This window comes from Afipia sp. GW822-FHT03D08 (assembly GCF_058801645.1).
The window spans coordinates 1852804-2079419 of record NZ_JBXANK010000001.1 but is presented as its reverse complement, the minus strand read 5'-3'; the positions used below and the strand labels follow the sequence as shown (position 1 = coordinate 2079419).

Genomic DNA, 226616 nt, shown 5'->3' with positions numbered 1-226616 from the left:
CCATCGCATTCCACACCGACGCCGCCCACAGTCCGACCAGTTCCCCGAACATCTGGCTGACTTCGGGGGCGGTGATGAAATCGCCGTCGCGGCCGAGCGGATCGCGCTTGAGGTAATAGCCGTATTCCGGATGCGTCAGGCAAATCTGCATGTACCGCGACACCGGCATCGGGCCGTTCGCGGCGATCTGCTTTCTGATCAGGGTTTCAAGCGGCGAATAATCGGACACGGCGAACTTTCGGAAATCGGGAATCGCTAATTTAAATATGATCTTACGTTATTAAGCCGCTTTGGCAGCGCCGTCACCCGCCGTGCGCGGCCCGCGGCGCCATGCAGCCCCGATAAAAATGAGGCCGGCGACAATCATCGGGACCGACAGGATCATGCCCATGGTCAGGCCGCCCCAGAGAAATCCCAGTTGCTGGTCGGGTTCGCGGAAAAACTCGCTGACGATGCGCGCGACGCCATAGAGCGCGGCGAACGCACCGATGATCAGGCCCGGGCGCTTCAGCGCGCCGCCCCGGATCAGCAGCGCCAGAATGATGAAGAGAACAACGCCCTCAAGACCCGCTTCATAGAGCTGGCTTGGGTGACGCGGCAGCGGTCCGCCGTTCGGAAACACCATCCGCCAGGGGACGCTCGCATCCGCCGTGCGGCCCCACAACTCGCTGTTGATGAAGTTCGCCAGCCGCCCGAGCAGCAGGCCGATCGGGCCGACCGCGCAGGTCACGTCGCCGAGCGACAGCACGGAAATATTCCGCTTCCATCCGAACAGCAGCACCGCGATCACGCAGCCCATGAAACCGCCATGGAACGACATGCCGCCGGTCCACAGCTTGAAGATTTCCGCAGGATGCTGGGTGAAGAAACTCAGATTGTAGAACAGCACATAACCGGTGCGGCCGCCGAGGATGATGCCGAGGGTCACCCACAGGATGAAATCGTCGAAATCCGTCACCGTGAACGGCGCCTTGCCGCCCCACAGCCGCTCACTGCGGATGATTTTGCGCGCATAGAGCCACCCCAGAACGATGCCGCCGATATAGGCGAGCGCATACCAGCGGATCGCGATCGGCCCGATGGCGATGGCGATGGGGTCGAAGACGGGGAACGCGATGGTCAGAAACATGAACTGGCGGTGTCCGGCGGGGGGCGCGAATCCTGGCGTCTATTCCGCGAAAAGTAGCCCCGGTTTGCGACAGGAATGCGCGTTTAACAATTCACGTGTTTCTTACATCTTGCGTCCCGGCAAGGCCATCACCATTGTCTGGGCAAGCTAAACACGGTATTCGGCCCTCGGAGTTTCATGATGACCCAGACCAGCAACCGCTTTTTCGACGAGATCGCTCGCCTGATGAACGATGCCGCGGGCGCCGCGCAGGGCGTGAAGCGCGAGATCGAAACCGTGGTGCGCAGCCAGGCCGAGCGCATCCTGCGCGACCTCGATCTCGTCAAGCGCGAGGAATTCGAGGCGGTGAAGGATATGGCGCGCCTCGCCCGCGAGGAGAACGAGGCACTGAAGACGCGCATCACCGCGCTGGAAAAGAAGCTCGGTCCCGTCGCGGAGACGTGAGGCCGGAGCCGTCACGCGTACTGCGCGATGCCGTTGCCGAACGACCAGTTTTCCTTCGCGACTTCCACCAGATTGATGAAGACGTCCTCGCGGCGGATGTCAAGTTGCGCATGCAGGTCGTCGGCGATGCGCTTGTAGAAGGCCTTCTTCATCTCCACCGTGCGCCCACCGTTCAGCGTGACCTGGATGAAGACGATGTCCTTGCTGTATTCGATGCCGAGATAGCTTTTCGGAAAATTCAGATCTTCCGGCGCATGCTCGGTGATGACCTGAAACTTGTCGTCGGCGGGAACGTTGATGGTTTCGATCATCGCCGTGTAGATGATCTCGCCGATGGCCTTGCGGTGCTCGGCTGACTTTCCCTTGGCGAGATCGATGCGTACGAGCGGCATGAGGCTTATTCCTTTGTCGTGAAAAATAAATCGCGCGTGGCAGTGGCGTCAGGCTTTCCTGCGCGTTTTGCGCTCGACAACCGGCTCTTCAGGATCGGTTGCGCCAGAGAGCGCCTGAAGCTTTTCAAGTGTGTCGATCAGCGGATCGCCCTTGCGGGCGGCGAAGATTTCCTTGGCGGACCCAAGGATCTGGTCCTGTGCGACCTGCCAGCTTGATGTCGCGGTATCGATCTTCCTGCCGCCGGCGCTGCTCAGGCGGATCTTTTTCTCGCGGCCGTCGTCGGTGTTTTGAAAGCTGACCCAGCCGTTGGCCGCGAGAACTTTCACGTTCCGGGAAATGGTGGTGGTGTCGAGGACGACCTCTTCGGCGAGTTCGCTGAACGTCGCCGCGCCACCGAGGCGGCGCAGTGCACGCAGCAGCGAGAACTGGGTGATACGGATGCCGTGATCCTTGAGCGCGGCATCATAGAGGCGCGTCAAGGCCCGCGAGGAACGGCGAAACTGGGTACAGTAGCAATCGGTGAACATCGGCACAGCCTACGCGACATTAGATGCATATACAATAAATAAAGCTTGCATATGCATCTATATATCGTCACTTTCCGCGGGCAGAATGGATACTGCATAAATCCGGAGGAACCGATGCCGACATACACCGTGACGACGGCAAACCTGTCGCTCTCAGCCGCTCAGAAAGGGCAGATCGCCGAGGCGATCACCGCGGCCCATCATGCCGCAACCGGTGCGCCGGCGTTCTTTGCGCAGGTGATCTTCCGCGCCCTCGAGAACGGCGAACATTTCATCGGCGGCAAGCCTAACGCGCATCCGCACGTTTTCGTCCACGGCATGATCCGTTCGGGGCGAGGAATCGATGTGAAACAGAAGCTGATGGGCGAGGCGGCCGACAAGGTGCGGGCGGCCGCGGGCGTTGGCGCGGAGGATGTCTGGTTCTACATCCAGGACATCGACGCACCGCAGATGATCGAATTCGGCCGCTTCCTTCCCGAACCCGGCGCGGAAGACGCATGGCGAAAGGCCATCACGCCTGAGAAGCAGTCACAGCTTGGGAAAGCAGGGGTCAGGGTCTTGTGACGGCCCATGCCGACCATTTGAATCGAAACGCTTCGGCTTTGCGCCAAGGACGTTGACCAATCCGGTCCAGAATCTCGATCTGGTTGCGAGGCTTAGCTGTGACTCCATTCGATCGCACACGTTTCTCCGAGGTTGAACGCGTCATCAAGGCGCCTGCACCGCGATGGGACAAGAAGATCGCCGCCGACCTTGTCACGGAAATGGAGGCCTTCTTCGGCAAGGTGGATACCATCCCGCAGATGAAGCAGGCGCTGGCGATCGCGGGCTATCAGGGACTTCAGCGGCAGATTGAACAGGCTGTCAAAGGCAAGACGTGCCTGGATGCGATCCGTGCGATGGCGCATGCGATGCGCAGTTTTTCGCTTGGCAGTCCCGGCCTGGCCATTGCGTCGTTTCGCGACCCGGATGTCGACAATCCCGAGTATCAGAAGGCGGCGGGGCAACTGGCTCTGGTCGTACTCCGCGTTTTTGGCGAGGCAGGAATCGGTGGCGAGGCCGCCAGGCATGCGATCCGCATCCTCAAGAGCCTGGTTCGCGGATTCGTCATCAATGAAATGTCGGCGCCGGTCGCCCGCCCGATCGAATATCAAAAGAGCTACGTTTTCGCGGTCGAGATGTTCGTTCGCGGTTTGAGCGAGCTTCGGGACGCGAAGGAAGCCGAACGCGTCAGTCCAGTCTGATCCCCGCGGTCTTGATGACCTTCTCCCACTTGGTGGTTTCGGATGCGACATAGCCCGCCATCTCCTGCGGCGTGCTTTGCAACGGATCGATCCCGGCATCGATCAGCTTCTGCTTGATCGCGGGATCGTTGACCGCCTTGAGATAAGCCTCGCGCAGCTTCGCGATGATGTCGGGCGAGACTTTCGCCGGTGCGGAAAAGCCCTGCCACGCCCATGCCTCGAAGCCCGGAACCGCGGCGGCAACGGCGGGAACTCCCGGCAATCCATAGAATTCGCCCGGTGAACACACGCCGATCGCCTTGATCGATTTCAGGTTGAGCTGCGACCGCGCTGTGGCGAAATCGACGAACATCATTCCGATCTGTCCGCCGGCGAGATCCTGCAATGCCGGGCCCGCGCCCTTGTAGGGAACGTGATTGAGCTTGATACCGGATGACTGCGCGAACAGTTCCGCGGCCAGATGGAACGGCGAGCCGACACCGGCGCTCGCATAGTCGATGGCGCCGGGCGCTTTCTTCGCGGCATCGATCAGGGCCTGCACCGAATTGACATTGAGCTTGTCGGTGTTGACCAGCAGCACGATGGCGAAGCGTCCGGTCAGCGAGATCGGCGCGAAGTCCTTCTGCGGATCGTACGGAAGCTTCTGGTACAGGCTTTTGTTGGAGGCGTAGGTCGAGGTGTCGCCAAGCAGGAACGTGTAACCATCGGGCTCGGCCTTCGACGCAGCTTCGGCGCCGATCTGCGTCCCGGCGCCGGGGCGGTTCTCCACCACAATCTGCTGTCCGAGTGTGCCGCTCATCGACGCCGCCACCAGCCGCGCGAAGAAATCCGTGCCGCCGCCGGCTGCGTAGGGGACGATGAGGTGAACCGGCCGCGCGGGGTAGGCAGCCTGCGCCCAGGCCGGGGCAGCCAGACCGGTGGGAGCGGACAGGCTCGCGCCAAATGCTGCGGCGGCTGTCATGAATGCGCGGCGGGTCAGCGTTTCGATCGGCATGGGAGTCCTCCTGCGCGGCCGATGCGATGCCGGCACGCGTCCCGAATTAGTTGCAAGTGCACCTAATCGTGTCGGCAGGATAAATCAACGAAGGAAATGCGGACGCTCAGGTCCCGAGCGCCACCGGGCGGAAGGCCTGGCGCAGCGCGCCGTCGAGTTTGCCCCCCATCAATTCCATGATTCCGTAGGCCTGTTCGGGCGTCATCGCGGATGTTTCGGCGTCGGGCTCAAGCAGGGTCGCGTAGGTATCGACCAGCGTGATGATGCGGACGATGTCGCTGATGCGCTCTCCCTCAAGGCCCTTCGGGTAGCCCGTGCCGTCGAGCATTTCATGGTGGTGCAGGACGACGTCGAGCACCTCGCCGGGAAATCCGCGCTGCTCTTTCAGCGCGTTGTAACCGAGTTGGGTGTGCTGCGCGAGAACGGCGTTCTCCTCGTCGGTCAGGACGCCGATTTTTTCGAGAATCGGAACGGGAATGAACGCCTTGCCCACATCGTGGAGCAACGCCGCGCGGGTCAGGCGGCGCTGGTCGTCTTCGCGCATGCCGAGATGATGGGCGAAGGCAACCGCATAGCCGGTGACATGCAGGGTGTGGCGATAGCTCTTGTTGTGATGCTTGTTGACCGCGATCAGCCACTGCCGCAGCGAGCAGCGTTTCAGCGCGCGCAGGATCTGTGTTTCCGCCTGCATCACATCGTCGAACGAAAGTGGAATGCCGGCGGGGAGCCGCCGGAAGATTTTCGACATCACGACCAGCGCGGCGGTGACGCCGGTGCTCAGGATGCGCGCGTCGGTCGTGCGTTCGTCTTCCGGCGTCTCCGGAAAGACCTGGCGGATCCGGTGCAGGATGCTCTCCGGATGAAACGGCCGCTGGATGGTGTCGGTGGCGCCGAGCGCCCAGGCCTGCGCCGATCCGTGGTGAAGCGCGTCGGCCAGAACGAACAGCCGGGGCAGGGGCTGATAGTCCTTGCCGGTGAGCTTGCTGCGCACGCGCTGCACGGCGGTGGCCGAGGTGAGATCGATGTCGATAATGACACCGGCGAAATCGCTGGCCGGATGATCGGGCAGGTCGAAAATGGAAATCGTTTCCACGCTGCCTGCATTCCTCAGAATGCGCGCGAGGTCTTCGCTTTGGTCCTCACAATCCGATGCGAGAAGCAGACGTCGCGACGTCTGCGGAAGTTCTGCCAAAGCAGCCATGTCCGTCCTCTGCGGGGCGTTAGGTATCAACTCCACAGATGTAGCGAAAAACAGGTTCCCGACTCTTAACAGTTATCCTTAACGGCGGTTACCGGCTCTCGTCACGCAACCGTGCCTTCCTCCGGCTGCATCTTTAATCAAAGCTGAGTAGCGATGGTAACGATTGAGTAAAAGAGCGCAGCCCCCGGCCATGCCGAAGATTCTGTCGATCCAGTACCTGCGCGCCGCCGCCGCCCTGATGGTGGTGTTTTTCCATGCCGACGGCATGGCGGAGGAGTATCTCAATTTCGGTGGACTGCCGTTCGGCGCGGCCGGCGTCGACATTTTCTTTGTCATCAGCGGATTCATCATGTGGATCACCACGGCGTCGGAGCGAACCACGCCGGCATCCTTCGCGGTGACCAGGATCATCCGTATCGTGCCGCTCTACTGGACGATGACGCTGTTGCTCTATGGCGGCTGGCTGATCTTCCGCGATCCCGCAACAGTGCCCTCGCTGTGGAATCTCGTCCGGTCCCTGCTGTTCATCCCGTTCGTCTCGCCGCGAACGGGAGAAATCCAACCGCTGCTGATTGCCGGATGGACGCTGAATTTCGAGATGTTCTTTTATGCGGTGTTTGCTTTCGCTCTTTTCATCGCGAGGCGACACCGCGCGTTGTTGGTTTGCACAATCCTGGGGGCGCTGGCGGCATTGCCGCTGCTGGTCTCGCCATCGGGGCCGATCGGGCTGACCTACACCAGCCCGCTGCTCATCGAGTTCATGATCGGATGTCTGCTGGGCATCATGTATGAGCGCAACGCGTTGCCGCGCCCGGCTGTTGCCGTATTCCTGCTCGCCGTCGGCTGCGGTTTGCTGTTGACGTCCGGGATGCTTTCGGCGGCCAGTACCGGCTTCGCGCGACTGTTTCACTGGGGCCTGCCGGCGTTCCTGATCGTGACCGGCGCGCTCTCTCTTGAGCCGAAACTGAGGGTCTGGCGCTTGCCGATGTTGCTGGGCGACGCATCCTATTCGATTTATCTTACCCACGGCGTCGTGCTCTCCGTTGTAAAGAGCGCGGTCATGTTGTCGGGGTTGGATGCACAGCCGCTGCTGACCGGCGAGTTTATTCTTGCAGGTTGCCTCGGCAGCGTCGTGGCGGGAGTGGCGGTTTATTATCTGATTGAGCGGCCGCTCGTTGCTGCTTCCAGGAACGCGTGGGCGGCGGTCCGGCGTGTGCCGCCAACCGCTGCGCGACAAGTGACCTGATGCTAATCAGCACCGTCAGTGCCGTCCCCAACGCCGGGTCCGCTGGCGCTGCTGCCGAGCACGCCATAGTCGCTGGATTTCATTCCCGTACGGGTCACGGTGCCGGCAGACGCCAGACCCAGCTTGAGAAGTTCCCGCACGGCGGCGGCCCGGGTCGGCATCCGGTGGTTGAAGCGAAAGTCGTCGACCGCGGACAATTCCTCAGGCGAAAGCATGATCTGCAGGCGTTCGCCGCGCAAATCGCTCATTTTAGCCTCCTGTGGGGGGCGCTTTGCTGCCAAGGTCTTGGCGAGACGATGGGTTAGTAAATTACTCAATTCACTCACGTGGACAAAGTTCCCCACCCCGCTGCGGAATCCCAAAATTAGTAAAAAACTCCTATAATTTCAATTAGTTAAGTCTTGTAACATGGTTCGTTCAGTGCGATATTGGCTCAGGAGGGGCGCTCACGTCTGATTGGATATTTCGATGCTCAACAATAATTCCGCTGAACTGCGCGAATGGGCAGCGCGCTGTGAGAAGATGGCCGCATCGGCGACCAGCGAAAACGAGCGCGCGGACCTGCTCCGCAAGCGCGACGCGCTGTATGCCTTGGCAGACTCTGAAGACTGGCTGGCAGGGCTGTCGCCAGGTGGAACGCCGGCAATTTCCTCAATCTGAGGGCTGATGGCCTGATCCCGGCGTCGGAAAAAGCCGCTCTAAAATCCGCTCATTTCCTTGTGTTTCTGGCCCTTTGGGGCTAAGAACCCGCCACGTCAGCGGCCCCCGCACCCCTGGAGGCTCGCCGCGATGTAGAACCGGGCCGCTTTGCGGCCCTTCACTTTTAAATCTTGAGGAACTTAACAATGGCGACCGTCAAGGAATTGAAGGCGACCGCTCGTCCGAAGGCCGGCAAGGGGGCCGCCCGGGCTGAACGTCGCGCTGGCCGTATCCCGGCAGTGATCTATGGCAACAACCAGCCCCCGCTGACCATCTCGCTCGATGACGCTGAACTGCGCCTGCGCATTCAGGCCGGGCGTTTTCTGACCACGATTCACGACATCGAACTCGACGGCAAAAAGCACCGCGTGATTCCGCGCGACTTCAGCCTCGACCCGGTGCGCGACTTCCCGCTGCACGTGGACTTCCTGCGTCTCGGCGAAGGCTCCAAGATCCGCGTCAGCGTTCCGCTGCACGTGCTGAATTCGGAAACCTCGCCAGGCGTGAAGCGCGGCGGCACGGTCAACATCGTGACCCACAACATCGACCTCGAAGTGCCGGCGGACAACATCCCGCAGTATCTCGAAGCTGACGTGGGCAAGCTCGATATCGGCAGCTCGCTGCACATCACCGACATCAAGCTGCCGAACGGCGTGAAGCTGTTCACCCGCGAAGACGCGACACTGGTCACCATCGTTCCGCCGTCGGGCTACAACGAAGAACTGAAGGCTGCGGCTGCTGCCGGTGGTGCTGCGCCTGCGGCCGGTGCTGCTCCTGCGGCCGGTGCTGCGGCGGCTGCTCCTGCGGCTGGTGCTGCGAAGGCTCCCGCGGCTGCTGCTGCCAAGGCGCCTGCTGCCGACAAGAAGAAGTAAGCGGCCGGGAGAGCCCGTGCCATGCGCCTGTTCGTCGGACTGGGGAATCCCGGCGCGAAGTATCAGGGCAACCGGCACAACATCGGGTTCATGGCTGTCGACGAGATCGCACGGCGTCACGGATTTGGTCCGTGGCGCCGTCGCTTTCAGGGGGAGACCTCCGAAGGCAATCTCGGCAACGGGCGCGTCATTCTGCTGAAGCCCACGACTTATATGAACGAGTCGGGCAACGCTGTCGGCGAGGCAACCAAGTTCTTCAAGATGGGCGTCGGCGACATCACGGTGTTTCACGACGAGATCGAACTGCCGCCCGCGAAGCTGCGGGTCAAGATCGGCGGCGGCATCGCGGGACACAACGGACTTCGCTCGATCTCCGCGCATGTCGGCAACGATTATCGCCGCGTGAGGCTCGGTGTCGGGCATCCCGGCGTCAAGGATCTGGTGCATCAGCACGTTCTGTCCGATTTCGCCAAAAGCGAAATGCCCTGGGTCAGCGCGCTGTGCGAGGCGATTGCCGACAACGCGGCGTTTATCGTCACCGGGCAGGACGCGTCGTTTGCAAACAAGGTGCATCTTGCAATGGATGCAAAGGGATTCACATCGAAGGACGACAGCGAACCGTCGCCCAAAAAATGATTGTCATCGCCGGACTTGATCCGGCGATCCATCTTTCCAAAGAAGATGGATACGCGGGTCAAGCCCGCGTATGACGAAATGAAATCGAAGCGGTCACCGCACGTCAAAGTCGAAAGAAGATCATGGGTTTCAAATGCGGCATCGTCGGACTGCCCAACGTCGGCAAGTCCACACTGTTCAACGCGCTGACGGAAACGGCGGCGGCACAGGCGGCGAACTATCCGTTCTGCACCATCGAGCCGAATGTCGGCGCGGTCGCGGTGCCTGATCCGCGTCTCGACAAGCTGTCGGCGATCGCGAAGTCGCAGCAGATCATTCCGACACAATTGACGTTCGTGGACATCGCGGGTCTGGTCAAAGGCGCGTCGAAGGGCGAAGGCCTCGGCAACCAGTTTCTCGCCACCATCCGCGAAGTCGATGCGGTGGCGCATGTGGTGCGCTGCTTTGAGGATTCCGACATCACCCACGTCGAAGGCAAGATCGCGCCGCTGGCCGATATCGAGACCATCGAGACCGAGTTGATGCTGGCCGATCTCGACAGCCTCGAAAAACGCGTCGACAGCCTGTCAAAGAAGGCCAAGGGCAACGACAAGGACGCCAAGGAGCAGCTCGAACTGGTCGAGCGCGCGCTGAAGCTGCTGCGCGACGGAAAGCCGGCGCGTTTCCTCGAGCGCAAGGCCGAGGAAGAGCGCGCATTCCGCATGCTCGGTCTTCTGACGTCCAAGCCTGTTCTTTATGTCTGCAACGTCGAGGAAGGCGCGGCCGCCACCGGCAATAGTTTCTCGCAGCAGGTATTCGAGCATGCGAAAAAGGAAGGTGCGGTCGCGGTGGCGATTTCCGCCAAGATCGAATCCGAGATCGCGACGCTGTCACGCGAGGAGCGGGTGGACTTCCTCGACACGCTGGGACTGGAAGAAGCTGGTCTCGACCGCCTGATCCGCGCCGGTTACGAGTTGCTGCATCTCATCACCTATTTCACGGTCGGTCCCAAGGAAGCCCGCGCCTGGACCATCACCAAGGGCACCAAGGCGCCTGCGGCGGCCGGTGTGATTCATACCGATTTCGAGAAAGGCTTTATCCGCGCCGAAACCATCGCCTATGACGACTACATCGCGAATGGTGGTGAAGCTGGCGCGCGCGACACCGGCAAGCTGCGGCTGGAAGGCAAGGAATATGTCGTCGCCGACGGCGACGTGATGCACTTCCGGTTCAATACGTAATTGCACGGCGGTCCGTCATCCGGAGGTGCGGGTTCTTGCGAGCCTTGAAGGATGACGGATAAACAGAAGGCCATCGCCCTTCGAGGCCCATAGCCGTTCGAAGAACGGCGTTCTTTCGAACGCCTGTTGCTTCGCTCCGGCACCTCAGGGTGACGGCGGGAAAATATCTACCGTTCGTGGTCGCGGCCCTGGTCGCGGATCGCGCCGAGATGTTCGTTGATCCTGAATATGATCAGGATCAGTTCGGCGCTGATGCGCGAGAAAATGATTCCGACGACAATGCCTGCCAGTGCTGACAGCAACTGGATGAAGCCGCCGAACGGGCTGATCGCCATCAGGGTCAGCGCGGAGAATATTCCGGCGATGCCGAACAGGATGATCAGTGCGATCACCAGCCAGTAGAAGACCTTGATGATGGTGGGCGTGATGAACCTGTCCCACTGGAAGAGATCCTGGAAATGAAACATGGGTTTTCTCCAGATGAGGCGCAAAAGATCGAGGACGGTAGGCGAATCAGCGACCGGCTGAATCACTCCGGATGGTGAAGGTTGTCGCATATCGCCGAAAAGGACGGAAGCTGACCGCGAAACGCACCGCTTGAGGTGTCCTCAAATAACGGCCAAACTGCGCCTATCCACAGCACGATAGAAACGATGAAACTGACATTCGAAGACTTCAAGCCCGGCCATTTTGGCACATTCGGCCCGCACCACGTCTCCCGCGACGATATTATCGCCTTCGCTTCCGAGTTCGATCCGCAGCCGATGCATCTGGACGAGGAGGCCGCCGGCCGCACCATCCTCAAGGGGCTGTCGGGCTCAGGCTGGCACATGTGCTCGCTGCTGATGCGGATCTGCTGGGACGGTTTCATCCACAACATCGCCTCCGCCGGCTCGCCCGGTGTCGATGAGGTGCGCTGGGTTTCGCCATTGCGGCCCGGCGACGATCTTACGATATCCGTCGATGTCGTCTCGACGCGCGAATCCAAGAGCCGTTCTGACGTCGGGTTCGTTTACATCAAGAACGACATGCGCAACGCATCGGGACAGACGCTGATGCTGGCGACGCTGCCTCTGATGGTGTTGCGCCGCGCCGCGGCCGGCGCGAAGTAGGACAAGCCATGCCATATTTCGAAGACATGAATATCGGCGATCGCCGCGAACTCGGATCGTTCACGTTCACGCCCGAAGGCATCAAGGCCTTCGCCGCCAAGTTCGATCCGCAGCCGTTTCATCTCGACGAGGAAGCCGGGCGCAATTCCGTGTTCGGCGGTCTCGCCGCTTCGGGCTGGCATGTGGCAGCGACTTACATGCGGCTCACGGTGGCCAGCTTCCAGCGTGAAGCCGCTGAACTGGCGGCGCGCGGCGAGAAGCCGATCGTGTCGGGACCGTCGCCGGGATTTCGCGAACTGAAATGGCTCAAGCCCGTACTGGCGGGCGATACGCTGACCTACGTTTCCGAGATCACGTCGAAGCGCCCGCTGGCGTCGCGGCCGCAATTCGGCTTCGTCGGTTTCTACAACACCGGCGTCAATCAGCGCGGCGAACTGGCATTCTCGTTCATGGGCTCGGTGTTCGCGGCGCGGCGCCCCATCTCCTGACAGAAAAATGCCGCCCGCTCTGTCCGAGGGGCGGCAAGTCTCAGGGAGGTTACCAAGGCACGGTCCGGCGGGATCGTGCCGCGGTCAGAGTATCGTTTAGTCCTGGCGCGGCTCGGGAGCCGAGCGTTTCCACTGCGCCAGATTGTCGGCGATCATGCGCGTTGATTTCATCGCAGTCTGCCCGAGCTGAGCATAGCCCGCCAGTTCGCGCTGGATGCGCTGACCTTCATTATGCATCAGCGTGCGCAGCCCTTCGAGCTCCGCAATCAACGTTTCGATTTCGCTGACCGAAGCTCCTGCGACGCGGTGGATCAGCGTGTTGACGCTGCTGACAGCGGCCTCGGCGGTGGCGTCCGAAGGTGTCTCGGTGCCAGGAGCGGCCGGCGTGCGCCGAAGGTAGGCGACATCCTTGCGGACGAAGTCGCGAATGCCCGCTTCGACGTCGGTGACGGCGGCGAGGGTCTTGTCTTCATCGGTCATTTCGGACTTTTCTGCTGGCAAAGCGTTCATCGGCTGTTCCTTGTTTCGCAGGTTGAGCGAGCGCGGAGTCCCCCGCACGACGAGTACCGGTATAAGTGTCCAGCCGATCGTGACCGAAACGCGGCGAGGATGCGGCGAAGGCGCATTCATACAGTGGACAAAACGGGAAAGGCCGGGATGGTAGCCACCCGGTTAAGTTGAACCTACCAGCGTGTCTTGAAGCCGGCGGTCAGGCTGCTGTTTGGAGCGCCGCTTGGGGTTTCGCTGACCGATCCGGTCACAGTGACGCCGCCGAACAGTTTCTGCTCCGCACCAATCCGGCGCAGCCATTTGTCGTCGGCGCTTGAGTGGGTCTGGCCTGCGATGAAACTTGTGCCGGTTTCGGCGATGCCGAGCTTGGCGGACTGATCGATTTCATAAATGCGCGATGACGCGCCGAGGCCGAACACCGGCACCAGCGTTTGCTGCGTGACATTGTATCCGTGCTGCAGGGTGAGTGCGTACTGATCGCCGCCGAACGGCAGCGACTTGCTCAGCGACGTTCCGAACTTGCTTTGCTCCTGCGACGGATCGGTGCGCGCCTCGATGGCGGTCTTGTCCCAGATCGAGCCGACGCCCGGCGCGGTCATCGCGGCCCATGCGCTGCCGGATGATTGCGAAATCTGATTGTTGTGCGCGATTTTTTCCGCGAGCACTTCCGACGATGTCATCGGCATCTTCGTTGTGACGTTGAGGTCCGCGCCGACGCGGGTGTCCCAGAAAGGAGTAATCGGCTGCTTGATCGCGACGGCGGAGGAGCCGTCCGGTTTGTCGGTGCGGCTCCACGACCACGGGTCGTCGATTGCGGCGCGGATCTTGCGATCGATTGCAGCGGGGGATTCGTAAAGCGATCTCGGATCGCTGTTGAGCACGCTCCAGTCGAGATCCGCCGGTTCGACGAATTCCGGCGCGGCTGTCTCGGTGTTTTCCGCAGGCGTGCCGTCTTCCGCCCGTGCATGCCCGGCTACGGCAGCCCAGACTCCGCAAGCAACCGCAAGTGCGGTCACGATCCTTGGGGATTTCGCTGGCTGCGGCATTTTCGGCGTCATTGCATTGCGTCCGGCAAATCGATCAGGCTGATCAGGCGCTATGCAGGTTAATATCGTCTTTCGACGCAGCAGTCGCGACTTCCGGCGATCATCTTTCAATGGTGTTTGTCGCAATTGTGTTGCGCGGGTTCAAGCCGCTGTGATCGTCGCGCGTTATCCTGCCCAAACAAAAAGCCCCGCGCGGGCGGGGCTTGTCATCCAGCATTTATACACTTGGTTAGGCGATCTTCGGCAGATGAATCTGGCGGCCAAGAGTCTGTTCGACGAGGTCGAAGGTATCGATCACGGCGCGGAGGCTGCTCAGGCGTCCCGCCTTGAACTGGACGAACAGGGCGACGCGGACACTGATCGGATTGCCGTTGGCTTCCGGCATCAGCGAATACCGCATCATCGACGCAGCCGAGTCCTCGCCGAGCATGATGGATTCCCGTTCGCTGCGGTGGAGTGTCACGATGCTGGAAATCTCGCGGACGACATCGACCACGGCCCGCTTGCCGCGCCGGGGGCCGAAAAAGGCAAACATGTCGATCGGGCCATAGATCGCCCAATCGACATTGTCGTCGAGGACGGATTCAAGCTGATCGGCCTGACGCTCACTCAGCGCGCGGTGAAACGCGCGCGATACACGCCAGAGACTGTGCTCTGTCATTTTTTTGAAGTCCTGAAATGTAACTTAACAAACAGCAGACGGTCTAAGGGCGTCCGCGCTGACGCCGTGCCAGAAAGCTGAAATTCCACTTGATGATACGGGTCATAATGGATTTCAGCAGATTAACCACTCGTGATATTGCAATGCACAAATGCCCAAAGCGCGGGTTCGGCTTAAATTTCAATCAAGGCGTGTGGAGCGCCCAAAGCAGTGGCAGGCGATCGGCTGATCCGGCTCTAGGCGTCGCCTTCCATGCGGATTCGTGCGCGTGACGCGGCATAGGCAGCCCAAATCGCGCCGGTAAGTCCGCCGAACAGGGCGCCGGCCGGGGCAAAGGTAAAAAACACCAGCATCGCGCTGTAACCTTCGAAATCGCTGATCCCGAAAATGCTGACCCAGGCGATTCCGGCCAGGATGCCGGCCGCGGCGCCGAGAACGAGACCGACAACGGTCCCTAAGGCGGCGAGAACAACTGCTTTCATCATATCCCCCGTGATCCGGGGGCTAACTCCCGGACAACGGTTGGTCGGGCGAGGGGGCCGGCAGGTTCATCCGCTTGAACGCCGGACCGTCCCGCGCCATCCTCGCTGCATAATCACGAAGGGCTTTTCAGCAAATCTCCGAGACACCGATGACATTTTCATCCGCTCTGTATTCGTTAGGTGCGGCGGCATGCGTCTGCGTGCTGCTGGCCGGTGGCGCGTCCGCAAAGGCGGCCTGCGAGCCGTCATTCTCCCGTTCCGGACCGGATGCCGAGGCCTATGGTGCCGCCGAAAACTATCCGCTTGGCACCATCGCCGACCGCACGAAGCAGAACTACATGGTCGCGACATTCAGTAATTTCGACAAACTGCTTCCGGCCCATGCGGTGTTTCCGCCAGCCACGCCTTCGCCGCTGGCCCGCGACTGCGATCGTACGGCCTGGACCTATGACTTCGATGGCGAGCGCCGCACCATCGATCAGTACCTTGCCCGGCATCCCACGACGGGACTGCTGATCGTCAGGGATTCGACGATCCTGTTCGAGCGCTATCAATACGGACGCCGCGACACCGATCGCCTGCTGTCCAACTCCATGGTGAAGACCATGGTGGCGATGCTGGTCGGGATTGCCATCAAGGAAGGAAAGATCCGCTCCATTGAGGACAAGGCGCAGGACTATGTGCCGGAAATGAAAGGCAGCGCCTACGGCCAGACCTCGCTGCGCGCGCTCCTGACCATGAGCGCGGGGATCGAATTTTCCGAACGATACGACGGCACCGATGATGCCTTTGCGTTCAGCCGCGACCTGCGCCGCTCCGATCTGCCGAGCGCCGCTAACCTGCTCCGCCGCTACAACACCCGTGCCGCGCCGCCCGAGACGAAATTCGCCTATGCGGGATCGCAGACCGAAACGCTCGGCCTTGTGCTGATGGCTGCGACCGGCAAGCGCCTGTCGGATTATCTGTCGGAAAAAATCTGGAAGCCGATGGGCGCGGAAGACGAAGCAAGCTGGACCGTCGACGGGCACAATCAGGAGCAGGCCTATTGCTGTCTCGCTGCGCGGCTGCGCGACTATGCGCGCTTTGGTCTTCTGCTTGCGCGAGACGGCGGCGGAATCATTCCGGAAGCATGGGTGATCGAGGCGACCACCGCGCCTGAAGGTTCGTTCCGTGCGCCGCGCGTGGCGACGCCGTTTTATGGCTATGGCTACCAGACCTGGATCATGCCGGCCAAGCGCCGCATGTTCGCGATGCTAGGGACCAATGGCCAGGCGATCTTCGTCGATCCGGCGTCGAAGCTTGTGCTGGTGCATACCGCCGTCCGGCTGAAGCCGAGCAAGGATCCCGCGGCGCGCGAACTGACCGCGCTGTGGTTCGGACTGGTGAGGGAGCTTGGCGTCTCGGCGGCGCGGTGAGACCCGGTCGGGACAGCGCGGCGTGCTACTGCCGCATCGCGTTTCTGACGCGGATGGAGAATTCACCGGTCAGATCTTCACCGATCAATTGCTGTACCAGATCGAAGGAATCGAACAGCGAGCGATATTCGACGATGAGGCCGTCGCGCAGTGTAAAGAATTCTCCAATATTGAGCCGGATGATACGCTGATCGCTGCGTTTGGTCAGAGTCGCCTGCACGAATGCTGCGCCGTGCGTTTCATTCGCGATCACAAAATCGATGATGTGATGCCTGCTCGAATAGCGCTCGCGCTGGATCTGTATGGCCTTTGCGATCCACGCCTTGCTTTGCTTGAGGCCGAGATGCGGAAAAATTTCCACGGGCGCATAGGTGATCGAGGTAAACGCGTCGTCGCAGCATTGCTCCATGCGCGGCGCGTCACCGGCATAGAAAGCGTCGAGAAAAGTCCGCACGCACTGTTCGGACCGATGATCGTTCATTGCGTTTGTCTCCCCAAGCTGGCGGTTCCGTAAGTGGGAACCGCCGCAGGATCAAGCCGCATGCGATGCGAGGTTTAACGAAGTCTCTCTAATGTGCCGACGATTTTCGCGACGGCATCCGTCGCTTACGGACGGCGACGCAGCGAAAATTTACCGATAGTTGAGGCTCCACTGCAAAACCTGTGGGCGCACCCGGCGCAAAAGCAGATTCTTCGAGACGATGAGTTGGTCTCCCGTTACCGCCGCAAAACGCGGCGGCAATGGACTGGCAATGCCGGGCTCGAAACGAATCTTCAGCGTGCAGTCCCCCGCCAAGTTGACGAACGGACCGCTGAGTTTCGACACTTCGCCGCCGCCGATGCCGCCAAATCCGGTGATGCTAAAGGTCTCGCCGTTGAGCTTCTCCAGTTCTTTCAGCGACAGGCCATTGCGAACGCCGCCGGGGCCGGTCCATGTCGAAGGCGCTTCGATCGAGATGGAGGCGGGTCTGGCGCGGGCCTTGTCGTCCTTCCAGTAGATCACCAAGCGCCGGGTCGGATCATCGTCGAAAATGACAGTCGCCTTGGTCAGGACGCCGCTGGTGACTTCGACGTCCTTGAACACGACGTGTTTCGTGCCAAATTCGGTAACCAGCTTGGCGTGCGTCGCATCCTTCGCAAATGATCCTTCGCAGGCCAGCGACGGAGCCTTCGGCGCATCCTTCACATTGTTGAGCGACGTATCCTGCGCCATCGGCTCCGCCGGGTTGGCGGGCTTGTCGGCTTTCTTTGCGGCATCAGCAGGTGCTGCCACAACGCAAAACAGGACAAGAAATGCGCAAAGGCTGGCCGGTCGCAGATGCATCGTCATGTGTCCGTCGAGAGCCGGAGTCAACAATAGTCATATGAGAAACCGTTACCCCCGCCAAGGCGCGATGACGTGATCGGTCACGATGAAACCACAACTTCCAGACAAACCCAATCAGGCGCTATATTTGCGCCAGTCCAGGCGCGAGCTCTGGACTTAGCAATGCCAAGGGGCCTCATGTCCGATACTCTCGATTTGCCCACCCGCCAACTCGTCCAGCCACCAGACATCGACCTTCGCCGCATCGGCTCACATCCCGATCACTGGTACCCGCTGGCGTGGTCGAAAGAACTCAAGCCCGGCAAGACCTATGCTGCGCAATTCGCCGGCGAGCCCATCGTCCTCATCCGTCCGAAGGACGGTGGAGCGGTCTTTGCACTCGAGGATCGCTGCGCCCACCGGCAGGTGCCGTTGTCGAAGGGCGTCGTGGAAGGCTGTGCGGTGCGCTGCTGCTACCATGGCTGGACTTATGACGCGTCCGGCAAATGCATTGATGTGCCTTATCTGGGCAAGGACAAGCTGCCGAACGGCGTTCGCGCCTATCCCTGCCGCGAGCAGGACGGCCTGATCCTGATCTGGCCCGGCGATCCGAAAGCGATAACCGAGCTGGGCCCGCTTGGCTCGGCGCATGACAAGGCTTTCAAGACCCGCCGCTTCGGCAAGCAGGTTCGTTGTCACTATACGTTCATGCACGAGAACCTGATGGACATGAACCATCAGTTTCTGCATCGCCGCCAGATGGGCAAGATCGCGCCGCGCTATCTTGGCCGCCGCAAGGGCGAGGACTGGATCGAAGTCGATTACAGCTTTGCGCGCACCGAAGGCAGCCAGCCGCTCGGCGAAGCGCTGATCCTGAGCAGCCGCCGCGGTGCTTCCAAAGTCAGTCAGGATCTGATGACGATCCGCACCGAGTATCCCTATCAGACATTGCGGATCTGGACCTCCGGCGACGAGCCGGTAATGCACCTGTGGATCGCCTATACCCCGGTGGATGCCGAGCAGAAATTCAATCGTACGTTTGGATTGCTGTCAGTGCGCCGTCCGAAAATACCTGGTCTGCTCGATCTTGCGTGGCCGGCCTTGGTTTGGTTCACCGAACGGATCTTCGCCGAGGATCGCGAAATCGTCGAAATGGAGCAGCGTGCGCACGATGCCCAGGGGGCGGACTGGAATGTCGAGGTGTTTCCGCCCATTCGCGATCTGCGCGCGCTGCTGGCGGCCAACGGTCAGCCGATGACGGGCCCTGCCAAGTCTGTCTAGACCCGCTCCCGAAACGGAAGCCGTCGTTAGGAACGGGCTGTTGCGTCATGCGTTGTCGTTCTGCCGGAGGCATCATAGAGTCCGGGTGATCCGGTTCACGGGGCACATTTCATGAAAGCAATTGCGATTCTGACCAGCGGCGGCGACGCCCCCGGCATGAATGCGGCGATTCGTGCGGTGACGCGTAGCGCGCTCAATCGCGACATCGCGGTCTATGGTGTGCGTGAAGGCTGGCAGGGCCTGATCGACGATCGCATGACCCGGCTCAGTGCGCGCGATGTCGGCGGAATCATCCAGATCGGCGGGACGTTTCTCGGCAGTGCCCGCTCGAAGGAATTCCGTGAGGAAGGCGGCCGTTCGAAAGCGCTGCGCAATCTGGCGACGCGCGGCATCGATGCCCTGGTGGTGATCGGCGGCAACGGCTCCCAGACGGGCTCCGCAGCGCTGCATGGCGTCGGCTTTCCCGTGGTCGGCATCGCATCGACCATCGACAACGATCTTTACGGCACCGATGTCACCATCGGCTGCGACACCGCCATCAACGTGACGGTCGGAGCCATCGACAATCTGCGGACCACGGGCTCGTCGCACACCCGCGCGTTTCTGGTCGAGACCATGGGGCGCAACTGCGGCTATCTCGCCATGATGGCGGGCCTTGCCGGCGGCGCTGAGGTTATCTCGACACCTGAATTCGAAGTGTCTGCGTTTGAGATCGCCGAGCGGCTGCGCGCGGCTTATGAACGCGGCAAGACCCATGCGATCGTGGTGCTCGCCGAAGGCGTGAAGGAGAATGCCGCGCGTATCATGCAATATTTCGAAAGTAACGGCGGTATGGCAGGATTCGAATTGCGCGCCACCGTGCTTGGCCATGTCGTGCGCGGCGCGCCGCCGACGGCTTTCGACAGGCTGCTGGCGACGCGGCTTGGCGTCGCTGCGCTCGCGTCGCTGGCCGAAGGCGTGTCGGGTGTGCTGATCGGCGAGCAGCGCGGGGAAATCACGCGCACGCCGCTGGCCGAGATTGCCGGACGCACCAAGCCGATCTCCACCAATCTCATCGAACTCGCCCGCGTCCTGGCAAAGTAGATTCTGCGGGTCACGCGTCAGTAAACCTTCGCGCCGGGTGCGACGATGTCGTAGCCGGAGTCATCCTTGCGCGGCGACAGCAGGATGATCTTCCCGCCAGCGTCAGGCGCGCCGAGGATCAGCACTTCGGACATGAAGCCCGCGATGTTGCGCGGGGGGAAATTGCTCACGCATATCACCAGTGAACCAACAAGCTGCTCCGCCGTGTAGTTGGTGATCTGCGCGCTCGACCATTTCTCGCCAAGCTCACCGAGATCGACACGCACCTTCCACGACGGGTTGCGCGCTTTCGGAAACGGCTGAACTTCAAGAACACGTCCGACGCGCAGGTCGATCTTGGCGAAGTCGTCATAGGTGATGGGGGAGGAGGTCACAGTCATCGATTGCATTCGCGTCTCGGAAATAAATGCGTCCTGTAGACGCATGTTAAGTGGAACACCTGGGTTCCAGATAGACAGGATGATGACCGGTGCTAATATGCTTTAGCTCCCGACGGGACGATGGGACCGCTGTCCTTAACCAGAGACAGCATGATCGCTGCAATCCGTCCTGTCCGGCGCACCGAGTTTTCTCGGAGAGAGCCCGCGATGACGCGGTGCGAACTGAGAATTCAGGCGAAAAACGTGGCGACGAAAAACGTCGGCGGCGGGATTTGTGATGAGTCCCTACGTTTCGCCAGTTTCGGCTATCGCCATTGAGGCATCCGCCCGTCATTACCGGGCTTGACCCGGCAATCCATCTTCAAGGACTTGCAGCAGGGCGGCGTAACTTCCATTCAGCTTCCGGATTTCACCGGCTTTTTCTTCGTGCCCTTCTTCGAAGAGGTCTTCGGCTTGCCGTCCTTTGTCTCCTTCACGGCTTTCTTCGCGGCCTCCTTGGCCGCGTCAATCGCCTGCCGCATCGATCGTGCGTGGCTGTAGGCGGCATTGTCCGCCGACATCTGCAGCCGCTTCACCGTTGAAGTGCCGATCTCCAGCGCATCCTTTGCAAGCTGCCTGTTGAGCTGCTTGCCCTGCGCGTCCTTCGCCTTGGCGGCGAGGGCCGCGTAGCGGTCCCGCTGATTCTTGACGGCGGCGGTCAGAGTCTTGTGCTGCTGCTTCGCAAGCTGCCGGATGAGCGCATCGAGATCGGCGTCGGCCATTTGGTCAGTCCCCCAGGTCGGAAATCTGACGATGACCTAGCAGGGGGCGAGGGGGGATGGCAAATCTGTCATCACGCAGACGTTGTGCCGTCGTTCCGTTAACGGGCCGCGTCGGCGATCATCTCAAACGACCTCAAGCGTGTTGGATGGTCATAGACATCGGAGACCACGATCAGTTCGTCGGCGCCGGTCTCTTTCACCAGCGCATCGATCCCGGCGCGAACCGTCTGCGGCGAGCCGATGATGGAGCGTGCGAGCATGCGCATGGCCTGCGCCTTTTCCGACGGCGTCCAATAGGTCTCGATGTCATCGATAGGTGGCTGGCTGAGGCCGCGCGCGCCGCGGAAAAGATTGGTGAAGGACATCTGCTGCGTCGTTGCGAGCCGCCGCGCTTCGCCGTCGCTTTCGGCTGCGATTACGTTGACGCCGACCATGGTGTAGGGCCGGTCCAGCTGCTCCGAAGGCTTGAAGCGGCTGCGATAAATCTCCAGCGCCGGGATCAGTTGGTCGGGTGCGAAATGCGAGGCGAATGCATATGGAAGTCCGAGTTCGGCGGCGAGCATCGCGCCGAAATGGCTTGACCCGAGAATCCACAGCGGCACGTTCGTGCCGGCAGCGGGCACCGCCTGGATGCGCTGGTTCGGACCGGCGGGCGCCAGGAAGGCCTGCACCTCCAGCACGTCCTGAGGAAAATTGTCCGCAGCTTCGGGCGAGCGCCGCAACGCGCGCAGCGTGAGTTGATCGGTCCCCGGCGCACGGCCCAGCCCAAGATCGATGCGTCCGGGAAACAGCCGCTCCAATGTTCCGAACTGCTCGGCGATCACATAGGGCGCATGGTTCGGCAGCATGATGCCGCCTGCGCCGACGCGGATGGTCTTCGTTCCGGCGGCGATATGTGCGAGCACGATCGAGGTCGCGGCGCTGGCAATCCCAGCCATGTTGTGATGCTCGGCCACCCAGATGCGGCGATAGCCCCAGCCTTCGGCGTGAGAGGCAAGATCGCGGGCGTTGTCGAGCGCGCCGCGTGCGTCGGTTTCTTCCGTGACGCGCACAAGGTCGAGGATGGACAGAGGTGTCATGGTGCTCTCGGGAAGCGGGCCGTCAGGAGGATGCGCGGAGCGGCGTCCAGCGAGACAAGCAGGCGGGATGGTCTGATCCCGCTTTGTATGGAGACGGATTCTACAACCGCCATGCCGCCACAGGAGGCGAAATTCGCCTACCTCTTCTTCCATCCGCCGCGCTTGCCCGGCGCGCCGCCGGTGGAGCGGCCGGAGAATTCGGGCCCGGACTGGCGTGAGTTGGTGGGCTGGAAAATCTTGCTTTCCATCCCCGGACCCATCTCGTCCAGCGTCGGCTTGCGCGCGCGCGATTTCATTTTAGCCGCGGCCTTGTCCAGTTGCGCCGGTAAATTCGCAGCGTCGCCGTACTTCTTCTTGCCGGCATAGGCGCCGGCCTTCGCCGCGACGCCGCGCTGCTTGATGGTCGGATCGTCCACCACGGCCAGCTCAGTGGCGCGCAGGCGCTTGACCTCGTCGCGCAGGCGTGCGGCTTCTTCGAAGTTCAGATCGGCAGCGGCTTCGCGCATCCGGGTCTCGAGATCGGCCAGCACCGCCTCGAAGTTGTGCCCGATGGCGACCGCGTCGTCGGCCATGCCGCCGTCGCCGATTTCCACCAGCACATGGTCGCGCTCATAGACGCTGCCGAGAATATCGCCGATGTCGCGCTTGATGCTTTCCGGCGTGATGCCGTGGGCGGTGTTGTATTCAACCTGCTTCTCGCGGCGGCGATCGGTCTCGGCGATGGCGCGTTCCATCGATCCGGTGATTTGATCCGCATAGAGGATGACCTTGCCGTCAACGTTGCGCGCGGCGCGGCCGATGGTCTGGATCAGTGAAGTTTCAGAGCGCAGGAATCCTTCCTTGTCGGCATCGAGAATGGCGACCAGCGCGCATTCCGGAATGTCGAGGCCTTCGCGCAGCAGGTTGATGCCGACCAGCGCGTCAAATGCGCCGAGGCGCAGGTCGCGGATGATCTCGATGCGCTCGATGGTGTCGATGTCCGAGTGCATGTAGCGCACGCGTATGCCCTGCTCGTGCAGATATTCGGTGAGGTCTTCCGCCATGCGCTTGGTCAGCACGGTGATTAGCGAGCGATAGCCGGCCTGCGCCGTGGCGCGGACCTCGCCGACCAGATCGTCGACCTGCGTGCGGGCGGGGCGGATATTGACCGGCGGGTCAATCAGTCCGGTCGGGCGGATCACCTGTTCGACGAACACGCCGCCGGACTCGTTCAACTCCCAGGCGCCGGGCGTCGCCGATACCGCGATCGACTGCGGGCGCATCATGTCCCACTCTTCAAAGCGCAGCGGACGGTTGTCCATGCAGGAGGGCAGGCGGAAGCCGTATTCGGCGAGCGTCGCCTTGCGGCGGAAGTCTCCTTTGAACATCGCGCCGATCTGCGGCACGCTGACATGGCTTTCGTCCGCGAACACCAGCGCGTTGTCCGGCACATATTCGAACAGCGTCGGCGGCGGCTCGCCCGGTTTGCGGCCGGTGAGATAGCGCGAATAGTTTTCGATGCCGGCGCAGCTTCCGGTCGCTTCCATCATTTCGAGATCGAAGGTGGTGCGCTGTTCAAGGCGCTGCGCTTCGAGCAGACGGCCCTGCGCGTTCAACTGGTCGAGCCGCCATTTCAGTTCGCTCTTGATGCCCTTGATGGCCTGGATCAGCGTCGGCCGCGGCGTGACATAGTGCGAGTTGGCGTAGATCTTGATGAATTCGAGCTCGTCCTGCTTGTGGCCGGTGAGCGGATCGAACTCCTCGATGCTCTCGATGGTGTCGCCGAACATGTTCACGCGCCAGGCGCGGTCTTCATAGTGCGCCGGGAAAATGTCGATGACATCGCCGCGCACGCGGAAGGTACCGCGGGTGAAATCCGCCGAGGTGCGCTTGTATTGCAGGGCGACCAGGTCGGCGATCAGTTGGCGCTGGTCGATCCGCTCGCCGCGCTTCATCGCGAAGGTCATCGCGGTGTAAGTCTCGACCGAGCCGATACCGTAGATGCACGACACCGAGGCGACGATGATGACGTCGTCGCGCTCCAGCAGCGCGCGCGTCGCCGAGTGGCGCATCCGGTCGATCTGCTCGTTAATCGAGGAATCCTTCTCGATGTAGGTATCGGTGCGGGGGACGTAGGCTTCGGGCTGATAGTAGTCGTAGTACGAGACGAAATATTCCACCGCGTTGTCGGGAAAAAAGCTCTTGAACTCGCCGTAGAGCTGCGCCGCGAGCGTCTTGTTGGGCGCAAGGATGATCGCGGGGCGCTGCGTGGCCTCGATCACCTTCGCCATGGTGTAGGTCTTGCCCGAGCCGGTGACGCCGAGCAGCACCTGCGTGCGGTCGTTGCGCTGGATGCCTTCGACCAGTTCCTTGATCGCGGTCGGCTGGTCGCCCTTCGGCTCATAGGCGGACTTGAGCTCAAAGCGCACGCCGCCTTCGGATTTCTCCGGGCGGGGCGGGCGATGCGGCGTCCAGACCTTCAGTGAGCCGTCATTCTTGCGAAATTCAGGGCGGCCGTCGCGGATCAGGTTTTCCAGCGCGTCGGCGGTCGCCTGCACGCCCAGCGATTCCATCTTGTTGCGTGCCGGACGAAACGAGTCGTCGTCATCGACATCATAGCCGAGCTGCTTCGCCAGCTCAGGATCGAGGGTCGGGATCGGCGCGCTTGTGCCGTAGTTGGCCTGCGGGGCTTCGTCGAACCCGCGGCTCGCACCGGCTGGCTGCGGAGCGGGCTGGAGCGGGGTCGGGCGGGGCTCGCCCTCGACAAAACCCTTCGGCGTCGATTTGCGCGCGCGATGGATCGCGGCCTCGCCGCCGGAGCGCCGGTCCTTTGAATTGTCCGGCGGCGGCTGCAAACCGGTGCCGGAGCCCATGCCTGCATCGCCGCGGTTGATCGCCGGGTTCAAAAGCTCCGCCAGCGCAGGGCCGATCGGCTGCACATCGGGACGATGGGCTTTCGATTTCGGGGTTTTGGGAGGCTTCTTCGCGGAATCGGGGTTCTTCGCCATGAGCGGAATATGGGGCGCGGAGTGCGGAGAGAAAAGGGCATTTTCTTCGCCGCCGTGGACGAAGTTTGCGATGAAATTTACGCGTTTGTCCTGATAGGCTGGAACCAACGCGTGGCGCATGCCGAGGACCACGCGGCAGCCGGGAGTGTTTCATGTCGTCATCGCGCATCGCCAGCCTGCTGGCCGCCGCTTTGTTTACCGCCGCACCGCTTTCCTCCGCATTTGCGCAGTCCAAGGATGCCGAGCCCGCGAGCCGCGCAGTGAACGACGCTTTCCTCAGGACGCTGCCGTTCAGCGACCGCGCCGATTTCGAAGATGCCAGGCGCGGCTTCATCGCGACGCTGCCGGACGGCATCATTCCAGGCCCGACTGACAAGCCGGCGTTCAATACAAAGCAGTATGATTTCCTGAAAAACGATCAGGTGCCGGCTACGGTCAATCCCAGCCTGTGGCGGCAGGCGCAGCTCAACGCCATCAACGGCCTCTTCAAGGTGACCGAGCGCGTCTATCAGGTGCGCGGACTGGACATCGCCAATCTCACCATTATCGAGGGTGATACCGGCCTGATCCTGATCGACCCGTTGTTGTCGAACGAGACCGCGAAGGCCGCGCTCGATCTCTATCTGAAGAACCGGCCCGCAAAGCCGGTCGCGGCAGTGATCTACACCCACAGCCATGCCGATCACTTCGGCGGAGCCAAGGGCGTCATTACCGAGGAGGATGCCAAGACCGGCAAGGTGAAGGTGATCGCGCCGGACGGCTTCATGGAGCATGCCGTGGCGGAGAACGTCATCGCCGGCAACGCGATGTCACGCCGCGCGCAGTATCAGTTCGGCAGCGCGCTGCCGGTCGGCGACCGGGCGCAGATCGACACCGGGTTGGGCAAGGCGCTGGCGCGCGGCTCGATTTCGCTGATCCCGCCGAACGACGTGATCAAGCAGGCGTCGGAGAAGCGCACCGTCGATGGCGTCGAGATCGAGTTTCATCTGGTGCCGGGTTCGGAAGCCCCGAGCGAGATGATCATGTACTTCCCGCAGTTCAAACTTCTGAACATGGCGGAAGACGCCACCCACAACATGCATAATCTCTACACCATCCGCGGCGCGGAGATTCGCGACGGACGGCTGTGGTCGCGCTATATCAACGATGCGCTTGCGCGCTACGGCGACAGGACCGAGATCGTGATCGCGCAGCATCACTGGCCGATCTGGGACAACGCGCGCGTGGTCTCGTTCCTGAAAAAGCAGCGCGACCTTTACAAGTTCATCCACGACCAGACGGTGCGGCTGCTCAACCATGGCCTGACGTCGACGGAAATCGCCGAGCAGTTGAAGCTGCCGCCATCGCTCGCAAACGACTGGGCCTCGCGCGGCTATTACGGCACGCTGAGCCACAACGCCAAGGCGGTCTATCAGTTCTATCTCGGCTGGTATGACGCCAATCCGGCCGATCTCAACCCACTGCCGCGCACGGAAGAGGCGAAAAAGCAGGTCGAGTATATGGGCGGCGCGGAGGCGACCATCAAACGCGCGCGCGACGATTACAAGGCCGGGCAGTATCGCTGGGTCGCCAGCGTGATGAGCAAGGTGGTCTTCGCCGATCCAGCAAATAAAGAGGCCCGCGAGCTTGGCGCCGATGCGCTGGAGCAACTCGGCTATCAGAGCGAGGCAGCGACATGGCGCAATGCCTATCTGCTGGGAGCGCTTGAGCTGCGCAATGGCGTCGGGCCGCAGCCGCCGGCGCTGGTCAATGCAGAACTGCTGAAGGGCATTTCGATCGATCTGGCGTTCGATTTCCTTGGCGTGCGGCTCAACGCAGCAAAGGCCGAAGGCAAGACCATCGTCATCAACTGGACCTTCACCGATCTCAACGAGACCTATGTGATGAATCTGGAGAACTCGGCGCTGACGCATACCGCGGGCAAGCTCTCCGACAAGGCCGACGCCAGCGTGACCCTGACCCGCGCCGCGTTCGATGCCATCACGCTCAAGCAGCGGACCTTCCTCGGCAGCGTCTTGACGGGGGATGTGTCGGTCGGCGGCAATCCGCTGAAACTGCGCGAACTGTTCGGGATGCTCGATGAATTCTCCACCGGCTTCGAGATCGTGGAGCCGAAGAAGGCCGCAGTGGAATAGGACGTCACGCCTCAACGGCGCCACCTGCGGTCCTGGCGCGCGTTCTCTCGAGGAAAAAAGGAAGGGGACACATATCCCCTTCCCTGTGTGCGATCAGTTCGAGCAGACCTTGATGGTCTTCATTCCCGCCTCTGCCTCGGTGCGGGTCGTGAACACCTTGCCATCGCCAACGACGACCGTCGTTGTCGTTGTCGGCTTCTTGTCCACGATGGTGCATTTCTTTGTGGACGTGTCCTGAACGACATAGAATTCCGCAGCCTGCGCGTAGGTTGTACTGGCCAGCATCGCTACAGCACCAAACAAAACAACAAATTTCTTCATGACGGTTCCTCCGGTTGCTATCGCCCCGGCGTTGAACCTCTGAAAAAGCCAGTTGTTCCAGGTCAGGCGGGTTTCCCGGCCGCGCTATCGTTCGGGCTTTCCGGCCAGATGCGGCCTGATCATCTCGACCAGCCGCGGCGCATCCGTGCCGGGCGGAAAGAAGCCAAGATATTTTCCATCGCGGTCGACAAGATAGATGAAGGCGGAGTGGTCCACGGTGTAGTCGCCAGGCTTGTCGCCGGTTTTGACCCGTTTGTAGTAAACCCGATAGGCGTCGGCTGCTTTCGCAATATCGGCGTTGCCGCCGGTCAGGCCGAGCAGCCGCGGATGAAACAGCGGGACGTATTGCGCGAGATGCTCTGCGGTGTCGCGCTCCGGATCGAGGGTGATGAACAGCGGCTGGACGTGCTTCGCATCGTCGCCGAGTTGCTCCATCGCCAGCCCGATTTGCTGAAGATCCGTCGGGCAGATGTCCGGACAATAAGTGAAGCCGAAATAGACCAGCAGCAACTGGCCACGGAAATCCGCGTCGGTTCGTGTCTTGCCGGTCTGGTCCTTGAGCGAAAAAGCGCCGCCGATCGGCTCGCGATTCCACATCACCGCATCCATCAGTTCGGCGGCGGAGCGCGTGGAGCCTTGGGCCGATGCGGGGGATACAGTCAGGACGCCAAACAGCAGCGCGGCCATGATGGCCGCGCTGCGTGTCAGAGGATGGAAAATGCTCACGCGCTGAACGTCAGGCGGCTGCCGGTGGAGACGTTGATGACGCTGCCCGGCATCTGTTCCCGCGCTTCGAGCAGGAAGTTCAAGCCGCTGCAATGCATCGGAATCACCACGTCCGGCTGGAGCGCCTTGATCTCGCCGACGATCTGGTTGAGGTAGTCGGCGGGCGCGGGGCCCAGATGGAAACCGCCGACGATGGCGTGAACCTTCTGCACGCCGGAGACTTCCTGTGCCTGCCGCACCGAATTGACGATGCCGACATGGCCGCAGGAACTGATCACCACGAGGCCCTTGCCGCGGATGTTGAAGCAGGTGGCATGTTCATGGACATGTTCGTCCGGCGTGAACTTGCCCTGCAGTTCGGCGGGCGTGTAGTGGCCGTAGTCACAGCCCGCGCTGGCCGGCGTGTAGTCGACAAAGCTGTTCGGAAGAATCTTCTCCACACTGTTGCGCTTGATCTTGCCGGTGGTGAAGGCGTGGCCTTCGATCACGGTCGGCGTCTCGCACAGCACGGTCTGCACCTTCTGGGCGGTGATCTGCTTGCGGTCGAGAATGCCGAACTCACCGTATTGCCCGGTCGACGTGCGGCTCACACGATGACAGAAATTGTCTTCGCCGCCGGCATAAAGCTTCACGTCGGCGGGAAGCACGCTGCGGTACTTGTCGAGAAATCCGATCAGGCCGCCGTAGTGGTCGATATGGCCGTGGCTGACGATCAGTGCGTTGATCTTCGACGGGTCGACATTCAGCAGGCCGATATTGTTGATGATCGCCGGCGAGGTGTAGCCGAAGTCGAGAAGGATGTTCCGCGCTTCCTGTTCGCGCTGCGATTCAAGGAACAGCGACAGGCCCCATTCGTTATGCAGCACGTTGCGCGCGTCCGCGCTCCGGCCGCCGCCTGGACCCTCGTGCACGACACCGTTCACGGTCGAGCCTTTCAGGAACTGATCGTGCTGCTGGTCGACAAGCACGCGGATCGACAGCTTGTCGATGGTCGGCACCTGGATCGGCGCCGCGCTCGCAACGCCCATGCATGAGAAGCCGCCTGTCGCGGCGAGCCCCATTGCGGTGGAAAGTTTCAGGAAATCACGCCGTGCGAATTCTTTCGTCATTGTCGACCTTTCTTGATCCCGAGTCGGGATTTTCCGGAACTCTATCGTCAGGACGTGAGAGGGACTGTTTCTTGTTTGGAGTGAAGCGATGAAAATCTTTCACGAGCCTCGGCTCCGGGCAATGAAATTTACTTGATATGCGCGGCGCGGCATTGACTTCGCAGGCGCGAAGCGCAAGGTTCATGCAATCGCATTGACTTTGCGTCGCCTGCCGACGCCCTGCATCCAGAGATAACGACAAGGATAGCAAGATTATCGACCTCTATTATTGGCCGACGCCGAATGGCCACAAGATCACGATGTTTCTCGAAGAGACCGGCCTCGCCTACACAATTCATCCGATCAACATCGGCACCGGCGACCAGTTCAAGCCGGAATTCCTGGCGTTCTCGCCCAACAACCGCATGCCGGCGATGATCGATCAGGCGCCGGCCGATGGTGGCGCGCCGGTGAAGATCTTCGAATCCGGCGCGATCCTGATCTATCTGGCGGAGAAGACCGGCAGGTTCATGCCCTCCGATCTGCGCAAGCGGTTCGATGTCATTCAGTGGCTGATGTGGCAGATGGGCGGCCTCGGCCCGATGCTCGGCCAGAACCATCATTTTAGCAACTATGCGCCCGAGAAGATTCCTTACGCCATCGACCGCTATGTCAACGAAACCAACCGTCTGTACGGCGTGCTCAACAAGCGGCTGGCGGATCGCGAGTTTGTCGCGGGCGATTATTCCATCGCAGACATGGCGGCGTATCCGTGGATCGTGCCGTATGAGCGGCAGGGCCAGAAGCTCGAGGACTTTCCCCATCTCAAGCGCTGGTTCGAGGCCATCCGCGCCCGGCCTGCGACGGTTCGCGCCTACGCGGTCGGCCCGACGGTGAACCCCAGCCTTGGCAAAACCTTCACCGACGAGCAGAAGAAGGTGCTGTTCGGTCAGACCGCCGCAGTCGTGAAGGCCTGAGTCCTTTTAACCTCTCCCGGCACGCGGGGAGGGGGAATCAGCAAGCGAAAATCAACAAGGTGAGGGATGACACGAAAACTGTTCGAACTTTGCGGCACGGAAACCGAGCGTGTGTTCAGCCCGTTCTGCTGGCGCACGCGTATGGCGCTGGCGCACAAGGATATCAAGGCTGAAACGATCCCCTGGCGCTTTTCGGAAAAGGACGCCATCGCGCCGCATCAGTCCGACAAGGTGCCGGTGTTGATCGACGGCGAAACGTCCGTCGCGGACTCGTGGGCGATCGCGAACTATCTCGAAGACACCTATCCCGACCGCCCGTCACTGTTCGGCGGCGAAGGCGGCCGCGCCATGGGCCGGATGCTGAACTGGTGGGGCGATACGGTTGTCCTTGGCGGCATCTTTCCGATGATCGCAGCAGACATTCACGGCCTGCTCCGTCCTGCCGACCAGGCTTATTTCCGCAAGACGCGGGAAGCGCGTCTGGGTAAAACACTGGAAGAAGCCGCGGCCAATCGCGATCAGGCAGTCGAAGGATTTCGCAACGCGCTGAACCCGATGCGCCTGACGCTGAAGACGCAGCCTTATCTCGGCGGCACCTCACCGAATTATGCCGACTACATCGTATTCGGCCCGTTCCAGTGGGCGCGTGCCACCAGCCCGTTCAAGCTCTTGAAGGAAGACGATCCGGTCTATGCCTGGCGCGAGAAACTGCTCGATTCCTTCGGCGGCATGGCGCGGAATTCGCCCGGGTATGCGGTATAGTCCAATGTCATTCCGGACGGCTCGCGAAGCGGGCCGATCCGGAATCCAGAAATGAAAAACATGGATTCCGGGTTCGCTCGTTTCACTCGCGCCCCGGAATGACGGATGGGGTTACTGCGGCTCGTTGGCCGCCGCCCGGAGGCACGCCCGACACAAACAATCCTCACCCTCGGCGGGCATGGGCAGCTTCGCGGTCTCGTCCATGCACCAGCAATGACCCGACAGGTCGCAGGTGAAGGGCGTACCGCAGCGTGCGCAGCTCAGCGTCCGCTGCGTTGCGGGATTTTCTGACGTTTTTGTCACGATCCCGTTCACGATTCTGCCGAATCCTTCATGTGACGTTCATGCCCCGGAAGCGCATAATTTACGCGATCGATTCAGAGTTGGCCAATCCGTTGGCGGCTTCAAGCATGAGAATCAGCAATGGCGCGTGACCCGCAAGGTGCTCTTGTCGCACTCAACCGCTTCGGATTCGGCGCGCGCGGCGGTGCGGCCAGCGATTTTTCCAGTGCAGCTTCCGATCCGCGCGGCTTCGTGAAGGCGGAACTGGGACGGCCCAACGCGGCTCTGCTCGATGCGCCCGGTTTGCAGCCGACGCCTGTTCTGGCGCAGGCGGTGTTCGACTATCAGAAAGACGTGAAGCAGCAGCGCGAGAACGCCGCGAGGACTGCCGAAGCGATGGCATCCTCATCTGCCGGAAAGCCTTCCGAGACGAAAGCTGCGGCGGGCGGCGAGATACAGGGCGAGTCAAGGACGGACATGATGTCCAACGGCGCAGTGCCAGATGCGATGTCGCCAAAAGCAGCACCGCCCAAGGAACCGCCGAAGCCGCTCAACATCATCCAGAAAACATTCCGCGCCGAGGCGCTGGCCCGGCTGCAGCGCGCCACCATGGCGGAATGCGGCTTTGTAGAACGGCTGGTGACGTTCTGGTCCAATCATTTCTGCATCTCCGCGAACAAGGGTGAACTGGCGCGGATGTGGTCCGGCGCGTTCGAGCGCGAAGCGATCCGCCCGCATGTGCTGGGCAATTTCGGCGAGATGCTGCGCGCGGTCGAGCAGCATCCGGCGATGATCTTCTTTCTCGACAACCAGCAGTCGATCGGGCCGGACTCGCGCGCCGGGCAAAATCGCAAGAAGGGCCTCAACGAAAACCTCGCCCGCGAGATCATGGAACTGCATACGCTCGGCGTGAACGGCGGCTACACCCAGGCGGACGTGACGTCGCTGGCGCGCATCATCACCGGCTGGACCTTCGCCGGGCGGCAGGCCAAGCTGGGCGCGCCCGGCACCTTCATCTTCAACGCCAATGCCCATGAGCCCGGACCGCAGAAGCTGCTCGGCAAGGTTTATGAGGACACTGGCCTGGCGCAGGGCGAGGCGGCGCTTGCCGACATCGCGCGGCATCCGGCGACGGCAAAATTCATCGCGACGAAATTCGTGCGTCATTTCATAGCCGACGATCCGCCGCCCGCGCTGGTGGCGAAGCTCGAAGCCACCTTCAGGAAGACCGGCGGCGACCTGCGCGCGATGACGCTGGCGCTGGTGGATGCGGATGAGGCATGGCGCGCCCCGATGACGAAGATCCGCATGCCGTATGAATATCTGGTGGCGAGCGGGCGGATGATGGGGCGCATCCCCGAAGAGCCGCAGCGTTATCTCGGCGGGCTCAATGTGCTCGGCCAGCCCTTGTGGACGCCTGCCGGACCGAACGGATTCGCCGACACCAATGCAGCCTGGGCCGCGCCTGAAAACATCAAGCTGCGGCTCGACATCGCCTCGCAGATTTCGTCGCGCATCGCCGACAGTATCGATCCCCGCGCGCTGCTCGATGTGGTGGCGGGCGAGGCCGCCTCGACCGAGACGCGGCAGACCATCGAGCGCGCGGAATCAAAACAGCAGGCGTTCGCGCTTTTGCTGATGTCGCCCGAATTCCAGAGGAGATGAGCATGTCCAGCTTTCCGACCGATTGCTGCGAAAGCCATACCGCGCGCGGGCTGACGCGCCGCTCGCTGTTGCTCGGGTCGGCGACCTTCGCCGCCTGGGCCTACCTGCCGAAATTCGCACGCGCCAGGGACGGCCGCGATCCGCGCTTCGTCACCATCATCCTGCGCGGCGCGCTTGATGGTCTCGCCACTGTCGCGCCGATCGGCGATCCCGATTATGCAGCCTTGCACGGATCGATCGCGCTCTCGCTCGATGGCGCGCATGCCGCGACCGCGCTCGATTCCTTCTTCGCGCTGCATCCGTCGATGCCGGAATTCGCGCGGATGTACCGGGACAAGAAAGCCGCCGTGATTCATGCAGTGGCGACCCCGTATCGCGAGCGCTCGCATTTCGACGGGCAGGACGTGCTGGAGAGCGGCTTCGGCGGACCGGGCCGCGTGCAAAGCGGATGGCTCAATCGCGCGCTGGAGGCACTGCCGCGCGGCGAGCGCGTGATGAGCGGACTGGCGGTGGGCCCCACAACGCCGCTGGTGCTGCGCGGTGCCGCCCCGACGGTGGGCTGGGTGCCGCCGACATTGCCGCAGGCCGCCGACGACACCGCGATGCGTCTGATGAATCTTTATACCCACCGCGATCCCGCACTGGCGGCTGCGCTGTCGCAAGGCCTGCAGATCGACAAGATCGCGGCGCGCGACGATGCCATGAAGCCGAAGCCCGGCATGAACGGCGCAGGCGCGATGCGGCTCGCGGCGAAGGGCGCGGCTCGCCTGATGGCGGCGGACGACGGTCCGCGTATCGCGGCACTGGCGTTCGACGGCTGGGATACCCACGCCAATGAGGGCGGGCCGGTCGGGCGACTCGCGCAGTTGTTGAGCGGACTCGACGGCGCGCTGGCGGAATTCGAGAGCGGTCTCGGCGAGCGCTGGCGCGACACGGTGATCGTGGTCGCCACCGAATTCGGCCGCACCGCGCGGATCAACGGCACCGATGGGACCGACCATGGCACCGGCACGATTGCGCTGCTCGCGGGCGGTGCGGTCAACGGCGGGCGGGTGATTTCGGACTGGCCGGGACTGAAGCTGGCGAATCTTTACGAGAGCCGCGATCTCAAGCCGACCACCGATCTGCGCGGTGTCATCAAGGGTGTGCTGCGCGATCACCTCGGCCTCGGCGAGCGCGTGCTGGCGGAGGCGGTGTTTCCCGACAGCGGGGCGGTGAAAGCGATGCAGGGGCTGGTGGTTTAGCGCAAGATTGGAGGAAAGCCGTCATTGCGAGGAGCGCAAGCGACGGAGCAATCCAGCTTTCAGGAGTGGATTGCTTCGGTTCGCTCGCAATGACGGGAGCGAGTGAAACAGTCAGCCCAGCGTGATCTTGTCTATCTGCGCCATCTCGTCCGCAGTCAGCTTCCAGTTGATCGCCTTGGCATTCTGCTCGATCTGTTCGGCGCTGGACGCTCCGGCGATCACGCTCGACACCTGCGGCCGCGCTGCGAGCCACGAGAACGCCAGCTCGATCATCGTCTTGCCATGGGCATTGGCGAAGTCCTGAAGCTTCGCCACGATGTCGAAATTCCTGTCCGTCATGTAGCGCTCGCCGAGAGACGTCACCTTGCCGAACCGGGAGTCGGCGGATGGCTTCTCGCCGCGTTTGTATTTTCCGGTCAGCAGGCTGCTGGCCAGCGGGAAGAAAGGCAGCAGGCCGAGATTGTAGGCCTGCGCTGCCGGCAGCAGATCCTTCTCGATATCGCGCACGATCAGGCTGTATTCGTCCTGGCACGACACGAAGGCATGAGTGTTGATGCCGCGCGCGGTGAACTGCGCTTCGGCAATGCGCCACGCCGGAAAATTCGAGCAGCCGATGTAGCGCACCTTGCCCTGGCGGATCAGGTCTTCCAGTGCACGCAGCGTCTCCTCGATCGGCGTCAGCGGATCAAAATCATGCTGCTGGTAGAGATCGATGTAATCGGTCTTGAGGCGGCGCAGGCTGTCTTCCACGGCGGTCATGATGTAGCGGCGCGATGCGCCCTGCCTGGTGCCGTCGTCGCTCATCGCCTTGGAGTACTTCGTCGCCAGCACAATGTCCTTGCGCCGGTTGCCGAGCACTTCGCCAAGCACGGTCTCCGAGCCGCCGCGCCCGGCATAGATGTCCGCGGTGTCGAACAGCGTGATGCCGAGGTCGATGGCCTTGTGAATGATCTTGCGCGAAGTCTCGAGATCGCTGCGCTGGCCGAAATTGTTGCAGCCGATGCCGACGGCGGACACGCGCAGGCCGGAGCCGCCGAGATTTCTGATTTCCATGATCTTACCTGTCAGGTTTGGTCGAAGGCTGGGACGGCCGGAGGCAGTCCTTCTTCCGTACCTGACGGCAGCGCCGGAGGCGAGCGCAAAGCGCGCGCTGTCATTCGCCGCACTGCGGTTTCGGCATCCCGCGCGATGTCCTTGCGGTTCGCAGTCATGCCATACGCAACGGCTTCGCCCCAACTGACAGTCACGTCGACAGCGCCGGTCGCCAGGATGTTCAGCAGATGCGGCACCAGTTCGGCTTCGCCGTACCACGCCACCTTGTCGCGCAGCGCACGGCCGACCGGGACGCCGCCATAACGGACATAGGCGATCGATACCGGTTGCACCGTGACGCGATCGTGATGGGTGGAATCGCCGATGGCGTGATGCACCGCGCCGATCAGCGCCGACCGGAACGGCAGGATGCGGATGCCGTCGCTCGACGTGCCTTCCGGAAACAGCACGACGGCATCACCGCCGAGCAGTCGGTCGCCCATGGCGCGCGCGGCATCGCCAGTCTTGTGGCGGCGTTCGCGCTCGACGAAAACCGTGCGTTGCAGTTTCGCCAACTGGCCGAACAGCGGCCAGTTCGCGACTTCGGACTTCGCGACGAACACCACCGGCGCCACCGCGCCGAGCACGGTGATGTCGAGCCACGAGGCATGGTTCGACAGGATCAGCACCGGGCTTTCGCGCGTGCGCTCGCCGACCTGCGTGATGCGGATACCGATGATCGCGCAGGCGGCGCGATGAAACAGGTTCGGCACGATGCGCTGAAGTCTGCTGTTGAACAGGATGCCGGCCAATTGAAACGGCAGCAGCAGAAGGGCGATGAGAACGAGAAGGGCGCTGGTGCAGATAGTTCGGATCATGAAGTGCTTGTCAGTCTCAAGGAAGGCCAGCTCGTTGGTGCATTGAACCCGTATTATACCGGACGCTGTGCGACCGGCGAAAGCGAAACCCGCAACGGGCAGGGCGGCAGTTCAGGTGGTAAAAAAAGCGCGGCCCCGGTCGGATACGGCGCAGAGGGGATTTACGCGACCAGGGCCGCTTGAGCGCGTGATCGATGACGGGGGGCGGACCACACGCCATTGAAACCTAGAGGCTGACCGTAACAGGGCTGTGACAGGCCGAGTTGTCCACAGGGCGGGAACCATTTTCATCACCGGACATTTCCGATGGTGCGTAGAAGGAAGCCCACCAGGTGCCACCCATCGCTGCCCAGCAAGCCCAGCGGCCCCTGGACGCGCTCAACTTCTTTCTGGCCGATGTCCGTGACGGACTTGGGCCATATCTGGCGATCTATCTCCTGACCGAGCAGAAGTGGAACGAAGCCAGCATCGGCGCTGTCATGTCGGTTGCCGGGCTGGCCGGAATCGCGGCGCAAACCCCGGCCGGCGCACTCATCGACATCAGCAAGGCCAAGCGGGGCCTTGTCGTTGCCGCTGCCATCGTTGTGACGATTGCCTGTCTGGTGCTGCCACTGGTCCCGCAGTTCTGGCTGGTCGCGGCGACACAGGCTGTCGCGGGTGCATCCGCCGCGATCTTCGCGCCGGCGGTCGCCGCTATCGCATTGGGTATCGTGGGGCCCAAAGCATTTGCCGCACGTATCGGACGCAACGAAGCCTACAATCACGCGGGAAACGCCGTGTCTGCGATCCTCGCGGGTGGGCTGGCTTATTTCTATGGACCTGTCGTGGTGTTCTGGCTGCTCGCCGCGATGGCCGTCGCCAGCATCTTCGCGACGCTGTCGATTCCGGCCGAAAGTATTGATGATCGCATGGCGCGGGGGCTGGCCGATGTGTCGCATGGCGGCGAACAGGACAGGGCGTCCGGATTCCGCGTTCTCCTGACCTGCCGACCGCTTCTGATCTTCGCAGTTGCCACCGTGCTGTTTCATTTCTCGAATGCGGCGATGCTGCCACTGGTCGGGCAGAAGCTGGCGCTGGCAAATCCGGCACTCGGCACCACGCTGATGTCCGCCTGCATCGTCGCCGCTCAGCTTGTGATGGTGCCGGTGGCGATCGTTGTCGGCAAGAAGGCCGACGTCTGGGGGCGAAAGCCGATTTTCGCGGTGGCGCTGGCGGTGCTGGCCTTTCGCGGAGCGATGTATCCGCTTTCCGACAATCCCGCGTGGCTGGTCGGCGTGCAACTGCTCGACGGCATCGGGGCCGGGATCTATGGCGCGATGTTTCCGCTGGTGGTGGCGGACCTCACCAGAGGCACCGGCCATTTCAACGTCAGCCAGGGGGCGATTGCGACGGCGGCCGGTCTGGGCGGCGCATTGAGCACGGCGGTCGCCGGAATGATTATCATGGCCGCCGGATACAGTGCGGCATTCTACTTTCTCGCCGCTGTTGCCGGGACCGCTCTCGTGCTGTTTTACCTATGGATGCCGGAAACGCTTCCAGACCAACCCGTTCCTGCCGTGCCGCTACAACCCGCGGTTCAACCTTAGCTCGCCAGATCATTACCCGAAAGGACACCCATGCCCACGACGGTCTCGCCGTTTCTCCTGCCGATCCTGATGTTGCTCGCCTCCAACGTTTTCATGACCTTCGCCTGGTACGGCCATTTGAAGTTCAAGGATCATTCGCTGCCGCTGGTCATCATGGTGAGCTGGGGCATCGCTTTCTTCGAATACTGGCTCGCGGTGCCGGCCAATCGCTGGGGCAGCGCGGTCTATTCGGCGGCTCAGCTCAAGACCATGCAGGAAGTCATCACGCTGATCGTGTTTGCCGGATTCTCGGTGCTGTATCTGAAGGAGCCGCTCGGCTGGAATCACGCGATCGGCTTTGCCTTCATCGCCGCCGGTGCGTTCTTTATTTTCCACAAATGGTGAATGCCGCCGTCATAGATGTCATGGCCGCGCGCCTGCGTCGCGATCAGGAATCCTGCGACGAGGATGATCGCGAGCGTCAGCGACGCTGAAACCACAACGAGAGACGTTTTCATCCGTTATCTCCACCGCGCACGTCATCGCGCGGCCGCGGGGCAGTCTCGGTGTGCAGGGGAAAGTGGCTCAGCCGGCGATCGGCATGGCGGCCACGACCTTGATCGACAACGCCGTGACGGTGACGAGCAGGCACAACGACAGCGACGCCACCGCGAGCGAGGCGGCGACGGCATTCGTCAGTCGGAACGATGCAACACGCGCGGACCGCAGTCCGAAACCAATTCCTGAAACGGGCGACCGGATCATGGTCGGGCATCCTCAAAATCGGGCGGCGAATCACCACTGCCCGGAATGTGTCAGGAATCGCTGTCGAGATTGCGGCACGCCGCGGTCAAACGTGGCGGAAGCGAGGCAAGATGAGGAAAATCAGCAGGTTATGCCCGCTATCCCGCCGCGAATCGGCTGGTTTAGGCCTCGGCAGTCAGACCCGTTTCGGTTCCGGGAGCCGTTTCCGGGGCCGCGATTTCGGCGGGCTTCCAGGCCATCGAGACAAAGCGCGGCTCGCTTTCCACCCGCTTCAGCCAGGCCTTCACGGACGGATAGCCGGAGAGATCGAAGTCGCACTGGTTGGCAACGTGGGTGTAGCCATACATCGCGATGTCCGCGACGGTCAGATGCCCGGCCGCGAAATAGTCATTGGTCTTGAGGTGATTTTCCATCACGCGCAGCGCGGCGTAGCCCCGCTCCATCCAGTCTTCCAGCGAATGGGTCTGCAGGTCGCGGCCGCCGCGTACCAGCACCAGCCAGAAATATGCAGCGCCGACGCTCGGCTCCAGCGCGTGCTGTTCGAAGAACATCCATTGCAGCGCCTGCGCGCGATCGATGCGGTCTTCCGGCGCCAGCGATGTGCCGATCGCGACATACCAGAGGATCGCGTTGGACTCTGCGAGATAGCGTCCATCGGCAACTTCGAGCAGCGGCACCTGTCCGCTCGGATTGCGCGCGAGAAACTCCGGCGTGCGGCTTTCGCCGCGCAGAATGTCGACCTCGATGGCTTTATACGGCGCATTCAACAGCGCCAGCGCAAGGCGGACCTTGTAGCTGTTGCCGGAGCGCTGCATCGAGTAAAGTTTGTACATACAGGCCTTCGAAAGTACCGCCGGAGACATGCGGCGCGAACCGGACTGCCACCCCTGCCTGCCCCCAGGCCGGTGTAACAATGAGGTTCCGGGACCCTCGCCGCAAGGCCTTTGCGTTAGAAAAAGTCAAATCGCTCACAGCCGCGCAGCCATGAGAGATTTTATTCTGCGGAGCATGCGCGCGGACGTCAATTTCACGCAATTTGGCGTGAAAAAATGCCGGTAATCCGTGATCGTCAGGGTTTGTTCGCAACTGCGTCAAGATCGAGATAGCGCATGCGCTTGGCTTCGCGGCGGCCCTGCGCAATGGCCTCAAGCACGAGACCGATGGCGAAAGAGAGGAAGCCGAGCTGCGCGATGGCGGCGGCGAGTATCGCGGTGGGAAAACGCGGCACGAGGCCGGTTTCCAGATACGTGACGATCAGCGGCGCACCGAGGCCAAGGCAGATCAGCAGCAGCATGGCGCCGATCGTGCTGAAGAAACGCAGCGGCCGCGTCTCCTTGTAGAGTTTGATCAGCGTCAGCAGGATTCGCGTGCCGTCGCGATAGGTCCGCAGCTTGCTCTGCGAACCTTCGGGCCGCGTCGCATAAGGCAGCGGCATCTCGCCGGTGGCGATCTTGAGATCGAGCGCATGAACCGACAGTTCCGCCTCGATTTCGAATCCGCTGGACGTGACCGGAAACGATTTCGCGAAGCGCCGCGACAGCACGCGGTAGCCCGAGAGAATATCGGTGAACCCGTCGCCGAACATATTTGCGAGAATGCGGTTGAACAGGTGATTGCCGAAACGGTGTCCGCGCGGAAACGCGCCGTCGCCGCCGTTGCGGGTGCCGACCATCATGTCGAGATTGCGTGTCACCAGCGCCTCGATCAGCGCGCCGGCGGCGGTCGGGTCGTAGGTCGCATCGCCGTCGGCGAGGATGTAGATGTCGGCCTCGATGTCGGCCAGCATGCGGCGGACCACGTTGCCTTTGCCTTGCAGCGTTTCGCGGCGGACGATGGCGCCGGCAGCGACCGCGGCCTCATAGGTGCCGTCGGTGGAATTGTTGTCGTAGACGTAAATCCGCGCGCCGGGCAGCGCGCGCTTGAAGCCGTCGATCACGCCGGCGATGGCGGTCTCTTCGTTGTAGCAGGGCAGCAGCACTGCGATGGAGCGGTTGCGCACCATCGCGCTGTGCGGGAACAGGTCATCGATTTCGTCGCGGACGCGATCAAGCTTTGACAAGACGGCTGCTCCCGATTGCATGAATGCCGAGGTCGCTCGCTGCGCGGCGCAGGGTCATGGCGTAAAGCGCGATCATGACGAAGAGGCCGAGCGGAATGCCGCTGAGGCCCGCGATGCTGCGGGTCAGGAACGGCGCAGCCCAGGCCAGTGCGAGCAGCGATATTTCATAAGGATGAAAGCCGCGTGCGAAGCCGTGACGTGCAAGAAACGCGATGGCGATGCCAAGCACGACGAGGTCGTAGTCCAGCACATAGGGTGTCGCCAGCAGGCTCGCGATGGCAAGCGCCGCGGCCTTCAGTTCGAACGCTGCCTGCGAGCGCCACAGCCTGATGATCGTCACCGCGAGCATCAGCGCGAGCGCGGCTTGCGCAGCGTAAGCGAGATCGATGCCGCCGCCCCACATCCGCACGGCGGAGAACAGCGACTGGATCTTCTCCCAGCCGGTGCCGCCGGCCTCGAGTACGATCGTACGTGTGAAGGTCGCGGACTCGGCGAAGGCGTGCCAGACGTTCATGCCGAACATCAGCGTCGACATCGCGATCAGTGCGATCACGGTCGCGGCGGCGCTGACGATCGTGGTCCAGCGGCCGGTCGCGAGCAGCACGAGCGGAATCAGGATTCCGAATTGCGGCTTGTAGGAGAGAAGGCCGAGGCACAGGCCTGCGAGTGCGGGGCGCCGGTCCAGCAAGGTGAGAAAGCCACCGAGCAGGGCCGCTGTGAAAAATCCGTTCTGGCCGTGGCCGACATTGACGAACACTGCCGGAAATGCCGCCGTGACCAGCCATGTCTCGCGCCTCGGCACGATCGAATGGACGGCTGCCATGAAGGCGGGGAGGGACACCGCGAGCCAGCACGCGAGCGCGAAGCCGTAAGGCATCAGCGCCAGCAGCGCGGCCACCATCAGGAAAAACGGCGGATAGTGCCAGCCGAAGAACGGGACATCGCGGCCCTCGAACACGGCGATTTCGGCGGCGTGCTGAAGCTTCGGATCGTAGGCGTCAGGCGCCTTGCCTGACAGGGTCAGGACACCGGCCGCGTAGACATTGGAGAAATCGGTTCCGATCGGCTTGCCGTTGCGGTCGATCATGTGGTCCGAGGTAGCGAGCAGCCCGATCAGTCCGGCCACCGAAATGGCGAGGACCAGCAATGCATAGTTGCGGATACGGGCCGGCGTGAGCCAGTTTCCCGTCCGCAGGTCTTGCCAGATATGGCTCATTTTCTCGCCAGGATTTACGAATGTTACAGGGCGCGGGCACATCGGCCCCTGGGCGCATCGACCCTAAGGCGGGCGCTTTAAGGTTTCCTTAGTCTGCGGCGCAATTTCGTGTGTTTCGGGCGAAGTTTCTTGCGATGCAGCGTCGCCCGTTTTAGGGTGCCCCGCCCGCTAAAACCCGCGAATCCGGGCCTTCGCGACCCTCAGCATCCTTTAGGAGAACACGATGCCGTTTCTGTCCGCTGCGCTTGACCGTGTGAAGCCGTCCGCGACCATCGCGGTCACGGATAAAGCACGTCAGCTCAAAGCTGCGGGCCGCAATGTCATCGGCCTTGGCGCAGGCGAGCCCGACTTCGACACGCCCGCCAACATCAAGCTGGCGGCGATCCATGCCATCGAGGCCGGCAAGACCAAGTACACGGCGGTGGACGGCATTCCCGAACTGAAGGACGCGATCATCGCGAAGTTTCAGCGCGAGAACGGCCTGACCTACAAGCCGAACCAGATCACGGTCGGCACCGGCGGCAAGCAGGTGCTGTACAACGCGCTGATGGCGACGCTGAACCCCGGCGACGAGGTCATCATCCCGGCGCCGTACTGGGTGAGCTATCCGGAAATGGTGGCGCTCGCCGGCGGCGAGAGCGTGCCGGTGGTCTGCACGGCGGAGTTCGGCTTCAAGCTGCAGCCGGCCGCGCTGGAGAAGGCGATCACGCCGAAGACCAAGTGGATCATCCTCAACTCGCCGTCGAACCCGACCGGCTCGGCCTATACCCACGCCGAACTGAAGGCGCTCACCGACGTGCTGGTGAAGCATCCGCATGTCTGGGTGATGACCGACGACATGTACGAGCATCTCGTCTACGACGATTTTGAGTTCACCACCCCGGCGCAGGTCGAGCCGAAACTGTTCGATCGCACGCTGACCGTGAACGGCGTATCGAAAGCCTACTGCATGACCGGCTGGCGTATCGGTTATGCGGGCGGGCCGCAGCAGCTCATCTCGGCAATGGCGACCATCCAGTCGCAATCGACCTCGAACCCGTCGTCGATCGCGCAGTGGGCGGCCGTCGAGGCGCTCAACGGTCCGCAGGACTTCATCGCGGCGAACAACAAGGTGTTCAAGGAGCGCCGCGATCTCGTGGTCGCCATGCTGAATCAGGCGAGCGGCATCGACTGTCCGCGCCCCGAAGGCGCGTTCTATGTCTATCCGTCCTGCGCGGGCACCATCGGCAAGACTGCGCCATCGGGGAAAAAGATCGCGACCGACGAGGACTTCGTAACCGAGCTTCTGGAGACCGAAGGCGTCGCGGTGGTGCAGGGGTCCGCATTCGGCCTCGGCCCGGCGTTCCGCATCTCCTACGCGACGAAGACCTCGGACCTCGAGGAAGCCTGCAAGCGCATCCAGCGTTTCTGCGGAAACCTGCGCTGAGGCGCTGATGATATGTCGAGGCTGCTGTCGTGACCGCGCCTCGACATTTCGCTCACGGCGTCTATCGCCCTGACGTCGATGGCCTGCGCTGCATTGCAGTCCTCGGCGTCATCTTCTGTCATCTCAAGTTCTCGGCCCTGCCCGGAGGATTCGTCGGTGTCGACGTGTTCTTCGTCATTTCCGGTTACCTGATTTCGCGAAATATCCTGAACGATCTGCAGGATGGCCGCTTCTCGCTGCTGACTTTCTACGATCGCCGGATCCGGCGCATTTTCCCGGCGCTGTTCGTCACCATCGCAGCTTCGTTCGCAGTGGGGCTGGTGCTGTCTTCGCCGGAGCAGTTGCGTGTCCTGGCCGGCGACGTCGTCTCGTCGCTGTTCTCCATCGTCAACATCCGTTTCTGGAAAGGGGCGCACGACTATTTCGCCGCCTCGAGCGACGAGCGCACGCTACTGCATTTGTGGTCGTTGTCGGTGGAAGAACAGTTCTACCTGGTCTGGCCCGCGCTGCTGCTGCTCCTGACAAGGGCGAAGCACTCGGCTTTCCTTTTTGTCGCGATCACGACGCTCGCGGCTGCTTCGTTGATCGCGGCCCAGCTCTGGCTGCCGCGCGACACTGCGGCCGCCTTCTACCTGACCCCCTTCCGCGTGTTCGAGTTTGCGTTCGGGACGATCGTGGTTCTGGCCGAGCGGCGCGGATCTCCCGGACCTCGACAGGCTATTGCGATGTTCGCAATGGGGCTGGTTCTGATCTTCGCGTCCATGATCTTCTACACGGCGGCGACGCCGTTCCCGGGACTGACCGCTGCGATCCCTGCCGCCGGGACTGCGCTTGCGATCTACGGTGGCCGCGGCTCCACGCAGTTGCGCATTCTCGGCAACCCCGCCGCCGTCTGGGTCGGGACCATCTCCTATTCGCTGTATCTGTGCCATTGGCCCGTGATCGTTTTCGGCCGCCATGTCATCGGCGACTGGATGGAGGTGGTCTGGGTCAAACTCGTGGCCCTTGCCGTGATGTTCGGTCTGGCGACGATGCTTCATCGTCTGGTCGAAGTGCCATTCCGGTCGCGTGCGCCTGAGGTGAGGCCGTTCTGGAAACTTCTCGGTGCCTGCGGTGTGGCGATTGCCGTTGTCGCTGTTCCGGCGCACACAGCCTTCCGTCAGGATGGCTGGTCATGGCGCTTCAACGAGGCGCAGCGAGCGGTCATGCACAAGCAGGCTTTCGCCTTCGCGCCGTGCTCGGAGTATCTATGCGTGTTTGGCGACACGGCCGGACCGCTCGGCGTGCAGATCATCGGCGACTCCTATGCACAGCAGTATGTCGCCGCGTTGCAGCCGCTGCTGCTCAAGCTTGGCATGCGGGGCGAATCCTACGCTTACGGCGGGTGCCTGATGCTCGACGGCATCCGGCTGGGCCATGCTTCCACCGCGGCGCGTTGTGCCGCCGAGCGGGACGCTACATTCGAGAAGGTACGCAGCAGCGCGGCGCCAGTGTTGATCGCACAGGCGTGGCGGTCCTATCGCAATCTCGCCGGAGAGGATGGCCGCCCGCTGCCGGCGAACACCGACAATCAGTACCGCGAAGCGATTGCGGCGGCGCTGTCCCGGACGATTGATAAGATGGGTGGCCCGGACCGGCGCATCTTGCTGATCGGCGGCGAAGTGCTGACCCACTGCAAAAAGTACGAAACGGAAATCAGGCGTCTGTCCATCGCCCCGCCGCCGGATTGCGCTCCTCCGACCCTGGCCGAAGTGCGAACGCAGACGGCGCCATGGAATGAGACTTTCCGCAGCATCAAGGCGCTGTATCCTGACAAAGTGACGACACTGTTTCCGGAAGATTACCTCTGCCCGAATGTGTGCGAGGTGATGAATGGCGACCTTTGGCTGTTTCGGGACACCGGTCACCTGACTGTGATGGGATCGGAGCTTCTGGGCGCGCGTGCAGAAGACACTTTGGTGAGCTTCTTGCTAGGCAAACCGGCAACGAGCGTTGGCGGAAACCTGCGATAAGGCAACACTACTGAATAATGTCGGCAGTTTGATAGGAAATAAGCAGGCTGCCATGTTTTTGACACGGCGCTTCCCTTTTGTCCGCGCGCCTATCAAAACAAGCAATCCGGAGTTGAATTCCATGCGTCTTTCATCAGTTCTCGGTACCGCGTTCGCGGCACTCGTCGCCTCGTTCGCCACGGCGAACGCACAGCAGGCCGTTCAGGTCGGCGTGCTGGAATGCCGGGGCGGCCCGAACGTCGGTATGGTCGTCGCGTCCAAAACCACGCTTGAGTGCGTTTTCCGCAGCGAAGGCCGCCGTCCCGAGCCTTATCTGGCGCATGTCACCCGCGTCGGCGTCGACCTCGGCGTGACCGAAAACACCAGCTTTGCGTGGGCGGTGCACGCCCCGACCCAGCGTCTCGGCCGCGGCGATCTTGCCGGCAACTACGGCGGCGTCGGCGGCAACGTCTCCTTCGGTCTCGGCGGCGGCGGCAACCTGATGTGGGGCGGCTCGCAGAATTCCTACGCGCTCCAGCCGCTCAGCCTGCAGGGCCAGACCGGCCTGAACGTGGCCGGCGGCGTTGTCGGCCTCGAACTTGAGCCGGCCGGCCTGGTGAAGCGCAAGCATCGCCGCCACCACCATCGCGGTTGAGTTAACAAACCGGAATGAAAAAGGCCCGCACATGCGGGCCTTTTTTGTTGCTCTTTAAGGGCTATCGGCAGGGCGGGAATTGAACATTACCCGCCGGTATGACTAGATGCGCGGACCTTTCACGGTCTTTTTCGCATCGATCCTTCAATTCGCGCCATACAGCCGGAGACATCCCATGCGCCGCCTTTCCACCGTCCTGTCCGTTGCTTCGGCAGCCCTCGTCGCGACGGCTGTCCTCGTTCATGCTCAGTCAGGGCGCACCCAGGTCGGCGTGCTTGAATGCCGCGGCGGTCCGAATGTCGGCATGATTGTCGGTTCGGTCACCAATCTCGGATGCGTCTTCCGCGCCGACGGCCGCCCGGACGATCTCTATACCGCGCGCATCACCAAGATCGGCGTCGATCTCGGCATCACGACTGAGACCGCGTTGTCATGGGCGGTGTTCGCACCGACCGCGCGTATCGGCATGGGCGACCTGTCCGGCAATTACGCCGGCGTCGACGCCAGCGCCGCGGTGGGCGTCGGTCTCGGCGGAAACGCCATGCTCGGCGGTTCGGCCAATTCCTTCGCCCTGCAACCGCTGAGCGTGCAGGGACAGACCGGCTTGAGCGTCGCCGGCGGCGTCCAGAGCATGGAACTGCGTCCCGGCCGCTTCTGAGGTTCGCGCACAGAATATTTTTTGCAAAGGCCCGCCGCCTTGGCGGGCCTTTGTTTTCGATAATGTCTCCAATGGGACAGCAATTTTAGGTGATCGCGCGATGCTGCGCAGCGGCATGTTTCCCGCTTGCCAACCGTACCGCGCCTTGAGACGATCCTGATGCCGACCCGCGTGAACGCATTCCGCAGAAGTGGGAGCGGTGCGAGCGGAATGCGCGTAGCTATGAAGTGAGAGCGTTCCGGCGGCGACCGGATGAACCCTTCGCCGGGAAGTGCTCGATGCGGGCCGTACTCCATGAGGAGACGGCAAATGGGACAAGACAACCTGAGAAGTCCCCGTGGTCCCCGGTGCATTGCGCTGGTGGGCCCGTTCCAGAGTGGCAAGACCACATTACTTGAAGCGATCCTGGCCCGGACCGGGGCCATTCCCAAAGCAGGCAGCGTTGAAGCATGCAACACCGTCGGAGATCAGTCTCCGGAGGCGCGTAACCATCGCATGAGTGTCGGGCTGACAGCCGCGACCACCACCTTCATGGGCGACAGCTACACCTTCATCGATTGTCCGGGCTCCGTTGAATTCGCGCACGACATGCGTGCCGCGCTGCCGGCTGTCGATGCCGCGGTCATCGTGTGCGAGGCCGACGAGCGCAAGCTGCCGCAATTGCAGATCATCATGCGCGAGCTCGAAGACCTCGGGATTCCGCGCTTCCTGTTCCTCAACAAGATCGACAAGGCGAACAAGCGCATCCGCGAAACGCTGGCGACGTTGCAGCCGGCCTCGCGTACGCCGCTGGTGCTGCGGCAGATTCCGATCTGGAAGGGCGATCTCATCGCAGGCTTCGTCGATCTCGCGCTGGAGCGCGCCTTTGTCTATCGCGAGCATATGCCGTCCGAGGTGATCGACCTTGAGGCAGGCGATCTCGATCGCGAGAAGGAAGCCCGGCTCAGCATGCTGGAGAAACTCGCCGATCATGATGACCGGCTGCTCGAACAGTTGCTTGAGGATATTCCGCCGCCGCGCGACGAGGTGTTCGACGATCTCGCCAACGAATTGCGCGAGGGTCAGATCTGTCCGGTGCTGCTCGGCTGCGCGACGCGCGAGAACGGTGTGCTGCGGCTGATGAAGGCGCTGCGCCATGAAGCTCCCAATGTCACGGCCACCGCCAAACGCCTCGGCATTGACGACGAGAAGACGGGGCTCGCCTATGTCATGAAGACCACGCATCTTCAGCATGGCGGAAAGTTGTCGCTGGCGCGCATCCTGCGCGGGCATATCACCGACGGCGACACCGTGCAGTCGTCCGGCGGCGGAAGCGGCCGGGTCTCGGGAATTGCCGTGCCGAATGGCGGCGCCGACGGCAAGCGTGCATCCGCGGCTGCCGGCGAGACGGTTTCGCTCGGCAAGCTTGATCCGGTCCACACCGGTGAGACGCTGACGACGGGCAAGACCACGCCCGCTGCACTCGCCGATGTGGTGGCAACGCCGCCTGTTCTGGCGACGGCACTGTCCGCGTTGGACCGCAAGGACGACGTCAAGCTTGGGCAGGCGCTGACGCGTCTGATCGAGGAAGATCCGTCGCTGAGCGTCGTCCACAATCCTCTCACACACGAAATGGTGCTGTGGGGGCAGGGCGAGATGCATCTGCGCGTCGCGGTCGAACGGCTGAAGGACCGCTTCGGCGTCACCGTGAAGCAGCATGCGCCGCCGGTCGGTTATCAGGAGACCATCCGCAAGACCATCACCCAGCGCGGGCGTCATAAGAAGCAGTCCGGCGGCCATGGCCAGTTCGGCGACGTGGTGCTCGACATCAAGCCGTTGCCGCGCGGCAGCGGGGTCGTGTTCCGCGAAAAGATCGTCGGCGGCGCCGTGCCGAAGAACTATATCGGCGCGGTGGAAGAAGGCGTCGGCGACGGCATGATGCGCGGGCCGCTTGGCTTCCCGGTGATCGATCTCGAAGTGACGCTCACCGACGGCTCGTATCACAGCGTCGACTCGTCCGATCAGGCGTTCCGCACGGCGGCGCGTATCGGTGTCACCGAAGCGTTGCCGCAATGCGCGCCGGTGTTGCTGGAGCCGATCCATGTGGTCGAGATCGTCTGTCCGACCGATGCGACCGCGAAGATCAACTCCATCCTGTCAGGGCGGCGTGGCCAGATTCTCGGATTCGATACCCGCGAGGGCTGGACCGGTTGGGACCGGGTGCGGGCGATGATGCCCGAAGCCGAAATCGGCGATCTGATCGTGGAATTGCGCTCGGCGACAGCGGGAGCCGGCGGCTTCACCCGGCAGTTCGACCACATGTCGGAAGTCACCGGCCGCGCGGCGGAGCAGATCATCGCCGCGCATCGCACGGCGGCATAAGGCAACGTCTCGCAAACGTCTCGCGTGAAATGCGAGATTCTTCACCTCTCCCCGTCGAACGGGGAGAGGTGAAACCGCCGCGATCTTTGCAAAAATCAGCCTACAAAACGGCTTTGGATGATGTATAATACATCATTAAGGCCGTTTTTTACTTGCATTATGGTCTCTCAAGATGGAATTTTGTCATTGATCACATCTTCGCAGATGCGGGCCGCGCGGGCTCTTTTGGGCATCGACCAAAAGACTCTCGCGGAAATGTCCGGTGTGTCGCTTCCGACCATCCAGCGGATGGAGGCCAGCGGCGGCGTTGTTCGTGGTGTTGTCGACTCTCTGACCAAGGTTGTCGACGCACTGAACCGGGCCGGCGTGGATCTGATCGGCGACAACGCCAGGAGCGAGGGCGGGGGCCGGGGCGTGCGGTTCAGGGAGCCGCCGCAAAGTTAAAAGCCGGCGACACGCCGGCATGACACGCGGGCGCAGAACACATGGACGCATCGAGCGCACAGCCGAGCCAGCCGCAGCCGACATTCGCCGAACTGTTTACTCCGAAATTCGTCACGGTCCTGCGCGAGGGCTACGGCCTCGATGTCTTTCGCGCCGATGTGGTCGCGGGCCTGACCGTCGCCATTGTTGCGTTGCCGCTGTCGATGGCGATTGCGATCGCCTCCGGCACCACGCCTGACCGTGGACTTTACGCAGCGATCTTCGGCGGCTTTCTTGTCTCGCTGCTCGGCGGCAGCCGTTTCCAGATCGGCGGCCCCGCCGGTGCGTTCATCGTGCTTGTTGCGGCATCGATGGCGCGCCATGGAATCGATGGCGTGCTGCTGGCGACGATGATCGCCGGACTGATTCTGGTCGCCGCCGGATTCCTGCGGCTCGGTACCTATATCAAGTTCATTCCCTATCCGGTGACGGTGGGCTTCACCGCCGGAATCGCCGTCATCATCTTCGCGAGCCAGATCCGCGATCTGCTCGGCCTCACGCTTGCGGGCAAGGAACCGGGCGAACTGATCCCGAAACTTGAAACACTGGGACGCGCCATCGGCACTACGAACGTTGCCGCGGTGGCGATCTCGGTTGCGACCATCGCCATCATCGCGGGGCTTCACAGGCTGCGCCCGACCTGGCCCGGCATGCTGATCGCGGTCGTCGTCACCGGCGCTGCAGCGGCGCTGCTGTCGCTGCCGGTGGAAACCATCGGCACGCGTTTCGGCGGCATTCCGCAGTCGTTTCCGGTCCCGTCGCTTCCCGTTATCACATGGGCGAAGATTCAGGCGGTGCTGCCCGACGCGATGGCGTTCGCATTGCTCGGGGCCATCGAGTCGCTGCTGTCCGCCGTGGTCGCTGACGGCATGACCGGCCGCCGTCATCGCTCCAACTCTGAACTGGTGGCGCAGGGTTTCGCCAATATCGGCTCGGCGTTGTTCGGCGGAATCTGCGTCACCGGCACCATCGCACGCACCGCCACCAATGTCCGCGCCGGCGCACGCGGGCCGGTGGCCGGCATGCTGCATTCGGTGTTCCTGCTGGCGTTCATGCTGCTGGCTGCTCCGCTGGCGAGTTACATTCCGCTGGCGACGCTCGCAGGCGTGCTCGCCGTGGTGGCGTGGAACATGGCGGAGAAGCATGAGTTCGCGACACTCATCCGCTCGTCATGGGGCGATGCCGTCGTGCTGCTCGCGACATTCCTGCTCACCGTGTTCCGCGATCTGACCGAAGGCATTGTGGTCGGTTTCGCGCTCGGCGCGCTGTTGTTTATTCACCGCATGTCGCAGATCACCGGCATCGACACCTACGCGCCGCTCACCGTCGACGACAAGGCCGACAGGTCAAACGGCGACCGCGAACCCTACGATCCCGCCCTCGCGGCCGACCGCGACATCATGGTCTATCGCATCAGCGGCGCATTCTTCTTCGGCGCTGTGGCCGCCGTGGCGTCGGTGCTCGATCGCCTGTCCGGCTACAAGGCGCTGGTGATCGACTTCAAGGCGGTGCCGCTGCTGGACTCCACCGCGGCGAATGCCATCGCGCAGATCGCGGTCAAGGCGCGGCGTCACGGCGTGCGGGTGTTCATCACCGGCGCATCGCCAAGTGTGCGGCGAACGCTGCTGTCCTATGGTGCGCGGCCGCCGCAGGCGAAATACCGCTCGGACATCGCAAGCGCCGTCGCGGAGATCAAGCGGCTGGATCAAACGATTTGACAGCGCCGGGGGCTGCGTGATTTGACCAATCCACATACCAATTCGTATGTGGAGTTGGTCGAACCGGAGCCCGATTTGTGAGCGTGACACCTGCGGCATGTCTGATCGGCTGGCCCGCCGCGCATTCGCGCTCGCCGCTGATTCACAAATACTGGCTGACGTCGTTCGGCATCGACGGCGACTATCGCATCGAAGCTGTGGAGCCGGCAGCGTTCGCGGATTTCATCGGACATCTTGCGGAGCGCGGCTACAAGGGCGCGAACGTCACCATCCCGCACAAGGAGCAGGCGCTCGCACTCTCGGCGCCCGATGCGCGTGCGCGTGCAGTGGGCGCGGCCAATACGCTCTACTTCAATGGCGGCGAACTGCATTCGACCAATACCGATGTCGAGGGCTTCATCGGCAATCTCGACGCCAGTGCGCCGGGCTGGGATCGCACCGAAGATGTGCTGGTGCTCGGCGCGGGCGGGTCGGCCCGCGCGGTGATTTTCGGATTGATCGAACGCGGCATCAGGCGTGTGCATCTGGCCAACCGCACTGCGTCGCGAACGCAGGTGCTGGCCGATCAGTTCGGCGCACATGTGCAGCCGCTGGCATGGGATGCCGTTGGCGATGTGCTCCCGCGTGTAGGCCTTCTGGTGAACACCACATCGCTCGGCATGAAGGGGCAGCCGCCGCTCGATGTGAATGTCGGCGCGCTTCCGGCAAGCGCGACGGTCGCCGATCTGGTCTACGTGCCGCTTGAGACGGATCTGCTGAAAGCCGCGAAAGCACGCGGCCTGAGAACCGCCGACGGTCTCGGCATGCTGCTGCATCAGGCGGTGCGCGGGTTTGAATTGTGGTTTGGCAGGCGTCCCGCAGTGACCCCGGACTTGCGCGCGCTGGTCGAGGCGGATTTGACACGAGTCTGAATCCGCGACACCGGGACAGCTTGAGATTCTCACCGTGCGACGCTAAAGGGGCGCCTTCAGCATGAAGGGATGCCTGTGAACAGAACCGGAAAATTCGTCGTGCTCGCCGCGCTCGCGCTGGTGATCTACAGCGCCACCACCGTCTATCAGGGTGCGCAGGGCTTCAACCCGGCGTTCATCGAAGACGTCAAGAAGCGCATGCAGGATGACTTTGCTGCCAAGAACATCACCGTCACGGAAATCAGTATGCTCCGTCGCGGTCCCCGCGAACTTGCCGGTTTCGTGAAGCTGAAGACGCCGGGCTCGAACGAAATTGAGCAGAAAAACTGCACGGCGACCATGGCCGAGGACAAGGTGACCACGTCCTGGAGTTGTCAGTAACACCTGCATGACCAACGGCGCGGTCGATGATCGCACCGTCGCGGGCAACGACGGCCTCGCGCCGCCGATGTGAACTTCACCTCTCCCCGTTCTTGCGGGGAGAGGTCGCGAGCAAAGCGAGCGGGTGAGGGGCATTTCGCCAATGGAACGCAGAGGCCCCTCACCCGGAGACTTCGCTGCGCTCAGCCTCCGACCTCTCCCCGCGAGCGGGGAGAGGTAAAGGAATCAATCCCCGATTCAATTCCGCGGGCTGCTCACCGCATTGGTCTGCATATAGTCCGTCAGCACGCGGCGATCGATCTCGCCGATATGGTTGATGCCGGTGAGGCCCATGGTGGTGCTGAGCTCCTTGCCGATCAGATCGAGCGCCAATTCCACGCCAGCCTGTCCGCCCGCGCCGAGGCCATAGATATAGGCGCGGCCGATCATGCAGGACTTGGCGCCCAGCGCCAGCGCGCGCATCACGTCTTGGCCGGTGCGGATGCCGCCGTCGAACATGATCTCGGTTTGCGAGCCGACATCCTGCACGATCTCCGGCAACACCGAAATCGAAGACGGTGCGCCGTCAAGCTGACGTCCGCCGTGGTTCGAGACCACGATGGCTTCCGCGCCGGTCTTCACAGCTTCACGCGCATCGACGACATCTAGAATGCCCTTGATGATGAGTTTGCCGGGCCAGATCGAGCGAATCCATTCGACATCCTTCCAGTTCAGCGACTGGTCGAATTGCGACGCAACCCACGCCGAGGTGGAGCCGAGATCGCCTGCGCCCTTCACATGGCCGGTGATGTTGCCGAAATTCCGGCTCTTTCCTTTGAGCATACCCATGACCCAGGCCGGCTTGGTGGCGAAGTCGATGAGGTTTCTCAGCGTCGCGAGTTTCGGCGGCACTGTCAGGCCGTTCTTGACGTCGGCGTGGCGCTGGCCGAGCACTTGCAGGTCGACCGTGAGCACCAGCGCGCTGCACTTCGCGGCGATGGCGCGTTCGATCAGCGATTTCGCGAAGCCGCGGTCCTTCATCACATAGAGCTGGAACCAGAACGGCTTCTCGACATTCGCGGCAACGTCTTCGATCGAGCAGATCGACATGGTCGAAAGCGTGTAGGGAATGCCCACCTTCTGCGCAGCACGGCAGGCGTAGATTTCGCCGTCCATATACTGAAGCCCGCCCGAGCCGATCGGGGCGAGGATCAGCGGCAGCGCAGCCGGTTCGCCGAGAATGGTCGTGTTGAGTTGCCGCTTCGAAATGTCGACGAGGATGCGCTGGCGAAACTTGAACTTCTGCATGTCGCTGATGTTGGCGCGCAGGGTTTCTTCCGCATAGGACCCGCCGTCCACGTAATCGAAAAACGGCTTCGGCACGCGGCGCTTGTGAATCTGCCGCAGGTCCTCGATGCAGGTAATGTTCTTCATGGACGCGTCCTCATTGAATTTTTTGTTGCGACAATCATCTATCATGGCTGGAGCGTGTGCAAACACCTGCCATGCCGGGAGATCGTCATGACCACGAAAAAGGCCGATCCGGAAGCCGTCAAAAAGGCTGAAGCCGAAAAGCGCAAACTGGACGACGAACTGAACGAGGCGCTTGAAGAGACCTTTCCCGCCTCCGACCCCGTCAAACTCACCCAGCCGGACCCGCACGCCGAACCTCGTCCGAAGGACTAAAATCCGGAACAGGCGGCATCCCCGGACGTTATCCCTGCGAACCCACGCAGGAGCACATCATGGCCGAGGCCGCCACAAAGCAGAAAAACCCGAACAAGCCGAAAGACCCGGAGAAGAAGAAGCTCGACGACGACCTTGAGGCCGGGCTGGAAGAATCATTTCCGGGCTCCGACCCGGTCAGCGTGACCCAGCCGTCGCCGTCCAGGCACGATGAGGACAGCAGGCGGAAGGGCTAAAACCCCAGGCCGGTTTTCCGGCTGGAGCGTCCAGTGCGGACAACACGTTATAAATCAATGACATAGGAGCCGTCGCCTCTGCCGGGCGGCGGTAATGATTCATCATATTATTTGAAGAAATCCCGTCCCCAGAGGCTTTATAACGAGCTCTCCGCTAGAATGGGGCGTTCGCCAGAGCCAAGCAGGTGTTTTTCGGAGCCTGGCCAGAGACTCGGCGGAACAGGGGAATTCATGGTGCGCAAATATTTCGGGACCGACGGTATCCGCGGTCGTGCCAACAGCCTGATCACGCCGGAACTGGCGCTCAAGGTCGGGCAGGCGGCTGGTCTGGTGTTTCAGCGCGGCGACCATCGTCATCGCGTGGTGATCGGCAAGGACACCCGTCTGTCCGGTTACATGATCGAAAACGCCATGGTGGCCGGATTCACGTCTGTCGGCATGGATGTGCTGTTGCTCGGCCCGATGCCGACGCCGGCCGTGGCGATGCTCACCAAATCGATGCGCGCCGATCTCGGCGTGATGATCTCCGCCTCGCACAATCTGTTCGACGACAACGGCATCAAGCTGTTCGGCCCTGCCGGCTTCAAGCTGTCCGACGATGTCGAGACGCAGATCGAACAGTTGATGGACGAGAACCTCGACAAGCGTCTCGCCCAGAGCGCCAGTCTCGGCCGCGCCCGCCGCATCGACGGCGTGCACGATCGCTACATCGAATTCGCCAAGCGCACCCTGCCGCGCGATCTCAGCCTCGACGGCCTGCGCGTCGTGGTGGATTGCGCCAACGGCGCGGCCTACAAGGTGGTGCCGGAAGCGCTGTGGGAGCTGGGCGCGGACGTCATCTCCATCGGCGTCGAGCCGGACGGCTTCAACATCAACAAGGACTGCGGTTCGACATCGCCGGAAGCGCTGTCGCGCAAGGTGCGCGAGATGCGCGCCGACATCGGCATCGCGCTCGACGGCGACGCCGATCGCGTCATCATCACCGACGAACGCGGCCATGTGGTCGACGGCGACCAGCTTCTCGCCGTGATCGCGCAGAGCTGGAAGGACGATGGACGGCTGGCGAAGCCCGGTATCGTCGCCACCGTGATGTCCAATCTCGGCCTTGAACGTTATCTGAAGGAGCAGGGCATCGAGCTGCTGCGCACGCCGGTCGGCGATCGCTATGTGCTCGAGCAGATGCAGAAGGGCGGCTACAATCTCGGCGGCGAGCCGTCGGGCCACATCATCATGTCCGACTTCGCAACCACCGGCGACGGCTTCGTCGCGGCGTTGCAGGTTCTAGCCGTGGTGCAGCGCCTCGGCCGTCCGGTGTCGGAGGTCTGCCACCGCTTCGAGCCGATGCCGCAGATTCTCAAGAACGTGCGCTACCGCACCGGCAAGCCGCTCGACAATCCCGGCGTGAAATCCGCGATCGTCGATGCGGAGAAACGCCTGAACGGCAGCGGCCGTTTGCTGATCCGCCCCAGCGGGACCGAGCCGGTCATCCGCGTGATGGGCGAGGGCGACAATCGCGACCTGGTCGAGGAAGCCGTGGACATGATCGTCTCGGCGCTTGGGACGGCGTCCGCGGCGGCTTAAAATTCTACGTCGTCCCGGCCAACGGATCGGCGCAAAGCGTCGTCCGATGACAGGCTCCGGCCGGGACCCATTTTGCACAGTGCCGCGTCATCCTGAGGTGCGAGCCGCGTCTGCGGCGAGCCTCGAAGGATGCGCGAATGCAGGACGCAGATATCACCGCCATCCTTCGAGGCTCGCAAGTGCTCGCACCTCAGGATGACGGGGTCTGCGCGACTTGCCGCCAGTCTGATCAATCCGGCACATCAGCCATGGGGAATCGCGACTGGTGACCTCGCCGCCGAATTTGTATTTGAAGTCCATTCGATTTTGAATTTGCCGGAATCTGCCGTGAACAAGCCCGTTGTCCTGTCGGAAGACACCCTCGCTGCACCGATCGTTGTGGATGCTCCGGCGGCCCCCGCCCCGGTTTCGAGCGCACCCGCATACGCTATCATCGGTGCCATCAGCTTCTCGCATCTCCTCAACGACCTGATGCAGTCGCTGATCCCGTCGGTCTATCCGATCCTGAAGGACAACTACGCGCTCGACTTCGGCCAGATCGGCATGATCACGCTGGCCTTCATGTTCACCTCGTCGCTGTTGCAGCCGTTCGTCGGCGCCTACACCGACAAGTATCCAAAGCCGTTCTCGCTGGCGCTCGGCATGGGCTTCACCTTCGCTGGCCTGATCCTGCTCAGCGTCGCCAATCATTACTGGGTGATCCTGCTGGCTGCCGGTCTGGTCGGCACCGGATCGGCGGTCTTCCATCCGGAATCCTCGCGCATCGCGCGCATGGCCTCTGGCGGCCGGGTCGGCATGGCGCAATCGGTGTTCCAGGTCGGCGGCAATATCGGCAGCGCGGTCGGTCCCGTGCTCGCGGCGCTGATCGTCGTGCCGTTCGGGCAGGGCAGCATCGCCTGGTTCTCGCTGGTTGCCGCGCTCGCCATCGTTGTGCTGTGGCAGATCGGGCGCTGGTACAGGCCGCGCGTCGCACAGCGCAAGGTCAGCCATGCCGTGGCCGACGAGGAGCGGTCATCGGCGCGGACGCTGGTTGCGCTGACCGTGCTGATGGTGCTGCTGTTCTCCAAGGCGTTCTACTCGGGCAGCATCGGCAGCTACTACACGTTCTTCCTGATTCAGAAATTCGGCATCACCACGCAGGCGTCGCAGATCTATCTGTTCCTGTTTCTCGCCGCGAGCGCGGTCGGCGTGTTCTTCGGTGGTCCGCTCGGCGACCGGTTCGGCCGCAAGTATGTGATCTGGTTCTCGATCATCGGCGCGCTGCCGTTCACGCTGGCGCTGCCGCATGTCGGCCTGTTCGCCAGCGCGGTGCTGAGCATCCTGATCGGATTCATCATCTCGTCGGCAACGCCTGCGATCATCGTCTATGCGCAGGAACTGATGCCGCATCGTCTCGGCATGATCTCGGGGTTGTTTTACGGCATGACGTTCGGCTTCGGCGGTCTCGGCGCTGCCGTGCTCGGTCAGGTGGCGGACTGGAAGGGCATCGATTTCGTGTATCAGGTTTGCGCCTGGCTTCCGGCCATCGGCCTGCTTGCGATCTTCCTGCCGCAGATCAAGCGCCACAAGCTCTGACGCTCGCACTTTAAGTTGCACAACTATCGACGTCATGCCGGGCCTCGTGCCTGGCATTTGTCTCGTCATTGCGAGGAGCGCAGCGACGAAGCAATCCATGTCCTGGATAGAAGAATGGATTGCTTCGCTTCGCTCGCAATGACGGAAAAGTCCGAAGCAGACTTCGCCGCCACTACGTCAGCATCGCTGACTCAATCATCAACACATCGTTAGGATTTTGCGGCGCGCCAGGCCTCGCGCGTTGTGTAAATGTTTACCGTCTCGCTTAAGCCAGATTAAAAATCGCGGTTAAGAATTAGGGTTAAGTGCCGCTTAAACATTTGGTGCCATGGTCCGCCCATGAGTTTTGAGCGTGAGGCTTTTGTCTGCCTCACCGGCGAAAGGACCGGACCAATGCGTACTCTGAAGAATCTTCTTGCTGCCGGCGCTGCGTCATTCATTTCCTCGGCCGCGCTCGCTGCCGATCTTCCGCCCCCTCCAATGTATGTTCCGCCTCCAGTGGAAGACTTCGGCGGCTGGTATCTGCGCGGCGATATCGGCTTCAGCAACCAGAAGGTCCAGCACCTGAGCAACGCGCTCGAAGCCGGTCTCACTAGCCAGAATCAGAAGGCGGATTTCAACAGCGCGGGCATCTTCGGTCTCGGCGCAGGTTACCGCTTCAACAACTGGTTCCGCGCGGACGTAACCGGTGAATACCGCGCGAGTTCGACGTTGAACGGCTACGAAGTGAACACCTTCAATGGCGGCGGTGCCGTGCAAAACGGCTTCAACAAGTATACCGGCAACAAGTCCGAATGGCTGATCATGGCCAACGCCTATGCCGATCTCGGAACCTGGTGGTGCATCACACCGTTCATCGGTGCCGGTGTCGGTGCCGCTCGCGTGACGATGGCAAACTACACTGACGTCGGACAAACGACGAGCAACGGTGGTTTCGCCGGTGGGCCAAGCTCCGCTTACGCAGCAGATGCATCGAAGTGGAATTTCGCCTGGGCGGTTCACGCCGGCCTTGCCTACAAGATCAATCCGAGCCTGACGCTCGAACTGGCCTACCGTTACCTCGACATGGGTGACGGCATCACCGGCGACGTCATCGCTTACGACGGCACCAACAACATCAACAATCCGACGACCTTCAAGCATCTCACGTCGCATGATCTGAAACTCGGCATCCGTTGGGCGATCGATCCGGTGCCGGCTTACGCTCCGCCGATGATGCCTCTCATCCGTAAGGGCTGATTGGATTTCTTCTCGCTTCGTCTCTCCTGCCAAACTTTAACGGCGCGGATTTTTCCGCGCCGTTTTCTTTTGCGCAGAGTGCGCGGCGATAACGAATGATTAGGGTTAACGCGGCATGATCGAACGTAGTTAAGCGTTGGTAACGGGAGTTTCGTGATGCGTCGGATCGTGTTGGCGATGATGATGGCGGCAGCCGCGCAGGGTGCGCAGGCCGCAGATTATCCCGAGGACTTGCCGGTCCTGCGCGGAATGCTCCGCGAAAGTCCGCGCTATGTCAGATGGCAGGGCTTCTACGCCGGCGGGCAGGCGGCTTACGGCTCGTCCGACCACAATTTCAATGGTGCGACGAGCAACATGACGGCGCAACAACTGGCGCTGACGACGATCGAAAAGGAATTCCAGGTTTCGAGCTGGCCGGTGATCGGCGGGAAGGTTTCGCATCAGAGCAGCGCCTTTGGCGGCTTCGCCGGCTATAACGCGCAGTGGGGCGACGCCGTGCTTGGCGTCGATGCGAGCTATATGCACGGTAACTTCGGGGGCGCCGCAGCCGGCAGCATGGGGCGCCAGTTCACCACCTCGGACGGTATCAACAACAATGTGCTCGTGACGTCGTCGGCGTCCATCAAGTTCACGGACATTCTCACGTTCCGTGGCCGTGCCGCATACGCCATCGGCAGTTTCCTTCCTTATCTGTTTGGCGGCGTTGCGTTCGGACTCGCCGACAGCACGAGAACCAACGTGATCGATGCGCAGGGCACGAATCCCGGTCCGCCGCCGACAAACGCTTACGGCCCCGTCACGTACACAGCTTCCGAAAATCAGCACGGCCGGTTGAAGGTCGGATACACGATGGGTCTTGGCACCGAAGTGATGCTGTTTGGAAACGTGTTCGGCCGCGCCGAATGGGAATACATCCGCTTCACCGGTCCCATCGATACCAACATCAACACCGTACGCGGCGGTCTCGGCTACAGGTTCTGACCAAACCGTTTCTCCGAAGTTCTCTTTTGCGGCTCCTGTCGTTGACAGGGGCCGTTTTGCCTGTTGGGCTATCGCTCCATTCGGAGGCGGCAGCCATCGGGAAGGTGCGGTCATGAAGATCTATGGCGATCTGAAATCCGGCAATTGCCTGAAAGTGAAGTGGGTGTGCGACAAGCTTTCGCGCCGCTACACCTGGATCGATGTCGACACCATGAAAAGTGAAAGCCGCACGCCCGAGTTTCTCAAGCTGAACGGGGCGGGGCAGGTGCCGGTGCTCGAACTCGACGACGGTCGCACGCTGGCACAATCCAATGCCATCATCCGCTATCTGGCGCGCGGCACGGACCTGATCCCCGCGGAGGCGTTCCTGTCGGCGAAGATGGATGAGTGGCTGTTCTGGGAGCAGTACAGCCACGAGCCTTACATCGCGGTCTGCCGGTTTCAGATGGTCTATCTCGGCAAGTCGCTGGGCGATCTCGATCCGGAGAAGGTCAAGCGGGGCTATGCCGCGCTGGCGCTGATGGAGCACCACTTGCAGAAAACGAAGTTCCTGGTCGAGGACGTGTTCTCGCTCGCGGATGTGGCGCTGCTGGCCTACACCCGCGCGGCCCACGAAGGCGGCTTTCATCTCGACGGCTATGACGCCGTGCGGCGCTGGATCGGCGAGTCCGAAAAGCGGCTCGGCCTCTGATTCCGGGGACGGAAGGCGGCGAATGCAGGGTAAGCTGTGGCCGGTTCGTCATCCAGCCGAGGAAGCGCCCATGCCGGCCATCAATCCCCTGACCGCCATCGCCGTTCTGCTCGCCACCGCCGCGACCGATGCCGTCTATGTCATGTTCACGTCGGCGGTGGTGGCGCGCAAACGCGTCCCCGCGGCATCCTGGAGCAGCATCTGGTATCTGCTCTCGTCCTACGCGGTGATCAGCTACACCGAGAACTGGATCTATGTGGCCTTTGCCGCGGTCGGATCGTGGGTCGGGGCTTTCGCCACCATCACCTTCCTGCACCGTCCGCCGGGCGGACCGCCGGTCGGCGCGGCGCCGGAATAACAGGTCCTGACAGAGAGGGCAGATCGCCCATGCGCAGGTGAATCTCCGTCCAGCGTTGTAAGTTCCAAAAAAGCATCTAGTCTGGCCGCGTTGATCCGGCTTGCGAATTGCAAGTCACTCAAGACGGCGGCGTTGCCGAGGGCGGCTTTGCGCGAGGAGAACCCATGCAATTCGATTTCGAAGCAATGACGGCCGGCGAACGCTACAAGCTGCTGCTGGCCACGGTGCTTCCGCGGCCGATCGCATGGATCACCACGCGTGACAGCAGCGGCGCTGTGAACGCCGCGCCGTTCTCGTTCTTCAATGTGTTCGGATCGGAGCCCGCGACAGTCGGCGTCGGAATCGGCAGCAAAGGGCCCGGCGAGCCGAAGGACACCCGCGCCAACATTCGCGCCAACGAACAGTTCGTGGTCAATCTTGTGCCTTACAGTCTCGCCCAGCAGATGCGGATCACCTCGATCGCATTTCCCAAGGGCGTCGAGGAACCGGCAGAGGCGGACCTGAAACTCGTGCCATCGGAGAAGGTGAAGGTGCCGCGCATCGAAGCCTCGCCGGTCTCGATGGAATGCACGTTCATGCAGGAGGTCGCGCTCGGCGGCTTCAGCCTCGTGCTCGGCCGCATCCTGATGATTCATGTGCAGGATCACGCCGTGATCGATGCCACGCGGCAGTATGTCGACGCGGAGAAACTCGATCTGATCGGACGCATGGAAGGCGGCTGGTACACCCGCACGACACAGCGTTTCGAGATGCCGAATATCCCGCTCGCAGAGTGGAAGCGGCCGGCCTGACCCGGCGGGAAGGGACGCCCTGCATCCCGGCTTTGTGATCCGCGCGGGGCAAAGTTTCTTGACGAAATCCGAAACCTTCCATATTGACGGCGGCGGGACACCTCCCCCCAACGGGAGGCTAGCTATCTGGAAGGATAGAATATGACTGTAGCGAAGCCCGGCGCCAAGCCGAACGTGCCGCATTTTTCCTCCGGCCCCTGCGCCAAGCGCCCTGGCTGGAACCCCCAAAATCTCAAGGACGCAGCCCTCGGCCGTTCGCATCGCGCGAAGGTCGGCAAGGCCAAACTCAAGCTCGCGATCGAACTGACGCGCGAAGTGCTTGAAGTGCCTGCCGATTACAAGATCGGCATTGTGCCTGCGTCCGACACCGGCGCCGTCGAAATGGCGCTGTGGTCGCTGCTCGGGCCGCGCCCGGTCACCACCATCGCATGGGAATCCTTCGGCGAAGGCTGGGTCAGCGACATCGTCAAGGAATTGAAGCTCAAGGACGTGGTCAAGCTCCACGCCGGATATGGCGAGATTCCCGATCTGTCGAAGGCCGACAAGAATTCCGACATCGTGTTCACCTGGAACGGCACCACCTCCGGCGTGCGCGTTCCGAACGCCGACTGGATCGCGGCTGACCGCGAAGGCCTCACGATTTGCGACGCGACCTCCGCCGCGTTCGCGCAGCCGCTCGACTGGCCGAAGCTCGATGTCGTGACGTTCTCCTGGCAGAAGGCGCTGGGCGGCGAAGCCGCGCACGGCATGCTGATCCTGTCGCCGCGCGCCGTCGCGCGGCTCGAGAGCTACACGCCGCCGTGGCCGCTGCCGAAGATCTTCCGCATGACCAAGGGCGGCAAGCTCAATGCCGGCATCTTCGAGGGCGAAACCATCAACACGCCGTCGATGCTCTGCGTCGAGGACTATCTCGATGCGCTGAACTGGGCGAAGTCCGTTGGCGGTCTCAAGGCGCTGATCGCGCGTGCCGATGCCAACACCAAGGTGCTCGCCGACTGGAAGGCGAAGACGCCGTGGGTGGACTTCCTTGCCGCCGATCCGGCGATCCGCTCCAACACGTCGGTGTGCCTGAAGGTCGTCGATCCGGCGATCAACGCGCTCTCTGCCGACGCGCAGGCTGACTTCGCCAAGAAGCTGGTCGCGGCGGTCGAGAAGGAAGGCGCCGGTTACGACTTCGCGCATTACCGCGATGCGCCGGCCGGTCTTCGCATCTGGTGCGGTGCGACGGTTGAGGCCAGGGACGTCGAGATTCTGACGCAGTGGATCGACTGGGCGTTCGCCGAGACCAAGGCTTCGCTCGCGAAAGCGGCCTGACTTGTCATTCCGGGGCGCGCGTAGCGCGAACCCGGAATCCAACTACAAATCCCTTTAACCTCGTCTGGATTCCGGGCTCGCTCGCAAGGCTCGCGCCCCGGAATGACGAAAGATGGATCACATCCCATGACCAAACCCAAAGTTCTCATTTCCGACGCGCTGTCTCCCGCCGCCGTGCAGATTTTCAAGGATCGCGGCATCGAGGTCGATTTCCAGCCGGAACTCGGCAAGGACAAGGACAAGCTTGCCGAGATCATCGGCAACTATGACGGCCTCGCCATCCGCTCCGCCACCAAGGCGACGGCGAAGATTCTCGAGAAGGCCAAGAACCTGAAGGTCATCGGCCGCGCCGGCATCGGCGTCGACAATGTCGAGATTCCCGCCGCTACGGCGAAGGGCATCATCGTGATGAACACGCCGTTCGGCAACTCGATCACCACCGCCGAGCACGCCATCACGCTGATGCTGGCGCTGGCCCGCGAAATCCCCGCCGCCGACGCCTCGACCCAGGCCGGCAAGTGGGAGAAGAACCGCTTCATGGGCGTCGAAATCACCGGCAAGACGCTTGGCGTCATCGGCGCCGGCAACATCGGTTCGATCGTCGCCGACCGCGCGCTCGGCCTGCGCATGAAGGTGATCGCGTTCGATCCGTTCCTGTCGCCGGAGCGCGCCAAGGACATCGGCGTCGAGAAGGTCGAACTCGACGACCTGTTCAAGCGCGCCGACTTCATCACGCTGCACACGCCATTGACCGACAAGACCAAGAACATCATCGACGCGGCCTCGCTCGCCAAGATGAAGAAGGGCGTGCGTATCATCAACTGCGCGCGCGGCGGTCTGGTGGATGAGCAGGCGCTGGTCGATGCGCTGAATTCCAAGCACGTCGCGGGCGCTGCGTTCGACGTGTTCGTGGAAGAGCCGGCCAAGACCAACGTGCTGTTCGGTCATCCGAATGTCATCTGCACCCCGCATCTCGGCGCATCCACCACGGAAGCGCAGGAAAACGTCGCGCTGCAGGTCGCCGAACAGATGTCGGACTATCTGCTGACCGGTGCGATCTCCAACGCCGTCAACTTCCCCTCGATCACGGCGGAAGAAGCACCGAAGCTGAAGCCGTTCATCGAACTGGCCGAAAAGCTCGGCTCGTTCGCCGGCCAGTTGACCGAAACCGGCATCACCAAGGTCACGATCACCTATGAGGGCGCGGTCGCGGACATGAAGATCAAGGCGCTGACCTCCGCAGCCTTGACGGGCCTGCTGCGGCCGATGCTGGGCGACGTCAATGTCGTCTCTGCGCCGGTGGTGGCGAAGGAGCGCGGCATGGTGGTCGATGAGGTGACACGTGCCGCCCGCAGCGATTATGAAAGTCTGATTACCGTGACGGTCGCGACCGAACGGCAGGAGCGTTCGGTATCCGGCACGGTTTATCACGACGGCAAGCCACGCCTGGTCGACATCAAGGGCATCCGGGTCGATGCTGAATTCGCCAAGTCGATGATCTACATCACCAACGAGGACAAGCCGGGCTTCATCGGCAAATTCGCCTCGCTGCTCGGCGATGCCAAGATCAACATCGCGACCTTCCATCTCGGCCGCAATGTGCAGGGTGGCGACGCCATTGCACTGGTCGAGGTCGACGGTGCGGTGCCGGCCGATGTCCTCGCGAAGGTGGCGGCGCTGCCGCAGGTCAAGCAGGCGAAAGCGCTGACGTTCTGAGGGACGTATTGTCCTGAAGGATATTTCAATTTGAAAGGCGGCTGCAGTCCTGCGGCCGCCTTTCGCGTTTGACAGCAACGGCCACGGCGACGTAATTTAGAATCGTTCTAAATTATGCTTTTCAACGGGGCCGATGCGGGTGACGGCGGGAGCGAACGGGGCGCGTTGCCCGACGACGAGCTGGTCCCATCGCACGGCGTGGCGGCTGCTCGCTGGCGTGGGGGTTGCGTTCGGCTGCGCCTGCACGGTCGCCCACGCGACCGATGAGATCCAAGTCTATGACGCGTCGATCGCTGCCGTAGGTCAATTCACCATCCAGCAGCATCTGAACTATGTCGCGCGCGGACAACCGCTGCCGCCCTTCCCGGGTGGTTTCAGGTCGGATGGAAGTCTCAACGGTACGCCGGAATTCGCCTACGGCATGACGGAGTGGTGGGAGCTCGGCCTCTATCTGCCGTTTGCCGTGCAGGACCGTCAGTTCCTCTCCGACGGCTTCAAACTCCGATCGTTGTTCGTCTCGCCGAGCGCGGCTCAGCGGGACTTCTTCTACGGTGTCAATTTCGAGCTGAGCTACGAGATGCCGAAATTCGCGCAGACCCGTTGGGGGCTCGAGATTCGTCCGATCATCGGGATGCGAAAGGGCGACTACGAGTTCATCGTGAACCCGATTGTGGGCATCGGGCTTGGCCGCCTTGGCGTGGCTGATTTCACTCCGGCGGCGCGGGTGGCGAAGAAGGTCGCGCAGGATGTGCAACTCGGTCTCGAATACTATGCAGACTTCGGCGAGATCGGGCACTTCGCGGCGCTTCGCAATCAGCAGCACACCGTTTTCGCGGTGACCGATTTCAAGGTCGGCGATTTTGATGTGAACTTTGGCGTGGGCTATGGCCTGACGCCGGCGTCCGATCGCGTCGTGGTCAAGACAATCGTTGGCTATGCTTTTCCTGTGGCTGGTGCGGCGCCTGCGGACACCCCGGGCACAACGCTCAGAAATCCATTTCGTGAGCGGGCGCCGGGCTTACTGTCGGGCGGCTCGTCATTCTGACGGTTTGATACGATCGCGCGGCGAGAACGGCCAAGTCAGCATCATCGTTGCCGGACTTGCGTCGCTGCCTGGAATCTTTCGGGGCAATTTCTGCAATAGCGGGTGTAACCAACCCGAAAGGAAATTTCGATAATTGATTGGACGAATCCGCGCAGAAGCGTGGCCCGCCCCGGAGCTTCATCGTGAAATTTTTGAACAACCTGCCCATCACCGCCAAACTCGGAATTTTGGTCGGTGTGACTTTGCTTGGCCTCAGCGCAGCCGGTCTTTACTCAGCCTATATGATGCAGCGGGAGCTGGTGAACGGGCGTGAAGCGCAGACCCACGCGCTGGTCGATACCGCGCGCAACATGGCGATCGGACTGCAGAAGCAGGTCGATGCCGGACAGATGACCAAGGAAGCTGCGATCGCGGAATTCGCGAAACGCGCCCAGACCATGACCTACGAGAACGGCACGGGCTACATGTTCGTCTATACGATGGACGGCATTACGGTCGCGACGCCGGACGTGAAGAAGATCGGCAGCAATCAGCTCGATGTCGAAACCAACGGCCGCAAGCTGGCGCGCGAACTGCGCGACGGCGTTGCCGCCAAGGGCGATGTCACGTTGCGCTACGAATACGAAAAGCCCGGCACCAAGGAACTGATCCGCAAGATGTCTTACGCGGTCGCAATTCCCGGCTGGAACATGTTTGTCGGCACCGGCGGTTATCTCGACGATCTCGACGCCAAGCTGATGCCCATCGTCTGGGCGCTCATTGCGGCGACTGTCTTGATCGGCGCAGTCTCCGGCGCGGTGGCCTGGTTCATCGGCCGCAGCATCACCCGTCCACTCGGTCTGCTCGGCACCCGCATGCAGACGCTGGCGGATGGCCAGCTCGAAGACGACATTCCGGGCATCGGCCGCCGTGATGAAATCGGCAAGATGGCCACGACCGTGCAGGTCTTCAAGGACAACGCGATCCGCATCCGCGGACTCGAGCAGGAAGAAGCTGCGGCCAAGGAACGTGCCGCTGCGGAACGGCAGGCGATGATGAACAGCATTGCCAGCAACTTCGAAAGCAGCGTCAACGGCATCGTCCGCTCCGTGGCGACGTCGGCGGCCGGTATGCAGACGACCGCGGAATCCATGACCGCGTCGGCCCGCGATGCCAGCGCCCGTGCAGCCACCGTGGGTTCGGCGTCGGAGCGGGCATCGAGCAACGTCGGCACGGTCGCGGCAGCGGCGGAAGAGCTGTCCAGCTCGGTCGCCGAGATCGCCCGCCAGGTCAACCAGTCGAACGAGATCGCCACCAAGGCTGTGGCCGATGCCGAGCGCACCAATGCGACGGTGCAGGTTCTCTCCAGCGGCGCCGAGAAGATCGGCGAAGTGGTGCAGCTCATCCACTCCATCGCGGCGCAGACCAATCTGCTCGCGCTCAATGCCACCATCGAGGCGGCACGCGCAGGCGAAGCCGGCCGCGGCTTTGCCGTGGTGGCCTCCGAGGTCAAGGCGCTGGCCAACCAGACCGCCAAGGCCACCGAGGAAATCTCGGCTCAGGTCGCTGCCATGCAGGCCACCACCAGCGACGCGGTGGTGTCGATCGGCGGCATCACCGAAACCATCGCGCGGATGAGCGAGATCACGATGAACATCTCCAGCGCCGTCGAAGAGCAGGGCGCTGCGACCCGCGAGATTGCACGCAACATCCAGTCGGTGGCGGCGGGATCGACCGAGATCAGCGATCACATCGGCGGCGTCAGCTCGGCCGCGGCGGCGACCGGCACGGCGGCATCGGACGTTCTCTCCAGCGCCCGCGATCTCGACCAGCAGTCGGGCATGCTGCGCGCGGCGGTGGACGAATTCCTCGGCAAGGTGCGGGCGGCGTAACTCGCTCTCTCCCTCCCCCTTGTGGGGAGGGAAGACCGGCGCAGCCGGTCAGGGTGGGGGGCTATGTTCCGTGGCCTGTCATCCACCCCACCCGACTGGCCTTACGGCATAGCCGATGCAGAGCGTCGGCGTTTTACCAAGGGAACGGCGGCCAAGGGCCGCCTATGCACCCTCCCCACAAGGGGGAGGGAAAGACAGTTTACTGCTTCTCGATCTTGGCTTCCCGGATCAGCTTTTCCCACACCACGAGCTGCTCTTTCAGGAACTTGTCGAAGCTCTCGGGCGTGCCGGAGAAAGCTTCCATGCCGCGGTCGGCAAGCTCCTTCCTGATATCGGGCCGCTCGACGACCTTGCGGATTTCCGCATTCAGCCGGGTCACGATCGGCTTCGGCAGGTTGGCCGGGCCGAGATAGCCCTGCCACGAGGTGATGTCGAAACCCTTCACGCCGGCTTCGTCCATGGTGGGAAGATCCGGCAGCAGCGCGGAGCGCTTGATCGTCGTCACCGCCAGCGCCTTCAGCGCCTTGCCGTTGACATGGGGCAGGCCGGTCGGAACGTCGACGAACATCATCGACACCCGCCCGGCGATCACGTCGGTGAGGGCGGGCGGCGAACTCTTGTAGGGGACGTGAAGCAGGTCGATGCCGGCAAGGGTTGCGAACGTCGCGCCGGACACGATCGCCGACGAACTGCCGCTGGCGTAGGAGTACTTGCCCGGCTCTTTCTTCGCGAGCGCGACCAGTTCGGCGACCGAATTCGCCGGGATCTCCGGATTGATCACCAGCATGAACGGCAGGTCGCCGGTGCGCGCGATCGGCGTGAAATCCTTGATCGGATCGTACGTCATGTTCTTTAAGAGATACGGATTGGCCGAATGTGACGTGTTGGTGGTCACGAAAATCGTGTAGCCGTCCGGCTCCGATCGCGCGACGTAGCTCGCGGCGATCGAGCCGTTGGCGCCGGGCTTGTTGTCGATCACGATATTGGTGCCGAGCGCCGTGGCCAGTTCTTTCGAGATCAGGCGCGTCGTGCTGTCGGTGCCGCTTCCCGCCGCGAACGGAAGCACCAGCGTGATGTTCTTGCCCGGTGCGGGCCACGCCGTCTGCGCCGCCGACGGTCCGGCCGCCAGAACGCCGGCCGCGATGGCGAGCGCCAAGGTCATTGGCGATATTCTTGATTTCAGGAAGTTCATTGATGGTGTCTCCGCCCTGCTCTTTTTGACGTGCGGTCGTCGGGTCACCGAGGCGGTGACGACGCCGGCACTTGAGCCGGAGATTGCGCGAAATCGCGCCGGATTGCCAGCCAGTGGTGCGATTCTAGGAAGCCGGACGTTTCCCGGCCGACCCGCGCCGCGATGCGGTGACAACGCCTGCCAGCACGAGCAGGTAACCGACCAGATGGAACAGTTCCGGCTTCTCGCCGAGCAGCACGATGGCCATCACCGAACCGAATACCGGCACCAGATGGAAGAACGGCGCGGCGCGATTGGGGCCGATCAGTTCGATCCCGCGATTGAAGAAGATGTAAGCCAGCGTCGAGGGAAAGATCACGACGAAGATGACGGTGGCGATCGTCAGCGTGTCGAGTGTCAGCCTGTCGCCGATCGAGACTTCCCATCCCACCAGCGGCAACAGCATCAGCGCTCCGGCTCCCGTGGTGAACGCGATCAGCGAGAGCGGATTGATCTTCGGACGCCGCGTCATGAGAGCGGAGTACAGTCCGAACACGAACAGCGCGCCGGCGAAACTGATGTCACCGGCGTTGATCTGGATGTCCGCCAGCGCAGCAAGGTTTCCGCGCAGAATGATGACGAGTACGCCGATCAGCGACACGAGGATGCCGGCCGCCTGCATCCATGACAGCCGCACGCCGAACAGCACCAGCGCCCACAGCGCCACGAACAGCGGTCCTGACGACTGGATCAGCAGCGCGTTCAGCGCCTGTGTGTGTTGCAGTCCCCAATAGGACAGGGCGTTGTTGAGCGCGAAGCCGGTCAGCGCCAGAACCAGCAGCAGCGGCATGTGCCGGCGCATGGTTGGCCAGTCGCGTTGCAGATGGGTCCACGCAAATGGAGCGACGACGAGGAAGGTTCCGGCCCAGCGCAGGAATGTCAGCGTGAACGGCGGAACATGGCCGGCAACAAAGCGCCCGAGCACGATGTTCGCGGCCCAGAACAGCGCCATCAGACTGAGCAGCAGGTAGGGCTGGTTCGCCAGCCGTGAAGCAAGCGAGGACTGGCGCAAGGGCGGATCAGCGACGGTCATGGGTCTTTGGGAAAGAGGATGCGTCAAGTTGTGCCGGTGTTTCGCACCTTTCACAACCGACAATCCCGGATTGCTCCGTTGCGCTGGACGCCCATCGCGCTGATCTTTTTACCTCTCCCCGCCTGCGGGGAGAGCGAGCAAATCGTGTGCTTGCGGCGAGTCGTGACCGCTGAAATGTTATGACTTAAGCTTCAGCAACCGCCGATGTGCGCCGCGCGGCGATGACGACACCGGTCAGAACCAGCGCATAGCCCGCAACATGGAACAGCTGCGGTCGCTCGCCGAGGAAGGCGATGGCGAGCACCGATCCGAACACCGGGATCAGATGGAAAAACGGCGCGGCACGGTTGGCGCCGATCAGTTCGACGCCGCGGTTGAAGAACAGATAGGCGAGGATCGACGGGAATATCGCGACATAAGCCAGCGTGAGTGCGTTGTTCACGGAGAGCGATGGCGTGTGACCGCTCGCAGCCTCCGCGATCACGGCAGGGATCAGCAACACCGTCGCATAACCGGAGGTGAAGCCCATAAAGGTCAGCGGGTGTATCGCCGGACGTTTCACCGCCAGTACCGAATAGAGCCCGAAGATGATCAGCGCGGTGGTGAAGATCAGATCACCCTTGTTCAGGTGGATCGAGGTGAGGGCGACCGGATCGCCGCGCGACAGAATCGTGAGGACGCCAAGCAGTGAAATGCCGATGCCGATGGTTTGCGGCCAGGTGAGGCGAATGCCGAGCAGAACGAATGACCACAGCGCCACGATCAATGGCCCTGACGACTGGATCAGCAGCGCATTCAATGCTTCGGTGTATCGCAGCCCGAGATAGGCGATGGCGTTGTAGCCGGCGAGGCCCGTGAGGGTCAGCAGCGTCAGAATCGGCAGATGCTTGCGGAGCACCGGCCACTCGGCCCGCAGATGAGGCCACGCGAACGGCAGGACGATCAGGCAGGCGAAGGCCCAGCGCAGGAAGGACAGCGCCATGGGCGGAAAGTCCGCCGCGATGAAACGTCCCAGCACGATGTTGCCCGCCCAGAACAGGGACGACAGGGACAGCAGCAGATATGGCCTGTTCATGAGCCATGATGTCGCGGATCGCGGGGCGGGATCGTTCATGTCGATGGCGGATTATTGGCTTTGCAGGGAAGGTCGGGGCTGGCCGGAATTATTTGGGGATATCAATGATTTGCACCCCATCTGGCACATACGTCAACAGCCGTTGGCGCTTGCGTCCCATGCGCGCATCCGTTATCCGGTGACATGCCTCGCAAGCGAGCGGCCCAAGCTGCAAGGCGCTGGAACACCAGCGGATTTGCGGGTTGCGGGAGAATGTCTGGAAATGGCTAACGTTGTCGTCGTCGGCGCCCAGTGGGGCGACGAAGGAAAAGGCAAGATCGTCGACTGGCTGTCGGAACAGGCGGACATTGTCGTTCGCTTTCAGGGCGGCCATAACGCTGGCCATACGCTCGTCATCAACGGAAACACCTACAAGCTCGCGCTGCTCCCTTCGGGCGTGCTGCGGCCGTCGAAGCTGTCGGTGATCGGCAACGGTGTCGTGTTCGACGCGCAGGCATTCCTGACCGAACTCGACAAGCTGCAGGGACAGGGCGTGAAGATCTCGCCCGACAATCTGCGCGTCGCCGAGAACGTCACGCTGATCCTGCCGCTGCACCGCGAACTCGATGCGGTGCGCGAGAACGCCAGCAAGGCCAACGCCATCGGCACCACCCAGCGCGGCATCGGTCCGGCGTATGAGGACAAGGTCGGCCGCCGCGCGATCCGGCTGATGGATCTCGCCGATCCGCAGACGCTGCCGCACAAGATCGATCGTCTGCTGACGCATCACAATGCGCTGCGCCGGGGCCTCAATCTGCCGGAGATCGACGGCGCGGACATCCTGAAAGAACTGACGGCGATCGCGCCGCGCGTGCTGCCGTTCGCGGATTCGGTGTGGAGTCTGCTCGATCAAAAGCGCCGCGAGGGCAAGCGCATCCTGTTCGAGGGCGCACAGGGCGCACTGCTCGACGTCGATCACGGAACCTATCCGTATGTCACGTCGTCCAACACGGTGGCGGCGCAGGCTGCGACCGGCACCGGCATGGGCCCGAGCTCGGTCGGCTATGTGCTCGGCATCTGCAAGGCCTACACCACACGCGTCGGACAGGGACCGTTCCCGACTGAACTGACCAACGAGATCGGCGAACTGATCGGCCAGCGCGGCAAGGAGTTCGGCGTCAACACCGGGCGCAAGCGCCGCTGCGGCTGGTTCGATGCGGTGCTGGTGCGGCAGACCGCGCGGACCAGCGGCATTCATGGCCTCGCGCTGACCAAGCTCGACATCCTCGACGGCTTCGACGAGATCCAGGTCTGTGTCGGCTACAAGCTTGACGGCAAGGAGATCGATCATCTGCCGGCGGGCGAGGGCGCGCAGGCGCGGGTCGAGCCGATCTATGAGACCATCGAAGGCTGGCAGGAGCCGACGGCCAATGCCCGGTCGTGGGCGGACCTGCCGGCACAGGCCATCAAGTACGTTCGCCGGGTCGAGGAACTGGTCGGCTGCCCGATCGCGCTGCTTTCCACCAGCCCGGAACGCGAGGATACGATCCTCGTGCAAAACCCGTTCGAGGCCTGAACAAAACATGGCCCGTCATGGGTGGACTGTGTTCTGTTGATTGACGTTTTTTAAGTACAGGGTTCGCGGAGAATCCTGCAGACTGGACAAGGATGGCTGATTACTACCCGCTCATAGCCCGCGCCATCGCCGGACTGGACCCCAGTGCTCCCGGCGAGCAACGGCGTGCGCTCTATGAACGTGCGCGGACGGCCCTGATTTCCCAGTTGCGCGGGGTGCAGCCTGCGTTGAGTGAAGCCGAAATCACGCGCGAGCGGCTGGCGCTCGAGGACGCGGTGCGCAGGGTCGAGGCCGATGCCGTCCGCCGCGCCGCCGCGCATCAGGCCGCGCCAGGCGTCGAAGCACCACCGCCCGAGCGTCCTCCCGCGCCGCCGCCGCCCGCTGCGCCACCTTCGCCGTCAGCCCAGCCGCGCGCGCCGCTTCCCGGCAGGCGGGACGGCCCGCGTCCGGGTGACGCGCTACGTGAAAGCGCCCGCAGCGCGCGAACCGGAAACGCTCCGCCGCCGGCCCCCGGCCGGCCCGCTTCACGGCCCGAGGCCAATGGAGCGCCCGACCAGCGCCCGCCGCGAAATCTGCGCGGCGATCAACCCCCGCCGCTGACCCGCGCGCAGCCGCCGGTTCAGTCGGGCCTGCCGTCGTCGATGCGTGATGTCCGTGCGCGCGATCAGCGCAGCGACGACACCCGCATGCTCGACGAGTTCACGCAGGACGCACGTGCGCAGCGCCGCCCCCCGCAGGGTTCGGGCATGCGCGATGTGGTTGCGGATGCCAACGATCTCGGCGGCGCGACGCGTTCCGCTCGGCGCAGCCAGGCTCAGGATTTTCCCGATCAGCGTGGTACGGCGCCTTACAGCTACGACGAATCCATCGAGGAAGCCGGACGCTATCAGCCGAACGGCTCGCCGCGCGCGCGTGCCTCCCGCGACGAACCCGAAACGGAGAAGCGCGGCTTTCCGCTCAAGACCGCCATCGCGGTCTGTGTCGCGATCATCGCGATCGGCGGCGCGGTGTGGGGCGGGCCGAAAGCCTATTCGCTGTTCAAGTCGCTCACCAAGCCTGCGCAGCAGGCCGACACCGCGCCGAAGGATGCCGCCGGCACGCGGCCGAAGATCACCGACCGCGTCGGCCAGCCCGGCTCGGCGCAGATTGCGCCCGTGGCGCAGCGCGTGGTGCTCTATGACGAGGACCCCTCGGCGCCGCAGGGCAAGCAGTATGTCGGCTCCGTGATCTGGCGCACCGAAGCGGTCAAGGTGCCCGCCGGTCAGCCGCCGGATATCGGCGTGCGCGCCGACATCGATATTCCCGAGCGCAAGATCAAGATGTCGCTCTCGATCCGCCGCAACACCGATGCGTCGCTGCCTGCGAGCCACACCGCGGAACTGACCTTCGTCCTGCCGCCGGATTTCGGCACCACCATCGCCAACGTCCCCGGCGTGCTGATGAAGTCCAACGAGCAGGCGCGCGGTACGCCGCTGGCGGGACTCGCGGTGAAAGTCACCGACGGATTCTTCCTGGTCGGGCTGTCGAATGTCGAGGCCGACAAGGCGCGCAATCTTCAGCTTCTGAAGGAGCGGTCGTGGTTCGATATTCCGCTGGTCTACGCCAACCAGCGCCGTTCGATCATCGCCATCGAGAAGGGCGCGCCGGGCGAGCGTGCATTCAACGAAGCATTCACGGCCTGGGGGCAGTGATCCGATGAAAATAACTCTCGCTGGCTCGCGTCATTTCGGCGTCGAGACGTTCAACATGATGCGCGGTCACGGCATCGAGGTGATCCGTGTCGTGGTCGCGGACGGCGAGGACCGTCTTGCCGCGGCCGCCCGTGCCGCCGGTGTCGAGGTCGTGGTGCAGGCAAAGCCCAAGCTCATCGTGGCTTCGGAGATCGCGCCGGGCACCGACCTGATCGTCACGGCCCACAGCCATGCGATGGTGAGCGATGGTGCGCTGAAGGCCGCCAGGCATGGTGGCATCGGCTACCATCCGTCGCTGCTGCCGCGCCATCGCGGCATCGCGGCGGTGGAATGGACCATCAAGGAGCGCGACGCGATCGCAGGCGGCACGATCTATCACCTGTCGGACCGGCTCGATGCGGGCGCGATCGCCGCGCAGGACTGGGTGTTCGTGAAGAAGAACGAGACCGCGCGCGAATTGTGGGAGCGGGCGCTGGCGCCGCTCGGCCTCAGGCTTCTGGCGCAGGTGATCGATCAGGCCAAGACCAGCGGCGTTCTGCCGTCGATGCCGCAGGACGAGCAGTTCGCCACCAATGCGCCAAGGCTTGATGTGGAAAAATCACACGCTGCGCCGAAGAGCGCGGCGTCCTGATCGTGGGTTTGTCATAAGGCGACTGAGCCCGTCACTTCCCTGAATGTCATTGCCGGGCTTGACCCGGCAATCCATCATCTTCCTCAAGACTCATTCTGGATGGATCACCGGGTCAAGCCCGGTGATGACGGCTGTATGTGTTGCGGGCTTATTATCTCTCATCAGATGTCGGATCTCACGCTGCGCGGGTCTCCCCGACGCGCACGGCGCTCGACACAAGGTCGTTGGCATCGGTCACGCCGTCGGCGGCGCGCCGGACAATTGTCTGGGCCATCTTCGCCTTGGTCGCAGGCGTACGGTTCTCCTGCGCAATCTGCTCGACGGCGATGTCGAGAATTTTTCTCAACGTGGCGACGTAATCCGGATCGAATTTTTCGTTGAGGTTTCCCTGCGGGCGACCGACCATGCACTTCTCCTCTTCGGACATTTCAGAGTGCGATTGCATCGGATGATGCTTCTGCAATCGCGCTCCCGGTGAGCGGGCGGACCATGCTTCCGCAATGGGGCAGATGTGAGTCGGCATCGCGATTTGCAATGCGCATACAGCGATGTGCAATTGGAAACGCTCCAGTCACATTTCCTTCAAGGTGATGAAGATTCCGCAGCGCACTTTGACGGGTTGCCCCCGCAATCGCACCACATCTTGTGCCTGCGATTCGACAATTCGCGCGGTGCGATGCATGCTTTCACACCTGCGACAAAATCGTGAACGCGAATGGCGTTGCGTCCCGTGTTCCCGCGACACAATTCACGCAGCGCACAAGGAGACGTGATGGCCTGGCGCCCCGCGTTTCATGACGAACTGACCGCGTTTATGACTCCCAGATGACTTTGTTTATGTCTTGCGAAGGATCAAACGATGTTTCCGATAACGATATCCCGGATCTGGCGTGCGCTCGTCTCGCTTGCGGCAATGATAGTGGTGATGCTGGCGTGGCCGCTGGTGGCTCAGCATGTCACGCCGAGCAAGCCGTTCCTTGAGAAGAACGCGTTCTATCTGCGCTCGGCCGGGTTCCGCATCCAGCTCGCCAACGACGCGGCGGGCCAGCGCGCGCTGAAGGCATTGCCGCCGCATCGCTTCGTGATCCACAGGGCCGGCGGCACGCCGCGATATGTCTATGCCGATCCCGGCGTCTGCAACTGCATCTTCAGCGGCTCGCTGGACAACTACAAATCCTATCTGGATATCCTGCGTCAGCCGCTTCCCGGCGTTGACGACGTCTCGCCGGATTACAAGACGCAGGCCAGCGCGCTGCTGCTGGAGCAGCCGATCGACTTCGGCATGACGGGCAGTGACGACAGCCTGGCGGATTACTTCCGCGACTATCTGTAACCCGGTACTCTGTTCCCGACGCGTTGTGCGCTGCCATAAGCACGATGCGCGCATCGCGCTCCTTGTTCGCTCTCGTTTTTGTTTGTTACGCTCGCGTGTTGTCCATCAACACATGCTGACCGCGCGCCAAGTCGCGGCAGCCGGGGAGAGAACAAGGGGTAACACGACATGGCTTCACGACGCGCCGCGGTCGGTCTGATCGCGATGGGCTTTGCTGCACTCATCTCAATTAGCGGCGCTTCGGCGCAGGATTATCCGACGCGTCCGGTGAAGTGGGTGGTGGGCTATCCGCCCGGCGGCGCGACCGACATTCTCGCGCGCCTGATCGGCCAGCGGCTGTCGGAGCGGCTGGGTCAGCAGTTCATCATCGAGAACAAGCCGGGCGCGGGCAACAATGTCGGCACCGAATCCGTGGTGAATGCGGATCCCGACGGCTACACGGTGCTGCTGGTCAATCCCGCCAACGGCATCAACGCCTCGCTTTATACGAAGCTGAGTTTCAATTTCATCCGCGACATCGCGCCGGTGGCGGGCATTCTGCGATCGCCGAACGTGATGGTCGTGCCCGCGGATTTCCCGGCAAAGACGGTTGCGGAGTTCGTTGCTTATGCGAAAGCCAATCCCGGGAAGGTCAACATGGCGTCATCGGGCAACGGAACGTCCGTGCATCTGTCCGGCGAGTTGTTCAAATCGATGACCGGCATCGAAATGACGCATATCCCCTACAAGGGAGCTGCGCCTGCGCTGACCGACATGATCGCAGGCCGCGTGCAGGTGATCTTCGACAATCTGCCGTCCGCGATCCAGCACATCAAGGCGGGAACGCTCCGTGCGCTCGCGGTGACGACAGAGACGCGGTCGCCGCTGCTGCCGGATGTGCCGACCGTCGGTGAAACGGTGAAGGGTTATGAAGCGAGCGCATGGTTCGGCATGGGCGCACCGGCGAAGACGCCGAAGCCCATCATCGACAAGCTCAACAAGGAGATCAACGCAATTCTCGCCGAGCCTGCGATGCAGGCGAAAATCGCTGAACTCGGTGGCGTGCCGCTGCTCGGCCCGCCCGCAGATTTCGGCAAGATCATCGTCTCTGAAACGGAGAAGTGGGAGAAGGTGGTGAAGTTCGCCGGTGCGAAGGTGGAGTAGGGGCTGCTCCCTCTCCCCGCACTTGCGGGGAGAGGGTTGGGGTGAGGGGCGCGATTTCAACATATGCAATGGCGCGACTTTCGAGGAAGTAGCCCCTCACCCGGATTGCTGCGCAATCCGACCTCTCCCCGTAAGAACGGGGCGAGGTGAAGGAACAGCGCGCACCACGCACTCGATGTCATCCCCGCGAAGGCGGAGATCCATTCTTTCTTCAAGCAATGAAGCAGTGGATCTTAAGACTGGGTCCCCGCTTTCGCGGGGACGACCGAAATTAGTTAGCTTCACGACGAAGCCGGAGTTCGGCGCGGTGGAGATAGGCCTGACCAGGGAGGACATTGCGCATCTTCACTTGATTATGAGTCATCATCCTCAACAAGGCTCAATCGATATAGGAAAATATTCCTTGACATTCTCCGCCGCCTGATCCATCTTCACGCCATCCCGCCTCACTTGAGGGGCGTGTCCTGGGACGCTTCGATGCGCGGGGCGGGATGCGGCGCCTGCGCGCGCGGGAGAGACGTTCTCCCTCGTGTCCGGGAGGCTTCGGGTCATCGTCCGGGCCAACTACGTGGCCCCGCCTTCAGTGGCTGGACGCGGACAGGATGAAGGCAGGCGAAAGCCCGCCGGATCGGGGCGTGAAAGCGTCCGTCCTGTCCCGGAAGAACGATCCCGTTGCCAAAAATCGCCGCGGCGGAGCGCCGAAAGGCGATGCGCGCTGCGGCATGTCCGCTGCGCGTCACTCCACTCAAGTGCGCCTTTCGGCGTTCCGTCCCCTCATGCTTGCGAGGGGGCCATATGAGGCGAGGCCGCCGTGCGCGATGCGTGCGACAGACGGCGCGTGCGCGCTCATTCCACTCATCAAATCCATCAACGGGAGCGTTGCCCATGACGGCGCGGTTCAGGCTGGAAGGTCCTTATGGTTTCAGCGGCGCGGAGAATGCGCGCCTGACCGGCGAGACGTGCGCCGAGCATACGGCGCGAGATTTCGCATATTGCGAACTCGTTGTTGCGCGCGCGGAGATGGATTTCCTCCGCGCATATCGCACGTGTCCTGACGGCGCGTGCCGCCGCGCGCGGTGCTGCACCGGTCCGGCGTTTTCTTGTCGAACTGCTTTCCGCCACCGGCTGCTCGGATGGCTCGAGCAGGGCGCTGCGATCGATTTCGCCTACGCGGAATTACTGCGTCGGCGCAAGCGCCGCACGCAAAAGCGGTCGTGAGCACCGCGTGCGCGAAGCCGGCACGAGCTTCACCAAATCACTTGATCCCGGCCGCCTTGACGAGTTCGGCGCTGGCGAGGGTCTGGGTTGCGACGAGCTTGTCCATCTCATCGGGCTTCATCGGCCAGGGCTCGACGCCGAGCTTCTTCAGGTCGCGCTGCATGTCGGGCGTCGCCAGAACTTTCGTGCCGGCGGCATAGAGCTTGTCGACAACGTCCTTCGGCGTCTTCGACGGCACGAACACGCCGAACCAGATCGCGCTGTCGGCGTCCTTCAGGCCGACCTCGGGCGGCGACGGCACGTCGGGCAAATCGGCGACGCGCGTCGGCGTCGAGACCAGCAGGGCGCGCACCTGACCGCTCTGGATCAGCGGCAGCGCGGTGGCCAGCGGACAGAAATAGAAATCGATCCGGCCGCCGAGAATGTCGGTGATGACTTCCGAGCCGCCGCGATACGGAATGTGGGTCGGCGTGATGCCCGCGGCGAGACGGAATTTTTCCGCGCTGATGTGAACGGCGCTGCCGATGCCGACCGAGCCGAAGCTGGCGGCGGCGTCCGGCTTTTTCGCGGCCGCGATGTACTCCTGCACGGTCTTCCATGGCTTCGACGGCGAGGTGATCATCACATTCGCGCTGTAGCCGATCATCAGCGCCGACGACAGGTCCCGGGTGGCATCGTAGGTGAGTTCGGTGAAGATCGCCGGCGCGATGGTGATCGCCGAGGAATGGGCGAGGATCGAATAGCCGTCCGGTTCGGAGCGGACGACAGAGGCGGTGCCGATCGTGCCGCCGGCGCCGGCGCGGTTTTCCACCACGATCGATTGCCCCAGTTCAGCCGACAGCCGATCAAAAAACATGCGCGGCACCACGTCCGTCGCGCTGCCTGCGCCGAACGGGATGGTGGCCTTGATCAGTTTTGTCGGCCATGTCTGCGCACTGGCGGATGCAGAGACGAGCAGGCACGTCAAAATCGCCAGCCGCCGAAAGTGTGCCTGCATGTTCCATCCCTGTTTCATGATCGGTCCTTGCCCCGTGGTCCGCAGCATCGTGCCGCCGCTCCCTGCTTTGCAAGAATTATTCCGGATGAGGGGCGGGATGCTACGTTTCCCTCGCCCCGTTTACGGGGAGAGGGTGCCCGAGTGAAACGAGGGCGGGTGAGGGGCGTTGGTCATTGTGAAGTTGACAGCCCCTCACCCGTCTCGCATCTGACGATGCTCGCCACCCTCTCCCCGCATGCGGGGAGAGGGTTACAACAAAAAAGCCGGCCCGAAGGCCGGCTTTCGCAACTTGTTATGCGGAAGAGATCAGTACGCCGCTTCCAGTGCGGCGTGCTCCTGCTTGGCGACAGCGGTCTTCACCGCCGCCTGCACCTTCTCGAAGGCGCGGACCTCGATCTGCCGCACGCGCTCGCGCGACACGCCGAATTCGGCGGCGAGATCTTCCAGCGTCATCGGCTCCTCGGCCAGGCGACGCGCCTCGAAGATGCGGCGCTCGCGGTCGTTGAGCACGCCCATCGCGCCGGTCAGCGCGCTGCGGCGATGATCGAACTCCTCGTTCTCCGCCATGATGGCTTCCTGGTTGGGCGAGGTATCGACCAGCCAGTCCTGCCATTCGCCGGGTTCGCCGTCGTCACGGATCGGAGCGTTGAGCGACGCGTCGCCACCGAGGCGGCGGTTCATGTCGATCACGTCCTGTTCCGTCACGCCGAGGCGGGTCGCGATCTGCTTCACCTGTTCGGGGCGCATATCGCCCTCTTCAAGCGCGGAGATCTTGCTCTTCGCCTTGCGGAGATTGAAGAACAGCTTCTTCTGGTTCGCGGTGGTGCCCATTTTCACGAGCGACCACGAACGCAGGATGTATTCCTGGATCGACGCCTTGATCCACCACATCGCGTAGGTGGCCAGACGGAAGCCCTTCTCGGGCTCGAAGCGTTTGACAGCCTGCATCAGGCCGACGTTGCCTTCGGAGACAACCTCGGAAATCGGCAGGCCATAGCCGCGATAACCCATGGCAATCTTGGCCACGAGCCGAAGATGGCTGGTGACGAGCTTGTGCGCGGCGTCGCGGTCGTCGTGCTCGCGCCAGCGCTTGGCGAGCATGTACTCATCCTGCGGTTCCAGCATCGGGAACTTGCGGATTTCCGTCAGGTAGTGTGCAAGACCGGATTCTCCGTTGAGAACCGGCAAAGTAGCGGCACGGGCCATGGTGCGCCCTCCAGAGTTCACGCCCCCGATAGCGGCGGGCGAGGCAGGCCATCTGCTGTGTCAAAGCCAGAAGCACTGCAATGTTCCGCGCCGGGACGATCCCGAGCGCAGGTGCAACATACTCCAAAACCCGACGAGGAGGGAAGAACAAAACGGGGTCACGAACCCGTGACCCGGGTTAAAGGTTTGTAACCATGCGGCTTTTTAGCGCACCACCTTTAGTCTGTGCTACGAAGGGAGGCCTCAAGGAGGACCAAATCCTCCGGCAGCGGCGATTCCCAGTGAAGAATTTCTCCGGACGCCGGATGCTCCAGGACCAGCAAATAAGCATGGAGGGCCTGCCTGCCAAGAGCGGCCAGCGCCGCCTGGCTTTGGGGGCCGAGCTGGCGGGCCTTGGTCTTGAAACCCGAGCCGTAGACGTCGTCGCCGAGCAGCGGATGGCCGAGATGGGCGAGGTGGACGCGGATCTGGTGGGTGCGGCCGGTCTCGAGCTGACAGGCGAGCAGGGCGGCGACCGGCTTGCCGTCCTTACCCGTGAAGCTCTCGATCACCTCCCAATGTGTCACGGCGTCACGGCCGCCCTGACGCACCGCCATTTTCTCTCTGGTGTGCGGATGCCGGTCGATCGGCTGATCGATGGTGCCGCTTTTCCGGTTCGGCACGCCCCAGACAAAGGCCATGTAGCCGCGGCGCATCTGGCCGGTGCGGCCATGGTCGGCGAACTGCGCCGACAACGACTGGTGGGCGCGGTCGTTCTTGGCGGCCACCATCAATCCGGTGGTGTCCTTGTCGAGCCGATGGACAATGCCCGGCCGCCTGACCCCGCCGATGCCGGACAGGCTTGCGCCGCAGTGGGCGATCAGCGCGTTGACCAGCGTGCCGGTCTCGTGCCCGGCGGCGGGATGGACCACGAGGTTCTTCGGCTTGTCGATGACGATGATGTCGTCGTCCTCGAACACGATGTCGAGCGGGATGTCCTCGCCTTCGGGCTCGGCGGGCGCGGCGGGGGGCACGTCGATTGTGATCGTATCGCCCGCTTTGACATGATAAGCGGGGTCGCGAACCGGGGCAGGTCCCACGCTGACCTGGCCCGCGAGGATCAACGCCTTGAGGCGCGAGCGCGACAGGTCGGGGCTGCGGACAGCCAGCACGCGGTCCAGCCGCTGCGATCCTTCATCGCCCTCGACCGTGACCTCGTGACGCTTATTTTCGGAAGACTGCTGCATGACTGAAACTGTTGCGCCCGATCCGACCCCCGAGCAAGCAGCGCTGATCGCGCGGGTGCGCCGGATGATGCTGATTGCCGGCCTGACCACGGCGATCGGGGTGGGGGCTCTGCTGGTTGCCATCGGCTACCGTCTTTTCCGCACCGATGGAAGCGTTCAGATCACCGATGTGACGGCGACCCTGCCGAAGGGTGCGCGGATCGTCTCCACGGCGAGCGCGGGCGAGCGGCTGGCGGTGACGGTCGAGATCGGCGGCACGACCGAAATCCGCACCTATGACGCGAAGACCCTGAAGCCGGTGGGACGGCTCAGGTTCGCTCACGAACCGTAAACGCGTCGCGCAGGGTCTGCGCGGCTTGCGTGACGGGAAAGGCGAACTGGCGGAGAAAGGTCAGAGGCATCTGCACCCAGGCTCCGGTTGGCTCGCTGGGGAAACCCTCGACGCCGGTTTCGATCGCGCGGTCGGGCACCTGACGGAAGGTGCCGAATATGGTGTCCCAGATCGAAAGATAGACTCCATAATTTTGATCGTGCAGATCGGAGCGCATCGCGTGGTGCAGGCGATGGACACGCGGCGACACGAACAGCCGGTCGAGCGGTCCATAGCCGATATCGACATTCGCGTGCAGGAACATCAGGTAATATTTCTGCAGCAGCACAAAAACGAACGCCTGCTCGATCGGCACCAGCACCAGCACAAACACGAACGACATGGTGAGAGTCCGGGCCAGAAGATCGCACGGATGCAGCCTGAACTCGGTCATCAAGTTCATGGCGTTCTGCGAGTGATGCAGCGCGTGGAAATGCCAAAGGGCGGGGACCTTGTGACGGATCACATGGCTGAGCCACCCGGCAAAATCCACCGCGACAAATACGACAACCACGCGCAGCCAGTTCGGCCAGTGTCCGATCAGGCCCGAGAGCGGCGGCAGGTGGCGCTGAAAGAAACTCAGAAACAACAGGGCGAACAGCGACACGAACAGGAAATGAACCAGCAGCGAGACGACCGCAAATCCGGTGTCGAACAACAGTCCGCGCGACAGCAGGGCCTGATCGGGATCGGCTGGCCGCAGCCGCTCGAGGATGAGGATGACCGCGAAGAACACGATGAACGACGCCGAAATGAAGAAGGCGTCCACGTAGTTCAGGAAACCCTTTATGCCGGTTGCGAAATGGGATGAGAACGCCGAAGGACCCGTTTCCAGAGCCGAGATCACAAGGATCGCGAAGGGGACAGCCAATGTGGCGAGCGACACCGCGCCGGGATGCGCGGCGATCCAGTCCTGCAATGTGGCTCTGCGGGTCATGCGAAGGTCCTACATCGAACCGGCAAGCCGGGGAACTGGATGACAGCGGTTTGGCAGGAAAAAGAGGGTGGTCGGGGACGAAAGGCCTGCCACCGCCTTGAGGCAAGGAGCGCCGGGACAGGATGTCCTGCTCGCGTCGGATCACAGCCGAAAGCACGCCGCGGCTGTGGCATGCGCTTGCAGTCGCCCCGTTTCGAGGCTATTCCCTTGTCCGCGCTTGCTCCCTTCGTCTAGCGGTTAGGACGCGGCCCTCTCAAGGCTGAAACAGGGGTTCGATTCCCCTAGGGAGCGCCAGTCTGCTATCAGCGTGCTCACCGCTGAATTAAGTGCGATTTTCTCCAACACATTTTTGGAGCGCATCATGCAGGTCTACAATGTCGTCAAGTTCAAGGTGAAGTCCGGCGAACAGGCCGCCTTCCTTGATGCGCACCGGAACGGCAAGGCCAAATGGCCGGGCCTTGAGCGCGGCTTCATCATACAGACCGGCGAGCAAACGTTCTGCCTCATCGGCGCGTGGCCCAGTCAGGACGCACTGGTTGCGGCACGCCCCGCGATGATCAAGACACTCGACAGCTTCCGGTCCGTCCTCGAGGATCAGGGCGAAGGCCGTGGCATCACCGATGCCGTGTCTGGGGCCGTCGTTCTCGATCTCTGACGTCTCCATCTGGATGGCGTCACGGTTGCTCGCGCGCCGCCGCGCACAGGCCGAAACGTCCGTCTCAAGAAATCACCTCGCTAAAGTGTCACACCGATTTGTGCTCTGCACTGTCGTGCACCGCGCATTGATCGTGCGCCGCGCAGATGATTACATCGTCGGTGCCGGGGCGCGGCTTGCCATGCCTATTCAAGAGGGATTTCCGCACACGCAGACGTTGATTTGAAAAAGCATTGGCCGGCCAACGGCCAATCATCAGGGAGGAGACGACTATGACCGAGTTCACGCCGGATCGACGATCTCTGCTCAAAGGAAGCGCCGCGGCTTTGGCCGCCGCGGCAACCCTGTCAGCCGACCAGATGCTCGGCACCGCCAAGGCCTGGGCGCAGACCGCCCAATGGAAGCCGGAAGCCGGCGCCACCATCAACATGCTGCGCTGGAAACGGTTTGTGGAGGCCGAGGATGTCGCCTTCATGAAGATCGTCGATGCCTTCCAGAAGGCGACCGGCGTCAAGATCAACATCTCCAATGAATCGTTCGATGACATTCAGCCCAAGGCTTCGGTCGCGGCCAACACCGGGCAGGGGCTCGACATGGTGTGGGGGCTTTACTCCCTGCCGCATCTGTTTCCCGAAAAGTGCGTCGATGTGACTGACGTCGCCGAATATCTCGGCAAGAAGTACGGCGGCTGGGCGCCCTCGGGTGTGGCCTACGGCAAGCGCGGCAACAAGTGGCTCGGCATTCCGGTGGCTGCGAGCGGCGGCCTTGTGAACTACCGTGTCGCCGCCATGCAGAAGTGCGGCTTCAAGGAATTCCCGAAAGACCTCGGCGGATTTCGCGAACTGATCAAGGGCCTGAAGGCGAATGGCACGCCCGCGGGCATGGCGCTCGGCCACGCCACAGGCGACGCCAACGGTTGGCTCGCGTGGGCGATGTGGGCGCACAATGCCTACACCGTCGACAAGGACAACAAGGTGATCATCAACTCGCCAGAGACGGCGAAAGCGCTGGAGTACGTCAAGTCACTCTACGAGAACTTCATTCCCGGTGTCATCTCGTGGAACGATAGCTCCAACAACAAGGCGTTTCTGGCCGGCCAGCTTCATCTCACGACCAACGGCATCTCGATCTATGTCGCGGCGAAGAAGGAGAATCCCGCCATCGCCGCGGACATGGATCACGCACATCTGCCGGTCGGCGTCAGCGGCCAGGTGCGCGAGCAGCATCTCGGCTTCCCGATCCTGATCTTCAATTTCACCAAGTACCCGCAGGCCTGCAAGGCATTCACCGCGTTCCTGATGGAAGGACCGCAGTTCAATCCGTGGATCGAGGCGGCGCAGGGCTATCTGTCGCATTTCCTGCTCGCCTATGACGCCAATCCGATCTGGACCGTCGATCCGAAGAACACGCCCTATCGTGACGTCGCCAAGCTGGCCTCGACCCCGGCCGGCATCGGCACGCTGAATGAAAGCGCCGCGGCCGCGATCGCGGATTTCGTCGTGGTGGATATGTTCGCGAACTATTGCTCCGGCCGCGAAGACCTCAAGGGCGCGATGGCGTCGGCCGAGCGCCAGTTCAAGCGGATTTACCGCGGCTAGGCGCGCTGAATTTGTCGGCGATAGGCTCACATTCTCGTGTGCGTCATTGCGAGGAGCATAAGCGACGAAGCAATCCACGCTTTCTCCAAAAAAAGTGGATTGCTTCGCTTCGCTCGCAATGACGGCGGTAGCTGCTCATAAAAAAGTCAGCCACATAATCATTTCGACTCATTCGTCTGGCAGACTAGTCTGGTCCCTTCAAAAGACCGGATGATTCACGCCGGTCATCCGCCCTGTTCAATCCCGGCAAATTTTCGCCAGGCATGTGCGGACCACGCCAAATCGATGAGGTGTCCGATGCTCACGTCGCAGCAGTTGAAAGAATTGTTTCCCGAGGAAAACCGTCTGAAGGATTGCGGCCTGCCGCCGCCGGTCCACCAGCGCGAGACTTTGGTGAACGGAGAACTGAGGCCGTGGACGGGAGCGGTGGAGACCGTGCGTTCGGCAATCTGCGTGCGCAAGCCCGACGGCTCGCTGGAGCAGGTTGAACTCGGCAGCTATCCGGTCGGCGGCATTCCCGAGGCGAAGGTTGCGCTGGATGCGGCGGTCGCCGCCTACGACAGCGGGCGCGGCGAATGGCCGACCATGACGGTCGCACAGCGTATCGGCTGCATGCAGGATTTCACCCGGCAGATGGTGGCGCGCCGCGAGCAGATCGTGAACCTCATCATGTGGGAGATCGGCAAGACGCTGCCGGACTCGCAGAAGGAGTTCGATCGGACCGTCGAATACATGAAAGCGACCATCGAGGCGCTGAAGCATCTCGACAACGACAATTCGCGGTTCACGATTGTCGAAGGCACCATCGGCCAGATTCGCCGCACGCCGCTTGGCGTCGTGCTCTGCATGGGGCCTTACAATTATCCGCTCAACGAAACATTCGCGACGCTTATCCCGGCGCTGATCATGGGCAACACCATGGTGTTCAAGCCGCCGAAATTCGGCGTGCTGCTGTTTCAGCCCTTGCTCGAAGCGTTCCGCAGCGCCTTCCCGAAGGGCGTGATCAACACGGTGTACGGCAAGGGTTCGGAGGTGGTGCCGATGCTGCTCGAGTCCGGCAAGGTCAACGTGCTGACGCTGATCGGCTCGAGCCGCGTTGCGGACCATCTCAAGAAAATGCATCCGAAGGTCAACCGGCTGCGCGCCATTCTCGGGCTCGATGCCAAGAACGCGGCCATCGTGCTGCCCGATGCAAACATCGAGCTTGCGGTGAAAGAATGCCTGCTCGGCTCGCTGTCGTTCAACGGCCAGCGTTGCACGGCGCTGAAGATGCTGATCGTGCATCGCTCCATCGTGGACAAATTTCTTGCGCGCTTCACGGAAGAGCTTGCCAAGCTGAAGGCCGGCATGCCGTGGGACAAGGGCGTCACGCTTACGCCGTTGCCCGAACTGGGCAAGGTCGAGCACATGACGCGGCTGGTGGCCGACGCCACGGAGAAGGGCGCCAGGGTCATCAACGAGGGCGGCGGCGCGAGCAGCGGCACGCTGTTCTATCCCGCGGTGGTTTATCCGGTGAAGGAAGGCATGCTGCTGTATCGCGAAGAGCAGTTCGGTCCGATCGTTCCAGTGATGGCGTTCGACGACATCGATGCGGCTCTCGACTACGTCATCACCTCCGAGCACGGCCAGCAGGTCTCGATCTTCAGCGAAGACGCAGAGACCATCGGGAGACTCGTCGACCCGCTGGTCAATCAGGTCTGCCGGGTGAACATCAACTGTCAATGCCAGCGCGGACCGGATGTGTTTCCGTTCACCGGCCGCAAGGATTCGGCGGAAGGCACGCTCTCGGTCACCGACGCGCTGCGTTCGTTCTCGATCCGCTCGATGATCGCGGCAAAGCAGACCGACGATTCCAAGCGGCTACTCGATGACATCGTACGCGAGCACAAGTCGAACTTCATAAATACTGGGTTCATTTTGTAATTGATACAAAACTCACGGACGGAGCGCGTGCCGGACGTGAGTTTCGATCTCTCTTCGCGAAGCGCTCTCCTGTCTGGGCATGATCTGTTCCGAAAACCGGTTTCCACTTTCGGGATCATGCCCCGGGTAACGAATTGTCAACCAATTCGTGGTTACCAAATAGTAAACCCATTCGGAGTTAGCGCTCATGACCGACCCCATTGCTGACGGCGAGATCAAGGATTCCAGCAATCACGGCGAAGCATCGCTGGTGCCGGATGCCGGCGATATGGTCCGGCACGAGGCCAAGGCGGCCGACGCGCCGCAGGACAGCGCTTCCGCGCAGGTCGCCAGGCAGCCTTCCAAGGAAATCACCTTGCAGCGCCTGTCGCCGCACAGTTCCTGGGAAGACATCGTCAATGAAAGCGCCGCGCGCGAGCAGCAGTTCAATGCCGCGCCTGCCACAGGCCGCCGGCTCTCGATGGCCGCGATTGTGGCCATCGCCGCCGCGGTCGGCGCCATCGGAGGCTCGCTCGCGACAGTGGGCGCCGGGCATTACCTGAAAAGCGATCAGAACGCTTCTGTTGCAGCCGCAAGCGCTGCCGAGCAGGCGCGTTCGGTCGAAAGCGCGATTGCGAAAATCAACGCGGACCTCGCCGCGCTCAAGATCAGCAGCGCTGCGCAATCTGCGAAGATCGGGGAGCGGATCGATCGTGTCGAGAAGGCGCAGGCCGAGCCTGCCGCGAAGCTTGCGAAGCTGAGCGAGGCCGTCGAAAAGCTGAAGGCGCCGGCGCCCGTACAGGCCGCGAGTGCTGCTCCGGAAACCACCGGCTCGATCAAGCCTGCGGCTGCGCAGCCCGGCAGGCTTCCGGTGGTTGAAGGCTGGACACTTCGCGAAGTGTCCGACGGCATTGCCACGGTGAGCGGCCGCCCTGGAATCTTCGACGTGATTCCGGGCGATCCGTTGCCGGGGATCGGGCGGGTGGATGCGATCCGCCGTCAGGACGGCCGCTGGGTCGTCGTGACCAGCCGCGGTCTGATTGTCTCTCGTTAAGCATTCTCGGAACCCGTTTCATCTCGTTGTCAGAAAGCGCGGGACCGCTAAAATTTGAGTGTTCCCCTGAACGGACCGGCATGATCTCGCAGGCATGATGCAGCCTCTGATGAAGAGGGATGAGCATGCCTGCATATCGAGTGATTCCGCGCCTCCGGGTGGTTAATTTTTTCGCCCACGAGGTCATCGACGCGACTGATGGCGTGCCGTCGGCAGCGAACGACAACAATTGCCCGTATTGCGGCGGCGTGCTCGAGCCGGGCGACAAGGCGTCCGATTGTTCCGGATCCGGAGCCGATTCCGGCGCCTGGCCGATGATCCCGTTCCCCAAGGGATGGGGCGCGTCCTGCTGAGCGCGTCTTGGAGACCGCTCAAGCACACCGTTTATCTTTTATGATGAGGCGTGATCGGTCCCGAAACCGGTTCCACTTTTCGGGTTCAAGCCCGGCGCTCCCCGGCGAGGTACAAAATCAATCCAAGCATGGTTAGCGCCGCCTGTACGACGCCAACGGCAAGGGTCGGGCTCGCAATCGATGCGGTCAGCACCACGCCGATCGACGCGCCGGCCATTTGCAGAAATCCCAGCAGCGCCGAGGCAAGGCCGGCTCGATCGCCGAACGGCTGAAGCGCCGTCGCCGTCACGAGCGGGGCGACCATCCCGAATCCGGTCAGGAAGATCATGACAGGGATGAAGTAGGTCCAGATCGAAGGGGCGGTCCAGTGGGCAGCCAGCAGCACCAGACCACCTAGCGTCGCGATGGAAAGGCCGATGATGGTTGCGCGTGCGTGCCCCAGCCTGAGCGCCACGCGAGGCGCCGCCATTCCTGATGCAAAAACCGCCAGCACCGTTGTCGCGAAGAACGTTCCGACCTGAATGGGCGAGAATCCCAGTCCGTCGATCAGGACACGCGGCGAGACCGAGAACATCGCGAACAGTGCGCCCATGTACAGCCCCATCGCTCCGGCTGGCGCGATGAAACGCAGGTCGGTGAGCAGACCCCAGTATCCGCGCAGGATCGCGCTCAGCTGGATCGAGATCTTGCCGTCGGGCCGATGGGTTTCACCGACGTATCTGAAATAGCAAAATGCGACGGCGGCCCCGAACAGGCCGACCACGAGAAATTCGGAACGCCATCCGGTGGTGGCATCAAGAAACCCGCCGATCAGCGGCGAAAAGCCGGGTGCGGCGGACATTGCGACCATGATGAAGGCGAGCGCCTTTGTCAGGTCTTCGCCGCTGAGCAGATCGCGGGCGATGGCGCGCGACAGGACGGAGGCGGCACATGCGCCGAGCGCCTGAATGGTGCGGCCCACCAGCATCATCGGCAGTGTGGTAGAGAATTCGCACCAGATGCTTCCCAGCACAAAGATGCCAAGTCCGAACATGACGGGCTTCCAGCGCCCGTAACGGTCGGACAAGGGACCGACGATCAACTGTCCAACGGCGAAGACCGCGAGATACACGCTGATCGTTGACGAGACTGCGGCAGTCGAGACGTTGAGCGCTTTCGCCATTGAGGGCAGGGACGGCAGCAGAATGTTTGTCGCGAAGGACCCGACCGCAGCCAGTGCAGCGAGCACGCTGATGCGCGCGAGCGATGAAGTCTTGCGGGTTGAGGTCAACTCGTCGCCGCCGATATTCAGGATTGTCATCTGAGGTCCCTCTCTCGGACCTTATTATATGATGAAAATCATGTAATAAATGAGAATGTCGGCCTGAGCTGCCCGCTTTCGCCGGGTGACGGTTGCGGCTGGAACATGGCATCCGGGTTTCAAGGGCACGACGCGCGACGCGCCGCCGCAGGACCTCATCTTGAAGGAGGCCACTCGTCCTCACCATTTATGATGGAGGAGAAGTATCCCCGGCAAAGCGCCGGTTGGGAGGAGGAAATGAGTTATTTCAAAACTGCGGTTCTGCTGGCGGGCTTGACGGCCCTGTTCATGGGGGTGGGCTATCTGATCGGCGGAGCGGGCGGCGCCGTGGTGGCGCTGGTGATCGCCGCCGCCACAAACATGTTTGCCTACTGGAACTCGGACCGCATGGTGCTGTCGATGCACGGCGCCCAGGAGGTCGATGAGCGCAGCGCGCCGGAACTGTTCCGGATGGTGGCCGAGCTTGCGGGCCGCGCCCAATTGCCGATGCCGAAGGTCTATCTGATGGACAATCCGCAGCCCAACGCGTTCGCGACCGGGCGCGATCCCCATCACGCCGCGGTGGCGGTGACGACCGGCTTGCTGCAAATGCTGAACCGTGAAGAACTCGCTGGCGTGATCGCGCACGAACTGGCGCATATCAAGAATCACGACACGCTGATCATGACGATCACCGCGACTATCGCGGGTGCGATTTCGATGATCGCGCAGTTCGGGATGTTTTTCGGCGGCAACCGCGACAATGGTCCGGGCATCGTCGGCTCGCTGGCGATGATGATCCTGGCGCCGCTGTCCGCGACCATCGTGCAGATGGCGATCAGCCGGACCCGCGAGTACTCAGCCGACAATATGGGCGCGCGGATTTGCGGGCAGCCGATGTCGCTGGCCTCCGCGCTGCTCAAGATCGACAACGCGGCGCATCAGATCCCGAACATGGATGCAGAGCGCAGTCCTGCGACCGCGCACATGTTCATCATCAATCCGTTGTCGGGGCAGGGGATGGACAACCTGTTCTCGACTCATCCGTCGACCGAGAACCGTGTCCGCGAGTTGCAGCGCCTTGCTGGCGAACTCGGGCCGCGCGGAAACTTCGCAGCCGCGCCGGCAAATGCGAGTGGCAGACCGCGTGGCCCTTGGGGTTAATGAGAAGGGCTGATCACGCGTCGCAGATCACAATCAAAGGTCCGATCCAGTTCTTCTGAATCGGACCTTCCTATCAAACCTTGAGATTTTCCGCGGAGGTCTTGCCGCGGTTTGCGACTTCTTCGTACTCGACCGACTGTCCCTCGTTGAGGGTTGAAAGACCTGCCTTCTCAACTGCCGAGATATGAACGAACACGTCCTTGCCGCCGTTGCTGGGCTGAATGAAACCGTAGCCCTTCGTCGGGTTGAACCACTTCACAGTACCTTTAGCCATTCCGTAGTCTCCAGAGGGTAAGACCCATAGTAAGTGTCGAACCCCGCGGATGGGCGTGTCCAACGGCACGCAGGATACGCGGTAAGTGCGAGCCTTGATAGCGAAAATGGCGATGGCGCCGGCCGCTTTCGCTCAAACTTTGCTCGAATTTGGCGGTTTCACGCTGCTGCAACTGCGAAATCGGCGACGAGATCCGACAGCATTCCGGCTTTTTCGGCCGTGTAGACGATCAGCGGCTCGACCCGGCCGCGGATGGGAACCTCGACCTGCGGCAAATTGGTCGCCGGAAGATTTGCCGTTTTCAGCACGTCCCCGGACACCACGACCTCGCAGGACAGGGCCTTGGTCATGTCCTGCAGGCGCGCAGCGACATTTACGGAATCGCCCAGCGCGGTGAAGACGGTGTGTTCCTCGGACCCGATGTCGCCGATGATGACCTCGCCGGCATGAATGCCGATCCCGAACCGCAGCGGTTCCGGCACGTCGTCACCGAGAAATTCATTCAGCGCATCGACATGAATCGCGATCCGCGACGCGGCTTCGATCGCCTGCCGGCAGGCCGTCTGCGGATTGGTGGACAGGCCGAACAGCGCCAGTTGGCCGTCGCCGACGAACTGGTTCGGCTGTCCGCCGCATTCGACCACGGCCTGTGAGACAGCCGTCAGGAAGCGGTTGATGATGAAAACGGTATCGAACGGCAGAAGTTTTTCGGCGAGTTTGGTCGATCCGCGCATGTCCACGAACATGCTGACGACGTAGCGTTCCCGGCCCGGAAGCGCAGGCCTGATGGTTGCAGCCGAGGACGCATCCGTATGCGCGGGAAAGATCTGGAAGAACGCAAGATCGGTGTGAGGGCGTAGCTGGCAGGCCAGGCGAATGGCGGGATCGCCGCCGGTGCCGACGCGATCCAGCACAAAGGTCTCGCGGTTCGATGGTTCGGGCAACGCGCTGCAATCGCCGATGATGCGGATGCGGCAGGTCGAGCATCGCGCCCGGCCGCCGCAGACACTCGAATGAGGAATGTTGAAGCGCGTGCTGGCCTCAAGGACACTCAGGCCGACCGGGATCCGGACTGTCTTGCCGTTGCCGTAGGACAGCCTGACGAGGCCGCGGCGGCGCTCCAGCAGCGCACGGACGCCGCGGGCAACAAGGGCGAGGCCGATCAGGCCGAAGTACCCGTACAACGTGTACGAACTGATCTGTTCGAGAGTGACCTGCTCGGCGGGGGTGCCGATCTTTTCGCGCGACAGAATCTCTGCGCGCCATTCGGGAGCAGTGCTTGCGACCTGCACCGTTCGGCTGGCCTGATAGAGGCCCAGCATCGACACCGTCGGCAGGATTACCGCGAGAGCCAGGAGCAGCGATGCAATCTTCTTGAAATACGGTTTTCCCCGGACCCAGAAGTAAATTCCGATGCAGCCGTGAATCCACGACACCAGCAGCACGGCGTACATCGACCATTGCATCTCCGGGCGGTAGACCCAGTAGGCAAAAAAGACCTGCGGGTAATCCTTTTCATGGCCAAACAAGGATGCAGCCAGGCGGACACCGATCACATGGCTGATGATGAACACCGGGATGCTGAGGCCGAACACGAGCTGTGTAAGTTCGACGCCGGTCCAGCGAAAGTGCCGGCGCGCATAGAGCGCCCAGATTCCCAGGCCCAGATGTATCGCCACCGAGCCGTAGAGCACGATGGTCATCGGCCAGCTCTTCCAGAACACCGCATGATAATAGAGGCCATCGTCCATCGCGCCGAGCGAGACATTGCCGAGTGCGTGATTGGCGAAATGGCTGATGACATAGGCAAACAGGACAAGGCCGGTGACCAGCCGCACCTGCCGAATTCCGATGCCGCGGATGACGCGGCGAAGGGGTGATGCAGCGGTCTCTGCCATGCTGAAAAGGGTCCGAAGCCATATCGCGCCCGGATCGTCCGGAGGCGGCAGAATCCTAACGGAGATGTTGCGGCAGCGCCATGGCCGATGATCGTGCGATCGTTTGACAAGACGGTGAAGCAAACGTGTGTTTGACTTCACCGGCCCGGTCGCGGAAAAGCTAACCGCATGGGGAGAGCGAACACTGCCGGAACGATAGAGCCCGGGCGTCTGACGCCGCGCGCGATGCTTGTCGCGGCCGCTGCCATTGCTGTTCTTGTGACATTGCAGGTGGTGTACGCCGCCACGGCCGATCTGCGTACGGACGAAGCCTATTACTGGACGTTCTCCAGGGAAAACGTGCTCTCCTATCTCGATCATCCGCCGATGATCGCCTGGGTCGTGCGGTTCGGAACGGCGATTTTCGGGGATACCAATTTCGGCGCACGCTTCGGCGGATTGCTGGCAATGTGGATCGCCGCCGCGCTCCTTGGCGATATCGTCTGGCGTTTGACGCGCGATCGCAGCGCGGTGGTTCTCGCCGTGCTGATGCCGCTTGTTGCGCCCGAGTACGGCCTGTTCGCGTCGCGCATTCTGCCCGATGTCGCGCTGATCCCGTTTTCACTCGCGATGGTCTGGTCGCTGGTGCGGTTGACGCAAAGCAATGACGGCTGCTGGTGGCTCGCGGCGGGATTGTTCGGCGGTTTGTCGCTGCTGTCGAAATACACTGCGATTTTCTTTGCTCCGGCAATACTGGCGTTTTTGCTGGTGCCGCCGTGGCGGATGCGCTGGCTGCGCAGCCCGTATCCGTGGATCGCGCTGGTCATTGCGCTCCTGGTGTTCTCGCCGGTGCTGATCTGGAATTGGCAACACGACTGGGCGTCGTTCAAATTCCAGTTCATCCGCGCCGGTGCGGATCATGGCATTTCGGCGCGGACCGTCGGCGATTTCTTAGGACTTCAACTGGCGCTGGTCGGCCCGATCCTGTTCCCGGTTGCGCTTGCCGGATCGGTGATGCTGGCGTGGCGCGGTTATCGTCAGCAGAATCCGGCGTTCATTCTGATTTCGACCTGCACGCTCGCGCCGTTCGCTTACTTCCTCTGGAAATCCTTCTCGCTGCGGATCGGCGACACCTGGCCAATGCTGATCTGGCCGTTCGCCTTTGCTGCCGCTGCTATCAACCTTGTCGAGATCGGCAAGGAGCAGCGCTCAAACTGGATTCTTCGCACCGCTGAGCCATGGGCGAGGGCTGCGATCATTCTCGGCGCCGTGCTGAATGTTGCGATTTTCTATTACTACAGCGTCAGCAATTTCGCGGTCGCGGCCAAACAAGACCCGATTGCAAAAGAGGCGGGTTATGGCGAGATCGCCAGACAGGCAAAAGCCGTCGCCGATAAAGTTGGCGCGACATGGATCGCGACACTCGATTACCGGATTTACGCGGAACTGCGCTGGCATCTGAAGGACAGCATTCCGGTGGTGCAGGTGAATGAGCGCAGCCGCTTCATCGGATTCAGGGATACCACAAGCGCGGCCATGACATCCGGCATCGGGCTGTATGTCGACAGCGCACCCAACGACGGCAATGTGATCGAGATGAAGACCCCGGGCGTGCTGCGTCTCGTGGGACAAGCTGATCGGACATGGCGCGGTGTGGTGATCGAGCCGTTCGCATTCAAGACAGTTACCGGATGGACGCCTGAACTGTCGCCGCCTCCGGATTCGCCGTTCTACAAATGGCGATTGCTGAACTGACGAGAAATCCCGGCCGCGTAACGCGACCGGGATTTTCGATTCAGGCCAGGCCCGAAATCAGTAGCAGACGTTCACAGTCCGCCAGCGGAAGCCGTAAGGCGTGCGAATGCGGCGCTGCACGTAACAGCCGTCATCGGCATAGCCGCCGCTCACGATCACCGGGCTGAAGCCGAAGCCATAGCCGTGGCCCCAGCCATGACCCCAGTAATGGCCATGCCAGCCGCCGGCGGACGCGGAGGTGGGGGCGAGGGCGGCTGCACCGAGGGCAGCGGACGCGGCAATTGCCAGAGCAAGTTTGCGAAACATGGTCGTACTCCTGAAGTGCGCGATCTGCGCGGGTTGACGGAAATCCACCCCTTGCAGATTGGTCGCGCGACCCGGACAACAGGTTCACCGATGTCTCTGGCTTTGAAATGCCTCAGGTTTTCCATTTGAGCGAAGGCGGCTCAGGATTTCTGATCGTCGCCGCCCACACGCTTCAGCAGGTCTTTGGCGAGGTCCGACAGCGCCGGGCGCGGCAGCGCCTCGAACGGCAGCGGCCGCGTCACGTCGATGGCGGCGAGGCCCAGCCGCGCGGTGAGCAACCCGTTGAGCAGGCCTTCGCCGAGCTTGGCCGACAGCTTCGCGGTGATGCCATGCCCCAGCATCTGCTGGATCAGGCTGTCGCTGGCGGCCATGCCGCCGGTCAGCGCCAGATGCGCGATGACATGGCGCACCAGCCGGATCATGCCGAGCGTGCCGGGCCGTCCGCCATAGAGCCGCGCCAGTTGCCGCACCAGGCGCAGCGCCGCCGCGAACACGAACAGCATGTCGATGACCGCGCCGGGACTGACAGCGGTGACCAGCGAGACGCGCTGCGCGGCGCTCGACACCAGCCGCCGCGCTTCCTGATCGAGCGGCGTCATCAGTTCGCGCTCGGCGAGGCGCACCATGTCGGCGCCGTCGATGATGTCGCGGCCATGCTCTTCGAGCGCGGCGCGGGCGCGGGCGAGCCTCGGATTGTCATGGGCGATCTTGAGCAGGTCGCGGACGATGACGTCGCTTTCCTTGCGGTCGTCGCTGAGCAGCACCGCGTTGGCGCGCGCATGAAGCTTCTCGATGGTCTCCAGACGCGCCAGACTCAGCGCCTCGCGCGCGATGATGGCCACCAGCGCCACGACGGCGAGGATCGCGAACACCAGCCCTATATAGCCGAGGCTGGTGCTGCGGTTGAACAGGTCCTCGACCAGATTGGAAATGCCGAGACCGAGACCGAGCATGACCAGACCGGCGAGCGCGGTCCAGAACACGCCGCCCCAGCCGAAGCCCTTGCGGGCAGGGGCGGCCGGTTCGTCGATGGGGACCGGAAGCAGGGCGGGATCGGCTTCCGGGGTGATGTGAACCTTGCCGCGCGCAGGGCGCGCGGGATCGTCCTCCGCATCCATCAGGATGACGCGGGGATCGTCGAGCTTGAACGCGGCCGGCTTGCGGTGATGCGGCTTGTCGCTCATTGCAGCTTGTCTCCGATCAGAAACTGAAGCGCACGGTCGAGGCGGATATGGGGCAGCGCAGGCTCTTCGCCACCCTCGCGGACGAGCAAAGGCGGACGAAAGCGCAGAAACCGGAAGTCGGTCTGGTCGGATGCGGTGTTGGACAGGCCGCGGAATGTGCCATCGCCGCTGAACAGGTCGTCGAGCTTGGCCGGAAGGTCGCCGGGGAAGGTCGCCACTTCCGTCTCTCCGTCGAACACCTCGTCGCCGGACATTTCGCCTTCCTCGGGCGTGCCGAGGATCGAGGGCAGTTTCTCGCGGCCCTGCTGAACCATGGCTTCGCGTGTCGCACGCACGGCGGCGAGCGCGACCACGTCGACGGATGCCCCGGCATACTCGGCGCGCGAGGCGGCGCGTTCGACCATGCGTTTCAGGATCGCTTCGAGCCGGTCGTGACTGGTGTGGTGCAGGTGATCGGCCTTGGTGGCGGCGAACAGGATCTTGTCGATGCGCGGCCGGAACAGCGAACTGACGAATGTGCTGCGCCCGATGTTGAAACAATCGAGAATGCCGGACAGTGCGCCTTCGAGATCTTTCAATGCCTCCGGACCGGCATTGAAAGCCGCGAGCGCATCGACCAGCACGATCTGGCGATCGAGCCGCGTGAAGTGATCGCGGAAGAACGGCCGCACCACCACGTCCTTGTAGGCCTCGTAGCGCCGCCTCATCATCGCCCACAGCGAGCCGTCCGGCGCGGCGCCATCCTGCGGCACATCCAGCGGCGCGAAAGTGAGCGCAGGCGAGCCTGCAAGATTGCCCGGCATCAGGAAGCGGCCGGGCGGCAGCAGGCTCATGGCGAAGCGTTCATCGCGGCAGGCGCGCAGATAGTCGGTGAACAGTTTCGCGGCGGTGAGTGTTGCCTGTTCGTCTTCGCGCTCCTTCGGCTCAAGGGTGGCAAGATGCGCGTGCCACTGCTTTGCCAGCCGCGCGCGCGGCTCGCGCCGCGAGAGCGCGAGGCTCTCTGCCGACCATTGCTCGTAGCTCTTGTTCAGGAGCGGCAGGTCGAGCAGCCATTCGCCGGGATAGTCCACGAGATCGAGCGTCAGCGTGCGCGCCGCCGCGTTCTGCCGCTGGTACTCGATCACAAGCCGCAGTTCGCTGATGTCCGTGGTCGAGTGGGGCCATTGCCGGTCCTCGATCAATGTGCGGACGTGCCCCTCGTAGCCAAAGCGCGGCACCGCGTCGTCGGGCTGCGGCTCAAGCCGGGCGCGGGCGATGCGCCCCGTCGCCAGTGACTCGAACACCGGGAAGCGGCCGCCGCGCAAGAGGCCGTGGACGAGCGCAGTAATGAAGACGGTCTTGCCGGCGCGTGACAGGCCTGTGACGCCAAGCCGCACGGTGGGATTGAACAGGCTTTCGCCGTAATCGATCAGAGACCGGATGGAAAGGCGGGTCTCTTCGACAATGTCCGAAAAGCTGGGTGCCATAATTCGATCAAGACTTTATCGGACTGAGGGGATCAATGACGTAAGGAAAGCGCCGCGCGACAGTTTTATGAAGCTGGAGATTTATGGGGCGGAAATCAAGTTTCCGGTTTGAATCCTGATCCCTCCCTTTCAGGTTTCTTTGACCGTCACCAGGTTTATAATTGTTGCTTATGTAAAGTGGACCGATAACCCCGGCTGTGCCCATGACGATCTTCCGGTTGAAGCAACTCAGCTCTCATGCCCGCGTCGCCGGCGGTGGCGTGGTGCGCTGGGACTACGATCGCGCCGAACTGATCGCGGACGGCGTCGTTCATGTGCTCGGCATTGCTTTCGGACTGATCGCCGCGATAGCTCTTGTCGTTCTCGCCGCGCTGTATGCCTCGACCAAGGAAATCGTTTCGGTGTCGGTTTACGTCGCAGGACTGCTCGCCATGCTGGGGCTGTCCGCGACCTACAATCTGTGGCCCGTCTCGCCCGCCAAATGGCTGCTGCGCCGCTTCGATCACTCCGCGATCTACATTCTGATTGCCGCCACCTACACACCGTTCCTCGCGCAGATGAACGATCGTTTCATGTCGACCGCGCTGCTGATCGGCGTGTGGTCGGTCGCCGCAGCCGGTATCGCGCTCAAGATCTTTCTGCCCGGCCGGTTCGATCGTCTATCGGTCGGGCTCTATCTCGCGATGGGATGGAGCGGTGTCATCGCCTATGACAGCCTGGTGGCTTCGCTGCCGAACTCGACGCTGTGGCTGATCGCGGCAGGCGGGCTGATCTACTCACTCGGCGTGGTCTTCCACGCCTGGGAGCGGCTGCGGTTTCAGAATGCAATCTGGCATTCCTTCGTGCTGTTGGCTGCTGCGCTGCACTACACCGCAGTTCTCGACATGGTTCTGGTTGCAGCCTGAGCAGAGTTTTCCCTTCGTCATTGCGAGGAGCGTTTGCGACGAAGCAATCCAGCTTTCTTTCCGTTTCAAACGTGGATTGCTTCGTTTCGCTCGCAATGACGGCCTGAACGGGCATTCGCATTGCAGGCCGGACTCCAGGCCAATTGATCTCTCCACCTTTCCCTTCTAAAACATCCGTATGAAAGTTGCAGGAAAAGTCGTCGTCGTCACCGGCGGCGCGAATGGCATCGGCCAGGCGCTTGCTGAAACCTTCCATCGCGAGGGCGCGGCCAGGGTCGTTGTCGCCGATCTCGACGGCGCGCGCGCCAAGACCGTCGCGGACGCCATCGGCGGCGCATCGTTCGCCTGCGACGTCGGCAAGGAGAGCGACATTCTCCACGTCATCGATGAAACCGAAAGGCAGTTCGGGCCGATCGAGCTGTTCTGCTCGAATGCCGGTATCATCGGCGAGTTCGATCCGCTGTCGGAGAATGCCGGTGGATCGTCGGATGCGCCATGGGTGAAGAGCTGGGCCGTCAATGTGATGGCGCACGTCTATGCGGCGCGCCATCTGATCCCGCGCATGAAGGCGCGCGGCGGCGGATATTTCCTCAATACGATTTCAGCGGCCGGATTGCTGTCACAGGTCGGCAGCCCCGCCTATTCGACCACCAAACACGCCGCCGTAGGTTTTGCGGAAAATCTCGCGATTTCGCACAAGGCGCACAACATCCGCGTCTCGATCCTCTGCCCGCAGGGAGTCGAGACCAACATGATCAGGGGGATGCCGAAGGGGCCGCAGTCCAACGACGGCAATCTCACGCCGGAAGAGGTCGCGCAATGCGCGCTGGAGGGCATCGACCGCGAGACGTTCCTGATCCTGCCGCATCCGCAGGTGCTCGACTACATGCGCAGGAAGACCGACAACTACGATCGCTGGATCGGCGGCATGGCCAAGATTCAGGCCGGCATGCGCGAGATGTTCGGGAAGAAGTAGGACGTCAGTTTGACTCGTCATTGCGAGGAGCAAAGCGACGAAGCAATCCAGCTTTTTATTTCAAGAATGGATTGCTTCGCTTCGCTCGCAATGACGCGTTTTCTTCACCAGCTCGCGGTGCCCTTCATGGTCGGCGCGCCTGCGGCGTTCGCCGTCCAGACTTCCAGGCCGCCGTCCTTCTCGTTGCCGTTGACGCTGAATTCCGCGCCATCGAACAGCGGGTTCACGCCGCGATAGACAAACTTCGCGGGCGCCTTGCCGCCGCGCTGGCGTGCGGCGAATTCGATCAGCAACGAGGCCTGCAAGGGGCCGTGCACGATCAGGCCGGGATAGAACTCGACCTTGGTGACATAGTCGCGGTCGTAATGAATGCGATGACCATTGAAGGTCAGCGCCGAATAACGAAACAGCAAAACCGGATCGGCCATGTGGGTTTCGCGTATTTTTCCCGCCGGAGCAGGTGCGGGCGATGCGGCGGGCTTCGCGTCGCTTGCCGTCGGCATATCGCGATAGACGATGTCATGGCGCTCGCGGATGGCGAGGCCGCGCGGCGTCGTGATGGTGTGCTCTACGGAGACGAAACACAGCGCCCCGGTGCTGCCGGTCTTCATCGTGACATCCGAGATGCGCGACGAGCGGGTTACCGTGTCACCGACGCGCAAGGGATCGATGAATTCGATCTGGCCGCCGGCCCACATCCGGCGCGGCAGCGGCACCGGCGGCAGAAATCCGCCCCGGGCCGGATGTCCGTCTGTGCCGATCTCGCTCATCGGCACGACCGGCTGCGCGAGGCACCAGTGCGTGGTGAGCGGCGCGGCATCGCCTTCAGCCGGATTGCCGATGTCGAGGAACAGCGTGGCGCGCAGGCCCTTCACCAGTTGCGTCGTGATGACGTCGGACGCGACCTGGGTGCGGCCGATCCACTGGCGCAGGTGATCGATATCGGGCTTTGCGGTCATGATGTCTTGCTCGTTTTCAATGCAGCTTCGACGCTGTGCGTGCCGATCGACGGGATAGGCCCATAGGTCCGTGTCTCGCCAACAATGATGGCCGCCGGTGCGGGATAACTCACCACCCCGTTCGGTGAATCGACATCGATGCGGCGCAGATGCGGATGCGATGACAGACCTTCCATCGTGTTCACTTCGGCGAAAGCGATGTCGGCATCGGCGAGCCGTTTCATGAGCTCATCGCGCGTCAGTTTGGCGAATGCAGCGGCAACCGTGTCGTCGGTCAGTTTGCGGTTTCTGACCCGCTCCACCATGCTGCCGAAGCGCGGATCGTTTGGAAGATCCGGCATGCCGATCACCTTGGCGCAGAAAACCTTCCATTCACGCTCGCTCTGGATCGAGATCAGGATTTCGTTGTCATCCTTCGAGCGAAATACGCCGTAGGGCGCGACCGACGGGTGCGCCAGACCCATGCGCTTCGGTGGGTTGCCGTTCTCGGCATTCAGCAGCGGCACCGTGAGCCAGTCGGCCATCACGTCGAACATCGAGATGCGGATGTCACGGCCCTTGCCGGTTCGTCCGCGTGCGATCAGCGCCTCGAGGATGGCAGCATGGGCTGCAGCGCCCGTTGCGACGTCGACAATCGACACGCCGACCCGCGAAGGCGCTTCGGGTCCGCCGGTCACGGAGCACAATCCGGACTCCGCCTGAATCAGAAGATCGTAGGCCTTGCGGCTGGCATAGGGGCCGTCGTCGCCGTAACCGCTGATGGTGCAGGAGATCAGCGTGGGATAGTCTTTGAGCAAACGTTCGCGGGAAAATCCGAGTTTGTCCATCGAACCAGGCTTGAGATTCTGCACCAGCACGTCGGCGCTGGCGATCAGTTTCTCGAGAGATCGGCGTCCGTCATCAGTCGCCAGATCGATGACGACGGACTTCTTGCCGCGATTGAGCCAGACGAAATAGCTGCTCTGGCCTTTCGCTGCCGCATCATAGTCGCGGGCGAAGTCGCCTTCGGGCCGCTCGATCTTGATGACGTTTGCCCCGGCGTCTGCCAGACGCGAGGTACAGAACGGGGCTGCGACGGCCTGCTCGACGGCGACGACGGTTAATCCTTCAAGCGGCAGCATGGTCTCTCTCAATAGGAGCGCGGCATGCCGAGCACATGCTCGGACAGATGCGACAGGATCAGGTTGGTCGAGATCGGGGCGACCGAGTAGAGCCGCGTCTCGCGGAACTTGCGCTCGATGTCATATTCTTCGGCAAAGCCGAAGCCGCCGTGGGTCTGGATACAGGCGTTCGCGGCTTCGAAGGAGGCATCGGCGGCGAGCATCTTGGCCATGTTGGCTTCCGCCCCGCAATCCTTGCCGGCCTCATAGAGCCGCGTGGCTTCCTTCACCATCAGTTCGGCGGCGCGCATGTTGGCGTAGGATTTGGCGATCGGAAACTGGATGCCTTGATTCTGGCCGATCGGCCGCCCGAACACCGTGCGCTCCTTGGCATAGGTGCTGGCCTTGTTGATGAACCACTTGGCGTCGCCGACGCACTCGGCCGCGATCAGGATGCGCTCCGCGTTCATGCCCGAGAGGATGTAGCGGAAGCCCCCGCCTTCTTCGCCGATCAGGTTTTCGGCGGGCACCTTCATGTTGTCGAAGAACACTTCCGTCGTCGCATGATTCATCATGGTGCGGATCGGCCGGATCGTCAGCCCGCCGGATTTCTTCGCTTCCTGCATGTCGACGATGAAGACGGACAGGCCGTCGGTGCGCTTCGCCGCCTGTTCCTTCGGCGTGGTACGGGCCAGCAGGATCATCAAGTCGGAATATTCGGCGCGGCTGGTCCAGATCTTCTGGCCGTTGACGACGTAGTGGTCGCCCTCACGCTTGGCAAAAGTCTTGAGCGACGATGTATCCGTGCCGCTGGTAGGTTCGGTCACGCCGAAGGCCTGAAGCCGCAACTCGCCGCTGGCGATGCGCGGCAGCCACTTGGATTTCTGTTCTTCGCTGCCGTGCCGGAGCAGCGTGCCCATGGTGTACATCTGGGCGTGGGTGGCGCCGCCATTGCAGCCGGCGCGCTGGATTTCCTCCAGGATGGCCGCCGCGGCGGACAGCTTCAATCCGGAGCCGCCGTATTCCTCGGGGATCAGCACCGAGAGATAGCCGGCATCGATCAGCGCCTGCACGAACTCTTTCGGGTACGTCATCCCGCGATCCAGCTTGCGCCAGTATTCGCCAGGGAATTGCGCGCAAAGCTTTGCAACGGATTCGCGGATATCGGAAAAATCTTGCTCGTGATGTGTCATGTGAATGGCTTTGGCAGATCGACAGCCCGCATTGTAGCCGTCGCGAACGCGCATCTGCGTTCTGATTTTGCATCCTTGGTGAAGATTTCGACCGTGGCAACGCTGATAGTCCCGCCGGCCTGAAGAACCTTCGCATGCGCGATCAGTTCGTCGCCGTCGGCGGGGCTGAGGAAGTTGACCTTGATCTCGACGGTGACGCCAATCTTGCCTTCCGGCAGCGCCGTTGTCGTTGCCGCGCCCGCCGCCTGGTCCGCGAGCGCTGTGATGACGCCGCCATGAAAATGACCGGCGAATTGCAGAAGTTCAGGTTTGCGCGGCAGGGCGATGGTCACACGGCCAGGCTCGGCGTGCACGATGTGCATTCCGGACGACTTTGGAAAGCCGGGCGCCGACATGACAGCGTCCAGCAGTTTCAGGGAATTGACTTTTGTCATGCTGAATAATGCACCAATCAGGCGTTGATGCGAACGGGCAGTTCCTCGTAGCCCTTCACGAAGCTCGAGTAGATCCGCTTGGGTTCGCCGACAACCTCGATGTTGTCGAACCGCTTGAGGATTTCTTCCCAGATGATCTTGAGCTGAAGGTCGGCCAGCCGCATGCCGACGCAGCGATGGATGCCGAAGCCGAACGACATATGCGTGCGCGGCCGGGCGCGGTCGATGATGAAGCTGTCGGGATTTTCGATCATCTCGCCGTCGCGGTTGCCGGAGACGTACCACATGACGACGCGGTCGCCCTTTCTGATCTTCTTGCCGCCGATCTCGGTGTCGACAAGCGCCGTGCGGCGCATATGCGCCAGCGGAGTCTGCCAGCGGATCACTTCGGGAACGAAGCTGTCGATCAGCGCATGGTTCTCGCGCAGCTTGTCGTACTGGTCGGGATTTTCGTTCAGCGCCAGCACCGAGCCGCTCATCGAGTTGCGGGTCGTGTCGTTGCCGCCGACGATCAGCAGGATCAGGTTACCGAGCAGTTCGTCGCGGTTCATGTGACGCATGGCATCGCTGTGCGCCATCATCGAAATGAGGTCGTTGCCCGGATTCTTGAGGCGCTCGTTCCACAGGCGGGTGAAGTAGTCGGCGCATTCGCCAAGCTCGCGCAGACGCTGCTCTTCGCTCTCGTAGATGCCGCTCTTCGGCAGCGCCGTGGAGAGGTCGGACCAGCGCGTCAGCATGCGGCGGTCTTCCCAGGGGAAGTCGAACAGCGTCGCCAGCATCTGCGTGGTGAGTTCGATGGAGACGCGATCGACCCAGTTGAACGTCTCGTTGCGCGGCAGGTTGTCCAGGATGGTTGCCGAGCGTTCGCGAATGAGAACGGCAAGGCGATCGAGATGCACCGGTGTGAACATCGGCTGCACGGTCTTGCGCTGCGGGCCGTGCTTTGGCTCGTCCATCGCGATGAAGCTCGGCCAGCTATAGTTTTCGCCGACGTCGCGCAGGCTGATGCCGCCGTATTTGACATCGGACGAGAAGATCGCGGCGTTGGTGTCGACATGCATGATGTCGTTGTACTTGGTGACCGACCAGTAATCGCCGACCGGGCAGGTCGTGCAGTAGTGCACCGGTTCTTCCTTGCGCAGCCGCTCGAAGTAGGGCCACAGCGTATCGCTGCGGAACAGTTCAGGCGCGCCGACGTGGAATTCCGACAGCGGCATCGAATAGGCCTTCTCGCGTGCTGCCTTCTGGCGCTCGTCGCGGGCCATGGTGATTGTTCCGTGCATCGTTCGCTTCCTTATGTCCCATACGTAATGAGCGTGTTTGACGCCCCGATTCTTATTGCCGGATGCCGGCTTTGCTATGATGCCAGCCGCACCGGAAGGGTCTCGTAGCCCTTGACGAAACTGGAATACACCCGATGCGGCGGCTCGACCACTTCGATGTTATCGAAGCGCTTGAGAATCTCCTCCCAGACGATCTTCAACTGCAATTCCGCCAGGCGAATTCCAACGCAGCGGTGAATACCGAAGCCGAACGACAGATGCTGGCGCGGCCGGGCGCGATCGATGATGAAGCTGTCGGGGTTCTCGATCACTTCGTCATCGCGGTTGCCCGAGACGTACCACATCACGACCTTATCGCCCTTTTTGATCTGCTTGCCGCGCAGTTCGGTATCCTGCAGCGCGGTGCGGCGCATATGGGCCAGCGGCGTTTGCCAGCGAATGACTTCCGGCACCATGCTGTCGACCAGCGCGTGGTTGCCGCGCAGCTTCTGGTATTCGGCCGGATTTTCGTTCAGCGCGTAGAGGCCGCCCGAGAGCGAGTTGCGGGTGGTGTCGTTGCCGCCGACGATCAGGAGAATGAGGTTTCCCAAAAATGTCTTGGGGTCCATGTCCCGCGTCGCTTCGGCATGCGCCATCATCGAGAGAAGATCGCTTTTCGGCGGAGCGTTGATCCGCTCGTTCCACAATCTCGAGAAATAGGCGGCGCATTCCTGCAACTCCGCCTGCCGCGCATCCTCCGATGCGATGATGTCGGTGTTGCCGGGAAGGGCGGTCGCGACGTCGGACCATCGCGTGAGCTTACGGCGATCCTCCCATGGAAAATCGAACAGGGTTGCGAGCATCTGGGTCGTCAGTTCGATCGAGACCCGGTCGACCCAGTCGAAGGTCGCGTTGCGGGGCAGTGCGTCCAGGCATTGGGCCGCGCGCTGACGGATGGTTCCGGCCAGTTCGTCGAGATGGGTCGGCGTGAACATCGGAGCGACCGTCTTGCGCTGGGCGCTGTGCTTCGGTTGATCCATCGCGATGAACATCGGCCGGCGAAACTCGGGCGCTGCATCGCGGATCGTGATCCCGCCGAGGCTCGCCTCCGACGAATAAATCTGGTGGTTGGTCTCGACATGCATGATGTCGTTGTACTTCATCACCGACCAGTACGCGCCGAACTGGCTGTCCTTGCAGTAGTGAACCGGGTCTTCCTTGCGCAGCCGTTCGAAGTACGGCCAGAACGTATCGTTGCGGAAAAGGTCGGGGTCCCCCGGATTGAATTGCTCGATCGGCGTGGAATAGGCCTTCTCGCGCGCCGCGTTCAGTTCCGAATGCCGCGCAGGATCGAGCGTTCCGTGCATCGGGTGTCTCCCTTTGACGTGCTTCCGTGGGTTGGTCCCGGAGGCTTGCTTAGGAGAATTACATCGCGTCGCTACCGCCGCAGCAAGCCGGAGTTTTGTCGCTCCAAAGCGTCAGGCGGTAGGACAATGCGGATTCCATCAGAGGGAACCATTACAAACATGTTCGCGTAAAAGTTGCTTAACCAGTTAACCCTAGCCTTGCTGCGTCGATCTGACCCAGGGGCATGGAAAATGCAATTGTTCAAGTCTTCTCAGGAGCTTGCGGCAAAGCTCGATGCGCTTAGCAAATCTCAGGCGATCATCGAGTTTAACCTCGATGGCACGATCGTGACCGCGAATCCGAATTTCCTAACTGCCATGGGTTACCGGCTGGACGAAATTCAGGGCAAACACCACAGCATGTTTGTCGACCCCGAACTGCGCGACCGGCCCGAATATCGCGAATTCTGGGACGCGCTGCGCCGCGGAGAGCACCAGTCGCGCGAGTTTCCCCGCATCGCCAAGGGCGGGCGCCAGATCTGGATCCAGGCGTCGTACAACCCGCTGATGGGCCGCGGCGGCAAGCCGTACAAGGTGGTGAAGTTCGCCACCGACATCACCGAACAGAAGCTGAAGAGCGCCGATTACGAAGGCCAGATCGCTGCCATTCACAAGTCGCAGGCCGTGATCGAGTTCAATCTCGACGGCACGATCATCACCGCCAATGAGAACTTCCTGAAGACGCTCGGCTACCGGCTGGACGAGATCCAGGGCAGGCATCACGGCATGTTCGTCGAGCCTCAGTATCGCGACAGCGCCGCCTATCGCGACTTCTGGGATGCGCTGCGCCGGGGTGACTATCAGGCTGCCGAATACAAGCGCGTCGGCAAGGGCGGCAGGACGGTCTGGATTCAGGCCTCCTACAATCCGATCCGGGGCGCGGATGGCAAGCTCGTCAAGGTGGTCAAGTTCGCCACCGACACCACGGCGCAGGTCGAGGATCGCATCCGCCGCAGCGAGGTGCAGAAATCCATCGACATCGACCTCGGGCAGATCACCGAGGCGGTCACCTCCACATCCGAGCGGGTGACGTCGGCGGTGAGCGCATCGACGCAGACATCGTCCAACATGCAGGCCGTTGCCTCGGGTGCGGAGGAGCTTGCAGCTTCGGTGAGTGAAATCAGCCGCCAGGCGTCGGATGCGCTATCCATCTCGCTGCAGGCGGTGCAACAGGCCAACGAGACCAGCGCCATCGTTTCGGGTCTCGCCATCGCGGCGCAAAAGATCGGCGATGTGGTCAAGCTCATCAACAACATTGCCGAACAGACCAACCTGCTGGCGCTGAACGCCACCATCGAGGCGGCGCGCGCGGGCGAGGCGGGCCGGGGCTTTGCTGTCGTGGCATCGGAAGTCAAAAGCCTCGCGACCCAGACTGCAAAGGCGACCGATGAAATCAGCGCTCAGATCGCCGAAGTGCAGGGGACCACGACCAGCGCGGTCAATGTCATCGAGGCGATCACGCAGACGATCTCCCGCATCAACGAGATTTCGGCGGCAATCGCGGCTTCGGTCGAGGAGCAGGCCTCGGTGACGCAGAGCATCTCGTCCAACATGCAGGTCGCGGCAAAGGGCGTGACCGACATCAACTCCAGCATGACCGATATCGCGCAGGCGACCCGCTCGGTCGATGAATCGACCCGCAAGGTGCGCGAGGCTTCGCGCGCGCTGGCGTAAGGCAGCGACGCCTGACCAAATTGCCCGCCGAAATGTCAGGCACAAGACATTTCGGCGTCCCGCTTTGTGGCCATCTGCCCGGCATCCAGGGGCAGATTTGCCGCAAGACGGGGCCGGCGCGTTCCGGCGCTTGCGGCCCTTCTCCCCGCAACCGGCCCGTGGCATGGTCCGCCAAACAAGGGGCTGGCAAAAGCTACCCGGGGAGAGAACCTGATGATTCCGAACGCACACAGCATGTTCAATTTCGATCTCGGCGAGACCGCGGATGCGATCCGCGAAACCGTGCGCGATTTCTCGGCGAACGAGATCGCGCCCCGTGCCGAAGAGATCGACAAGACCAACCAGTTCCCGCGCGACCTCTGGCCCAAGATGGGCGCGCTGGGTCTGCTTGGCATGACTGTTGAGGAAGATTTCGGCGGCTCCGGGCTCGGCTACCTCGAACATTGTATTGCGATGGAGGAAATCTCCCGCGCCTCGGCGTCTGTAGGGCTGTCATATGGCGCGCACTCCAACCTGTGCGTCAACCAGATCCGCCGCAACGGCAATGAAGCCCAGAAGCGAAAGTATCTCCCGAAGCTGATCTCGGGCGAACACGTCGGCGCGCTGGCGATGTCCGAGCCGGGCGCAGGGTCCGACGTCGTGTCGATGAAGACGCGCGCCGACAAGAAGGGCGATCGCTACGTCCTCAACGGCAACAAGATGTGGATCACCAACGGTCCTGTTGCCGAGACGCTGGTGGTCTACGCCAAGACCGATCCGGCGGCCGGCCCGCGCGGCATGACCGCGTTCCTGATCGAGAAGGGCATGAAGGGATTTTCGACCGCACAGAAGCTCGACAAGTTTGGCATGCGCGGCTCCGACACCTGCGAACTGGTATTCGAGGATTGCGAAGTCCCGGAAGAGAACGTGCTCGGCAATGTCGGACGCGGCGTCAACGTGCTGATGTCCGGTCTCGACTATGAGCGCGCCGTGCTGGCGGCAGGACCGCTCGGCATCATGCAGGCCTGCCTCGATGTGGTGATGCCCTACATCCACGAACGCAAGCAGTTCGGCGAGCCGATCGGCACCTTCCAGCTCGTGCAGGGCAAGGTCGCCGACATGTATGTGACGATGAATGCGTCCCGCGCCTATGTCTATGCGGTCGCGAAGGCCTGCGATCGCGGCGAGACCACGCGCGAGGACGCCGCGGGCGCGATCCTGTACGCGGCGGAGCGTGCGACCCAGTGCGCGCTGGACGCGATCCAGTTGCTCGGCGGCAACGGCTATATCAACGACTACCCGACCGGGCGGCTCTTGCGCGACGCCAAGCTCTATGAGATCGGCGCCGGCACCAGCGAAATCCGACGTATGCTGATCGGCCGCGAACTGTTCGACAAGACGGCTTAGGCGACCTCGACGTCATTGCGAGCGAAGCGAAGCAATCCATTATAAAAAGAAGAAGCTAGATTGCTTCGTCGCAAGAGCTCCTCGCAATGACGAAGCGCAAAGCCGCGCTCGGGCGATGCAAGGCTACCGCGGCAGGTTGTTGACCTTCGCGACCCAAGCCCGCACGTCCGGCAGAAGGGCCGGCAGCACCTCACGGACCTCGTCGACGGTCATGCCGGCCTTGATGCGCGGGTCATAAAGAATGTTCATGATGTACTGGTCGTAGATGTCGAAGAAGCCCATCGAGACGTCGTCGTTGAACATCGTCCATGGCACCGAATCGGTGTCGTTGATCGGCCCGAGGGATTGCAGCAGTTCCTCATAGGCGCAGTCGAGGAACACGAAGTCGCTGTTGTCGACCGTCAGGATGACGTCCGAATGCTGGATCTCATAGTTGTCGTTCTTGCGAAATCCGGAAAGGCATTGCGGGTCCAGCGTGTCGTGAATTTCCTTGGCCTTCTCTGCGCCGTAGAATGACGTGATGGTTTTCTGAAGGTCGCGGTCGCGGACCAGCGTGATGATGGTGTTGGCGTCGTCGCGTCTGGGTGTGATCGCGATGTCGAGATGCTGCACGCGCCTTGCGATATCGCCGACAACCTTTCCGATCTGCTTCTGCCGGTCGGCGCGGGTGGAGCCGTTGATAAAGACGCGCACCGGCATGTGATATTTGCGGATACGATCAACGCGTCCGGCGAGATGATACTCCGCGCCGAACGCCGTCTTCATGAAGCCGTCAATGATCTGGCTGTCTGTGAAAGCTTTCTTTTCATTGCGCTGGCGTGCGCTGATATTGGGTCCTTCGGCGAGGGTCGGCGACCACAATGTCGTGCTGAGCGTCAGGCTGCCCAGAAGGACGATCCCCGGTATCAGCCGTCTTATTGCCGATGACGTTTCCATGACAGACATGAGCTAGCCGTCATGCCGCCCGCATGCAAGAGCGCACAGGGCAGCCGGTGAGAAAACGAGAAGGCCGGCCACGAGGGCCGGCCTTTGCAGAGTTTTGCGGCAGGGACCGAGCCGAGGCCGATCCTGTCCGAATCCTAGTTCTTGACGATGACCGTCGCGCCGACCCGCACCCGATCGTACAGGTCGATGACGTCGTCATTGACCATGCGGAAACAGCCCGAGGAAACAGCCTGACCGATCGTCTCCGGCTCGTTGGAGCCGTGAATGCGATAAAGCGTCGAGCCGAGGTACATCGCGCGCGCACCGAGCGGATTGTCGGGACCGCCGACCATGTGGCGCGGCAGGTCCGGGCGGCGGCGCAGCATCTGCGCCGGCGGCGTCCAGCTCGGCCATTCCTTCTTCGCGGTGATGCGATGGACACCGCCCCAGCGGAAGCCGTCGCGGCCGACGCCGATGCCGTAACGCAGGGCCCGGCCGCCTTCCTGAACCAGATACAGGCGGCGTTCCTTGGTATCGATGATGATCGTGCCCGGTGCATAGTTGCCCAGGAAACCGACCGTGGTGCGCGGTATCGGGCCGGTGCCGCTGCGGTTCGTGAAGCTGAAAAGATCGGCCAGCGGATTGTACTCGGCGTCCGCCATCACGAGGCTGGTGCCGCCGAGCAATGTCGCTGCGGTAAGAATTACGGTCAAAAGGCGCGTCATTAGAATCCTCATAAGAGATCGTCAGACCGGGGCGGAAATGTTGGCGAACCGGGAACAGGTGCCATGAACTCTGCGAGAAAGGCCACAATTTGCCTGTCTTCGCAACCCACGGACGCGTGAAAGGCTTCGGGGCAGCCCATTATCCGCCGGGGGCGTGACTTCTGCGAGACATGCCCCGCCTGCACGGTCGCGCTGCCGTTCCAATCTACCGCAGGCTTTGACGAACTGTCATAAGGATGGTTCATCTAACGGCGCCACAACAAGGCGTCACAACAAAAAGCTTTGAGCGGGAGTGGAATGATGAACGGCGCGGAAAGTCTGGTGCGAACATTGGTCGCGGGCGATGTGAATGTCTGCTTCACCAATCCGGGAACATCGGAGATGCATTTTGTCGCCGCGCTGGATCGTGTCGAGGGGATGCGATGCGTGCTCGGATTGTTCGAAGGCATCGTCACCGGCGCCGCTGACGGGTATTACCGCATGGCCGGGAAGCCCGCATCGACACTGCTGCATCTGGGGCCCGGTCTCGCCAACGGCCTCGCCAATCTGCACAACGCCAAGAAGGCGCATTCCGGCATCGTCAACATCGTCGGACAGCATGCGACCTATCACATCGAATACAACGCGCCGCTGACCTCGGACATCGAAGGTCTCGCGCGGCCGATGTCGGCGTGGGTCCGCACCTCGCCGGATTCGAAGTCCATCGCGCGCGACGGCGCCGCCGCCATTGCCGCGGCGAGAAGCCATCCCGGACAGATCGCGACACTCATCCTTCCGGCCGACACCGCCTGGAACGAAGCCGACGGCATCGCGCAGGTGCCGGAGGATTCGCAGCGCGCCAGTTACTCGCCGCAGGCGGTCGACGAGGCGGCCCGCGTTCTGCGCAGCGGCGAGCAGACGCTGCTGCTGCTGACCGGCAAGGCCCTCACGGAAGAAGGACTGGCCCTCGCCGCGCGCATCGCCGGCAAGACCGGTTGCAAGGTCATGGGCCAGACCTACAATCCGCGCATGGCGCGCGGCCGCGGCCGCTTCTCCATTGACCGCATTCCCTATGTGATCGAGCAGGCGCTGCCGATCCTGAAGGATTTCCGCCACATCGTTCTGGTCGAGACCAACGACCCGGTGGCGTTCTTCGCCTATCCGAACAAGCCGAGCCTGCTGAAGCCCGAAGGCTGTGAGGTTCATCGCATGTGCGAGTCCGGCGAGAATTCGGTGGCGGCATTGCACGCGCTGGCCGATGCACTCGGCGCCAAGGCGAGCGACGCGAAACCGCAGCAGCTTGTCGAACTCGCGAAACCGACCGGCGCGCTGACGCACGCATCCATCGCGCAGGCGATCGCGCTGGCCATTCCCGAGAATGCCATCGTGGTCGATGAATCGATCACCACCGGCCGCGGCTTTTTTCCGCCGACGGCGGCAGCGGCGCCGCATGACTGGCTTCAGAACATGGGCGGTTCGATCGGCTTCTCGACCCCGGTCGCGACCGGCGCCGCGGTTGCCTGCCCGGACCGCAAGGTGATCTGCATGGTCGGTGACGGCAGCGCGATGTACACGCTTCAGTCGTTGTGGACACAGGCGCGCGAAGGACTCGATGTCACCACCATCGTCTTCGCCAACCGCACCTATCAGATCCTGAAGGGCGAGTTTGCAGGCGTCGATGCCGGCGAGCCGGGACGCAAGGCGCTCGACATGCTGAATATCGACAATCCCACCCTCGACTGGGTGTCGCTGGCGAAAGGTATGGGCGTGTCCGCTCAGTCGGTCACCACCGCCGAGGACTTTTCAAAGTCGCTGACCAACGCGGTGCGTGAAAAGGGGCCGCGGCTGATCGAAGTGGTGATGTAACCGACAATAATGGAAGGAACCTCGCGCGAGGCTTCTGCGTTGAATACGTAGAAGCATTCTCGCGGGGGTTCCTGAGATGAACGTCTTTCAGGGCTCGTCCTTCAGCCCCGACACCATTGCAGCGATGACGCAGGCCTTTGAGGAGGCGGTCGAGACCCTGCCGTTTCCGGTTGGGTCGGCGCGGGTTCAGGCGCTGGCGAAAAATATTGTCGAGCTTGCGTCGCAAGGCGAGCGTGATCCGGAACGCATGAAGCTTCTGGCGCTGCTGGCTCTGAAATCGGTCCGGCACGATTGACGACGCAAACCGTTTGCCGATTTGCTTTCGGCGGTATCATGTAAAGGTTGAGTTAAGTCTTCGGCAGCTTCTTGCCGCTAGATTAGCCGTGGCTTCATCTAATGCTCTTATCGCGAAGCCGTCATGTGCAAGAAATGCAGTGAGGCTGATCCGATGAAGAAGGCGATTGATTTTATCCGCGACGAGAGAGCTGCGACGTCGATCGAGTATGCGCTGATCGCGACGGGCATCGCGGTCGCGATTGTCGCCGCGGTCAATGGCCTCGGCACCACGCTCGGCGGCAAATACGCCACGGTCAAGGCCGCGTTCGATTGATCTGACGCGACGTACTACGTGGCTGCGGTTAAGGACAATCGCGACAATCCCAATCCAAGAGTTCGCGGATCGGCCGACATCCCCTCGGATAGCGGTGATCGCGGCGCGTCGATCTCGAACGAAATTGTCACGGCGTCTCCGGACGCTTCGTCTGTCTGGGGCGGAAGCGACGCCGTCAGCCACCGGGGCTGATTCAATCTTCCAGCTTCGAAAACCCACTCTGCGATCTGCTCATCCCGGGCAAACACGCGAACGCGAACGGGTTCACGTTGTTTTCCCAGAAACGCATGGGCAAGCGCATTCAGGACAAGCCGATCGCCGGCTTTTGCCTGAACCGGCAACGCGAGTTCAGCGCTGCGCTCCACAGTCCAGACGCCCCACGTCTCGGTGGGTCCCCAGCCATTCCGCATGAAGCAGCGCGAGTCGAGCGAGCTGCCGAAATCGATCTCGCCGCCGATCTGATAGTCCGGCTCGATATCCGGCGTGGTTTTGGCGAGCGCGATCATACTTTCGATGAACCGGCGGCAACCTGTCTCGACGCCAAGGCGTGGAGCAATCGCACGCGCGGCGGCGGCGAGATCCGGATTGCGCACCGCGCTCAGAAGCGCGTCCGCGACTGTTCGCACCGCAGAGTCGTTGAACATCACCCCAACGCCGTAGCCCTCCGCGATCTTCTCGGCCATCCATGTGTCCTGCGGCACAACGACGGGTTTGCCGAGACTTGCGGCTTCGGTGAACGTGCCTGACGTTAATGCTCTGTACGGCTGCGCGTCATAGGCCAGCCATACCAGAGAAGCGCGGGTCAGATTGGTGAAGTAATCTTCGATGCCTTGTTCGTGGGAAATAATCTCGACGGATGAGGCTGCCTTCCGCTTCAGCCTTGCGATGGAGTTCGCGAACCTGGCAGGGATCTTGATGAGAAACCTGACCCTCGGCTCGGCGCGGGTCACGCGCTGAACAATCTCGCTCAGATTTTCGGCAAGCGTGCCCGACCTGTTGTTCAGATGCACGTAGATGGCCGGAGTCGTTGGCGTTGCGTCCGGCAAATCGGTGAAGGTCCGGCCGAAATGGTGTTGCATCATGAATGGCCGCCGGCGACACACGCGCGAGACGGTGCGCGCCTTTGCTTTTGAATTGACCAGAAAGAACACGCGCTCTTGTCCGGGGCGCGTGCGGAGATCGGAACATGCGAGCCGGTAAAGGGCGGCTCTGGCTCTGTAGCGTCCGGTGTCGAGATCGGTCAGTTCGTCGCCGATGATGCGGAAGAACACGCTCGGGCGCAGCGTTGGCGGACGCCGGGCGAGCCACGAGCCTATGCCCCGAATGAGGATCGGATGCCCACGCGGAAAATAGATCAGGTCTTGCGCGGCAAGTTCTTCGAACCGGGCCCACAGCGGTTCCAGAATATGTTCCGCATCGCTGTAGGCAACAAGTTCGGTGACGTAGTTGTCGTCAGTGACGTCCAACGCGGGCAGAGGGCTGAGAACGGCCTGGGCGGACAGAGATGCCGCAACATCCGCATCGGCGGAACGGAGCGCGAGAATTGCGACAGACATCTCCAGCGCGCTTCCCTCGGTCTTGAAGGACACGAGTTCGTTCAGCCAGTGGCTGGATTGGTCGAGCGGTTCGAAGCTGGCAATGATCAGTTTGGGATGAGACACAGCCGCGCGAGCGGGGCCGTCCTGCAGCGAAGTGTCGAGTGCCGTCATTGCCACTCTCCAGCCGCTGCCGCGGCGCAATTTAAAATGTTTCCTGAAATGTCTTTTGGAAATGGTGGGCGCACAAGGGATCGAACCTTGGACCTCTCCCGTGTGAAGGGAACGCTCTCCCGCTGAGCTATGCGCCCGGAACCACCGGATATCTTTCGGAGCGGGGATTTACGGAAGCAGGGGCAGGGGTGTCAAGCGCGGCCGGCCCGTGTGCTTCAGAATTCGGCTGAAATCCCGCCGTAGATGCTGAATGTCAATCTATCCCGGCTGACGCGCCCGTGAGGCATGTGCCTGCAAGGCCCGAATCCGTTCCGCCAGCGTGCCGCGCGCCTCGGTGGCGGGGCCAGGCGCTGCAGCGCCATTTGGGGCAGCGCCGTTCGCCGTGGTCGCCTTGACGATGGTGCTGATCGCGGGCTTTTGCTCCTCGGACGCTAGGATCGCCTCGATCGGCGAGTCGGGGCCCTCCAGCGTCACCGCAAGCTTGGCGACTTCGGCTGCGATGTCGTTGATGCGTTCGCGCAGCAGGGCGTTTTCCATGCGCTCGGTGGACCACGAGCTTTCCGCCTGCTGCTGAATGAGATTGATGTCGCGCTGTAACTTGGCGCGCTCATCCCGGGCGACGGTGAGCTGTTCTTCGAGCGAAGCCTTTTCCGCGCGGAGCTTCTCCAGCGCCGCGGAATTGCCGGTGCCGGACGCCATGTCTTCGCGCAGCTTCTGCTCGGTCTGTTTCGCAGCCTCGGCCTGCTGGCGCAACAGGGTGTTCTCGTATTCGCGCTCGGCGAGAATCTTGCCCTGCAAGGCGAGGCGGTTCTCGAGATCCGTGACGCGCGCCGACAGCATTTCGGTTTCTTTGGTCTGCACCACGAGCTGGCGATCGAGGTCGGTGACCTTTCCGCTCAGATCCTCGACCTTTCCGCGCGCGTCGCTGAGTTCGCGGGTCGCGATCTCGGCTTCGTTGCGATGGTCGGTCAGGCGCTGCCGGCTGCTGGACACTTCCTTCTCGGCGTCATTGACGCGGCTTTGCAGCGCTTCGATCTGGCTGCGGACCGCGAGCAGTTCGACCTGACGGCTTTCCGCCGTCATTGAGCGCTGGGAAAGTTCGCTGTTGAGCTTGCCGAGTTCACCCTGCTTGTCGGACAGCTGCTGTTCGGCGGTGCGCAGCGACTGCGTCTTGGCGCTGAACTCTTCTTCGGTCGCACGCAACTGATCCTTCAGCGCCTTCTCGCGCGCTTCCAGCGCGAAGATTGCGGCGTTCTTCTCGCCGAGTTCGATCTTGAGGCGGTTGATCGCATCCGATTTCTTGCCGAGTTCGGCAAGCTGGCTCGATGTCTTGTTCTTGAGCTGCTCGACGCTCATTTCGAGCCGGCGGGCGGACATCGCGAACTCGGCCCGCAACTGGTCCTTGTCGGCCTGGATCTCGGCCATCGAGAGCGGGGTCGCGGCTTCGAGGCGCTTTGTCGTCAGCCGGACCGCACGGTTATGGACCAGCGGCACGATCATCAGACCGAACAGCATCGAGACCAGAAAACCGATCGCCAAATACATGATCGGTTCGACCATATGTGTGACCCCTGAGCTAGATTAAATCGTTTTTTACCATGCCACGGCGGGCGGGGAAAAAGCTAGCGGGACAGCGTGTTAACGTGAATCAGCCCGCCTCCCTGAAGGCAGGCGGGCGATGCCCCGGTCATCCTGTCAGGAAAGTGTCAGAAAGGGTTCCAGGTCGCGCGCGGCGTGAACTTCAGGTAGCCGATATTGGCGCCGAGCCGCAGGCCGACACCCGACCGGATCGGGACCAGCACGATGCCGTTCGCCGTCAGCGCCGTCATGCCGAAGCCGCCGATAATGTAGGCAGAGCCGTCGATGCCGGCGAAGCGCTGATAGATCGCGTCGGTCGCGGGCAGGTTGTAGACCAGCACCATCGTGCGCGCGCCGTCGCCGCCCCAGTCGAAGCCGACCGACGGTCCCTGCCAGTAGACCCGCAGGTCGCCGGCGTTCTTGGTGTAGAGCGTGCCTTCGCCGTAGCGCAGTCCCGCGACGAAAGCGCCGCTGCCTTCCTCGCCGAGAACATAACCGTTGGGCAGACCCCACTGGCTCACCGCGCGCTCGATCACGGACGCCAGTCCGCGCGACACGTTGCCGAAGAACCTGTGGCCCGCGCCGACCAGTTCGTCCGGCCCATAGGTATTAGAGGCGCGCTGCTGGGCCGAGGCTGGCACGGCCAGGGAAATCATCGCTGCAAACACCAGCGCCGCGAGGCGCGAAGCAAAGGTCATGAAAGAACCCCTTGGACCACCAGATGGCCGGATTTCATGTCCATCGCTTAACGCCTTGCTGAGAAGCAATGGCATAGGCTGCGGTCCCACGTCCCCGACTCGATTGTTTATCGGCATCAACTATGACGGCACGGCGGCAAGAAAATAAAGGGCAACGCCTTGGAATCGCCTGTCTTGCGGTCCTTGCCGGGCTGGCCGGGCCGTATACCAGCGCGTCCGCGGTCACCGAACGGGTGGTGGTGAACCGCCATAGCGGCCTTGCCATCGATGGCTTCGACCCTGTGGCCTATTTCACCGATGCCGAGGCGGCCAGGGGGCAGCCCGACATCGAGGCGTCCAAGGATGGCGCCGTCTGGCGTTTCCGGAACGAAGCCAACCGCGCCGTTTTCCTCAGCCATCCGGATATCTACGGACCCCGGTTCGGCGGCTATGACCCTGTCGACGTGGCGCGCGGCAAGACCGTCGTGGGGCAGGCGCGGTTGTGGCTGGTGTCCGGCGAGCGGCTGTATCTCTTCAGCCGCGAAGACAACCGCAACGCCTTTGCCGCCAATCCTGAGGAAGTGGTCAAACAGGCCAACGGCAAATGGCCGGCGCTTCTCGAGACGCTGTCGGCTTACTGATCGGCTGCGGCGGGGTCCCCCCACGCAATGAACTCGGGCACCAGAAAGTCCTCGCGCGCCTCTCCGAAGCACAGCGCCGCGCCCTTGCTGTCGGTGATCCGTCCGCCCGCCGCAGTCACCACCGCGTGCCCTGCGGCCACGTCCCATTCGGATGTCGGGGCCAGCCGGGGGTAGATGTCGGCGCCGCCTTCGGCGATCCGGCCGAACTTGACCGCGGAGCCGAGCGCCTGCCGGATCGCTCCGGGCCGGGCGGCGATGAATGCTTCGGTCCGTTTATCGCCGTGCGACCGGCTTACGGCCACGATCCAGGCCGTGCGCGGGCCGGGATGAGGGCGGGTGTGGATCGGCTGGGCCGAGCGCGCCTTGCCGTCCTTGGTCATCAAAAGGCGCTCGGCACCCCGGCCGACAATTCCCCGCCAGAGCAGTCCCAGGGCGGGGGCTGCGATGATGCCCAGCACCGGCGCGCCGTGGGTAATGAGCGCGACATTGACGGTAAACTCGTCACGTCCGGCCACGAACTCCTTGGTGCCGTCGAGCGGATCGACCAGGAAAAAGCTGTTCTTGTAGGGCCGGGCGGCCAGGTCGGTGCGCTCCTCGGACAGGGCCGGAATATCCGGCGCGAGTTTCGCCAGGCCGTCCGCGATGATGCGGTGGGCCGCCATGTCTGCCTCCGTAACGGGAGAACCGTCGGATTTTCCCTCGACCAGCATGGTGGCGCGGCTGACCGCGAGGATTGCCGCCCCGGCCTGCACGACGATGTCCGTCAACGGCTCCATCAGAGCCGCAGCGGCATCCCGGTCGATCGCAGGGGTTTCGGTCATGGATCGGTCTTCAATCCGCTGTGGTTCGTGTCGCGCCTCGGTGGCCGCAGGGCCAGCCGCAGTGTATCAAACCATAAAGCACGCTTGATTCGCCGCGTCAGCACCCTGCGGCCATCTTGATCGCAGGAAATCGCTGGAAAATCCGAGGAAATTCATGTCTGGCACGTCAACTCCCGGTCCCACACCCGATGCACTCGAACTCGCCGCGTTGATGTGTTCGCGCGTCTGCCACGATCTCATCAACCCGGTCGGCGCCATCGTCAACGGTCTTGAGGTGTTCGACAGCAGCAACAAGGAAGACGACAAGGAGTTCGCGCTCGATCTGATCCGCAAGAGCGCAAAATCCACCTCCGCGCGGTTGCAGTTCTGCCGTATCGCCTATGGCGCCGCAGGGTCTGCCGGCTCCCAGATCGATCTCGGCGAAGCGCAGAAGATGACGCGCAATCATCTCGAGGACGAGAAGACTAAGATAGTCTGGAACCTCCCGCACGTGCTGATGGCGAAGAACCGGGTCAAGCTGCTGCTCAACATGCTCGTCATCGCGCAGCAGGCGATCCCGCGTGGCGGCCAGTTGATCGTCGATCCGGTGGGCGAGGGCGACACGATGGGATTTCGCATTCGCGCCGCAGGCACCAATGCGCGCGAGCCGCAGAACGTCGCGGCGCAGTTGAACCTCGACAACGCCGGTTCGGTGTCCGCGCATGCGGTGCAGCCTTACTATACCGCCTTGCTGGCGCAGGCCTGCGAGCTGAAGGTGTCGCTGGCTGCTGAACCCGACGCCGTGGTGGTGACTGCGGCCTAGTGGTCCGATCCCATCTTCATAAACTCTTAATGAACGGCGGCACCCGGAGACATCCAACTCCGGGGCGGGCGCCTTAGCGTCTTGTTCAGCGCGTTCTTTTCCAAATGCTCAACCAATATTAAACGCTTTGCGTCGAAACTGACCGCATTCCGGGAGACGTGTGTTGCGTGCCCGTTTGCGCGAAGGCTTGATTCATGGACGATCTGTTGCGTGAGTTTCTTACCGAGACGAACGAAAGTCTCGACACTGTCGACAACCAGCTGGTTCGTTTCGAACAGGATCCAAACAACGCGAAGATTCTCGATAACATCTTCCGGCTCGTTCACACGATCAAAGGCACCTGCGGCTTTCTCGGATTGCCGCGGCTCGAAGCGCTCGCGCACGCAGCTGAGACGCTGATGGGAAAATTCCGCGACGGCATGCCGGTGACCGGCGAAGCCGTGACGCTGATCCTCAGCACCATCGACCGCATCAAGGACATTCTCGGCCAGCTTGAGGCAACCGAAGCGGAGCCGGAAGGCGCCGATGTCGATCTGATCGACGCGCTTCATCATATGGTCGAGCAGGGCATGGCCGCGATGGAAGCTGCGCCTGCCGCACCTGCGCCGGTTGCAGCCAAGCCGGTGACCGTCGGCATGATGGTCGATCAGACGCTGGAACGCGAACTGCGTCCCGGCGAAGTTTCGCTCGACGAGCTTGAGCGCGCTTTCCGCGAAACCGAAATCGAAGTCGCATCGCCGTCGATTGCGCCGGTTGCGCAGCCCGCTCCAAAGGCCGACGCGCCGAAAGCCGCGTCAAAGCCGAAGAAGCCGGTGATCGAGAACGATACCGCGGAAGGCGACAAGATCGCGAACCAGTCCATTCGCGTCAATGTCGACACCCTCGAACATCTGATGACCATGGTGTCGGAGCTGGTGCTGACGCGTAACCAGTTGCTCGAGATCAGCCGCCGCAACGAGGATTCCGAATTCAAGGTGCCGCTGCAGCGGCTCTCCAACGTTACCGCCGAGTTGCAGGAAGGCGTCATGAAGACGCGGATGCAGCCGATCGGCAATGCCTGGCAGAAGCTGCCGCGCATCGTGCGCGACCTGTCCAGCGAACTCGGCAAGCAGATCGAACTGGAGATGCACGGCGCCGACACCGAGCTCGATCGCCAGGTGCTCGACCTGATCAAGGACCCGCTGACGCACATGGTCCGCAACTCCGCCGATCATGGCCTTGAGACGACCGCCGACCGCGTCGCCGCCGGCAAGCCGGAGCAGGGCACGATCCGCGTTTCCGCCTATCATGAGGGCGGTCACATCATCATCTGCATCGCCGACAACGGGCGCGGCCTGAACACCGAGCGGATCAAGCAGAAGGCCGTACAGAACGGCCTCGTCACCGAAGCCGACGTCGAGAAGATGACCGAGGCGCAGATCCACAAGTTCATTTTCGCGCCGGGCTTCTCTACGGCTGCGGCGGTTACGAGCGTGTCGGGCCGCGGCGTCGGCATGGACGTGGTTCGCACCAACATCGACCAGATCGGCGGCACCATCGACGTCAAGTCCGTGCCGGGCGAGGGGTCGAGCTTCACCATCAAGATCCCGCTGACGCTGGCGATCGTGTCCGCGCTGATCGTGGAAGCCGCCGGCGATCGCTTCGCGATCCCGCAGTTGTCCGTGGTCGAACTGGTGCGCGCGCGCTCCAATTCCGATCATCGCATCGAGCGGATCAAGGACACGCCGGTTCTGCGGCTGCGCAACAAGCTGCTGCCGCTGATGCATCTGAAGAAGCTGCTCAAGATCGACGACGGCGCGTCGATCGATCCGGAGAACGGCTTCATCGTGGTCACCCAGGTCGGCAGCCAGACCTTCGGTATCGTGGTCGACGGCGTTTTCCACACCGAGGAAATCGTGGTCAAGCCGATGTCCACCAAGCTTCGCCACATCGGGATGTTCTCGGGCAACACAATTCTCGGCGACGGTGCCGTCATCATGATCATCGATCCGAACGGCATCGCGCAGTCGCTCGGTACGGCTGCCGCGACACAGAGCGAAATCGGTGACGAGAACGCTTCGACCCGCTCGAACTCCGATGCTCAATTGACCTCGCTGCTGGTGTTCCGCGCGGGATCGTCTCAGCCCAAGGCGGTGCCGCTGGCGCTGGTGACCCGGCTTGAAGAAATCGCGGTCGAGAAGATCGAGATGTCGAACGGCCGTCACATGGTCCAGTATCGCGAGCAGTTGATGCCATTGGTCGAGATCGAAGGCGTCTCGATCCGCGACAGCGGCGTGCAGCCGATCCTGGTGTTCGCCGATGACGGGCGCTCGATGGGTCTCGTGGTCGATGAAATCATCGATATCGTCGAGGAGCAGCTCAGCATCGAAGTGGCAAGCACACGCGATGGCGTGCTGGGCTCCGCGGTCGTTAAGGGCCAGGCGACTGAGGTGATCGACGTCGGTCACTTCCTGCCGATGGCGTTCGCCGACTGGTTCAGCCGCAAGGAAATGCGTCTGTCGGCAACCGCCCAGACCGTTCTCCTGGTCGACGACTCCGCGTTCTTCCGCAACATGCTCGCCCCCGTTCTGAAGGCGGCAGGGTATCGGGTCACGGTCGCGCAGAACGGACACGAAGGGCTTTCGGTGTTGCGCTCCGGCAATCAGTTCGACGTCGTTCTGACCGACATCGAGATGCCGGACATGAACGGCTTCGAGTTCGCCGAAGCGATCCGCGCCGACCGCCGCATGGAAGCGATGCCGATCATCGCGCTGTCGTCGGTGGTGTCACCGGCGGCGATCGAACGCGGCCGCCAGGCGGGCTTCCACGACTATGTCGCGAAATTCGACCGGCCGGGACTGATCGCCGCCCTGAAAGAACAAACCGCTGACGTCAAGCAGGCGGCGTAAGGAACATGACAATGGATACAAATGTCGACGGCGCTGACCGCGGAATCACCGAATACGTCACCGCGATGATTGGCGGACAGTTGTTCGGGCTGCCGATCTCACGGGTTCAGGACGTGTTCATGCCGGAGCGGCTGACGCGAGTCCCGCTGGCGTCTGCCGACGTCGCGGGCGTTCTCAACCTTCGCGGCCGGATCGTCACCGCGATCGATATGCGCGCACGTCTCGGCCTGCCCAAGAACGAGGACGGCAAGGTCCCGATGGCGGTGGGTGTTGACCTGCGTGGTGAATCCTACGGCCTCCTGATCGACAGTATCGGCGAGGTTCTCAAGCTTGCGGACGACAGCCGCGAGGTGAACCCGGTCAATCTTGATCCGCGCATGGCGAAAATGGCGGGCGGCGTGCACCGGCTCGAAGGGCAATTGATGGTTGTTCTCGATGTCGACCGCGTTCTGGAAATCAATCCGGACATGCTCGCCGCCTAAGAACAGTTTTGGGAAATAACGCAAAGCCCCGTGACAGCGGCCCACACGGGACCTGAGGAAAAAGAGGCTAACATGAAAACATGTCTGATCGTTGACGATTCAAGCGTCATCCGGAAGGTCGCGCGGCGCATTCTGGAAGGGTTGGATTTCCAGATCGTCGAGGCTGAAGATGGCGAGAAGGCCATGGAAGTCTGCAAGCGCGGAATGCCGGACGCTATCCTGCTCGACTGGAACATGCCGGTCATGGATGGCTACGAGTTCCTCCGCAATCTGCGTCTGATGCCGGGCGGCGACAAGCCGAAGGTGGTGTTCTGCACCACCGAGAACGATGTCGCTCACATCGCCCGTGCTCTTCATGCGGGCGCCAATGAATACATCATGAAGCCGTTCGACAAGGAAATCGTGACGGCGAAATTTCATGAAGTCGGTTTGATCTGAAGCTCTGCGCTGAACTCTCGGGCGGCGCTGAATCCGGATCATCTGTTGAAGTCACGTCGTGTTGTCGCCGTTCGGTTGCGTAGAGTTGGTTTTTCATGAGCGTTGCAGTTTTGACCCCACCGGGCTCGTCCGCACAGCGGCACGAGCCACTGCGCGTCATGGTCGTCGACGATTCTGCGGTCATTCGCGGGCTGATCTCCCGCTGGATCGAGGCGGAGCCGGACCTGACGGTTGTCGCCTCGATCCGCACCGGACTCGATGCAGTCAACCAGGTCGTCCGTGTCGATCCGGATGTGGTCGTGCTCGATATCGAGATGCCGGATATGGACGGCATCTCGGCGCTGCCCCTGCTGCTTGAGAAGAAGCGCAATCTCGTCATCATCATGGCATCGACGCTGACCCGCCGGAACGCGGAGATCAGCTTCAAGGCGCTGTCGCTCGGTGCGTCCGACTACATTCCAAAGCCAGAGAGCACCCGCGAGATGTCCGCCGCGGACGTCTTCAAGCGCGACCTCATCGAAAAGATACGTCACCTCGGCATCCGCCTGCGCCGTCCGGCGGTCGTTCCCAGTCCTTCGCTGGCGCCGGCAGCGCAGCCGGTGCGGGCGCCGTTGCCCCGGACGGCCACCGGCACGATGCCGCCGGTCGCACAGACCAAGCTCATGGTACGGCCGTTCACCGCAGTGGTGCCGCGCGTCCTGGTGATCGGTTCTTCGACGGGTGGCCCGCAGGCACTGATGAATCTGGTCGCCGGTATCGGGCCGGTAATCGACCAGTATCCGGTCCTCATTACCCAGCATATGCCGCCGACCTTCACCACCATTCTCGCCGAGCATCTGGCGCGCGCGAGCGGCCGTCCTGCTCACGAGGCGGTCGATGGTGAGATCGTCAAGGCAGGGCAGATCTATCTCGCTCCGGGCGGCCGCCATATGCGTGTTGCGCGCTCGGGTACGAATACGGTCATCGCTCTCGATGACGGACCGCAGATCAACTTCTGCAAACCGGCGGTAGATCCGCTGTTCGCCTCGGCGGCCGAGATCTGGCAGGCCGGCATCCTCGCGGTGGTACTGACCGGGATGGGGTCGGACGGCGCGCAGGGCGCCAAGACCCTCGTCGCCGCCGGCGGCAACGTCATCGCGCAGGACGAAGCCACCAGTGTCGTGTGGGGCATGCCGGGCGCGGTCGCCCATGCTGGTGTCTGTGCGGCCATCCTGCCGCTCGACCAGATCGCTCCCAAGGTTGTTCGGGTATTTTCAGGAGTTCGCGGGTGACACCACTGGATTACGAGTATCTGCGCAAACTTCTGAAGGATCGCTCCGGCCTGCTGTTGTCGTCCGACAAGCAGTATCTGATCGAAAGCCGTCTGTTGCCGCTCGCCCGCAAGGCAGGCATTTCGGGCATCAGCGAACTTGTGCAGAAGATCAAGTCTGGTTCGGAAGCATTGACCGTCGACGTTGTCGAGGCGATGACGACCAACGAGACGTTTTTCTTTCGCGACAAGGTGCCGTTCGAAAACGTCCGCGATACCGTGCTGCCGCAACTGCTGAAGGCGCGTGCCAACCGCCGCAGCCTGCGTATCTGGTGTGCCGCTGCGTCGACCGGGCAGGAGCCTTATTCGCTCGCCATGCTCCTGAAGGAGGCCTTGCCGCCGGACTGGCGCGCCGAGATCGTTGCGACCGATCTGTCGCTTGAAGTTCTCGAAAAGGCCAAGGCCGGCATCTACAGCCAGTTCGAAGTCCAGCGCGGACTGCCGATCCAGTTGCTGGTGAAGCATTTCAAGCAGGTCGGCGATGTCTGGCAGCTCAATCCCGATATCCGCGCCATGGTCCGCTACCAGCAGGCCAACCTGTTGCAGGATTTCTCCCACTTCGGAATCTTCGACATCATCTTCTGTCGGAACGTGCTGATCTACTTCGATCAGCCCACCAAGATCGACGTGTTCGGGCGGATGCAGAAGATCAATGAACCTGATGGCTTCCTTTTCCTGGGTGCTGCGGAAACCGTGATCGGATTGACCGACGCGTACCGGGCCTGCCCGGATCTTCGCGGTGTGTATGCCCCGAACCCCGCGCGGGTGTCGTCGCCGTCCTTGGTTCCGGGATTGGGCGCGAGCCAGGCAAAGATTTTGGCGCGGAACTGAAACTTCGATAGAGCGCGCGCGGGGACAAGCGATCTCGGATCCGCACTGCTTACTTCGTGGATAGACTCCCGATCGCTCTTCCGATGTGCGAGAGAACGTCCGTCGCGGCCGATTGTTTGGGTCCAACTTTCAGTTCAGCAGCGACCTCGGAGCGCATGATGCTGACGAAGCCATGCAGGGTCGACCACACAAATAATGCTTGGTGATCGATTTCCTTCGCGGCCATCGGACGTTGAGATGTTTTCGCGCGGCTTCGCAACGCATCCCGCAACATGTCGAACGCATGATGGGCCTGTTTGAGCATATCGGGATGCCCGGATGGATCGGGCAGATCGGTGTTGAACATCAATTGATATTCGAGCGGATGCGACATCGCGTAGCGGATGTAAGCCTCGCCCATTGCGCGGAGATGATTCTCGTTCGCCGATCCTTTTTTTAGCTGCGAATCGAGATAGTTCGCGAATTGGCTGTATGCGCCTTTCAGAACTTCCGCGAGCAGGTGATCCCGGCTTTCATAATGCTTGTAGGGAGCCTGATGCGACACGCCCAGGCGCCGTGCGACTTCTCGAAGACTGAGCTTGTCGATTCCGTCCGTCGCAATGATCGAAAGCGCTTCGGCGACGCAATCTTCACGCAGATTTCCCGTTCTTGTTTTCGACGCCTTGGCCACTGGATCTTACCATTCCCCTCATGACTTTCCCCATGATCCCCACACGCGACTGGCGTGGCAAGAGTGAGAGCGAGCGCGTCAGCATCTTTCCAACTCGGCCCGGAACCACAGTTCGGCGGCGGCCGAGCGCGGCGAGGCTTTCCGCTGCTATCTGCGGTGGAGAGTCAGTGGCTCCCATCCGCATATTGGCACGCAAAGCAAATCCGCTATCGACAGGACCCGGTGCACAGGACAAAACATCGACGCCGAATGCGCGTAGTTCGTCGCCGATGCCTTCGGCGAATGTTTGAATGAATGCTTTGGTCGCGGCGTAAGTCGCGGCGGCCGGCGTCCCTTGCCAGCCGACCAGCGATCCGAACAGAACGATGCCGCCGCGCCCGCGCCCGGCCATTCCGATGCCGATTCCGTGGGTCAATTCGACGACTGCGCGGCAGTTAACATCGATCATCTGAAGCTCGGCATCTACGGAATTGTGTATGAATTGCCCCGATGTTCCGAAGCCCGCGGCCGCGACGAATATCCCGACCTCGCGTTTGCGGAGGACGTCAAGCAAACGAGATGCGGATGTCGGAGCACTCAAATCCAAAGGCAAGATCTCGACATTTATTCCATGCCGCCGGTGAAGCGAGTCTGCGATCAGCTTCAGTTCGACTTGCCGCCGGGCAATCAGAAAAAGATCGAAACCTGCTTCCGCTAATTTCTCCGCAAATGCGCGACCGATTCCGTCCGACGCACCCGTGACGACTGCAAGCGATCCATAGTGACGTTTGAGCCGGTCTTGGGACATCTCGCGCATCCTTTCGCTTGACTCGGAAAGTAGACAGTGTCTACCTTCTTGTCAAGCGAGGAGGCATCCGTGTCAGAGCTTGGTCGCACGCAGGACTTGTGGTGGAATCTGACCTACGCGCTTGGCGGTCTCTTCGCCCTGACGCTGGTGCTTTACATGGTCGACGGCCGCATCATCGATCGCGAAAGCGTATGGGCGAAACCATTGAAGTTCGAAGCTTCGCTCGCGATCCATTTCGCGACGCTTGCGCTGTCGCTGAGCGCAGTCGATCTTTCCGCGAAATGGGGAAAGGTCCTCTTCGCTGTCGCCGTTTCGTCGGTTGGCGCGACCACGTTCGAAATGATTTACATCCTCATTCAGGCTGCGAGGCAGCAGGCCTCGCATTTCAATCTTTCAAATGGATTTTACACTGCGATGTATGTCCTGATGGCTGCAGGTGCGGTGGTCATTACATTGTCCGCCGCAGTGGTTGGATGTGCGGTAGTCATCGACCCGAAACCGGCCTTGGCGCCGGCGGTCAAATGGGGGCTCGGGATCGGGTTGATAGGCGGCAGCATCTTGACGCTGATAACGGCGTTCCGCATGGGCGGCGCCCTCGATCATCACAACGGTCTTGAAATCGCAAATGCATCGCGAATGCCGGTCACGGGCTGGTCACTGACCGTTGGAGACCGGCGGGTACCGCATTTTCTGGCGACTCATATGATGCAGGCCGTTCCGCTCGCTGGAATCCTGATGGCCAGCATTTTCGGTGCGTCGCTTGGCGTAGCCGTTATTGTGGTTGTCGCTGCGGTATGGACGGCTGCAACCTTGACTGCGTTTGCACAGGCAAACTCCGGGCTGCCATTCACGAGACTGCCGTTCTGACCCAAACAAAAACCCCGCCATTTGCGGCGGGGTCCAGTCTGGGAGGTGAGAGCCGCACTGGCTCTCGATACAACCCGTGTCAGGCAGGAATGCGGACTTCGTCGTCGTGTGGCTCGCGCAGCACGTAGCCGCGGCCCCAGACGGTTTCGATGAAGTTACGGCCTTCCGAAGCGTTCGCGAGCTTCTTGCGCAGCTTGCAGATGAAGACGTCGATGATCTTGAGTTCGGGCTCGTCCATGCCGCCGTAGAGATGATTGAGGAACATCTCCTTGGTGAGGGTGGTGCCCTTGCGGAGCGAGAGCAGCTCCAGCATCTGGTATTCCTTGCCGGTCAGGTGGACGCGCTGGCCGCCGACTTCGACGGTCTTGGTGTCGAGATTGACCACCAGATCGCCGGTCTGGATGACCGACTGGGCGTGTCCCTTGGAACGGCGGACGATCGCGTGAATGCGGGCGACCAGTTCGTCCTTGTGGAAAGGCTTGGTCATATAGTCGTCGGCGCCGACGCCGAGACCCTTGACCTTGTCCTCGATGCCGGCGAGGCCGGAGAGGATCAGAATGGGTGTCTTGATCTTCGAGACACGCAGCTGCTTGAGAACGTCATATCCGGACATGTCCGGGAGGTTCAGGTCGAGCAGGATGATGTCGTAATCATAAAGCTTTCCGAGGTCGACGCCCTCTTCTCCGAGATCCGTCGTGTAGACGTTGAAGCTCTCGGATTTGAGCATCAGCTCGATCGACTGCGCAGTGGCGCTGTCATCTTCTATCAGCAATACGCGCATGCCAGTCCCCTATAGTCGCCGCTCCGGGCGTCAGGCCGGCCGCCTACTCGCGGCACTGGAAAAACGCCTTTGAACAACTGATTCGGATCCTGACGACATATGGTTAACAAATGCTGATTCGTGTCTGCAAGCTCTATCGTGCAATTTTTGTCGAATCGCACTAAGATGTTGCGTGTAAGCAGCTTTTCGTAGCCTAGCCATTCAAGTTCCACATTAAGAGGCGGGCCTAACCGACTCCTGCGACTCACCCCTTTGTTCTGAAGGTCGAGCGCTCTCAGTCATCAAAGACAGTGACGCAATGATTAACGATGCGGGTAAACACGGGGTTAAGGGGAAGCGCTGGAATCGCGGAAACTTAAGGTTTTCGCAATGAAGGCCCTCGCCGAACAGATCTCCGATATCGACGGCGTCAATATTTATGGCCGAGTTGTTGGGGTGCGCGGCCTCATGGTTGAGATCGCGGGGCCAATCCACGCGATGTCGGTGGGCGCGCGCATCGTTGTCGAAACCGGCAACAACCGCTTCATCCCATGCGAGGTGATCGGCTTCACCGGCAACAATGCCGTTGTGATGCCCTTTGCAGGACTGGAGGGCGTCCGCCGCGGTTGCCGCGCGGTCATAGCCAACGCTGCCAGCCAGGTGCGTCCGTCGGCGTCGTGGCTCGGACGTGTCGTCAATGCGATGGGCGAGCCGATCGACGGAAAGGGACCCTTGATTCAAGGCCCGTCGCCGATGACCTACCGGAACGCGCCGCCGCCTGCGCATTCTCGCAAGCGGGTGGGACCGCCACTCGATCTCGGCGTGCGGTCGCTCAACACATTCCTGACCTGCTGCCGCGGCCAGCGCATGGGCATCTTCGCAGGTTCCGGCGTCGGCAAATCGGTGCTCCTGTCGATGCTGGCGCGCAACGTGGATGCCGACGTTTCAGTCATCGGACTGATCGGCGAACGCGGCCGCGAGGTGCAGGAATTCCTGCAGGACGATCTCGGCGAAGAGGGATTGGCGCGTTCGGTCGTGGTGGTGGCCACGTCGGATGAGCCGGCCTTGATGCGGCGGCAGGCGGCTTACCTGACCCTGGCCATCGCGGAGTATTTCCGCGACGAGGACAAAGACGTCATGTGCATGATGGACTCGGTGACACGTTTTGCGATGGCGCAGCGTGAAATCGGTCTGTCCGCCGGCGAGCCGCCGACCGCCAAAGGCTACACGCCCACCGTGTTCACCGAACTGCCGAAACTCCTGGAGCGGGCGGGGCCTGGGCTTGGCGAGGGCACCATCACCGGCATCTTCACGGTTCTGGTGGACGGCGATGACCATAATGAGCCGGTCGCCGACGCTGTGCGCGGTATTCTCGACGGCCATATCGTTATGCAGCGCTCCATTGCCGAGCGCGGACGCTACCCGGCGATCAACATCCTGAAGTCAGTCTCCCGAACCATGCCGCGGTCCGCGGACCCGGCCTATCTTCCGAGCGTCACCCGGGCCCGGCAGGTCATGGCCACCTATGCCGACATGGAAGAACTGATCCGGCTCGGCGCCTATCGCGCCGGGTCGAGCCCGGAGGTCGATGAAGCCATCCGGCTGCACGAGCCGCTCGAAACCTTCCTGCGCCAGGCCAAGGATGAGTCCACAGGGATCGGCGAAGGATACAGGCGATTGGAGCAAATCCTGCAAACCTTGGAAACGGAACGCTAACTTTGTCGCGCCATGATCCCGCCATCTGTGTTTGACCGGAGGGGCCCTTGGGGGGATGCCGGTTCCGTCCCGCTTTGTGGTTGGGACTTCTGGGGAGTACGAGTCGATGAAGTCACGTGAAACGCTGATCCGCCTGAAGAAGTTTCAGGTCGACGAAAAGCGCCGAAGGGTTGCGCAGATCGAAGGCATGATCGCCGACTTCCAGCGCATGTCGGTCGACCTGGAGCGCGAAATCCAGCACGAGCAGGACCGCGCTGGCATTAATGATCCCACGCACTTCGCCTATCCCACCTACGCCAAGGCAGCCATTCAGCGCCGGGAAAATCTGACCCGTTCCGCGGACGAGCTGCGGGTTCAGCTTGAAGATGCCAAAGCCGTGCTGGGCGAGGCGTTTGAAGAGCTCAAGAAGGTCGAACTGCTCGATGAGCGCGATCAGGCGCGTGAGCGCGCCGAGGAAAGCGCTCGTGAACAGGCCGATCTCGACAGCATCGGCTTGATGCGTTCGCGGATCGGGGCGATGGCCTGAGATCTGGCGTGCGCCCGGCGGTTGCCGGAACCCGTCCACCTTGGTGAAACTGCCTCATTGCCGCAGGTCCCGTGCCTGAACTCACAGGGCTGGTTTTTGCGAGATGTTTCCGTGATATGAGACCCGGGCCGGAAGGTCCGGGTTTTGCTTTTTCGCGCCTTGAGGCCGAGCGGGAAGCTGGACCGGATACGGGCAAGATGTGATACGAGACGGCGAGGGCGGCTTCGATTTCCGACTCGGTACCATAGAGCGACGTTTTTTTTGAGGAAGTTTAATGCTGACGCCGGCTGAGTTGATCTGGCTGCTCGCATCGGTTGCGAAGGGGGACGAGGCTGCATTTGAGCGCCTTTATGCCGCCACACGGGCGAAACTCTTTGGCGTGGTGCTCCGTATATTGAGGCGTCAGGATCTTGCCGAGGAGGTGGTCCAGGAAGCCTACGTCAAGATCTGGCACAGTGCGGGCCAGTTCAACCCCTCGTTGGCTTCTCCGATTACCTGGATGGTTTCAATCGCCCGCAACCGGGCGATCGATGTCGTGCGTAAACGCAGCGAGGCGTCGATCGAAGACGAACCGGTGGCCATGGAGGTCGCGTCGGATATTCCCGATCCGCTGGCGCGGCGTGAAATGACCGAGGAGTTGAAGCGGATTCTGGAGTGTGTCGGGCAACTCGATCCGGAGCGCCAGAAAATGGTGCTGCTGGCTTACTACAACGGTTGGAGCCGCGAACAGTTGTCGGAAAAATTCAATACGCCGCTGAACACGGTCAAGACCTGGTTACGGCGCAGCATGATCGAAATTCGCGGATGCCTTGGTTTGGGATGAGATGAACTACAGCGAAGACCATATCGCGCTCGCGGCGGAATATGCGCTCGGCACGCTGAGTGCCGACGAGCGCGCGCTTGTCGAGACCATGATGATCGTCGATCACGGCTTCATGGAAGTGGTCGATGCGTGGGATCGCAAGCTTAGTCCGCTGCACCAGATGGTTGCGCCGATCGAGCCGCCGGCACATCTGTGGGACAACATCAGCGCAGCGCTGGGCCTGGTCGGACCTCAGCCGGAGCCGGTTGAAGAGCCGAAGCCGGAAGAGCCGGTCGCCGCTCCACAGCCGGAGCAGATGCCCACGATTGCCGAGCAGGCGGGCGAGCCCGAGCGAACTGTTGCGGTTGCGGGATCACCCGATGCATCGGCGGACACCGCTGCGATTGCGGCCGCGGCGGCATCCGACATCATCCCCGAGCCGGTGGCGGCGCCTTCCAATGTCGTTCCATTGCCCGCGCGGACGCGCGGCGGTTCGGCGTTCGGCTGGGTCATGACGGCGGTTGCAGCATCGCTTGCCGCTGTGATTGCGCTTCAGGCCAATCGCCCTGAACTGCTGCCGGAGCAACTGCGGGTCAAGCCGCAGATCAAGGTCGTTGAAGTTGCGGCGCCCGCGCAGCCACCTGCGCCGGCGGCGCAGTTTGTCGCTGTGCTCCAGCAGAACGCTGCCGCGCCGGCTTTCATTCTCACTGTCGATACGGCGACGAAGAACTTCACCGTGCGCAAGGTTAGCGCTGCGCCGGAGCCGGGCAAAAGCTATGAGCTTTGGCTGGTCTCGGACAAGCTGCAACGTCCGCGTTCGCTCGGTGTGATAGGTGGTAGCGATTTCACGATCCGCCCCGGACTGGCGGCCTACGATAACGAGACGATCAACAAGGCCACCTATGCCGTGACCATTGAGCCGGAAGGCGGATCGCCCACCGGCGTTGCCACGGGGCCGATCGTCTACACCGGCAAGCTGATCGAAAGTGTGCCGGCGCTTCCTGCGCAGCCGCGCTGATGTCCTGAAATGCGCGCAACAAAAAACGCCCGTGGGGAGCGGGCGTTTTCTGTTCTCAGACTTGGGGTCTTCTGAGCTTCACAAGGCGACTTCGGGGGGCGGGGAAGAGAGCCTTGTGAATTGGTGAATTCGTTAGCGGATCGCCGACTGCTCCGAACTTGTTATGACAACGGCTTTGTTGGCCTTCACGGCCGGACCTGTAATCTTAGCCGTCTGGGTAAGGCCGTTATCCGAAAGGCGAGCAGAGATTCCGAGACCAGCAACACCGATTGCGGCGACGAGCGCCACAACGACGATCTTCAAATGAGTCATACGGTCCGCGCTGTAAAACGAATGGTTCATACAAACCTCCCGCCGCCTTTTCATGCAGTCGAACGTTTGTCTCGCCCTCATGCCCGTGGGTTCAACCCCACGCTCTAACCAACGTAATTGGCAGGGATTCGTTTCCAAGCACCGATCACAAACGAGTGAAATGTCTTGAACTTCCGAGAGGTCCGTAAACCACTCAAAAATATTGAAGTATTTTCAAGTGCTTAGTGTGTTTGATCGGGCGGCGCTGATCTGTGAAGATTTCCAAATTTTCATGAAAAACTTGTCTGTGACCAATTTGCCGCAGACGCTTTTACGAAATCCAGCGCCTGACTAGATGCTTCCGACCGTTTTCAGGCGCGCCCGGGGGTGGATTTCCGCCTGTGACAAGACAGTCGTCTGGGCCCGGAAACGTTCCACCAGCGAGCGCACGAATGGCCGGATTGCGGCCGACGTCACCAGCACCGGCGCTTCGCCTTCACGGGCTGCCTGCTCGAAACGGTCGCGCACCGCGGTCATGAATTCCGACAGTTTTGACGGCTGCATCGCGAGGCTGCGTTCGTCGCCCGTGCCGATCAGTGATTCCGCGAACGCCTGCTCCCACTTGGCGCTCAGCGCAATCAGCGGCAGGTAGCCGTTCATCGAGGTATTCTGCGCGCAGATCTGCCGCGCCAGACGGCTTCGCACATGTTCGGCCAGCGTCGACGGGTTGCGCGAGAAGGCGAGTGCATCGGCGATGCCTTCAAGAATGGTGGAGAGGTCGCGGATCGAAATACGTTCGGCCAGCAGCAGTTGCAGGACGCGCTGAATCCCGGAGACCGTGATCTGGTTCGGGACAATATCCTTGACCAGTTCCCCCTGTTCCTTGGGCAGGTCGCGCAGGAGCTTCTGCACCTCGCCATAGGACAACAGGTCAGACATATTGCCCTTGAGCAGTTCAGTGAGGTGCGTGGACAGAACGGTCGCGGAATCAACCACCGTGTAGCCCTTCAGCGAGGCTTCCTCCTTAAGTGAGGCATCGACCCAGGTCGCAGGCAACCCGAATGTCGGCTCGGTGGTGTGGGTGCCTGGAATGGTGACCTGATTGCCGGAGGGGTCCATCACCATGAACTGGTTCGCCCAGATTCGGCCGGTACCGGCGTCGACTTCCTTGATCTTGATGACGTAGGTGTTGGCCTCGAGCTGCACGTTGTCCAGAATACGGACGGCCGGCATCACGAAGCCCATCTCGGTCGCGAGCGAGCGGCGCAGCGCCTTGATCTGGTCGGTGAGGCGGTCGGTGCCGTCCGGTCCGTTGACCAGGGGCAGCAACGCGTAACCAAGCTCAATCTTGAGGTCGTCGATCTTCAACGCACTCGAGATCGGTTCTTCGGCGGCGGCTGCGGCCGCAGCGGCCGCGGCTGGCGCGGCAGCTTCGCGGGCTTCCTCGACTTTGACCGCGCGATTGCGCGTGCGTGCGTTCCAGGCCAGCCAGCCCGCGCCGCCGCCCAGCGCGAGAAACGGCAGCATTGGAATGCCGGGCAGCATCGCCAGCACCAGCATCACGCCGGACGACATGCCGAGCGCCTGCGGATAACCCGACAACTGCTTCATCATCGCCTTGTCGGCGGCGCCGGTCACGCCCGCCTTCGAGACCAGCAGGCCGGCGGCGGTCGAAACGATCAGCGCGGGCACCTGTGTGACAAGGCCGTCGCCCACGGTAAGCAGCGTGTAGGTGCGGGCTGCATCCGCGAAGCCCATACCCTGCTGGGCGACGCCAATGATGATGCCGCCGATCACGTTGATGAACACGACGAGCAGGCCGGCGATGGCATCGCCGCGCACGAACTTGGAGGCGCCGTCCATGGCGCCGAAGAACCCGCTTTCGTCCTCAAGCTCCTTGCGGCGCTGCTTGGCCACTTTCTCGTCGATCAGGCCGGCGGAGAGGTCGGCGTCGATCGCCATCTGCTTGCCCGGCATCGAGTCGAGGTGGAAGCGCGCCGCCACTTCGGCGATGCGGCCCGAACCCTTGGTGATGACGACGAAGTTCACAATCACAAGGATCGTGAAAACGATGATGCCAATGACGAAATTGCCACCCATCACGAAGTTGCCGAACGCCTCGATGACGTGTCCGGCGGCAGCGGTGCCTTCATGGCCGTGTGACAGGATCAGGCGCGTGGAGGCAAGATTGAGCGACAGCCGCAGCATGGTCGAGATCAGCAGGATCGTCGGAAACGCCGAGAATTCCAGCGGCGTCTGAATGAACAATGCGGTCATCAGGATCAGGATCGAGAGCGTGATCGAGATCGCCAGAAACAGGTCCAGCACCACCGCCGGCAGCGGCAGGATGAGAACCACGAGAATGGTGAGAACACCGAAGGCGAGCGCGAGGTCGCCGCGCCGGAGCATTGTGCCGATGTCGCTGAAACTCGGAAATCCGGAGCCGGTTGCTGCACTGCCCTGGCCCGCTGTTACATCAACCATTGTCGCCGCTTCCCCCCGCGTATGTCGCTCGCGAGCCCCAAAGGTTTGAGCGGCGGCCGAAGGGCCACCGTTCCTAAAGTGAGGCACCGCACTGGCATCCACGGGCATTTCCCCCGTTCAGCGACCCGACGACACTCGACTTCACCCGGCAAAATTTGCCCAGTTTATGGTTAGTAAAGAGTTAACGGGAAAGCCGACGGCCGAAAATGTCGTGTGCGGGAGGATGTTATTCTCGCATAACCCCCATTCGGAGAATGACTTGACCGGCAGCATAAGGCCGACGAAGTTGCGTCCGTGCCGGTTTCCATCGATTCTGCCTCTCATCCAGCGGGTTTCACGCCGGACTCACGCGCGGCGTGGGTACGGCTGGGTATTGCCCTCATTATCGGCTCGATCGGCAGCGTCGGCATGTGGTCGGTGGTGGTGGTCATCCCCATCGTCCAGGCCGACTTCGGCGCGACCCGGGGTGCGGCGTCGCTGGCCTTCACCTGCACCATGCTCGGGTTTGGTCTCGGTGGTGTGGCAATGGGCAAGCTGTCGGACCGCTTTGGCATTGTGCCTGCGATCGCAATCGGTATCGTCGCCATGCTGTTGGGCTATGTCGGTGCCGGCTATGCGGCAGCGCTGTGGCAATTCAACCTGATGCACTTCCTGATCGGGCTCGGCGCCGCCGCGACCTTCGGGCCACTGATGACCGAGGCATCGCACTGGTTCGATCGCCATCGCGGGGTGGCCGTCACCATCGCCGCCAGCGGAAACTACATCGCAGGCACATTCTGGCCCACTGTTGTCGAACGCGGCACGGCATATGCTGGATGGCGCGCCACACATATCGCGATTGGAATAGGCTGTACGATCGTTATGGCGATCGTGGTCGCAGTTCTGCGCTGGCAGATCGGCAGTGAAACCGTGCGCTCGCACGCAGATGCGCCGCCGCCGCGCGTCGATCTGCAGATCGGCACCAATGCGCTCACCGCCGTGCTTGGCATCGCGGCTATCGCCTGCTGTGTGGCAATGTCGATGCCGCAGGTTCATATCGTCGCCTATTGCGGCGATCTTGGTTATGGCGTGGCGCGCGGCGCCGAGATGCTGTCATTGATGCTCGCCTTCGGAATCGTCAGCCGGATCGGCTCCGGTTTCCTGGCCGACCGTATCGGCGGGTTACGCACACTGCTGGTCGGCTCGATCGCGCAGGGCGTCGCGCTGATGTTCTATCTGTTTTTCGACGGGCTGACGTCGCTGTACATTATCTCCGCGATGTTCGGCCTGTTTCAGGGCGGCATCGTGCCGAGCTACGCCATCATTATCCGGGAATCGATGCCCTCCAGCGTGGCCGCAACCCGCGTCGGTATCGTCATCTTCGCATCGGTTATCGGCATGTCGTTCGGCGGCTGGATTTCCGGCGTGATTTTCGACGCGACCGGATCCTACGCCGCCGCGTTCCTGAATGGCGTTGGCTGGAATGCATTGAACATCGCCATTGTCGTGACACTGCTGTTGCGCGCCCGCCGGCGCATGGCTTTTGCCTGACAGCCATCTGCCCCTAAAGTCTTGACCCCGGCCAGCGCCCGTCCTAACGGACTTGCGCGCGAGGCGTCCGCGCCGGAACCAGGGCAGGCCGATGCAAGTCACCATGATGAAGGGCAAGATCCACCGCGCGCGGGTGACCGAAGCGGATTTGCACTACGAGGGCTCGATTTCGATCGATCGCACCCTGATCGACGCCGCCGGTTTTCTGGTCAATGAACGGGTCGACATCTATAATATCGACACCGGTGCGCGTTTCTCGACCTATGTGATCGAAGCGCCAGCGGGCTCGGGCATTATCGGCTTGAATGGCGCCGCCGCGCGGCTGGCGATGATGGGCGACAAGGTGATCATCGTCGCTTATGCAAATTTCGATGAAGCCGAGGCACGGCACCATCAGCCGCGCGTGGTTCTCGTCAATGAAAAGAATCAAAAGCTGTAAACTTGCGGCATGTGCCCGCATCCAACCTCCATCGTTGCAGACGGGATTTGATGCATGCATGAGAAGTTCGAAGCCGATTTGCGCGACCTCGCAGGCAAGGGCCGGCTGAGGTCACTTCGCAGCCGAGCGGGACTTGATTTCACATCGAACGATTATCTGGGGCTCGCAGAGTCAGATGAACTGAAGCGCGCCGCAGCCGACGCGATTGCGCGGGGCGTTCCGGTCGGCTCCGGCGGCTCGCGGCTGCTGCGCGGAAATCACGACGAGCATGAAGCGCTCGAAAACGAGGCCGCTTCCTATTTCGGCGCGGAGACAGCGCTCTATTTCGGCGGCGGTTATGTCGCGAACTTCACGATATTTTCGACGCTGCCGCAGCAGGGCGATCTTGTCGTCCATGACGAACTGATTCACGCAAGCGTCCATGAAGGGATGCGGCGTGGACGCGCCCAGGCCGTGAGTATTCCGCACAACAACGTCGATGCATTCGATGCTGCAATCGTCCGCTGGCGCGCGGCCGGCGGCAAGGGGCGGCCATGGATCTCGGCCGAAAGCCTCTACAGCATGGATGGCGACAGCCCGGACATCGCCGGACTTCTGGCTGTCGCCGATCGTCATGACGGGATGCTTGTCGTCGATGAAGCACATGCCACCGGCGTGCTCGGTCCGCAGGGACGGGGACTTGCCGCGGCATTCGAGGGTCGCGACAACGTTATCACCCTGCACACCTGCGGAAAGGCGCTCGGCACCGTCGGCGGCTTCATCCTCGCGCCGCGCACAATTCGCGATTTTCTCGTCAACCGCGCGCGTCCTTTCATTTTCGCCACTGCGCCGTCGCCGCTGGTGGCCGCGATCACGCGTGCCGCAATTCATGTTTCCCGAACCAACCCGGAGCGTCGCGAGCGGCTTGCGCGGCTGGTCCGGTTTGCGGGCGACGAACTCGTCCGCCGCTGCAATGTCACGCCATCTGGTTCGCAGATTCTTCCTGTGATCATCGGTGCGGATCGTGCTGCAGTCGCCGTTGCGGCGTCTCTGCAACAACGCGGCTTCGATATTCGCGCCATTCGCCCGCCGACTGTTCCGGAGGGGACGGCACGGCTGCGGATCGCGCTGACGCTGAATGTCGATGAAGCCACGGTTGCGTCGCTATTCGAGGCTCTGGCCGAAGATATGCGGAAAGCGGCATGAGCACCCGTATTGTCGTCACCGGCACCGATACCGGAATTGGAAAGACGGTGTTTTCCGCGGCCCTCGCCGGTGCTCTCGATGCTTTTTACTGGAAGCCGGTTCAGGCTGGCATCGAGGAGGAAACCGATCGCGATGCTGTCCAGCGGCTGTCGGGCCTTTCTGCTGAGCGCGTGCTGCGCGAGACCTATCGGCTGAAGACGCCGGCCTCGCCGCATCTTGCTGCGAGACTTGATGGCGTCACCATCGATCCGGGCGCGCTTGCCTTGCCGGAAGTCGACCGGCCGCTGGTGATCGAAGGGGCGGGCGGTTTGATGGTGCCGCTGACTGAGAACCTGACATACATAGATGTCATGGCGCGGTGGCGCGCACCGGTCGTGCTGTGCGCACGCACGACGCTCGGGACCATCAATCACAGCTTGTTGTCGATCGAAGCGTTGCGCGCGCGCGACATTCCGGTGCTCGGCATCGCATTCATTGGCGATGAAAATCGGGAGTCGGAAACAGTGATCGCCAGCATGGGGCAAGTGAAACGTCTTGGCAGGCTGCCACATCTCGCTTCGCTTACACGTGAGACCCTGCGTGCGGCATTCGCGCAGCACTTCAACGCCGGCGACTTTCTGAAGGACGTGACCTGATGACATCCAGATCACCGGTGTGGCATCCGTTCACGCAGCATGCCGTTCAACCCAACCCAACGCTGATCGCGCGAGGCGAGGGGGCATGGCTGGAGGCCGCCGACGGCCGCCGCATCTTCGACGGGATATCGTCCTGGTGGGTGGTGACCCACGGCCACCGTCACCCTCGCATCGTGCAGGCGATCAAGGATCAGGTCGACAAGCTCGATCAGGTCATCTTCGCGGGCTTCACACACGAGCCGGCGGAGAAACTCGCCCGGCATCTGGTTGCGATCACGCCGCCGGAGCTTGAATATGTCTTCTTCTCCGACAGCGGATCGACCTCGGTCGAAGTGGCGCTCAAGATGGCATTGGGCTACTGGCGTCATCTTGGCGCCAAACGCAGCCGCATCCTCGCGCTCGAAGGCGCCTATCACGGTGACACCATTGGGGGCATGTCGGTGGGGGAACGTGGCGTGTTCAACGCGCCATACGATCCGCTGCTGTTTGACGTCGAACGAATTCCGTTCCCCGTATCCGGTCGCGAACAGGCGACGTTCGATGCGCTGGATGCGGCATGCAAGCGCGGCGACGTCGCAGCATTGATTGTCGAGCCGCTCATTCTTGGTGCGGGCGGCATGCTGATCTATCCGCCGGCGGTTCTGGCGGAGATGAAACGCGTGTGCGAGGTGCACAACGTGCTGTTCATCGCGGACGAAGTCATGACCGGATGGGGGCGGACCGGCACGCTGTTCGCATGCGAGCAGGCCGGTATTGCGCCCGATATCGCTTGCTATTCGAAGGGACTGACCGGCGGATCGGTGCCGTTGGCGGTGACCCTGTGCCGGGCCGGGATTTTCGACGCACATTATTCCACTGACCGCAGCAAGACGTTCTTCCATTCCAGCTCGTACACCGCGAACCCCATTGCTTGCGCGGCCGCGCTGGCCAATCTGGAAATCTGGCAGAGCGAGCCGGTGATGGACCGCATCAATTCGCTTGCGGCGATGCATAAAGAGCGGCTCGCGCGGTTTCGCGGCGACCGGCGTTTCGCGGACGTCCGCCAGATCGGAACCATCGCCGCGCTCGACATCGTGGCGAAAGATGCCGGCTATCTGGCCGACATCGGCCCGCGGCTTTATCGCGGATTTCTCGCGCGCGGCCTGCTGATACGGCCGCTCGGCAACACGGTCTATCTGATGCCGCCCTATAGCACCACGGCGAGCGATCTGGATCAGGCGTACAATGCGATCGATGAGCTGGCGGGCGAGGTGGCGTGAGGTTGCCCGCTTGCTGCGGTCATTGTATGGGAGGTTGCACCGTTGCTCGGAACGAGCCGGCGGGGCCTGTAGCTCAATGGTTAGAGCCGACCGCTCATAACGGTCTGGTTGCAGGTTCGAGTCCTGCCGGGCCCACCACGCAGTCCTTCGATATCCGCGATATCGCGAGATCGACGAGCAAAGCCCGCTATTGGCGGGCTTTCTGAAACTACCTGGCGGCTCAATCGGTTTCAGAGACCCGCATACGTTTGATTTTGGCGGTTTGTCTCTGTGGCTGGAAAATCCTGTTCCCCAGCCAATCAGGGCTGTAGGCCAAGGCTTCGGTGTTGGGCTGCCCAGAGCTCGGGTAAATCGCGAATGGTCGATATTCCAACTCCTCTCGGAAGCTGTCCGTCTACAGCAGCCTTGACCAAGGTTGGAGATAGAAATGCCAGGGAAATGGTCAAATTGACTTGCCGCAGGCTGCATTGTTCGCGTGAGGCGATTTGTTGGGTAGATGTGACGCTGCCCGAGATGAGTTCGTCGACCCAATGTCGACCTTGAGCGATCGCCTGGACGAGCTTTGCTCGCGTTTCGGATCGGATGGGTCTTTTATCCATGCGTTGTGATGATTTTGCCGGTGGGATGATTTCTCTTGCGACTTTGGAGGGCGGTTTGGACCAGGGGATAGTGATGGCGGATCTTGATCTGCCCTTGGCCTTTAGTTGATCCGCGTGGGCCGAGAGCTCAACCTTCAACGTCTTCAAGCCAACTTCAACACGTGCAATGTGATCGCGGACGATTGATGAGGAAAGCTCGGTCTGCTTCAGGCGTTTCCGAATACCATCAATCACCAGCTTCTCAATCAGTGGGGCCGGCACACGTGGGACACTGCCGACGTTACGGGGCTGACCCTGTAAGAGGTTGCCCGAGATGTAGTAGCGATAGCGAACCCCCTTTTTGAGCTTCGAGGTCGGTGTCATCCGGTTGCCGCGGTCATCGAATATGCGGCCCATGAGTAGAGCCTCGGAGTTATTTCTGGCTTTGGCGGTTGCTTGGCGTTGCTGGTCGAGTTTGGCTTGGACGGCATCAAACAGCTTGCGATCAATGATTGGCTTTTGCTCGCCTCGCAGGATCTCGTTCTTGTATTTGACCTCGCCAATATAGAAGCGGTTGCGGAGAAGATGAGCAACCGGTCCCCGGCCGAACGGGATGCCTCCAATGATCTTGCCGGTCGATAGAGGTCGGCGCTTCGTGGTGATGCCGCTCTTTCGTAGATCCTCAAGGAGCGTACCGATGCTTCCAAGTTCGAGATAGCGACGGAAGATATGACGAACGGTCTTGGCCTCACTCTCGACAATGGTGATCTTGCGATCTTTAGCCCTGTAGCCAAGTGGAACGACGCCCCCGACCCAAAGTCCCTTGCGCTTGGAAGCTGCTATTTTATCTCGAATGCGTTCCGACGTGACCTCGCGTTCGAACTGGGCGAAGGACAGCAACACATTGAGTGTCAGCCGTCCCATGGATGTCGTAGTATTGAACTGCTGCGTGACCGACACAAACGAAACGCCGTGCTTGTCGAAAAGCTCAACGAGCTTAGCGAAGTCGGCCAACGATCTCGTCAGGCGATCGACCTTATAGACGACGATGACGTCGATTCTTCCTTCCTGAACATCAGCAAGGAGGTGCTGAAGCGCAGGTCGGTCAGTCGATCCTCCGGAGAAACCACCATCGTCATATCGCCTGCGAAGCTGCGTCCATCCAGCATGGGCTTGGCTTTTTATGTATGAAGATGCCCCTTCGTACTGGGCATCAAGAGAGTTGAAATCTTGATCCAGGCCAGCGTCAGTTGAAACGCGAGTATAGATCGCGCACCGAATGGTCTTGCGGTGGCTGCTCATCGGTCAATCCTTGACTTTCTTGCCGATAGTGCCGTCTCGCAGGCCGAAGAATCTGGGACCGTTCCAACGCGTTCCGGTCATGGCAAAGGCCACCGCGGAAAGGCTCCTGTAGGTCTTTCCGTTCCAGGCAACCCCATCGGTCATCACCATGACGCGATGCTGACGCCCCTTCCATTCCCGCATCAGAACCGTGCCGGCTTCTGCCTTGGTCTGCCGCCGATCATGGGCTTCAAGCTGTGAGGCAACGACGCTCCGGGATTTGGTCTCGCCGCTTCGTTCAAGAGCAGCTTTTGTTGCTGCATCGAGATCGCCGAAAGCGTCAGCCTGCAGCCGGTACGCAAGGACACCGAACAATAGGTGTTTTGGCAAATGAGGAAGGGCAGGTTTACGGAAGGTGATCTTCCAGCGGGCTTGCAATCCACGTAGATCGAGACCGCGCAACTGCGCGATCTCGCTCTCGACCGAGTTTCTCAAAGGCCGCTTCGAGCGGCGCGTGCGACCCATGACTAAGCCATGGCGCTCGTGATGGCAGTTTTGGCTGCCAACGGTCGTGTTACTTTAATACGGTAGATCCGGTCCTTGCCTGGCTTCTCCGAGGTAAGGTCCAGTTTGAGCCGCTTGCGCACCACACCGGTCAGGAAGCCGCGCACGGAGTGCTGCTGCCAGCCGGTGGTTTTCATCATGGCCGCTATTGTTGCGCCTTGTTTGGAGCGAAGCATCGCCAGCACTTTGTCGTGTTTGGTTTCTCGATTTGGCGATGCTTTAGCTGGGGCCGAGATTGGGCTGGTCCGCCCAGTGAGCGGCTTTCTATGTTGCTGTGCGGAATGGGGAGCAGTGGTGCGAAGCAGCGTTGCTATGTGTTTCGCTGCGGTTTTCTTGGACTTGGCTTTTTTCACAGATATCTCCTGAGATAGCAGCGGCACTATCTGCCGCACGACCTCAACCCCGCGTTCGGCGGGGCAATCTCAGGAAGCCGCCTTCAGACGGCTAACGGGCGTAGCAATGCTCGATTTGCTTCTTATTGCCAGTCCTTTCTGAGGCGCTAGGGAGGGAATGTTGGCTTCGAATCCTAGTTGCTCAGCCAGCCAGTGTGTGATCGAGAGTATTTCCGTGTTAGATGCGGAATAGGGCCGCCAACGGCTACCTACGCAGCAACGCCGATGACTCGCGACGACGCCGAGAAGCACGCCGGAAGATGCCATGCCGCTCGCGCGGCGAAAGCTGACATTGGAATTGGCGTCTCCCGACTGGCATTGCGCTAAAGGCGACGGCGCAGCCATCGTGGGAAGCGGAATGGATCGGCGGGGATCGTCGGGAATGCGCTTAACTCGTGCGGGGAAATCTGCTTTAGAAGGAGTAGTTCCAATACGATCATGCTTGGACAAGATGGTTCTGCCCGACCCTAGCCTTTCGGCCGAAGGATTGCTTGAGATACTCCGGGCGGTGGTCGGACAAAGGACAGCCGACTTTTCGGGTATAGGTCTCGTCGTCTGCGACTCGCCGGAGCAATTGCCGCTGGTGCCGTTGTCGAATGTCCCCGAGCAACGCGACGCGAAGGATCTGGTGCGGCGATTGATTGCTATTGCATCGCACAGCAGCGCACATCACGATGGGTTCCATATTCTGTCTTCAGACTGGGAATTGATCAGAGTGGCCCAATACTTCTCTCCCCCGATCGCTGCTCACGCCCAAATCGACAGGTCCAAACGTTTTGGAGGGCGTTATTTGGCAGCTCTCTTCGGATCGGCGATGCCAGGGGTGATTGCGTCGGGAATAGCCAGTGAGGGATTCGGGATTGCCGTTTTTCGCTCGGCCACAGAAGTGATCTTCGAGGACTTGGGGTGATTACCATTCTTCCTATCACTCGGGTGATCGGCGCGATCGCTGTGTTCTACGGCGTTTGCGTGGCCGCCATCTTGGCCTTCGATTGGCAATTCGGCAGCGGAACGACTCTTCGATCGAGTGTCGGAATAGCGCTTTCGGGAGCTACGGGGTTGAACCTCTTGCTTCTCTTATTGGTAACTGTCGGTTGGAAGTGGATATGGTCGGTATTTCCCGTACTCGATAGATGGGTGTTTCCCGACCTGAACGGCGAATGGAAGATGACGATCCATTGGCAAGGTGCCGGAAAGAGCGGGACCGTCCCCGCCAGAGCTCACATCAAGCAGGATCTGCTGCGAATTAGCATGGAGGTCTTCTCCCGCGATTCGGATTCCGAAACTCTGGTCGTGCAGCCGAAGCGGGATCCGGAGTCGGGAAGACCCATCCTGTATTATGTCTATCGTGTGATTCCCAAGAACATTGGACAGGGTGGCGGTGGTTCGTACGAAGGGGCCGCGATACTGAGGCTGTCGAACAGTCGCGCTCACGGGTGGAACGGAAATTACTTCACGAGCCGGCAGACTTTGGGGTATTTCGAATTGTCGCGCTGAACTTTGCTGGCGCGCCGGCTCGCTCAAGACATCTGCTTTCTCCGACGATCTGTCGGAAATCAGTAGCGGCTGTCTTCGTCTTGCCGCAGCGTCTGCAATGCTACCCTGTTCGAGGTCGCGTCAAACCTCTCCCTGAAATTGTCGCGATCGGCGGTTTCAAGAAATTGACTAAGATGTGCTTCTTCCTTGAGAAAGCTACGAAGGCGTTGTTGCACCGCCGCGCGCTCGCGATGGATGTGCCGGTTTGTAAGAAGTTCTCGCGCCGCGGCAGATCCGGTTTCCTCGGCAAGGCGTTGGGGTGCAAAAACAGGATTGCGACGTTCGGCGCTTCGAGCGATGAGGATAGTTCGGATACACCAGAGTGCTCGCTTAGTCAGAAGCGTTGAATTCAGTTCGTCTCCGAATCGGGCGAGATACATCCCAAGATCAACGGCTCGATCGATATCGCTCTGATAGCTTGATCGGAATCGGAAAGCAGACTGTAGCTTCACGAGGTACTTGTCAGGATCGATGAGCGGTCTTGCTTCCCGCACCAGGTGGCAGACGAACAGATCGCCCTCGCGCGCGTCCTGCTGCAGTTGAGGCCATGGATACAAAAACAGGGAAAGGTGGCCCACAGAAACGTGACGAGTGTCCTTATTGAGGCTCACCATGAGAAGATCGGTATCGGATCCTTCAGAGTGATCCGCGCGTGCGAGGCTTCCGAAAAGCAATGTTGCTACTATAGCCATGGCTGACAATGCGCGGAAGATTCGAGGAACTGAGATCTATGTTGGATCATGCCGAAGGCCGCGATTGTGAATTTCTAGCGAGCGCTTCGATCGACATCTTTCGTGCCAGCGCCCGAGCTTGAGTCACCTCGTCTTTGTTTTGCAAAATTATCTGCTGTTTCTGTGCGATCAAGATACCGGGCGCAACATCCAGATTATATTCGCTCATGAGATAGAAGCTGAGACTGAGACGACAAGGCCGAACGAGGCGGCCGTTTGTCATGTCATGTTCCGCGGCAACGCGAGCTTGTAGCTCGGCTGGCAGCTCGGGGTTCGGAACTATGACGAGATTGATGATATGAACCCACTCGAAATCCAAAGCCGCGTCGATCGAAGCGCGCCGACGTGCGGACACGGACAGAATTCTGTTGAGGTTATAGTCGCGAAAATCATTGTGATCCCGCGACCAAGCGCGGACGTACCAACGGCCGGCGCTATGTGAAAGTGCGTGAGGGGTGATTGTTCGTGCCGGTTGTATCGAGCCCGTCAGTGACGCGTAGTCGATATCGATTTCCAATTTTTTGCGGATGGCGTCCAGGACACGAAGCAGCACAGTCGGATCGGTCGATCGTTGGCCCAGCGTAAGAACTTCGACAGGCGGGATGGTGTCGAACCAAGTGTCCTCTGGCCGCATCCAGTGATTCTCGATTGCGACCAGTTGCAGCAGGTAGCGCTCAATGGTCTCGCCGATGAAGACGGGCGAGAACGCGTCCGAACGGGTGTATGCCTTCTCCGCCCGGTCATAGCTCAAGTTCTGGGGCGCGAACTTCTCGTATTGGGCGATGTCGGCCGACGCCTGCTGTGTCGAAATGCCGAATGTGTTCGCGAGGTCGCTCCGATTGAAGCGGCCGTCCCAGAAGAGGCGGAAATCGATGAATTCGAGGCGTCGGCGAACGCCCCAGCGCAATTGATCGCCGTCGTCCACCATAAAATCCTCCAAAAAAGCCGATTCAAGTCTCTGAATCGTGTCTAGTTACTTGACGAGTTAAGATAACGCCACCATATCTTATGGACGGACGGAGAGCATATAGCAACCGCGTCCATCATCTAACGAGGGCAAATAGGTGGGAACACCTGAAGAACATCAACAGGTTACGCGACCATATCGGGTTCTAAGTCTTGATGGCGGCGGAATGCGAGGCGTTTATACTGGCGCGTTTTTGGCGCGCCTCACCGGTCAGTTTGCTCGAATCAGGGGAGAGGCTGCCCTCGATCTCGGCCGTGGGTTCGATCTGATCACCGGTACCAGCACTGGAGCGATTGTCGCTTCCGCTCTTGCGGTAGGTCGGCCGATGGCCGAGGTGGTGCAGCTCTATCGTGACCATGGACCGAAGATCTTCCCGCATCGGATCTCAGGGAAGGCCAGCGCGGTCTATCGGGCCACGCAAGGTAACCGATTCGTCCGCGAGGGCGACAAGGCGCTTCGTGGCGCGCTGCAAGCCGTGCTCGGTAACGCGACCATGCAAGATATCTTCGACCGCCGGGGCATCTCCCTATCCATTCCCGCCGTGTTGATGAGTGACCACCGCGCGTGGGTGTTCAAGAAGACGCCGAAGAGTGGTCCTCGGGACGATCTTTACCCTCTGGTCGATGTGTGCATGGCGAGCTCCGCGGCGCCGATCTATCGCTCGCTCGCCGCCATCGACGATCCGAACGCACCGGGTGGACCGCAACAAGTTTTCGCGGACGGTGGGTTGTGGGCCAATAACCCGATTATGGTCGGACTCGTCGATGCGCTGACGATCGCGGCACCAGACCGCTCGATCGAGATCTTTTCGCTGGGAACCTGTCCGCGGCCCGAAGGAGATCATCTCGATGCGGGGAGCGCCCATCGATCAATGCTGGACTGGACCCTTGGCGCCGACGTGGCGCCGCTCAGCATATCGGCGCAGGAGTTCGCGTTCGACCACATGGCCCGGCTGTTGGCCAACGCCATCAGCAATTGTGGGCGTCCCATCCAAAGAGTGCGGTTTCCGAATAAGCCGGTGCCGGCGAGCATGATGCCTTTCCTAGCGCTCGACGACACTCGGCCGGAGGCAATGGATCGATTGATCGGCCAGGCGCACAACGATGCCGATCTCACCAAGAGTGCTTGTGACGATCCGAAAAGTGATGATGGCCGGATGATCCGACGCCTCATGAGCGAACTGCCGGCGATGCCGGAAACCGGGGCGGTTTGGGACCGCTCTGCAACCTCATACCAGAAAGGATAGGTGATGTTCGACTGCTCCAAAGATGTTCGTGCTTATCACGATCAGGAAGTGAACCTGCCGAAAAACGAGCAGGATGCGATGCGCGACCGACGCAACGCGAACCGCACCCGCTTGCGCAATGGACTCGCCGATGCATGCAAGCCGGCGCCACTCGAGTTCGTCAAGCAGGGCAGCTACGCCATGAAGACGATGACGCGTGATCCGGACAACGATTACGACATCGACGACGGCGTCTACTTTCGGAAGGAAGACCTGGTCGGAGATCGTGGGGCGGAGATGACCGCTCTTCAGGCGCGGCAGATGGTCCGCGACGCTGTTGATGACGGCAAGTTCAAGAAGCCGCCCGAGGTTCGGTCGAACTGCGTGCGAGTGTATTATGAGAAGGGGTATCATGTCGATCTGCCGGTCTATCGGCGCGTGACGACGTCGACCGTTTTTGGTGACGTGGTCCACTACGAACTGGCGGCGAGCATCGGTTGGAAGCGCTCCGATGCACGGGACGTCTCGGACTGGTACGAAGACGAGCGGGCGAAGTCGGCCGATGGCATTCAGCTCCGTCGGATCAATCGCGATTTGAAGAAATATGCTCGCAGCCGCGATAGCTGGCGGAGCGGTATCCTTAGCGGATTTGGCATCTCGATACTGACGGTCGAGCGCTTCCGGCACGACGAGCGAGAGGACCGAGCACTCTACGATACGATGGTCGCGATCAAGGGTCGGCTTAACTGGGATCTGCAAGTCAAGCACCCCGTCACGCCCGGCGACTACATCACGAACGGCTCCGATGATGCGCGCGCGCGCTGCTTCCGCGACAAGCTCATCGAGGCGATAGACGACTTGCAGCCTCTCTTCGACGCAGACTGCACGCGCGAACGTGCGCTCAAGTGTTGGGACAAGGTCTTTGCCACCACCTTCTTCAGCGAGCGGTTGGAGGAAGAAAAGCGCGCCGCCGTCGCTGCCCCGGCGATCATCACGTCGGGGGCTCTGCTTTCGCAGACTGCCGCCGCTGCCGCCGCTGTCAGCAGTGCAGGCGGGGGCCGCCATGCGTGAAATAGCGCTCCCGCTCCGTTGGCGGCAGGCGGCACTCCACTTAGAAGCCACCCTGCGCGAATTGACGGGGCAGGCGCCCGAACGTCTCGACCGGGCGACGATTGGCGGTTGCTATCCCTCGCGCCGCTGGGTCGCGGCGTGGCGAGTCAGTGTGGTCTTTTCTGACGGCGTGACGCGCCACATCGATGTCCTCGCAACGGCGGCGTTTCCGGCAGTCCCGGTCAGAACCGCGCTCGTCGATCATCCGGTTTTCATGACTTGGCCTCACGTCGAAAGCGACGGCGTTCTCTGCCTGCTGCCAAATCTGGCAGAGTACGATCCCGATGATCCTTCTGCCGTCGCTGCGAACCTGCTTCATCGCTCGATTCGACTTGTCGAAGAGCTGCTCGAAGGTTCTATCATCGAGCGGGATTTTCGCGAAGAATTTCTAACATATTGGGCTTACAAGGCGCACGTGAAAGGCTCGCACTTCTACAGCCTGGTGGCGCCTGCGCCACCGTCTAGGCTCGTGCAGGTGTGGCGAGGAAAGGGGTTGGAAGTGGTCGGCGAAGATACCCCGTCGCTTGAACGCTGGGTGCGCCGTCGATTCAGCGATACTGTGAGTGTCAAGACTGAGGACGCCGCCTTCATTTGGCTGGAAGATCCGCCGCTTCCTGCCGAATATCCCGAGACATCCTTAGATCTGCTGGCTTTGGCGGCTGCGGCTGGAGACGACGCACGGATGGTCATCGAGGACGTCGCAGTTCGCGAGCCCGAACACGTCGTCGCGGTGCTGGGAGCTATAGGTAGGGGCGGGCCCGCTTTGATCGGCGTCAAAGCACCGAACCCGAAACGTCTCAAAGGTCATGCGAGATCTGCCGCGGAGCCTCTATCCAAGGGTTTTCGTCGTGGCCAGACACCCAAGGAGGTCCTTCTCAGTCGCTTCTTCGGAGGTGGTTCCGTCGTCAGGACTTCGGTGCAGCGGGCGGACGCGAATTGGATTCATGGCCGAGATCGCGACCCTCGGACGAGGCGCTTGCTTGCGGCCATTGTGATCGTGGTTGGGTGTGGGTCGGTTGGCGCGCCGGTCGCACTCGCGCTGGCGCAAGCTGGCGTTGGACGGATTGTTCTGATCGACTACGATACGCTTAGCTGGCCGAATGTCGGCCGGCATCCCTTGGGCGCACCAGCGGTGGGCCGCAATAAGGCAGAGGCCTTGGCCGACCGGCTGCAAGCCGATTTTCCTCATCTTCAAATCGAGTATCGCACCTGTGACCTGCACCACCTGCTTGCCTCCGATCATGATCTTGCGACCGCGGCTGACTTGATCGTTTCGGCAACGGGTAGTTGGGCGGCCGATTCAGCGCTCAATCGCTGGCATGTAAATCAAGGAAGAGATAGACCAATCGTATATGGCTGGACGGAGGCGCATGCCTCCGCCGGGCACGGCGTTGCGATCACCCAGAGAAGCGGTTGCCTACAATGCCACGTAGGCCGAACAGGTGCACCGTCGTTCAAGGTAGTGGATTGGCCTGATGGAGCAGGCGCCAATCAAGAAGAGCCTGCGTGCGGTGCCCACTATCAGTTGTATGGTCCGATCGAGCTCGGCTTCATTACCGCGATGATCGCCGAGCTATCTCTCGATTGCTTGCTTGACTCGTCGATCGATTCCTTCAATCGAATATGGGTTGCGCCTCGGGAACGCATCGCCAAGCTTGGCGGCCATTTCAGCGAGCTCTGGCGATCAGAACACGGTGAGGGCGATACCGGGGGCAGGATCGTGGATAGACCATGGCCTCGGACCTATTGTGCTGCCTGCGAAGGCGCGGAGGCTCCTCGCTCCGTGCGAGAAGACGCCTCGCCGATTTCCCGTTTGGCGCAGAGCTAACCCCACACATTCGCCGTTTCGGCGTCGACCAAGGAGTATTCGATCTTCGAGCCGTTACGCTTCTGATAGCGCGCTAGTTCGCCGTCGATAGCGTCGATGTCAGCGGTCGGCTTGTGTACGCAAAAGTATAAATGGCTGATGTTTGATTTGAACAGCGCGTTGTAGATGTGCGCGTCGTTCGTGCTCGCAGAATGGCCGTAGACGAAGAATGCGTTTTCGGCCGTACGAAGCTTATCGTAGCAATGACGTAGATATGGAACCGCATGAATACGGGCGAGCTTCTGAATGGAGGTGCCTTCGGCCACATAAAGGGGCAAACGTTTTGTCTGTGTGACGGTTGAGGCGATCGCGTCGATCACGCCGCTGCCTTCGTCAATTCGCTTTTCTAGTTCGTCTTCCTCAGTCTTAAACAGATGTAGGCCGCCGTGCAGATTGTACACGTTGCAATGAGCGTCGGTCTTGAAATGCCATAAAAAGCCATCTCTCTTTTCGGCCAAACCAAATCCGTCGCGAAATTGCTTTGTGTCATCCAAGGTGACCCAATAAAGCAGTAAATCATAGTTGAGAGTGAAGATCGTGTCGAACTGGGACAAAAACTTGATGCATGCCGGTATCTCGGCCGCGATATCTTCGCGATGCGCGGGATGGGTAATCCTTACGGCATGGACGAGGGCTCCACGGAGCTTCTCGGCTTCGGAAGATAGGGCTGTCGCTCGCTTGTCCTTATTGTAGGTCTTCTCGACCAACACCGCGTCTTCGAGCGCTCGGATGGCGATTTCAAAGTCAACCGTTGCAAGGACATTGAATAGTTCTCGCAGCGGGCCGTCTTCGTCCAAACCAGACTTTTCGAGCAAGTTGGAGTACCGGAAGTATTTGATCGAAAAGCCGTTGGCAATCATCAGGGAGGGGCAATTCCCCGCGGCTTTCATCGCTGCGTCAAAAGGAAGGATCTTCGCCATATTTTGGCTCCGTTGAATTACCTATCATTTGGCGGTCGAACTCACCCACACGACTTCACCAAGACTCATGTAGACAATGGCGCCGCGCGAAACGCCAATCGCGGTGACGTAGTCGGATAGTTGCGCGATATGGTCGGATCTATCCTGTCGACCAGGAGCTACATCGCTCTTCCAATCCAGGATAGCAAAGCTTTCTTCTCCTCGGATCGCGACGGCGTCGGCGCGTCCAGCAATCAACTGACCGTCGCCTGAATCGGACCAGACGGACATCTCGGGAACTAGATGTTGCCGTAGTGCCGCGACGTCATCAAGCTTGAGCGTGCGCATCGCCGTCCGTGCCATCTCTCCAGGATCCGGATCTGCTGAGGATGTCGGCCCTTCCATATTCTTGAGTTCTAGGAGTAGATCCGCCGCACGCACCTCAACTCGGTCAAAATCATCGTCACCCAATTCTCCCGTCAGGAATTCCTCCATCAGCTTGTGCAGAACGATGCCTCGAATGCGACCGCCGGCGATCGGTGGGAAAAACTGGAACGTATCGTCAAGGCTGCTCTCGACGATCGTCAAGGCTTCCGCTCGATCGCGATCATGAGTGCTAGGAGTTCTCCAAGACAACGGCGGGGACGCGCTCGCGACGGCTCTTGCTTCTTCCTCGAACGCGTCCCGGGTTTGTTCGTTCGTAGGCCGAACTTCCTTCGGTGAAGTCGGCGGGGAGAGAGCCGTCAGGTCGATTTCAGGCAGTGAGTTGTGGCTCAGATCCACGATTCTGGACCACGATTGTGCCGAAGCCTCGGGCAAGTGCGGAATGATGAGCAGGTCGCGCGCCCGCGTGCACGCTACATACCACATACGTTGATGTTCCAGCGTCTGCTGCCGCTTCTCCTCGTCGCGGGCGGCCGCAAGCTCCGGCGGCATTACTCCCCCGAGAATCCAATGCAACGTGTCGTCGGACCGGCGATGGATGAAGCGCGGTGGCGGCGGGAATTCAGTGGACGTGTTGATCAAAATCACGACTGGCCATTCCAACCCCTTCGAGGAATGGATCGTGACCAACTCCACCGCCTCGTTCGACGCGTCGATGCGACCCTCGGGGCGTTGCTCGCGGGTCTCCCAATCCGACTGCAGATCCCTGATGAAGGCCTGAAGACCCGACACATTGTAGGGGCGCGCCATGTCGATCAAGGCGTCGAGGTTGGCGAGCGCTCGCGCGCTTCGACTTCGATGTCTAGCGGCGAGAACGACGCGGAGTTGCAAGCGTTCGATCGCCTCGGAGAGCAGTATGCGCGGGGTGGTTCTTGTGACACGACGCCGCAGATGCTGAAGCACCTCCAGCACCTTCTTTGCGACTGGATTCGAGATTTGTTCCAGAGGTGTCCTGACATCGAAGTTGGCCGTGCCGGCTCCGCCCGCAGCGGATCGCACTTCTTCGGCGATATCCAGCAATTCCTCGTCCGTCAGCCCGACCATGGGCCCGCGCATGAATGCGCCGAAGGCAAGCGTGTCGCGCGCGTCGGCAAGCGTACGAAGCAGCGCGAGGATGTCTTGCGTTTCCTGCTGCAACAGCAGCGTCTTACCTGCCTGCGAGGCGACGATCAGTCCCTGGCCTTCGAGCGCTCTTTCATACCGCCACAAGTCCTTGCCCGTCGGCGCCAGAAGTCCGATGTCTCCGGCTTCGAGAAGTGTGATCGATCCATCCGTTCGCCTCACTCGGATCGAGCCGATTAGACAGCGGCAGATATCCGCGACTAGGGCGGCTTCCGCATCGCGTTGACTGTTGGCGGAGGGAGCCTGGGGTAGCGCGACGGTGACTTTCGCCGCGCATGGAAGGCCGTGTTCGGCAGGGCCGAGCGTGGAGGTGAGAGGTACGTACCCAGGCTGTCCCCGCGCCTGGAGAACCGGTTCGAAGCAATGGTTTACATGCTCGATGATCCGCTTCTGCGAGCGGAAGTTCGCCGTGATCTCGATGATGGCCCCCCTCGTCTGAGCGGCCACCGTCGCGCGCGCTTCGTTGTACGCCTCGATATCAGCACCGCGAAATCTGTAGATAGCCTGCTTCGGATCGCCGACCAGGAATAGCGAGCCGGGTCGAAGCGCGGCGTCCTGCCAGCACTGAGGTCTGTCTTCCGCGGCGATCGAAAAGATGACCGCCGCCTGGATCCTGTCGGTGTCTTGGAATTCGTCGACTAGTATGTGCCGGAACCTGTGACTCAATGCCATTCGTACGGGTTCGTGTTGGCGGACTAGCTCGTGAGCCATGACGAGAAGATCGTCGAAATCCAGCACCGCCGCTTCCTGCTTGCGGCTAGCGTAGGCTGCGATGACATCATCGAGCGCAATGGAAAGAGCATTTACCAGGCCGTCTGCGATCTGACCGAGCAACTCGCGGTAGGCTCGTTCTACGTTCGCGAAGAGGGTTTCGGCCTCCCGATTGAGTTCTTCGCCTCGGCTCGCTCCGTAACTCCGGAACCAAGCGGTTTTTCGACGGTAGGAAAGGAGCCTAAAACTCTTCTTTTCCATGGCATCGACGCGCGGCGGAACGCCCAGTCGCCACAGTTCGCGGAACGTGGGCTCGGACTTGAAGCAGTCGAAATAAAAGGTCGACAGGGATTGAAGGTCCCGCAGCAACGCTGCGGTGCGAGTCTCTTCCGGATTGGCGGCGAACCATCGGACGAATTCGTCGACAGCTTCGACAAGTTCGATGTCGGTGCGACGCGTGAAGTCTGCTTTTCTGGTGGTAGCCCTTGGATGGTCACGCTTGAGATCCGCCAGACCTTTGACGAGATCGACGACGTTCAAGGGATCGTGTTGGGAGAGCACGACGACCGAATCGTCTGCTCCGACTTTCCCGGAAAGGCGATCGGTAAGCCATGATCGGAACACGCCCTCAAACATTGCTTTGGCGCTTGGGGCGTCCATTACGCGGGACCCCGGATCCAAGGCGGTCTCGATGGCGTAACATCGGATGATCTCCTGACAAAATCCGTGAATGGTCGACGTGCTAATCTCATCGAGATGCTCGGCCGCGGAAGTCAGATTCTCCCTCTCTTCCCTGCTCAAGCCTGTCGGCAGGGCGTCTTTCAGCACGTCGGGGGTTTCCTTCGCGAGCAGGCGCGCGACGTAGCTTCGAATGCGTAGCGCCAACTCGCCTGCGGCAAGTTCGGTGAACGTGATGGCGGCCACCTGAGAGGGCTTCGCGCCGCGGGCAAGCAGCATGGCCACGCGGCCCGCGATAAGTGAGGTCTTGCCCGTCCCCGCCGCCGCCTCGACGAGCAACGTCGTATCGAGATCCGTCAAGACTCTTAGCCGTTGCTCGCGATCTGCAAGCTTCATGGCGTGCTCCAGAGTGCATCCAGGTCGCGAGCGAGGTTTCCGAAAGCCTTAGCCTTGCGCGCGAGATATGCGTCGAGTTCGGCCGGAAGAGCGAGGCGCATGTCATTATATGACTCTCGTGCGGCCGGTCCTGGACATGCATGTCCGCGCTCGAGCAATTCGCAGGCCTTATCGAGGAAGCGCGTCACATCGTCCGCAGCCGCTTCCAAGGCATCGCGGCTGAGCGAGAAAGGTGGCGATTCTCCGTCGAGGTAGATGAGTCGCGTAATGATCTGCGACGTGTCCGGAACGAGTTGCTTGATAGCTATTGCATACAGCACGCGCTGTAGCTCTTTGCCTCGGTCGAGCACGATCTTGTCCGGCCGGCGCGGCGTCGCTCCGGTCTTGTAGTCGGAGATTCTCACCCCGCGGCCTCCGGCAGCGATATCGACGCGATCGATCCGCCCGGTGAGCTTCAATCTTGAGGATCCGACGAAAATTTCGCCCTCGGACGGCCAAGGGGACTGCTTTTCGTCACGGGCCGAAGTAAGGCCGAAGCTCACCTCGCTCCAACTCGTCGTATCTGTCTCGAAGCTCGTGTCGATCGTCAGTCCTCGCAAGCTGCGTCGAGCGGCTTCATCAAGCGAGTGATTCCAGAGTAGGGTTGGAGGGACCAGCCGTTCGAGTGGCCAATGCCGAAAAACGTGGTCAACCGCGGCTGCTAGTGCGAACTCGATTTCATCGTGTGATGCGCGGGTGAAACCTGGCGCAGGCTCGAGCGCACTAATAGTGCGTGCGAGCAATTCGTGGATAAGTTCGCCAAAGGCGAGGTGATCCAGGGCAAGGGGCACCTCGGAGAGCGCAACGGGGCGCATGTCCAGTGCATATTTCCAAAGGAAGCCGAGCGGATCACGCACCATAAGCTCAAGAGAAGTCGCCGAATGAATGCGCGTCACCGCGCGGCGAACCGCCGGATGTCCCGCGCGAACCGTACCGTCGTGGGCGGTTGCGTCCTCCCGGTTCCAGTCCCGCCAGCAACTAGAGGCGGCCTTGATGCGGTCCGACTTTCCGGCCTCGGCCGCTCGCGCTAGTAGGCGATCGGTTTCGCTGAAGGCATGCTCTGGGATGCGGCTTCGTGTGCAAATCCGGGTCGGAAGCGCGGTCGGCCACAACGCGCTGGCGGATTGGAGACCACCCTCGGTCGAGCGACGGCTGCGCGAAAGAACGATCTCCTCGGCAGGACTCGAAACAAGCAGCTTGAAGCAGGAGCGGTCTCTTTCGGCGGTTGAGCTGGGTACGAGGAGACGGCGTGGAAGGATATGATCCGGCAGAAGGGGATCTTCCGCATTCGACCGTGGCCAACTTCTTCCGGCGACACCGAGCAGACGCATCCAGCGCCGCGGAGTACCGATCAGATGGGAAGCCGGGCACCAGACGACGCTGTTTCCTGGATGCCGAGAGTCCCGGATGCGCAGGCTGTCGAGCGACAGAGCAACTGCGGCCGGAGGTGCATTTCGGAGCGCATCGCGCCACAAACCTAGGCTTGCTCCGCCAAGAAACGCCTTTCCGGCCTGGTCTGCATTTGCAAGCCCAGGTGCCAACGCTTCGAGCAATGGAGGAAGTGTTCGTTCGGCTGCGTCCGGGTTCGAGCGATGATCTCGCGCGTAGCTGAGCGCTCGCCGCCATTGGTCGACGTTGAGAAGTCCGGCCTTGCGCGGAAGACCTGCAGCCCAGTCGGCGGGCACGGCGGCCGCCTCGGTTGACGAAGAATGCGCTAGCAGGCGTCTGACGCGCTCTTGGCTGATGCCGTTCCCGAGTACGTCGGCGAGGGCCGCGCAGGACTGTCCCTCCCAGGAGCCGAGCGCGGGTAGTCCGTGCGAGAAATGGATCGGCAATTCGGCGTGCCCCGCCAACACCTGCATGTGTTCGTCCCAGGTTGGTGTCGACGCGGCGGTGATGGCGATGTCGCTGGCACTGACGCCCGAGCTGAGAAGCTGGCGCGCCCACCTGAGCGCTTCGACGACCTCGGCCCTGGGATCTGCACTCAGCTCACCGCGGATGACTTTTGGAGACTCCGTGGTGGGCACCGAAACTTGACCAGGGAACCAGTCTCGCCCTAGTTTTGCCGGCGCACTCCACGAGACCTCCAAATGCGCCGAGAGTGCAACCAGGAGAGGCCGCCATACAGGCTCGACATCGACGAGACCTTCCAGCGAGATGCTGCCGAAGAGCGTTGAGGCAAAGCGGACGCGCTCGACCGCGGCATCCCGCAACGGGCGCGGCAGCATGGCTCCATAGGGTAGCGCTTCGCTCACTCTCTGCTCCAAGAGGGCGAGGTCGGCGAGCCGTCCGGATATGGGCGCGAGAGCCGTCAGGTCCAGATCCGCACCCCATGCGTGATTCAGCGTCTGCATTGCGGCCCGGACCATCCCGGGGAGATTCTTGACCTTATCGATCTGCGAATAGCCGTCGGCGCGAAGCGCCGCCGCGACTACCGTGGAGAGAACTTCTCTGTCGGCGGCGCGGCTGAAACCTCCGGCCAGGCGCGCCGCGAGCAGAGGCAACGTAAGAATATCGGTGCCCACTTCGTTCGCCTTGGCAGCCCAAAAGCGCCTCATGCCCAAGGCCAGCGGTCCGTCTACGATCATGACGCGGCGTTTCATAGTTACGGGTCGATCATGATAATGAGAAAGACGAAGTCAGCTCTCTCTTTTGCGCAGGTGCCTTTTGGGCGAGGAGCCCGGAGCGGGCCCCCAGTTTCGCCGAAAGAGACAATTAACTCCATAGGCAATCTAAAGTGGTCGATAGCCAAATGGCCGACGGCGCGCCGGTGCTTCGTCTCGATCTCAATGCAGCGTTCTTTAACGATCCAGATGATCGCGGTTATCCGTCGCGCCTTCGTACTGGCCACGTGCGCCTGCGGGCCGTGGCCACGTTCTTGAACCGTCCGGGCCGCCTTTCCCATGCGAGTTCGATGGAATCGACGACACAATTTCGAACACCGGCGTTGTTGGCTAGGTGTTCGTAGTAGTCGGTCCTCAGACCTGATAAGCTTGGTCGGAAAGCCTATCAGTGAACAAAATTCCATAACATTCGATGGGCGAACCTCTGCTTTTTGACGCGTGAATTGGTTCAGGCGCGATTGAATGCGGTCGCCCAGGTCGAGCGTTCAATGATCCCGTTGACGCGGCCGAGGTAAGCGACAGCATCTTGTGCTGCCATGGCCGCAGGCCCGTCATTTGCTGACGGGCAGGGGAGCCTTGAGATTTGGAGAGCTCCTATTCGCCCGACAAACGGTTGAGCAGCGAAGCTGCGTCCTGCAACCGGTGCGTTTCGTAGAACATTTGCTCGAGATCCATCGAAACTCTCACTCCTTCACTTACACTACCGGCCAGCGCGCAGGCCTCGGCAGCCTTGGCAATCCGTGCGGCCTCGCCGAGGCGAATACCAATCTCGGTCAAGATCAGGCCAATTGCCTGTTCGGTAACTTTGCGATCCATCATTGCCTCCGATTTACGGCGACAGTGACGCTCCACGTGCCGGGGAAGTCGAGCGGAAACGCAGCAATCTAGTGGCTCTTATCAGCCGGTCCGGATCACAAAATGATCCGAAAGAGCCCAAGGCTCTACGACCTATTTGGTCGGACGCTTTGGGGTGGCCTTCGGCGCGCCTTTTCCGGCAACATGGTCCTTAAAAAGCTTAACGGGATCGGCGCCAAGAGCGCGCGCAATGGCCGTGAACTCGATGATATCAAGGCGACGCTCGCCATTCTCATACTTTGCGACAAAAGATTGAGGGCGGCCGAGTTTTTTGGCCAACGCCTGCTGGCGAATGTCCGCTGATTTCCGCACTGCGACAAGCAGGTCGATCAGCCGGGCATAATCTGCGGATTTGAGGGTCTTCTGCATTTGCCGCCAAGGCCGTGAATCGGCGGCAAGTAATCTGATCCCGAAAACGGATTATCCCAAAATAGGATTATATTAACCGACCCTACCGATAGTGATCGCGGCAGCCGAGGGTTTTGTGGACTTCGGTAATAAGGGAAGCGATGTGCTGACCTGTCCACGCCGGGTCGTTCATGAGGCGGCGGGAGGGCAAATCGAGTAGTAAGCGGGGATGGTCCATGAATATTGCGGTGAAGGCGGCCTTGGGCTGTGCACTTGGATTTATCGTTGTCGGAGCTCTGGTCGGCGGCGGGAAAAGCGCTCCTCCGCCAGCTCCGAGCGTGCCCCTTCCCTCTGATCAGGCCCGTTTTATTGAGGCCGTCACAAAGGCGCGCTCCCAGTTTATTGCGGCCGCAAATGAGCTGGCTGCAGGAGGTCTTCGCAACAGCAGACAGCAGGCGGTTTGCAACGCCCTCCAAGGCAATTACGTTTCCGGCTGGATCGCGAAGGTTGCGGATCAATCAACAAATGGGGATGGCAAAGGTGTGGTTACCCTCGAGCTTGCCCCAAACTTGCAGGTATCGACCTGGAACAACGCCGTATCTGATTTTTCTGACAAAACCTTGATCGATCCGGAGAGTCAGCTCTTTAAGTCTCTGGCTGCAATGAAGAGAGGTGATACCGTCCGGTTCTCTGGTGATTTCTTTCCATCAAAAGTCGATTGCGTGAGAGAAATGAGCGTGACCCTGGCAGGGTCGATGAGGAGCCCGGTCTTCACCATGCGCTTCTCATCGATCCGCAAACTTTAGCGGTAAGGCTGGTCCATTCGTTGCCCTACCGTCAAAAACTTAGGTACCGAGGCGGCATTTTGATGATGAGACGGTTGATCATTCCATTCTGAATTCTTTGATGTGCCAGTTTTCGAGGTAGGTCGCCCCTAGGGCAAATTGCTTATCGTCTCCAAGGAAATTCCCGTTACTGTTGCGCCTCTCGATTCTTCTTCAGCGCCGCTTTGAAAGCAAGCAAAGGTCTTGCGGGATATTGCGCCTAAAGCGCTAGAGCTTTCGCAGCTGAATTCGAAAGCAACTCTTGTGACGAAACATGTTCGGTCGTGAGTGAAATTGCTTCCCGTAACCTTGTATGTCTTAAATCAGATGACGATGCTGACGTGCAAGCGAAAGTGGCCTTGGGAAACTTGCAGCCCATGATTGTCTTGGCAGCCCGAGCCAAGATTTGCTTGGAGTTGACGGATTTCCGCCAACACTAAGCCGACAGATCAAACCACCAATCGCCTTGAAATTTCGGTTTGAGAAAATTGATCAGAGACAAAACATTGTTAGATACCAATTTTGGCGAGGGAAACACCGCATGTAATTCTTGCTCCGGTAAAATGTAATCTATTAAAACTTGCACGAGTTGGCCACGGCGAAGGGCCTTCTGTGCGACATATTGGGGCAAGATAGAAATTCCAAGTCCATTTTCTGTGGCTGCCAGGACTGTTGAAAGGTTATTTGATCGCAATCTTCCATAAACATAAACAGGAAAAGAAATGCCATTTGACTCCTGGAGGTGCCAGACAGCATCCCCCTGCACGGTCGTGTAAACGATGCAGTCGTGTTTATTCAGCTGAGCTGGTTCAGAGGGAGCCCCACGATTTTCGACGTAATCTGGTGAAGCCACCATAACCCATGGATTGCGACCGAGGTATCTTCCCCCAAGTGACGAATCTGCAAGTCGGCCCATGCGGAGTGCGATATCGACGCCTTGCGAGACAAGATCTACGTAGTTGTCATCACAACTTAGATCAATTCGAAGACTAGCATTACGATTCATGAAATCAATAAGCAGAGGAGTTACGATGCGTCGACCAAACGCAACCGATGTAGAGATTCGCAATGTACCTTCAAGCTGAACACGTCTCTGGCTGATGATGTTTTCAGCTTCGGCGAGTTCGTGCAAAGCCGCTTTGCACTTCTCATAATATAATGATCCTAATTCGGTGAGACTGATACCACGCGTATTGCGATTGAGTAACCGTACCCCGAGTTGCAATTCAAGCTGGGCAATACTCTTCGTTACAGTCGACTGAGAAACTGTGAGGTCGTCAGCAGCCTTAGAGAAGCTGCCGAGTTCGACCACTCTTGTAAAAACGCCGATCTCGCGAATTCTATCCATAACGGTGTATTGCTCGCAGAATTCGTTCTTGTCCAAATTAAGCTTGCGTCTGCGAAGGCAGTCGGTGCCAAATATCTAGTAATATTAGGTAAAGGAGCAACCACAAAGCTCCGTTAAACAAGGTTTTGGAATAACTGATATCGTCCTTGTGTCCTTCGCGCGAGGGTGTGAATGCAGCACATTGGGAATTCCCTCGCCTAGAGTTGGACTGGCCAGGCGACCTTCATATTCCATTGGCGGAATTCGACGCGATGAAAAGAGATATTGCCCGGCGCAAGCACGTTGAACTCCAGTCCGAGTCCGGTGATCAATCCAATTATCAAGCACACGCTAAAGACAGTGGCGTGCAATCGGTTGATCGCGCAATGCTGCTGATCGAGACCTTGGCCGAGGACGATGAGGGCTATAGGCTGACGGACCTAGCCATTCGCACAGGTTTGTCACGGTCAACGATTCACCGCTTACTCATCACATTAGAAAGGCGCCGCTTTGTACAATTCGACCGCGGGCAAGCTAGTTGGCATATTGGTGCTCAGAGCTTCGCGGTCGGCGCGACATTCGTTCGCCGAAGAAATTTCTTAACGCAGGTCATCCCCTATCTACGTAAGCTGCGAGACCAAACGCGCGAAACTGTAAATCTCGCCGTCGTCGACAACGGCGCGATGTTGGTCCTCACCCGTCTCGAAAGCCGCGAGATTATGCGCTCTGTAACCAAAGTCGGTGGTCGTGTGCCAATGGTTGCATCGGGACTTGGCAAAGCGTTGCTCTCTACTTACACCGAGGAAGACGTTTTCGCGATCATTCACCGAGAAGGCATGCCGAGGTTGACATCAAGGTCAATCGTCCGCGCCGGAGACCTATGCAAATCTCTACATGACATTCGCCAGCGCGGCTATTCCGTAGATTACGAGGAAGCGCAGATTGGATTGCGCTGTGTGTCCGCCGTAATTTATGACAATTGCAGTGAGCCGCTCGCCGCCATTTCCGTCTCAGGTACGGCGTCGCGGGTTCCCGATGATCGATTGCCTATACTCGGTAAGCTCGTCCAGGAGGTCGCCATCGAAATAACATTGGCGCTTGGCGGAACGATCCCTGTAGCGACGGGTAAAAATGATGAATCCGCCAGGAATCCACGGATATGACCGAATCGTCGGCCTCAGCGGCGGTCACTTCTTCACAGCGGTGGCAAGGCAATTCAGGAGCGGATTTCCCATTGGGGTTGGCCCCTTCTAGCGGAGGGGCACCGCGCTCGCTCCTCCATATGATCAAGGGCATTTGCCCGTTCCCTGCGCGATTTATCCAATCGAGGAAAGGACCTGCTAATGACTAGCGAAGTAATTCGAAATCCTAAAACCGATCATCTCCTCACGCCAGAGAACGCTGCTTTCATTATTATCGACTATCAGCCGATCCAAGTTTCTTCGATCCGTTCGATGCCGCGCGAGGAACTCGTATTTAACATCGTCAGTGTTGCTAAGGCCGCAGTAAACTACAACCTTCCTATCGTCCATTCGACGGTTAACGTTGCGACTGGGCGTAATAAACCACCGATCCAAGACTTGCAGGATGTAATAGGTCATCTGCCTACCTATGACCGAACTTCCATCAATAGCTGGGAAGATGCTGACTTCAAGCAGGCGGTGAAGGCGATCGGCCGCCGAAAACTCATTATGACCGCGCTTTGGACCGAGGCCTGTCTGACCTTCCCAGCTCTCGATGCAATTCAGGAGGGCTTTGAGGTATATGTACCGATTGACGCCGTAGGCGGCACTTCCGTGACTGCACATGAGGCAGCGTTGCGGCGCGTCGAGCAGGCTGGAGCGAACCTCATAAGCCGCGTCCAGATGTATTGCGAGCTCCAGCGCGACTGGATGCGCGACGGGACCGTTGCGGGATTTATGGGCGTCTTCGACAACTATGACGGTTTCAACGTCGAGAAGGTTGCTGAGCAAGCGATCAAGCGCACCCCCTAGTGCCAGAAGATAGCGGCACCTAATAGTCTCCGCTGTAGTGATCGTCATGACGTAATTTGGCGGGCAACTGGCGTGCTTCGTGTTAAAGCACGACAATGAAACACCTTATCATTCAAAAGAACGGAGAGATAAAGCCAATGAGCGATACAGCCGAGAAAGTGAAGAAATATGCCGCAGCTTGGAATGAGGCTGATACCACCCATCGCGACGCATTGCTGGCCGCCTGCTGGGCTGACAACGGTATTTATGTGGACCCAAATGTCGAGATTTTGGGACGTGAAAATCTTTCACGTCATATCGCCAAAGTGCAGATGGGGCGTCCCGGTGCGCATCTCGAGTTCATGAGCGGCATTGAAACGCATCACAATGTGCTACGGTTTCTCTGGCGTCTAGTGCACGCTGACGCCACATTTGGAGATACATCGATCGACGTCGGCGAAATCGGGCCCGACGGTCGCTTGATCAAGATGATTGGATTTTTCGGACCTCCGCCTTCACTTTAGCGCAATTTTTTCGTCAACCGCATCACAAGAAAAAGATTGCCGCGACTCCCTTGTAAAGCTCGGCAGGAATTTTCTCGGAAAGCTCGACATTCGGCAGCGCCAGCCTGTCTACATTTGGCCCACCAGAGCGCTTCATCCAGACCGGACTCACGGATCAGGCGTGCTTTCCCTCAGCACAACGACATGCCGCAGGGCAGAGGTTTGGCTGCATCGATACTATTTTACGGCTTGCCGGCGGAATTCGCTAATGCTCATAGGAGCGTCAAGCGGGTAGTGTCGATGTCAAGCCACCGTATTTCGAGTGAATTCTTCGATGTAATCCAACAATTCGTCGGAGGCCGCTGCTGCTGCGCTCGTATCGCCTCGAGCGATTTGTTCAGCCAGATTGGCATGCAGGGCGGCAGTTTCGGCGAGACTTGCATGCTTGTTATGATATTTTACCCAGAAACGTCTGGATAGGCCATGCATGAGTGCCATGGATTTTGCAGCAAATTCATTTTGAGAAGCTTCGTATTCAAGTTCGGTTAGACGGCTGTCCCAACGACTAAATAGCGTCTCATCGTCATCATCGCTGAAACTCCGCAAACTCAAGCCAATGTTGGCGAACTCCATTCTCTGTTCAGGGGTAGCGCGTTCAGCGGATAGTCGCGCAAGCAAACGCTCCGTCTCCCTTCTCATTTCCAGAAGACTAAGCTGTTTGTGAACATTCAATTCGCTCACAAGGACTCCCCTGCGAGGGAGAATGAGAACAAGTCCTTCGCGTTCTAATCGTCGCAAAGCTTCGCGGATCGGTGTTCTTCCCATGTTCAATTGACTGGCGAGAGCTTGTTCGGAAAGAGCTGCCCCCGGTTGCAGTCGCAAGGTGATGATCAGCTCCTCCAAGGTGCGGTAGGCGTGTTCAGCTAAACTGATGTCTGAATTAGCGTCGGCGTTCTCGGGGGCGACAGGCTTTTGCCGTTGGCGGACGTCAGTTTTGCGAAGCATCAAAAGAGACTTTCTTGTTCGATATCCAAAAACACATTTAGCCCACATTTGTCCGATCGCAACGACACAAACATTTCGAAGGCGGCTGATTAATAATTAGTTGCAATCCAACTTGACAGCGTATTGGCACGACCGTATTGTCTGACGACAACTGATATTTCACATGTCGGCATATAGGCCGGCTGTATTCGATCGGAGGTAGCGCCATGGAACTGCGAAACTCATCTATGTCCAACAGGCAGCGTGCTTTCCGCGCGACTTATCGTCAGCAGATTGCGACGTGGTACAACGGCTGGCTGCATGTCTCGGTTATCTTTATTGCCGGCTTCTCCATCATTTACGTGTGCTCTGCTAATTTGAGCGACGTTGCTTGGTGGCAGTGGGGCGTCATTCCTGCTGTTTTCTTGACGTATCAGTTCGGAGAATATTGGGCCCATCGTGTGTGGCTTCATCGGCCTGCGCGTAATGGAGCGCTGCGGGAGCTCTACAACCGCCACACACTGCAGCATCATCAGTTCTTTACGGACGACGAGATGCGCTTCGCCGATCATATGGATTGGCGCGTGACCTTCTTTCCCCCATTCACAATGGCGACGATGCTTCTCATTGCGTTGCCCAGCGCGGTGATCGTGGGTTTGCTCATTTCATCGAACGCCGGCTGGTTGGTGATGGCGAGCGTGATTGGCAGCTATATGTGGTACGAGTTCGTTCATTTCTGCTGCCATGTCGAGGACAACTGGTTCCTCGTGTATTGCCCCATCGTCAATACTGCCCGCAGACACCATCGAGCCCATCATGATCACTCGATCATGATGGAGGTCAACATGGGTATCGGGACGCCGATCTTTGATTGGGTTTACGGTACGTCCGATCTTGACCGCGGCTTCTTTGGTCACGTTTTCAATGGCAATAGCTGGGAACATGTGAAGTCAAATCTGCGGCGAACAGCGAAGGCAGCTGACAAGCTTCCTCCCAAGGTTGCAGTGGCCGGCAGATAATCCACCGAAAGTGCCCTCGTAACGTTGGAGGAAAGCGATGGAAGCTGTGCTTTCGGTTGCTCGTTCGGTTGAGCCGGACCTCAGGTCACTTGGATGCTTCGCTATTCTTTGGGCGGCTTGTTCTCTTAGCGGGTTGATTATTTCTGGTCTGCTGCCGTTGGGTGCTCGCGCAAATAGTTCAGCGCCGTTGGGATTTGGCCTCGTGATTGGCAACGCAATATTGCTGGTCCTGTTGCTGATAGGAACGGTTGTATTTGCCGCATCCACCCTTCGTTTATCGAGCATCATCCTGATGGGGAGTTGGATATTTCTTTTTGCGCCAGCCATTTTTAACGTCGTTCCACAGCGGTGGCTCGACAGTTACGCGGGATTGCTGGTCTTGCTCTGTATTCAAGCAGCGGCAGTGATGATGTTGGGCCAATCCGCACATTTCGCAAATGCACTGTCGTTGTGAGCGAGGAAGAAGGTCATGTTGGTCAAGATAAAGCTTGTGATTTCGACTCTCGTTCTTCTCGTCGCTGCCGGCATCGCGTTTTATGACTATCGCATCGGACTATACCCACCCGCCGCAGTGGCATTGGGGGTCGGCATGTTTGTGGTTTTTGCCATCTGGGTATTTCCGGACGTCAAACGCAAAGGCAACGTCAAACGTAACAGCTAACTCAACAACAAAGGGCCTATCGGTGGAATGAGTTCCGGCGATGTCAACGCGGAGTAAGGGGAGTCGATGAGGTTAAAAGGCAGAACATTCCTTGTGACGGGCGCAGCAAGTGGCCTTGGAGAGAGTACGGCTCGCCTTATGGCCAAAGAGGGAGCCAATGTCGTGATTGGTGACATACTCGACGAAGAGGCTTCCCGCGTTGCTCAGTCGATCGTGTCTGACGGCGGATCCGCATCAACCGTTCATCTAGATGTCCGTAATGAGCCGGAGTGGATTGATGCCGTGAAATCTGTTGTGTCAACTTATAGCAAACTCAACGGACTTGTTAGCAATGCGGGAATCAGCGGAATGATTCCCGATGTCATGGATACAGATTATTTCGATCGTCTGATGTCGATCCATGCTCGTGGAACATTCCTTGGCATTAAGCATGCTGCGCCGGTGATCGCGCAGGCGGGTGGCGGTTCTATTGTTGCCACGTCATCCATCGCTGGAAAGATCGGCGCGGATTACGTTCACATGGGCTACAACGCCGCAAAGGCGGCGATACTCCTGCTCGTGAAATCTGCGGCGGGGCGCTATGCAAAGGACAATATTCGTTCGAATGCCGTTATTCCCGGTTGGATGCCGCCAATGCGCACATCCGTTGCATCTGCGGACCCGGAGTTACGTCCAAAACTTTTGCAGTCCGTCCCCTTGGGTCGTACTGGGCTTTTTCCTGAAGTCGCTGAAGCAATAGTGTTTCTGTCGACTGATGCGGCTTCATACATCAATGGGGCAGAGCTGCCGGTCGACGGTGGATTTTTGGCATATCGAGGGTTTCCCCAGCAGCTGTGAGCGGGGGGATGACGGGTTTTCATTGAGCGATTTTTATTCGCTCGCGGGGAAGAAACCACAAGGGCAAGGACATGAGTACGTTTGAAGGTTCGAGAACGATTAACGGCGTGGAAGTGACTGTCGATGGGCGACCGTTGGATCGGGCTCTCCAGATTAAAACGTATGATGGCGGCTTCTTCGAGTGGGGTTACGAAGGCGATGCGCCGATGCAACTGTCTCTAGCGATTCTTAGTGAGTATCTTGGCGATTCGCAGAAGGCACTCTCTCTCGCTAATGGATTCATGAAAGAGATCGTTGCGAACCTGGGAAATGACTGGCAACTCACAAGCGACGACATTCGAACAGCGTTGCTGAATCTGCATGTCAACTGACGGTTTGCGCCGATATGCAGATACTCACCAGAATCTTTCAGACGTTCTTTGCGACATCTCGTGCTTTTCAGAGATGAAATGCAGGAGAAAGATTCGATGAATAAGAGCGGTTAACTCCATAGATGCAATTCGCCCAAGAACTTGTTGGAGCATCCAAATGAAATTCGTTTGGATCATGCGGAGATAGCGTCGAAAACAATAAGTCCTAAGAGCGTGCAAAGCGCCAAATTTAACGGAGGGGTAGTTGTCCGGAGAAGCGGAATCATATTCCGTTGACTTGAACGTCAACGGTCTGTCGTTGTCATTTGGCGGTTTGAAGGCGTTGACCAATGTTTCGTTCTCAGTTGCTCCGGGATCGATCACGGCGGTGATCGGCCCGAACGGCGCCGGCAAGACGTCGCTGTTCAACTGCATTTCCGGTTTTTATCGCCCCTCGGCGGGTGCGATCGAGTTTGCCGGCGAGGACATCAGCAAGCTGCACCCACCTGCACGCGCCAAGATCGGACTCGCTCGCACATTCCAGAATATTGCGCTGTTTCGCGGCATGACCGTGCTGGACAATATCAAGCTCGGCCGTCATGCGCACATGCAGACCAACGTGCTCGATGCGTTGTGGTACTTCGGCCGCGCGCGGCGCGAGGAGCTTGCGCTGCGGTCCGAGATCGAGCAACGGGTTCTCAATTTTCTTGAGATGGAACATATTCGTGACCAGCCGGTCGCGTCGCTCTCCTATGGTCTGCGCAAGCGGGTCGAGTTGGCCCGTGCGTTGGCGATGCAGCCACGCCTGCTGATGCTCGATGAGCCGGTGGCGGGCATGAACCGCGAAGAGACTGAAGACATGGCGCGCTTCATCCTCGATGTGAAGGAGGAGTGGGGCGTCACCATTCTGATGGTCGAACACGACATGGGTCTGGTGATGGACATTTCCGACCATGTCGTCGTGCTGAATTTCGGGCAGGTGATCGCGGCCGGAAAGCCCGCAGAAATCCAGAACAACCCGAACGTGATTGCGGCCTATCTCGGTTCGGGGGACGTCGGCGATCTGTCGCGTCGGATCGCAGGCGAGAGGGCAGCGTGATGGATTGGCTGTTTCTCTTCGAGGTGGTGCTGTCGGGATTGGGGTCGGGCGCATTGCTTGCGCTGACCGGCATTGCCTTCGTGTTGATCTACAAGGCGACGAAGGTGATCAATCTCGCCGTCGGCGAAATGCTGATGCTCGGTGCTTACTTTTTCTTCGGTCTAACGATTTCCCTGACGCTCCCGATTTGGCTCGCTGTTATCCTGACATTGGTGGGTGGGGGCATTCTTGGCGGCGTCTTCGAGCGCGTCCTGATCCGTCCGATGCTCGGCGAGAGCCCGATTTCGGTGTTCATGGTTACGGTCGGTCTGAGCTCGGTGCTAATCGGTTTTGTCGAGTTCATCTGGGGTGGCGATCCGAGGACGCTGCCCAGTTTCCTGCCATCCAAGCCGATCTTCATCGGCGATGCTTATGTCTCGCCGAAGATCGCCGTGTGTTTTGCGATTGCTTCTATCCTGATCGCTGTATTTCTTTTGGTCTTCCGGACATGGCGAGGTGGCGTTGCGCTCCGCGCGACGGCAACGGATCAAGGCGCGGCGCTCTCCTGCGGCATTAACGTTCCAGCGGTGTTCTCGGTGTCGTGGATTGTCGCAGGGATGGCGGCAGCCGGGTCGGGTATTCTTATTGGCTCGATCGGCGGCATCTCACCAAACATGGGCGTGTTCGGCCTCTCGGTGCTGGTCGCTGTCATTGTAGGCGGTCTGGATTCGATCGCTGGTGCGCTTGTCGCTGGCCTCGCGATTGGTGTCGTTGAAGCGCTGGTCGGAACCTACATGGGCGGCGAATACAAGCTGCTCGTCACTTTCAGCATTCTGGTGGTTGCCTTGATGATCCGTCCTTACGGGTTGTTCGGCACAGTTGAAATTGAGCGACTCTGATGCGGATCGGCGCGGTACACGAAACTTACGCCCAGGCGGAATCGCTGCTCGATACCAACGTGCAGCGTCTAATGATGGTCGCGCTGCTCGCGGCGCTGGTGCTGTTTCCATTCTTCGTGGATCAGTACTGGATTTATCTCGCCTGTCTGGTGGCGATCCACATTGTCAGCACGACCGGCCTGAACATTCTCACCGGCTATACCGGCCTCGTCAGCCTGGGCCAAGCGGCCTTCATGTCCGTCGGCGCATACACTGTCGCTATTCTGGAAATCCGGATCGGTACGCCGTTCTTCATTAATCTCGTTGTCGCGGGATTTGTTTCCGCCGCCGTCGGTCTTGTTGTCGGCGTGCCGAGTTTGCGCGTGAAGGGCCTTTATCTCGCCATCGCGACCATTGCCGCATCCTTCATACTGCACTTCATATTTGCCAATGGCCCTGCATTCCTTGGCGGTACGCAAGGGCTGAGCATGCCACCTGCGCGGCTGTTCGGTTACGATCTGGCGCGTCCGTTCCAGCTTTATTGGCTGTTCATACCGTTGACGGCGCTCGCCGTATTCGCCGCGGCCAACCTGTTCCGGACCCGGATCGGCCGCGCCTTTATCGCAATCCGCGATCGCGATATTTCCGCCGAAGTGCTCGGCATTCCGCTCTTGAGATACAAGCTGCTCTCGTTCGCACTGTCGTCGTTCTACGCCGGCGTCGCGGGCGGCATGTGGGCGTATTTCTTCCGCGTCGTGACGCCGGAGAGCTTTCCGCTGATCTATTCGGTCTTCTTCCTCGCCGCCGTCATCGTTGGCGGCATGGGCACGATCCTCGGCGCGATCCTTGGCGCGATCTTCATGACCATGGTGCCGGAGATTCTCAAGATTGCGGTGTCCTACATGACGTTCATTCCGAATGCGGTGGCGCAACTGTCGCCGATCCGGACAATCGTTTTCGGCTTGCTGATCATCGGTTTTCTGCTGTTCGAGCCGCAGGGCCTCGCCGAAATCTGGCGCCGCGTCAGACGTTTCTTTCATTTATGGCCATTCAAGAAATAACACACAGGGAGACACAGTAATGAAACACATTCCGAGGCGTCGAAAAATTCTATCCTACGCAGCAGCAGGTTGCCTGGCATTTGGAATCAATATGCAGGCGTGGGCCGCTGATGATATTGTAATAGGCGCGTCGATGCCGATGACGGGCGTATTTGGATTTGCTGGTATTCCTCTCAACGTAGGATTCCAGGATTATGTAAAGATCATCAACGACGCCGGTGGAATCGATGGTCGTAAGATCAGATATATACCCGAGGATACCTCTTACGCAGTTGATAAATCCATTGCAGCATTTAACCGGATCACCGCCAGCGAGAAGATAAGCCTCTATTACGGAGATTCCACGGGCTTCGCAAAAACCGTCAATGCCGAACTGAACCGGCGCGGCAATATTCTTATGGCTGGAACGTCCTTCGCGACCGAGCTGAACGATCCGAAAGAATTTCCTTTTCAATTCATTCCTGGACCCGATTATTCGCAAATGATCGGCATTCTGCTGGAATACATCGCCAAGACCCAGCCGGGCGCGAGGATCGCTCTGGTCAACTCGGACACCGAGTTCGGCCGCGATCCGGTTACAGCAACCGAAAAGCGTGCGGGTGATTTGGGATTGAAGATCGTCGCAAAGATCGCGACGCCGCCAACCAGCATCGACGTCTCCACCGAAGTACTCAAGCTGCGTCGTGCCGATCCGGATTACACCATCTTCCACGGCTACGTTCTTGCACCACTGCCGGAATTCATGGCGCAGATGAAGCAGCTGGGCCTCAAGAGCAAGTTCATGGGCACATTCTGGTCGATGGATAATGGGATTTGGGCGAATTCGGCTCAAGTCGCTGACGGCTACATGGGCGTGATGCCATATCGATACTATTTTGATACAGAGGGATCTTCACCGATGCTGGACAAGATCCGGCAGCTGCACCGGGAATATCAGCCGACGTACTATACGCAGGGCTTTCTGACCGCGATGTTGATGATCGAGGCTGTAAAGCGCACGCTCGATGCCAAGAAGGATCTCACCGCAACGAACATGAAAGCGGCGCTGAACTCCATCAAGGACTTCGACACCGGCGGCATCATCGGCGTGCCGATCTCGATCCCCGGCAACACGGTGCCCGTCGGCCGCGTCTATCAATATGACGGCGCGAACAAGACCATGAAGCCGGTCTCCGACTGGATCAAGATTGCGAAGTGACGAGCATGCTCGCAGAAAATCTCTTTGCTGAAATGCAGCAAGCGCAGTATCAACAAGCAGCGATTTCGCTGAAGAATGACCTTCTCTCAGTCAATAATATCGAGGTCGTCTATAACAAGACGGTCCAGGTGCTTCGCGGCCTGTCGTTGAAAGTCGACAAGGGAGCGGTGGTCGCATTGCTGGGCTCCAATGGAGCAGGCAAGTCGACCACGCTGAAGGCCATTTCCAATCTGCTCGAACTGGAAGATGGCAAGGTCACAACAGGTGAAATCCTGTTCAAGGGCAATTCCGTATCGCGTCTCGCTCCGCATCAACTGGTGCGGGGCGGACTCTTCCATGTGATGGAAGGGCGACGGATTTTTGAGGATCTGACGGTTGAGGAAAATCTGACTGCTGCGACATATGCAATGTCCGGCCGCAGCGGAGCGAAAACGCCGTTCGATCTTGTCTATACCTATTTCCCCCGGCTGTTCGAGCGGCGCACCGGCCGCGCCGGCTATCTCTCCGGCGGCGAGCAGCAGATGCTGGCCATCGGCCGCGCGCTGATCGCGCAGCCGGAATTGATGCTGCTGGATGAGCCGTCGCTCGGACTGTCGCCAAAACTGGTGGAAGAAATCTTCACCATCATCGCGCGCATCAGCCGGGAGCAGGGAGTTTCGATGCTTCTGGTCGAACAGAACGCCGCGGTGGCGTTTGCCGTCTCCACCTACGGCTACATCATGGAATCCGGAAAGATCGTGACCGATGGGCCAACGGAGCAACTGATCCGCGACCAGGACGTTCGCGAGTTCTATCTCGGCGTGGGCGCGGCAAATGCCGAGACAAAGGGCTTTCGCGGGATCAAGCATTACAAGCGCCGCAAGCGCTGGCTGTCCTGAGGCTGTGTGAGGATTGCATGAGCGATAAATTTCCAGAGTTCACGCTGCCGCAGATGCTGCGCGAAAATGCGCGCCGGTCGCCGGAAGATGTGGCGATCCGCCAAAAGGAATTTGGCATCTGGAATCCCTCGACATGGGAGCGCTACTACCAGCGCGCCTGCCATGTGGGTCTCGGCTTTCGCGCGCTTGGGCTCAACGAAGGCGGCCATGTCGCCATCCTGTCCGAAAACCGGATCGAGTGGGTGCTGGCGCAGCTCGGCGCCAACATTGTCGATGGGATCGCGGTCGGCGTTTATCCGACGAGCCCGTCGAATGAAGTGGCCTACGTTCTGGCGCATTCCGAATCCGAAGTCATCGTCTGCGAAGATCAGGAGCAGGTCGACAAGGTTCTGGAACGCCGCGACGAACTTCCAAGGCTTCGGCGGATCATCGTGATCGAAACCAAAGGGATCAGGGACTATCCCGCCGATCAGGTCATATCGTTCGATGCGCTCGAAGCTCTCGGTGCTGACTTCGAGACGAGCCATGCCGGGCTGGTTGATGCGACGATCGATGGGCAGACACTCGCGCAGATAGGACTCATCATCTACACCTCGGGCTCAACGGGAAAGCCGAAAGGCGCGATGCTGAGCTACAAGAATATCCGCGCGCAGGCGATGGCTTCGGTGGATCGTCTTGACTTGTCGCGACATGAAAGTCTGTTGTCCTATCTGCCGCTGTGCCATGTCGCAGAGCAGATGACAACGGTGATGGTGCCGATCTATCTCGGCTCGCTGGTCAATTTCGGAGAATCGATCCGCACTGTGCAGGAAGACCTGCGCGAGGTTGCGCCAAGCATGTTTCTCGGCGTGCCACGTATCTGGGAGAAATTGCATTCGTCGATCCATATCAAATTGCTGGAAGCCGGAAGCATTCGCCGGGCGCTGTTCGAACGCGCTTATGCTGCGTGCGAGCCGTTTGCGGAGAAGAACGCCGCGGACAGGACATTGTCTGAGAGGATCAGGTTCGGCCTGTCTTACTGGCTGATTTTTCGGGCGCTGCAGAATTTTATCGGGTTGCGCAAAACCCGCATTGCTATGACGGGTGCCGCACCGATTTCGCCGGCTATCGTGCACTTCTTCCGCACCATCGGTGTGCCGCTGATCGAAGTTTATGGTCTTACGGAAAGCTCCGGGATTGCGCTGGGGCAAGTGCTGACGGATCGGCGGGTGGGGACGGTCGGTTATGGCATCGCCTTAATGGATGCGCGGCTGGGAGATTCCAACGAACTGCTGTTGCGCGGCGATACGGTTTTTGTCGGTTACTATCGAAACGACGAAGCCACCAATGTCGCAATCCGCGATGGCTGGCTGCATACCGGCGACGTCGCGGAGTTCAAGGATGGCCACTTCCGCATTGTGGATCGCCTGAAGGACATCATGATCACGGCTGGCGGGAAGAATCTCAGTCCGTCGGAAATCGAGAATACCGTCAAGGCCAGCCCTTTTATCAAGGAATGCATCGTCATCGGTGAGGCGCGCAAGTATGTCTCAGCGTTGATCCAGATCGATTACGACCTCGCCGGCAAGTGGGCGGAAGAGAAGGGCATCGCCTATACCAACTTCAGGAATCTCACCGAGAACGAAAGCCTCCGTGAGTTGATTCAGTCAGAGATCGATACGGCGAATGGTCAGCTTGCGCAGGTTTCGCAAATTCGTAAATTCCATCTTCTGACGAAAGAGCTGGATCACGACGATGACGAAGTGACCGCGACGATGAAAGTTCGCCGCGCCAACGTTCAGAAGAAGTATGCCCTGGAAATCGAAAATCTCTATGTCGTTCGTGAACTGGAGATGGCAGAAAAATAGAGCAGTTAAGGTGCCCGCAGACATCATTCAGGCAGTCAACAGTGGGCGATTCACCCATTTTGGGGATTTGAGGTTGGCATGGCACCTCATAAGGCCTCTGCGCGGGGCTGATAAATTGCCGTATGTTGGCAATGGGCGACAGGAATGCGTTGGTTGGCCACGATAAGTGCGTCTAATTCCACAAACAAATGACCCTTCTTCTCGTAATTAGCTGTTACGCATGCGCGGGCGGCCAAGTTGTCGCTGTCCGCCACGGCTGACAACATCTGCATGCGGCTGCCGACATGAATCCATGGTCCAAGGAGAGCATTTTCCATAAGGACTCTGTTCATGATCCGTTGTAGCACGCCTGGATGGACGAGACCTTCGCGCGCATAAATTGGTTCAGCGTCTCGCACCTCGGCGCGATACTCCGCGCCTACCTCACCTTGCCAAGATCTTGGGGCGGTGCCGAGCCACTTACCGAGCCGATAGGAGTTGGTGTCGGCAGGCGTTCGCGTCTCGACAGGCGCGGTGTCGGGATAGTCAGCGAGAGAAAATGACGGCGCTTTGGCGGCGAGTAAGGCTGTTCCGGTTGCTGCTATTTCACCGCTTCCGACAGTCAGGGCCATCACTTCGCCGGACTCCTCGGCCTGAACCAGCACCATCTCGCCGTCATAGACGGGCTTGGCGAAGCGCGCTTCGATCAATCCTCGTTCGAGAAATGCCCGGCCCCATTTCGCAACGGGAACGTGGATCATGTAGGCGAGCACATCGACGCCGGGCACCAATCCGCCCTTGAAGCCATATTTCAGGGCCACGGAGTCGTCGTGCATCTTATTTTCCGACAGCTTGGCGGTGTTGTAAGCTTTTACACGATACGGCTCTAGCCGCTCAGTCATGATTCATCCTCGCGATGCGAGCGCCAAGCCGTGTGCTCTGCATTCCAAAATGTTAGGGCCGGATAGCGGGAGTCAGGCGGACCGGGCTTTGCTGTTGTGCGCCTGAAATTGGCTCGTCTTGTTGTTACCTGCAATCAACTCGGCAGCTTTCTCGGCCATGGCCATGATCGGCAGATTGGTATTTCCGCTGATCACAGTCGGCATGATTGAACCATCGATGACTCTCAGGTTGTCGATTCCCCTGACTCGCAATTGGCCATCGACAACAGCGTTGCTGTCTTCGCCCATGCGACAAGTGCCAACAGGATGGTAGATCGTTTCGGCGCGCGCGCGAATCCATTTTTTTCGGGAATCGACACTGGTAAACGCATCGATGTCGATTTTTCGTTTGACGAATTTTTTCAGACCCGGCTGATCGATGATTCCGCACAGTTGTCTAACCCCTTCCTGCATGCTGACGAAATCCGACTCGTCAGAGAGAAAACGGGGATCGATAGCTGGAGTGTCGGATGGATTAGCCGACCGCAATCGCAGGGTCCCACGGCTCTTAGGCCGAAGCTGGCAAACGCGTATCGCGAAGCCATGAGCGATGCGTTCATTAGGTGGAGGATTCCGGAGCGCGACGATCAGATGAGCTTGCCACTCCGGCAGCGACGAACCTTGGTCGGGTCCCCAGAAGGCGCCGGCCTCGACCCCCTGGGAGGTTGCAGGGCCGGTACCCCGAAGAATGTATTGCGCTCCTGCGAGGCCTCCCTTGATCAAGCCGAGATAAGGCGTCAGCGTGACCGGCTGAGATGCCTCCATGCGGATCGCGCAGTCGAGATGGTCCTGCAGGTTGTCTCCGACGCCTGCGGAATCAAGAACAGGCTTGATACCAAGCGACTGCAAGTGATCCGCCGGACCGATGCCCGACAACATCAACAGCTGTGGTGAGCTGATGGCTCCGGATGTCAGCAACACCTCGCGCTCCGCCGGGATGGTGACCTCGCGTCCTCCCTTTTCGATCACAACGCCCCGCGCCCGCGTTCCCTCCATAGCGATCCGGCGAACTCTGCAGTTGGCCATAAGAGTGAGATTACGCCGTCCCTTCGCTCGATCAAGATACTTGAAGGCTCCGGATCGCTTTCCTTCTGCGATGGTAAGTTCGTAGAAGCCCGCGCCTACCTGGGACGGTCCGTTGAAGCCGTTGTTTTCCGGCAAGCCGGCCGACACCGCGCTTTCAATGAATGCTTTCGAAATGGGGTGTTGCAGAGTGCCGTAGGACAGTCGGATAGGGCCGGAGTAGCCTCGATCCTGATCTCTCTCCCCGGTGACTAGAGTCGCGTCCTCGATTTTTCTAAGATAGGGGCGCAGGTTCTCGTAACTCCATGACGGTAGGCCCTGCGCGGCCCACGAGTCGTAGTCCCAGGCATTGCCCCGGATTGCAATCATGGAGTTGATGGAGGACGAGCCGCCCACAACCCGTCCACGCGGAATGTAAATTTTTCGATTGTTGAGATTTGCCTGAGGCTCCGTCCAGAACTGCCAGTTATATTTTGGGCTCGTATAGAGAACCCGAATGCCAGCGGGCATGTGGACGAAGATGGACGCGGAAGGAGCACCGGCCTCAATCAGCAGAACGTTGACATTTGGATCTTCGCTCAGCCGCGAAGCCAGCACGCATCCAGCGGATCCCGCGCCGACGATGATGTAATCATATCCGGATAGTTTCATTTTCGAATCCCCTGGGAACGCGTGCGGCTGGCAGGTGCGGCTGATCTGGCATGAAGTGCGTAGCGTCAGTCGTTTGCGATTGCGGCGACGAATTTTTGCCATTGTTTTTAGGTCAGTTTGGATTACCATTTTGGTATGTCCAATTATAAGAACAGCGACTCTGGCGTCAACAGAGAGGTGCTTCGGTGATCACTCGTGTGTTTACGGTCATGCTTGTTGCGGCAGCCTGTGCCGTTTTTCTCTGGTCGGCGAAAGGGTTGCAGCATTGGAAGGCGAGTATGTCGCCACAAGAAAGATCGGCCTTTGAAAAGACGGTCTGGGCCCTCGGTCACTAGTGAGGCTCTCCGCTGCCAGATATTCGGCCTGGCGTATCGGCGCGGACGTCCGTGGTTGCCAACAATGCACCCGGATTATTCGGGCAGCCCGGATTTGGAATGCTGCGGATGCGTTCCAGTATCGACGATCCGGCGGTCGCTGAGCCTCTGAATTTTCGCCTGATCAAACTTTAGCACGGTTTTGAGAACTTGTTCGGTGTCTTCACCTCGAAGCGGCGGGCTCTTCGAATATTCGATCTTCGTTTTCGAGAACTTGATCGGGTTGCCGACGAGAGGCGTAATGGCGCCGGAAGGATGCGGAAGATTGATCTGCAACTCCCGATGGATCACTTGCGGATGAGCAAACACCTGATCCAGCGTGTTGATCGGCGCGCAAGGAACGCCGACCGGTTCCAGCAACGATACCCAGTGATGCGTCGTCTGCTTGGCCAGATGGACATCGAGAAGCGGGATGAGTTGATCACGATTATGAAGCCGGTCGGTGTTCGTGGCAAAACGGGTATCGGCGGCCAGTTCCGCAAATCCCGCCGTCGCGCAAAATTTTCTGAACTGCTGGTCGTTGCCGACCGCGAGCACGAATGAGCCGTCCTTTGTCTTGAATACCTGATAGGGGACGATATTCGGATGCGCGTTGCCGTAACGCTTGGGCGAACGCCCCGTCGTAAGATAGTTCAAGCTCTGGTTGGCAAGCACGGACACCTGAACATCGAGCAAAGCCATGTCGATGTGTTGGCCTTCGCCGGTGCGTTCGCGATGCAGCAGTGCCGAAAGGACACCCGTCGCGCTGTACATGCCAGTCAGAATGTCGACGATCGGAACGCCAACCTTCTGAGGTCCTCCACCCGGTTTGTTGTCGCTCTCACCGGTAATGCTCATCAGGCCGCCGGTTGCCTGAATGGCCATGTCGTATCCTGCGACGTCCTTCATCGGACCGGTTTGACCGTAACCGGTGATGGAGCAATAAATGATATCCGGCTTCAGTTTCCGGAGGGACTCGTAGTCCAGTCCGTACCGTCGCATGTCGCCGACCTTGTAATTCTCAATCACGATGTCGGCTTGCTGCGCCAGCGAGCGTACAATTTCGCTGCCTTCCTCGGTTGCGATGTCGACGCAGATCGAATGCTTGCCGCGGTTAGCGCTGAGAAAGTAGGCGCTTTCGGTCGTGTCGTTGGAGTCTCTGTCCTTCAGGAATGGAGGACCCCATTGCCGCGTGTCGTCGCCGGTGCCCGGACGTTCGATCTTCCAGACCTCCGCGCCGAGATCAGAAAGCAACTGGCCCAACCATGGCCCCGCCAGAATTCTTGAGAGATCGAGCACTCGGTAACCAACCAGAGGTCCAGCCATGACATTTCCTTGTCAGTTTATACGGCGAAATCTGCTCTCGAGAGATCGCATGTTTCTTGGATCTATAATTGGATTTACCAAATTGGTCAAACCAAACAAAATTGAGGTCGATCCGGATTTTGCTGATGCTGAGCGGGGAGATTGCTTGACAGTCGATAAAGGGGGACGTATGGAAGACCAAAATGGTCTGTCCAATTTGGATGACGGTTATGTGGCTAGTTCCCGCGTAACGATAATAATTAGAGGCAACGCGAAGTGAGGTTTTCTATATGGCGCGGGTCACTCTCCAGAATGTATCGAAATCCTTTGGCGGAGATCGAGGGCCTTGGGCCGTTCAGGACTTCTCATTGGATATTGCCGACGGTGAACTGATTGTTTTTGTCGGGCCATCCGGCTGCGGGAAGTCGACGACGCTGCGCATGCTTGCCGGTCTTGACGATGTGACGTCCGGCAAGATTTTGATCGGCGGGCGGGATGTAACCGCGTTGCCGCCGAAAGATCGCAACATCGCGATGGTGTTCCAGAACTACGCGCTTTATCCTCAGAAGACCGTCTACGACAACATGGCGTTCGGCCTTCGTGTCCGGGGCGAGTCGAAGGATGAGATCGATCGTCGTGTGCGAAGCGCTGCGTCGAGTCTTGGTCTGGAGCCGTTGCTTGAGCGGAAGCCGCGACAGTTGTCGGGCGGTCAGATGCAGCGCGTCGCGCTCGGTCGCGCGCTCGTTCGCGACCCCGACGTTTTCTTGCTGGACGAGCCTCTTTCCAACCTCGACGCCAAGTTACGCGTAAAAACCCGCGAGGAGATTGCGACGCTGCATGCCAGGCTTGGTGCCACGATGATTTTCGTGACGCATGATCAGGTCGAAGCCATGACGCTCGGTGACCGGATTGTCATCATGCGAGACGGCTGGATTCAGCAAGTCGGCAGTCCACTTGATCTCTACGACCGGCCGGTCAACGCTTTCGTGGCAGCGTTTATCGGCTCACCCGAGATGAACCTTGCTGAGGGTGAGTTGATCCGCGACGGCGCTGGAATGAAGGTTCGTTCAGGTCAACTGGTGCTCGAACTTCCAGATGGTGAGTTCTCCGAGACTGAGAAGAACGTAACATTCGGTATTCGGCCAGAACACATTACGCGCGCTGATTCAGCATCTGGCATCGAGATGGTGGTCAACCTCGTCGAGCAAATCGGTGCGCAAACATATGTTCTCGGGACGATATTCGATCAGAAGTTTCGTGCGGTGTTCGCGCGTGACGACGTGCTCGCGGCCGGCGACAGAATTTCCGTCTATCTGCCGGCGCAGCAGCTGCACTTGTTCTCGCGCGACGGCGGAAAAACATTGAGGCAATCAAAATCGATAAAAGAAATTAACAAAGGGAGGGAGAATCATGACCAAGTACAATCCAAGCGAATGGAAATTCAAGAATAAGTCTTCCAGCTTTAATCGGCGAAACTTCCTGAAAACATCTGCGGCTGTTATGGCTGGGGCAGCAAGCTCCTTTGCGGCTCCTTACGTCAATGCGCAGGCAAAGGTAACGCTTAGATTTCTGAACAATGAGACCGCGGCCGATAGCCAGACTGTCCTGCGAAATGCTTGCAGTGCGTACGAGAGCAAGTTCGGCGTCAAGATCATTGTCGATTCGACGCCGATCAGCGGTGCCTATGCGAAGACCATGGCGGCGATCAATGCGGGCACGCCTTATGACCTTTCTACCCAAGGTTATATCGCTCATATTCTTCAGTACGCCCGTGGTGGTCATCTTCTTCCGATGACGGAGCTTGTAAAGCAGCATTCGTGGGGCAAGATGGGTGCGTGGACGTACCAGGGTGAGAACTGGTTCTATCCCTACGATTACAACCTGGTGACGTGCTACTATCGAAAGGATCTCTATACCGAGAAGGGTCTGAAAGTCCCGACCACCTGGGCAGAGTATCTCGAAAACTGCCGGGCGCTGACCGTTTCAAAAGACGGAAATATCGAACGCGGCGGTTGCGTTATTCCTCTGGCGAGCGACAGCGCTACCAACTGGGCAAGTTTTGGCAATCTGTTTGCGGAAGCTCCGCAGTTCTACGACGACAAGTGGAACGTTGTTCTGGATGCGCCGGAGAACGCCGGCCGCGCAGGCCGCTTCCTCGATCTTTTCGGCGAGCTCTACAAGACAATGCCTCCCGGATTGAACACGGTGGGTTACGCGGAGCTTATGAGTCTCTTCGTTACAGGGAAGGTCGCGCATACACTTTACTCGGGACGAGTGGTCGAAGCGCTCGAAGCACGAAATCCGGAACTCGCAGACAAGTACGGAATTTTCGCTGCGCCGGATAGCGGTGGCAAACAGTCTGCGCTGCCCTTCGCCTTCGATGGCTTCGTCGCGTTCAAGACCAAGCAGAGTGAGGAAACAATGAAGTTCCTCAAATGGTTCATCGACGAACACTATATCGACTGGTTGCATTCCGCCTGGATGAACTTCCAGCCTGTGCGCCTGGATGTCTATGAAGACCCTCGCTGGAAGAAACACCCGATGATTCAGAAGCATTGGGCAACGATGATGCAGATGAAGTCGTTCATCGATCCAGAGAGCAAGGTCAGGCTTTCGTCCGTCGATCTGATCGGGCCTTCGATCGATCTGCGGCCTTGCAAGGTATTTGACGGCAACATCATGCCGGAAATGCTGCAAAACAAGGTGCTCAAGAACATGTCGTCGGCCGACTGTGTGAAAACGGCCGCCGATCGCATACGGGCGATAGGCTGAGTTGTTGGCGGGAAAGTAGGTTCTTCATGAGGCAGGATTGGCGAATTATTGGCTTGTTCGTCGGGGGTGTTTTGATACTCGGCGCCGTTGTCGGCGGGCCACTCCTGTATTCCATCAAGCTCTCATTCTACGCGGCGGAGTCGTTTATCGCTCCGCCGCGGTGGGTCGGGCTCGATAATTACCTGACCGCGCTCAAGAACCCGAGCTTCTGGGCCGCGCTCATGAATGGATTGGTGATTTCCATTTTTGCGATTATTTCGCAAGTCGTGCTCGGCGTGTCTATTGCGCTCGTTCTGAATCGTCAGTTCGTCGGGCAGACGATTGTACGGGCGTTGTCGATAGTTCCGTACTTTTTGCCGACGGTTGTTGCGTGTCTCATCGCACAATGGATGCTTGATCCAAACTATGGGCTTATCAAGAGTGTCCTCGCGTCGTTCGGATCCAGCATGTTCGACTGGGGCGCAAACTCCGCGACTGCGAAGGGAACGGTTGTTCTCGTCAGTGTCTGGATATGGACACCGTTCGTGGTGACATGCGTGCTTGCCGGTCTACAGACAATTCCGGCTCAGCTTTATGAAGCCGCCCGGGTCGATGGAGCCGGCGCCCTGAAACAGTTCTGGCATATCACACTGCCGGGACTTCGATCTGTGTTGATTGTGGTCATTCTGCTGAGAGGTATCTGGATGTTCAACAAGTTCGACGTGATCTGGCTGCTGACTAAGGGAGGGCCGCTGAACCAGACCGAGACGCTTCCGATCTTGGCCTATCGACGCGCGTTCCTGGAATTCGATCTCGGGGGCGGAGCGGCGGTTGCAACGATCTCGTTTCTTTTGCTGGCGTCCATCATTCTGATCTATCTCAGATTCTTTCCGATCGACGAAGCAAAGCAGGGGCGATGACCGTGACACAGCAATATTCACACCCTTCCGTCGTTGCGGCTGTTTCCGATCCGCGGCAGAAGCCATTCCTTCGCCATTCATCCAGGTCTGAGCCTTTGCCGACGGAGATATCATCGCCTGTATCCGGGCAGAAATCGTTCGGCTGGGTGAGCGGGCCGGTCAAGAAACTTGCCGGCCGCATCGCACTCTATTCGGCTGTCATTTTAATCTGCGTATATTCGTTTTTCCCGATTTACTGGATGATCATATCCAGTCTCCGGGCGCCGCAACGGTTGTTTCTCGACACATCGTTGGTGTTCTGGCCGCCGGATCTGTCGTCCTACAGGTCTTTGCTGGAACTCACGAACTACACGGCCAATTTTCTCAACAGCACCCTGATGGCGATGGCGACGATTATCGTCTCCACGACGCTTTCGGCATTTATAGCCTATGGCGCGACGCGGCTGAGGTTTCGCGGTAAGACAACATTGGTCGCGTCGATGTTGTTCGCCTACATGTTCCCGCCATTGATGCTCGCGATTCCGATGTCAGCGTTGTTCCGCATGGCGGGTCTTTCCGACAGCCTGTGGGGCTTGCTGGTCGCTCATCTCGCAATCTCGCTTCCTTTGGGCGTTTGGCTTTTGTGGGGTTTCTTCAAGTCGATGCCATTTGACCTGGAAGAAGCCGCAATGGTGGATGGCTGTTCGCAGTTCAGCGCATTTATCAAGGTTGTCCTGCCGCTTTCCGCGCCGGGTCTGATCACGGTCGGCATCTTTTCGTTCCTGCTGTCCTGGGCCGACTATGTATTCGCTCTCATTCTCATCATGAGCGACCAAAACAAGACGCTTCCGGTCGCCCTTGCGTCGATGCTGGGAGCGCAGGATCTGCGCTGGGGCGAAATCCTCGCCGGTGCATCCCTCATTGCATTACCGCTCTTTGTAATCTTTACGTTCTGCTACCGTTATTTCGTCGCGGGACTTACGGCAGGGGCCCTGAAGGGGTAGGCGGCATCTGTCTTAGGGCTGGTTCGGGGCGCCAAGGCGCCCGGAACCAGCGTGTACCGCTTGAGCGGCGCGAGCTTGCAGAGAAAGCTTATCGTCTTACGGGTATCTTTGGCTCTCCCAGAAGCGTCTGCCAGGTTTCGATTGTCTGAGACAAGTGCTCATTCATTTTCTGTTCGGCTTGGCCGACGCGCCGTCCCTCGATGGCTTCAAGGATTTCGCAATGATCCTCATAGGAGCGGCGACCGCGACTGTGATCGGAAAAATAAACACGGCGACGCTGCCGGGACAGTTCGTAGAATGATTTTACAACGCGAAGCAGGATATCATTCTTGGTAGCAGCGAAGATCGCAAGGTGAAATGCCTCGTCTTCCAGCTCGATTGTCTGCTTCTTCGCAAGACGCTTCTCGGTGGCGGTTAAAATCGCGCGCAGATCGCGGATATTGTCAGGCGTCCTGCGGGTGCAGGCCAGCCGAGCGGCCTGTACTTCGAGCATACGCCGCACCTCGAAGACATCGGCGATCTCGTTGGCTTGGAATGGAAGGCCGGACTCGGCGTGAAGGACGAGAGCTTCGATGCTGCTTTCATCCGAGTTTCGCAGATAGATGCCCGAGTTGGGCCGTCTCTCGATGACGCGCATGACTTCCAAAGCGGCCAGCGCCTCACGGACGGCGCCCCGGCTTGTTTCGAATTTCTCCGCGAAGTCTCGTTCGGACGGCAGGCGCTCGGAGGGTTGATAGCGGCGTTCACGGATAAACGAAAGGATTTTTCCAATGGCGTTCGAGGGAGCCTCAGGCTTGTCGGTTCGGTTTCGCTCGGTCATCTGCGTCTGCTCTTTCTGCGCTCGTGAGGAGACTGGTACGTCAAGCCTTTTCATGCCGGCCTCTCCAATAGTCACGAATCTGAGTGATATTCACCTTATTTCGAGTGGCGATGACATGACAGGTGCTTTGCGCGCCGGGCCCGGACCGGGCGCCCCGAATCCACAAACCAAATCGCGGCCCGCATGGCTGTCGCTTGATTGCTCTTCACCGAGCATGTAAGACTGGTATACCGAATTGGTAGGACCTAAGCCACCTTACCCCGAAAAATGCTCTTCGCGCACAGTTCCTTGCTATCAGGTTGATAAATGTTGAAGCCTTTGGATCCCACCGGGCAAACCAGCAAGCCCCAAACCGTCATGGCTGACTACGTCGTCGATTTGTTTGTTATCGGCGGCGGTTCGGGCGGCGTTCGCGCCGCGCGGATCGCAGCCAATCATGGCGCCAAGGTCATGCTTGCCGAAGAGTATCGCATGGGCGGCACTTGCGTGATTCGCGGTTGCGTGCCGAAAAAACTGTTTGCCTATGCTGCGCACGTCCACGGGGAAATTAAAGACGCCGCGGGTTTCGGATGGAACATTCCGTACGCGACATTCGACTGGCCGACGCTGGTCGCCAACAAGGACAGGGAAATTGCCCGGCTCGAAGCGGCCTATACCGGCAATGCCGCGAAGGCCGGCGCCAGTGTCGTTAAGGCACGTGCGGTGTTCGAGGATGCGCACACGCTTCGGCTGTCGACCGGCGAAAAGGTGCGCGCGAAATACATTCTGATCGCCACCGGAAGCGCGCCCAATCACGGCGCGGCGATTCCCGGTATCGAGCATGTCATCTCGTCGGATGATATTTTTCACTTGCCTGCATTTCCGAAGCGCATCGTAATCCAGGGCGGTGGCTATATCGCGCTGGAGTGCGCCAGCATCTTCGCAGGTCTCGGCACCGAAGTGACGCTCGTCTATCGCGGCGATAACATCCTGCGGGGATTCGATGAGGACGTTCGCGCGCATGTCCGCGGAGAGATCGAAGCGGCGGGCATTTGCGTTCTCACGGGCTGCACGGTGACCAAGGTCGAGAAGCACGGTGAGAGCTTTACCGCGCATCTGTCCGGGGAAACAACGATCGCTGCTGACCAGGTGCTGTTTGCCATTGGCCGTCATCCCAACGTCAAGGGCCTTGGGCTTGAAAAGGCGGGCGTGGCGCTCAATCCGGACAACGGCGGCATCGCCGTCGACGGTTTTTCGCAAACCAGCGTGCCGCACATTTATGCGGTGGGCGACGTCACCCACCGGGTCAATCTGACGCCGGTCGCAATTCGCGAAGGACATGCCTTCGCCGATACTGTGTTTGGCAAGCGGCCTGTGCGCGTTGACTATGCCGAGATATCAACAGCGGTGTTCTCGCAGCCTCAGGTCGCAACAGTCGGGCTGACTGAAGCCGAAGCGAGGGCGCAGTTCACGCATGTGGATGTTTACAAGACCGATTTCAGGCCGATCAAGGCCACGCTGTCAGGCAGCCAAGGCCGCATTCTGATGAAATTGATCGTCGACCAAATATCCGACCGTGTTCTCGGCTGCCACATCGTTGGTCCGGAAGCTGCCGAGATCGTTCAGGCTGTCGCTATCGCGATTAAGATGAAAGCAACCAAGGCCGACTTTGATGCGACGATGGCACTGCATCCCACCTCTGCCGAGGAACTGGTGACGATGCGAACGCCGACCCACCGTTATGTCCGGGAGGCGGCGGAATAGCCGCTCAGAACTCCTGCCCCCCGGACGCTAAAAGACGGACCGGCGAACAGGCGCGGTCCAAGAAATACCGCTTGACATCGCGCAATTGAGAAGACCAAATTGGTAGTACCAATATGGAGCTGCAGACTTAAGCAGCAGCCGTGTCCACGTGCCGATGGCGCAATGCGGATGCGGCTCGGACTTAGCAGCGGCCAAGAAACAGGCTGACAACATGGATCTGATATCGAATTTGCCCGCCCGCATTCACGGGATACTCGATGAGGGCGCCAAGGGCGACGCCTCTCGGGTTGCGTTTACTGACGAGCGCGGTGTCGATTGGTCCTATCGCCGCTTGATAGACGTCGTTGAACTGGTCGCCGTTGAAATGAGTCGGCTCGGTGTTCGTCCAGGCGATCGGGTCATGATCGTGTGTGAAAATTCGATTGCTGCAATCGTCTTGCTTTATGCGTCAAGCCGGCTCGACGCCTGGGCGGTCATCACCAATGCACGTCTCAGCCAGAACGAGCTGAATTTGATAGAGCGTGATTGCCGGCCACGGCGTGTGTTCTATACCCATACTGTTTCATCCGAGGCTGATGCTCATGCTTGTCGCCGGAATGCGGACATCGAGTCGTTCACCGGCATAGGGAAGGTGAAAGTCGGAGATCTCGATGCGAACTCGGTTGCGGAGCGGACGCACCAGGATCCCTCCCGACAGGTCGCCGTTGTTATCTACACGACGGGCACAACCGGCCGCCCAAAGGGGGTGATGCTCAGTCATCGTAGTCTGGCGTTTGTCGCGTGCCGGGGGAAAAGAACCGATACAATTCGTCCGGACGACGTCTCGCTATGCGTGATGCCGATTTCCCATTCGTATGGACTGACGCTCATGCAGGGCATGCTGTTCGCAGGCGCGCATCTGAAAATCATGCCCAGATTCTCGCTCACGCAGGCCATCGAAGCCATCTTAAGCAAGACGCTCACGATATTTACCGCCGTTCCCGCGTTACTGGCGCGCATCGTCGCTCACGTTGACCAAGCCGGCCTTAAACTTACACCGAACACGCTTCGATATGTTTACACCGGCACGGCTCCGCTCGACCTTTCATTGCGCCAAAACGTCGAACGCGTGTTTGGGGTCGTTCTTCACAACGGTTACGGTCTCACAGAGACGTCACCCACGATCAGCCGAACCCAATATGCAAAGGGAAGCGACGAAATCAATATCGGCCCGCCCATTTCCGGAGTCGAGATCAAGATTGTCGGAGCGGACGGTAACGAGGTCGAAGACGGTTTGCCTGGCGAGCTTCTCGTACGAGGGCCGAATGTGATGCTTGGCTACTACGGTCAGCCGGAACTGACCGCAGATGCTATCGATGAGCACGGCTACTTGAAGACCGGAGACATCGTCAGCCGCAACGCGCGCGGCGAAATGATTATGCAGGGGCGATCGAAAGAATTGATCATCCGTTCCGGGTTCAATGTTTATCCGCCGGAGATTGAGGCGGTGCTTAACACGCATCCGATGGTTCTCAACTCTGCGGTCGTCGGGCGATCGATTGAAGGCAACGAGGAGATCGTCGCCTTTGTTGAGCCTGTTCCTGGAAGCTGCATAGAAACGGACGATCTGTTCACGCTTATCGAGGAACAGCTTGCGCGATACAAGAAGCCTCAGCAGATCATCGTGATGTCGCAACTTCCGGTCGCGCCAAACGGCAAGATCCGGAAGCATGACTTGAAGAAATATGCCGAAACAGCCGGCCTAGCCGTCTAGTCCTTCCAGACCCAATTCTCATCACGCGCCGTTGGACATCGCCATGAATCAGGAACAGGCCTATCCGGATATCAAAATGTTCATCGACGAGACCTGGTGCGAGGGATCGCAGGGCAAGTCGGGCGCCGTGCTGAATCCGGCAACCGGGCTCGCGATTGGGCGCGTTTCACACGCTTCCATCGACGACCTTGACCGCGCGCTGGAGTCCGCATCGCGCGGCTTCGGCATATGGCGCAAGACGTCCGCGTTCGACCGCTACAAGCTGATGCGGTCGGCTGCCGAAAAATTGCGGGAGCGGGCCGGGGAAATCGCTCGCATTCTCACCCTCGAGCAGGGAAAGCCCCTGGCGGAAGCGAAGCTGGAGGTGCTGCTGGGTGCGGACATCATCGACTGGTTTGCCGAGGAAGCTCGCCGATCCTACGGCCGCGCCATTCCTTCACGTTCCGGAGCAGTGCAGCAAGTCGTGATCAAGGAGCCGGTCGGTCCGGTGGCGGCGTTCACGCCGTGGAATTTCCCGATTAATCAGGCTGTCCGCAAAATCTCGGCTGCGATCGCGGCCGGCTGCTCCGTGATTCTCAAGGGACCTGAGGAGACGCCGGCCAGCTGTGCCGCTCTGGTTCGGGCCTATGCCGATGCCGGTCTGCCGCCCGGCGTGCTCACCCTGGTCTTCGGCGTGCCAGCCGAGGTGTCTTCGTATCTGATCGCTCACCCCATCATTCGCAAGATTTCCTTCACAGGCTCGACCCAGGTCGGCAAGCAACTCGCTGCTCTGGCGGGATCCCATATGAAGCGCGTGACGATGGAACTGGGAGGGCATGCGCCGGCGCTGGTGTTCGGTGACGCTGACGTTGCGCAGTCCGCCAAATTGTTGTCGGCGGCGAAGTTCAGGAACGCGGGTCAGGTTTGCGTCTCGCCTACGCGTTTTATCGTGCACAAGAGTGTCTACGAGGAATTTGTCGACCACTTCACATCGGCTGCAGAGAATCTGGTGATTGGCAACGGTCTCGACGCCGCGAGTCAGATGGGTCCGTTGGCCAATCATCGCCGTATCGAGGCAATGGAGGCACTGATCGCGGACGCCACATCGCGCGGCGGCCGCATCAGGGCCGGTGGCAAGCGGATAGGAAACGAGGGATTCTTCTTTGAGCCGACCGTGCTTACGGACGTCCCGCTGAACGCGCGCATCATGAATGAAGAGCCGTTTGGTCCAATTGCACCTGTCAGCGTCTTCTCAGAGATCGATGAAGCCATCGTGGAAGCGAATCGTCTTCCTTTTGGCCTAGCTGCTTATGCTTATACCAAATCGGCCTCCGTCATTAGCGCCATCAGCACGGGCGTCGAAAGCGGAATGATGTCGATTAACCATCATGGTCTTGCGCTGCCTGAAACCCCGTTCGGTGGCATCAAGGACTCCGGCTACGGCTCCGAAGGCGGGACGGAAGCCATGGAGGCTTATCTGAACACCAAGTTCGTTACTCAAATGAATAGCTGAGCGGCGAAGGTCATCGCGGCTTCGCGGCTTTCTCCCGCCAGTTGAAATTCCAGAGCTTCGTTGCGCGGACGCCGGCGGGTTTGCTCTGCCACGCCCGCTTGATGGGGCCATGGTCTCGCAAGAAGGCCTGCGGCAGCGAAGAAATTGTCGATCGGCGATTGAAGATACGCTTGACAAGTAAACTCGCCGGGCATTAATTGGTATTACCAATCTGGATTGGCCAGTAGTCGACCAAAGATTTCCCTCCCGATTATCGGGCCGTACGAATCGGGTCGGACTGACTTTCTGGTTCAACACAAGCGAGGACAAGGAGCGAAGCAATGAATGCACCCCTGAATATGCCAAAAGGGCAGCGTAGGAAGTTCTGGAGTTGGGGTTACGAAGGCCAAGACATTCCCGAGTCTGAAGTGAAGTCGATGCACGAACGCGTCGCCAAGCGTCTCGGAATGAGCGATTTCACAGTTCTGCCGGATCCGACTCTTGACGAGATCGAGTTGCGCGCTCCGCGGATCAAGCCACCGGCGTCCCTTGCGAGCTTCTGCACGACGGAAAAGTGGGATCGCGTCTCGCATACTTATGGCAAGAGCTTCCGCGATCTGGCCATGATCTACAAGCGCAAGTATCCGAATCCGCCGGATGTCGTGGCCTATCCTCGTGACGAGAAAGACATTGCGGCCGTTCTCGACTGGTGCGGTGAAAATGGCTACGCGGCCGTGCCTTTCGGCGGCGGATCAAGCGTCACGGGCGGCATCAATCCACCGGACGACAGCAGCTACAAGGGCGTGGTCACGATCGACCTCGAGAATCTCAATCGCGTTCTGGAGGTAGACCCGACCTCGCGTGCTGCTCGTATCCAGGGTGGCACGTTCGGTCCTTCGCTCGAGGAGCAGCTAAAGCCGCACGGCTTCACATTGCGCCACATCCCGCAGTCCTGGGAGTTCTCAACACTCGGTGGATGGATCGCGACCCGTTCTTCCGGTCACTATGCGACGCATCTGACTCATATCGACGACATGGTGGAGAGTCTGCGCGTCGTCACGCCGACCGGCACGATCACGAACCGCCGGCTGCCGGCCTCGGGCGCCGGTCCGAGCCCAGATCGCGCCTTCATCGGATCAGAAGGTACGCTTGGAATCATCACCGAAGCCTGGATGCGTCTACAGGGCCGGGTGAAGTTCCGCGCCAACGCCTCTGTGTCGTTCAAGACTTTCTACGAGGGTGCGAAGGCCGTTCGGCAGATCACCCAGGCCGGTCTTTATCCCGCAAACTGCCGCTATCTCGATGAGAAGGACGCGTTCTTCTATGGAGCTGGCGATGGCACGGAATCGGTGCTGCTGATCGGCTATGAATCGGCCGATCATCCGGTCGATGCGTGGCTGGATCGCTCGCTGGAAATCTGCAGGGATTTCGGCGGTACGGTGAAGCAAAAGGCCGGAACGGGCAGCGATGCTCTCGAAACCAGCCGATCGGGCGCGCAGGGCAGCTGGCGCAACCAGTTCCGCTATCTGCCCTATCTCATGCACGTTCGCGCGGCCATGGGCATTGTCAGCTTCACCTTCGAAACGGCCTATACGTGGGACAAGTTTGAGGCGCTCGACACGGAAGTCATGCGGCGGGTGGCTGAAGCGGAAAAGAAGATTTGCGGTGGAGGCATTGTCTGCCGTCGCTTCTCGTTCCTTTATCCGGATGGACCGGCGCCGTACTACTCGATCATGGCTCCGTCTTCTCACGAGAAGAACATTGAGCACTATGCGGCCCTGAACAAGGTGGCTTCCGACGCCTTGCTCGAACTCGGCGCCACCATCACGCATCACCATGCCGTCGGACGCAGCTTCCGGCCCTGGTATGACAAGGAGATCGATCCGGGCTTCATCCGCATGATGCAAGCCAACAAGCGCGAGATCGATCCAAACTGGGTGCTCAATCCAGGCATTCTGTTCGACAAGCCCAAGGCTTAAATCGAACGACATTATCCATTCGGCTGTTTCGCAGGACGTTGGTATATGATTGACCTCTACTTTTGGACCACGCCGAATGGATACAAAATCACGATAATGCTGGCCGAACTCGGCCTGCATTATCGGGTTCTGCCGATTGACATCACCAAGGGTGATCAATTCGGCCCCGAGTTTCTCAAGATCAGTCCGAACAACAAGATCCCGGCCATTGTCGATCATGATGGCCCGGACGGGAAGCCGCTGTCCGTTTTCGAGTCGGGGGCCATCCTTCTGTATCTTGCTGAGAAGACCGGCAAGTTGCTGCCGTCCGATGCGCGGGCACGGATGGAAGTCATTCAATGGTTGATGTTTCAGATGGGCGGCGCCGGACCTATGTTGGGTCAAGCTCATCATTTCCGGCGTTATGCGCCAGAGCAGATTCCTTATGCCGTCGAGCGTTACACGAAGGAGGCCGCCAGGCTTTATGGTGTGATCGATCGTCGCCTGGCCGACCGCGAATATCTCGCTGGCGACTACTCGATCGCGGATATTGCGACCTTTCCCTGGATTCGGCCCTATCGATGGCAGGGACAGGAGCTTGACACGTATCCCAATCTCAAGCGCTGGTTTGACGCCATCAAGGTTCGTCCCGCTGTGCAGGAGGGGTTGGCCGTCATGTCCGAGACGAAAAAGTGGGAAGCAAAACCGGGCACGGAATCCTGGAAAAACATGTTTGGCGCGAAAGCGTGACAACGAAGAGATGGCAATCACGCCATCGGCCGCGGGCTGTTCGTCGCGGAGATACATAACGAATGCGGTAGATCGACCGGAAGCAATCGCGCCTTGCCTTAGAATGCCAACAAGGGATTTTTGGGATGTTGACAACGATCGATCGCGTGCAGATTGCCACGCGGGACGCCAAGAGCGTTGCGGAAACCTGGCGCCGCAGACTGGGCGCCGAGGAGATTTCCTCGGACCTTATCAAGGCGCTTCGGGCCAGACGGACCACGCTGCGCGTAGGAACAGGCGAAGTCGAACTTCTGGAGCCGGATGGCACCGGGATTGTGGAGCATGAACTGGTCCGGCGCGGGCGGTCTCATGTTTTCGGCGCCGGAGCGACATCGTTGGATATGTCCGGCCTCGCCAGCAATGCGATCAATGCCGGTGCCCAGCACATCACAGAGGGTGACCAGGATTTCATTCGCATCGAGATCGAAGGCAGCCCCGTGCACTTTGTGATCTCGCCGCTACGCGACGTGAAGCCGGCAGGAAAGCTGGATTTCTTCTACGAAGTCACATTGCTCGCGGCGGACCAAGCCGCCGCGGTGAACCAAATTTCGCGCGTCTTCGGATTGAACAAGGAGAGCTTTGTTACGATCACGTCGGAGCTCTTCGGATATACCGGCGTTCTCACTCTCTTTTCTCCGGATCGTCTCGATAGATTCGAAGTCATCACCCCCACCGATGCGTCCAAGACGATGGGCCGATATTACGAGCGTGAGCGCGCGTCATTCTATATGGCATACGCTGAGAGCCATGAAGTAGGCAGCATTGAGCGGGCAGCACGGGCGGACGGCGCCGGCCTCACCCTGGATTCGCGGGAGGAGCAGCAGGAAGGCCGGGAGCCCGAACAGATCTGGCTTCATCCGAGTGCGCTCGATGGAATGATGCTTGGCATTTCCAGGCCGACGCTCGCATGGAAATGGTCCGGACACCCGGAGCGTGTCTTGGCTCCTGGCTAGAGGCTGGAGCGTGCACTGACATCAAGATCCGTGTTGGACGAGATGGAAGATTCTCTCTCGAACCTTGAAGTGCCCAGCCGCGTGTTCCGATGAAGGGGATGCTCTTGAACGCGATCATGTTTTCCGAGCCGAACAAGGACATACTCGATCGCCGTGAAGCCATCGTGGAACATCTGGCGCGCTTTGTTTCGTCCAATGGGCTTGTCACGGACAGGGATGAGTGCAGGGCGTACGAGACCGACGCGTTCACCGCCTACCGCAAGATGCCGCTGGCCGTTGTGCTGCCGGCATCGACGAACGAAGTCAGTGCTGTTCTCAAGTTTTGCCATGACCACGATGTGAAGGTCGTGCCACGCGGCGCGGGCACCTCGCTTGCAGGAGGGGCAATTCCGACCGAGGACTCCATTGTTCTTGGGCTTTCAAGAATGACCGGCGTCCTGGAGATCAACTATGATGATCGCTTCATACGCGTCGAAGCGGGCGTCACCAATCTAAAAATCACCGCGGCGGTCGCGGACAGGGGCTTTTTCTACGCGCCGGATCCGTCGTCACAGCTTGCTTGCACCATCGGGGGCAATATCGCCAACAACTCGGGCGGTGCGCATTGTCTGAAATACGGTGTGACGACCAACAATCTTCTCGGCGTCAGAATGGTGCTTATGGACGGAACGATCATCGACCTTGGCGGAAACAGTCACGATAGCGGCGGTTTGGACCTGCTTGGTGTCGTGGTTGGATCTGAAGGTCAGCTTGGGGTCGTGACCGAGGCTACCGTCCGGATACTGAGATCTGCCGAAGCCGCGCGCCCCGTTCTGTTCGGATTTTCCTCATGCGATGGAGCTGGCAACACAGTTGCGGAAATCATCGCGGCTGGAATCATTCCGGTCGCGATTGAGTACATGGACAAGGCCGCGATCGAAATCTGCGAAGCCTTTTCCAGGGCGGGGTATCCGCTCGACGCTGAAGCGCTTCTGATCATCGAAGTGGAGGGCTCGAAGGCGGAAATGGACGCGACGCTTGAACGGATCATATCGATCGCGCGAGCCAACGGGGTGCAGACGGTGCGGGAGAGCAGATCCGCGATTGAAACAGCGGCCATATGGAAGGGGCGGAAGTCGGCGTTCGGCGCGACCGGGCGCGTTGCGGACTACTTGTGCATGGACGGTACCGTGCCGACGGGGAAGCTGTCCTACGTGTTGGCGCAGATCACCGAGATCGTGAAGCGCTACGGATTGCGTGTAGCTAACGTCTTTCACGCCGGCGATGGGAATATGCATCCTCTTATTCTCTATAACGCCAACGATCCGGCGGAGCAGTCGAAAGCGGAAGCTGCAGGCAACGACATTCTCAAGTTATGTGTTGAAGTCGGTGGTTGTCTCACGGGAGAGCACGGTGTCGGATTGGAGAAGCGCGATCTGATGAGATATCAATTCAACAGGATCGATTTGGACCAGCAGATGCGCTTGCGTGAAGCGTTTGATCCAAAATCGTTACTCAACAGAGACAAGGTGTTTCCTATTGACTGCTGAAATCAAGCGTAACGCTGGACGAAATTTCCCATGTCAGGAGATTTGAAGCCGCACGACGAAAAGAGTCTCTCCGAGTCGATCAAAATGGCGGGCGCATGGAATGCACCGCTCGTCGTCCGCGGAGCAGGCAGCAAATCGCAAATAGGCAGGCCGAACGGATATGCGACATCCGTTACAACCCAGCGCATGCGAGGAGTATCGATCTATGAGCCGACAGAGTTGGTGATCGGAGCTCTTCCCGGAACCGCGCTGTCCGAGATCAACGAGACACTGGCAAGCCGGAATCAAATGCTGCCGTTCGAGCCGATGGATTATCGGGCGCTTCTGGGTGGCGATCACGAGCCGACGATCGGCGGAATCGCGGCCGGAAATGTTTCTGGTCCGCGACGGGTCATGGCTGGAGCCTGCCGCGACAGTTTGATCGGCATACGGCTGGTCAATGGCCGCGGCGACATCGTGAAGTCTGGCGGCCGGGTTATGAAGAACGTGACAGGTCTCGATCTGGTCAAGCTCAATTGCGGAGCGTGGGGCACCTTCGGTGTCTTCAGTGAAGTTATTTTCAAGGTTTTGCCAAAACCGGAATCGACATCCTCGCTCGTCCTGCGCGGATTGAACGATGCGACGGCGATTGCCGCATTGACGGCGGCCATGGGATCTCCATTCTCCGTTTCCGCAGCAGCGCACCTGCCGAAGGAAGTGGTGTCCGAACCCCTGACCATCGTCCGCGTCGAAGGCTTCGAATCGTCCGTGATCTATCGTTGCGGGGAAATCGCCAAGCTTTGGCGGCCATATGGAGATGCAGATCTTCTGGAAGAGACGGTCGGCACGGATGTCTGGTCGGACGTGCGGGATGCGCGGTGGCTGGTCGATCCTGCTGAGAGCGCCATATGGCGGCTTTCGCTGGCCCCTTCGAAGGCGCCCGGCGTCATTGACCACATCAAACGAGTGCTGGATGCGCGTCATTTCTACGATTGGGGCGGCAGTTTGGTTTGGCTCGCTGTCAACGCATCGGAAGATGCGGGCTCGACGGTTGTCCGGAACGCGATGCGCGGTCTCGGCGGTCACGCGACGCTTCTGCGCGCATCGCCCCAGGTGAGAAGCACCGTGGATGTATTCGAGCCGCTTTCACCGGCGCTTACTGAGCTGACCCGAAGGATCAAGCTCGCGTTCGATCCCGACCGTATTCTCAATTTCGGAAGAATGTATTCCGGCATCTGAGATAGAAACAGGAATTCCATGCAAACGAACTTCTCGCTGGTCGCGCTTGCCGAGTCGCACATGCGTGAATCGGAGAAAATTCTCCGTGCTTGCGTTCATTGTGGTTTTTGTACCGCCACATGCCCGACCTATCTGTTGCTGGGAGATGAACTCGACAGTCCGCGCGGGAGAATTTACCTCATCAAGGATATGTTCGAGAATGAGAAGCCCGCAAGCGAGAAGGTGGTCAAGCATATCGATCGCTGCCTTTCCTGTCTTTCGTGCATGACCACATGCCCCTCAGGGGTCCACTACATGCATCTGGTGGATCATGCGCGGGCTCACATTACAGAGACCTACAAACGTCCCTTGATCGATCGTGTTCTGCGGAGCGCACTGGCCGCGGTGTTGCCGAATCCGAAATGGCTCAGGCCTGCGCTGTTCGCGGCATCGGTTGTCAGGCCGATAAAGAAATGGCTGGTTCGGCTCCCCGGCGGGACACAACTCGGCGCGATGATCGATCTCGCTCCGGCTTTGAGGCCGCGTAAACATGCTCCTCCGGAATTGAACGAAGGAAACCGGCGCGGCAGGGTTGCGATCCTGACAGGCTGCGCCCAGCAGGTCATCGCTCCCGGTATCAACGACGCTGCGATCCGGTTGTTGAGGCGTCACGGCATCGAGGTGACAAGTCCGCGTGGTGAGGGGTGTTGCGGCGCGCTTGTGCACCATATGGGTTATGAAGATTCAGCCCTGGATGCGGCTCGGCGCAACGTCGATGTCTGGACACGCGAGCTAGACGAGAATGGACTCGATGCCATCATCGTCACAGCGTCGGGTTGCGGAACGACCGTCAAAGATTATGGGTTCATGCTTCGCGAGGACAAGGCGTATGCTAGCAAGGCTGCGCGCGTGTCCGAGCTTGCACAAGATATCTCGGAATATCTTCATACACTTCGACTTCAAGGCCCGACTAGAGCTACAGGGCAATTGGTCGCATATCATTCGGCCTGCTCGATGCAGCACGGTCAGCGCATCGTGGATCAACCGAAATCCCTTCTGACTCAAATGGGGTTCGTTGTTAGTGATGTTCCAGAAGGCCACATCTGCTGCGGCTCGGCAGGCACGTACAACGTTCTGCAGCCCGAGATCGCCGGCCAGCTCAGGTCGCGCAAGGTAGCCAATATCGAAAAGCTGAAGCCACAGATCATCGCGAGCGGCAATCTCGGGTGCATAACGCAAATCGGCGCCGGCACGGCTATTCCGATTGTTCATACGGTGGAGTTGCTTGATTGGGCTACCGGCGGTCCCTTGCCAGATGCAATGGAAGGTAATTTCGACTAAGTAGCGTGAGGCATATCAGACGTCCGAAGTAAGGTCGCGAAAGAGCTCAGAGAAATTCAGGGAAAGTATGCAGAGCTCGTCGAGTACAAAGTTGCTGCCGGAGAACAACTCAACGCATCGACATACGAGCTCTTCAAGATGGCGTTGTACACCAATTGGAAATCCATGCGGTTGGGGGAGCCAATGCCAACCAGCCGCTGATGTTGATCGTTCCAGAGACCTATCAATCAACTGTCGAAGCCAAGGTGCCATCGCAAGATATTAACCAGTTACGCGTGGGGCAGCCATTGTGATGCGCTTTGCCGCGTTCAACGGACGATGCCAGAAGTCAAAGGCTTCGGCACGCTTTTCTCAGCCGATGTAAATCAAGACCAGAAAATGAACATGAGTTATTACGTCGTTCGCATAAGCTTAACGGCTGAGGAAACGGCTCATCTAACGGACTTGGATTAATAGCAGGCATGCCTGTCGAGACTTCCGGATCGCAGAAATGCCAGCGTAGTCGCTAGATTTTAAGATTTCTCATCCTACCCAACCCAAAGTGGTGTCATACCCCGTACCACCGTATTGGAGAGCCAGACTGATGCTATCTACGATGTCATCGGTTTCGCCGTGCGGATAGCTGAGAAGTTCTCTTTCGACCAGAGACATGAACGAAGCTTGTTTGGGAAACCGCACATTGCCATCTTTAAATTTGGATTGCTGGGTATAGAGCCGACCTCTTCGATCTTGCTCGATAGGCTGAAGTTTAATTGACGCGCGCCGTGGTAAGCCGCGCTCGCGTTTGAGTGCTTTTGCTATTGCAGTTTCCTCCATCTGGATCTGCTCTGGGTCGTACTTTTGTACGAGTTCGACGAACACTTTGCACAGCTGGGGGTATTCGTAGATGCCCCGCTCTACGTGCAGCAAATAATATTTGTCGCCAAGTCGCATCCAAATTGTGCACACAGTCCAGTCACTCTGCCCGCCATCGTTAAGGGCAGTGTCCCAAGACATAAAAACGCGCTTATACTGCTGATCCTCTGGTAGCTCGCTGTAATAATGAAACCACGGTTGCTTTATGAGATTGCCGGACCATCTAGGATTTTGAGCGATCCAAGCTAATGCGTAGACCGTGGAATCGACCTGATCGTCATAGTTGGAGCTCGGGAATGAAAGCAGTTCGGTTAAGTAGGTATCGAGCCAATCTGCTGCCTTTGGAAATAGAACGAACCCGCTTTCGATCACCGACGTTTGGCCATACAATCGCATGATCTTATTACCGTCCAAGGACGGCGCGGCCTGCACTTTCGAAAGGCCTTCGGAGCGGAGTTGTTGGATTAAAGAAGACCCGGATGACATGTCTTCAATCAAAACGACCGTCGCATGGTGACGCTCAGCTTGGCTTTCGACGGATTTCTTTAGATCGGGGAATGAAAGTCTTTTGCGAAAAACGTCTAGCAAATAAGCTTTTTTGTCCTTAACCCCCCAAGTCGTGCAGACGCTGAAATTTGCAATTTCAGTATCCTTCACGGCTGTATCCCAACTTTGAAGAATTGTTCCGAAATCGTCAGGCTTTTCGTTTGCCGTATAGAATTTTAGCCACTCGCGCTTGACGATGTGGCCTTCCGGCGGTTGCGGGTTCTGTTGATACTGGGCAGCAAAATGATATGGCGTCACTGACGCGCGAAGCGTATCTAGGGACGATCGCGGCATCAGGGATGGTTGAAGAATATCTCCTGCCTTTCGACGAAACTGGGTCGTTTGGTACGGTGTTCGAATTTCATAGGATTCGTCTTCTTCGGCGAGTGCCGAGAACGATAACACTCGCCAGTTTTCCATCTTCTGGACATGGGCGACCAGATCATCGGCGTGCAATCGCTGCATGACTATGATGATCGCACCTTCGACTTGCTTGTTGAGACGGCTGCGCAAGGTGTTATTGAACCATTCGTTCACGCCTTGGCGTCGTGCGTCAGACAATGCTTCATCAGCTTTCAAAGGGTCGTCGATCACGATGACGTCTGCGCCACGACCCGTAAATCCACCTCCGACCGACGTAGAGAACCGGAAGCCACCCTGTGTGGTTTCGAAATCAGCTACGGTGTCTCTTTTGCTAGAAATTCTGGTGTTGAACAGGGCCTGATAAAATGCACTGCCCATGAGGCGACGAGACTGTCGGGCCAGAGTATCGGAAAAATCCTGGGCGTAAGAGACGCATGCCACCTGCTTCTCCGGAAAGTGTCCCAGGAACCAGGCAGGGAACGCGATGGATGCGGAGTGAGATTTCAAGTGCCGCGGCGGAACATTGATGATCAGACGTTTGCAACTGCCGTGGGCAACATCTTCGAGGGCTCGAGCAATTAATTCCTGATGCCAGTTGTATTCGAATGTCGCCGCTGGATTGAGCTCAAGAAAGGAACGATGGATGAATGCAAGCAGATCCTGCCGATAGATTTCGGCCACCATCCTTGCCGGAGATAGAGTCATCAGTCGCTCTCCCGCTGATCGTATGGCCGCAGGCGCTTGTAGATTGCCCGGATCACTATTTGATCGGTATCGCTAAAAGGATATTCGGAAGGTCTGGCTGCCTCGGCACGCGCTTCGATGTCTGCAATCACGTCGATGAATTTCAATAATAGCTTTTCATTTCCCGTTGCACCTGCGTTTGCCAAATGTATCGCCGCTGCTTGTGCTTTAGATATTTTCCGCCGTTTCCCGTCGATGGCGACGGTGACTTGATCGCGCGCAGCTTCCATTACGAGAGTAACGATATTCTTGCTGCCCTTGGGGCGACCCGGTCGAGGTCGGCCATCGCCTTTTCTAAATTGGGTATGTTTCGGCGGCTTGCCGCGTCCAACCGAATATTTATCTTTCTTTTCGGCCGGAGCGTCGGTGTCGTGCGTTGCTCTTGCGCGAGGCCTTTGCTTTTCCTTCGAGGATTTTTTGTCGATCCGACTTTTTTGCTCTGATGTTAGCCGTTGTACCCGCTTGACCATTCTTGTCGTGCTCCGTCCGCGTGGCCTTAACTCGATCGAAACTCAAGCCAGATTCTACATGTATGGCTTTCAGGCTATAGATCTCTTTGAACCGTTGAATGATGAGATCAGCATAATGCGAATCCAGTTCAATGCCGTATCCATGCCGGCCGGTCTTTTCAGCCGCGAGCAATGTGGTGCCGCTGCCGGCAAACGCATCCAGAACGATGCCGCCTCGTTTTGAGCAATCGAGAATGGCGTCGCTGACCAGTGCAAGTGGTTTCGGTGTCGGGTGCCCGGCAAGCGCGGTGTCCCGGTCCTTCCCGAAACTGCTCATGCCGGGATAATGCCAAATATTTGTTCTGCTTCGTCCGAAGCGCCCCAGTTCAACATTATTGATGTGCTTGGCGCGGCCATTCTTATAGACAAAAACGAACTCGTGAGCGGAGCGGTATAAGGAACCCATACCGGCATTGCTTTTCGACCAGACGCAGATGTTCTTGAGTTCCGTATATACATCATCGGCAGCATCGGCCAATTCTCGAATATGCCGCCAGTCCATGCATACGAAATGGATTGAGCCGTCGACGCTGAACGCGGCGAGGTTCTTCAAGGCGCGCCGCAGGAAGTTCGTGAACTCCTGCCGGTTCATCTCGCCTGATGCCATCGCAAATTCCCGGTGCTGCTTTTTGCCCAGACCAGAAACATTGCCTGCAATCGGCACGTTGTAGGGCGGGTCAACAAACACCGCTTGTGCCCGTTTGCCCTGGAGGAGGCGTTTATAATTTTCCGGCTTGAGGGCGTCTCCGCATAGTAGAACGTGGTCGCCGATCTGCCAGCAGTCTCCGTGCCGCGATACCGCGGGAAGGGAGCGATCGATCTCAGGGAGGGCATCTTCCTCGTCTGGTCCACTGTCGCCCGCCTGGCCGACGATCAGATCGATCTCGGCCATCTCAAAACCAGTGACCGTCACATCGAAATTCGGCTGGACGGAAAGCTCCTGCAGTTCAAGGGCAAGCAGGTTAGGGTCCCATCCCGCATTCTCTGCAAGCCGATTGTCGGCGATAACATAGGCCCGGATTTGGGTTGGGCTGAGGTGGTCGACCCTGACAGTCGGAACGTCCGCCATGCCTAGGGATATGGCAGCTGTAATCCGCGCATGGCCCGCTACGACGCCGTCCGAGCCATCGATCAGGACGGGATTGATAAAACCAAATTGCTGGATGCTGGCGGCAATCTGTTTGATCTGCCGGGGCGTATGCGTACGGGGATTCTTGAGGCGAGGTTTGAGCTTGCGCGGGTCTTTGTATTTGATGGCCAGCGTGCTCAAAGCGCCCCCCAAGCCTGATGTGCAAAGATTGTGCACTCACGAATCGCGAATCAAAAATATTGGGAAAGCCTCCCATTTCTTTGGCTGATTTTCCCAATTCTACGATGTGTTTTCCCAATTATTTTTTTGTCCGGATTCCGCAAAATTGGCCTCTGCCGCAGGGGGTTTTCTGCATTTTGCAAATTCGAATCGCACTATTTGCGCGATTTTCCCATTATTTGTCCCATTTCCGCCGCGAGACTGGTTGGGTAATCACTGCGTGCACCACCAACCATATCAATAGGTTGAGAGCGCATTGAGAGATGTCTTCGGTCCCGGCGCAACGTCGGACAGCCAGGTTAACGCGCGCCGGGCCGCGTCTTACCACCAGCCTCGTTGCATCGGAACGTAGAACTGGCCGCCGCCCCGGCGCGGTGGCGGATTCGGATTGCGCTGAAAGAAGGCGTCGAAGCCGCCGTCGTCCTGCCGGCCGCTGCCCCAGCCGTTGTCGTCCGCCATCAGAACCTCGCTTGGCTTGCGCGTGATGAAGCCGCCTTGAGGCTGGTCGCTCAGCACGACGACAAATTCGGTTCGATAGTTGGTTTCTTCGCTCAGTGGCTCGTCTGAAATGACGATCGAGGATCGCGGCAATGCGGTCGGCGCAATGCGGTCCAAAATTTCCTTCGGGATGGTGATGCGGTCGAGTGCGTTTTTTGCGCCATCGCTGTTGTCGATGGAGACGGCCGTCCAGCGCAGACCTGCGTCGTTGCGCGCCACTGCCGTGAACACGTGCGTGCCGAGCGGTTTGCCGGGATCGCGGATCGCGATTGGAACTTCGATGCTCGCATCGAACACTTCGCCGCCGCCGTCCGGCGCCGGCTTGTGCGTATTACGCCGGACATAAAGAGTCCGCGTCGCGCGGCTGATGTAGATCGAGACCGGCTCGACAGCGAGCTTTGCATCCAGCGCCGCTTTCGCCGTGTCGGCTTTCTTTGTCTGAGCCGTCTTGGCGGCTTCCTTCGCGGCGCTGGCTGCATCGAGCTTCGATGAGGCGTTCGCGTTGTCGGCGTCGAACCGGGCCGCCAGTTCCGCTGCCTTGGCGGCAGCCTTCTGTTGGCGCTCCTCGGCCTTCGCCCTGGCTTGATCGGTCTTGGCGGTGGCCACGGCTTTATCGGCGGACACAACCTCGGCGTCGGCCCGCGCCTTGAGCCGTTCGAGCTTACGCAGAGACGTTGCGAGCAGAGCGGATTCTCGGGCGGCTGTGGCGGCAGTCTTCTTGGCCTCCTCGGCCGCCATGGCGGCGTCCGCGGCCTCGCGTGAAAGCGTCTGGGACTTTGCCGGAGCAGCCGCGATGACCTCCGCGTTCGGCACGAATAGCGATAGCGACGGATGAGAAAAGTCGGCTGGGGCCGCATCGTCCGGCGAAATGATCACCCGCATTCCGATACGGGTCATGTCGAACAGCTTCTCAGCAAAACCGAAAGGCATCCGCACGCAGCCGTGCGAGGCCGCATAGCCGGGCAGCGGTCCGCCGTGCAATGCGAGGCCGTTCCAGGTGATGCGCTGCATGTTCGGCATCGAGGCATCGTCGTACATATTCGAGCGGTGGTCTTTGTTTTTCTGGACGATGGCGAAGACGCCAGCGGGCGTTTCGCGCTCCTTGACGCCGGTCGACACAGGCGCGCGCATGATCCAGCCCTCGGCGTCATAGATCGTAACCTGCTGGCTCTTGATCGATACGATTGCCATGATCGGCTCGCCTGCCTCGCGCGGCGCTGCGGTCTCGGCAGGTTGCGCGCGGCGTGCCGGTTTCGCTGCGGCGTCGGCGGTCGGGGTCAGCAGTGCGGCCATCGCTGCAAACATCACCACGGCGGATGGTCCCCAACGACGCATCGCCGTAGTGGATTTCGCCGACGTCAATCGATCCACCATTCCATTCCCCGTTGCAGCGCGTGTCTGCCGCCGTGACCAACCTCACATATCCGACTCGTGAGAAACAAGCATGCTCGCCGTTGAAGTTGGCGCAAAACGGACGGCGAGCGCTCGCAGGCCTGCCATCCGACGCCGTTGCTTACAGGCAACACTCCCGGGAAAAGGGTAGGGGCCGCCCGGTTAGGCCATTGCGTGGCCATAACCTTGCTCGAACAATCAAGGGCGTCCGCATGTTTGGCTGTGCAGTCCGGTTCCGATGAGGCTGGAATGATGAACCTGCAGCGACCTTCAGTGCAAACCCCTGTGCTGCGATCCGCCGTTTTTGCGACCGGGATTGTCGGCCTGCTGGCGACGGGGTCAGAAGCACCCCAAACAGCCGTCGCCGCTCCGCGCGAGGATATCAGCTCTCACTCCACGGAATACCAGCTCGGGGGTAGATCACAGCCACGCTCAGTGCTCAATGACGATCTTGCGCAAACCGATGCCGCGATGGGCGAACTTGCAGACGCAGTTGCCGAAGCACTCATCGCTTTGGACAGGCAGATCCTGGTTGTCAAAGCTGCCTCGATCAATTCGCCGGATGTGCCGCTAACGCCACCAGCGCCTGTGCAACTCGCGAGCGTGGATCCGTTGGACGTCCAAATCGGCGAACCAAACAAGGCTATGGACTCCATAGAAATTGTCGACGAGTGCCTGGCGATGGAGATATGCGTCGATCGATATCTGTGGGCTCTCTATGAGAGGACGCTCAAGGAAGACACCATTAAGGTGCCCGAACGGAGGAGTGTTACCGTCAAGCGCAGAGGCAAGATGGTGACCGTGACCAGAACGTTCACCAAGCTGGTCGATCAGGATTTCGGATGGAAGGACCCGAAGGCGGCGGAACGAGTCCGCATGTCCATGCAGGACTATGTGATCGGCGGGATGGACCGGAGCTTCAAGCTGAAATTGTTTCATATGCTTCACGCGGCGGAGGCCGCGGGTCTTTCGCCCGGCATCACCAGCGGATTCCGTGACGACTACCGTCAGTCGATCGCAAGCGGTCTTAAGGCGGCGAGCAACAGGTCGTATCATGGCGGCAGCTTGCGCGGCGGTTATGGGCATGGGCTCGCGGCCGATGTGGTGAGTGTCGACGGCGGGACGCGCAATCAGCGATGGGCTTCCTCCGACAAACTCTGGAAGTGGGTCGATGCGAACGGGAGGGGGTTTGGCATCGGGCGCCCGTATCTCGGCAGGGACCCGCCGCATGTCGCGCCGGTCGATGGCGAGGAATTTGCAAGACACAGCCACGGCACCAAACAGGCGGCATCGGACGTGAAGAGGACAAAGAAAATAGAGGTGAAGAAGGGCGACGTGAAAAGGGCCGACGTGAAGAAGGTGAAGCGCGTTGCCACGCGCGACCACTCACGCCCCGTGAAACGCCCGAGAACTGTAGTCGCTTCAAAGCTGAAAGCGAGCTGATTAGCTTCGGTCCGCTTGGAACGAAGCACTGGCGACTATTTTCGAATATCACGGGGCGCCAGCAAAATCGTGCGGCAGGTGATTGAACGGGAATTGTCCAGTCAATTGCCGGCGCGGTCCACGTGTTCGATTCGTGGAGGCGGGGTGGCCTTTCCCGGGCCATTCTGTTCGTCAAACAGAATACGTTCGGCCGCTCCGGCAAGATCATCATATTGCCCGCTTCTGAGCGACCACATGAAAGCTCCGAGTGCTGCGGCTCCAAGTGCGAGCGCGATCGGAATCAGATAGAAGAAATCAGTCATCGCGCCTCCTCCACCCGAAGCGCATACAAGTGGCTGGCGACGGGACTATCCGCGCGCAGCTTTTTGTCAGGGCGTGAGCCCGTCAGACGCAGGGCGTTGGCGATCACAATCAGTGAGGAAGCCGACATCGCCACGGCGGCAATCAGCGGCGTGACATGGCCGAGAATAGCAATCGGCACGGCAATCACATTATAGCCGATTGCGAGAGCGAGGTTTTGACGCACCAAGTGTCCTGCGCGGCGTGCAACACCGATTGCCAGAGGCACCGCAGTCAGGCTTTCGTGCAGGAACACCAGATCGGCGGTATTGCGGCTTACGTCGGCCGCGGAAGCCGGCGCCATGGAGGCGTGGGCGGCGGCCAATGCTGGTGTGTCATTGAGGCCGTCGCCGATCATCAGCACGCGCCGTCCTGAAGCCGTCAGCACTGCTATGTGATCCGTCTTGCCACCAGGTGAAACGCCGGCGAGATAGGCGACGTCGAGCGTAGCGGCGAGGTGGCGCACAGGTTCGTCGCGATCTCCTGATATGATCTCGACGCGGTGTCCCTGGGACAAAATCTCCGCAACGCTCTGGCAAGCGTCCGGCCGCAGATCGCTATCGAAATGGAATGCGCCTCGCAGCCGTCCGTTTTCCGACAATACGACACCGGAGGACGAGTCGTGCTCAGATCCATCAGTCAGGGCCCAATCGGGTCTGCCCAGCCGGTACTGTGTTTCACCAATGCGGGCTTCAAGACCAGCTCCCGGAATTTCGGAAATCCCGGTCACAGCCAATGGCGCAACACCGCTGTTTCGACCGGCCGCGGCGATGGCGCGTGAATAGGGGTGACGGGAGTGTGATGCGATCGACGTTGCGATAGCAAGCGTAGCTGGATCGACGGACTCGCCATTGGCGAGTTTCATGCGATCGAGGGTCAGTGTGCCGGTCTTGTCGAAAACCACGGTGTCGATCTCGGCCATGCGCTCCAGCGCACCGCCGTCCTTGATCATGATGCCGTGTTCGAACAGCCGGCGAGCCGCAACGACCTGTACCATGGGAACGGCAAGACCAAGCGCGCATGGACACGTAATGATCAGAACTGCAATCGCGATGGTTATCGCCCGGTGTGCATCGCCGGTGGCGATCATCCAGCCGATGAGTGTCAGCAAAGCGGTGAGATGCACGACGGGGGCGTAGAGCCGCGACGCGCGGTCGGCGATACGGCGATACACGGAGCGGCCTGCTTCGGCAGCTTCCATCATTCGTACCATTTCCGCGAGGAATGAGTCCTTCGCAGCCGCGGTGGCGACAATGGTCAGAGGTCCCGTCAGGTTCAGCGTTCCGGCTGAAAGCATTGCGCCTGCAACGGCCGGTTGCGGCCGGCTCTCTCCGGTAACGATGGCGCAATCGATGTCCGATGTTCCCTTGATCACTTTAGCATCGACCGGCACGCGTTCGCCCGCAGGCAGGATGAGGATCATGCCTTGCTGGATTTCGCCTACGGGCAGATAGGTATGCGCGCCGTCGTCGTGAACGACAAGCGCTCCGCGCGAGGCAAGGCGAGCAAGCCCGTTGACGGCATCACGAGCACGCTCTCGCATCATGTGATCGAGCGTCCGGCCGATTAGCAGAAAGAACAGCAGCGAGATGGATGCATCGAAGTAGGCATGAACGCCATGGGTGATCGTCTCATAGAGGCTCATTCCAAATGCGAGCAGCACGCCGATGGAAATTGGGACGTCCATATTGGTCTGGCCATGACGCAACGCGCTCCAGGCGGACTGGAAGAATACATGGCCCGAATAAATTAATGCAGGACAGGCGATCAACGCGGACAGCCAATGAAACATGATGCGGGTATCCGGCTCCGCGCCGACCCAGATCGCGATCGATAGTCCCATGATGTTGCTGGCTGCGAATCCGGACACCGCAAGCGCGCGTATCAGCTCCGTCAGCGTCTCATCCTGGCCATCCGCGTCGAGATCGTTGAGATGAGCGTGATAGCCAATCCTCTCCAGCGTCTCGATGAAGGGCGGTGGCGGCTTGTCGGTTTCCCAGCGGACCGAGACCCGTTTCGTCGACAGATTGACGCGCGCCTGCTCGACGCCGGGAAGCGCACAAAGCGCTGTCTCGATCTTCTGGATGCAGCCGCCGCAATGAATCGAAGGTATGGACAGATCTGTCTGGCGAATTCCGTCGCTGACAACATGGCTGGCGAGCAGCAGTTCGTCATCCGCGATATGCGGATTAGTTATCGCAAGAGCGAGTTCGGCGCCGGGTGCGCAGCAACTCATCGGCTACTCCATCTCCGCGCCGTAGCGCGGCCTTCGCGGCGGCTATGCTTTACGATGCTCCGGCTGAAACGGCTCGATAGGCGTGCCAGGTGCCGTGCCCGAGCACAGGAAACACCACGATCAGTCCGACAAGCCCGGTGGCCAGGCAAAGAAGAAACAAAGCGAGGACAAGGGCGCCCCATGTCAGCATCACCGGCAGGTTGTTCCAGACCAGTGCTGTGCTCGTTCCCATGGCTGTCAACGCATCGACGCGTTCGTTCAGAAGCATCGGAATAGAGAATGCGCTGATTGCAAACGAGAAGGCCGCGAACAGTCCCCCGATGGCACTGCCGACGACAAGCATCGCCCAACCGGTGGGCGTGGTGAACAGCATCGAAGCGATGTGATCGAGGCCGGGAAACGGCACCAGACCGAAGAACAATGCATAGACGATGACTGCGGCGCGCATCCAGGTGATCATCAGCAGACACAGCAGCACCCCCGCGAACAAGATTTGCCCGCCGGACTTCGGCTTGACGAAAATCATCCGCGTGAGGCTTACCGGCAAGCCAGCGGCCAGCCGCCGGCTCTTCTCATACAGGCCGACGGCGAGAATCGGACCGACAACCATGAACCCGGCGAAAGCCGGAAACAGGATGTAGTCCCATCCAAACCGGAATAACCCGATAACGATTGCGATCGATACCAGAAATATCATCAAGCCATATGCAAGGCTCGAAGCCGGTTGCACGGCGAGATCACGCCAGCCAGCCGCCAGCCATGTGAAAGCGTCGGATGGGGCCAATGACCGATTCCAGCGGTTCTTGACCGGAAGTGGTGGCACAAGGCTCGGGATCATGGTCATGCGAAGTTACTCCGCCGATAGTTTGGTTGGCTTCGCGGCTTTTGGCGAACAGGACGACTTCGCCGCGCTGAAGCTGTTATTTCCTTCGCTCGCCTCACCACGACGCACGTGATCGACGCACTCCGGCTGCGAGGTTACAGCGACATAAAGCAGGTGCGCATTCGCACCAATAAGCAGAATAAGGCCGAGCCCAGTCACCAGCATGATGAATGGCTTCAACCTCAGCCGGGCAGGGGATGTTGCAGCGTCCATCATTGGCCGGTCGCCCGTTGGTCGAAAAGGTAAAGCGCGAGAATTTTACGGTCGAGCGGTGTCAGGCGGCTTTCCCACGTTGGCATGCGGCCCTGCCGGCCGCTCCAGACAGTATTGAGAATGGATTGCCTGTCGCCGCCATAAATCCAGGACTTGTCGGTCAGGTTGGGCGCTCCGAGGTCGGTCTTGCCCTTGCCGTCGTCGCCGTGACAGGCGGCGCAGGTCGCCGCGAATACGGTCTTGCCAGCCTCGATCTGCCCCGGCTTTGCGTCTTTCGCGGTAGAGGGGGCGGACAAGGTCTGCACATAGGCGACGACGTTGTCGACATCGGCCGACGGAATCATCTGGTCGTGACCGAATGCGGGCATCTGCGAGACGCGCGTGTCCGGATGCGTTGAATTGATACCGACGCGGATCGTCTCCGCAATGGCTGCAGGATCGCCGCCCCATAGCCATGACGAGGTGGTGAGATCAGGGAAGCCTGGGCCGCCCTTCGCGTTGAAGCCATGGCAGGCGGCACAGTTGTCGCCGAACAACGTCCGTCCTGACTGGCGAACGATATTCATCAACCGCGGATCGGCCTGAATGGTCGCATAGCTGTCGGTTTCGATCTTTTTCGCCCATTGATCGCGGCCGAGCGCAGCCTGCTTGAGCGTATCCTGCAGGTTCTGCCGGTCATCAAGCCCAAGCAGTCCCTTTGTGTAGGTCACACCGATCGGCCACGCCGGCATCAATACCCAGTAGCCGAGCGAGAACAGGGCCGTCAGGACGAGGAAGAAATAGACCGGACGAGGGACCGGCGTATTCAATTCCTTGATGCCGTTCCACTCATGTCCGGTGGTCATATAACCGGTATGAAGATCGCGTTCTTCTACCGCCATGGCTTGTCCTCATCGCGCAAAATGGAAGTCGCGGCGCGATCGAAGCTTTTTCTGTTCGACGGCCAGTAGGCGTAGACCAAGACGATGATCGAGAGCGCGATCAGGTAGAACAATCCGAACGACTTCGAAAACCACACCAGCGTGTTGTGCTCGACATCCATGACTATTTCGCCTCCGCAACGGGCTTGTACGCGGCATCTGTCAGCCGGCCGAGAATCTGGAGATAGGCGACAAGCGCGTCCATCTCGGTCAGATCGCCCGGCTTGCCGTCGAACGCGCGAACATTGGTGGCCGCGCCGTACCGCTTCGTCACGCCCTCCGCGAACGGAGTGTCCGGTGCAGCCTGTCCGTAGGTGTCGGCCGCGGCATTCGCGATCATGTCATCGGTGTAGGGGACACCGACTGCGCGTTGCGCCTTCAGTTGCAACCCCATGTCATCCGTCCTTAGCGAGGTCCGTGATAGCCAGGCATAGGCGGGCATCACCGAGACGGACATCACGTCACGTGGATTGTTGAGATGGGCGACGTGCCACTCGTCCGAGTACTTGCCGCCGATACGTGCCAGATCAGGACCGGTGCGCTTTGAGCCCCACAGCATCGGATGGTCGTATTTCGACTCGACGGCCAGAGAGTAGGGACCATAGCGTTCGACTTCGTCGCGCAGCGTGCGGATCATTTGCGAGTGGCAGGCATAGCAGCCTTCGCGGATGTAGATATTGCGGCCGGATAGCTCTAGCGGCGTGTAGACGCGCATATCCGGTGCGTTCTCGACGGTCTGGTGGATCGTGAAGAGCGGGGCGATCTCGACCAGTCCGCCGATGCTGGACACGATGACAATGCCCAGAACAAGGCCGATGGCTTTCCGCTCAAGTTTGTAATGCAGTCCGAACATCGGTTTATTCTCCCGCCTGAAGGGCAGGCACTGCGGCAACTGCCGGGCGATCGCCCGTTGTTTCCGGCTCAACGCTTGAGGCCGCCGTCTTGATGGTCATCCAGATATTGTAGCAACCGACCATTGCGCCGATGAGGAACAGGAGGCCGCCAATCGCGCGGGCAATATAGTAGGGCCGCATGGCAACCAGCGAGTCGACGAAGGAGTAGGCCAGCGTGCCGCTCTCGTTATAGGTCCGCCACATCAGTCCCTGAATGATGCCGGAATTCCACATTGCGAAGACGTAGACAATCGTGCCAGCAACGGCGAGCCAGAAGTGAACTTCGACAAGCCTCGGCGAATACATGGTTTTGCTTTTCCACAACCACGGCACGGATGCGTAGATCGCGCCAAACGAGATCATCGCCACCCAGCCGAGCGCCCCGGCATGGACATGGCCGACGGTCCAGTCAGTGTAGTGTGAGAGCGAGTTGACGGAGCGGATCGCCAGAAACGATCCCTCGAAGGTTGTCAGTCCGTAGAACACCGCTGCCACCATCATGAAACGCAGCGTGGCGTCGTCGCGAACCTTGTCCCAGGCGCCGTTCAGTGTCAGCAGCGCGTTGGCCGCAGACGCCCATGACGGTATGAGTAACATCAGCGAGAAGGTCATGCCCAGCGTCTGCACCCACTGCGGCAATGCCGTGTAATGCAGATGATGCGATCCCGCCCACATGTAGAAGAATGTGATGCCCCAGAAGCTGATGATTGACAGGCGATAGGAAAAGATCGGCCGGCCCGCGCGCACTGGCAGGTAATAATACATCATGCCGAGAAAGCCTGCCGTCAGGAAAAACGCGACGGCGTTGTGGCCGTACCACCATTCCGTCATGGCATCCTGCACGCCGGCGAACAGCGAGTAGCTTTTGGCGTGGCCGAAGGACACCGGCACAGCCAGGTTGTTGACGATATGCAAGATCGCAACGACCAGTATGAAGGCCATGTAGTACCAGTTGGCCACATAGATGTGCGGCTCTTTACGCCGGGCCAGCGTGCGCAGGTAGATGCCGAAGTAGACCACCCAAACGATCACGAGCCAGATGTCTGCGTACCATTCCGGCTCCGCATATTCTTTCGACTGCGTAATGCCCATCATGTAGCCGGTAACGGCTAGAACGCAGAACAGGTTGTAGCCGAGCAGCACGAACCATGAGCTGAGCTGGTCGGGAAGCCGGGCGCGCGATGTGCGTTGCAGGACGTAAAGCGAAGTCGCGATCAGGGCGTTGCCGCCGAATCCGAAGATGACGCTCGTGGTGTGGACCGGCCGCAGCCGTCCAAAGCTCGACCATCCGGCATCGAATGTGAGTTCGGGCTTGACCAGCAGCCACGCCACCCAGTCGCCGACGAACAGGCCGAACACGGCCCAGACCATAGCCAGAATGATGCCTAGTTTGGTCGGATCGTCGTAGTAGTGGGCCAAGCGTTCGTCGCTGGGCTCCGGCTCGTAATAGACCGAGATGATCTTGAAGATTCCGGCAAGCGCGGCCAGCACGATCAGCAAGCCGTGCGCGCCAAGGATGTCATCCCTTCCCGCGACACCCAGCGCCAGTCCGCAAAGACTGACGGCAAGCAGAATAAACAGCGCAAGCTGTCGCTCGCTTTTTGTAAGTTGCCCCATCATCACTATCGCCCGTTCCAGCCAATTTGGGCTGGCTCCCTGCAATTAAAATCAAATGCGCGCTGGCCGTGTCGATGAGCGCACCAAGCTTACGCCCCGACTTTGGAACCTGGAAGTCTATTAAAACTGCTGCAGCACCTCGGGTTGCTTCTCTTAGGCTATGCCAATGATCGCCGTTGTCTTTGCGCCAGAGCAAAGACATCAGTCCTAAATCCTGTCGCCTAGCCTCCGAAAAAGCTGAAGCGGCATGCGGATCTGAGCTTCCATAAAGAAATATTTTATATATATCTTATTCAGCAATCTGGATTCAGAAGCCGCTATGCGATTGACCAATTTCTCGGACTACGCACTACGCGTACTGCTTTATGCCGCCGCACGTCGCAACGCATTGATCACAATCGAGGAAACGGCGCAGGTCTATGGAATATCCCGGGCACACCTCATGAAGGTCGTGAACCAGCTGACGCGCGCCGGTTTTCTGAAGGCGGTGCGCGGACGCTCCGGCGGACTCGAGCTGGCCAGGCGCCCTGAGAAGATCAGTCTTGGCGACGTGGTTCGGACCACCGAGCCGGACTTTGCGCTGGTCGAATGTTTCTCGCCCGAAAACAGGTGTCTGATCACGCCGCGCTGCCGCTTGCGGGGCGTTTTGAATGAGGCGTTGGCGGCTTTTATTGCAACGCTCGACCGCTATACGCTGGCCGACCTGGTTCTTCGCCCCGAGGATTTTGGAATTCAACCGGCTGCGTGAGCCGCGGCCCATTGAGGATCGAAAAATGAGTGATTTGGAAGCAGGTGGACCTGAGCGCCGGGCGCGGATCACAGCCGATATCATGACAAAAACCGGCATCGATGAGCCAATGATCGAGCGCCTCGTCAGGTTGTTTTATCAGCGCATCCAGGCTGAGCCTGTGCTCGGACCGATTTTCGCGACGAGGGTCACGGACTGGGAGCATCATATCGCAAAACTCTGCGCGTTCTGGTCTTCGGTTGCGCTCATGACCGGCCGTTATCACGGACAGCCGATGAGGATGCATATGGCTCTCCCGGTAAGCGGGGCACATTTCGACCGCTGGCTTGAACTGTTCGAGGGCACGGTTGCGGAGGTATGTCCACCGGCCGCGGCTGCGCATTTTATGGAGCGTGCGCGGCGGATTGCGGACAGCCTTGAACTGGGAATTGCAACGACGCAGGGCAGGATCGACGCCCCAAGGCACTTGCGCTCGCAGTCCGGGCAGCTCAGTGGCGTCGTGTGCTCGGGATAAAACTTATGCGGCTGGCCGATAGGTCGTAGGCGGTGGGGCAGGCGCCCGGCACGCCGGTCCTGCGGCTGAAGGGTTGTTCGAGGCTGATGGTCTGGCAGGAGAAGCGGGCGGCAAGTTCGTTTGCGCTGGCGATAATGGCTTCGTCGATCAACTGGCCAGGCATCCGTGCGACCACGAGATTGCCAAGACATAGTTTTTTACGTGCCCGCAGATCGATATCGATCCGGTATCCGAATAGTGCATGAATAAGGCCACGGCGATCCCGGATGGCGATCAGGCCGGTGCGATCCGATGGTTGGCGGCATCGACGCCGAGCGAAGCGCAGCCATTCTTCCAGCGATATGCTGGCGTCATGCAGATAGACCAGCGGGTAAGCGGACTTTGCGTCTTTTAGGCCGATCGAATGCGCTTGAAAATGCTGATCCATCGCCAAGTGAGCCCGCCGCCGACCGTATCCAGTAAAACGGCAGATTGGACGGTTCGCGGCCCTTCCGGCATTGATGTGCATCAACTATCTGGCGCTTTGACATAGATCAAAAATGCTGGACGATTGCGTATATATAGAGAGACAGGTCAACACGGGCGGCATCGATGGACAGGTTTGAACAGTGCACAGCGGCGGGCGAGCCATGCAAGCACAATCGAAGCAGTGCCGGATGCGCCGAATGCAGCGTTCGCCTGGTAAGCGTTTGTGGCGCTCTCGAATTGTCCGAGCTCGAGGCGCTGGAGCGCATCAGTCAGCCGACGACCTTTGCGCCCAAGGTGATGCTGTTCGATCAGGGGGCGCTTGCCAGCCACGTTTTCAATGTGACCGAAGGTGTCGTGCGACTTTACAAGTCGCTGCCCGATGGTCGGCGTCAGATCATGGGATTTGCATTGCCTGGCGATTTTCTCGGCCTTGCTTTGATGGATCGTTACGGCGTGACGGCTGAGGCCATCACACCCGTCAAAGTGTGTCGCTTCCTGCGTTCGTCGTTCCTGTCTTACATCGACGGCAAGCCGCATCTGCTGCGAAGGTTGCACGAATTCGCCGGGCATGAGCTCAGCCTCGCACAGGATCAGATGCTGTTGTTAGGCCGCAAGACGGCAGAAGAGAAAGTTGCCGCCTTCCTTGTCAACCTTCAGGCTCGCTACGCTAGAATCGGCCCGATGTCGGTCACGGTTGCGTTGCCGATGGGACGGCAGGACATTGCGGATTACCTGGGACTGACGATTGAGACGGTGAGCCGGACACTGACGAAACTGGCGCGCGAAAAAACCATACTCATCGTGCCCGATGGTGTGAGGTTGCTTAGCGCAGAGCGGCTGGATCACCTGACCGCGGCCTGAGCATGTATCGGTTTTGACTTGGCTCAAATGGCCACTTGATCAACAAGCGTAAAAGCTTCTCCACAAGACTGGAGAAGACCATGCCCACAGACACCATTCTCGCTATCGTCCCGGTTATCCTTCTGTTCGCGTTTTTTGCCGCCACTATGGTGTGGGCTGATATCTATAGCCGCAAACAGTGATGCTTGAATCTTGGGAGCGATTCACAACGACAGGATGCGCCCATTACGGACGCATCCTGTCGCTGCCTTAGAATCCTCAGACGGCCGCCGCCTTGTCCGCCTGAAGAAAACGTACGGCCTTGATCCATTCCTGGCCGATGGTCAGGTCGGCTTGCGACAACTGGTGTCCGGTGGGCAGCACCGGATGCTGAACATTCGCACCAGCCTTCGTCAGCAGCGCTGCTAGCTGCGCCGAGTTGGTCGCGGGGATGATCGGATCGAGCTTGCCTGACACGATCAGCACCGGTTTGTCCCTGAGATCGGCCTGCGGCGGTTGCGACAGCGGCACCATCGCACGCAGCAGGATTGCTCCCGCAAGAACATCCGACCGGAGCAGCAACATCGCAGCCGCGATGTTTGCACCGTTCGAGTAGCCAAGCGCGACAGGCGCAGCGATGCCGTAGCGCGCGCGTGCGGATTCAACAAAATCCGCAAGCTCATCAGCGCGACGTCGTACGTCGTCCTCGTCGAACACGCCCTCGGCCAGCCTGCGAAAGAAGCGCGGCATGCCATGCTCGAGCACCTTGCCGCGCGGCGACAGCAGTGCCGATCCCGGCGAGATCGTCTTGCCCAGCGGCAGCAGGTCGTTCTCGTCGCCGCCCGTGCCGTGAAGCAGCAGGAGCGGTGGTGCTTCGAGCCGGTTTCCCGGCTCGAAGCGGTGGATGAAGTCGTTACTCATCACGCAGCCTTTCCAAGCGGAGGCAGCACGGCCTCGATTTCCTTGCGGTGGGCTTCGAGGAACCTCGGCAGTTTCAGATCCTGACCGAGCGTTGCCACCGGTTCGTCCACGGCGAAGCCGGGAATATCGGTTGCGATCTCGAACAGGATGCCGCCGGGCTCACGGAAGTAGACCGACCGGAAATAGTTGCGGTCCTTCTGCTCTGTCGGATGCAGGCTATGTTTCTCGATCAGCTTCTTTGTCATGCCGGCCTGATCGGCATCGTCCTTCGCCCGGAACGCGATGTGGTGAACCGATCCGGTTCCCTGCCGCCCAGGCAGGAAGCCCTTAGCTTCATAGATATCGACCAAGCCGCCGGTGACGAGGCCAGGTGCTTTGAAACGGATCACCGATCCCTCACGAGCAGATTCCTCGAAGCCGAACACGTCGGTCAGGATCGCACCGGTCCGGGCCGCGTTGTCGAGCAGCAAGGTGACGCCATGGAACCCTCGGATCGCGTGTTCAGCCGGCACATCACCGTTGCTCCAGCCTGCCTCGTTTTCCGCGCCCGGAACGCCGACCAGCGCGAGGCTCATGCCATCGGGGTCGGTGAACGGCAGTACGGACTCGCCGAACCGCTTTTCCAGCGCTTCGTGGGCGATACCTTTCTCGATGAAGCGATGCGTCCAGTAGCCCAGCGAGCGGGCCGGAACGCGGAAGGCGGTCTGCTGGGTCTGGCCCACGCCGCCGCGGCCGGGCGCCGCGCCTTCCCAGGGGAAGAACGTGAGGATCGTGCCGGGGCTGCCGGCCTCGTCGCCATAATAAAAGTGATAGGTGCCTGGATCGTCGAAATTGACCGTCTTCTTGACGAAGCGAAGTCCAAGGGCGCGGGTGTAAAAGTCGTAGTTTTGTAATGCGTTACCAGCGATAGCGGTGACGTGGTGAATGCCGGACATGGTGTCTTCTCCTGCGTATGAGGCGGATCAGCCTCTGTTGCAGGAATAATTGGTCGACGCTCGTTTGAAGACAATCAGCTCTTTTATGGCATCTCTGTCTATGATCTGATGACAATCTTCAAGGTCATCGAATGCCGTTCTCCGGGGATCAATCACATGGACAAGCTGGCCAGCCTTCGGGCGTTCGTCAAAGTGGTCGAACTCGGCAGCTTCTCCGAGGCGGGGCGACACCTGCGGCTATCGCGCTCGGCGATCAGCAAATACGTCAGCGAACTGGAGCAAAGCCTCGGCGTTCAATTGCTCAACCGGACAACGCGTCACGCGAGTCCCAACGAAAACGGTCAGATGTATTTCGAACGCGCACTAAGCATCCTCGCGGACATCGATGCCGCGGATCAGGCGGTTGCGCATCTGCAATCCACGCCGCGAGGACTTCTTCGCGTCAATGCGCCGATGTCGTTCGGGACGTTGCAGCTTGGCCCTGCGATCGCCGACTTCATGGAGGCGAATCCCGAACTTCAAATTCATCTGGTTCTGAGCGATGAACAGGTCGATCCGGTGCAGGGCGGGTTCGATGTCACGCTTCGCATCGCTGATCTGGAATCCTCAAGTCTCATCGCGCGCAAGATTGTCCCGATCGAGCGCGTCATCTGTGCGTCGCCATCCTATCTCGATCGCCACGGCATTCCCACTCATCCAAACGCGTTACGCAATCATGCAGCGCTCACCTATGGCTTCTTGCTCACCGGAAATCAGTGGAAACTCACAGGCAGGGACGGCGATTACTGGATCCAGCCGTCATGGCTGTTATGCGCCAACAATGCCGAAGTCCTGTGTGACGCGGCTGTGAAGGGACGGGGCGTAGCGCTTCTGCCCACATTCATTGCAGGCGCTGCATTGCGTGCGGGCAAGTTGCGGACCGTCCTCGACGATTACAAAGCTCCGCCGTTGACACTCTACGCAATTTACCCGCCGACGCGGCATCTGGCTGTGAAGGTCCGTCTGTTCATCGATTTTCTTGTTGCACGGTTCAGTGCCGGTCCGGAAGGAAAGCTCAACACGGTGTGAGCGGAAATTCCTTTGACTGCCGGCAGAACGGCGTCGTTGACCTGTGTCGAGCAAGCGGCAATTATTCACCTGTCCACGGGACTACGACCTGTTGTTACGCACCGGCCAGTGATGACCGGCAAGTGCGATCACGTCAGAGGGGAGAGCGCAAATGGCCTTCACCATCAATGTTAATGGGACAGCACATAACGTCGACGTCGATGGCGATACACCGCTGCTGTGGGTGTTGCGCGACGTTCTGGGTATGACGGGTACGAAGTTCGGCTGCGGTATGGCGCTGTGCGGCGCCTGCACGGTCCATGTCGACGGAGTTGCAACGCGCTCCTGCATTACCGATATCGAAAGCCTTGGCACATCGAAGGTCACGACGATCGAGGCGATCGGCGCGACGCCTGCCGGCGCCAAGATCCAGAAAGCCTGGCTCGATCATGAAGTGCCTCAATGCGGCTATTGCCAGTCGGGACAGATCATGTCGGCATCCGCGTTGCTGGCCGACAAGCCGCAACCGACCGATACGGATATCGACGATGCGATGAGCGGCAATATCTGTCGTTGCGGCACCTATGTCCGCATCCGCGAAGCCATCAAACTCGCAGCGCGAACATAGGGGAGGCTGACATGAATCTCGATCATATCGCGTCTTCCATCCCCGATGCGACTTTGTCGCGACGCAGCTTCCTCGCGACCACCGCCGCCGCTGGCGCTTTCATGTTGAGCCTCAGCCTGCCTCTTGGGCAAAGCGAAGCAGCTTCGCCAGAGGGCTTCGCGCCGAACGCCTTTATTCGTATCGGAAGCGACGGTCAGGTTGTTCTCACCATGCCTTATGTCGAGATGGGACAAGGCACCTATACCTCGATTCCAATGCTGATCGCGGAAGAACTGGACGTGAGCTTGAAGCAGGTGCGTCTGGAGCATGCACCGCCAAACGAAAAGATTTATGCCAACCCGTTACTCGGCGTGCAGGCGACCGGCAATTCCAACGCGATGCGCGGCGCATGGAAGCCGATGCGCGAGGCCGGTGCGACCGCGCGATCCATGCTGGTCGCGGCTGCAGCCAAACGCTGGGCGGTCGATCCGGAATCTTGCCGCACGCAGGATGGCGAGGTGGTGCACCCGCAGACGAACCGGCGTCTGACTTATGGAGAGCTTGCCGCGGAGGCTGCGAAACTTCCTGTGCCGAAGGCCGTCGCGCTGAAGCCGGCGGCGGATTTCAAGCTGATCGGGACACCAGCCAAGCGGCTCGATGGACCGGGAAAAGTCAACGGGACTGCGGTCTACGGCATCGATGTTCGTCCGCCCGGCCTGAAAGTCGCGACGCTTGTACAATCGCCTGTCTTCGGCGGACGCGTGAAGAGCGTGGATGACGCGGAAGCCAAGGCGGTCAAGGGCGTGCGCCAGATTGTCCGGCTCGACGACGCCGTTGCGGTGGTTGCGGACCATATGGGCGCGGCAAAGAAAGGGCTGGCTGCGCTCAAGATCGAATGGGACGATGGCCCCAATGCCGGACTCGCCACGGCGGACATCGCCCGCGAACTCGAGCAGGCGACGCTCCGTTCAGGACCTGTCGCGCAAAATCTCGGCGACGCCGATAAGGCGATGGCAGGTGCCGCGACCAAGGTGGAAGCTATCTATCAAGTGCCATTCCTGGCGCACGCCACGATGGAGCCGATGAACTGCACGGTGCATCTGCGCAAGGACGAGTGCGAAATCTGGATCGGCAACCAGGCAATTGCCCGCGTTCAGGCGATGGCGGCGAAGGCGGCGGGCCTACCCGCGGAAAAGGTCATCGTGCACAATCATCTCATCGGCGGTGGTTTCGGCCGGCGGCTGGAGGCCGATGGTGCGGTTCGCGCGGTCGAAATCGCCAAACATGTGGACGGTCCTGTGAAGGTCGTATGGACCCGCGAGGAGGATATCCAGCACGCGATGTATCGGCCCTACTGGTTCGATCGCATTTCGGCCGGGCTGGACGACAAGGGCATGCCGGTCGCCTGGAAGAATCGTTTTGCAGGCTCTTCCGTGATCGCGCGGTGGCTGCCGCCGGCTTTCAAGGATGGACTCGATCCCGATACGACGGAAGGCGCGATCGATCTGGTCTACAACTTGCCGAATTTCCACGTGGAATATGTACGCGTGGAGCCGCCGGGCATCCCGACAGCGTTCTGGCGCAGTGTGGGTCCTTCCCACAACGTCTTTGTGACCGAAAGTTTCATCGACGAACTGGCGGCGGCAGCCAAACGGGATGCAGTTGCCTACAGGAGAGCGCTGCTAGACAAGTCACCTCGCGCCAAGGCGGTCCTCGATCTCGCCGCCGAGAAAGCCGGCTGGGGACAAGCGTTGCCAAAGGGAAGCGGCCGCGGCATCTCCCTGCAATTCTCGTTCGGCAGCTACATGGCGCACGTGGCCGAAGTCGAGGTGTCGAAAGACGGCGCCGTTCGGGTCCGCCGGGTCATCTGTGCGGTCGACTGCGGCACGGTGGTGAATCCCAATACGGTCCAGGCGCAGATCCAGAGCGGGATCGTCTTCGGTACGACAGCGGCGCTCTACGGCGAGATCACGCTGAAAAACGGCCGTGTCGAGCAGGGCAACTTCGATACCTACCAGATACTGCGCATCAATGAGGCACCGGCTATCGAAGTTCACGTCGTTAAAAGCACGGAGCCGCCGGGCGGCATGGGCGAGACCGGAACATCGGCGATCGTTCCCGCTATCGCCAATGCGATCTTTGCGGCAACCGGCAAGCGCCTGCGCAAGATGCCCATTGATACCAGCGTGCTGAAATCGGCGTGAACGGTTGGATTTTGCGCCGCTGAAGGCGGCGATAAGTTGAGGAGGCAGAAGCCGGGCCGGCGTCCGTCTTCTGCTATTTTGTGCTCTTTCCCGACCGGCGCGGTGGTGGGAGAGTGATGACGGTCTCAACGGAGCGCCAACGGTCCGGAGCCGTTGCCGATCCACCGGTCACTCCATTCAGTTAGCGCGGTGAACGACAAGCCAAGCGATTGGCCCATGTCGGTGAGCGGATACTCGACCCGCGCGCGTTGCCCGTCGTCGCGATACTCTCTCCGCTCCATGACGCCGGCTTCTACAAGCCGGGCGAGGCGGCTGCCGAGTGCGGGCAAATTCCCGAAGATTCCAAGAAGCGCGCAAACTGCATCGTGATCGTCGAGGAAGTACCTGCCGGAAACTGGACTTTCGGCGGACACGATTTGTCGCGCATGCTGGTGTCGTTTGTCGCCACGGTGCTTTCTCCGAAGCTCTCGGAGAACGCTTCGTTGCTCGCCTGCTTCCCGACAGCGCCGCCGCCACTGAGTTGCCGCCGTTCTTTGCAACCCCCCACAGCGCCGCTCATCTCACCGACGAGGCTGGGCAGCCGACCAATGCCGCGCACGATGAGATAATCTCGTTCTTTGCCCGCCGGCTCAAATCGTGACTAAATGCGAGCGGTCTTAACTGGTTCGAGGCAAGGCAATGCAAATTGCGGTTATGGGCGCCGGAGCCGTCGGTTGCTATTTCGGCGCGATGCTTGCGAGGGCCGGGCATAGGGTGACCCTGATAGGGCGGTCCCAGCATGTGGAGGCGATCAGGCAGCACGGTCTCCTCCTTGAGCACCGCGATTTCAAGGATCACGTGCGGGTAGCCGCTACGACTGACGCCATCGGTGTTGTGGAGGCGGATGTCGTTCTGTTTTGTGTAAAATCGGCTGATACAGAGGCCGCTGGACGTCTGATCGCACCTCACCTGAAGCAAGGTGCTGTGGTTCTGTGTTTGCAGAACGGTGTTGACAACGCAGAGCGCTTGCAAGCCACGATCGATCAGATTGCTGTTCCAGCGATCGTCTACGTCGCGGCCGAAATGGCTGGCCCCGGTCACGTCAAGCATCATGGCAGGGGCGAACTGATCATCGGCGCCTCGCCTTCTAGTGCGAGTGTCGCTGCAACCTTTACACAGGCTGGCGTACCTACCGCAGTCTCCGACAAGGTCGCCAATGAGTTGTGGCTCAAGCTCATCACGAACTGTGCCTACAACGCGTTGTCGGCGGTCGCACAACTGCCCTATAGGCGGCTTTTCGAGGTCGACGGCGTCACGGAGGTGGTCAGGACCGTTGTACGCGAATGCACGGAAGTGGCATCGGCGCTGGACATTGCCGTACCGGAGAACATCGACGAAACTGTGCTGGCCTTGGCGGGATCGATGCCAAATCAGTATTCTTCCACTGCGCAGGATCTGGCGCGCGGCAAGAAAACCGAAATAGACTACCTGAACGGCTATGTCGTCCGGAAGGGTGAGGAGCTCTCCATTCCGACGCCGGTGAACCGGGCGCTCCTTGTCATGGTCAAGTTGCTTGAAGAAAAGACGCAGCAAGCGATCTGACGAACTGCGCGGCGGCGGCATCCTGAGTGATTTGATGATTCAGCGACGACAGTTTGCTGTTGTCAGGCCAAGACACTTGCTGATATTGCGCGCCTCACAACCATCGTGTTGACGAGAGGCGCGCGGGATGAATCGGAACGTTGGTATTGTTGGCGTCGGAATTATGGGCACCGCAATGGCGCGAAATCTGCGCGAAGCGGGCTTTAGCATCGTTGGTTACGATCCCGTGCCGTCGGCGGCTGAGCGTCTCAATTCGCTGGGCGGGCAGGCGCTGATGTCTCCCCGCGCCGTTGCCGAAGCGGCGCCGATTATCATCATGTCTTTACCGAAGGCCGAGGCGTTGACCGCGGTGATTAACGGCGTCGACGGTATCGCTCAGGCCGCAGGGACCGGACAGATCGTTATCGAATGCTCCACATTGCCTCTCGACATCAAGCAGGCCGCGCATGATGTCATGCAGAATAACGGCAAGGTTCTCCTCGATTGTCCGATCAGCGGAACGGGTGCGCAGGCGGTTGCCAAGGATCTCGTGATCCTGGGCAGCGGTGACCAGGCGGCCTTCGAGCGCTGCGCTCCGGTTTTCGCCGGCATGTCCCGTGTGCAGCATTACCTTGGACCATTCGGACGCGGCAGTATCATGAAGTACATCGCCAATCATCTCGTGACGATCCATAACGTTGCTGCAGCGGAAGCCATGGTTCTGGGCATTAAGGCAGGCATAGATCCCGCCGTCGTCTATGACACGCTTGCTGACAGCGCGGGCACTTCGCGGATGTTTCAGATGCGTGGTCCTTTGATGCGCGACGAGCGTTATGACGAGCCGACGGCGACAATCCGCATGCAGCTCAAGGATATTTCGATCATTAATGCCTTCGCGGCCGATCTCGACTGCGCGCTGCCGGTCTATGCGGCGGCATCGCAAGTCTACCACGCGGGGGCGGCACTCGGACGCCGGGAACAGGACACCGCAGCGGTCTGTGCCGTGCTTGAGACAATGCATGGAATTGACCGGACGAAACTCAAGTCGTAGAGCAATCGGCGCATTTTGCTTCTCGTTCGCTCGGTTTGAGCACCGTCATTGAAGGGTAGGGCTGGCATGGCCGATCTGACTATTATGGTCGCGCCGAATGGCGCGCGCAAAGGCCATGCAGAGCATCCAAATCTGCCGCTGACAACTGAGGCAATCGCAGCGGATGCGCTTGCATGCAAGAGTGCGGGCGCGCAAGCCATTCATATGCACGTTCGCGATGCGGACGGTCGTCATACGCTTGATGCGGCGCGCTATCTGGCCGCGACCGAAGCGGTGCGGCAGCTCACTGGTCCGGAGTTCGTCGTTCAGATTACAACCGAAGCGGTCGGCATCTTCAGCCCCGACGAGCAGATCGCCGTGGTACGAGCCGTTCGCCCCGAGGCAGTCAGCATCGCGACCAAGGAGTTGATCCCGGACGCGAGCGCGGAAAGTGCTGCTGCGGACCTGTATCGATGGGCCCACGAGCAGCGCATTGCCGTTCAGCACATCGTCTATGCTGCAAATGAATTCGACCATCTGCTCGATCTCGTGAAGCGTGGGGTCATCCCCGGTCATCGGCATTCCGTCATTTTCCCGCTTGGCCGATATGCCGTGGCTCAGGAAAGCGATCCCGCTGAACTCGCGCCATTCGTTGCGAAGGTTCGGGACAACGGCGGCGCGGAACGCTTCGATTGGTGGATTTGCGCTTTTGGCGCATCCGAGACGGCGTCGCTGGTCGCCGCAGCCGCGATGGGCGGCCATTGCAGGATCGGATTCGAGAACAGTTTCATCAATGCGGATGGAAGCCGGGCCGGCAGCAATGCTGAGCGTGTTCGGGATTTGCAGGCTGCATTGTGCGGAATTCATCGTCCGCGCTCGTTGCGAGCGCAGATTTTGAGGGCGCTGGGCCGGCCAGACTAGGCTACCGCGAAGGGTCTAAAGGCCAGCTTCGCATCGGGAATTTCGAGATTTGGCAGGGATAGATCAGTACGCCGCGCGCTTTGTGCGGCGCACTGGGCTGCGCCATGCTTGCAATTCCAGTTCTGTTGCGTTATTTATCGGGTGATAAAATAAAAAGCTCAACAAGCTCGCGGGAGTGAAGACATGAAAGTCCTTGGTTTCAACCACCTTTCCATTGGCGCGAAGAACCTCGAAGAGTCCGCCCGTTTCTATCAGACCGTGCTGGGCATGGAGCTGATCCCGACCTACAATTTCGGTTTCAAGACCAAGTATCTGCGCTGCGGAGATCTTCAACTTCATCTGTTCGAACTCGAAGATAGTGTTCCGGTCTATCAGCACTTCGCGCTCGACGTTGACGATTTTCATGCAGCTTATGAGAAGGCTAAAGCGATCGGAGCGCTCGATTTCTCGGCGTTCCGCAATGCAGTCAACGAACTGCCGGACGGCTGCGTCCAGATGTATCTGCGGGACCCCGCCGGCAATCTGGTTGAGATTGACTGGCCGGATGTGAATACGCTGGATCGTTCGCGTATTCCGGAGATGAAATTGCTGTCCGAGTTTGCGACTCAGGACGACGAAGGACTGCGAGCATCGCTCTATCTCGATCGTCCGCATATCAAGCCAAATGCTCCGAGAAAAGCTGCGGCGCGATAGTTTCAGGGAGGCGAGCATGTCAGGGACTGTCCATAAGCTTGATCTGGATCGGCGTTCGAACGGTCAGGACGGCGCATACTCAGAGATGCTGGAGCGGGCACGCGCGCTTGTTCCAATGTTGCGTGAACGCGCTGCCAAGACCGAAGAGATGCGGCGCCTTCCGCCTGAAACTGAGAAGGAGCTTCACGAAGCCGGTTTGTTCCGAATTCTCCAGCCCAAGCGGGTCGGCGGCTCCGAGCTTGATTATGTCGCGTTGGTCGATTTCGCTGATGTTGTCGCGCTTGCCGATGCGTCGGTCGCATGGAATCTCGCGAACCTGGCCAGCCATCACTGGATGCTCGGCATGTTCGATGCGCGCGCGCAGGACCTGATCTGGAACGAAAATGTCGATGCCCTCATTGCATCGTCGTTTGTGTTTCCAGCCGGCCGCGCTACGAAAGTCGCCGGTGGATATACCCTGTCGGGCCGTTGGCCGTTCTCGTCGGGTGTGGATTCAAGCACGTGGAACATGCTTGCGGGCATCGTGTCGTCCGAGGACGATGCGGATGGCGTGGAATACCGGATATTTCTGTTGAAGCAGTCCGACTACAAGATTCTCGACACATGGAGTTCGACCGGCCTGAAGGGGACCGGATCGAACGACGTCGAAGCTAAGGATGTGTTCGTTCCGGATTACATGACGCTTGCGGTCAAGGACGTTGCCGGTGGCGCGACACCTGGAAGCGCGGTGAATCCCGGGGCGCTCTACGCCTTGCCGGTATTCTCCCTGTTTCCGTTTGTCCTGTCAGGCGCGGGCCTGGGCAATGCGCAGGCGTGCCTTGATGACTATGTCGGGATCGCCAAGCATCGCGCTTCGACCTACAACCGCGCAAAACTTGGCGACCTGCAGACGACGCAAATCAAGATCGCTGAAGCCTCCGCAAAAATCGATGCGGCACGTCTCATCATGCGCCGGACGTGCATTGAAGCCATGTCTGATGCCCGCCATGGTACTGTCCCCGATCTCTCGGAAAAAACCAAATACCGGCGCGATGGGGCATATGCGGTCAATCTGTGCACCGAAGCGGTCTCGACGCTGTTTTCGGCGAGCGGCGCGCGGGGCCTTTACACGACCGGCGCATTGCAACGGCAGTTCCGCGATGCTCACGCGATCAACGCTCATATCGCGTTCAGCTTCGATGCTGCCGGAACCAACTATGGTCGCGTTGCGCTGGACTTGCCGTCCGAAAACCTGACCCTCTGAGGCTCGGTGATGGTTGCATCGCAGAACCCGACGGATTTCAGGAACGAATTGTCGAGCGACAGTTCGCCGATCGATCCGCGAGATTTCCGGAACGCGCTGGGGTCCTATGCGACCGGCGTGACGGTGATTACGGCGGCAACGCCGGATGGCCGGCAGGCCGGCCTGACCTGCAATTCGTTTGCGTCGGTTTCGCTGAATCCGCCGCTCGTCTTGTGGAGCCTGGTATCTTACTCTCCAAGCATGAATATCTTTCAGAACGCGAGCCATTTTGCGGTCAACGTGCTCGGAGCATCCCAGCAGGGCTTGGCAAAGCAGTTTGCCACGCGGGCCGAGGACAAGTTCGCTGGGGTGTCCTGGAAACCCGGTCTTGGCGATGCGCCGGTTCTTGCGGATGCGGTCGCCACATTCCAGTGCCGCAGCGCGGACCGCTATTACGGGGGCGACCACGTTATTTTCCTTGGTGCCGTAGAGGCTTATGATTACAACCGTGCGGAGCCGCTGCTGTTTGCACGCGGAAGTTTTGGTCACTTTGTTCCTGGGGCATAACCCCAGCAGGTCTTTATGAAAAAGAAACCGTCACCATCGGTTGCGCGGGTCAAGCAGAAGCGCCTGTCTCCCGAGGACCGGCGTCAGGAATTCGTTCGCAAGGCGACAGAGTTCTTTTCCGAAGAGGGATTTAACGGTGGCACGCGCGAACTCGCGCGCCGGCTGGGTGTGACCCAGCCGCTGCTGTATCGCTACTTCCCGAGCAAGGAAGAACTGATCAAGGAAGTCTACCGCAAGGTCTATCTCGAGCCGCTCGACACCGGCTGGGAGAAGCTTCTCACCAACCGTTCGCGGCCCATCCGCGAGCGCCTTGTGCAGTTCTACGAAGCTTATACCAACGTGATCTTCACGCGGAAATGGCTTCGAATTTATCTGTTCTCCGGCCTGAAGGGCCTGGACATCAACCGCTGGTATGTCGGCGTTGTGCGGGACAAGATCCTGACGCGCATCATCAAGGAAGTCAGGTTCGAAGCTGGTCTGCCGACGCAGGCCAAGCCGACGGCATCCGAGATCGAAATGGCGTGGGTCTTCCACGGCGGCATTTTCTATTACGGCGTTCGCAGGTACATCTACGAGATGGAGCCGCTTCAGGAAAAGGAAGAAATGATCGCGAATGCGATCGACGGCTATCTTGCGGGATTTGCACGCGTGTCCAACAATGTTGCCAAGCGGCCGGCGGTGAAATCAAACCGGCTCAATGCCGCCGCTGGCAGCTGATC

Annotated in this window: 223 protein-coding genes and 3 tRNA genes (2 of these 226 only partly in view); 131 read left to right on the top strand and 95 right to left on the bottom strand. The window is 60.3% G+C overall.

Translation table 11 applies throughout. The annotated features are described in order from the left end of the window. Together AC1RM7_RS10280 and lgt are read right to left on the bottom strand one after the other, a co-directional pair. On the bottom strand, positions 1-229 hold the start of the coding sequence (locus AC1RM7_RS10280) for a class I SAM-dependent methyltransferase (protein WP_024919984.1). 881 nt of this gene lie to the left of the window's left edge; 229 of the gene's 1110 nt are visible here — the first part of the coding sequence; it begins with the start codon at positions 227-229; its stop codon lies off the left edge, out of view. 51 nt (positions 230-280) lie between these two features. Next, entirely contained in the window at positions 281-1129 is an 849-nt protein-coding gene (lgt, locus tag AC1RM7_RS10275; RefSeq protein ID WP_024919985.1) for a prolipoprotein diacylglyceryl transferase, read from the bottom strand. A gap of 180 nt (positions 1130-1309) precedes the next feature. Between lgt and AC1RM7_RS10270 the strand changes: the two genes are divergently transcribed. After that, positions 1310-1573, top strand: coding sequence for an accessory factor UbiK family protein (locus AC1RM7_RS10270; protein ID WP_006022006.1), 264 nt, complete (start codon positions 1310-1312; stop codon positions 1571-1573). 11 nt (positions 1574-1584) lie between these two features. Here the strand turns inward: AC1RM7_RS10270 and AC1RM7_RS10265 are convergent, their stop codons facing one another. Then, on the bottom strand, positions 1585-1965 hold the full coding sequence (locus tag AC1RM7_RS10265) for a tautomerase family protein (protein ID WP_024919986.1): 381 nt from the start codon (positions 1963-1965) through the stop codon (positions 1585-1587). A gap of 48 nt (positions 1966-2013) precedes the next feature. Continuing rightward, complete coding sequence (locus AC1RM7_RS10260) at positions 2014-2493, bottom strand: MarR family winged helix-turn-helix transcriptional regulator (protein ID WP_024919987.1); 480 nt, start codon at positions 2491-2493, stop codon at positions 2014-2016. Positions 2494-2607: 114 nt separating this feature from the next. Between AC1RM7_RS10260 and AC1RM7_RS10255 the strand changes: the two genes are divergently transcribed. Next, positions 2608-3057: a tautomerase family protein gene (locus AC1RM7_RS10255; protein ID WP_024919988.1), complete on the top strand. Its 450-nt coding sequence runs from the start codon at positions 2608-2610 to the stop codon at positions 3055-3057. A gap of 98 nt (positions 3058-3155) precedes the next feature. After that, positions 3156-3737: a TetR-like C-terminal domain-containing protein gene (locus AC1RM7_RS10250; protein WP_006022002.1), complete on the top strand. Its 582-nt coding sequence runs from the start codon at positions 3156-3158 to the stop codon at positions 3735-3737. On the opposite strand, the gene AC1RM7_RS10245 is transcribed toward AC1RM7_RS10250, so the two are convergent. Then, the gene (locus AC1RM7_RS10245; protein WP_024919989.1) at positions 3724-4731 is read right to left on the bottom strand and encodes a Bug family tripartite tricarboxylate transporter substrate binding protein; all 1008 of its coding nucleotides are present in this window, start codon (positions 4729-4731) and stop codon (positions 3724-3726) included. The genes AC1RM7_RS10250 and AC1RM7_RS10245 overlap by 14 nt on opposite strands. A 106-nt stretch (positions 4732-4837) precedes the next feature. Then, positions 4838-5932 (bottom strand): HD domain-containing phosphohydrolase, encoded by a 1095-nt coding sequence (locus AC1RM7_RS10240; RefSeq protein WP_024919990.1) that lies wholly within the window; start codon positions 5930-5932, stop codon positions 4838-4840. Positions 5933-6122: 190 nt separating this feature from the next. Here AC1RM7_RS10240 and AC1RM7_RS10235 point away from each other — a divergent pair, with 190 nt between their 5' ends. After that, positions 6123-7178, top strand: a complete 1056-nt coding sequence (locus AC1RM7_RS10235) for an acyltransferase family protein (protein WP_024919991.1) — start codon at positions 6123-6125, stop codon at positions 7176-7178. Between the two features lie 2 nt (positions 7179-7180). On the opposite strand, the gene AC1RM7_RS10230 is transcribed toward AC1RM7_RS10235, so the two are convergent. Continuing rightward, positions 7181-7426 carry a hypothetical protein gene (locus AC1RM7_RS10230; protein WP_006021998.1) on the bottom strand — a complete coding sequence of 82 codons (246 nt, stop codon included), beginning with the start codon at positions 7424-7426 and terminating at the stop codon, positions 7181-7183. 208 nt (positions 7427-7634) lie between these two features. On the opposite strand from AC1RM7_RS10230, the gene AC1RM7_RS10225 reads away from it, so the two are divergent. The 4 genes from AC1RM7_RS10225 to ychF all read left to right on the top strand — a co-directional run bounded on the left by AC1RM7_RS10225 (position 7635) and on the right by ychF (position 10605). Next, positions 7635-7838 (top strand): hypothetical protein, encoded by a 204-nt coding sequence (locus tag AC1RM7_RS10225; protein WP_244434465.1) that lies wholly within the window; start codon positions 7635-7637, stop codon positions 7836-7838. Between the two features lie 185 nt (positions 7839-8023). Then, positions 8024-8749 (top strand): 50S ribosomal protein L25/general stress protein Ctc, encoded by a 726-nt coding sequence (locus tag AC1RM7_RS10220; RefSeq protein ID WP_006021996.1) that lies wholly within the window; start codon positions 8024-8026, stop codon positions 8747-8749. A gap of 21 nt (positions 8750-8770) precedes the next feature. After that, positions 8771-9385, top strand: a complete 615-nt coding sequence (gene pth, locus AC1RM7_RS10215) for an aminoacyl-tRNA hydrolase (protein ID WP_024919993.1) — start codon at positions 8771-8773, stop codon at positions 9383-9385. Between the two features lie 122 nt (positions 9386-9507). Continuing rightward, on the top strand, positions 9508-10605 hold the full coding sequence (gene ychF, locus AC1RM7_RS10210; protein ID WP_006021994.1) for a redox-regulated ATPase YchF: 1098 nt from the start codon (positions 9508-9510) through the stop codon (positions 10603-10605). Positions 10606-10772: 167 nt separating this feature from the next. Here the strand turns inward: ychF and AC1RM7_RS10205 are convergent, their stop codons facing one another. Then, positions 10773-11072, bottom strand: a complete 300-nt coding sequence (locus tag AC1RM7_RS10205; RefSeq protein WP_006021993.1) for a DUF4282 domain-containing protein — start codon at positions 11070-11072, stop codon at positions 10773-10775. Between the two features lie 186 nt (positions 11073-11258). Here AC1RM7_RS10205 and AC1RM7_RS10200 point away from each other — a divergent pair, with 186 nt between their 5' ends. Together AC1RM7_RS10200 and AC1RM7_RS10195 are read left to right on the top strand one after the other, a co-directional pair. Then, positions 11259-11717 (top strand): MaoC family dehydratase, encoded by a 459-nt coding sequence (locus AC1RM7_RS10200; RefSeq protein WP_024919994.1) that lies wholly within the window; start codon positions 11259-11261, stop codon positions 11715-11717. Between the two features lie 8 nt (positions 11718-11725). Beyond that, complete coding sequence (locus tag AC1RM7_RS10195) at positions 11726-12205, top strand: MaoC family dehydratase (protein WP_024919995.1); 480 nt, start codon at positions 11726-11728, stop codon at positions 12203-12205. A 96-nt stretch (positions 12206-12301) separates the two neighbouring features. Here the strand turns inward: AC1RM7_RS10195 and AC1RM7_RS10190 are convergent, their stop codons facing one another. The 4 genes from AC1RM7_RS10190 to AC1RM7_RS10175 form a co-directional block, all read right to left on the bottom strand. Beyond that, positions 12302-12715, bottom strand: a complete 414-nt coding sequence (locus tag AC1RM7_RS10190; RefSeq protein ID WP_006021990.1) for a hypothetical protein — start codon at positions 12713-12715, stop codon at positions 12302-12304. A 173-nt stretch (positions 12716-12888) separates the two neighbouring features. Next, positions 12889-13773, bottom strand: coding sequence for a hypothetical protein (locus AC1RM7_RS10185; protein ID WP_024919996.1), 885 nt, complete (start codon positions 13771-13773; stop codon positions 12889-12891). A gap of 217 nt (positions 13774-13990) precedes the next feature. After that, positions 13991-14422 carry a nuclear transport factor 2 family protein gene (locus AC1RM7_RS10180; protein ID WP_024919997.1) on the bottom strand — a complete coding sequence of 144 codons (432 nt, stop codon included), beginning with the start codon at positions 14420-14422 and terminating at the stop codon, positions 13991-13993. A gap of 236 nt (positions 14423-14658) precedes the next feature. Next, entirely contained in the window at positions 14659-14904 is a 246-nt protein-coding gene (locus AC1RM7_RS10175) for a hypothetical protein (protein WP_024919998.1), read from the bottom strand. A gap of 149 nt (positions 14905-15053) precedes the next feature. Between AC1RM7_RS10175 and AC1RM7_RS10170 the strand changes: the two genes are divergently transcribed. Then, positions 15054-16319 (top strand): serine hydrolase domain-containing protein, encoded by a 1266-nt coding sequence (locus tag AC1RM7_RS10170; RefSeq protein WP_024919999.1) that lies wholly within the window; start codon positions 15054-15056, stop codon positions 16317-16319. Between the two features lie 25 nt (positions 16320-16344). Here AC1RM7_RS10170 and AC1RM7_RS10165 read toward each other — a convergent pair whose 3' ends face one another. Together AC1RM7_RS10165 and AC1RM7_RS10160 are read right to left on the bottom strand one after the other, a co-directional pair. Further along, positions 16345-16800, bottom strand: coding sequence for a nuclear transport factor 2 family protein (locus AC1RM7_RS10165; protein ID WP_006021985.1), 456 nt, complete (start codon positions 16798-16800; stop codon positions 16345-16347). Between the two features lie 150 nt (positions 16801-16950). Further along, a complete protein-coding gene (locus AC1RM7_RS10160; protein WP_024920000.1) occupies positions 16951-17643 on the bottom strand; it encodes a hypothetical protein in 693 nt (230 codons plus the stop codon). 180 nt (positions 17644-17823) lie between these two features. On the opposite strand from AC1RM7_RS10160, the gene AC1RM7_RS10155 reads away from it, so the two are divergent. Together AC1RM7_RS10155 and AC1RM7_RS10150 are read left to right on the top strand one after the other, a co-directional pair. After that, positions 17824-18906 carry a Rieske 2Fe-2S domain-containing protein gene (locus tag AC1RM7_RS10155; RefSeq protein WP_006021983.1) on the top strand — a complete coding sequence of 361 codons (1083 nt, stop codon included), beginning with the start codon at positions 17824-17826 and terminating at the stop codon, positions 18904-18906. Positions 18907-19017: 111 nt separating this feature from the next. Further along, positions 19018-19989, top strand: coding sequence for an ATP-dependent 6-phosphofructokinase (locus AC1RM7_RS10150; RefSeq protein WP_024920001.1), 972 nt, complete (start codon positions 19018-19020; stop codon positions 19987-19989). Between the two features lie 17 nt (positions 19990-20006). Here AC1RM7_RS10150 and AC1RM7_RS10145 read toward each other — a convergent pair whose 3' ends face one another. Beyond that, on the bottom strand, positions 20007-20378 hold the full coding sequence (locus AC1RM7_RS10145; RefSeq protein WP_034460499.1) for a tRNA-binding protein: 372 nt from the start codon (positions 20376-20378) through the stop codon (positions 20007-20009). A gap of 141 nt (positions 20379-20519) precedes the next feature. Between AC1RM7_RS10145 and AC1RM7_RS10140 the strand changes: the two genes are divergently transcribed. Next, entirely contained in the window at positions 20520-20687 is a 168-nt protein-coding gene (locus AC1RM7_RS10140) for a hypothetical protein (protein ID WP_160166464.1), read from the top strand. 77 nt (positions 20688-20764) lie between these two features. Here the strand turns inward: AC1RM7_RS10140 and AC1RM7_RS10135 are convergent, their stop codons facing one another. The 3 genes from AC1RM7_RS10135 to uvrB form a co-directional block, all read right to left on the bottom strand. Further along, positions 20765-21130, bottom strand: a complete 366-nt coding sequence (locus AC1RM7_RS10135) for a hypothetical protein (RefSeq protein ID WP_024920003.1) — start codon at positions 21128-21130, stop codon at positions 20765-20767. A gap of 98 nt (positions 21131-21228) precedes the next feature. After that, positions 21229-22209: an LLM class flavin-dependent oxidoreductase gene (locus AC1RM7_RS10130; RefSeq protein WP_024920004.1), complete on the bottom strand. Its 981-nt coding sequence runs from the start codon at positions 22207-22209 to the stop codon at positions 21229-21231. A gap of 137 nt (positions 22210-22346) precedes the next feature. Beyond that, positions 22347-25196, bottom strand: coding sequence for an excinuclease ABC subunit UvrB (gene uvrB / locus AC1RM7_RS10125; RefSeq protein ID WP_051472499.1), 2850 nt, complete (start codon positions 25194-25196; stop codon positions 22347-22349). Between the two features lie 152 nt (positions 25197-25348). Here uvrB and AC1RM7_RS10120 point away from each other — a divergent pair, with 152 nt between their 5' ends. Next, a complete protein-coding gene (locus AC1RM7_RS10120) occupies positions 25349-27331 on the top strand; it encodes an alkyl/aryl-sulfatase (protein ID WP_024920006.1) in 1983 nt (660 codons plus the stop codon). A 93-nt stretch (positions 27332-27424) separates the two neighbouring features. Here AC1RM7_RS10120 and AC1RM7_RS10115 read toward each other — a convergent pair whose 3' ends face one another. The 3 genes from AC1RM7_RS10115 to AC1RM7_RS10105 form a co-directional block, all read right to left on the bottom strand. Further along, the gene (locus AC1RM7_RS10115; RefSeq protein WP_024920007.1) at positions 27425-27652 is read right to left on the bottom strand and encodes a hypothetical protein; all 228 of its coding nucleotides are present in this window, start codon (positions 27650-27652) and stop codon (positions 27425-27427) included. Between the two features lie 84 nt (positions 27653-27736). After that, positions 27737-28339 (bottom strand): SCO family protein, encoded by a 603-nt coding sequence (locus AC1RM7_RS10110; protein ID WP_024920008.1) that lies wholly within the window; start codon positions 28337-28339, stop codon positions 27737-27739. 35 nt (positions 28340-28374) lie between these two features. Beyond that, a complete protein-coding gene (locus AC1RM7_RS10105) occupies positions 28375-29487 on the bottom strand; it encodes an MBL fold metallo-hydrolase (RefSeq protein ID WP_024920009.1) in 1113 nt (370 codons plus the stop codon). A gap of 251 nt (positions 29488-29738) precedes the next feature. Here AC1RM7_RS10105 and AC1RM7_RS10100 point away from each other — a divergent pair, with 251 nt between their 5' ends. Beyond that, a complete protein-coding gene (locus AC1RM7_RS10100; RefSeq protein ID WP_006021973.1) occupies positions 29739-30443 on the top strand; it encodes a glutathione binding-like protein in 705 nt (234 codons plus the stop codon). Between the two features lie 66 nt (positions 30444-30509). Beyond that, on the top strand, positions 30510-31205 hold the full coding sequence (locus tag AC1RM7_RS10095) for a glutathione S-transferase family protein (RefSeq protein ID WP_024920010.1): 696 nt from the start codon (positions 30510-30512) through the stop codon (positions 31203-31205). A gap of 111 nt (positions 31206-31316) precedes the next feature. On the opposite strand, the gene AC1RM7_RS10090 is transcribed toward AC1RM7_RS10095, so the two are convergent. Beyond that, a complete protein-coding gene (locus tag AC1RM7_RS10090) occupies positions 31317-31508 on the bottom strand; it encodes a cysteine-rich CWC family protein (protein WP_081758686.1) in 192 nt (63 codons plus the stop codon). 120 nt (positions 31509-31628) lie between these two features. Here AC1RM7_RS10090 and AC1RM7_RS10085 point away from each other — a divergent pair, with 120 nt between their 5' ends. Together AC1RM7_RS10085 and AC1RM7_RS10080 are read left to right on the top strand one after the other, a co-directional pair. Then, a complete protein-coding gene (locus AC1RM7_RS10085; protein ID WP_024920011.1) occupies positions 31629-33152 on the top strand; it encodes a DUF1800 domain-containing protein in 1524 nt (507 codons plus the stop codon). A 2-nt stretch (positions 33153-33154) separates the two neighbouring features. Further along, positions 33155-34396: a DUF1501 domain-containing protein gene (locus AC1RM7_RS10080; RefSeq protein WP_024920012.1), complete on the top strand. Its 1242-nt coding sequence runs from the start codon at positions 33155-33157 to the stop codon at positions 34394-34396. A gap of 111 nt (positions 34397-34507) precedes the next feature. On the opposite strand, the gene AC1RM7_RS10075 is transcribed toward AC1RM7_RS10080, so the two are convergent. After that, on the bottom strand, positions 34508-35449 hold the full coding sequence (locus AC1RM7_RS10075; protein ID WP_006021969.1) for an aldo/keto reductase: 942 nt from the start codon (positions 35447-35449) through the stop codon (positions 34508-34510). 11 nt (positions 35450-35460) lie between these two features. Next, complete coding sequence (olsA, locus tag AC1RM7_RS10070) at positions 35461-36306, bottom strand: lyso-ornithine lipid O-acyltransferase (RefSeq protein ID WP_024920013.1); 846 nt, start codon at positions 36304-36306, stop codon at positions 35461-35463. Positions 36307-36638: 332 nt separating this feature from the next. On the opposite strand from olsA, the gene AC1RM7_RS10065 reads away from it, so the two are divergent. Both AC1RM7_RS10065 and AC1RM7_RS10060 read left to right on the top strand, forming a co-directional pair. Then, positions 36639-37892 (top strand): MFS transporter, encoded by a 1254-nt coding sequence (locus tag AC1RM7_RS10065; RefSeq protein ID WP_024920014.1) that lies wholly within the window; start codon positions 36639-36641, stop codon positions 37890-37892. A 30-nt stretch (positions 37893-37922) separates the two neighbouring features. Then, a complete protein-coding gene (locus AC1RM7_RS10060; protein ID WP_006021966.1) occupies positions 37923-38276 on the top strand; it encodes a DMT family protein in 354 nt (117 codons plus the stop codon). Here the strand turns inward: AC1RM7_RS10060 and AC1RM7_RS10055 are convergent. The 5 genes from AC1RM7_RS10055 to AC1RM7_RS10035 all read right to left on the bottom strand — a co-directional run bounded on the left by AC1RM7_RS10055 (position 38216) and on the right by AC1RM7_RS10035 (position 41911). Further along, positions 38216-38389: a hypothetical protein gene (locus tag AC1RM7_RS10055; protein ID WP_162832197.1), complete on the bottom strand. Its 174-nt coding sequence runs from the start codon at positions 38387-38389 to the stop codon at positions 38216-38218. The two genes, AC1RM7_RS10060 and AC1RM7_RS10055, sit on opposite strands and share 61 nt — an antisense overlap. A gap of 67 nt (positions 38390-38456) precedes the next feature. Beyond that, positions 38457-38636 (bottom strand): hypothetical protein, encoded by a 180-nt coding sequence (locus AC1RM7_RS10050; RefSeq protein ID WP_006021964.1) that lies wholly within the window; start codon positions 38634-38636, stop codon positions 38457-38459. A gap of 161 nt (positions 38637-38797) precedes the next feature. Then, positions 38798-39469: a glutathione S-transferase family protein gene (locus tag AC1RM7_RS10045; protein WP_006021963.1), complete on the bottom strand. Its 672-nt coding sequence runs from the start codon at positions 39467-39469 to the stop codon at positions 38798-38800. A gap of 236 nt (positions 39470-39705) precedes the next feature. Continuing rightward, the gene (locus AC1RM7_RS10040) at positions 39706-40716 is read right to left on the bottom strand and encodes a glycosyltransferase family 2 protein (protein ID WP_081758680.1); all 1011 of its coding nucleotides are present in this window, start codon (positions 40714-40716) and stop codon (positions 39706-39708) included. Next, positions 40682-41911, bottom strand: coding sequence for a glycosyltransferase family 87 protein (locus AC1RM7_RS10035; protein WP_024920016.1), 1230 nt, complete (start codon positions 41909-41911; stop codon positions 40682-40684). Before AC1RM7_RS10035 ends, AC1RM7_RS10040 begins: the two co-directional genes overlap by 35 nt. Before the next feature lie 223 nt (positions 41912-42134). Between AC1RM7_RS10035 and AC1RM7_RS10030 the strand changes: the two genes are divergently transcribed. From AC1RM7_RS10030 to AC1RM7_RS09990, 9 genes are all read left to right on the top strand, one after another. Beyond that, positions 42135-43337 (top strand): pyridoxal phosphate-dependent aminotransferase, encoded by a 1203-nt coding sequence (locus tag AC1RM7_RS10030; RefSeq protein WP_006021960.1) that lies wholly within the window; start codon positions 42135-42137, stop codon positions 43335-43337. Between the two features lie 29 nt (positions 43338-43366). Continuing rightward, complete coding sequence (locus tag AC1RM7_RS10025) at positions 43367-45349, top strand: acyltransferase family protein (RefSeq protein WP_024920017.1); 1983 nt, start codon at positions 43367-43369, stop codon at positions 45347-45349. A gap of 121 nt (positions 45350-45470) precedes the next feature. Next, positions 45471-45983, top strand: a complete 513-nt coding sequence (locus AC1RM7_RS10020) for a DUF992 domain-containing protein (protein ID WP_006021958.1) — start codon at positions 45471-45473, stop codon at positions 45981-45983. Positions 45984-46158: 175 nt separating this feature from the next. Then, positions 46159-46641, top strand: coding sequence for a DUF992 domain-containing protein (locus tag AC1RM7_RS10015; protein ID WP_006021957.1), 483 nt, complete (start codon positions 46159-46161; stop codon positions 46639-46641). A gap of 309 nt (positions 46642-46950) precedes the next feature. Further along, positions 46951-49002 carry an elongation factor G gene (locus tag AC1RM7_RS10010; RefSeq protein ID WP_024920447.1) on the top strand — a complete coding sequence of 684 codons (2052 nt, stop codon included), beginning with the start codon at positions 46951-46953 and terminating at the stop codon, positions 49000-49002. 186 nt (positions 49003-49188) lie between these two features. After that, the gene (locus AC1RM7_RS10005) at positions 49189-49446 is read left to right on the top strand and encodes a helix-turn-helix domain-containing protein (RefSeq protein ID WP_024920446.1); all 258 of its coding nucleotides are present in this window, start codon (positions 49189-49191) and stop codon (positions 49444-49446) included. Between the two features lie 41 nt (positions 49447-49487). Further along, positions 49488-51203, top strand: a complete 1716-nt coding sequence (locus AC1RM7_RS10000) for a SulP family inorganic anion transporter (RefSeq protein ID WP_024920445.1) — start codon at positions 49488-49490, stop codon at positions 51201-51203. Between the two features lie 77 nt (positions 51204-51280). Next, on the top strand, positions 51281-52114 hold the full coding sequence (locus AC1RM7_RS09995; RefSeq protein WP_024920444.1) for a shikimate dehydrogenase: 834 nt from the start codon (positions 51281-51283) through the stop codon (positions 52112-52114). A gap of 69 nt (positions 52115-52183) precedes the next feature. Further along, positions 52184-52495, top strand: a complete 312-nt coding sequence (locus AC1RM7_RS09990) for a hypothetical protein (RefSeq protein ID WP_244434533.1) — start codon at positions 52184-52186, stop codon at positions 52493-52495. A gap of 237 nt (positions 52496-52732) precedes the next feature. On the opposite strand, the gene AC1RM7_RS09985 is transcribed toward AC1RM7_RS09990, so the two are convergent. Continuing rightward, positions 52733-53908 carry an alpha-hydroxy acid oxidase gene (locus tag AC1RM7_RS09985; protein ID WP_024920442.1) on the bottom strand — a complete coding sequence of 392 codons (1176 nt, stop codon included), beginning with the start codon at positions 53906-53908 and terminating at the stop codon, positions 52733-52735. 87 nt (positions 53909-53995) lie between these two features. Here AC1RM7_RS09985 and AC1RM7_RS09980 point away from each other — a divergent pair, with 87 nt between their 5' ends. The 13 genes from AC1RM7_RS09980 to AC1RM7_RS09920 all read left to right on the top strand — a co-directional run bounded on the left by AC1RM7_RS09980 (position 53996) and on the right by AC1RM7_RS09920 (position 67558). Further along, positions 53996-54160: a hypothetical protein gene (locus AC1RM7_RS09980; RefSeq protein WP_162832204.1), complete on the top strand. Its 165-nt coding sequence runs from the start codon at positions 53996-53998 to the stop codon at positions 54158-54160. A gap of 59 nt (positions 54161-54219) precedes the next feature. Next, positions 54220-54396: a hypothetical protein gene (locus AC1RM7_RS09975; RefSeq protein ID WP_162832203.1), complete on the top strand. Its 177-nt coding sequence runs from the start codon at positions 54220-54222 to the stop codon at positions 54394-54396. Between the two features lie 231 nt (positions 54397-54627). Continuing rightward, a complete protein-coding gene (gene glmM, locus AC1RM7_RS09970; RefSeq protein ID WP_006021948.1) occupies positions 54628-55977 on the top strand; it encodes a phosphoglucosamine mutase in 1350 nt (449 codons plus the stop codon). Positions 55978-56304: 327 nt separating this feature from the next. Beyond that, positions 56305-57552, top strand: a complete 1248-nt coding sequence (locus AC1RM7_RS09965) for an MFS transporter (protein WP_024920441.1) — start codon at positions 56305-56307, stop codon at positions 57550-57552. A 393-nt stretch (positions 57553-57945) separates the two neighbouring features. Further along, positions 57946-58791 (top strand): outer membrane protein, encoded by an 846-nt coding sequence (locus tag AC1RM7_RS09960; protein WP_024920440.1) that lies wholly within the window; start codon positions 57946-57948, stop codon positions 58789-58791. 156 nt (positions 58792-58947) lie between these two features. Further along, positions 58948-59772 carry an outer membrane protein gene (locus AC1RM7_RS09955; RefSeq protein ID WP_006021945.1) on the top strand — a complete coding sequence of 275 codons (825 nt, stop codon included), beginning with the start codon at positions 58948-58950 and terminating at the stop codon, positions 59770-59772. A gap of 112 nt (positions 59773-59884) precedes the next feature. Continuing rightward, positions 59885-60463 (top strand): glutathione S-transferase family protein, encoded by a 579-nt coding sequence (locus AC1RM7_RS09950; RefSeq protein ID WP_024920439.1) that lies wholly within the window; start codon positions 59885-59887, stop codon positions 60461-60463. 70 nt (positions 60464-60533) lie between these two features. Continuing rightward, positions 60534-60821, top strand: a complete 288-nt coding sequence (locus AC1RM7_RS09945; RefSeq protein WP_024920438.1) for a hypothetical protein — start codon at positions 60534-60536, stop codon at positions 60819-60821. 164 nt (positions 60822-60985) lie between these two features. Then, positions 60986-61612: a flavin reductase family protein gene (locus tag AC1RM7_RS09940; RefSeq protein WP_024920437.1), complete on the top strand. Its 627-nt coding sequence runs from the start codon at positions 60986-60988 to the stop codon at positions 61610-61612. Between the two features lie 141 nt (positions 61613-61753). After that, positions 61754-62926 (top strand): phosphoserine transaminase, encoded by a 1173-nt coding sequence (locus tag AC1RM7_RS09935; RefSeq protein WP_024920436.1) that lies wholly within the window; start codon positions 61754-61756, stop codon positions 62924-62926. A gap of 126 nt (positions 62927-63052) precedes the next feature. Continuing rightward, a complete protein-coding gene (gene serA / locus AC1RM7_RS09930; RefSeq protein ID WP_006021940.1) occupies positions 63053-64642 on the top strand; it encodes a phosphoglycerate dehydrogenase in 1590 nt (529 codons plus the stop codon). A 139-nt stretch (positions 64643-64781) separates the two neighbouring features. Beyond that, a complete protein-coding gene (locus AC1RM7_RS09925) occupies positions 64782-65687 on the top strand; it encodes a hypothetical protein (protein WP_244434534.1) in 906 nt (301 codons plus the stop codon). Positions 65688-65869: 182 nt separating this feature from the next. Continuing rightward, the gene (locus tag AC1RM7_RS09920; protein WP_024920434.1) at positions 65870-67558 is read left to right on the top strand and encodes a methyl-accepting chemotaxis protein; all 1689 of its coding nucleotides are present in this window, start codon (positions 65870-65872) and stop codon (positions 67556-67558) included. A 199-nt stretch (positions 67559-67757) separates the two neighbouring features. Here AC1RM7_RS09920 and AC1RM7_RS09915 read toward each other — a convergent pair whose 3' ends face one another. The 3 genes from AC1RM7_RS09915 to AC1RM7_RS09905 all read right to left on the bottom strand — a co-directional run bounded on the left by AC1RM7_RS09915 (position 67758) and on the right by AC1RM7_RS09905 (position 70936). Further along, on the bottom strand, positions 67758-68750 hold the full coding sequence (locus AC1RM7_RS09915) for a Bug family tripartite tricarboxylate transporter substrate binding protein (RefSeq protein ID WP_034461112.1): 993 nt from the start codon (positions 68748-68750) through the stop codon (positions 67758-67760). A 124-nt stretch (positions 68751-68874) separates the two neighbouring features. Next, positions 68875-69822: a DMT family transporter gene (locus AC1RM7_RS09910; RefSeq protein WP_024920432.1), complete on the bottom strand. Its 948-nt coding sequence runs from the start codon at positions 69820-69822 to the stop codon at positions 68875-68877. A gap of 184 nt (positions 69823-70006) precedes the next feature. Then, positions 70007-70936 (bottom strand): DMT family transporter, encoded by a 930-nt coding sequence (locus AC1RM7_RS09905; protein ID WP_006021935.1) that lies wholly within the window; start codon positions 70934-70936, stop codon positions 70007-70009. Positions 70937-71159: 223 nt separating this feature from the next. Here AC1RM7_RS09905 and AC1RM7_RS09900 point away from each other — a divergent pair, with 223 nt between their 5' ends. From AC1RM7_RS09900 to AC1RM7_RS09890, 3 genes are all read left to right on the top strand, one after another. After that, complete coding sequence (locus tag AC1RM7_RS09900; protein ID WP_006021934.1) at positions 71160-72452, top strand: adenylosuccinate synthase; 1293 nt, start codon at positions 71160-71162, stop codon at positions 72450-72452. Positions 72453-72544: 92 nt separating this feature from the next. Continuing rightward, positions 72545-74143: a hypothetical protein gene (locus AC1RM7_RS09895; RefSeq protein WP_492837902.1), complete on the top strand. Its 1599-nt coding sequence runs from the start codon at positions 72545-72547 to the stop codon at positions 74141-74143. Positions 74144-74147: 4 nt separating this feature from the next. Next, positions 74148-74774: a formyltransferase family protein gene (locus tag AC1RM7_RS09890; protein ID WP_006021932.1), complete on the top strand. Its 627-nt coding sequence runs from the start codon at positions 74148-74150 to the stop codon at positions 74772-74774. A 175-nt stretch (positions 74775-74949) separates the two neighbouring features. Here AC1RM7_RS09890 and AC1RM7_RS09885 read toward each other — a convergent pair whose 3' ends face one another. Beyond that, on the bottom strand, positions 74950-75180 hold the full coding sequence (locus AC1RM7_RS09885) for a hypothetical protein (RefSeq protein WP_024920429.1): 231 nt from the start codon (positions 75178-75180) through the stop codon (positions 74950-74952). Between the two features lie 453 nt (positions 75181-75633). On the opposite strand from AC1RM7_RS09885, the gene AC1RM7_RS09880 reads away from it, so the two are divergent. Both AC1RM7_RS09880 and AC1RM7_RS09875 read left to right on the top strand, forming a co-directional pair. After that, positions 75634-76107: a hypothetical protein gene (locus AC1RM7_RS09880; protein ID WP_492837905.1), complete on the top strand. Its 474-nt coding sequence runs from the start codon at positions 75634-75636 to the stop codon at positions 76105-76107. Between the two features lie 168 nt (positions 76108-76275). Next, on the top strand, positions 76276-77250 hold the full coding sequence (locus AC1RM7_RS09875) for a Bug family tripartite tricarboxylate transporter substrate binding protein (RefSeq protein WP_024920427.1): 975 nt from the start codon (positions 76276-76278) through the stop codon (positions 77248-77250). 1255 nt (positions 77251-78505) lie between these two features. On the opposite strand, the gene AC1RM7_RS09870 is transcribed toward AC1RM7_RS09875, so the two are convergent. The 3 genes from AC1RM7_RS09870 to AC1RM7_RS09860 form a co-directional block, all read right to left on the bottom strand. Next, positions 78506-79483, bottom strand: coding sequence for a tripartite tricarboxylate transporter substrate-binding protein (locus AC1RM7_RS09870; protein ID WP_034461117.1), 978 nt, complete (start codon positions 79481-79483; stop codon positions 78506-78508). A 288-nt stretch (positions 79484-79771) separates the two neighbouring features. Continuing rightward, positions 79772-80671, bottom strand: coding sequence for an RNA polymerase sigma factor RpoH (gene rpoH / locus AC1RM7_RS09865; protein WP_024920424.1), 900 nt, complete (start codon positions 80669-80671; stop codon positions 79772-79774). Between the two features lie 218 nt (positions 80672-80889). Next, the gene (locus tag AC1RM7_RS09860; protein ID WP_492837908.1) at positions 80890-81897 is read right to left on the bottom strand and encodes an RluA family pseudouridine synthase; all 1008 of its coding nucleotides are present in this window, start codon (positions 81895-81897) and stop codon (positions 80890-80892) included. Here AC1RM7_RS09860 and AC1RM7_RS09855 point away from each other — a divergent pair. Next, positions 81896-82228: a hypothetical protein gene (locus AC1RM7_RS09855; protein ID WP_041712553.1), complete on the top strand. Its 333-nt coding sequence runs from the start codon at positions 81896-81898 to the stop codon at positions 82226-82228. The two genes, AC1RM7_RS09860 and AC1RM7_RS09855, sit on opposite strands and share 2 nt — an antisense overlap. Here AC1RM7_RS09855 and AC1RM7_RS09850 read toward each other — a convergent pair. Then, on the bottom strand, positions 82206-83204 hold the full coding sequence (locus AC1RM7_RS09850) for a sterol desaturase family protein (RefSeq protein WP_492837910.1): 999 nt from the start codon (positions 83202-83204) through the stop codon (positions 82206-82208). The two genes, AC1RM7_RS09855 and AC1RM7_RS09850, sit on opposite strands and share 23 nt — an antisense overlap. A gap of 219 nt (positions 83205-83423) precedes the next feature. Between AC1RM7_RS09850 and AC1RM7_RS09845 the strand changes: the two genes are divergently transcribed. The 6 genes from AC1RM7_RS09845 to AC1RM7_RS09820 all read left to right on the top strand — a co-directional run bounded on the left by AC1RM7_RS09845 (position 83424) and on the right by AC1RM7_RS09820 (position 88766). After that, positions 83424-83498 (top strand) — tRNA-Glu (locus AC1RM7_RS09845). Between the two features lie 67 nt (positions 83499-83565). Beyond that, entirely contained in the window at positions 83566-83859 is a 294-nt protein-coding gene (locus AC1RM7_RS09840) for a hypothetical protein (protein WP_006021922.1), read from the top strand. A 272-nt stretch (positions 83860-84131) separates the two neighbouring features. Further along, positions 84132-85457: an ABC transporter substrate-binding protein gene (locus AC1RM7_RS09835; protein ID WP_006021921.1), complete on the top strand. Its 1326-nt coding sequence runs from the start codon at positions 84132-84134 to the stop codon at positions 85455-85457. 297 nt (positions 85458-85754) lie between these two features. Beyond that, positions 85755-87380 (top strand): NADP-dependent glyceraldehyde-3-phosphate dehydrogenase, encoded by a 1626-nt coding sequence (locus AC1RM7_RS09830; RefSeq protein ID WP_024920943.1) that lies wholly within the window; start codon positions 85755-85757, stop codon positions 87378-87380. A 187-nt stretch (positions 87381-87567) separates the two neighbouring features. Beyond that, positions 87568-88413, top strand: a complete 846-nt coding sequence (locus AC1RM7_RS09825; protein WP_024920942.1) for a hypothetical protein — start codon at positions 87568-87570, stop codon at positions 88411-88413. Between the two features lie 119 nt (positions 88414-88532). Further along, complete coding sequence (locus AC1RM7_RS09820; protein ID WP_034459738.1) at positions 88533-88766, top strand: hypothetical protein; 234 nt, start codon at positions 88533-88535, stop codon at positions 88764-88766. An 85-nt stretch (positions 88767-88851) separates the two neighbouring features. On the opposite strand, the gene AC1RM7_RS09815 is transcribed toward AC1RM7_RS09820, so the two are convergent. Beyond that, on the bottom strand, positions 88852-90066 hold the full coding sequence (locus AC1RM7_RS09815; protein WP_024920941.1) for a multidrug effflux MFS transporter: 1215 nt from the start codon (positions 90064-90066) through the stop codon (positions 88852-88854). Positions 90067-90303: 237 nt separating this feature from the next. Between AC1RM7_RS09815 and htpX the strand changes: the two genes are divergently transcribed. Further along, positions 90304-91209, top strand: coding sequence for a zinc metalloprotease HtpX (gene htpX, locus AC1RM7_RS09810; RefSeq protein WP_006021916.1), 906 nt, complete (start codon positions 90304-90306; stop codon positions 91207-91209). 73 nt (positions 91210-91282) lie between these two features. Here the strand turns inward: htpX and AC1RM7_RS09805 are convergent, their stop codons facing one another. Together AC1RM7_RS09805 and AC1RM7_RS09800 are read right to left on the bottom strand one after the other, a co-directional pair. Next, complete coding sequence (locus AC1RM7_RS09805; RefSeq protein ID WP_006021915.1) at positions 91283-91483, bottom strand: cold-shock protein; 201 nt, start codon at positions 91481-91483, stop codon at positions 91283-91285. Positions 91484-91641: 158 nt separating this feature from the next. Next, positions 91642-93381, bottom strand: coding sequence for an adenylate/guanylate cyclase domain-containing protein (locus AC1RM7_RS09800; RefSeq protein ID WP_006021914.1), 1740 nt, complete (start codon positions 93379-93381; stop codon positions 91642-91644). Positions 93382-93549: 168 nt separating this feature from the next. Here AC1RM7_RS09800 and AC1RM7_RS09795 point away from each other — a divergent pair, with 168 nt between their 5' ends. Then, on the top strand, positions 93550-95115 hold the full coding sequence (locus tag AC1RM7_RS09795) for a glycosyltransferase family 39 protein (protein WP_492837915.1): 1566 nt from the start codon (positions 93550-93552) through the stop codon (positions 95113-95115). A gap of 57 nt (positions 95116-95172) precedes the next feature. Here the strand turns inward: AC1RM7_RS09795 and AC1RM7_RS09790 are convergent, their stop codons facing one another. From AC1RM7_RS09790 to AC1RM7_RS09780, 3 genes are all read right to left on the bottom strand, one after another. Further along, positions 95173-95421, bottom strand: coding sequence for a hypothetical protein (locus AC1RM7_RS09790; protein ID WP_024920938.1), 249 nt, complete (start codon positions 95419-95421; stop codon positions 95173-95175). 140 nt (positions 95422-95561) lie between these two features. After that, complete coding sequence (locus tag AC1RM7_RS09785) at positions 95562-96605, bottom strand: YcjF family protein (protein WP_492837917.1); 1044 nt, start codon at positions 96603-96605, stop codon at positions 95562-95564. Next, entirely contained in the window at positions 96602-98071 is a 1470-nt protein-coding gene (locus tag AC1RM7_RS09780; RefSeq protein WP_024920936.1) for a YcjX family GTP-binding protein, read from the bottom strand. Before AC1RM7_RS09780 ends, AC1RM7_RS09785 begins: the two co-directional genes overlap by 4 nt. Positions 98072-98274: 203 nt before the next feature. Here AC1RM7_RS09780 and trhA point away from each other — a divergent pair, with 203 nt between their 5' ends. Together trhA and AC1RM7_RS09770 are read left to right on the top strand one after the other, a co-directional pair. Further along, complete coding sequence (gene trhA, locus AC1RM7_RS09775; RefSeq protein WP_006021909.1) at positions 98275-98976, top strand: PAQR family membrane homeostasis protein TrhA; 702 nt, start codon at positions 98275-98277, stop codon at positions 98974-98976. A 178-nt stretch (positions 98977-99154) separates the two neighbouring features. After that, positions 99155-99952, top strand: a complete 798-nt coding sequence (locus tag AC1RM7_RS09770; RefSeq protein WP_024920935.1) for an SDR family oxidoreductase — start codon at positions 99155-99157, stop codon at positions 99950-99952. Positions 99953-100056: 104 nt separating this feature from the next. On the opposite strand, the gene AC1RM7_RS09765 is transcribed toward AC1RM7_RS09770, so the two are convergent. From AC1RM7_RS09765 to AC1RM7_RS09740, 6 genes are all read right to left on the bottom strand, one after another. Further along, the gene (locus tag AC1RM7_RS09765; protein ID WP_024920934.1) at positions 100057-100911 is read right to left on the bottom strand and encodes an HTD2 family dehydratase; all 855 of its coding nucleotides are present in this window, start codon (positions 100909-100911) and stop codon (positions 100057-100059) included. After that, a complete protein-coding gene (locus tag AC1RM7_RS09760) occupies positions 100908-102032 on the bottom strand; it encodes a CaiB/BaiF CoA transferase family protein (RefSeq protein ID WP_024920933.1) in 1125 nt (374 codons plus the stop codon). The genes AC1RM7_RS09765 and AC1RM7_RS09760 overlap by 4 nt, the downstream gene beginning before the upstream one ends. Positions 102033-102040: 8 nt before the next feature. Next, positions 102041-103204, bottom strand: a complete 1164-nt coding sequence (locus tag AC1RM7_RS09755) for an acyl-CoA dehydrogenase family protein (RefSeq protein WP_024920932.1) — start codon at positions 103202-103204, stop codon at positions 102041-102043. Continuing rightward, on the bottom strand, positions 103201-103638 hold the full coding sequence (locus AC1RM7_RS09750) for a PaaI family thioesterase (RefSeq protein WP_024920931.1): 438 nt from the start codon (positions 103636-103638) through the stop codon (positions 103201-103203). The genes AC1RM7_RS09755 and AC1RM7_RS09750 overlap by 4 nt, the downstream gene beginning before the upstream one ends. 17 nt (positions 103639-103655) lie before the next feature. Further along, a complete protein-coding gene (locus AC1RM7_RS09745) occupies positions 103656-104921 on the bottom strand; it encodes a cytochrome P450 (RefSeq protein WP_006021903.1) in 1266 nt (421 codons plus the stop codon). A gap of 74 nt (positions 104922-104995) precedes the next feature. Beyond that, positions 104996-106267: a cytochrome P450 gene (locus AC1RM7_RS09740; protein ID WP_024920930.1), complete on the bottom strand. Its 1272-nt coding sequence runs from the start codon at positions 106265-106267 to the stop codon at positions 104996-104998. Positions 106268-106498: 231 nt separating this feature from the next. On the opposite strand from AC1RM7_RS09740, the gene AC1RM7_RS09735 reads away from it, so the two are divergent. After that, a complete protein-coding gene (locus AC1RM7_RS09735; protein WP_024920929.1) occupies positions 106499-107980 on the top strand; it encodes a methyl-accepting chemotaxis protein in 1482 nt (493 codons plus the stop codon). Between the two features lie 213 nt (positions 107981-108193). Continuing rightward, on the top strand, positions 108194-109366 hold the full coding sequence (locus AC1RM7_RS09730) for an isovaleryl-CoA dehydrogenase (RefSeq protein ID WP_006021900.1): 1173 nt from the start codon (positions 108194-108196) through the stop codon (positions 109364-109366). A gap of 123 nt (positions 109367-109489) precedes the next feature. Here the strand turns inward: AC1RM7_RS09730 and AC1RM7_RS09725 are convergent, their stop codons facing one another. Further along, positions 109490-110302, bottom strand: a complete 813-nt coding sequence (locus AC1RM7_RS09725) for a DUF2927 domain-containing protein (protein WP_024920928.1) — start codon at positions 110300-110302, stop codon at positions 109490-109492. Positions 110303-110445: 143 nt separating this feature from the next. Beyond that, the gene (locus tag AC1RM7_RS09720; RefSeq protein ID WP_024920927.1) at positions 110446-111015 is read right to left on the bottom strand and encodes a L,D-transpeptidase; all 570 of its coding nucleotides are present in this window, start codon (positions 111013-111015) and stop codon (positions 110446-110448) included. A gap of 300 nt (positions 111016-111315) precedes the next feature. On the opposite strand from AC1RM7_RS09720, the gene AC1RM7_RS09715 reads away from it, so the two are divergent. The 3 genes from AC1RM7_RS09715 to AC1RM7_RS09705 all read left to right on the top strand — a co-directional run bounded on the left by AC1RM7_RS09715 (position 111316) and on the right by AC1RM7_RS09705 (position 113470). Beyond that, a complete protein-coding gene (locus tag AC1RM7_RS09715; protein ID WP_024920926.1) occupies positions 111316-112860 on the top strand; it encodes an acetolactate synthase large subunit in 1545 nt (514 codons plus the stop codon). Positions 112861-112936: 76 nt separating this feature from the next. Beyond that, entirely contained in the window at positions 112937-113155 is a 219-nt protein-coding gene (locus AC1RM7_RS09710; RefSeq protein WP_006021896.1) for a hypothetical protein, read from the top strand. Positions 113156-113308: 153 nt separating this feature from the next. Next, entirely contained in the window at positions 113309-113470 is a 162-nt protein-coding gene (locus AC1RM7_RS09705) for a Flp family type IVb pilin (RefSeq protein ID WP_006021895.1), read from the top strand. Positions 113471-113484: 14 nt separating this feature from the next. Here the strand turns inward: AC1RM7_RS09705 and AC1RM7_RS09700 are convergent, their stop codons facing one another. From AC1RM7_RS09700 to AC1RM7_RS09685, 4 genes are all read right to left on the bottom strand, one after another. Continuing rightward, positions 113485-115179 (bottom strand): glycosyltransferase family protein, encoded by a 1695-nt coding sequence (locus AC1RM7_RS09700; protein WP_024920925.1) that lies wholly within the window; start codon positions 115177-115179, stop codon positions 113485-113487. Between the two features lie 62 nt (positions 115180-115241). Beyond that, a tRNA-Val gene (locus AC1RM7_RS09695) sits at positions 115242-115316 on the bottom strand. A 121-nt stretch (positions 115317-115437) separates the two neighbouring features. Next, entirely contained in the window at positions 115438-116739 is a 1302-nt protein-coding gene (locus AC1RM7_RS09690; RefSeq protein ID WP_024920924.1) for a coiled-coil domain-containing protein, read from the bottom strand. Between the two features lie 146 nt (positions 116740-116885). After that, a complete protein-coding gene (locus AC1RM7_RS09685; RefSeq protein WP_006021892.1) occupies positions 116886-117455 on the bottom strand; it encodes a DUF1134 domain-containing protein in 570 nt (189 codons plus the stop codon). Positions 117456-117577: 122 nt separating this feature from the next. Here AC1RM7_RS09685 and AC1RM7_RS09680 point away from each other — a divergent pair, with 122 nt between their 5' ends. Then, on the top strand, positions 117578-118075 hold the full coding sequence (locus AC1RM7_RS09680) for a YHS domain-containing (seleno)protein (RefSeq protein WP_024920923.1): 498 nt from the start codon (positions 117578-117580) through the stop codon (positions 118073-118075). Here the strand turns inward: AC1RM7_RS09680 and cysQ are convergent. Beyond that, complete coding sequence (gene cysQ, locus AC1RM7_RS09675) at positions 118069-118896, bottom strand: 3'(2'),5'-bisphosphate nucleotidase CysQ (protein WP_006021890.1); 828 nt, start codon at positions 118894-118896, stop codon at positions 118069-118071. The genes AC1RM7_RS09680 and cysQ overlap by 7 nt on opposite strands. A gap of 154 nt (positions 118897-119050) precedes the next feature. On the opposite strand from cysQ, the gene chpT reads away from it, so the two are divergent. The 6 genes from chpT (at position 119051) to AC1RM7_RS09645 (ending at position 125646) form a co-directional block, all read left to right on the top strand. Then, positions 119051-119698: a histidine phosphotransferase ChpT gene (gene chpT / locus AC1RM7_RS09670; protein WP_024920922.1), complete on the top strand. Its 648-nt coding sequence runs from the start codon at positions 119051-119053 to the stop codon at positions 119696-119698. A gap of 194 nt (positions 119699-119892) precedes the next feature. Next, positions 119893-122586 carry a hybrid sensor histidine kinase/response regulator gene (locus AC1RM7_RS09665; RefSeq protein WP_024920921.1) on the top strand — a complete coding sequence of 898 codons (2694 nt, stop codon included), beginning with the start codon at positions 119893-119895 and terminating at the stop codon, positions 122584-122586. Positions 122587-122597: 11 nt separating this feature from the next. Next, positions 122598-123068 carry a chemotaxis protein CheW gene (locus AC1RM7_RS09660; protein WP_006021887.1) on the top strand — a complete coding sequence of 157 codons (471 nt, stop codon included), beginning with the start codon at positions 122598-122600 and terminating at the stop codon, positions 123066-123068. Positions 123069-123140: 72 nt separating this feature from the next. Next, positions 123141-123506, top strand: coding sequence for a response regulator (locus AC1RM7_RS09655; RefSeq protein ID WP_006021886.1), 366 nt, complete (start codon positions 123141-123143; stop codon positions 123504-123506). 95 nt (positions 123507-123601) lie between these two features. Next, entirely contained in the window at positions 123602-124777 is a 1176-nt protein-coding gene (locus tag AC1RM7_RS09650) for a protein-glutamate methylesterase/protein-glutamine glutaminase (protein ID WP_024920920.1), read from the top strand. Continuing rightward, positions 124774-125646, top strand: a complete 873-nt coding sequence (locus tag AC1RM7_RS09645) for a CheR family methyltransferase (protein WP_006021884.1) — start codon at positions 124774-124776, stop codon at positions 125644-125646. Before AC1RM7_RS09650 ends, AC1RM7_RS09645 begins: the two co-directional genes overlap by 4 nt. 49 nt (positions 125647-125695) lie before the next feature. On the opposite strand, the gene AC1RM7_RS09640 is transcribed toward AC1RM7_RS09645, so the two are convergent. Together AC1RM7_RS09640 and AC1RM7_RS09635 are read right to left on the bottom strand one after the other, a co-directional pair. Next, positions 125696-126316 (bottom strand): TetR/AcrR family transcriptional regulator, encoded by a 621-nt coding sequence (locus tag AC1RM7_RS09640; RefSeq protein ID WP_024920919.1) that lies wholly within the window; start codon positions 126314-126316, stop codon positions 125696-125698. Next, a complete protein-coding gene (locus tag AC1RM7_RS09635; protein ID WP_024920918.1) occupies positions 126276-127103 on the bottom strand; it encodes an SDR family NAD(P)-dependent oxidoreductase in 828 nt (275 codons plus the stop codon). The genes AC1RM7_RS09640 and AC1RM7_RS09635 overlap by 41 nt, the downstream gene beginning before the upstream one ends. Positions 127104-127172: 69 nt before the next feature. On the opposite strand from AC1RM7_RS09635, the gene AC1RM7_RS09630 reads away from it, so the two are divergent. After that, a complete protein-coding gene (locus AC1RM7_RS09630) occupies positions 127173-127970 on the top strand; it encodes a hypothetical protein (RefSeq protein ID WP_152544175.1) in 798 nt (265 codons plus the stop codon). 79 nt (positions 127971-128049) lie between these two features. Here the strand turns inward: AC1RM7_RS09630 and ctrA are convergent, their stop codons facing one another. Further along, entirely contained in the window at positions 128050-128751 is a 702-nt protein-coding gene (gene ctrA, locus AC1RM7_RS09625; protein ID WP_006021880.1) for a response regulator transcription factor CtrA, read from the bottom strand. Positions 128752-129120: 369 nt separating this feature from the next. On the opposite strand from ctrA, the gene fliI reads away from it, so the two are divergent. From fliI to AC1RM7_RS09605, 4 genes are all read left to right on the top strand, one after another. Continuing rightward, complete coding sequence (fliI, locus tag AC1RM7_RS09620; RefSeq protein WP_024920916.1) at positions 129121-130446, top strand: flagellar protein export ATPase FliI; 1326 nt, start codon at positions 129121-129123, stop codon at positions 130444-130446. Between the two features lie 106 nt (positions 130447-130552). After that, positions 130553-130972 carry a flagellar export protein FliJ gene (gene fliJ / locus AC1RM7_RS09615; RefSeq protein ID WP_006021878.1) on the top strand — a complete coding sequence of 140 codons (420 nt, stop codon included), beginning with the start codon at positions 130553-130555 and terminating at the stop codon, positions 130970-130972. 274 nt (positions 130973-131246) lie between these two features. Next, positions 131247-131795, top strand: a complete 549-nt coding sequence (locus AC1RM7_RS09610; protein ID WP_006021877.1) for a sigma-70 family RNA polymerase sigma factor — start codon at positions 131247-131249, stop codon at positions 131793-131795. 1 nt (position 131796) lies between these two features. After that, positions 131797-132792 carry an anti-sigma factor gene (locus tag AC1RM7_RS09605; RefSeq protein WP_006021876.1) on the top strand — a complete coding sequence of 332 codons (996 nt, stop codon included), beginning with the start codon at positions 131797-131799 and terminating at the stop codon, positions 132790-132792. Between the two features lie 132 nt (positions 132793-132924). Here the strand turns inward: AC1RM7_RS09605 and AC1RM7_RS09600 are convergent, their stop codons facing one another. Together AC1RM7_RS09600 and flhA are read right to left on the bottom strand one after the other, a co-directional pair. Continuing rightward, a complete protein-coding gene (locus AC1RM7_RS09600) occupies positions 132925-133134 on the bottom strand; it encodes a hypothetical protein (RefSeq protein WP_006021875.1) in 210 nt (69 codons plus the stop codon). Between the two features lie 300 nt (positions 133135-133434). Next, the gene (gene flhA / locus AC1RM7_RS09595) at positions 133435-135567 is read right to left on the bottom strand and encodes a flagellar biosynthesis protein FlhA (RefSeq protein WP_024920915.1); all 2133 of its coding nucleotides are present in this window, start codon (positions 135565-135567) and stop codon (positions 133435-133437) included. Positions 135568-135861: 294 nt separating this feature from the next. Between flhA and AC1RM7_RS09590 the strand changes: the two genes are divergently transcribed. The 6 genes from AC1RM7_RS09590 (at position 135862) to AC1RM7_RS09565 (ending at position 140753) form a co-directional block, all read left to right on the top strand. Beyond that, positions 135862-137097 carry an MFS transporter gene (locus AC1RM7_RS09590; RefSeq protein ID WP_024920914.1) on the top strand — a complete coding sequence of 412 codons (1236 nt, stop codon included), beginning with the start codon at positions 135862-135864 and terminating at the stop codon, positions 137095-137097. Between the two features lie 91 nt (positions 137098-137188). Continuing rightward, positions 137189-137536 (top strand): aspartate 1-decarboxylase, encoded by a 348-nt coding sequence (panD, locus tag AC1RM7_RS09585; RefSeq protein WP_024920913.1) that lies wholly within the window; start codon positions 137189-137191, stop codon positions 137534-137536. A gap of 54 nt (positions 137537-137590) precedes the next feature. Beyond that, positions 137591-138721, top strand: a complete 1131-nt coding sequence (locus AC1RM7_RS09580) for an 8-amino-7-oxononanoate synthase (RefSeq protein ID WP_024920912.1) — start codon at positions 137591-137593, stop codon at positions 138719-138721. Beyond that, positions 138718-139356, top strand: coding sequence for a dethiobiotin synthase (gene bioD / locus AC1RM7_RS09575; RefSeq protein WP_024920911.1), 639 nt, complete (start codon positions 138718-138720; stop codon positions 139354-139356). The genes AC1RM7_RS09580 and bioD overlap by 4 nt, the downstream gene beginning before the upstream one ends. Beyond that, positions 139356-140615, top strand: coding sequence for an adenosylmethionine--8-amino-7-oxononanoate transaminase (locus AC1RM7_RS09570; RefSeq protein ID WP_024920910.1), 1260 nt, complete (start codon positions 139356-139358; stop codon positions 140613-140615). The genes bioD and AC1RM7_RS09570 overlap by 1 nt, the downstream gene beginning before the upstream one ends. 62 nt (positions 140616-140677) lie before the next feature. After that, positions 140678-140753 (top strand) — tRNA-Ile (locus AC1RM7_RS09565). Positions 140754-140914: 161 nt separating this feature from the next. Here AC1RM7_RS09565 and AC1RM7_RS09560 read toward each other — a convergent pair. The 3 genes from AC1RM7_RS09560 to AC1RM7_RS09550 form a co-directional block, all read right to left on the bottom strand. After that, entirely contained in the window at positions 140915-142495 is a 1581-nt protein-coding gene (locus AC1RM7_RS09560) for a recombinase family protein (protein ID WP_024920909.1), read from the bottom strand. Between the two features lie 3 nt (positions 142496-142498). Beyond that, positions 142499-142936: a DUF2924 domain-containing protein gene (locus tag AC1RM7_RS09555; protein WP_444826209.1), complete on the bottom strand. Its 438-nt coding sequence runs from the start codon at positions 142934-142936 to the stop codon at positions 142499-142501. 65 nt (positions 142937-143001) lie between these two features. Then, positions 143002-143391, bottom strand: a complete 390-nt coding sequence (locus tag AC1RM7_RS09550) for a DUF3489 domain-containing protein (protein ID WP_244434417.1) — start codon at positions 143389-143391, stop codon at positions 143002-143004. A 481-nt stretch (positions 143392-143872) separates the two neighbouring features. On the opposite strand from AC1RM7_RS09550, the gene AC1RM7_RS09545 reads away from it, so the two are divergent. Together AC1RM7_RS09545 and AC1RM7_RS09540 are read left to right on the top strand one after the other, a co-directional pair. Next, entirely contained in the window at positions 143873-144340 is a 468-nt protein-coding gene (locus tag AC1RM7_RS09545) for a hypothetical protein (RefSeq protein WP_024920906.1), read from the top strand. Next, positions 144337-144927: a Cap15 family cyclic dinucleotide receptor domain-containing protein gene (locus AC1RM7_RS09540; protein ID WP_024920905.1), complete on the top strand. Its 591-nt coding sequence runs from the start codon at positions 144337-144339 to the stop codon at positions 144925-144927. Before AC1RM7_RS09545 ends, AC1RM7_RS09540 begins: the two co-directional genes overlap by 4 nt. Before the next feature lie 59 nt (positions 144928-144986). Here the strand turns inward: AC1RM7_RS09540 and AC1RM7_RS09535 are convergent, their stop codons facing one another. Both AC1RM7_RS09535 and AC1RM7_RS09530 read right to left on the bottom strand, forming a co-directional pair. Beyond that, on the bottom strand, positions 144987-145658 hold the full coding sequence (locus AC1RM7_RS09535; protein ID WP_024920904.1) for a hypothetical protein: 672 nt from the start codon (positions 145656-145658) through the stop codon (positions 144987-144989). Between the two features lie 46 nt (positions 145659-145704). After that, the gene (locus AC1RM7_RS09530) at positions 145705-146625 is read right to left on the bottom strand and encodes a helix-turn-helix transcriptional regulator (protein WP_024920903.1); all 921 of its coding nucleotides are present in this window, start codon (positions 146623-146625) and stop codon (positions 145705-145707) included. A 136-nt stretch (positions 146626-146761) separates the two neighbouring features. Here AC1RM7_RS09530 and AC1RM7_RS09525 point away from each other — a divergent pair, with 136 nt between their 5' ends. From AC1RM7_RS09525 to AC1RM7_RS09515, 3 genes are read left to right on the top strand one after another with little or no spacing between them, the layout of a single operon-like run. Further along, positions 146762-147910 (top strand): patatin-like phospholipase family protein, encoded by a 1149-nt coding sequence (locus AC1RM7_RS09525; protein WP_275451128.1) that lies wholly within the window; start codon positions 146762-146764, stop codon positions 147908-147910. Between the two features lie 3 nt (positions 147911-147913). Next, positions 147914-148960 (top strand): cyclic GMP-AMP synthase DncV-like nucleotidyltransferase, encoded by a 1047-nt coding sequence (locus tag AC1RM7_RS09520; protein WP_024920901.1) that lies wholly within the window; start codon positions 147914-147916, stop codon positions 148958-148960. Further along, complete coding sequence (locus AC1RM7_RS09515) at positions 148953-150827, top strand: ThiF family adenylyltransferase (RefSeq protein WP_024920900.1); 1875 nt, start codon at positions 148953-148955, stop codon at positions 150825-150827. The genes AC1RM7_RS09520 and AC1RM7_RS09515 overlap by 8 nt, the downstream gene beginning before the upstream one ends. Here AC1RM7_RS09515 and AC1RM7_RS09510 read toward each other — a convergent pair. The 3 genes from AC1RM7_RS09510 to AC1RM7_RS09500 are packed head-to-tail and all read right to left on the bottom strand — an operon-like array spanning position 150824 to position 157758. Next, positions 150824-151786, bottom strand: a complete 963-nt coding sequence (locus AC1RM7_RS09510) for a DUF4917 family protein (protein ID WP_024927747.1) — start codon at positions 151784-151786, stop codon at positions 150824-150826. The genes AC1RM7_RS09515 and AC1RM7_RS09510 overlap by 4 nt on opposite strands. Before the next feature lie 24 nt (positions 151787-151810). Further along, positions 151811-155116 carry a UvrD-helicase domain-containing protein gene (locus AC1RM7_RS09505; RefSeq protein ID WP_024920898.1) on the bottom strand — a complete coding sequence of 1102 codons (3306 nt, stop codon included), beginning with the start codon at positions 155114-155116 and terminating at the stop codon, positions 151811-151813. Then, positions 155113-157758, bottom strand: coding sequence for a PD-(D/E)XK nuclease family protein (locus AC1RM7_RS09500; RefSeq protein WP_024920897.1), 2646 nt, complete (start codon positions 157756-157758; stop codon positions 155113-155115). Before AC1RM7_RS09500 ends, AC1RM7_RS09505 begins: the two co-directional genes overlap by 4 nt. 149 nt (positions 157759-157907) lie before the next feature. Here AC1RM7_RS09500 and AC1RM7_RS09495 point away from each other — a divergent pair, with 149 nt between their 5' ends. Beyond that, complete coding sequence (locus tag AC1RM7_RS09495) at positions 157908-158123, top strand: hypothetical protein (RefSeq protein ID WP_152544173.1); 216 nt, start codon at positions 157908-157910, stop codon at positions 158121-158123. Positions 158124-158373: 250 nt separating this feature from the next. Here the strand turns inward: AC1RM7_RS09495 and AC1RM7_RS09490 are convergent, their stop codons facing one another. Next, positions 158374-158595 (bottom strand): hypothetical protein, encoded by a 222-nt coding sequence (locus AC1RM7_RS09490; protein WP_002713062.1) that lies wholly within the window; start codon positions 158593-158595, stop codon positions 158374-158376. Positions 158596-158727: 132 nt separating this feature from the next. After that, positions 158728-159003 (bottom strand): helix-turn-helix domain-containing protein, encoded by a 276-nt coding sequence (locus AC1RM7_RS09485; protein ID WP_002713061.1) that lies wholly within the window; start codon positions 159001-159003, stop codon positions 158728-158730. Between the two features lie 215 nt (positions 159004-159218). Here AC1RM7_RS09485 and AC1RM7_RS09480 point away from each other — a divergent pair, with 215 nt between their 5' ends. Continuing rightward, positions 159219-159788: a hypothetical protein gene (locus AC1RM7_RS09480; protein WP_002713060.1), complete on the top strand. Its 570-nt coding sequence runs from the start codon at positions 159219-159221 to the stop codon at positions 159786-159788. A 454-nt stretch (positions 159789-160242) separates the two neighbouring features. On the opposite strand, the gene AC1RM7_RS09475 is transcribed toward AC1RM7_RS09480, so the two are convergent. After that, positions 160243-161190 carry a LysR family transcriptional regulator gene (locus AC1RM7_RS09475; protein WP_244434419.1) on the bottom strand — a complete coding sequence of 316 codons (948 nt, stop codon included), beginning with the start codon at positions 161188-161190 and terminating at the stop codon, positions 160243-160245. Between the two features lie 215 nt (positions 161191-161405). On the opposite strand from AC1RM7_RS09475, the gene AC1RM7_RS09470 reads away from it, so the two are divergent. The 3 genes from AC1RM7_RS09470 to AC1RM7_RS09460 all read left to right on the top strand — a co-directional run bounded on the left by AC1RM7_RS09470 (position 161406) and on the right by AC1RM7_RS09460 (position 163630). Beyond that, positions 161406-162296, top strand: coding sequence for an IclR family transcriptional regulator (locus tag AC1RM7_RS09470; RefSeq protein WP_024920894.1), 891 nt, complete (start codon positions 161406-161408; stop codon positions 162294-162296). Positions 162297-162476: 180 nt separating this feature from the next. Then, positions 162477-163127, top strand: coding sequence for a hydrolase (locus AC1RM7_RS09465; protein WP_024920893.1), 651 nt, complete (start codon positions 162477-162479; stop codon positions 163125-163127). Between the two features lie 95 nt (positions 163128-163222). Further along, positions 163223-163630, top strand: coding sequence for a nuclear transport factor 2 family protein (locus AC1RM7_RS09460; protein WP_492943886.1), 408 nt, complete (start codon positions 163223-163225; stop codon positions 163628-163630). Between the two features lie 282 nt (positions 163631-163912). Here AC1RM7_RS09460 and AC1RM7_RS09455 read toward each other — a convergent pair whose 3' ends face one another. Continuing rightward, positions 163913-164614 (bottom strand): GntR family transcriptional regulator, encoded by a 702-nt coding sequence (locus AC1RM7_RS09455; protein WP_002713055.1) that lies wholly within the window; start codon positions 164612-164614, stop codon positions 163913-163915. A gap of 206 nt (positions 164615-164820) precedes the next feature. On the opposite strand from AC1RM7_RS09455, the gene AC1RM7_RS09450 reads away from it, so the two are divergent. From AC1RM7_RS09450 to AC1RM7_RS09400, 11 genes are all read left to right on the top strand, one after another. Continuing rightward, a complete protein-coding gene (locus AC1RM7_RS09450; RefSeq protein ID WP_002713054.1) occupies positions 164821-165612 on the top strand; it encodes a sterol desaturase family protein in 792 nt (263 codons plus the stop codon). Positions 165613-165649: 37 nt separating this feature from the next. After that, positions 165650-166066, top strand: a complete 417-nt coding sequence (locus tag AC1RM7_RS09445) for a hypothetical protein (RefSeq protein WP_002713053.1) — start codon at positions 165650-165652, stop codon at positions 166064-166066. 15 nt (positions 166067-166081) lie between these two features. Further along, positions 166082-166273 (top strand): hypothetical protein, encoded by a 192-nt coding sequence (locus AC1RM7_RS09440; protein ID WP_024920891.1) that lies wholly within the window; start codon positions 166082-166084, stop codon positions 166271-166273. A gap of 66 nt (positions 166274-166339) precedes the next feature. Beyond that, on the top strand, positions 166340-167110 hold the full coding sequence (locus tag AC1RM7_RS09435) for an SDR family NAD(P)-dependent oxidoreductase (protein WP_002713051.1): 771 nt from the start codon (positions 166340-166342) through the stop codon (positions 167108-167110). A gap of 71 nt (positions 167111-167181) precedes the next feature. Then, a complete protein-coding gene (locus tag AC1RM7_RS09430) occupies positions 167182-167481 on the top strand; it encodes a DUF6166 domain-containing protein (protein WP_002713050.1) in 300 nt (99 codons plus the stop codon). Between the two features lie 277 nt (positions 167482-167758). Further along, complete coding sequence (locus tag AC1RM7_RS09425; RefSeq protein WP_009737320.1) at positions 167759-168559, top strand: ABC transporter ATP-binding protein; 801 nt, start codon at positions 167759-167761, stop codon at positions 168557-168559. Beyond that, positions 168559-169437 carry a branched-chain amino acid ABC transporter permease gene (locus AC1RM7_RS09420; protein ID WP_024920890.1) on the top strand — a complete coding sequence of 293 codons (879 nt, stop codon included), beginning with the start codon at positions 168559-168561 and terminating at the stop codon, positions 169435-169437. Before AC1RM7_RS09425 ends, AC1RM7_RS09420 begins: the two co-directional genes overlap by 1 nt. After that, entirely contained in the window at positions 169437-170477 is a 1041-nt protein-coding gene (locus AC1RM7_RS09415; protein WP_002713047.1) for a branched-chain amino acid ABC transporter permease, read from the top strand. Before AC1RM7_RS09420 ends, AC1RM7_RS09415 begins: the two co-directional genes overlap by 1 nt. Positions 170478-170496: 19 nt before the next feature. Then, the gene (locus AC1RM7_RS09410) at positions 170497-171675 is read left to right on the top strand and encodes an ABC transporter substrate-binding protein (RefSeq protein ID WP_024920889.1); all 1179 of its coding nucleotides are present in this window, start codon (positions 170497-170499) and stop codon (positions 171673-171675) included. 5 nt (positions 171676-171680) lie between these two features. Further along, the gene (locus AC1RM7_RS09405; RefSeq protein ID WP_034459767.1) at positions 171681-172553 is read left to right on the top strand and encodes an ABC transporter ATP-binding protein; all 873 of its coding nucleotides are present in this window, start codon (positions 171681-171683) and stop codon (positions 172551-172553) included. Between the two features lie 17 nt (positions 172554-172570). Then, complete coding sequence (locus tag AC1RM7_RS09400; protein WP_024920887.1) at positions 172571-174400, top strand: AMP-dependent synthetase/ligase; 1830 nt, start codon at positions 172571-172573, stop codon at positions 174398-174400. Between the two features lie 86 nt (positions 174401-174486). Here the strand turns inward: AC1RM7_RS09400 and AC1RM7_RS09395 are convergent, their stop codons facing one another. The 3 genes from AC1RM7_RS09395 to AC1RM7_RS09385 all read right to left on the bottom strand — a co-directional run bounded on the left by AC1RM7_RS09395 (position 174487) and on the right by AC1RM7_RS09385 (position 178673). Further along, positions 174487-175281: a hypothetical protein gene (locus AC1RM7_RS09395; protein ID WP_024920886.1), complete on the bottom strand. Its 795-nt coding sequence runs from the start codon at positions 175279-175281 to the stop codon at positions 174487-174489. 72 nt (positions 175282-175353) lie between these two features. Then, positions 175354-176994 carry a GMC family oxidoreductase gene (locus tag AC1RM7_RS09390; protein WP_024920885.1) on the bottom strand — a complete coding sequence of 547 codons (1641 nt, stop codon included), beginning with the start codon at positions 176992-176994 and terminating at the stop codon, positions 175354-175356. Between the two features lie 410 nt (positions 176995-177404). Next, the gene (locus AC1RM7_RS09385) at positions 177405-178673 is read right to left on the bottom strand and encodes a CaiB/BaiF CoA transferase family protein (protein ID WP_024920884.1); all 1269 of its coding nucleotides are present in this window, start codon (positions 178671-178673) and stop codon (positions 177405-177407) included. A gap of 269 nt (positions 178674-178942) precedes the next feature. On the opposite strand from AC1RM7_RS09385, the gene AC1RM7_RS09380 reads away from it, so the two are divergent. From AC1RM7_RS09380 to AC1RM7_RS09365, 4 genes are read left to right on the top strand one after another with little or no spacing between them, the layout of a single operon-like run. Next, positions 178943-180103 (top strand): ABC transporter ATP-binding protein, encoded by a 1161-nt coding sequence (locus tag AC1RM7_RS09380; protein WP_024920883.1) that lies wholly within the window; start codon positions 178943-178945, stop codon positions 180101-180103. Next, complete coding sequence (locus tag AC1RM7_RS09375) at positions 180063-181424, top strand: extracellular solute-binding protein (protein ID WP_024920882.1); 1362 nt, start codon at positions 180063-180065, stop codon at positions 181422-181424. Before AC1RM7_RS09380 ends, AC1RM7_RS09375 begins: the two co-directional genes overlap by 41 nt. 26 nt (positions 181425-181450) lie before the next feature. Beyond that, positions 181451-182323, top strand: coding sequence for a carbohydrate ABC transporter permease (locus tag AC1RM7_RS09370; protein WP_024920881.1), 873 nt, complete (start codon positions 181451-181453; stop codon positions 182321-182323). Further along, complete coding sequence (locus AC1RM7_RS09365) at positions 182320-183306, top strand: carbohydrate ABC transporter permease (RefSeq protein WP_034459773.1); 987 nt, start codon at positions 182320-182322, stop codon at positions 183304-183306. The genes AC1RM7_RS09370 and AC1RM7_RS09365 overlap by 4 nt, the downstream gene beginning before the upstream one ends. A gap of 88 nt (positions 183307-183394) precedes the next feature. On the opposite strand, the gene AC1RM7_RS09360 is transcribed toward AC1RM7_RS09365, so the two are convergent. Continuing rightward, entirely contained in the window at positions 183395-184126 is a 732-nt protein-coding gene (locus tag AC1RM7_RS09360) for a FadR/GntR family transcriptional regulator (protein WP_024920879.1), read from the bottom strand. A gap of 357 nt (positions 184127-184483) precedes the next feature. Here AC1RM7_RS09360 and gor point away from each other — a divergent pair, with 357 nt between their 5' ends. The 10 genes from gor (at position 184484) to AC1RM7_RS09310 (ending at position 197153) form a co-directional block, all read left to right on the top strand. Beyond that, a complete protein-coding gene (gene gor / locus AC1RM7_RS09355) occupies positions 184484-185869 on the top strand; it encodes a glutathione-disulfide reductase (protein ID WP_024920878.1) in 1386 nt (461 codons plus the stop codon). 211 nt (positions 185870-186080) lie between these two features. Beyond that, positions 186081-187622, top strand: a complete 1542-nt coding sequence (locus AC1RM7_RS09350) for a class I adenylate-forming enzyme family protein (protein WP_024920877.1) — start codon at positions 186081-186083, stop codon at positions 187620-187622. A gap of 43 nt (positions 187623-187665) precedes the next feature. Further along, positions 187666-189114 (top strand): NAD-dependent succinate-semialdehyde dehydrogenase, encoded by a 1449-nt coding sequence (locus AC1RM7_RS09345; protein ID WP_024920876.1) that lies wholly within the window; start codon positions 187666-187668, stop codon positions 189112-189114. A gap of 320 nt (positions 189115-189434) precedes the next feature. Then, entirely contained in the window at positions 189435-191072 is a 1638-nt protein-coding gene (locus AC1RM7_RS09340; RefSeq protein WP_002713032.1) for an FAD-binding oxidoreductase, read from the top strand. 45 nt (positions 191073-191117) lie between these two features. Next, positions 191118-191801, top strand: coding sequence for a glutathione S-transferase N-terminal domain-containing protein (locus AC1RM7_RS09335; RefSeq protein WP_024920873.1), 684 nt, complete (start codon positions 191118-191120; stop codon positions 191799-191801). Between the two features lie 125 nt (positions 191802-191926). Next, the gene (locus tag AC1RM7_RS09330; RefSeq protein WP_024920872.1) at positions 191927-192793 is read left to right on the top strand and encodes a VOC family protein; all 867 of its coding nucleotides are present in this window, start codon (positions 191927-191929) and stop codon (positions 192791-192793) included. 98 nt (positions 192794-192891) lie between these two features. Next, positions 192892-194322, top strand: coding sequence for an FAD-linked oxidase C-terminal domain-containing protein (locus tag AC1RM7_RS09325; protein ID WP_492281028.1), 1431 nt, complete (start codon positions 192892-192894; stop codon positions 194320-194322). Between the two features lie 30 nt (positions 194323-194352). Next, entirely contained in the window at positions 194353-195540 is a 1188-nt protein-coding gene (locus AC1RM7_RS09320; protein ID WP_024921944.1) for an FAD-binding protein, read from the top strand. A gap of 18 nt (positions 195541-195558) precedes the next feature. Further along, positions 195559-196860: a glycolate oxidase subunit GlcF gene (glcF, locus tag AC1RM7_RS09315; RefSeq protein WP_002713027.1), complete on the top strand. Its 1302-nt coding sequence runs from the start codon at positions 195559-195561 to the stop codon at positions 196858-196860. Between the two features lie 155 nt (positions 196861-197015). Further along, a complete protein-coding gene (locus tag AC1RM7_RS09310) occupies positions 197016-197153 on the top strand; it encodes a putative HlyD family type I secretion protein (RefSeq protein ID WP_157133520.1) in 138 nt (45 codons plus the stop codon). A 229-nt stretch (positions 197154-197382) separates the two neighbouring features. On the opposite strand, the gene terL is transcribed toward AC1RM7_RS09310, so the two are convergent. The 4 genes from terL to AC1RM7_RS09290 all read right to left on the bottom strand — a co-directional run bounded on the left by terL (position 197383) and on the right by AC1RM7_RS09290 (position 203058). Beyond that, complete coding sequence (gene terL / locus AC1RM7_RS09305) at positions 197383-199329, bottom strand: phage terminase large subunit (RefSeq protein WP_024921945.1); 1947 nt, start codon at positions 199327-199329, stop codon at positions 197383-197385. Next, on the bottom strand, positions 199329-199793 hold the full coding sequence (locus AC1RM7_RS09300) for a DUF5681 domain-containing protein (protein ID WP_244434391.1): 465 nt from the start codon (positions 199791-199793) through the stop codon (positions 199329-199331). Before AC1RM7_RS09300 ends, terL begins: the two co-directional genes overlap by 1 nt. Next, positions 199708-201147, bottom strand: coding sequence for a site-specific DNA-methyltransferase (locus AC1RM7_RS09295; protein WP_034459206.1), 1440 nt, complete (start codon positions 201145-201147; stop codon positions 199708-199710). Before AC1RM7_RS09295 ends, AC1RM7_RS09300 begins: the two co-directional genes overlap by 86 nt. Positions 201148-201507: 360 nt before the next feature. Continuing rightward, positions 201508-203058: a L,D-transpeptidase gene (locus AC1RM7_RS09290; RefSeq protein WP_024921947.1), complete on the bottom strand. Its 1551-nt coding sequence runs from the start codon at positions 203056-203058 to the stop codon at positions 201508-201510. Positions 203059-203325: 267 nt separating this feature from the next. Between AC1RM7_RS09290 and AC1RM7_RS09285 the strand changes: the two genes are divergently transcribed. After that, positions 203326-204519: a M15 family metallopeptidase domain-containing protein gene (locus AC1RM7_RS09285; RefSeq protein WP_024921948.1), complete on the top strand. Its 1194-nt coding sequence runs from the start codon at positions 203326-203328 to the stop codon at positions 204517-204519. Between the two features lie 101 nt (positions 204520-204620). On the opposite strand, the gene ccoS is transcribed toward AC1RM7_RS09285, so the two are convergent. Genes ccoS through ccoN form a run of 8 tightly spaced genes read right to left on the bottom strand, consistent with a single transcriptional unit; the run spans position 204621 to position 211623 of the window. Beyond that, positions 204621-204821, bottom strand: a complete 201-nt coding sequence (gene ccoS, locus AC1RM7_RS09280; protein ID WP_006021866.1) for a cbb3-type cytochrome oxidase assembly protein CcoS — start codon at positions 204819-204821, stop codon at positions 204621-204623. Continuing rightward, positions 204818-207094 carry a heavy metal translocating P-type ATPase gene (locus AC1RM7_RS09275; protein ID WP_024921949.1) on the bottom strand — a complete coding sequence of 759 codons (2277 nt, stop codon included), beginning with the start codon at positions 207092-207094 and terminating at the stop codon, positions 204818-204820. Before AC1RM7_RS09275 ends, ccoS begins: the two co-directional genes overlap by 4 nt. Positions 207095-207143: 49 nt before the next feature. Next, positions 207144-207938 carry a DUF2189 domain-containing protein gene (locus AC1RM7_RS09270; RefSeq protein ID WP_024921950.1) on the bottom strand — a complete coding sequence of 265 codons (795 nt, stop codon included), beginning with the start codon at positions 207936-207938 and terminating at the stop codon, positions 207144-207146. Between the two features lie 6 nt (positions 207939-207944). Beyond that, entirely contained in the window at positions 207945-208193 is a 249-nt protein-coding gene (locus AC1RM7_RS09265) for a hypothetical protein (protein WP_051472555.1), read from the bottom strand. After that, entirely contained in the window at positions 208190-209071 is an 882-nt protein-coding gene (ccoP, locus tag AC1RM7_RS09260) for a cytochrome-c oxidase, cbb3-type subunit III (RefSeq protein WP_024921952.1), read from the bottom strand. The genes AC1RM7_RS09265 and ccoP overlap by 4 nt, the downstream gene beginning before the upstream one ends. Beyond that, positions 209062-209232, bottom strand: a complete 171-nt coding sequence (locus AC1RM7_RS09255; protein ID WP_006021861.1) for a cbb3-type cytochrome oxidase subunit 3 — start codon at positions 209230-209232, stop codon at positions 209062-209064. Before AC1RM7_RS09255 ends, ccoP begins: the two co-directional genes overlap by 10 nt. A 2-nt stretch (positions 209233-209234) precedes the next feature. Continuing rightward, positions 209235-209963, bottom strand: a complete 729-nt coding sequence (ccoO, locus tag AC1RM7_RS09250; RefSeq protein WP_024921953.1) for a cytochrome-c oxidase, cbb3-type subunit II — start codon at positions 209961-209963, stop codon at positions 209235-209237. Between the two features lie 4 nt (positions 209964-209967). After that, a complete protein-coding gene (ccoN, locus tag AC1RM7_RS09245; protein ID WP_024921954.1) occupies positions 209968-211623 on the bottom strand; it encodes a cytochrome-c oxidase, cbb3-type subunit I in 1656 nt (551 codons plus the stop codon). Between the two features lie 316 nt (positions 211624-211939). On the opposite strand from ccoN, the gene AC1RM7_RS09240 reads away from it, so the two are divergent. Then, positions 211940-212368: an RrF2 family transcriptional regulator gene (locus AC1RM7_RS09240; protein WP_006021858.1), complete on the top strand. Its 429-nt coding sequence runs from the start codon at positions 211940-211942 to the stop codon at positions 212366-212368. Positions 212369-212393: 25 nt separating this feature from the next. After that, a complete protein-coding gene (locus tag AC1RM7_RS09235) occupies positions 212394-212882 on the top strand; it encodes a group III truncated hemoglobin (RefSeq protein WP_024921955.1) in 489 nt (162 codons plus the stop codon). On the opposite strand, the gene AC1RM7_RS09230 is transcribed toward AC1RM7_RS09235, so the two are convergent. After that, positions 212857-213309 (bottom strand): hypothetical protein, encoded by a 453-nt coding sequence (locus AC1RM7_RS09230; RefSeq protein WP_024921956.1) that lies wholly within the window; start codon positions 213307-213309, stop codon positions 212857-212859. The two genes, AC1RM7_RS09235 and AC1RM7_RS09230, sit on opposite strands and share 26 nt — an antisense overlap. A gap of 164 nt (positions 213310-213473) precedes the next feature. On the opposite strand from AC1RM7_RS09230, the gene AC1RM7_RS09225 reads away from it, so the two are divergent. Beyond that, entirely contained in the window at positions 213474-214211 is a 738-nt protein-coding gene (locus AC1RM7_RS09225) for a cyclic nucleotide-binding domain-containing protein (RefSeq protein WP_006021855.1), read from the top strand. Between the two features lie 258 nt (positions 214212-214469). Here the strand turns inward: AC1RM7_RS09225 and AC1RM7_RS09220 are convergent, their stop codons facing one another. Together AC1RM7_RS09220 and AC1RM7_RS09215 are read right to left on the bottom strand one after the other, a co-directional pair. Further along, positions 214470-215111 (bottom strand): alpha/beta hydrolase, encoded by a 642-nt coding sequence (locus AC1RM7_RS09220; protein ID WP_024921957.1) that lies wholly within the window; start codon positions 215109-215111, stop codon positions 214470-214472. After that, the gene (locus AC1RM7_RS09215; RefSeq protein WP_024921958.1) at positions 215111-216046 is read right to left on the bottom strand and encodes a ring-cleaving dioxygenase; all 936 of its coding nucleotides are present in this window, start codon (positions 216044-216046) and stop codon (positions 215111-215113) included. The genes AC1RM7_RS09220 and AC1RM7_RS09215 overlap by 1 nt, the downstream gene beginning before the upstream one ends. Before the next feature lie 156 nt (positions 216047-216202). Here AC1RM7_RS09215 and AC1RM7_RS09210 point away from each other — a divergent pair, with 156 nt between their 5' ends. From AC1RM7_RS09210 to AC1RM7_RS09200, 3 genes are all read left to right on the top strand, one after another. Then, positions 216203-217114 (top strand): LysR family transcriptional regulator, encoded by a 912-nt coding sequence (locus AC1RM7_RS09210; protein WP_024921959.1) that lies wholly within the window; start codon positions 216203-216205, stop codon positions 217112-217114. Between the two features lie 151 nt (positions 217115-217265). Next, a complete protein-coding gene (locus AC1RM7_RS09205; protein ID WP_034459211.1) occupies positions 217266-217721 on the top strand; it encodes a (2Fe-2S)-binding protein in 456 nt (151 codons plus the stop codon). Between the two features lie 11 nt (positions 217722-217732). Beyond that, positions 217733-219904: a xanthine dehydrogenase family protein molybdopterin-binding subunit gene (locus tag AC1RM7_RS09200; RefSeq protein ID WP_024921960.1), complete on the top strand. Its 2172-nt coding sequence runs from the start codon at positions 217733-217735 to the stop codon at positions 219902-219904. A gap of 125 nt (positions 219905-220029) precedes the next feature. On the opposite strand, the gene AC1RM7_RS09195 is transcribed toward AC1RM7_RS09200, so the two are convergent. Further along, positions 220030-220317 (bottom strand): winged helix-turn-helix transcriptional regulator, encoded by a 288-nt coding sequence (locus AC1RM7_RS09195; RefSeq protein WP_160166485.1) that lies wholly within the window; start codon positions 220315-220317, stop codon positions 220030-220032. Between the two features lie 265 nt (positions 220318-220582). On the opposite strand from AC1RM7_RS09195, the gene AC1RM7_RS09190 reads away from it, so the two are divergent. From AC1RM7_RS09190 to AC1RM7_RS09160, 7 genes are all read left to right on the top strand, one after another. Next, positions 220583-221485, top strand: coding sequence for a ketopantoate reductase family protein (locus AC1RM7_RS09190; protein ID WP_024921962.1), 903 nt, complete (start codon positions 220583-220585; stop codon positions 221483-221485). A 127-nt stretch (positions 221486-221612) separates the two neighbouring features. Continuing rightward, a complete protein-coding gene (locus tag AC1RM7_RS09185) occupies positions 221613-222515 on the top strand; it encodes an NAD(P)-dependent oxidoreductase (RefSeq protein WP_024921963.1) in 903 nt (300 codons plus the stop codon). 66 nt (positions 222516-222581) lie between these two features. Further along, complete coding sequence (locus AC1RM7_RS09180; RefSeq protein ID WP_024921964.1) at positions 222582-223415, top strand: beta-keto acid cleavage family enzyme; 834 nt, start codon at positions 222582-222584, stop codon at positions 223413-223415. A 183-nt stretch (positions 223416-223598) separates the two neighbouring features. Then, positions 223599-224108 carry a VOC family protein gene (locus tag AC1RM7_RS09175; protein WP_006021845.1) on the top strand — a complete coding sequence of 170 codons (510 nt, stop codon included), beginning with the start codon at positions 223599-223601 and terminating at the stop codon, positions 224106-224108. 85 nt (positions 224109-224193) lie between these two features. Then, the gene (locus AC1RM7_RS09170; protein ID WP_425991637.1) at positions 224194-225351 is read left to right on the top strand and encodes an acyl-CoA dehydrogenase family protein; all 1158 of its coding nucleotides are present in this window, start codon (positions 224194-224196) and stop codon (positions 225349-225351) included. Between the two features lie 9 nt (positions 225352-225360). Beyond that, the gene (locus tag AC1RM7_RS09165) at positions 225361-225897 is read left to right on the top strand and encodes a flavin reductase family protein (protein ID WP_006021843.1); all 537 of its coding nucleotides are present in this window, start codon (positions 225361-225363) and stop codon (positions 225895-225897) included. Between the two features lie 15 nt (positions 225898-225912). Continuing rightward, positions 225913-226614, top strand: coding sequence for a TetR/AcrR family transcriptional regulator (locus tag AC1RM7_RS09160; protein ID WP_006021842.1), 702 nt, complete (start codon positions 225913-225915; stop codon positions 226612-226614). On the opposite strand, the gene AC1RM7_RS09155 is transcribed toward AC1RM7_RS09160, so the two are convergent. Then, on the bottom strand, positions 226582-226616 hold the end of the coding sequence (locus AC1RM7_RS09155; RefSeq protein ID WP_024921968.1) for a Gfo/Idh/MocA family protein. Its footprint extends 955 nt past the window's final position; 35 of the gene's 990 nt are visible here — the last part of the coding sequence; its start codon lies off the right edge, out of view — the gene reads right to left on this strand; the stop codon is at positions 226582-226584. The genes AC1RM7_RS09160 and AC1RM7_RS09155 overlap by 33 nt on opposite strands.

Bases quoted from the DNA above. Each gene is read 5' to 3' on its own strand.
- lgt (WP_024919985.1), bottom strand. From the start codon at position 1,129: ATGTTTCTGACCATCGCGTTCCCCGTCTTCGACCCCATCGCCATCGCC.
- AC1RM7_RS10270 (WP_006022006.1), top strand. From the start codon at position 1,310: ATGACCCAGACCAGCAACCGCTTTTTCGACGAGATCGCTCGCCTGATG.
- AC1RM7_RS10265 (WP_024919986.1), bottom strand. From the start codon at position 1,965: ATGCCGCTCGTACGCATCGATCTCGCCAAGGGAAAGTCAGCCGAGCAC.
- AC1RM7_RS10260 (WP_024919987.1), bottom strand. From the start codon at position 2,493: ATGTTCACCGATTGCTACTGTACCCAGTTTCGCCGTTCCTCGCGGGCC.
- AC1RM7_RS10255 (WP_024919988.1), top strand. From the start codon at position 2,608: ATGCCGACATACACCGTGACGACGGCAAACCTGTCGCTCTCAGCCGCT.
- AC1RM7_RS10245 (WP_024919989.1), bottom strand. From the start codon at position 4,731: ATGCCGATCGAAACGCTGACCCGCCGCGCATTCATGACAGCCGCCGCA.
- AC1RM7_RS10240 (WP_024919990.1), bottom strand. From the start codon at position 5,932: ATGGCTGCTTTGGCAGAACTTCCGCAGACGTCGCGACGTCTGCTTCTC.
- AC1RM7_RS10235 (WP_024919991.1), top strand. From the start codon at position 6,123: ATGCCGAAGATTCTGTCGATCCAGTACCTGCGCGCCGCCGCCGCCCTG.
- AC1RM7_RS10230 (WP_006021998.1), bottom strand. From the start codon at position 7,426: ATGAGCGATTTGCGCGGCGAACGCCTGCAGATCATGCTTTCGCCTGAG.
- AC1RM7_RS10220 (WP_006021996.1), top strand. From the start codon at position 8,024: ATGGCGACCGTCAAGGAATTGAAGGCGACCGCTCGTCCGAAGGCCGGC.
- pth (WP_024919993.1), top strand. From the start codon at position 8,771: ATGCGCCTGTTCGTCGGACTGGGGAATCCCGGCGCGAAGTATCAGGGC.
- ychF (WP_006021994.1), top strand. From the start codon at position 9,508: ATGGGTTTCAAATGCGGCATCGTCGGACTGCCCAACGTCGGCAAGTCC.
- AC1RM7_RS10205 (WP_006021993.1), bottom strand. From the start codon at position 11,072: ATGTTTCATTTCCAGGATCTCTTCCAGTGGGACAGGTTCATCACGCCC.
- AC1RM7_RS10200 (WP_024919994.1), top strand. From the start codon at position 11,259: ATGAAACTGACATTCGAAGACTTCAAGCCCGGCCATTTTGGCACATTC.
- AC1RM7_RS10195 (WP_024919995.1), top strand. From the start codon at position 11,726: ATGCCATATTTCGAAGACATGAATATCGGCGATCGCCGCGAACTCGGA.
- AC1RM7_RS10190 (WP_006021990.1), bottom strand. From the start codon at position 12,715: ATGAACGCTTTGCCAGCAGAAAAGTCCGAAATGACCGATGAAGACAAG.
- AC1RM7_RS10185 (WP_024919996.1), bottom strand. From the start codon at position 13,773: ATGACGCCGAAAATGCCGCAGCCAGCGAAATCCCCAAGGATCGTGACC.
- AC1RM7_RS10180 (WP_024919997.1), bottom strand. From the start codon at position 14,422: ATGACAGAGCACAGTCTCTGGCGTGTATCGCGCGCGTTTCACCGCGCG.
- AC1RM7_RS10175 (WP_024919998.1), bottom strand. From the start codon at position 14,904: ATGAAAGCAGTTGTTCTCGCCGCCTTAGGGACCGTTGTCGGTCTCGTT.
- AC1RM7_RS10170 (WP_024919999.1), top strand. From the start codon at position 15,054: ATGACATTTTCATCCGCTCTGTATTCGTTAGGTGCGGCGGCATGCGTC.
- AC1RM7_RS10165 (WP_006021985.1), bottom strand. From the start codon at position 16,800: ATGAACGATCATCGGTCCGAACAGTGCGTGCGGACTTTTCTCGACGCT.
- AC1RM7_RS10160 (WP_024920000.1), bottom strand. From the start codon at position 17,643: ATGCATCTGCGACCGGCCAGCCTTTGCGCATTTCTTGTCCTGTTTTGC.
- AC1RM7_RS10155 (WP_006021983.1), top strand. From the start codon at position 17,824: ATGTCCGATACTCTCGATTTGCCCACCCGCCAACTCGTCCAGCCACCA.
- AC1RM7_RS10150 (WP_024920001.1), top strand. From the start codon at position 19,018: ATGAAAGCAATTGCGATTCTGACCAGCGGCGGCGACGCCCCCGGCATG.
- AC1RM7_RS10145 (WP_034460499.1), bottom strand. From the start codon at position 20,378: ATGCAATCGATGACTGTGACCTCCTCCCCCATCACCTATGACGACTTC.
- AC1RM7_RS10140 (WP_160166464.1), top strand. From the start codon at position 20,520: ATGATCGCTGCAATCCGTCCTGTCCGGCGCACCGAGTTTTCTCGGAGA.
- AC1RM7_RS10135 (WP_024920003.1), bottom strand. From the start codon at position 21,130: ATGGCCGACGCCGATCTCGATGCGCTCATCCGGCAGCTTGCGAAGCAG.
- AC1RM7_RS10130 (WP_024920004.1), bottom strand. From the start codon at position 22,209: ATGACACCTCTGTCCATCCTCGACCTTGTGCGCGTCACGGAAGAAACC.
- uvrB (WP_051472499.1), bottom strand. From the start codon at position 25,196: ATGGCGAAGAACCCCGATTCCGCGAAGAAGCCTCCCAAAACCCCGAAA.
- AC1RM7_RS10120 (WP_024920006.1), top strand. From the start codon at position 25,349: ATGTCGTCATCGCGCATCGCCAGCCTGCTGGCCGCCGCTTTGTTTACC.
- AC1RM7_RS10115 (WP_024920007.1), bottom strand. From the start codon at position 27,652: ATGAAGAAATTTGTTGTTTTGTTTGGTGCTGTAGCGATGCTGGCCAGT.
- AC1RM7_RS10110 (WP_024920008.1), bottom strand. From the start codon at position 28,339: ATGGCCGCGCTGCTGTTTGGCGTCCTGACTGTATCCCCCGCATCGGCC.
- AC1RM7_RS10105 (WP_024920009.1), bottom strand. From the start codon at position 29,487: ATGACGAAAGAATTCGCACGGCGTGATTTCCTGAAACTTTCCACCGCA.
- AC1RM7_RS10095 (WP_024920010.1), top strand. From the start codon at position 30,510: ATGACACGAAAACTGTTCGAACTTTGCGGCACGGAAACCGAGCGTGTG.
- AC1RM7_RS10085 (WP_024920011.1), top strand. From the start codon at position 31,629: ATGGCGCGTGACCCGCAAGGTGCTCTTGTCGCACTCAACCGCTTCGGA.
- AC1RM7_RS10080 (WP_024920012.1), top strand. From the start codon at position 33,155: ATGTCCAGCTTTCCGACCGATTGCTGCGAAAGCCATACCGCGCGCGGG.
- AC1RM7_RS10075 (WP_006021969.1), bottom strand. From the start codon at position 35,449: ATGGAAATCAGAAATCTCGGCGGCTCCGGCCTGCGCGTGTCCGCCGTC.
- olsA (WP_024920013.1), bottom strand. From the start codon at position 36,306: ATGATCCGAACTATCTGCACCAGCGCCCTTCTCGTTCTCATCGCCCTT.
- AC1RM7_RS10060 (WP_006021966.1), top strand. From the start codon at position 37,923: ATGCCCACGACGGTCTCGCCGTTTCTCCTGCCGATCCTGATGTTGCTC.
- AC1RM7_RS10055 (WP_162832197.1), bottom strand. From the start codon at position 38,389: ATGAAAACGTCTCTCGTTGTGGTTTCAGCGTCGCTGACGCTCGCGATC.
- AC1RM7_RS10050 (WP_006021964.1), bottom strand. From the start codon at position 38,636: ATGATCCGGTCGCCCGTTTCAGGAATTGGTTTCGGACTGCGGTCCGCG.
- AC1RM7_RS10045 (WP_006021963.1), bottom strand. From the start codon at position 39,469: ATGTACAAACTTTACTCGATGCAGCGCTCCGGCAACAGCTACAAGGTC.
- AC1RM7_RS10040 (WP_081758680.1), bottom strand. From the start codon at position 40,716: ATGCAATCGGGAGCAGCCGTCTTGTCAAAGCTTGATCGCGTCCGCGAC.
- AC1RM7_RS10035 (WP_024920016.1), bottom strand. From the start codon at position 41,911: ATGAGCCATATCTGGCAAGACCTGCGGACGGGAAACTGGCTCACGCCG.
- AC1RM7_RS10030 (WP_006021960.1), top strand. From the start codon at position 42,135: ATGCCGTTTCTGTCCGCTGCGCTTGACCGTGTGAAGCCGTCCGCGACC.
- AC1RM7_RS10020 (WP_006021958.1), top strand. From the start codon at position 45,471: ATGCGTCTTTCATCAGTTCTCGGTACCGCGTTCGCGGCACTCGTCGCC.
- AC1RM7_RS10015 (WP_006021957.1), top strand. From the start codon at position 46,159: ATGCGCCGCCTTTCCACCGTCCTGTCCGTTGCTTCGGCAGCCCTCGTC.
- AC1RM7_RS10010 (WP_024920447.1), top strand. From the start codon at position 46,951: ATGGGACAAGACAACCTGAGAAGTCCCCGTGGTCCCCGGTGCATTGCG.
- AC1RM7_RS10000 (WP_024920445.1), top strand. From the start codon at position 49,488: ATGGACGCATCGAGCGCACAGCCGAGCCAGCCGCAGCCGACATTCGCC.
- AC1RM7_RS09990 (WP_244434533.1), top strand. From the start codon at position 52,184: ATGCCTGTGAACAGAACCGGAAAATTCGTCGTGCTCGCCGCGCTCGCG.
- AC1RM7_RS09985 (WP_024920442.1), bottom strand. From the start codon at position 53,908: ATGAAGAACATTACCTGCATCGAGGACCTGCGGCAGATTCACAAGCGC.
- AC1RM7_RS09980 (WP_162832204.1), top strand. From the start codon at position 53,996: ATGACCACGAAAAAGGCCGATCCGGAAGCCGTCAAAAAGGCTGAAGCC.
- AC1RM7_RS09975 (WP_162832203.1), top strand. From the start codon at position 54,220: ATGGCCGAGGCCGCCACAAAGCAGAAAAACCCGAACAAGCCGAAAGAC.
- glmM (WP_006021948.1), top strand. From the start codon at position 54,628: ATGGTGCGCAAATATTTCGGGACCGACGGTATCCGCGGTCGTGCCAAC.
- AC1RM7_RS09960 (WP_024920440.1), top strand. From the start codon at position 57,946: ATGCGTACTCTGAAGAATCTTCTTGCTGCCGGCGCTGCGTCATTCATT.
- AC1RM7_RS09955 (WP_006021945.1), top strand. From the start codon at position 58,948: ATGCGTCGGATCGTGTTGGCGATGATGATGGCGGCAGCCGCGCAGGGT.
- AC1RM7_RS09950 (WP_024920439.1), top strand. From the start codon at position 59,885: ATGAAGATCTATGGCGATCTGAAATCCGGCAATTGCCTGAAAGTGAAG.
- AC1RM7_RS09945 (WP_024920438.1), top strand. From the start codon at position 60,534: ATGCCGGCCATCAATCCCCTGACCGCCATCGCCGTTCTGCTCGCCACC.
- AC1RM7_RS09940 (WP_024920437.1), top strand. From the start codon at position 60,986: ATGCAATTCGATTTCGAAGCAATGACGGCCGGCGAACGCTACAAGCTG.
- AC1RM7_RS09935 (WP_024920436.1), top strand. From the start codon at position 61,754: ATGACTGTAGCGAAGCCCGGCGCCAAGCCGAACGTGCCGCATTTTTCC.
- serA (WP_006021940.1), top strand. From the start codon at position 63,053: ATGACCAAACCCAAAGTTCTCATTTCCGACGCGCTGTCTCCCGCCGCC.
- AC1RM7_RS09915 (WP_034461112.1), bottom strand. From the start codon at position 68,750: ATGAACTTCCTGAAATCAAGAATATCGCCAATGACCTTGGCGCTCGCC.
- AC1RM7_RS09910 (WP_024920432.1), bottom strand. From the start codon at position 69,822: ATGACCGTCGCTGATCCGCCCTTGCGCCAGTCCTCGCTTGCTTCACGG.
- AC1RM7_RS09905 (WP_006021935.1), bottom strand. From the start codon at position 70,936: ATGAACGATCCCGCCCCGCGATCCGCGACATCATGGCTCATGAACAGG.
- AC1RM7_RS09900 (WP_006021934.1), top strand. From the start codon at position 71,160: ATGGCTAACGTTGTCGTCGTCGGCGCCCAGTGGGGCGACGAAGGAAAA.
- AC1RM7_RS09895 (WP_492837902.1), top strand. From the start codon at position 72,545: ATGGCTGATTACTACCCGCTCATAGCCCGCGCCATCGCCGGACTGGAC.
- AC1RM7_RS09890 (WP_006021932.1), top strand. From the start codon at position 74,148: ATGAAAATAACTCTCGCTGGCTCGCGTCATTTCGGCGTCGAGACGTTC.
- AC1RM7_RS09885 (WP_024920429.1), bottom strand. From the start codon at position 75,180: ATGGTCGGTCGCCCGCAGGGAAACCTCAACGAAAAATTCGATCCGGAT.
- AC1RM7_RS09880 (WP_492837905.1), top strand. From the start codon at position 75,634: ATGTTTCCGATAACGATATCCCGGATCTGGCGTGCGCTCGTCTCGCTT.
- AC1RM7_RS09875 (WP_024920427.1), top strand. From the start codon at position 76,276: ATGGCTTCACGACGCGCCGCGGTCGGTCTGATCGCGATGGGCTTTGCT.
- AC1RM7_RS09870 (WP_034461117.1), bottom strand. From the start codon at position 79,483: ATGAAACAGGGATGGAACATGCAGGCACACTTTCGGCGGCTGGCGATT.
- rpoH (WP_024920424.1), bottom strand. From the start codon at position 80,671: ATGGCCCGTGCCGCTACTTTGCCGGTTCTCAACGGAGAATCCGGTCTT.
- AC1RM7_RS09855 (WP_041712553.1), top strand. From the start codon at position 81,896: ATGACTGAAACTGTTGCGCCCGATCCGACCCCCGAGCAAGCAGCGCTG.
- AC1RM7_RS09860 (WP_492837908.1), bottom strand. From the start codon at position 81,897: ATGCAGCAGTCTTCCGAAAATAAGCGTCACGAGGTCACGGTCGAGGGC.
- AC1RM7_RS09850 (WP_492837910.1), bottom strand. From the start codon at position 83,204: ATGACCCGCAGAGCCACATTGCAGGACTGGATCGCCGCGCATCCCGGC.
- AC1RM7_RS09840 (WP_006021922.1), top strand. From the start codon at position 83,566: ATGCAGGTCTACAATGTCGTCAAGTTCAAGGTGAAGTCCGGCGAACAG.
- AC1RM7_RS09835 (WP_006021921.1), top strand. From the start codon at position 84,132: ATGACCGAGTTCACGCCGGATCGACGATCTCTGCTCAAAGGAAGCGCC.
- AC1RM7_RS09830 (WP_024920943.1), top strand. From the start codon at position 85,755: ATGCTCACGTCGCAGCAGTTGAAAGAATTGTTTCCCGAGGAAAACCGT.
- AC1RM7_RS09825 (WP_024920942.1), top strand. From the start codon at position 87,568: ATGACCGACCCCATTGCTGACGGCGAGATCAAGGATTCCAGCAATCAC.
- AC1RM7_RS09820 (WP_034459738.1), top strand. From the start codon at position 88,533: ATGAGCATGCCTGCATATCGAGTGATTCCGCGCCTCCGGGTGGTTAAT.
- AC1RM7_RS09815 (WP_024920941.1), bottom strand. From the start codon at position 90,066: ATGACAATCCTGAATATCGGCGGCGACGAGTTGACCTCAACCCGCAAG.
- htpX (WP_006021916.1), top strand. From the start codon at position 90,304: ATGAGTTATTTCAAAACTGCGGTTCTGCTGGCGGGCTTGACGGCCCTG.
- AC1RM7_RS09805 (WP_006021915.1), bottom strand. From the start codon at position 91,483: ATGGCTAAAGGTACTGTGAAGTGGTTCAACCCGACGAAGGGCTACGGT.
- AC1RM7_RS09800 (WP_006021914.1), bottom strand. From the start codon at position 93,381: ATGGCAGAGACCGCTGCATCACCCCTTCGCCGCGTCATCCGCGGCATC.
- AC1RM7_RS09795 (WP_492837915.1), top strand. From the start codon at position 93,550: ATGGGGAGAGCGAACACTGCCGGAACGATAGAGCCCGGGCGTCTGACG.
- AC1RM7_RS09790 (WP_024920938.1), bottom strand. From the start codon at position 95,421: ATGTTTCGCAAACTTGCTCTGGCAATTGCCGCGTCCGCTGCCCTCGGT.
- AC1RM7_RS09785 (WP_492837917.1), bottom strand. From the start codon at position 96,605: ATGAGCGACAAGCCGCATCACCGCAAGCCGGCCGCGTTCAAGCTCGAC.
- AC1RM7_RS09780 (WP_024920936.1), bottom strand. From the start codon at position 98,071: ATGGCACCCAGCTTTTCGGACATTGTCGAAGAGACCCGCCTTTCCATC.
- trhA (WP_006021909.1), top strand. From the start codon at position 98,275: ATGACGATCTTCCGGTTGAAGCAACTCAGCTCTCATGCCCGCGTCGCC.
- AC1RM7_RS09770 (WP_024920935.1), top strand. From the start codon at position 99,155: ATGAAAGTTGCAGGAAAAGTCGTCGTCGTCACCGGCGGCGCGAATGGC.
- AC1RM7_RS09765 (WP_024920934.1), bottom strand. From the start codon at position 100,911: ATGACCGCAAAGCCCGATATCGATCACCTGCGCCAGTGGATCGGCCGC.
- AC1RM7_RS09760 (WP_024920933.1), bottom strand. From the start codon at position 102,032: ATGCTGCCGCTTGAAGGATTAACCGTCGTCGCCGTCGAGCAGGCCGTC.
- AC1RM7_RS09755 (WP_024920932.1), bottom strand. From the start codon at position 103,204: ATGACACATCACGAGCAAGATTTTTCCGATATCCGCGAATCCGTTGCA.
- AC1RM7_RS09750 (WP_024920931.1), bottom strand. From the start codon at position 103,638: ATGACAAAAGTCAATTCCCTGAAACTGCTGGACGCTGTCATGTCGGCG.
- AC1RM7_RS09745 (WP_006021903.1), bottom strand. From the start codon at position 104,921: ATGCACGGAACAATCACCATGGCCCGCGACGAGCGCCAGAAGGCAGCA.
- AC1RM7_RS09740 (WP_024920930.1), bottom strand. From the start codon at position 106,267: ATGCACGGAACGCTCGATCCTGCGCGGCATTCGGAACTGAACGCGGCG.
- AC1RM7_RS09735 (WP_024920929.1), top strand. From the start codon at position 106,499: ATGCAATTGTTCAAGTCTTCTCAGGAGCTTGCGGCAAAGCTCGATGCG.
- AC1RM7_RS09730 (WP_006021900.1), top strand. From the start codon at position 108,194: ATGATTCCGAACGCACACAGCATGTTCAATTTCGATCTCGGCGAGACC.
- AC1RM7_RS09725 (WP_024920928.1), bottom strand. From the start codon at position 110,302: ATGGAAACGTCATCGGCAATAAGACGGCTGATACCGGGGATCGTCCTT.
- AC1RM7_RS09720 (WP_024920927.1), bottom strand. From the start codon at position 111,015: ATGACGCGCCTTTTGACCGTAATTCTTACCGCAGCGACATTGCTCGGC.
- AC1RM7_RS09715 (WP_024920926.1), top strand. From the start codon at position 111,316: ATGAACGGCGCGGAAAGTCTGGTGCGAACATTGGTCGCGGGCGATGTG.
- AC1RM7_RS09710 (WP_006021896.1), top strand. From the start codon at position 112,937: ATGAACGTCTTTCAGGGCTCGTCCTTCAGCCCCGACACCATTGCAGCG.
- AC1RM7_RS09705 (WP_006021895.1), top strand. From the start codon at position 113,309: ATGAAGAAGGCGATTGATTTTATCCGCGACGAGAGAGCTGCGACGTCG.
- AC1RM7_RS09700 (WP_024920925.1), bottom strand. From the start codon at position 115,179: ATGACGGCACTCGACACTTCGCTGCAGGACGGCCCCGCTCGCGCGGCT.
- AC1RM7_RS09690 (WP_024920924.1), bottom strand. From the start codon at position 116,739: ATGGTCGAACCGATCATGTATTTGGCGATCGGTTTTCTGGTCTCGATG.
- AC1RM7_RS09685 (WP_006021892.1), bottom strand. From the start codon at position 117,455: ATGACCTTTGCTTCGCGCCTCGCGGCGCTGGTGTTTGCAGCGATGATT.
- AC1RM7_RS09680 (WP_024920923.1), top strand. From the start codon at position 117,578: ATGACGGCACGGCGGCAAGAAAATAAAGGGCAACGCCTTGGAATCGCC.
- cysQ (WP_006021890.1), bottom strand. From the start codon at position 118,896: ATGACCGAAACCCCTGCGATCGACCGGGATGCCGCTGCGGCTCTGATG.
- chpT (WP_024920922.1), top strand. From the start codon at position 119,051: ATGTCTGGCACGTCAACTCCCGGTCCCACACCCGATGCACTCGAACTC.
- AC1RM7_RS09665 (WP_024920921.1), top strand. From the start codon at position 119,893: ATGGACGATCTGTTGCGTGAGTTTCTTACCGAGACGAACGAAAGTCTC.
- AC1RM7_RS09660 (WP_006021887.1), top strand. From the start codon at position 122,598: ATGGATACAAATGTCGACGGCGCTGACCGCGGAATCACCGAATACGTC.
- AC1RM7_RS09655 (WP_006021886.1), top strand. From the start codon at position 123,141: ATGAAAACATGTCTGATCGTTGACGATTCAAGCGTCATCCGGAAGGTC.
- AC1RM7_RS09650 (WP_024920920.1), top strand. From the start codon at position 123,602: ATGAGCGTTGCAGTTTTGACCCCACCGGGCTCGTCCGCACAGCGGCAC.
- AC1RM7_RS09635 (WP_024920918.1), bottom strand. From the start codon at position 127,103: ATGTCCCAAGACCGGCTCAAACGTCACTATGGATCGCTTGCAGTCGTC.
- ctrA (WP_006021880.1), bottom strand. From the start codon at position 128,751: ATGCGCGTATTGCTGATAGAAGATGACAGCGCCACTGCGCAGTCGATC.
- fliI (WP_024920916.1), top strand. From the start codon at position 129,121: ATGAAGGCCCTCGCCGAACAGATCTCCGATATCGACGGCGTCAATATT.
- fliJ (WP_006021878.1), top strand. From the start codon at position 130,553: ATGAAGTCACGTGAAACGCTGATCCGCCTGAAGAAGTTTCAGGTCGAC.
- AC1RM7_RS09610 (WP_006021877.1), top strand. From the start codon at position 131,247: ATGCTGACGCCGGCTGAGTTGATCTGGCTGCTCGCATCGGTTGCGAAG.
- AC1RM7_RS09605 (WP_006021876.1), top strand. From the start codon at position 131,797: ATGAACTACAGCGAAGACCATATCGCGCTCGCGGCGGAATATGCGCTC.
- AC1RM7_RS09600 (WP_006021875.1), bottom strand. From the start codon at position 133,134: ATGAACCATTCGTTTTACAGCGCGGACCGTATGACTCATTTGAAGATC.
- flhA (WP_024920915.1), bottom strand. From the start codon at position 135,567: ATGGTTGATGTAACAGCGGGCCAGGGCAGTGCAGCAACCGGCTCCGGA.
- panD (WP_024920913.1), top strand. From the start codon at position 137,189: ATGCAAGTCACCATGATGAAGGGCAAGATCCACCGCGCGCGGGTGACC.
- AC1RM7_RS09580 (WP_024920912.1), top strand. From the start codon at position 137,591: ATGCATGAGAAGTTCGAAGCCGATTTGCGCGACCTCGCAGGCAAGGGC.
- bioD (WP_024920911.1), top strand. From the start codon at position 138,718: ATGAGCACCCGTATTGTCGTCACCGGCACCGATACCGGAATTGGAAAG.
- AC1RM7_RS09570 (WP_024920910.1), top strand. From the start codon at position 139,356: ATGACATCCAGATCACCGGTGTGGCATCCGTTCACGCAGCATGCCGTT.
- AC1RM7_RS09560 (WP_024920909.1), bottom strand. From the start codon at position 142,495: ATGAGCAGCCACCGCAAGACCATTCGGTGCGCGATCTATACTCGCGTT.
- AC1RM7_RS09535 (WP_024920904.1), bottom strand. From the start codon at position 145,658: ATGGCTATAGTAGCAACATTGCTTTTCGGAAGCCTCGCACGCGCGGAT.
- AC1RM7_RS09530 (WP_024920903.1), bottom strand. From the start codon at position 146,625: ATGGTGGACGACGGCGATCAATTGCGCTGGGGCGTTCGCCGACGCCTC.
- AC1RM7_RS09520 (WP_024920901.1), top strand. From the start codon at position 147,914: ATGTTCGACTGCTCCAAAGATGTTCGTGCTTATCACGATCAGGAAGTG.
- AC1RM7_RS09515 (WP_024920900.1), top strand. From the start codon at position 148,953: ATGCGTGAAATAGCGCTCCCGCTCCGTTGGCGGCAGGCGGCACTCCAC.
- AC1RM7_RS09510 (WP_024927747.1), bottom strand. From the start codon at position 151,786: ATGGCGAAGATCCTTCCTTTTGACGCAGCGATGAAAGCCGCGGGGAAT.
- AC1RM7_RS09505 (WP_024920898.1), bottom strand. From the start codon at position 155,116: ATGAAGCTTGCAGATCGCGAGCAACGGCTAAGAGTCTTGACGGATCTC.
- AC1RM7_RS09500 (WP_024920897.1), bottom strand. From the start codon at position 157,758: ATGAAACGCCGCGTCATGATCGTAGACGGACCGCTGGCCTTGGGCATG.
- AC1RM7_RS09495 (WP_152544173.1), top strand. From the start codon at position 157,908: ATGGCCGACGGCGCGCCGGTGCTTCGTCTCGATCTCAATGCAGCGTTC.
- AC1RM7_RS09490 (WP_002713062.1), bottom strand. From the start codon at position 158,595: ATGGATCGCAAAGTTACCGAACAGGCAATTGGCCTGATCTTGACCGAG.
- AC1RM7_RS09485 (WP_002713061.1), bottom strand. From the start codon at position 159,003: ATGCAGAAGACCCTCAAATCCGCAGATTATGCCCGGCTGATCGACCTG.
- AC1RM7_RS09480 (WP_002713060.1), top strand. From the start codon at position 159,219: ATGAATATTGCGGTGAAGGCGGCCTTGGGCTGTGCACTTGGATTTATC.
- AC1RM7_RS09470 (WP_024920894.1), top strand. From the start codon at position 161,406: ATGAAAAGAGATATTGCCCGGCGCAAGCACGTTGAACTCCAGTCCGAG.
- AC1RM7_RS09465 (WP_024920893.1), top strand. From the start codon at position 162,477: ATGACTAGCGAAGTAATTCGAAATCCTAAAACCGATCATCTCCTCACG.
- AC1RM7_RS09460 (WP_492943886.1), top strand. From the start codon at position 163,223: ATGAAACACCTTATCATTCAAAAGAACGGAGAGATAAAGCCAATGAGC.
- AC1RM7_RS09455 (WP_002713055.1), bottom strand. From the start codon at position 164,614: ATGCTTCGCAAAACTGACGTCCGCCAACGGCAAAAGCCTGTCGCCCCC.
- AC1RM7_RS09450 (WP_002713054.1), top strand. From the start codon at position 164,821: ATGGAACTGCGAAACTCATCTATGTCCAACAGGCAGCGTGCTTTCCGC.
- AC1RM7_RS09445 (WP_002713053.1), top strand. From the start codon at position 165,650: ATGGAAGCTGTGCTTTCGGTTGCTCGTTCGGTTGAGCCGGACCTCAGG.
- AC1RM7_RS09440 (WP_024920891.1), top strand. From the start codon at position 166,082: ATGTTGGTCAAGATAAAGCTTGTGATTTCGACTCTCGTTCTTCTCGTC.
- AC1RM7_RS09435 (WP_002713051.1), top strand. From the start codon at position 166,340: ATGAGGTTAAAAGGCAGAACATTCCTTGTGACGGGCGCAGCAAGTGGC.
- AC1RM7_RS09430 (WP_002713050.1), top strand. From the start codon at position 167,182: ATGAGTACGTTTGAAGGTTCGAGAACGATTAACGGCGTGGAAGTGACT.
- AC1RM7_RS09420 (WP_024920890.1), top strand. From the start codon at position 168,559: ATGGATTGGCTGTTTCTCTTCGAGGTGGTGCTGTCGGGATTGGGGTCG.
- AC1RM7_RS09415 (WP_002713047.1), top strand. From the start codon at position 169,437: ATGCGGATCGGCGCGGTACACGAAACTTACGCCCAGGCGGAATCGCTG.
- AC1RM7_RS09410 (WP_024920889.1), top strand. From the start codon at position 170,497: ATGAAACACATTCCGAGGCGTCGAAAAATTCTATCCTACGCAGCAGCA.
- AC1RM7_RS09405 (WP_034459767.1), top strand. From the start codon at position 171,681: ATGCTCGCAGAAAATCTCTTTGCTGAAATGCAGCAAGCGCAGTATCAA.
- AC1RM7_RS09400 (WP_024920887.1), top strand. From the start codon at position 172,571: ATGAGCGATAAATTTCCAGAGTTCACGCTGCCGCAGATGCTGCGCGAA.
- AC1RM7_RS09395 (WP_024920886.1), bottom strand. From the start codon at position 175,281: ATGACTGAGCGGCTAGAGCCGTATCGTGTAAAAGCTTACAACACCGCC.
- AC1RM7_RS09390 (WP_024920885.1), bottom strand. From the start codon at position 176,994: ATGAAACTATCCGGATATGATTACATCATCGTCGGCGCGGGATCCGCT.
- AC1RM7_RS09385 (WP_024920884.1), bottom strand. From the start codon at position 178,673: ATGGCTGGACCTCTGGTTGGTTACCGAGTGCTCGATCTCTCAAGAATT.
- AC1RM7_RS09380 (WP_024920883.1), top strand. From the start codon at position 178,943: ATGGCGCGGGTCACTCTCCAGAATGTATCGAAATCCTTTGGCGGAGAT.
- AC1RM7_RS09375 (WP_024920882.1), top strand. From the start codon at position 180,063: ATGACCAAGTACAATCCAAGCGAATGGAAATTCAAGAATAAGTCTTCC.
- AC1RM7_RS09370 (WP_024920881.1), top strand. From the start codon at position 181,451: ATGAGGCAGGATTGGCGAATTATTGGCTTGTTCGTCGGGGGTGTTTTG.
- AC1RM7_RS09365 (WP_034459773.1), top strand. From the start codon at position 182,320: ATGACCGTGACACAGCAATATTCACACCCTTCCGTCGTTGCGGCTGTT.
- AC1RM7_RS09360 (WP_024920879.1), bottom strand. From the start codon at position 184,126: ATGACCGAGCGAAACCGAACCGACAAGCCTGAGGCTCCCTCGAACGCC.
- gor (WP_024920878.1), top strand. From the start codon at position 184,484: ATGGCTGACTACGTCGTCGATTTGTTTGTTATCGGCGGCGGTTCGGGC.
- AC1RM7_RS09350 (WP_024920877.1), top strand. From the start codon at position 186,081: ATGGATCTGATATCGAATTTGCCCGCCCGCATTCACGGGATACTCGAT.
- AC1RM7_RS09345 (WP_024920876.1), top strand. From the start codon at position 187,666: ATGAATCAGGAACAGGCCTATCCGGATATCAAAATGTTCATCGACGAG.
- AC1RM7_RS09340 (WP_002713032.1), top strand. From the start codon at position 189,435: ATGAATGCACCCCTGAATATGCCAAAAGGGCAGCGTAGGAAGTTCTGG.
- AC1RM7_RS09335 (WP_024920873.1), top strand. From the start codon at position 191,118: ATGATTGACCTCTACTTTTGGACCACGCCGAATGGATACAAAATCACG.
- AC1RM7_RS09330 (WP_024920872.1), top strand. From the start codon at position 191,927: ATGTTGACAACGATCGATCGCGTGCAGATTGCCACGCGGGACGCCAAG.
- AC1RM7_RS09325 (WP_492281028.1), top strand. From the start codon at position 192,892: ATGCTCTTGAACGCGATCATGTTTTCCGAGCCGAACAAGGACATACTC.
- AC1RM7_RS09320 (WP_024921944.1), top strand. From the start codon at position 194,353: ATGTCAGGAGATTTGAAGCCGCACGACGAAAAGAGTCTCTCCGAGTCG.
- glcF (WP_002713027.1), top strand. From the start codon at position 195,559: ATGCAAACGAACTTCTCGCTGGTCGCGCTTGCCGAGTCGCACATGCGT.
- terL (WP_024921945.1), bottom strand. From the start codon at position 199,329: ATGACTCTATCTCCGGCAAGGATGGTGGCCGAAATCTATCGGCAGGAT.
- AC1RM7_RS09290 (WP_024921947.1), bottom strand. From the start codon at position 203,058: ATGGTGGATCGATTGACGTCGGCGAAATCCACTACGGCGATGCGTCGT.
- AC1RM7_RS09285 (WP_024921948.1), top strand. From the start codon at position 203,326: ATGATGAACCTGCAGCGACCTTCAGTGCAAACCCCTGTGCTGCGATCC.
- ccoS (WP_006021866.1), bottom strand. From the start codon at position 204,821: ATGACTGATTTCTTCTATCTGATTCCGATCGCGCTCGCACTTGGAGCC.
- AC1RM7_RS09275 (WP_024921949.1), bottom strand. From the start codon at position 207,094: ATGAGTTGCTGCGCACCCGGCGCCGAACTCGCTCTTGCGATAACTAAT.
- AC1RM7_RS09270 (WP_024921950.1), bottom strand. From the start codon at position 207,938: ATGACCATGATCCCGAGCCTTGTGCCACCACTTCCGGTCAAGAACCGC.
- AC1RM7_RS09265 (WP_051472555.1), bottom strand. From the start codon at position 208,193: ATGATGGACGCTGCAACATCCCCTGCCCGGCTGAGGTTGAAGCCATTC.
- ccoP (WP_024921952.1), bottom strand. From the start codon at position 209,071: ATGGCGGTAGAAGAACGCGATCTTCATACCGGTTATATGACCACCGGA.
- AC1RM7_RS09255 (WP_006021861.1), bottom strand. From the start codon at position 209,232: ATGGATGTCGAGCACAACACGCTGGTGTGGTTTTCGAAGTCGTTCGGA.
- ccoO (WP_024921953.1), bottom strand. From the start codon at position 209,963: ATGTTCGGACTGCATTACAAACTTGAGCGGAAAGCCATCGGCCTTGTT.
- ccoN (WP_024921954.1), bottom strand. From the start codon at position 211,623: ATGATGGGGCAACTTACAAAAAGCGAGCGACAGCTTGCGCTGTTTATT.
- AC1RM7_RS09240 (WP_006021858.1), top strand. From the start codon at position 211,940: ATGCGATTGACCAATTTCTCGGACTACGCACTACGCGTACTGCTTTAT.
- AC1RM7_RS09235 (WP_024921955.1), top strand. From the start codon at position 212,394: ATGAGTGATTTGGAAGCAGGTGGACCTGAGCGCCGGGCGCGGATCACA.
- AC1RM7_RS09230 (WP_024921956.1), bottom strand. From the start codon at position 213,309: ATGGATCAGCATTTTCAAGCGCATTCGATCGGCCTAAAAGACGCAAAG.
- AC1RM7_RS09225 (WP_006021855.1), top strand. From the start codon at position 213,474: ATGGACAGGTTTGAACAGTGCACAGCGGCGGGCGAGCCATGCAAGCAC.
- AC1RM7_RS09220 (WP_024921957.1), bottom strand. From the start codon at position 215,111: ATGAGTAACGACTTCATCCACCGCTTCGAGCCGGGAAACCGGCTCGAA.
- AC1RM7_RS09215 (WP_024921958.1), bottom strand. From the start codon at position 216,046: ATGTCCGGCATTCACCACGTCACCGCTATCGCTGGTAACGCATTACAA.
- AC1RM7_RS09210 (WP_024921959.1), top strand. From the start codon at position 216,203: ATGGACAAGCTGGCCAGCCTTCGGGCGTTCGTCAAAGTGGTCGAACTC.
- AC1RM7_RS09205 (WP_034459211.1), top strand. From the start codon at position 217,266: ATGGCCTTCACCATCAATGTTAATGGGACAGCACATAACGTCGACGTC.
- AC1RM7_RS09200 (WP_024921960.1), top strand. From the start codon at position 217,733: ATGAATCTCGATCATATCGCGTCTTCCATCCCCGATGCGACTTTGTCG.
- AC1RM7_RS09190 (WP_024921962.1), top strand. From the start codon at position 220,583: ATGCAAATTGCGGTTATGGGCGCCGGAGCCGTCGGTTGCTATTTCGGC.
- AC1RM7_RS09185 (WP_024921963.1), top strand. From the start codon at position 221,613: ATGAATCGGAACGTTGGTATTGTTGGCGTCGGAATTATGGGCACCGCA.
- AC1RM7_RS09180 (WP_024921964.1), top strand. From the start codon at position 222,582: ATGGCCGATCTGACTATTATGGTCGCGCCGAATGGCGCGCGCAAAGGC.
- AC1RM7_RS09175 (WP_006021845.1), top strand. From the start codon at position 223,599: ATGAAAGTCCTTGGTTTCAACCACCTTTCCATTGGCGCGAAGAACCTC.
- AC1RM7_RS09170 (WP_425991637.1), top strand. From the start codon at position 224,194: ATGCTGGAGCGGGCACGCGCGCTTGTTCCAATGTTGCGTGAACGCGCT.
- AC1RM7_RS09165 (WP_006021843.1), top strand. From the start codon at position 225,361: ATGGTTGCATCGCAGAACCCGACGGATTTCAGGAACGAATTGTCGAGC.
- AC1RM7_RS09160 (WP_006021842.1), top strand. From the start codon at position 225,913: ATGAAAAAGAAACCGTCACCATCGGTTGCGCGGGTCAAGCAGAAGCGC.